Below are 230,686 nucleotides of genomic sequence, written 5' to 3' on the forward strand. Positions count from 1 at the left end.
CGCCGACTCCATCAGCTTCAACGGGGTTATGGCTACCTTCCCCGCCGCACAGATCGGCCTCGAAGACGAGCTCCTCATCAAGCGCCTCCTCGACGAAGGCCCCGTGACGGTCCACTTTTCCTTCAAGAACCGAGTCCGCCCCGCAACCGAGGTCCAGAACGTAATCGCTGAGATCCCCGGCCGCGAAGAGCCCAACTCCATCGTCATCGTCGGCGCCCACCTTGACTCGTGGCACCCCGGGACCGGCGCACAGGACAACGGAACCGGCGTCGCCACCGTCCTCGAAGTGGCCCGCGCCGTCCAGGCTCTCGGTCGTCCGCCCCGCCGCACCATGCGCTTCATCCTCTTCGGTGGCGAAGAGCAAGGTCTCGTCGGCTCCAACTCCTACTCGAAGAAACACGCCGCCGACATGGCCTCTATCGACGCCGTCCTCATCTCAGACACCGGCGCTCAACCCTCAAAGGGCTGGTACCTCATGGGCCGCGCCGACGAAAAACAAGCCCTCACCAACATCGAACCTCTACTCGCCGGTCTCGGCTCCGACGGCACCAACGCCGACACCGAGTTCCTCTTCGAGACCGACCACGCAGGCTTTGATGTCGCCGGAGTCCCCACCCTCGTTCTCTGGAACGGCGTCGATAAGTACTTCAAGCTCCACCACCAAGCCTCCGACACCTTCGACTCCGTCGTTCAGGCCGACCTGACTCAAGGTGTAGCCACCACAGCGGCCACTGCCTACGCCATCGCAGACTCCGCCCAGCCCTTCGCCCCCCACGACACCCCCGCCGAAGTAGAAGACATGCTCAAGAAAGCCAACGAGTATGACAACTACAAAGCCCTGAAAGCAGCAGGCTTCGTCCCGTAACAAAAACACGTAGCGATAACAAAACATAGCAAACAAAAACCATTGCGGCCTGACGAAGTATCACCACCGTCAGGCCGCAAACTTCATACCCATCAAGCCACTAAACCCCAGCCTGCGCCGCAACTCCCGCCACCAACTCCCCCCGCACCCGATCCATCGTATCCAGATAAAACGCGATATTGTGCAAGCTATTCAGCACCGCACTCAACGGCTCCCCCGAAGCAAACAAGTGCCGCAGATAAGCCCGCGTATACCGCTGGCACACCATGCACCCGCACCGAGCGTCGATCGGCCCCTGATCCTCCGCATACTCCTTCTTCTTAATGTTGATGCGCCCCTCCGACGTAAACAGCAACCCATGCCGCCCCGCCCGCGTCGGCAGCACGCAGTCCATCATATCCACACCCATCCGCGCACACTCTTCAATCTCATCCGGATACCCCACCCCCATCACATATCTCGGCTTGTCCTTCGGCAGATGCTCCAGCGTCCGCGCAATCATCTCCCGCGTCACCTCCCTAGGCTCACCCACCGCCAGCCCCCCAATCGCATATCCCGGCAGGTCCATCTCAACCAGCCGCTCCGCGCTCTCTTTCCTCAGATCCGCATACATCCCACCCTGCACAATCCCAAACAGACTCTGCGTAGCTCCCCCCAGCGCCTCAAACCACGGCACCCGCTCCTTATGCAGCTCAAAGTGATCCTTCGACCGCAACGCCCAGGCATGAGTCAACCCCATCGACTCCCGCGTCCGCTCCCACGTCGCCGGAGTCTCCACGCACTCATCGAACACCATCGCAATGTCCGCCCCCAGCGCAATCTGCACATCCATCGAGTGCTCCGGCGAGAAGAAGTGCTTGCTCCCATCCAGATGCGATCGAAACTCCACACCATCCGGCGTAATCTTCCGCAACTTACTCAAACTAAAAACCTGAAACCCACCCGAGTCCGTCAGCATCGGCCGCTCCCAGCTCATAAACCGATGCACCCCACCCATCCGCCTCACCAGCTCATGCCCCGGCCGCAGATAAAGATGGTACGTATTCGCCAGAATAATCTGCGCGCCCTTCCCCCCGGCGCCGACCACCTCCAGCAGACTCTGCGGCACCGCCTTCACGCTCGCCGCCGTCCCCACCGGCATAAACACCGGCGTCTCCACCACGCCATGCGGCAGCCTCAGCCGCCCCCTGCGCCCGCCACCCTCAGCAACTTTGTCGACTTCAAACGAAAATCCCATCTCTTGAATTGTATGGCGTGTCTGTTTCGCACCTAAAACTCGACATAATCGACAGATTCATACTTCCGTAACCTCCCGTTAATTCATCTGATGTTCAACTTCAATTCACATCCGCAACGTTTTCCAAGCCCAAAATTGCACCTGCACTCATTTTCAAAACTTTTGAGGCTCAAAAAATGATTCGGAAACTCCTTGCCCTCTCGTTGTCTTCGACCCTCATCCTAAGTGGCTGCGGCCAGGGCACGCTCAGCAATCCCGCCGGCAACGGCAACTCGAACACCACTCCGCCGCCCACACCTCCGACGCCGACCACCGCTTCTGCCGCCATCAAGCACGTCGTCGTCATCTTCGGTGAGAACATCTCCTTCGACCACTACTTCGGCACCTACCCGGTCGCGGCCAACCTGCCCAGCAATAAATCACAGTTCACCGCAAAGGCTGGCACTCCCGTCCCGGTTAACCTCACCTCTGCGGGCCTGCTCTCGAACAACCCCAATCGCAACATCCTGAATCTCGCCGGAGCCACCAACCCCTTCCGTCTCGACATCGCCCAGGCTGCGACCGCCGACCAGGACCACGACTACAACCCCGAGCAGTTGGCATTCGACAACGGAAAGATGGATCTCTTCCCGCTCTCCGTCGGTACGCCGAACCCCACTACTCTCTCCCAGTCCACTGGCGCTCCCGCAATCACAGCCACAACCGGACTCACCATGGGCTACTATGACGGCAACACCGTCACCGCACTCTGGAACTACGCCCAGCGCTACGCCATCAACGACAACTCGTTCGGTACCACCTTCGGTCCCTCCACCGTTGGCGCTCTCAACCTCATCTCCGGCCAGACCAACGGGGCTATCGATACAGACAACTCAGGATCCACCATCGACGATGGACAGGGCGGATTGACAGAGATCGACGATCCCGATCCCGCCGGCGACATCTGCTCCGGATCCGGCACCATCAGCATGACCGGCAAGAACGTCGGCGATCTTCTCAACACAGGCAAAGTCACCTGGGGCTTCTTCGAGGGCGGCTTCGACCTCACCATAACCAACTCAGACGGCTCGACCGGATGCAAACGCAGCACCACCTCCGCCATCACCAAATCACCTAAGGTTGATTACATCCCCCACCACGAGCCCTTCCAGTACTACGCCAGCACCGCAAACCTGAATCACCTGCGCCCCACCTCGATCGCTGCCATCGGCACCACCGACCAGGCGAACCATCAGTACGACATGCACGACTTCACCGACGCTCTTGCCGCCGGCAACATGCCCGCAGTCAGCTTCCTCAAGGCCCCCGGCTTCCAGGACGCCCACGCCGGCTACTCTGACCCCATCGACGAGCAGACCTTCGTCGTCAACACCATCAACGCCATCCAGAATTCACAATTCTGGAGCAGCACCGCCATCATCATCGCCTACGACGACTCCGACGGCTGGTATGACCATGTCTTCAACATCGTCAACGGCTCCACGACTGCTCTGGATGCCTTCACCAGCCCCGGCGTCTGCAGCACCAGCACCGCCAACGGATCCAACGCACTCGGCGGCGTCGCCACCAACAACCCCGTCCAGGGCCGTTGCGGCTATGGTCCCCGTCTGCCACTCATGGTCATCTCGCCATGGGCTCAACCGAACTTCGTAGACCACACCGTGACCGACCAATCCTCCATCACCCAGTTCATCGAAGACACCTTCCTCTCCGGTGCTCGTATCGGTGGTGGCTCCTTCGACAAAATCGCCGGAAGCCTGAACAAGATGTTCAACTTCTCCAACGGCGCTGCTCCTCCAGCACCCAACGTCGTTATCCTCAGCCCCACCACTGGCCAGGTCACCAGCGGCAACTAACGTCACTGTTTACATAGCCGTCACATTTACTTCGTATCCTTGAAGGCACGCACTCCCCAGCGGAGTGCGTGCTTTTTTGCTAGCCTCATTAATTCCGGAGCCCGCCCGTTGTCCGATTCCAGCTCGTCCCGACGCCGCTTCCTGCAACAGACCGCCGCCCTCGGCCTCCTCTACAGCTCCCGCCACGGCTTCGCCCAAATGCAGGGCCAGATGCACGACATGCGCCAGATGTCGCCCGCCCAGAAGCCCATCCCCAACGCCCCGGACAAAAACGTCCCGATGCTGCACGTCCTTCAGCTCACCCCCTTCGTCGACGCGCTCCCCGTCCCCGAGACCATGGGCGTAGCGCATCCCGGCAAACTCCGCATCACCATGCGCGAGATACACGCCAAAATCCATCGCGACGTCCCCCCCACCCGCATGTGGAGCTACGGCCCAACGCCGCTCGCCCCCATCATCGAAGCGCGCTCCGGCCATCCCCTTGAGATCGAGTGGGTCAACAACCTTCCCACCACACACTTTCTGCCCATCGACCACAGCCTCCACGGCTGCGGCCACGACATCCCCGACGTCCGCACCACCACGCACGTCCACGGCGCTCGCGTCCCCTCCAAAGCCGACGGCTACCCCACCGACTGGTTCGTCCCCGGCAAAAGCCGCACCTGCGTCTATCCGCTCAAACAGGACGCTGCCGCCCTCTGGTATCACGACCACGCTATGGGCCTCAACCGCCTCAACACCTACGCCGGTCTCTTCGGCCTCTTCCTCGTCCGCGACGAGGCGGAAGACTCGCTCCATCTGCCCTCCGGCAAATACGAGATCCCCCTCATCCTCTACGACCGCGAACTCACCGCCGACGGCCAGCTCTTCTACCCCACCTCCGGCGACCCCGAGCACCCCTGGGTCTCCGAGTTCGAAGGCGACGGCATCTTCATCAATGGAAAGATCCGCCCCTACTTCGAAGTCGAGCCGCGCCTTTATCGCTTCCGCATCCTCAACACTGCCAACAGCCGATTCTTCAGTCTCTCGCTCGACACGCAAGAACCCATCACCCAGATCGGCAGCGACCAGGGCCTCCTCAGCGCCCCAGCCGACCTCCAGCATCTGACCCTCGCTCCAGCCGAGCGCGGCGACGTCCTCATCGACTTCAGCAGATCCGCCGGCAAAACTCTTCACCTGCGCAATGGCGCCCTCGACATCCTCCAGTTTCGCGTCGCCGCGCAAACCGCCTCACCCAATCCTTCGGTCTCCGTGCCAAAGACTCTTCGCACGATCGAGCGCATCCCCGAGTCCTCCGCCATCACCACCCGCACCATCACGCTCGACGAGTATGAGGACAAAGTCGGCAACTCCATGCTCATGCTGCTCAACCACAAGCGGTGGCACGAGCCTGTCACTGAGCGGCCAAAACTCAACACCACCGAGATCTGGGAGTTCGTCAATCTCACCGCGGACACCCACCCTCTGCACCTCCACCTGGTGCGCTTCCAACTGCTTGACCGTCGTCGCTTCGACGTCTTCAGCTACTACACCTACAAAAAGCTCCGCTACACCGCCGACGCGGTTCCCCCGGCACCTGGCGAAGCAGGCTGGAAGGACACCATCCAGTGCCCGCCCAAGACCATCACCCGAATCATCGTCCGCTTCGAAGGCTACACCGGCAACTATCTCTACCACTGCCACGTCCTCGAACACGAAGCCAACGACATGATGCGCCCCTTCGAAGTCATCGCCTGAGAGCGTGAGCCAACCCCAAAAGACCACAAATTGGCCTCAAAAACCAGCGAAAGTACCACGCCGAACCACCAAAAAGCACGGCTCTGCGACTCCAGAAGAGACGCACACACTCTCACGACTCTCCCTGACGTGAAGGGCCGTCATCCTGACCCAAGCGCAGCCGCATCCTCAAAAGTGCCGCCATCCTGACCCTGGGCGTCGCAGCCGTATCCTCAAAGGGCCGTCATCCTGAACGCAGTGAAGGACCCCCGTATTCCGTCTTTGTCTTTAGTCTTGTCTTTGTCTTTGTCTTTGTCTTTGTCTTTGTCTTTGTCTTTAGCCTGTGTCCAACTACCTAAAGAAGCGTCATCTCGACCGAAGCAACAGACAGTCTCACCGTCTGTTGCGTAGTGGAGAGACCCCCGTATTTTGCCCGTGCCGTCTCATACACCCTGCCGTTGTGCCAGCCAAAACAGCGTCCTTGATGTATTTCGTCTTTGCAATGAAGCAGGCAGATAGCTGCTTTGACTTCGCACCAACTCAAGCCACCGCAAAACCTGTCAAGCCCCAAAGCACATAAAACCCGCTCCAGCCGCGACGAATCGCGTGGCGTATGAGTTATGCCTCACCAGCTAAAATAGAAGCAGGTCATTGAAAACAGAGTCGATGAAGTTGGACTGACGAGTAGCAACATCAGCCCAACGGATCATAGACGCTATCTGACTGAAAGCAAGTATTTTAGCCACAAGTCATTTATTTTGAGTATTTTGCAGGAACGCCATCCCGCAAAACCATTCATAATAAATGACTTACGCGCAAAATACCCCACCCCCGGGGGGAGGGGGTAGCTACTCCGCCTTCACGACTGGCGCAGCAGGCTTGGTAACGGGCATCCCGAGGTATTTGTCGTACCAGTCAAACCAACGCTGGTACCTGTCCCGAACAAAACTCGGCCGCGTGAATCCATGGAACTGCCCCGGATACACCACCAGCTCCGCCGTCGTCCCAACGCTCTTCAGCGCCTGGTACATCTGCTCGCCACCCACCAGCGTCACGTTGAAGTCCTTATCGCCGCCCATAAACAAAGTCGGCGTCACGATCTTGTCCGCATGCAAAAACGGATAGGACAGCTTTAGATACGGCTCGATGTTCTTCCACGGCGGCTGCAGTTCATTGTCATACTGCAAAATGTATTGATCGACCCCGTACATCCCCAGCAGATTCGCAGTCCCCGCGCCGCTCGAAGCCGCCTTGAACCGCGTCGTGGAAGCAATCGTGTAGTCGGTCAAAATCCCGCCATAGCTCCACCCGCCAACACCCATGCGCTCCGCGTCGATCTTCCCTGACGCCACAGCACCATCGACCGCCGCCAGAAGGTCCTTGACCTCTTTATCGCCCCAGTCCGCATTGATCGCGAAGCTGTAGTCATGCCCTCGCCCCGTGCTCCCGCGATAGTTCACCTGCAACACCGCAAACCCATGCGCCGCGAGCAACTGCCGATCCGGTGCAAACCGGTGCGAGTCCTGCGACGTCGGGCCGCCGTGAATCCACAACAGCATCGGCGCCTTGGTCCCCGCCGTATACCCAAATGGCATCGTCAACAGGCTATGCACTTCGTTCCCGTCCTCCGCCTTCGCCGACAGATCCTCCGCCGGAGCCAGCGCTAACTGCGCCATCAGAGCATCATTATGCCCGGTCAGCTTCCTCAGCGCCTTGCTACCCGATGGGCCATCAAACGCATAGATCTCCGGAGCCGCCAAATCGGTAGTCCACACCACCGCCACATGCCCATCCGCAGCCGAGATCGTATTCACCGATCCCTTCTCCGCCGTCAGCCGCGTCACATCCTTACCGTTGAACGGCACTTCCGCCAGATACTCCACGCGATCCTCAGCGATCGTCGTCAACAACGCCTTCCCGCCAGGAGCGAACACCGGAGCACTCGTCAGCATCTCTGCCGTAGCCGTCAGCACCTCCGGCGCCCCACCAGTCGCCGGCACGACAGCCAGCCGCTCCATGTCATAGATCGAATACCGCGGCGAAACCCCCTGCCGATACGCAATCAACGAGCTATCCGGGCTCCACGCCAGCGGCCCCCCATCCACCCCACTGAAGCTGGTCAGTTTTTTCGGAACCGAGTTCCCCTTCGCCTCCACAACAAACACATCCGAGTTATTCGACCGATCAGGATCAGGCGCCTCCTGATTGCTCACAAACGCGATAAGCTTTCCATCAGGCGACCACTCCGCCTGCCGCTCCTCAAACTTGTCTTCAGTCTTGTCATCCCCGATCACTCGCGTCAGCTTCTTCGTCGCAATCTCAAACAGAAAAAGATGCTCACGCTTGTCCGACAGATACCCCTGAATATCCTGCTTGAAGTGATAGCGATCGATCACGATCGGCTTCGGCGGGGTTGGCTTCGCACCCTTCTCCGGCTCAGGCTCCTCCTTTGCCCGTAGCGTCAGCAGCATCTGCTTCGAGTCAGGCGACCATCGATAGTCCTCGATGTCTTCCTTCACCTCGGTCAGCTGATTCGCCTCACCGCCACGCCGATCGAGCAGCCACACCTGCGAACCCTTCGCCTTACCCGGCCGCGACGAAGTAAACGCAAGCCACTTACCATCCGGACTCCAGCGCGGCGACGACGCGCCCTCAGTCCCATACGTCAGTTGCACGTCCTGCTTCCCGTCCCAGCTCACCATCCACAAGTCGGAGACGCTCTTATCCTCGCCCACATCCACCGTCGAGGTTGTATAAGCAATCCACCCCCCATCCGGAGAGACCTGCGGACCACCGACATTCACCAGTTTCGCCAGGTCGTCGATCACCATCGCTCGCTTCTGACCAAATCCAGCAACGGTTAAAACGCACAAAGGCAGCAGACAGAGTCCGGCACGGTGCAACATGTGATATCTCATGAGAGGCAGTCTAGCAGAGCACTTAACCCGCCGAAATATCCAAGAACTCTCCATAAAACTCACGTAGACTAGCCGTCAATCGCCATGGCAGAGTCGCCACACAATCCGCCGGAACCAGTCACCATGCCTGATCCGCTGATGACGGAACCTGAACTGGTATCTCCCGACGTCGCGATCATGACGAAGCCGCCCGCCGGCCGCCGAGCCGCCGCCACCTTCATCTTCTTCACCGTGACCCTCGACATGCTCGCCCTCGGCATGATTGCCCCGGTCTTCCCCCGGCTTATCGAAGGCTTCCTCAACGGCGATACCTCCCGCGCAGCCGAGATGTTAGGCCTCTTCGGAACCGTCTTCGCCGCCATGCAATTCTTCTGCTCCCCCATCGTCGGCTCACTCTCCGACCGCTACGGCCGACGCCCCCTCGTCCTTCTCTCCAACTTCGGCCTTGGCCTCGACTACGTCCTGATGGCCTGGGCCCCGACCCTCAACTGGCTCTTCCTCGGACGCATCATCTCAGGCCTAACCTCCTCCAGCATCCCCACGGCGATGGCCTACATGGCCGACGTCACCCCCCGCGAGCGACGCGCGGCAGCCTTCGGCATGTTGAATGCCGCCTTCGGCGCAGGCTTTGTCCTCGGTCCAGCCGTAGGAGGAATCCTCGGCAACATTAATCCACGCCTGCCCTTCTGGGTCGCAGCCTGCCTCTCGCTCATCAACGGCTTTTATGGCTTCTTTGTCTTACCCGAATCCCTGTCGAAAGAAAATCGCAGCCCCTTCTCCTGGGCTCGAGCTAATCCCGTCGGATCCCTCTCGCTGATCCGCCGCGGCAACATGATCGCCATCGCCGCCGTTCTCCTGCTCGGTTACATCGCCCAACAGGTCCTGATGAACGTCTACGTCATCTACGCCGACTATCGCTATCACTGGACCGACCGCACCGTCGGCCTCTCGCTCGCCGTCGTCGGCATCTGCACCATCATCTATGGAGCGTTCTTGGTCAAACCCGTCGTCGCCAAATTAGGCGAACGCGGAGCCATCACCATCGGACTCATCGGCGGAGCCATCGGCTATTCAATGATCGGCTCGTCCAAAACCGGCCTCTTCTTATGGTTCGGCATACCCCTCCTCAACATGATGACCTTCGCCTGGCCTGCCGCCCAAAGCCTCATGTCCCGCAAGGCGAGCCCCTCCGAACAAGGTCAACTCCAGGGCGCCATCAACAGCCTCCGCGGCATCGCCGGCCTCATCGGTCCCGGCATCTTCACGTACATCTTCAGCAGATCCATCGGCGTTGGCCTCCACATTCCTGGTGCGCCCTTTTACACCGCTGCCGCGATGCTCCTCATCTCACTAGCCTTGGCACAACGCGCAGCAGCAAGCCAGCCGCGAGCCGCAGCCTGATGCTTGCGACCTATTTGGGCTTGCCGAGCCAGGAGTACTGCCATGCGGCTGTGACATTCTGATAGTTGCCGCCAAATCGAATGTAGGTGCCGTTGCTGTAGCTGAACTTCAGAGACTGCCGTTTGGAAATTGGAAATGAAACGGTCCCCCCAATGCGGGAGTTCGCCTGCTGGGTGATTGGGTTTTGTACACCGTTAATACTCGTCTTCCCACCGAACCAGTAGTTACCGTCCAGAGAGGCCCACAACCGTGGCTTCGCCTCGTAGCTAAGATGGCCCTCAAACGAACCGATAGGATTTTGCGTTTGTGACCGTGTGCCCGCGTAGTAGATATTGCGCGACCAGAAATCAGTGTTCGTCGTGAAGAACCACACCCCCGCGTACCCATCGAGCTGCAGATTCTTCCAACGTTGAGAGTAGCCAAACTCTGGTTTGAACGACCACCTATTGGTCCCCCAGTTGATTAGCTTGGTCGGATCGTACTGCCCGGTCGGAGCGAGCACCTTCAAACTGACGCCAAGCAGAACCTTCTGTTTCCACTTCATGTAGTCTCTTGGCGACATCGCCGGGCCACCCTTCAAATTGACGGATAGCCGAAAGATAGAGTCCACGAGACCGGAACGGTAGAGGTTCGTTCCAGCACCGGCTACAGTCCCATTAAAGTTTCCGACTGCGTAAGGTAACGAGGCTACGACATTCGCAGACCGACCGAAGAAGCCGAATGAGTGGTAGTAGCTGAAAATCGGTATGCTGTAGGTTCCCTTAGCGTCAGAAACAGGAAGGGCGCCGTTGAAGTTAATGTCGCCATCATAGAAAGAACCGGCCACCGTGACCGCATTGGAGTGCAAAGGAGTAATAACGTAAGCGCGCGGCGTAAGGTCCTGAGCTCCGAGCTCATGCACCGAACAAACCAGAACCACCAACGACGCAAGTTTCAGAACTAGCCGCATCGAATCGCTCTTTGTGACAGTCTCTGTTCTCCTCATCTGAATGCGCTGGCAAGTAGCATAAGCAGCGCTCTCACATCGCCACCTAAGGTTTCGGAGGAGGCGCAGGCTTCGGAATCCGGATCGTCCACGTACCACCGAACACAATCGTGTTTCCCTCAAAGTGGGAGTAGGCGAGGTACTCGTGCTCCGCTTTGAAATAAAGATTTATACCCTTCATCGGGAGAATGTACGTAGCCTGTCCACCGATGGCGTGTACCGAGTAATAGGGAAGTGTGCTGGCAGGGATAGTTAGACCAGTCGATCCGATCGGCACGGTGCCCCCGTTTTGTGTCACCTGCCATTGGTCGTAGCCGATAACGCCAACCTGCAGCAGTTGGCTGAAGTTCTTCTTCAACGGGAGAACCTGCCCGAGACCCCACTCCAAGGTAAAAGCCTGCCCGGGAGTCTTGACGGTGCCATTGGTACCCTGCCTCTCTGAGTGAACCTCCCAGTCCGTGAACACGTTCGCGCTGGTTCCTTTGTTCTTGGTGATGTAGTAGGTGATCCCGTCTAACAGATGATTGCCGAAATAACCGGTCCCAACATTATTCGAAGCGCCGGGGTTGTATCGTCCGGTCGGAACAATCATCCCTTCAGCCAATTGAATATCCGCTCGCTTCAAGTGCCAGCCAAGGCCAATGGGCTCAACAAGGGTATCGGCCATTCCGCCCCCGCCCCCGGTGGCGCTCAAATCGGGGATGCCTGGATTTTGAGTCGGAAGATCCGCATCGAGAGAACCGCTCGCCGGCGTAAGCCCAAGAGCGAAGAAGATGTTTCCACCCAGAATCTTGTTATCGAGCACGCCGTAGAATAGATTTTCAACCGCCCAGACGTCGTAGTCGCCTGTGGCTCGGATAGCGTTGCCGTTTGCGTCATTGAATGTACCGGCACTGTAGTTAATATCGATGTTTACGTAGGTAAACCCGGGAGCCGGTATAATCCCCGCATTCAGACCGGCCTGACCAGGCATCCATTGCGGCTTCTGCTGGCCATGTAAGGGATAAGCACAGCTCAAAAGAACGAACAGAAGAACCGACATTGTGAAACGAATATCCGTAAATCTCAAAAAAGAAGTTCTACGATACAAAGTCATTGTCTGTCCTCTCTCAAACGGCTCGGATTACTGGTCAAAGGAGTAGATACGCTTCCAGTCGTTTTTCATACTGATCACAATCCACGCGTTCTTCGTAGCTTCAAGCAGGAGTTCGTTCGAGAACGTGCCGACATGAGTATCCGGAAGGCCCGACGCGGGGCCATAGGCATACTCGCGTTTCGCATCGTCATGCAGAACGAGCATCATCAGCCGTGCACCATCACCCGCCTGCGTCCACTCCAGCATCTGCGCATCACCTCCGGAGTTGCCGAACGCAGCTTGAGGCCGCTTACCGATAAAAAGATTGATCCCCACCGCCTTTTGCGGGCCATCATCGATGAAGAAACTTTTGGCTCTCGCATCAGCACCGGCTTGCCGCTTTTGTTGTCGTACGTCGTCGCGATACTCGACCCCACAACCTGTTCCGGCGGAACGCCATACACCTTCTCGCTGTAGACGCGCACAAACTCCTGTCCACCACCCGTAACGATGTACGTCCTGAACCCGTTTGCACGCAGATACTGCATCACCTCCAACATCGGCTGATAGACGAGGTCGGTATAAGGTCTGTCGAAGCGAGGAGCCTTGGCCGTAGCAAGCCAGTCTTCCACGATCTTCTGAAAAGCCTCCGTACTCATTCCCGCATGAGTTACAGCAACGATCTGCATCCAGTCTGCCTCGCTGAACTTCGCCATCGCGGCGTTGTCATGAGCAAGTACCGACTTGAACGGCTCCTTCTGTTTCCACTCAGGATGTTGCGGTGCCATCTCACCCACGCGCGCAAGCGCAAACGCGGCTTGAGCGTAGATCGGATGTTCTGTCCAGAGCGTGCCGTCCTGATCGAACGTCGCGATGCGATCCGCGGGCTCAATATACTCCGAGCTGGATTTCTCTGTCGTGTCTTTTACGAAAGCAACAATCGCCTGTTTCGCAGGTCCATCATTCCACGATGGCAGGGGATCGCTTTGAGCTTGCGCTCCTGCCAGTCCAAACACAGCGACCACCAGTAGCAACGTCGTACTCAGGCTTTTGCGCACACGGAGGATGAGACCACTCATATTTCCTACCCTCTTGGTCAAATAACCTGTCACCGTTCGAGCATAGCGACCTTGCGTAACGCCTGCACTTAGCAAAATTGCTAGGGCAACGGGTCCAACAAGAAGAATGCCTGCGATTGATCTGACAACATGAGCCGAAAACAAAAGACAATCCCGCCCACTTACTTAGCCGCCTGCTTCCTTGTCTTCTTCATCGACTGCACAAGCTGCTTCCAATCCACCTCGGTTTGGTCCGCATAAATCTCCGCGAATCTCCCCACTGCATCATCAAATCGCGTCGAAGTCCCCACATACCCCGAGATCATTGCGCTGTCTCCCGCACGAGCATGACCTCGCGCCAACAACTCCCCACACACAGCCGCATACTCCATCAAGCCTGCAGATTTTAAATCCTCCAGCTGAATTGAAGCCTTGTGGTCGTTCAACTGACGCACCAGATACTCCCGTCCGTCCATCGTCGTCCAACCCAGAAACGGATCGGACTGCAACTGCATCGCCTGCTCACCCCGCACTACTCTCTGCCCCTGATGCTGCTTAGCCTTCCGGCCGCGAACCCCGGCAACATACGGTGCATACCCCGACGCGACCTCCTCCTTGATCTGCAAAAATAGCGGATCTTTTCTCCCATTCCCTTCCATGTAAATGCAGTAATCCCGCAGCCCCACCGACCCCGTCCCCACCACCTTGAAAGCCACATCCACCGGTCGGTACTGTTCCAGAAAATGCCTCCGCTGCGGCTGCAAACTCTCCGAATACATCGCCAGCGACCCCACGATCTGCTCCGCCAACGCTCCTTTCACCCTCGTCAGGCTCGGCTGTATTGTCTTGAACACCCGCTCCGGTCTTACAACCACTGCTCCCTTTTGCGCCTTCTTAACGCGCTTCTTCGTGGTCGTCGGAGCAGCGCCTTCCACCTCGGTCAACACCGACAACGTATGCATCGGCGTTGCTCGCTCCGCCATCTGCATAGTCCCTGCCACCGGCAACACGCTCCCCAGCCGATGCACTTTATATCGCGCCACCTCAAGCACCGGCATTCGCGCAAACGAAGCCATCATCATGCGATACCGCGCGAGAAACACCGCTGCGGCGTCCCGGCACTGCAGGTTTTTCGCCCCCGCTGCCCGCCCCGCCAGCACCAGGCTGGTCGCCATCCGCTTCACATCCCATTCGAACGGCGCCACAATCGTCTCATCAAAATCATTGATATCGAACTCCAGCCGCCCGTCCGGTCCTGCAAATGCGCCCAGGTTCCGCACATGCGCATCCCCGCATAGCTGATTGCAAATTCCTGTATTTCCAACGAGAGAAAGGTCATACGCCATCACCGGCACCGCGCCCCGAAAGTACGCAAACGGCGAAGCCGACATCAACTCACTCTTCAACGCGACCAGCGCAGGTACGCGCCCGTTCGTCGACGCATCCAGCAGCTTAAGCGGACTCTCGCGCCGGTCCTTCACGTTCCACGCCTTATGGTGCATCCGTCGCATCTGTTTGCGTCGTTCCTGCCCGAAGGCAAAGCGCTCTTTTGCACTTACCGGATGTGTCATGACGTTCAATCCTCCAACTTCTCTGCAACGAAGAGTCTAGTTCATCGTGACTGGAACAAATTCAAAATAGACGTCCATTCATAGTTACTCCTTTAGACCGGCCATCATCGCCTTGATGTATCCTTGCCCGCATAAGACACACCGATCAACAGGTCCCACGAGGTCCTATGTCCGCCGCGCGAACCAGCGAGTTCTCCAAAATTGAACCGCTTCTTCTACTCTCGGTCACCGTACTCATCCTCTACTTCGCGCGGGATCTCCTTGTCCCACTCACCTTCGCGCTCACGTTGGCATTTCTATTGGCTCCCGCCGTCGCCCGCCTTGAGACCCGACGCGTTCCCCGCGTCCTCGCCGTCGCGCTCGTCGGCATTCTTGCCTTCTCCTGCATCGGCGGAGTAGGCTACGTCGTCGCGCGCCAGCTCCTCAACGTCGCCCGCTCTCTGCCCGACTACCGCCTCAAAATCCAGCAGAAGATGTCCACCGTCCACTCGTCCACCGAGCAGTCCTTCGAAAAAGCAATCGTCGCCTTCGAAGACATCGGCGACGACTTCATCACCAGTGCGTTCACACCAGCAGCCGCCGGAAACAATCAGCAAATGCCTACGCAAATCCAACCCGTTCGCGTCATCGACCCCGACCGAAGCCAGCTCCAGGCCACCGCCGAGCTTCTCATGCGCGTCCTCCGTCCCATAGGAACCATAGGCGTCGTCATCGTCTTTACCATCTACCTCCTGATGAAGCGCGAAGACCTGCGCCACCGCATACTCCTCCTCGCCGGCATGGGCCGCATCAGTCTCATGACCCAGGCCTTGCAAGAGGCAGCCTCGCGCATCAGCCAGTACCTGTTCTTTCAAGCCGCAGTCAACGCCTCTTACGGAATCCTCTTCGGCTCCGGCCTCTATCTCATCGGCGTTCCCGACGCCACACTCTGGGGAGTCCTCGCCGGCATACTCCGCGTCGTCCCTTACGTCGGCACCGCCACCAGCCTCGCGCTCCCACTCATCGTCTCCATCGCCGTCTCTACATCGTGGTTGCCGCCCATCCTTATCCTCGCCCTCTTCCTCGCACTCGAACTCTCCGCCACCAACTTCGTCGAACCCTGGCTCTACAGCTCGCGCACCGGCATCTCCTCCCTCGCGCTCCTCGCCATGGCCATCTTCTGGGCGCTCCTCTGGGGATGGCCCGGCCTCATCCTCTCCACCCCACTCACCGTCTGCATCGTCGTCATCGGCCGCCACGTCCCGCAAATGTCCTTCCTTCACACCCTCCTCGGCACCGACGCCGAACTCTCCACTGAAGCCCACTTCTACGAGCGCCTTCTTGCCATGGACCAGCGCGAAGCCCACGCCATTGCCAATCAGTTCCTCGAGGGCAAGCCCCTCGTCGAACTCTACGACGCGGTCCTCATCCCCGCTCTATCGCTCGTCGAACAAGACCGCCATCAGGGAAACCTCGACGACGTCCGCTGCAACTTTTTCTTTCTCAGCATCGGCGAACTCGTATCCGAACTCACCGATTACAAACAGAAGGTGCCCGCCAACGCCATAGCCACTACGCCGTATCCGTCCCGCTCCGTCAAGTCGGAGGAGTTCGCCATCGTCTGCATCTCAGCCAGCGATCAGGCCGACGAGCTCACCGCTCAAATGCTCGTTCAGCTCATGGAGCGCTCCAACCACCAGACCCTCCTCCTCTCCGCAAACTCGGTCTCCACCGAGATCCTCGACTCGCTCGCCGAAGAGTCCAACACTGTCATCTTCATCTCCGCTCTGCCGCCCTTCGCCTTCTCGCAGGCTCGCGCCATCTGCCAGCGTGTTCGCGCACACCTGCCCAACAACCGCATCGTTATTGGTCTTTGGAACACGACCAACGATCCCGACCAGTCCCCCGAGCAAACACTAGAGCGATTCGGCAGCGGTAAACCCAACGTAGTGGTCAACACTCTCGCTCAGGCTCTACAACAGGTCGCGCAATGGCATCAGCCATACTCCGGCTTCTACTCCGTTAGAAGATGAGAGACCCTCGCGATCGAATCTTTTGATCAAACGTGATAAACCAGCAGACGCCATCAATGTCAGCAGAGGCAGCTGCGTTGTAAAAGAAAAAAGGCCACGCAATCCTCCGCGTGGCCTTTCACTGCTCAAAAATAAAACGAAACTAGTTGATCGAGATCGAAGTCCGCTGCCGCTCTACACCATCCAACGCAACCCAGAGCGCCTTCGCCGCGCGCTCACCAGCAGCAAGCACAGCCTCCTCATCCTCAGGAGCATTCGCAAGCTGCTTATCAATCAGCTCACGCCATACGCTTGCATGCGCGACATCAGCCGTCTGGTGCAGCGTGAAATAACGAGCCGCAGCACCCTCGGTTCCGTAGTGCGCTGCCAGCCCTTCAGCTTTGGTCGTTGCAATCGCCGGCACCTTCGACTCGTACGCATACAGAGCGGCCATCGCAGCCGAGGCCTTCTCCTCCTGCATCAGCTCACGGAACGTCGCCATCAGCGCCGTCATCTCCGGCTGCACCGCATGTCCTTCAACCTCACCACGCGAAGCTCCCATCCCTTCAGCAAAGTCCATCCAAAGATCGCTATGTGGACGACCTGTAGCAACATCCACGCCCTCTTCCTCCGCAAGATTGCGCAGAACCTCGCGCCGCATCTCTCCATCTGGCAGCCGCGAGTGCAGCGCGCTCAAATAAGTCGGAAACGCCGAGACATGGTGCCAATACTCGGTTGCATACTCCCTCAAATCCTCACGCGTCAGCTCACCCTTCGACCATGCCTGATAAAACGGATGCTGCAACAGGTTGAACGGCGCAACGCGCTCCTCGAAACGGCTCCAGAAACCAGCACTCATCGACATAATCAAAGCTCCATAAAAAATAGTTCGCGCGCAAAGGAACGATACACCGCGATGCATCAAGTGTATCCCGCCCAGCCCGTTGGTAGAGTAAGCGACTGATCTCACGAGAAAGTTGCGTAAACTCAGCAACTGGATAAATGCAGCCCCCGAACAGCAAATCTATTACCTGTTCATGACGCGCGACGCAGATGCGAATGGTTTGCCCGGACGAGGACAAAGCCACCAGAAAATTAAGTCCCCAACCGCTCAAGCATCTCCGCCACCGTCAACACCAGCACCGGATGCATCATCTCGGGAGCAATCTCCGCCAACGGCTCCAGCACAAACCTGCGCTCCTGCATCTCGGGATGCGGCAACACAAGTTCCCCGGTCGTCATCGCCACAGAACTTCCATCCCGCTCAACGTAGAGCAACAGATCAAGATCGATCACCCGCGCGCCCTTTGCCACAGCGCCAACTCGGTCCCGCCCCATCGCACGCTCCACCGCGAGCAGCTCCCGCAACAGCGTCAACGGCTCCAGATCGGTCTCCAGCAACAACGCTCCGTTCAGAAATCGCGGCTGCGCCAGAAGGCCCACCGGATCCGTGTCGTAAAACGATGAAACCGCAGTCACCTCGCCCAGCGACCAAATCAGCCGAATTGCCTCCTGCAGATTTGCCTCACGATCCCCAAAGGTAGATTCCAGATTCGATCCGCAAGCAATTGCAGCCAGCGACCTCATGACGCAGCCATCTGGCAGTCGGCAGATTGAGCCATGCGAATCACCACAAACTCACCACGATTAAGCAGCAATTGACCACCGAAAGACCATCAAGAAACACACAAATTACAATGCCGTAGCCGGTTGCAGCCGTCCGACCGCACTCACCGGTTCTGGCACTTCGTCGTAACCGTGGGCCAGCTCCCAGGCCGAGCGATCACGCATAAGTCTTTGCACAAGAGCAGTATGCATCGCATGTCCCGCTCTCTCCGCAACCACCCGCCCCTGAATCCTCCGCCCCGCTAACGCTAAATCCCCAATCAGATCCAAGACTTTGTGCCTGACGAACTCATCCTCAAAGCGAAGTGGTCCATTTTCAACACCTTGCCGGGAGAGAATGATCGCGCTCTCATTCGAAACTCCGCGAATTAGCCCCATATCCCGCAACATCGGCTCATCCTCTTTAAATCCAAAAGTACGAGCCGGCGCAATAAATTTTACGTAGTCCCCAGTCGCCAAATTACCGGTAAACATCTCATAACCAATGGGTTGCGGAAAATCGATGGTGTACTGTATGCGGTATCCCGAATCAGGGTAAACACCAATAAACTTGGTCCCATCCCTTACCTCGACCTCTTTCAAGATCTTTAAGTACTCCCGCCTTCTCCTTTGCTGCTTAAGCCCCACAGAATGAAAAGCTTGCACATAGGGCAAAGCGCTCCCATCCAGAATCGGCACCTCAAGATTGTCGACCTCAACGATCACGTTATCAACGCCAAAGCCGATTAAGGCGGAAAGGAGATGCTCGGTGGTAGAAATCAGCACGCTCTGCCGCATCAGGCTCGTCGCATAGCTGACCTTGGCAACATTACGCCCCACCGCAGCTATCTCGAAGTTGTCTAAGTCTGTGCGTCGAAAGACGATACCGGATCCAGCAGGGGCTGGGATAAGTCGCATGAGCACCGGTGCACCGCTATGTAAGCCAATGCCACTGAACTCTATCTCGGATCGAATTGTCTGCTCAAAGTGAGCTTCCGACACCACGAATCGATTTCTCCTAGAAGAACCGCACATAAGAGTACAGCCCAAAAGAACCTTAGCTATGTGGTAAATCGGCCACACCTTCAGGCTCATACTGACTACTTTTTTCCTCAGGCAATACCGAAACTAATGCCTTTGTCTGCTATAAGATCCGTCCATGGATGTCGCCGCGATTTATAACCAGATCGAAAAACGAAACGTCTCCATTCGAACGACTCTCGAGGAGCTGGTTCGGCAGGAGTCCCCAAGTGAAGACCGGCAAGCGGTTAACGCGGCGATGGCTCTCACGGCAAATTGGTCTGAGGCAATAGGAACCAGAATTAAACGTCACAAACAAACCACGTTCGGCGACATCCTAGAGCTACGTTTTGGTAGCTCTCACAAAGCGCAGAAGCCCGTCCTCCTACTTGGCCATCTCGACACCGTATGGCCCATGGGAACGTTAGCTTCAATGCCTTGGCGCGTTGCTGAGGGACGTTATTGGGGGCCCGGTGTACTCGATATGAAGGCTGGGATTGTCATGGCTCTATCAGCCCTAAGTGCCTTACGTGAGTTGGACTTGGAACGATCCGTCACCCTTTTGCTGAATAGCGATGAGGAGGTTGGGAGCACTGTTTCGCGGGGTATTACGGAGCGTTTGGCCCTTGAATCGGCTGCGGTGCTGGTTTTAGAGCCGGCTCAGGGCTTGGCCTACAAGACGGCCAGAAAGGGCGTAGGCCAATACCATGTTGAAGTTACGGGAGTTGGAGCACATAGCGGAGTGGACTTTGAGCGTGGTCATTCTGCAGTGCTAGAGCTGGCTAAATTGGTTCAAACCATCTCAAACTTCACCAATTTAGAGCGCAAATTGACGGTAAATTGTGGTGTTATCGCTGGTGGAACGCGGTCAAATGTAGTCCCTTCACACGCCTTTACCGAGGTCGATGTGCGAATCGCAAAAGCTGGCGATGCCGTATACGTCGAAAAACTTTTCCGGCGCCTGAAGGTCTCTGATCCGAAGTGCAAGCTTACGATCACCGGAGGGATTAATCGGCCTCCCATGGAGCGCAAAGCTGGGACGATTGCTCTATTTAAAAAAGCGCGTCGGCTTGCAGCTGAACTTGGCTTTTCCCTTGAGGAAGCAGCGACCGGCGGCGGCTCAGACGGCAACTTCACCGCAGCACTGGGTGTGCCGACGCTCGACGGAATGGGTGCGGTTGGCGATGGGGCTCATGCGGCTCACGAATCGGTAGTCATCGAGCATCTTGTGCCTCGGACGGCCTTGCTGGCAGCGATGATTGCCAGCATCGAGTAGGCCCAGATCACGAAACTACCGGATCACGAAACTACGATTCAACAAGAGCGGGTGCGGCGCCAGGCGCGGCTTCGGCCAGCAGAGCGATCGTACGTGCGATAGGCAGCCCGACCACATTGAAGTAGCAACCTTCGATTCGCGGAATCCAACGCGCCGCATAGCCCTGAATCGCGTATGCACCGGCCTTGTCGAGTGGCTCGCCGCTGACGATGTACTGCGCAATCTCCGAATCGGTGACGCAGTTGAAGGTGACCTGTGTGATGTCAAGGTCGCGGAGTACTTTTGTGCTGGTGACGACAGCAATGCCGGTTAACACCGCATGGGTTCGTCCGCTCAACAGCGTTAACATCCTGCGAGCGTCGGCGGTATCGGTAGGCTTGCCCAGTATGTGGCCATCGGCCACAACGCAGGTGTCCGCACCAAGAACTACGAGCGGATCCTCCGGGGTATCTAACGATTCGTGAGCATTCCAGACTGCCTGGGCCTTCTCCTCTGCGAGCCGCTGGACATAGGCAGCAGCGGGTTCGTTCTCAAGAAGATCCTCATTGAGATTGGCAGCGGCAATTTTAAATTTGAGACCGGCCTGTGCAAGTAGTTCGTGGCGGCGAGGCGAAGCGGAAGCTAGGATGAGCATCACTCTCTGAGAGTATCGGCAGCCTCTCCATTCGCCAAGTCCAGCAACAGACGGCCAAGGCTAAGCTGAAATGCCTTCCACCGAGATGTGAGCCTGCATCGTGTGGCTCGCGCCGGGAGCAAGCGTGATGGTATCCTCCGCTGCGTTTACGGTCTCGACGGCGACAAACTCATGCCACTCAGTCGGATCCATATCCGCCAGCTTCTTTGCGCCGGACTCCCACGGATTCCAGACAACCGTGGTGTTTGAGTTCGTCTTCGCTACATGAATACGTCGTTTGCTCACCGTGTCGTGGATGATGCAGGTGGTTGTGGTGTTCAGGTAGACGCGGTCTGTAGGGCCTGTAATCGAAATCGCTCCATCCTGCTTCTTTGCCTGCAGAAGGTCATTTTTGTCTAGGTAGGTCACGCCTTCGAGGCCGGTGACGTTTATTTCGTGGACGTCGGCGACTTTGTAGTAGGTATGGAGTGCCTCTTCAAAGACGAGAGGCGATGCGCCATCATTGGCCACTGTCAGTTGCACGGTCAAGGTTCGACCGATGATGAGCTGATAGGCCACTCGAAAGTGATCGAAACCTAATCCTCGGCTCATCTCGGTTGGACCCAGCGTAAACGTAAGGTGAAGGTCATCCCCGGCGAGTGCGGCGAAGGCGAGTGTCCAGTCCTGAATGCGTCCAAAGCCATGGGATGGCCCGGTTTTGCCATCGTGGCGCGCCGCGAACCAGGGGAAGCAGACAGGGATGCCACCGCGAATCGCTTTGCCGGGCGCGAGTTCCGTTTTGCGGCTCGTAAAGATCACGGGTTGCTGGCCTGCGGGCTGCCACGCTACGAGATGTGCGCCCTGCAAGTAGACGGTAGCGTTCGCTTGCGGAGTCGTAATCTCAGCTTTGATAAGACCAGACGCAGTGGCGTCAAATGCAAGAACGCCAGGAAGACCGAAGTGTTCGTTGAGTTGGGCGAGATCCATTGTGAAGTTAGTTTAGACGAAGCGCGTTGGAAGAATATGTACATGACCTAAACAGTTGGCCGCCCATCAAATCAGATCTGCGAGTAGGTGGTTGGACTCAGTATCAGGTTCGATATGTTACTCACGATCTCTTCGAAGTTGTACCGTGGTGAGCTTTTTAGCTTATTCCACGCTGGGTCTGAGCGGAAGACATCCCATTTCGCGTTGAGGTCGTTCATATCGGCGAAGCTGAGCATGTAGGTGAGGTTCGGCATTCGGGGGCCTATCAACGTGTCTCCATAGAAGACCTGGCCAAAGCCTGCACTCTGAAAGATCTCGAACTCTCCATGGTGAAACATCTCAACCTTGCGGACGTGCGCCTGACTGCTTGGGCTCTCGTAGGTGCGAAGTTGGAAGATTCTCTTGCCGTGAGTTGCAGTCGCGGCTGGAGTGGTCAACTTCGGCCAACCTTCGAATGCGATCAGGAGCGAACTTTCAATCCTTTGAAAGGCTGGGGCGATTGCGGGCGCATTCCAGAATGGCTCGGCGGCTTTCATAAATGCCTCGTCGTGCGCGAGTTGCAGCTCTGCCGTCACCAATGTTTCGAGTTTGGTGGATGGCAGCAGAAGGTACAGCGTCGGAGTCTCAGGGCCAATGTCGAGATGAAAGGCCCCGACAGGCGCAATGCCGAGTCGATTCAGCGCGGGAATCAACGCGTCCGATATGTAACTCTCGGTGATCTTAATCTGCGGTCCGGTCTGCAGATGATATTTCCGGATTTCGTAGTATTCGCGGGAGCGTCCAGAGCTGGTCTGCGCTGTGGCTTGATTCGCCAAAGCAAGAGCGGATGCTGTAAGAGATGCAGTCAAGAATTCACGCCTTTCCATCGGGCCTCCTGGTCGTATGAAACCAAAACGCTGTTCAAACGAACTCCATTGCAGAATACAACGCATGGCTTCCGAATCGGTTTACGCGGCAAATTTTTACTTCACTGCAGAGACGATCTGAGGAGGTGCCTTCATAAGTTCGATAAATAGTTTATTAAACCTCGAGAGATCGAGATCAGTTTGAACATGAACTAGCTGCACATCGAGCGCCGGCTTATTGGCTGCAGTCCACGAAAGCGTATCGCCATAAAACGGCCCTCGCGTTAGGTCGACATCTACGTACAGCTGCTGCTCTTTGGTGATGATCGCTGGATCGAGCCACGCTGCGGCAGCGAGTTCGTCCCAAAGGTAGTAGAACTCGCCTGTGTATTTGGCGAGGTACTGGGCAGCGGGGTTTGGCGAGCCAGCGATGTCTTTCAGCATCTCCTTTGTGAAGGAGGTTTTTATAGAGATGTCGACGGTCGTGAGGTCGATGCGCGGCCAGTGTGCGCGCAGCGTAATATGTGCCGCCTCGGGGTCGAACCAGAAGTTGAACTCGTGGCGCGGGTTGTTGGCGAACTCGGGATCGTCGGTCTTCGGAGCGAGGCTTCCGCCCATAATCACAATGCCCTGCGTGAGTTCTGCGAAGTGGGGATCGATAGAGATTGCTAGTGCGATGTTGGTAAGAGGGCCGGCGGCATAGATCGTAACCTGGTGCGGATGTGCATGCACCTGCCGAATGAGAAAGTGAACCGCATCCTCCGCTGTAGATGGCTTGATGGTGGGCTCGCCCTCCTCAAGTTTGGGCATGACATAGGGACCGTGATACGCCTGACGGCTGGTGTTCGCGCCGAGGTCGCCCCATGCGCCGTACCAGGGAAAAGTGCCATAGAGCTGCTGTTCAAGCTTCGTCTCCTGCTCGGTGCGCACGAGCGGAAAGACCGCGCCTGGAACAACTGGAACATCCGTTCGATGGATGAGTTCAAGCATGCGCAGCGTGTGCTGAACTTCTTCCGGCTCCCATGCGTTTCCACTGACCATGGTGATGCCGAGCACCTCGGCTTGCGGAGACTGTAAGAGCACCATCATCGCCATCTGATTGGAGCCGGCGGGACCGGATCCATCCTGATCGATAAGAACCAGACGCCTGGCCTGGGCGCTTGCGAGCACCGGCAACATGGCGCAGAGCAACAGGGGACAGAAGGAGACAAGTCTTCGGAGCATGATCTGCACAGAGTATCAGCCAATGGCGGAAACGGACCAACGCTGCGAATCTGTCCGCTGTTGCGCTGATCAGCCGTTATGCTTAAACATCATGCGTCTACCTTCGCTTCGCCTGCTGTTCGTCTTTGCAACTTTGTCTTATGGTGTCCGCGCTGCCTCCGCGATCGAAGTTAAAGTCTCTTCCCAGGCGCTTGAACGCACGTTGCGCGCGCAGCTCTTCAATGGCCCCCAGGGACGCTACTACATCAGAGGCGACGCCAACTCCGCCTGTTACGTCTACGCTGAGTCACCGCATGTGACTTTTGTTCAGGATCGGGTCGTAGTCCGCGTTCATGCGAGATCGAAGATCGGCACTGCCGTTCATGGAGTCTGCATCGGGGTCTCACTGACCACCGATACAGACGTCTCACTGGTTCCTGACGCAGAGGAAGAGAGCATGGGCTTTCGAGATGCGCGGATTGAACGGCTTAGTGAGTCGAAAGAGTTGAACTTCATTCTGGCTCCATTTATGAGCCATAAACTTCCTGCGCAGATGAAGGTGAACGCTGCGGTGTTGATGCGGCAACTCCTGAGCCGTTCGACCGAGACTACGGGGTATGCGTTGTCACTTGATTCGCTGAAGCTGCATTCTTTGCTGGTGGAGGGTGGATCGCTGGTGATGGACGCGGACGCGAATCTCAAGGTCGACTGAGATCCGCGGCGATGCGTCATCTAATTCGGCGCAGAAGCGGCATGGAGTTGCAGCTGGCTAGAAAGAGATGCGGGCTCCGAACTGGAATTGGCGTGGGTCGGACGCTGCGGTTGGGGTGCCGGCTGCTGTGTATAAGAGGTTTACATCTAGTGTGTTGTTTTTGTTGATGATGTTGAAGATGTCGACTGTGGCCTGCAGTGCAATGTTGTGCGAAAACATGAAGGCGCGCGCAATACGGAGGTCAGTGAAGACGGTATATGGTTTTGTGCCGACGTTGCGACCCAGATCTCCGGCGTAGTAGTTGCTGGCTGGCCCGGCGTCGGCGGGAGCATCGGCGTAGCAAGGAAGATTGAATGCGCCCGTCGGCGAGTATTTGGATAGAACAGGGGTTGTTCCGCAACTTGTCGCTCCGCTGGTGGGTGCGACAGCATTCGGCCTGTCGGTGAGTGGATCGAAGTCAAAGTTGGTATCGGTTCCTGTAAGGATGTTGAATGGCCGACCTGATGAGACTTCGAAGATCGGCGCCAGTGTGAAATTTGAGAAGACTTTCGGAACAAAGCCCGAGCCACCAAGCTGGCCGGAGTTGTAGACACCAGAGAGAACAAAGCGATGACGCTGATCGAAGGTTGAGTTGCTTCGTTCGGCGTTCGGAGCGAAGTTGCTTTGGGGAGCGTCAGAGTTCGAGACGACGTCAGTTGAATCGTCGATTGCATGCGAGAACGTGTAGCTGACGAGGAACTCGTATTGCGAGGCGAATCGCTTCTTCAAATTAACACTGACACCGTTATAGTTCGAGGTTCCAGTTGTCAGGTTGGGTGTCATGTCGCCGAAAGGAACCGGAACGCCCACGCCGATGCCGTCGGCGTTTGCGATTTGACTGGCAAGTGCAACGCACGGTCCGCCACCGACTGCCGGGTTTGCGAGAAATGGAGCAAGCGACATGTTGAGGCCGGATTTGCGAAAGAAATTAAGTAGTGGGGGAGCGACGTATGGACCTGTTGGGCCGACTCCGCAGGGGTTGACCCCGGTAGCGGTTGCGACGGTCAGCGGGCTCGAAGTCGGGCTGGCAGTTGCCGGCGCAGCAGTTCCTGCTTTCACAGCATTCACAGCGTTACGCCAGTTTGCCGTCAGGAGCTGAGCATTCACCGGATTGACATTGATTGGACGATTCAGGTGGCGGCCGCCGGTTGAGTTATACGCGACGTTAATTGACATATCGCGCCCGAGGTCTTGCTCGATACCGAACGATATCTGCTGCGCGTAAGGAGTTTTGAAGTAGAGGTCTGCGGGCAGACCGGAGGGAAGAATGGCGAGAGGGAAGCCTGCTGCAAGAAAGTTCTGATTGATGAAGAGAGAGTTGGTGTTGTTCGTGTCGAAGCGCTGCTGGCTCGCCAGAAAATTGACTCCTGCGGCACTGGCGCCTAAGCAGTTTGCGTTGCCCAGAGAGCCTTGGAAGGTGTTGGTTGCGTTGAGATTCAATGGACTTGCGGCGGCGGCAGGGCTCGTCGTCGCGCAGGGCAGGCCGCCTGCGAGAATCACCAGCGGAACTGTCGTTGAATTGAATCCGATGGACTGCGCCTCAAGGTTGCCGGGTGCCCGGTCATAAAAGAGGCCGTAGTTGGCACGAAGAACCGTCTTCGAGTCTCCACGAAGGTCGTAAGCAATACCGATACGCGGGGCTACGTTTGAAGCCTGAAGGCGAATACCCTCGCGAATACCATAGAGCTGTTCGGCGGCTTCGGTGTTGGCATTGAGCGCTTGTTTCGTCGGGAAGGCTTCGACGTCATAGCGAACACCTAGATTCAGGGTCATCCTGCTCGTCATATGCCAGCTGTCCTGCAGGAACGCGCCAAGAGCTTTTACCGTGTACTTCTGAGCGGTGTCACCGACTCCCTGTACGAAAGACTGGGGGATGCCGAGACCATATGCCTGGATTGGAGAAAAGCCAGGGAGACCGGCAAGCGCAGGAGATACGTCGGTGGAGTTGAGCGCTGCGAAGGTGTAGTCGCCACCTCCGTAGAGCTGCCCCTGCACGATGTTCACAGGGATGTAGCGCAGATCGACGCCGGTCTTGATGGTGTGTCGTCCGTGGGTGTACGTGAAGTTGTCCTGCAACTGATTCTGGTCCTGAATGCTGTTGACGATGGAGAATGGCGTCTTACCGAAATAAGCGAAGCCGGGAATATTGACCGCTGTGTTGTCCCCTCCGGTTGAGTTGCTATTGGCAAAGAGAACGGGGTGCCGGGCAAACTGGTAGCGAAGCTCGTTCACCTTGTTGTTCCCGAATACCATTGTGTCCTGCGCATTGATCGCCCAGTCGTGAAGGCGCTGCGTCGCAGTTCGTGAAAAGGAGTTCTCGCCGAGATTTTGGTTTGCAGCACTTTCCTGAATGCCGGTGATGAAACTGGGGCTGGCGCTGCCAAGTAAGACGAGCTGTTGATTGTTCGTGAGTTTGTGATCGATACGCAGCGAATAAACCTCGGTCTTCTCCGAGATTGGGAAGTTGCCGATGAGGCTGTTCAGCGGAACGAAGGAGACAGGCGCAGCTTGCCCGGGAATAAACGTCGTCGCGGTCTGCGTCCCAGAGGTTACGAAGTTGCTGACACCGATGCTGGGCTGTAGGAAGGCTGGATTTTTTCCAGTAGTTGCGAGCGATGATCCAGAGCCGACCAGAGCAATGTAGCTCTGAATTCCTGGCGTATTCGCAGGAACCCCTGGATTCTGCAGGAATGCTTGTTGTTCCGGCGTTCCCAGCACTGTGAGTGCACCAGTCGGAGCTCCATAGAAGCGACTGACATCGATACTGGTCAGTCCAAAGTTGTTGGAACCAATATCGGAGAAGCCCGTTTCTTGACGTCGCGTGATCTCGGTTGAGAAGAAATAGAACGTCTTGTCGGGAATCAGAGCACCGCCGATGGTGAAGCCCGCCTGGACCCGTGTGTATGCAGGTTGGTAGACCGTCGAAAATGGATTGGTGGCTTGTATGTACCGATTGCGCAGGAATCCATAGGCGCTCCCGTGCGTGGCGTTGGTACCCGACTTCGTGATGATGTTTACCACGCCGCCCGATGCACGACCGTACTCTGCATCGAAGCCATTCGTGATGATCTGGAACTCCTGGACTGCGTCCTGCGAGACCGTTGTGCGCGTGCCGCCGGAGAGGTAGTCGCTTGCATCCGCACCGTCGATATTGATGGAGTTAGAGCGGGCGCGAACGCCGCCGAAGTTCAGGCCCGAGGTCGGGATGGCGCCAATTGAAGGCGCAGCATCGCGAGCGATCTGTGAGTTGGTGAGGGTGAAGTTGATGTAGTTGCGGCCGTTCGTCGGCAGATTTTCGATGCGTAGTTGATCGACGGTAGTGGATTGAGAGCTGCGCTGCGTCTCGATAATGTCGGCGCCAGAGCTGACAGTGACGATCTGTGTCGTGCCTACCGAAAGGGTAAGTGCCAGCTCACCCTGTTCACCCGTAGTAAGAACTACGTTCTTACTAATGACTGTATTGAAACCAGGAGCCGTGGTCTTGACGGTATATGACCCTGGAGGAAGCAGCAGCAGACGGTAGTTTCCCTGGCCGTCACTGATTGTGGTGCGAGAGAAGCCTTTCGACTCGTCCGAGATGGTAACGGAGGCGTTGGCAATGACAGCGCCGGTCTGGTCATGAACCACGCCGTTGAGCTGGGCCGTAGAGATGTTCTGAGCTTGCAGCGTTGCGGAGAAAAGACCCGCCAGTAAAAGAACGGCGGCTAGAAAGCTGGGGAGGAATAGCCGCGATTTGCGATAGATCATGGGTGGTGCTCCCTGTGCGATCAGCAGAGCCCGACCCTATTGGCGACGGCCCAACTGATAACTTTGTTGACGCGATGTTCTACATGAATGACCATTCAGTAGGCAAGGGGAAACCAACCCGGCAGGGATACTCGGGCGATTCTCCCGGAGAGGCCGTACCAACGCGGCTTGTTTTGTTGAGCTTGTTGATGTCGTCCTGTATCCGTCCATATTTTTTGTTTCACCGCAATTTCTTGCCGTGAAGAAGGGCGAACTTGGATCTGGTCACCGCCTATTATCCCGTTATTTACCCTGAGAATTCGCGGTTTTGGCTCCCGTCGGACAGATATCGAGAAGCGGGCAGGTGCGACACCTCGGCTCAGCAAAGGTGCATGTCTGTTGCCCGTGAATCTTGATGAGGGTGTGGTGCTCGTCAAGCATTTCTGCAGACCATGTAGCGGGCGCCATCTCCATCAGGCGATCTTCCGTCGCGCGGGCATCCGCGCTCTTGCTCACTAAGCCTAGTCGCTGGGTCACGCGCAGGTGGTGACTATCGACACAGATCGCGCGCCGTCGCAGCGTGCTGAAGTTTACTATTGCGGCGCTGGTCTTTGCTCCGACGCCGTCGAAGCGCTCCAGCCAGGAGCGGACTTTATCTGTGCGATAGCTCTTCAGAAGATCAAGCGAAAGCGTGCCACACCGTTGAGTGATCTGCTCCAGCGCCCGCTTGAGATGAACCGCCTTCTGCTCTGGAAAAGTAATCGCACGAATTGCATCTTCGATCTCCGGAATCGATGCGTCTCGAAGTTTTTCCCAACTCTCAAACTTTATCTCGAGATGTCGCACCACTTCATGCGACACCTCTGTCTTGGTTCGAGACGACAGCAGCGAATAGATGAACTGCTTCAGCGGATCCCAGACGTCACGCGCGGCGGGCTGACCATAGCGAGCCAGAAGACGGCCATGAATCTCGACCAATCGTGTGTCGGGGAAGAGCGGCGTGACTCGCATCACATGCAATTTTATTCTTTTACCTGGATTAAGGTCCGACAATGCCGTCCGAGCGCTGCGCATCGTCAACAAACTAATTTACGGATTAAACCGGCAGTCAGTTACGAGTGATGCCGAGTTGCTTTCCTGAAGGAGTTTGTAGACCCCATGCCATTCGTGGTGTATTGTGCGCCAGCCCCACACGGCCATCCGGCCCTAGAAGAATGATGCCCCCGTGCCCACCCAGTCGGTCGAACAAATAATTGATCGCTTCATGGGCTGCTTCGTCGGGACTGGCCCCTGCCGCAACACGATCCACGGCCCATTTACCCAGGACGAGCTTCATAATTGGCTCGCCCCAGCCCGTCAACGAGACCGCCGCCGAAAGATTGTCCGCATAGCAGCCACAACCGATCAGAGAAGAGTCGCCAACCCGTCCGGGGGCTTTGTTTAGAGTGCCCCCCGTACTGGTTCCGGCAGCGATATTGCCATGGATGTCGAGCGCAACTGCCCCTACCGTGTCGTGCGACTCCAGACTTCCCGAGAAGGTCTCGTCAGGCAATCCAGCCAGTTCGTCGGACTGGGCCTTATAGAGTCGCTCCTGCTCGCGCCGCACCACCAGATCCATGTTGTCGCATAGCGCCATTCCGTGTTGACGTGCAAATCTTTCCGCTCCCGTGCCGACAAAATACACATGCGGGGACTTGTCCAGGACCAGCCGTGCTGCACGAATCGGATTTCGTAGCCGTTCAACACACGCCACTCCGCCTGTTCGCAGGTTTTCACCGTTCATCAACAGAGCATCCATCTGAACCCGGCCATCCTGCGTGAGGAATGATCCGCGCCCGGCGTCGAAGGTGTCGTCATCTTCCATAACGGCGACCGCAGCCTCTACGGCATCGACTGCGGTGGCACCTTTTTCGAGAAGGGCATAGCCTGTGGCCAGCGCGTTTGCGATGCCAGCTTCGTGGGCGGCGATGGCGTCGTCGGGCATCGCCCAGGCTCCGCCGTGAATTAACAAAACTGGTTGCAGACTCATTGCATCTCAAGTCTACGGGATTTCGTTTCATCCGTACTTAACCAAACCACACCATCATGTTGTCAGCCGAATCGAGGAGCTTATGTCGAAGACAATCGCGGAAGTAATGGTTGAAAGCTTGAAGAACGCTGGAGTCAAACGCGTCTATGGTCTTCCGGGAGACTCCCTCAACGGCTTCACCGATGCGCTTCGCAGGGACGGCACAATCGAATGGGTTCACGTACGAAACGAGGAGGTCGCGGCGTTTGCCGCCGGGGCCGACGCGCATCTTACGGGCTCTCTTGCCGTCTGTGCGGCAAGTTGCGGGCCAGGCAATCTCCACCTCATCAATGGTCTGTTCGACTGTCATCGCAGCCGCGTGCCCGTGCTCGCCATCGCCGCGCACATTCCCAGTTCTGAGATCGGCAGCAATTACTTTCAGGAGACCCATCCGCAGAACCTTTTCAAGGAGTGCAGCGACTACTGCGAGATGGTCGGCGTCCCTGAGCAGATGCCCCGCGTACTCGAAATCGCCATGCGCACCGCCATCAACATGTCCGGTGTCGCGGTCATCGTGCTGCCTGGAGACGTCTTGCTGCACAACGCGCCCGATGACCATTCCGTGCTGCCGATGAAGATGGCAAAGCCGCTGATCCGCCCTAACGATGAAGAACTGCGTGAGGCGGCTGCGATCCTCAATGCGGGTAAGAAAGTCACCATACTAGGCGGAGCGGGTTGCAAAAACTCTCATGCTGAACTCATCGCCGCTGCCGACGCGCTCAAATCGCCCATCGTGCACGCGCTCCGCGGCAAAGAATACATCACGTACGACAACCCTTTCGACGTTGGTCTTACCGGACTGATCGGCTTTAGCTCCGGCTACCATGCCATGGAAGATTGCGATGTTCTGCTCATGCTGGGAACCGACTTCCCCTATACACAGTTTTTTCCAAAGCATGCGAAGGTCATTCAGATCGACATTCGCGGCAACCAGATTGGCCGGCGGACGAAGGTCGACCTCGGTCTCATCGGCTCCATCAAAGACACTCTCTCGGCCCTGCTTCCCCTGCTCGAAACAAAGACGGATCGCACCCATCTGGATGCGAAGGTTAGGGACTACAAGAAGGTCCGCGAAGGTCTTGAAGAGTTGGCTCGTGCAGACGAGAACAAGACTCCCATCCATCCGCAATACGTGGCGAGAGTTGTCGATCAACTCGCAGCTGAGGATGCCATCTTTACCTGCGACGTTGGCACGCCTACGGTCTGGGCAGCACGTTATCTCACCATGAACGGAAGCCGACGTCTGCTCGGGTCCTTCTCGCACGGCTCGATGGCGTGCGCAGTGCCGCAGGCTATCGGTGCACAGACGGCGTTCCCGGGCCGCCAGGTGGTTACGTTATCGGGCGACGGCGGTTTGGCCATGATGCTCGGTGATCTGCTGACTCTTCGCCAGCTCAAACTGCCCGTCAAGATGGTTGTCTTCAACAATGGCGCACTGGCATTCGTCGAACTGGAGATGAAGGCCGCAGGCATCGTCACCTATGCCACCGACCTGGACAATCCAAGCTTTGCAGCCCTCGCCAACTCGATCGGCATTCATGGCGTTCGCGTCGATCAGCCCAACGACCTCGAATCCGCTGTCCGAACCGCCTTCGCCACACCCGGTCCAGCGCTGATTGAGGTGATGGTAAATCGGCTGGAACTCTCTATGCCGCCGCACATCAGTCTCGACCAGATGAAGGGATTCTCCCTTTACATGGCGCGAAGTGTCTTCAGCGGACGCGGCGACGAGATCGTCGAACTTGCGAAAACAAACGTGATTCAGCGGATACTTTCCTAGTGCAGGCGACGCAACTGCTTTGCTTACTTCGTTTGGGCGATGATTTTGCGGCGTTCCGTCTCGAGGTAGGTGTACCGGATACGGTGGATAACAGTCAGCGTGGCAAACAGCGCAAGGACCCACAGTGCGGGCGCCATTACTCCCCAACGGTTGCATAACGCGCCCAGAATCACGCAGACGATGCGCTCGGGTCGCTCCATGAAACCCACTTTGCAGGTACCGATCAGGGCCTCGGCGCGTGCACGTGTGTAGCTCACCATGACGCACGCTGTCATCACAAAGGCCACCAGCCCCACATAAAAAAGGCGGTTGCCGCGTGCGTAGTAGATCAACAGGCCAAAGAAGATAGCTACATCTGAGTAGCGATCCATCACTGAATCGAAGAACGCGCCAAATACTGAGACCTGATTGGTTTTGCGCGCCACGCGTCCGTCGACCATGTCGAAGACGCCAGCTCCAATGATGATCAGACCGGCATACAGAAACATGCGGTTCGCGTTGTTCGGGCGAGCGAAACCGAAGAAACAGGCGGCGATGATGTTGATAACCAGGCCGATGAACGTAAGCGCATTGGGAGAGATGCGGGTCAGCGCGAGGCCGTTGACGATCTTTTGCAGCAGCCAGCCGCTGCCTTTGCCGAATGCGCTTGTCCAGGTCAAAAAACTTGTCCTCAGGGGAGATTGCCCCGTTTTTTACCGCTTCCTTGATAACACATCGCCAACGCTACCGAAGGCGTGCCCTTAGACCTCTTCGGCTACGTCGTGGATGGTGAGCAGCTTGAGGATTTCGAGCTCCCGTTTGCCGTTCGGAGTGATGACGGTCGCGATATCGCCGACCTGTTTGCCCAGGAGAGCGCGACCAATCGGAGACGTCGTCGAAATAAGCCCCTTCGCAACATCGGACTCTTCGCTCGTCACGAGCTGATACTTGATCTCTTCGTCCTTGCTGGAGTCGAAGACGGTGACATGCGACCCAAAACCAACCTTGTCGGTCGGAATATTGACCAGGTTCACCATGGCGAGTTCGCCCATCCGCTTCTTCAACTGCCCGAGACGGGCGTTGACGAAGACCTGGCGTTGCTTAGCCATGTGGTACTCAGCGTTTTCGCTCAGGTCGCCGAGTGCGACGGCCTTTTTGATCTCTGCAGGGAGTTCGGTTGTAAGTTCGTGCTCCAGCAACTTAATCTCTTCTGCAAGCCTCTTTTTTACTTGTTCTGGCATGGGGCCTTCCGAATGGTACTAACGTGCTCGCAGATGCTCGTGCGGCAGCACACTGAGGTGAAAATACGATTATACGATGGCTGGTCTGCAAAGCAGCTATCCGGGTCTCCGAACAAGCCACTGTCTGCTGGGATCTTCTATGCAGGAGACGTCCGGAATCTTGATAAAAGACTGAAAAATCGACCACGACCCGATCTTGGTTGTCGACTCCTTTGTAGTTTCACCCCGATTTGAGCGTGGCGGTCGGGAGTGAACGGCCAGCCGTAAAATGAATGACGTGAGTCGACGGGCCTGACACCTTTCCACCTGATTTTGGCCCGAGGTATACACATGACGGAGGCCCAGATTTGAAGTTTCTCGCGACCCTGATGTTGCTTTTAGTGGTTGGAGCGGCTGTCGCCGCAAGCGTCATTTATCGGCCTTATGGTCGATCATCCGAGACCTTCATCGATATTCCTCCTGGTACGGGAACTGAAGCGATTGGGGCTCAGCTTGAGAACAGTGGGATTATTCGCAGCCAATATGGCTTCGATCTCCTCCGTCTGGTCAAGCACGGCACGCTGAAAGCCGGGGAGTACCGCTTCGATCACCCTGTTCCTATGATTGACGTCTATGAGCGACTGCTCCACGGCGACGTCTACACGCAGGCGTTGACCATTCCCGAGGGGTACAACATCTTCGACATCGCGCAGGCGGTAGAGGCGGCCGGCCTGGGGAAGCGTGATACCTTCCTGGCGGCCGAACGTCAGCATACAGAGCTGATTCTGGCCTGGCAGCCCCCTGGCGGCCCTCAGCCGGAGTCTCTCGAAGGCTACCTGTTTCCCGATACTTACCAGTTTTCGCGACACGTTACGCCGCTTCAGATCCTTTCGGCCATGGTGCGGCGCTTTCACCAAGAGACCTCTCAGCTTGGGCTTACCAGTGACGTAGCGCGCACGGTGACGATGGCTTCTTTGATCGAAAAAGAGGTCAGCCACGACGCTGAACGGCCCCTTGTTGCGGGAGTTTTTGCGAATCGGCTGGCTAAGTCAATTCCATTGGCTACCGATCCGACGGTCGTCTATGCGGCGCTGCTCGAGAATCGTTGGCGCGGGACCATCTACGCTTCTGACCTGCAATCTCCCTCTCTTTACAACACTTACAAACATGCCGGTCTCCCTCCCGGGCCTATTTGCAATCCCGGATTAGCCGCTTTCCGCGCGGCTATGCGCCCGGCGAAGACCGATTACCTTTATTTTGTGAGCGATGCGGCTGGCCATAGCCGTTTCTCCGCTACGCTCAAAGAGCATAACGCTAATGTTCAGGCATATCGTAGCGCGCAAAAGTAGCTAGTCTCACCAGGCCCGCCATTGGTGGTTCGCCACGAAAACTATGAGAAGCGCGGTCGAACTCGCAAACATCAAAGAGGTATAGGTATAGCAAGATGGTGTGGATGGTGCCCCGTCATGGTTTGCGGGCGATGGTCCATGCGAGGAAAGATATACTTGAAGTTTGTGTTCATGAGGATAAAACAAGCGGTCGCTGTGAGTTTGCTTGGGCTGGCTCCGGCGTTGACCGGCTGCCTGACGCACACTCGCATCGTTCCGAAGACGCGTCCTGCAGACGTGGTTCTGGATGCGACGCTGGACCAACTCCTGACGCAGGTGAGCGCACGCTTTGATGGAATCCAGACCATTAACGCGTCGGTGGAGATTGCCGTTACCAAGGGTGGGGGGCGGGAGGGTCACGAGACCCGGTATCCGAGCTTCAGCGGTTACATTTTCCTTAGAAAACCTCAGGATCTGCGGGTTCTTCTGCGGGTGCCGATCCTTGGCTCGCAGGCGCTGGATATGGTCAGCGACGGAAAGAACTGGAAGATCTGGATTCCCAGGGAGCATCTTGCAATGAAGGGGACGAGCGAGGTGACCAAGCCTTCGCAGAATGGGCTTGAAAACCTGCGCCCTGCGGTCATCTTCGATTCGCTTCTCGTGCATGGTCTTCGCCCTGACCAAGTCGTTTCGCTGACGCAGGATACGCGAATTCTGACTAATGAAAAAGATAAGAAGGACCTGGTTGAGGAGCCGGATTACGATCTCGAGTTTCTGGCTCAGCCTGCGGGGCAGATTGCACATACCGTACGCGTGATTCATGTAGGCCGCACAAATCTGCTGCCTTATCAGCAAGATATCTACGGTCCGGAAGGGACGGTGGTGACGCGGGCTTTCTACAGCAACTACCAGAAGTTCGGGGATACTCCCTTTCCTATGAAGATCGTGATTGTGCGGCCTCAGGACCAGTACAGCCTGACCGTGACGATCACGAAGCTGACACTGAATCAGAAGCTCGAGGACGATCAGTTCGAGTTGAGGATTCCCGATACCGTTCCGATCAAAACCATGGACTAGTTTCAGGATTTTTTTGAGATGCTGCGCGCGGATTTTTTTTGCGCGGTGGAATGGTGTTTTTACAGGGGTTTTTTAGAAAAACGCGTGCTTTGTTGTGGTGTTTTTGTGGTGAAAACGTGGTGGATTTCGTGGTGAACGTGGTGCTTTAGCGCACACTTTTTCGGGGGCGAAAAATGCGCCACGTTTTTCGGATTTATTTTTAGGGTTGGTGGTGGGCTGGTGGGTCGTAGTTGCAAAAGCAACGGCTACGGCGAGAGCACCGCTACGGCAAAAGCAGCGGCAAAAGCAGCGACAAAAGCAACGACAACGACAAAAGCAAATACGGGGTCCTTCGCTTCGCTCAGGATGACACTCTCTACCCTTGACGTTGTCTCCGCTTAGGGACAGGGGCGGGTGCTAAAGGCCGGCGCGTTTGGCGTGGGCGGCGATTGCTGTGTTGATTTCGAGGGCCAGGGAGAGGGCGGCTCGGCCGGCCTCGCCTGAGACGAGCGGTGGGGTGCGGGTGCGGACGGACTGCAGGAACGACTCGATCTCCAGGCGGAGGGGCTCGCCGGGTTCGACGGATATTTTTTTGAGGGAGAGTCCTGCAGTGGGGTGCTGTGCGACTGGCTCGGTTTTCTCGCCTATCTCGACCTGCCGGGCTGCCTCTGCTGCCTGGGCTTTCTCGACTATTTGAGCAAGTTGGCGGGGGTCCATGCCTGCGGCTGCAGTGACGTCGATCATCAGCAGGTCCTGACGGGCGAAGTCGAGGGAGAGGTACTGGTGGGGCTGGAAGAAACGCAGTTTGCGGACGCGCTCTGTGCTGATGCGGCTGGCGGTGAAGTTGGCGATGCAGCCGTTTTCGAACTCGACGCGAACGTTGGCGATGTCGACTTTGTTGGAGAGTACGGGGAGACCCACCGCTCGCACCTCGCGGACAGGCGACGCGACCAGGCTGAGTACGATGTCGAGGTCGTGAATCATGAGGTCGAGTACGACGTCTACATCGAGCGAGCGCGGGGTGAAGATGCTGAGGCGGTGGGCCTCGAAGAACATGGGTTTGTGGAGGTGCTGGCGGGCGGCGGTGACGGCGGGGTTGAAGCGCTCGAGGTGGCCGACTTGCACGATGCGACCGTGCTTGCTGGCCAGTTCGAGGATGTTGTCGGCATCTTCGAGGCTTGCTGCGAAAGGCTTTTCGATCAGCAGGTCTACGCCTGCGGCCAGAAGCGGCGCCGCTGCGGAGGCGTGATGAATCGTTGGGACGCAGACCGACGCAGCGTTGAGGGGACCGACTGCGGCCAGACAGGCTTCGATGGTCTCGAAGCCGGGGATGCCGAACTTCGCGGATGCCTCAGGGAGGGCAGCAGGGGCGCGGTCGACTACAGCGACGAGTTCGACCGCCTGCCCTTCGTGCTGAAGCTGATGGAAGACACGGAGATGGTTGCGCCCGAAGGCTCCCGCTCCGATGACTGCGACGCGCAGTGGTTGTGAAGCCGGCACTACTTCTTTTCGGCCGGCGCCTCGACGGCCTCGCGGCAGCGGGCGTAAAGCTCGAGCAGGTGTGTGACCTGATCGTCGCTCTTGGGTGAGGTGGGGAGGCCAAAGCCAGTGGAGCCAGCGGATTTGCTGCCTACATTGGCCTGGGATGCGACGAACTTGAGCAGATCGAGCGCGATGTCTTCGGTGCGACGCGCTGCGGGGATGGATTCCATGAAGTAGTTCCTCTCGTTTCTCTTAGCCTGATGTTAATGGCCGGGATGGTGTGGGCGCAAATGGGCTGCTTCGAACCAGACGTTATCTTGAGGCGTTTGTCCGAAGTGCTGACTTTGATGCCGGAGAGTTTACGGACTGGCCAAATGTTAGCGCGACCAGTCGACGGAGCGCGTCTGTCGGAGTTTAACGTCAGCGGATTTGTTGAATTGGCATGCCTGCGTAGTCGGTTGATTCTTTTTGGCTGATGGATGCGATGTAGCCGTCGGGGCGAATCAGGATTTTTGTTCCGTCTGGGAGTTGGAGCTCGGTTGCTTGTGGGCCGCGCATAAGTTCGAAGAGCCTGCTGTTGCCGATGCGGCGATCGGGCATGCGGTCTCCTGGTGATAGATCGCCTAGTGTGTGACCAGATGAGAGTGCGCTGGTGCGGTAGTGGAGGGCGAGCTGGTTGGTTGCGTCGCCGCGCTTGATGGACCGGGTTTGATGCAGATGCTTAGTTAAGCCGAGGACCGCGGCGGCGATGGGGAGACGCTCGGATTCGTAGGTGTCGAGGAGCGATGCTGGGCCACCATTGACGACGTGCGCAAGCTTCCAGCCGAGGTTGTAGGCATCTTGTACGCCGGTGTTGAGGCCTTGTCCGCCTGATGGTGGATGGACGTGCGCTGCGTCTCCTGCGAGGAAGACGCGGCCGACCCGGTAGCGATTGACCATGCGGACGGAGTGTTGATAGATGGATCGCCAGGCGATGCGTTCGATGCGGTGCCCGGTGACTTTGAAGACTGCTTGTTCGATGTTGTCACCGATGGACGCGGCTTTTGCCATGAGTTGAAAGAATTGTGTGTTCGGCAGAGGGCAGAGGCCGATTGCGGCGCCTTTGAGGGAGGGCCAGATGTGCCAGTCGCGGCGATCGAGATTTTTAATTTCGACGTCGGCGACGACGGAGGGCTCTTCGTCGATGGCTTCGCCTTCGAGCTTCAGGCCCAGGCTTTTGCGCACTGCGCTGTGACCGCCGTCGCAGCCGATTAGGTATTCTGCGTGCACGGTTTCTCCGTTCGATAGCGTTGCGTGGACGCTGTGATCGCTCTGTTCGAGATTTGCGAGCGCCGTGCTGAACTCAACCTCGTGGCCTAGTTGGTGGAGGCGCTCTCTTAGGATTTCTTCGGTGCGTGATTGGCGCACCATCCATAGGTTTGGGTAGGGAATGCGTTCTGTGGATGGTTTGGAGGAGCCTAGCGAACCTGCGCGCATCGAGAGTGGGCCGAGGTGGATGCGAAACTTTGGGTAAGGTGCGCCGGCAGCGAGGATCTGATCGATGACGCCGAGATCTTCGAAGACTTCGAGTGTGCGGGGCTGGATGCCCTTGCCGCGCGAGCCCTGAAAGGGGGTGTCTGCGGCTTCGAGTAAACGGAAGTTTACTCCACGCCGGGCGAGGTCGATTGCCAGGGTGAGTCCTGTAGGGCCGGCGCCGATGATCAGGATTGATTTTTCGTACATGGTACGAAAAGATATAATCGTACAACGTACGAATGTCAACCAAAAATATAAAGCTGAGTCGTGAATCGATTGCCGCAGCGGCGCTTGCTATCGCCGATACGGAGGGGTTTACGAGTGTGTCGATGCGGCGCGTGGCGCAGGAGTTGGGCGTTGGGACGATGAGCCTCTACTACTACGTGAAGACGAAGGACGATCTGATCGCGGTGATGGATGACGCTTTGATGGGCGAGGCTTTGTTGCCGTCGATTCCGAAGGACTGGCGGCGTGCGCTGACGGAGATTGCGACACGAACGCATGATCTGTTTCTGCGACATCCGTGGGCGCTGGTGTCGATGTTGTCGGCTCCTCCGGGCCTTAATGCGATGCGGCATATGGAGCAGTGTCTGGAGGCGCTTGCGGGCACGTCAATGACGGCTCAACAGAAGCTTGCGCTGCTGGCGACGGTGGATGATTTTGTCTTTGGTCATGCGCTGCGAGAGGCTTCGGCCGATGGCGCGATTGATGTTGAGTTTGCTAAGACGCAGATGGCGACGGGGGACTTTCCCCGGCTTGCTGAGGTGTTTGGGAAGGGCCGGATTCCTGCTCAGAAGGACCGCTTCAAGAAGGGGCTGAAGGTGCTTTTGGAGGCGGAGTTGTCGTAGTCGTGGCTGCTGTGTTGCTTTGCTCTGTTGTTTATGGAGCGCTGTGGCCGTTGCAGTGGAGCACGCCGAGGTAGGCGCTCCATGGACCGACGGCGTCGTGATACTGGTGGGCCATGACGCGGGAGAGTTGATGGAGATGGGTGAGATCGTGGGTGGCCCATGTCGCGAGGAGTTGCGACAGCGTCACGGAGCCAAAGGCTGGATGCGTGCCGCGGCGCTCTAAATCTTTCGGTTGCAGGTTCAGGGCTTTGAGTGCGGCGAGGTTTTGTGCGCGGAGGTGGGCGAAGTCGTCGAGGAGCTGCTCGAGGGTTTTGTTCTGGGTTTCTTTCGCTTGAGCGAAGCGGTCGAAGGGATGGAATGGCTGCGATTCGCCGTGGTCGAGGATGGTGCGGATGCGCGGCATCCAGTCGGTGCGCTCGCCGCAGATGAGGTGACCCACGATGTCGAAGGGACTCCAGGTATCTTTTCCTTCGTTGCCGCGTGCCCATGTGTCGGGCAGGCCGCGCAGGAGGGCGTTGAGCGTTGAAGGGGTGCGGGAGAGGAGTGCGGCGGCTTCGTCGATGCGGAGTTCTGTCGTGGTTGCCATGCACTGATGATGCATGGGTGTTGCCTCTGGACTCAAGGCTGACGCTCGGCTGGGAAATTTGTGTGAGCTAAGCAGACAGCTGCGACGATGCGCGGACTCCGCAGACGATCTCGTAGGCGATGGTGTTTGCGAGGTGGGCGTGATCGTTGGCTGTGATGCCGTCGCCGAGGATGACGACTTCATCTCCCAGCGCGAGGTCTTCTATTTCGCTCACGGCTGTGATTTCGCTTACGGCTGCGGCTTCGCTTACGGCGGCGATTTCGCTTACGTCTACTATCGTCAGGTTCATGGAGACGCGGCCTACGAATGGGGCTGGCTTGCCGTGGATCATGGCCCAGCCGCCGGGACGGGTGTTCGATGCGGAGAGCTCGCGGCGGAGGCCGTCTGCGTAGCCGATGGGGAGGAGGGCCAGGCGCATGGGCTTGTCTGCTGCGAAGATTCCGTTGTAGCCGACGGAGTCTCCGGGATGGATGTCGCGGAGGCCAATGATGCGGGTCTTCCACGTCATGACGGGTTGCAGGCTGGCTTCGATCTCGGGTTGCGGCGGAGTTGAGGCGTTGGTGGATTCGATGGGCAGGCAGTATCCGTAGAGTGCGATGCCGGGGCGCACCATGGAGCGTGCTCCGATGGTGGATGCGAGAGTGCGCAGCCACGGAAGGTTCTCTTCGGTGCCTTGATTGTCGACGGTGGAGGAGTTGCCCGCGTGAACCCATGTCGGGCGGAGGCCGGACGATGCGATTTGGGCGATGGCTTGTTCGAAGCGTTTGCGCTGAAGCAGGGTTTGAGGGGACGCGGCGACTTCGGAGGAGGCAAAGTGGGTGAAGACGCCATCGAGTTGCAGGGTTGTGTGGTTTTTCAACCACTGCAGAACGGCAGATAGATCTTCGCCTGGGGCGACACCCTGGCGTGCCATGCCGGTGTCGATTTCGAGGTGAATTGGGAGCGGTGCCGAGTTATGTTTTGTGACTGCGGCGGAGAGCCATACGAACTGCTCCTGCTGCCAGACGACCGGGGTTAGCCGATGGCTGAGGAGTTTGTCGGCGTCTTCGGGCAGGGGGCCTGACATGACGAGGATTTGAGGCTGCTTTTTGGGATCGATGCCTGCGGCTGTGAGGGCCTTGCGGACGCATGCGCCTTCTGCGGCATCGGTGACGCCGAGCCACGGGGCTCCGGCGCGGGTGAGGACGGGAGCACAGACGGCGGCTCCATGACCGTAGGCGTTGGCCTTGACCACGGCGAGGACTGCGGTGTCGCCGCCTGCTGCGTTTTTCAGCAGCTGGTAGTTTGCGGTGAGGCGCTTTTCTGAGATCTCCACCCAACTCTTCACAACCACTATCCTATCTTCGCAAGCGGGCTGGCGAGGGATCAGGGTAGATAGCGACTGCGATACTCCTGATTCCCCAACGCACCCTGAGTGTGATACAAAGCCACGTCCGAAGAAAGTACACACGCCGCGAGTCCCACCGGGGTCGCGACGTTTCCAAGGGGTTCGTCCGTCGCCATGAAAATGAATACTCGTTCAGTACTACTGTTTTCCAGCCTTACCGCCGCTGTGGGCCTATCGCTTATTGGGTGTAATGCGTCCAGTGCCACTCCCACCGAACAGGCGCAGGCTAACAAGACGCTGCAGGCGAAGAACGCGGGGAACTTCTCCAACACGATTTTTCTTGGAGATTCTCTGACGGCGGGATTTCAGAGCGGGTCGCTGCTGGATACGCAGCAGGTGCATGGATGGGCTCCGGTGCTGGCGGCGCAGGCGGGGTTCGGTATTGTTCAACCGCTGATTGCTTACCCAGGCGCGCCGAATGTGTTGGAGCTGGAGTCGGTGGGGCCGCCGCCGGTGATTACGAGTGCGCCGGGAACGACGAGCGGACGTGACAACTTTGCGACGCAGCCGACGGACCTCGCGGTGCCGGGAGCGCTGTTGAACGATGTGATGAATACAGTTCCTCTGTCGAATCCGGCGGCAGGGCAGCAGCAGATCAATCAGCTTGTGCTGGGGTTTCCGGGGTTGGGTTACGGGCAGGCTTACAGCCAGTCGACGTTTGCTGTGAAGGCGCAGCCTACGACGATCTTTCTTTGGATCGGCAACAACGATGCGCTGATTGCGGATGAGACGGGAATGCCGAGCAGCATGACTTCGGTGACGAACTTCACGTCGCAGTACCAGGCGCTGATAACGCAGTTGACGACGTTGACTCCGGCGAACCTGATCATCGCGAATATTCCTGATGTGACGAAGGTGCCTTATCTGACGCCTGCGGCTGAGGTGCTTGGGCTGGTTTCGGAGGAGACAGGTGTGCCGACTGCTGTGCTGAGCCAGATACTGGGGATTGTGCCGGGGGACTATGTGAACCCGACGGGGACGGCTGAGATTCCCTTGATTCTGGCGGGGCAGCAGAAGGGGCCGATCAGCGACTCTGGAGTGCTTTCGGCCGCAGAGGTGGTGACGGTGCAGGCGCAGGTGACGGCGTTCAACCAGGTGATTGCTGCGCAGGCCAAGGCGGCGGGCGCTACGCTCGTGGATATCAATGCGCTGTTCAATCAGCTCTTTACGACTGGGCTCACGATCAACGGCTATACCGGCAATGCGAGCTTCCTCGGTGGGTTCTTTGCGCTGGATGGGATACATCCGACCAATACGGGCTACGCGGTGATTGCGGATACATTTATCGATACGATGAATGCTTCGATCAAGACGAAGATTGCTGATGTTGCGCTTGGTCCGATTGCAGCTACCGATCCGTATTGGCCGCCGAACATTATGCCAATAGGGGCTGCTGCCTCGGCTCGGCCGAGGATCATTCCGGCGAATGCTGGGAAGGCTATCGATGCTTTTATGTTGGGGAAGAGGTAGAAGAGCTGCGATAGGTGCGGCTTTTCGCGTTGCGCGTTATGGGGTGAAGTCTTTTGTGGCTTCGCGAACGAAGTCTTCGAGCCGCTGGCCCTTTTTTTGCACGAATTGACGGTCTAGTACCTGAACCTTCTCCATGCGGTCGATGCGAAAGACACGGAAGTCTTTTCGCATCTCGCACCATGTGGCCAGGGTCCATACACCGGTCCAGAAGTAGAGGGCCAGCGGGCGTGCTTCGCGCTGACTGGACTGGCCGTCTTCGCGGGTGTAACCGAAGGCGAGGGCGCGGCGATCGATGCAGGCTTCGTGGAGGAGGTCGAGGAGCTCTCGGAGGGGCTGCGTCATCTTGTAGCCGGGGGCGTACATGAGGATGGAGTCGAGACGTTCGCGCAGCTCGGGGGGGAGGACTGCTTCGATGCGCTGGAGGGCTTGACCTGCGGCGGCCATGCTGGTGGCTCCGCCCCAGGCCTGCACGAGGCGAGCGCCGAGGACCAGGGCCGTAAGTTCGTCGCGGGTGAACATAAGTGGTGGGAGATCGAGGTCGCGGCGGAGGGTGTAACCTACGCCTGCCTCGCCTTCGATGGGCATGCCTGAGGTCTGGAGATCGCGAACGTCGCGGTAGATGGTGCGATCGGAGACCTGTAGTTTTTCGGCGAGCATGCGCGCGGTTTGAAGACGGCCGCCGCGTAGGATACGGACGATACGGAAGAGTCGGTCGGCCCGTCGCATGCACTCATCCTAATGGACAATTTTAAATCCGTTCGGGCTTACTGGTGGATCTTGCGGATTCGCGGACTGCTGAAAGAACATATTTAGAAATTGTTGGGACTCAAGCAGAGGCAAAGGCGAAATACGGGGGTCTCTCCACTCCGCCGTGCGATAAAACTGCACGGCTTCGGTCGAGATGACGGATTTTGACAGGTTCTAAGAGATTTTGACAGGTTCTAAGAGATCAGGTCGCGCTGTGCAGGCCGACGTGGTTGCCCTCCGAGTCTTTGAGGCATGCGAACGAGCCGTAGCCACCGGGGATATCGGTACGCGGCATGAGGATGAGACCACCTGCGCTGCTGACGCGGGAGATGACGGCGTCGAGCTCTCCGTCGCAACTGAGGTAAACGATGGTGCCGGCGCGGCCGGGCTTTTGAAATGCGCGCTTGACGAGTGCGCCAGTTACGCCACCGGGCTCAGAGGGAAAGATGCACATATTTTTATGAGGATGGACGTTTTTCTTCATGGAACGGCCCAGGATGGTTTCGTAGAATTGCGCGGCGCGATCGAGATCGGCGCATGGAATCTCAAACCAAACGGCTCCGGCTTTTGGTTGCTGTTTCATAGTGCCTCCTGATCTTAATGACGTTTACAGAGGCAGAATATCGACACCCTACTGACAGCATTGTGTCAGTAGAGTTTGTCGATTTTGGAGGCTTGAGGATCTGACTAGTAGCCGGTGGGGTCGCCGTGCTGGAGGTTTTCGAAGCGGGTGTAGTCGGCGAGATAGGCGAGCTGGATGCTGCCGGTGGGGCCGTTGCGCTGCTTGGCGATGATGATCTCGGCTTTGCCCTTGAGGTCCTCGTTCTCGCGGTCGTAGTACTCCTCGCGGTGGATGAAGCAGACGACGTCGGCGTCCTGCTCGATGGAACCTGATTCGCGAAGATCGCTGAGGAGTGGCTTTTTGTCGCCGCCGCGCTGCTCGCTGGCACGGGAGAGCTGCGAAAGCGCAACTACGGGAACTTTCATCTCTTTGGCGAGGGCTTTGAGGCCGCGGGAGATCGCGGAGACCTCCTGGGTGCGGTTTTCGAAGCCTTTTTGAGCGCCAGCGGAGCCGGTCATGAGCTGGAGGTAGTCGATGACGATGAGGTCGAGGGCACCATGCTGCTGCTTGAGACGGCGGGCCTTGGCGCGCATCTCGGCGAGGGTGATGCCGGGGGTGTCGTCGATAAACATCTTCGACTCCATGAGGCGCTCGAGGCCGTTGATGAGCTTGGCGCGGTCTTCGCGCATGAGCATGCCGGTCTGGATGGCCTTGGAGTTTACAAGGGCCTGGGATGCGAGCATGCGGCGAAGGAGGCTGGCCTTCGACATTTCGAGCGAGAAGACGGCTACGACTTTGCCGCCGCGAACGGCTGCGTTTTCAGCGATGTTGATGGCCCAGGCGGTCTTGCCCATGGAGGGGCGGGCGGCGATGATGGTGAGTTCCGACTCTTGGAGGCCGCTGGTCATGCGGTCGAACTCGATGTAGTGGGTGGCGAGGCCGGTGACTTCGCGGCCCTGCTCGTAGAGGGCGTCGATGGAGCCGAAGGAGTCTTTGACGATGGCGGTGATGTCGGAGAAGCCGCCGGTGACTGCGTGCTCGGAGATCTCGGTGAGGCGCGTGGTGACTTGATTGAGGACGTCGAGGGCTTCGCGGCTCTGGTCGGAGGCCTCGACCATGCCCATGTCGCAGACGGTGAGGAGCTGGCGCATGAGGCTCTTGTCGCGGACGATGCGGACGTAGCTCTCGATGCTGAGTTTGCGGGGGAGGCCTTCGCTGAGGGAGGCGAGGTAAGGGAGGCCGCCGACGGAGTCGAGCTCTTTTCTTTTGCCTAGAGCGTCGGTGACGGTGACGATGTCGACGGCGTGGCCGACCTCGACGAGGTGGAGCATGACATCGTAGATCTTGCGATGGGAGTCGAGCGCGAAGTCGTCGGTTTTGAGGAGCATGGTCGCGTCGATGATTGCGACGGGCTCGACGAGCATGGCGCCGAGGATGGTCATCTCAGCGTGGACTGAGGCTGGCCGCTCCTGCTCGCCGACGATGTGGGGGTACGTTGCCATGAGGTTCTAAGGTATCGGACCGCTGCTGGGCAGACAGCTGTGCATCCTGTGGACGGCTGTGTATATCCAGTAAATCTTTTAAATCCAGTAAATATGAGTCTACTCCGGAGTCTAAACACTTACGTAGACAAACACACCCACAGGGTGTCGGCGTTGTAGGCTAAAGCCAGTAATACGTTAGGGATAAATTTTCAGACGAGCGGGGAATCAAGATGGGTGCTGAGAAAGTTTTGACTATTCCAGAGGCCGCGCAGCGCGACAAGGCCTCCTTCGAGGTGCTTCGGGTCTGGATCGCCGACCAGGGGCAGCATGTGAGCATTCGCAGTGGGGCCTGGGAGGATCCGTTTGCGTGGGGGATCGTTCTGGCTGACCTGGCGCGGCATATCGTGCTGGCTCATCAGTTGCAGAACAAAGACACAGACCCCGAAGCCTTCCTGAATCGCTTGCTTGAAGGCTTCGAGGCCGAGATTGTCAACCCCACCGATGAACCTGAAGGAGAGGTCACGCAGTAGCTGGTGGCTTTTTATTTGTGCTTGTAGTCCTGGAAGAGATCTGGAAACTGCTGCATGAGAGCGGCGGTTTTCGGAACGTCGCAGATCTGAATGTATGGATTGTTCGGGTTTTTTTCGGCGTAGTCCTGGTGGTAGTCTTCGCCGTTGTAGAACGCCTTGAGCGGCACGACCTGCGTGACGATCGGCTTCGGGAATGTGTGTGCTGCATCCAGTTGAGCGATGTAGGCTTTCGCGATCTTTTCCTGCTCCGGCGAGGTGAAGAAGATCACTGAGCGGTAGGAGGTTCCGACGTCAGGGCCCTGGCGGTTGAGCTGCGTGGGGTCGTGGACTACTGAAAAGAAGATGCGCAGCAACGTCCCGTAGCTGACTTTTGCTGGGTCGAAGACGATCTTGACCGACTCTGCGTGTCCGGTCGATTCGGAGGAGACTTGATCGTATGTTGCTGTCTCGGCGCTGCCGCCTGAGTAGCCAGCGGTGGTGGCAGTGACGCCCTTTACGCGCTGAAATACGGTCTGCACGCCCCAGAAGCATCCACCTGCAAAGACCGCCGTCTCATGTTTGGCAGAGGCGTTCGGCTCGTCCAGCGCGGGAGCCGGAATCGGCTCTTTTCTCTCTGCACCCATCACGGTTCCCATAATCATCCTCCTACCACCGATAAACAGCGTCACGGCAATCAATAAGACACCCAAGACTATCAACGCGCTCTTCATTGCAGCTACCACCTTGTTCTCCACTTTCACATAAGATTGGACGCTAGAAGAGGATAACGGTTACATTTCGTTGGATTGGACTGCATCCGCAGCTCGCCGTGTGTTGATTTTGATGGTTCTATCGGAGTTTGTACGACTAGCTGTTGTATCAGGCTACTCGTGCTCGTCCCTGGATCTCGATGTAGACGTGGATCAGGCTGACCGCCGCGGGTGTAACTCCAGCGATTCGACTGGCCTGGCCAAGCGTTAGAGGTCGGACGCGCGCGAGGACCTCCTTCATCTCGGTGGAGAGGCCGCTCACGGTCGTGTAGTCAAACCATGTTGGAATGGGTCTCTTCTCGGCCTTGCGCATCTTTTCCATCGAGCGGCGCTGCTGATCGAGATACCCGGAGTACTTAATCTCCGTTTCGACCGTCTTCATCTCGTTACGTACCCACGCGGGAAGCTTTGAGGCATCACTTGCTGCAGCCGCATCCATCGCGGCGACCCAACCTGCAAGCACCGTGTCGGCAGTTGCGAGACGGTCGCGAAGTACCGGGGCGATCTCCTCGACTGGGACCTCTGGCCGCTTCAAGAGCTGCGCAAATGTCTGTCCGCTGACTCCTGCAGAGTCGCCATCGAGTTTTTCAAGGAGCGTGACCGGCAGATCTTCTGCACGCACGCGGGCCGTTCCCAACAGCGCTTCGAATGCAGCAGCGCGGGCCTGTTTCGCCTCGTAGTCAGCCCATGCGGTATCGTCGATCAGCCCGAGACGCCGGCCATGCTGAGTGAGTCGAGTGTCGGCGTTGTCGATTCTAAGGTGCAAGCGAAACTCCGCTCGCGAGGTGAACATGCGATAAGGCTCGTTGGTGCCCTTGCTGATGAGATCGTCTATGAGGATGCCGGTGTAGGCTTCGGTGCGATCGAGCGTGAAGGCTTCCTCGTTGCGTACCGCGAGTGCTGCGTTGATGCCTGCCATCAGGCCCTGGCACGCGGCCTCTTCGTAGCCGCTGGTTCCGTTGATCTGCCCGGCGAGATAGAGGCCCGCGAATGATTTGACGCGAAGCGTGCGGTCGAGCTCGGTGGGATCGATTGCGTCGTATTCGATGGCATAGCCGGGACGCAGCATCTCCGCCTTCTCAAGGCCCGGTATGGAGTGCACCATTGCGGCTTGAATCTCCATTGGAAGACTGGTGCTCATGCCGTTGATGTAGACCTCGTGCGTGTTGAGACCCTCGGGCTCGAGGAAGAACTGGTGCCGCGTCTTCTCGGGGAAGCGGACGATCTTGTCTTCGATGGATGGGCAGTAGCGCGGCCCGATGGCTTCGATCTGGCCTGTGTACATTGGCGAACGATGCACGTTTTCGCGAATCAGACGAAGGGTCTCAGGCGTCGTGTGTGCGATGTGGCAGTTGATCTGGCGCAGCGGAATACTTTTTGTGCGGAAGCTGAATGGCGTTGGGTCTTCGTCGCCGGGCTGCACTTGAAACTGGCTCCAGTCGATGGTGCGGCCATCGAGGCGCGGTGGCGTGCCGGTCTTCAAGCGGCATTCGCGGAGACCGAGGCGCTTCAGGCTTTCGCCCAGCAAGACGCTGGCTGGCTCACCGCTGCGGCCTGCGGTGTATTGCTGCTCGCCGCAATGGATCAGGCCGTTGAGAAATGTGCCTGTCGTCACGATGGTCGCGGCGGCGTGGATGATTCGTCCGTCGCGGAGCTTCAGACCGCGAACTACTCGGCTCGCGCCAATCTGCTGATGCTCCGGGTCGCCCTCTTCGACGATGAGGTCGATCACCTCAGCCTGCTTGATGAAGAGGTTCTTCTGGCCTTCGAGTACCTCGCGCATCTTTACGCGATAGAGTGCTTTGTCGCACTGCGCGCGGGGCGACCACACCGCCGGACCACGCGATGTGTTGAGGAGACGGAACTGAATGCCTGTTGCGTCGGCAACCTCGCCCATTACGCCGCCAAGCGCGTCGATCTCGCGGACAAGATGTCCCTTGGCAACGCCGCCAATCGCTGGATTGCAGCTCATCTGCGCGATCAGATCGAGGTTCAAGGTGAAGATGGCTGTGCGCAGGCCCATGCGTGCAGAGGCCATCGCAGCCTCGCAGCCTGCGTGGCCGGCACCCACTACAACTACGTCGTATTGTTCTGTAAACGCCATCTCAACTGTCAATAAGTGGGGATTCGATATCGCCCCTTCTATGATTTTAGCTGGCGTTGCTTGAGTTGGCGATCACACAAAGGCTTTTACCGGAGAGCAGCTGTTATTGTTGCCTGCTGCTCGCGAGTTGCGAGGAGGCGAAGGCGCGTTCGTTCGAGAAGCGCCCAGTCCTGTCGAAACTCCACCATCGTCTCGCGCATGTGATTCTTTGCCCGAAGGACGAATCCAATCCGGCCGAGCATGAGCTGGAAGGTTAGCGCAGGGTCAGACTCTGCGGCCAAGATGTTTTGACTGCTGACTCCAACTTGCCGCGTTATGCCGTCGGTCTCGATGATGAGCCATGGATTCCCGTCGGCGTCGATCGTAGCGGTGGCCGAGTCGAATCGCTTCTGGAAGAGGCGCTTGCGGCCTAAAGAGAGCTCTTTCGCTTCGTCTGAATTTTGCAGCGTCGCGAAGCGTTCGCGGTAGTCGGCCCAGTCCTGCGGCTGTCCTACTATCTCCGCGCGATCTGCTTCGGCTTCGTGTTGCAAAGATGTCGCGTGTGTCTCGTCTTGATCTTCTTTCGCGGCCTTCGCTTCCGTCTCCAGTTCGATAACCGAAGGTGATGGATGGTGCGAAAACTCTTTGTACAAGCCGAAGCGGCCAGTTAAGAAATAGGCGACGAAGAACGATCCTGCTACCTCGTGATCGCCGATCAAGGCGGCGGCGATGAGGTATTTCTTCATATGAAACGCTGTTTCGGTACCGCTCTGTGCGAGTCCGCTGCGAGGCAGATCTCCTGGTTGTTGAGCGTAGTGTGAGCTGTAGAAACCCAGCTCTGGACGTTTTAGCGCCCAGCGTGTGAACGAGCGAGCAGCAGCTTTCGGGGCCATCATGCCGAGATCGTTAGGAAAGTCGCGATGCACTGAGTGTGGAAAGATCAGATTGATGAGTGAGCGCGTGAAGACCGCGCAGTTATTGGTGATTCCGTTGTAGTGGTTCACATTTGGTTCACTGTTCAACCAGTCGACTGCAGCCTGATCTTGTACGCGCGTCGTTTGAACAGCAAAGATGAAGACGTCGCGAACCGCTGTCACGCCCACGATGTCCCGCCAAAAGCTGTGAGCGAGTTCTGGACAGTGTCCCTCAGCACACACCTCTCGAAGGTAGCCTTCGCGAGCATGGATCTCCAAGGCTTCTTTGACGGGTTGTGATGCGTAGAGAAGGCGATCGCCAGGGGTGAGGGATCCCTGCAAGTACAGACTGAGAGGGATCAGATTCCATGCATACGCCTGCTTCTCGCGGAAGTTGGGATAGGTCGTAACGACCGATCCTTGTTCGCCTGGTTCGCAGAGGCGTGCGCGTATTGGGGACTCTGCGCAGACTCCAGATAGATAGACAAGGGAGTGTCCCGCGTGTGTGAACTGTGAAGCCCCAATACCAGTGGGATCAGCGAGCACCACTCCGATGTCCGCCGTGGCGGCGGGGCTGAAGATGGTGACGGGCGTCAGGCCGAGAACAACACAACCTATCCGATGCAATAGATATCTCAGAAGCGCCTTTCAGAGGCCGCTCGCGCATGACTGATAAGTCGAAGCGAAAAATAACCTCGGAAGACCAGGCCCAGCGGCACCTGAAATTCACTCTTTTGCCGTTATCGTACCAACTAGCCTCGAAAGGCTCACGGTATTCCGATAACAATCGTTGGAATCTTCGTGCTTTTTGTGGGTAAATCGTCCGTAACCCTCTTTACAATCACCACATGACGCCTCGATGTTTTTTCTTTTCAGTGGTTTTGATCAGCACGTCGTTTTGCGCTTTGGGCGCACCTGCTCAGCAATCTGCCATAACGACGGACCCTGCCGCAGATAAAGCTAATCCAGCTGCCATGGAGGCCTTTCAAATTCCTAGCCACGGCGCTATGTTGAATGCGCTTGCTTACATTGCTCCGGGCGCAGGGCCGCACCGCGTCGTGCTTCTGCTTCATGGCTTTCCCGGGAACGAGAAGAATCTTGATCTCGCACAGACGATTCGTCGCGCAGGTTGGGATGTCGTCTACTTCGATTACCGAGGCTCGTGGGGGTCGCCTGGAAACTTCTCGTTTACGCACTCGATTGAAGATACGCGGGCTGCGATTGCGTATCTACGTGATCCGGCCAATGCGAAGAAGCTGCGGTCGGACCCCGGCTATATTGTGCTGATCGGCCACAGCATGGGTGGTTTTATGGCGCGGTACGTCGGCGCGCAGGACCCGGCGATCAAAGCCGTCGGATTGATTTCTGCGGCCGACATGGGCGTGGATCGTATGCAGTTGCTGAAGCCTGGCGAAGAGAAGACGGCTGTTGCCAGTCTGGCTGGGCACCTGGCTGCGGAGGGAATGGCACCCCTTGCCGGTTGCACGCCGGAGAGTCTGGCTAATGAGGTCCTGGCGAATGCAGCGGGCTGGAACGTCGTTGCGCTTGCCCCGAAGCTCGCTAGCCGCCCCATGCTTGTCATCACGTCGGACGACGGGCTCGCTCCTTCAAACGATGCCTTCGTTGAGGCACTCCATAAAGCGGGGAATGACGAGGTCACGGCGATCCATCTGTCGACCGACCATTCGTATTCCGACGAACGAATCGCTCTTGAAAAGGCTGTGCTCGACGGCCTCGACTATCTGCAACACAAGTAACACGCGAGACACAAAAGCGGTGACGAGTCGTATTAAACTGCTCTCAGCGTTGTTTACCTGATCGGCGCAGGAGACGGGCCTACCTTGAATCGACTTACGCACAGTCTGGCTACACTCGTTGCATCACGTGAGGGGGAGATGTCGCTCGGGTTCTTTCACTTCCGCCACGGGTGGTTTTTCGCGATTTTTTTGTTCTGCTCGGCGATTGTCCTCGCAAATGTAGTGCACTACATCTTGTTTCGCGTGCTGCGCCGCAAAGAGGAGGAGAACAAAACTTTTGGCTGGGGACTGCAGCGTTATCTCGGTAAGCCTGCGCGGGCCATCTTCTTCCTCACTTGCCTGCTCCTTGTGCTTCCGGCTATCCCTGGACTGCCTGAGAAGATCGAAGACACCGTTCGCCAGGGATTCATCATGGCGATGGTGATTGCACTCGGCTGGTTTGCGGTAGGGTGCATCTATGCGCTGCAGGCCGTTATGCTGCGGCGGTATGACCTGAACGCAGAAAACAACATTCAGGCTCGCCGCGTCCACACGCAGTTCCAACTCTTTCGCCGGCTGCTTATCGGTTTCGTAGTTGTCATCGACATCGGCGCTCTACTTTGGACTTTTAATGATCCGCGAATCTGGCATTACGGCTCTGGTCTACTCGCATCGGCGGGTATAGCGTCACTGATTATTGCTACTGCTGCAAAATCCACTGCGGCGAACTTCTTCGCCGGCCTACAGATTGCCCTTACCGAACCGATTCGCATCGACGACGTCGTCGTGATTCAAGGCGAGTGGGGACGAATCGAGGAGATCAATTCGGCGTATGTCGTCGTTAAGATCTGGGATCTGCGGCGCCTTATTGTTCCGTTGAGTTACTTCATCGAAAACTCATTCCAGAACTGGACTCGCGAGGCCTCCGACATTATGGGAACGGCATTTCTCTATGTTGACTACTCGATCCCGGTCGAAGAGCTGCGCACGCAACTCGAAGCGATTGTTCATCCGTCGCCGCTTTGGAATAAGCAGACTTGTGGCCTGCAGGTCACCAACCTCACGGACCGCTCCATGGAGCTACGGTGTCTCATGAGCTCTCGCAACTCGAGCGACAACTTTGATTTGCGCTGCCTCGTGCGCGAGAAGATGACGGCCTGGATTCAGCAGAATTATCCTGACGCGTTTCCGACTACGCGCTTTGCTTCTCGGTCTGAGTCCAGCTCGACTGGAGATCAAAATCGCACACAACATCCTGCCGCGATGGACTTCAGCTCGCCGCGCTAAGTCTTAGTCGAACGAGGGGAGGTGCTGTATGTCGGTTGCGGGAACCATTTCGACATCACCGCCTGCTTTGATCCACGCCTTCATTCCGCCAGTGATCACGTGTGTGCTGCAGTTCTCCTTCTTCAACATATGGGCCACGCGCACGCTCGTCGTATCGCGAAGACAACTGCAGTAGAGATAGACTTCGCACTCCGGTACCATGAACTCTCGCAGTGCGATCAACTCTTCCTTCAGGCGATTCGGCTCGACGCGGATCGAATTTTTGATTCGTTGCATGCCGGGATCGTAGTAGCCGTGACTTCGGACGTCGGCGATGATCACAAGCCTGTCGAGCGTCATCGATTGCATGCGCTCGTAGAGGCTGTCTGCCGAGATTCGATCGACCTCTTTGTGGCGTTGCGCACGCGTTGTGAAGATGATCAAGGCCAGAACGTATCCGAAGCCAAGCAACAGGACAAGAAACAGTACCGCATGGCTTGCCTGTGTGATCCAGCCAGCAATCTCCCGGATGAATCTACTGAAGACATATCCTGTGAGCAGCCACGAAGAGCAGTAGATCAAGACCCCGAGCGCATCGAGCCGCAGAAAACGCAAGACTCGCATGTTCAGCGTTCCGGCGAGCGGAGCGGCCATGGCCCCGAGCCCCGGAATAAATTTTGCGAATAACAGCGTCTTCTGACCACGGCGATAGAAATATCCTGCAGAAGAAAATATGCACTGCTCCGGGTTGATCGACATGCGGCACATTCCGGAGAGGAGCCACCAACCGGTATATCGTCCGCCGAAGTAGAGCAGCGTATCGCCAGCTACCGCTGCAGACCAGGCTACCGGCAGAACAACCGCCAGTTGGAGCCCATGCTTCGATGCCGCGCCCGCAGCCAGCAGCGCGATCGACATCGGCAACGGCAGGCCTATCGCAGCAAGAAACATCACCACAGCGGTCATGGCGTATCCATGATGCGCTATGACATCGATCAGGCCCATTTGTCCCTTCTTCCGTCGCTACGTCAGCGGTACGATGGAGGGTACGCCACGCTCCCGGACAATCAAATACAACCTTAGAACTCCACTCTGAGCCCCAGTTGGACCTGCCGCTCCGGCGACTGCCCGGTCGATGCCGCCGTGAAGGTTCCGAAGGGCTGTACGTTCAATCCCTCGACTGCGACTGTCGCGGCGTTTTGAAATACGAGCGGCGTAACTTCATCGGCCTCCGTTCCTGCAAGATATGCGCGCTGCATGATTGCGGAGTAGTTCACGCGATTGGTCAGGTTGAAGGCCTCCACGACGCCTCGCAGCTTTACGCGCTCCGACGCCCACACCGCCCTGGCGAGGCGAAGATCGACGCGCCCTGTATCCGGGAGGCGCAGGGTATTTCTTCCTATCGTCGGTAGATAGACCGCACCGCCTGAACCATTGATGGTCTCGTGACCACCTGCCAACCTCGTGCCGCCGAAGATATCCAGGCTGTAGGGCTTGCCGCTGTTCTCGGTAAAGACAGGAGCGACGGACCACCCGTTGGCTGCTGTCCGAAGCCAGTGCTGCTCAATCGAAAATGCCGGTGCCCATACCGCGCTGACCACGACCTTGTGGGGAAAGTTCAGCGCGGACAAGCCTTTGTCATACCGCACATTGAACGGATCGAACTGTGCGTTGGTTCGCGGGGTCGCACCGTTCTGGCCGAAGTCGATTGCCTTGGCCCAAGTCCAGCTTGCTCGAAACTCGAGTCCACCACGGCTGCGACGGCGCGCCTCCAGAGTCAGTGCGTTGTAGGTCGCATTCGCATTGGAGACGATATCCGTCACTGGGCCGAAGTTTGAATTGATTCGCTGGTCGTAAAAAGGGACCACGAAGGTCTCTCCGTTGCGAACCCCTACCGCACCGGTGCCTCCCTGAAGTTGAAACAGTTTGTTTGCTGTAGATGGGGCGATGTTGATGTCGACGGAGTTTGGCAGCTGACGGTCGAGGTTCAGCAGATAGGTTGCGCTGGCGACTGTGCCTCCTGCTATCTCACGTTCGAGGGTGAAACTGCCCTGCTGAACTGCGGGGATCCGGAATCTGCGGTCGAACACCATCGCAGAGGTCGTCTTTGCCACTGCCGCAGGTGGAGTGGTTACATACGCACACGCATAGCCGAACCCCTGATTTGCAACCTGTGGGCAATTTGTAACTGTAGTAGGTAAGATCAAAACGCTGGTTGAAGAAGAGGGCAAGGCTGTGTTCACCAACGCACTTCGTATCGTGGCTCCCGGCAATCTACCGTAGAACAATCCGTATCCGATGCGGACGACACCCTTCCCCGACCCGAATGGCTCCCATGACACACCGGCACGCGGTCCGAAGTTGTTTCTGTCCTCGGGAAACGAGCTTGTCGCACCTGTCTGGCCAAACGCGTGGTCCAGTGCTAAATTTGGCTGCTGTGGCAGCGGCGAAAGTTCATACTCGTAACGCAGCCCTACATTCACAGTGAGCCCCTGCCTCACCCTCCAGTCGTCCTGCAGGAATCCTGCCCACTCCTGGGTGTTGAATGTTACGGCCTGCTGGCCGAAGCTCTGCGTGAACGAACGGAAACAAAAGACGTGCACCGCAGCGGTGATCGACGGACAGCCACCGTTCGGATAGGCGTTCACATTAAAGGTGTAGTCGGTGATCCAATCGACCAGGCCACCTGCATGGCCAGACGTCGTCCCGCTGTCGTAGTGAAAGGCTCCCTGTATATTGCTGAGGCCCACGATATTGTCATGAACCAGACTGAGATCGGCCCCCAACTGAAGTTGATGGCGACCGTGGACCCACGTCAAGAGGTCCGCCAATTGAATCTTGTCCTCGTCTGGATACGCGGTTCGGCCCAGAGAGGTCGATGTGCCGAATGTGAATCCATCCGGCCCGATCGCAATCTCCGGTGCAAATCCACCGACAGAGACAGCAGGCTCCTGCGGAAGCGGCGGGGGAGCCTGCTCAAACTGAAGATCGCGACCATACTGGATGCGTAACTCATGACTCAGCTTTGGCGACGCTTGCCACATCCATCTTCCGAGCAATGAATCGACCCTGACGTAGCTACTGCCCATACTCGCGGTGCCGAGATCCACTACGGGTGCTGTCCGCACGCCCGATGGCGAGCTTGAACGGGCACGATCGTACTGCACACTTACGCGATGATGCTCCGCTGCTTGCCAGTCTATCTTGCCAAAGTTGATTGTCTGATCCTGTCGCCTGGGCACGGTTCCAGTCAGGCTCTCCAAGTAGTTGAGTGCCGCATTCACCTTCGTTGCGGTGACGCCACGATTGCCGAGTAGAGCTGTCTGCGTCGGTGTTAACGCATAGAAGTTTGGGTCGGCTGGAGTGGAGACTGCGGGAAATGATCGCCATTGTTGATCGTAGGCGTAGAAGTAGAAGAGCTTGTCTTTTATGGCCGCACCGCCTGCGCTGCCCCCAAACTGTTGACGCAGGTCATGCGGCTTTACCGCTTCGCTCGTATTCACGCCGTCAACGTAGTTCGTTGCGGTCGAAAAAGGATTCGTTGCACCGAGCACGCTCGACCGCACCAGATAGAAGCCCGTTCCGTGTATTGTGTTCGTTCCACTCTTGGAGACCGTGGTGATAATTCCCCCCGCCGCGTGTCCATAAAGCGCCGAGTAGTTTTGGCCGCTCACGCGGAACTCCCGCACCGCCTCTTGCGAAAACGTGTAGGCTGCCCCGGCATGTCGTCCGTATCCGCCACCGCCGTCCACGCTTCCGGTGCTAACACGGCCGTATGATCCGGTCTCCGCTGCATCTTCAATCTCAGATGCGTTCTCTGCACCCGTTCCGCGCGGCACTGCCCCGTAGCTCTGGTCATCGTCGCCGCCGTCGATGCGGCTGCTGTTTTGCGTTGAGGCCACGCCGCGAAAGGTTAATAAGCCGTCGCCTTCAGGATTGGCATTCGCCGTTGGTGTCAGGAGGGCAAACGTCTGCCATCGGCGGCCGTTGACGGGTATGAGGTCAATCTCGTCCTGCGCGATCACACTTGCCGTAGCGGTAGAGGCCACCTCGTCGACGCTGACCGTGGCGGGGGTGGTGGGCGTCGCCGTAACGCTTACGGAACTAGCCACACCGCCGATCTTCAACCGAGCCTCCACCGACGTCATACCGCCAACCTCGACCACCACAGGGTCGAGGGTCAGGTTCGCGAACCTCTCATAATCCACAAACACCCTGTACTCACCGGCGGGCAGGTGTGCCACGACGAACTCGCCCCTCGCTTCAGTCACAGCGTTGGTTGTCAGGCCCGTCGCCAGGTTTTGGACCTGTACCACCGCTCCCACCAGTGCGGCACCGCCTGCGTCGATAACGAAACCGCTGACCGCGCCATCCACCGACGTCTGTCCCTGAGCGCGCACTCCAACGATTGCAGCGGCACAGCACCACAACAAGCAGGCCCAGAGAATCTTTCCTACGCGCGCGCCAAACCTCGCGCGTTCCATACAAAACAACATGCACTCTCCGCGGATTTGTACCGGTCTACACCGCGACCACGGGAAGATCGAAACAGGTACGCTTGCCTGCCCTTGATGATCCGGGCATAGCATCGAAATTGAGGCCAACGGCATCGTGCCGGAGACAGGAAGACACTATGAGATTAGCTGTAGACCGTCAAATTAAGAAGCGATTTTCCGTTTAAATGAGAAAAGGGTAGCGGCCGTAGCCGCTACCCTTTTGAAACAACGTTATGGTTAGAACTGCGCTCGAATCCCTAACTGAACCTGCCGTGGCGTGTAAGTGAACCCGCTGGCGTTTGAGTTCGTCACGGACCCAAACAGCGGCAACGCAGAGTTCGCGTTGCTCGTATTGAAGGTCAGCACGTTCCCCGTTACCTGTTTCGCTGCGTTGGTAGTCGTGCCGATGAAGTATCCGGTCGTATTCACCGACGTGACATTCTGTTTGTTCAGAATGTTGAAGCTCTCTCCAAGCAGCTCCAGCTTCACTCGTTCCGCAACCGTGAACCGCTTCGAGAGGCGGAGATCCAGAACATTTGTCTTCGGTTGCTGAAGCCCGTTGCGCTCAAACCCTGGCAGCCGGAAGGCGCCGTTTGACCCATTGACACCGCCGCCAACCGCGTTCAATTGCGCCCCGTTGATGAGGCCGGTCGACAGAGTTCCGCTAGTCGCAACTGAATAGGGCAAGCCGCTCTGCGCCGAGAAGTTCGGCGAGACCTCATAGTCATTCAGCAGATAACTCTTCCAACCCGTAAAGCGCCACGGAGACGTTGCCACCGCAGTCAGGACAAATCGGTTCGGAACATTCTGATTGGAGTTTCCATACTCCTCACGAAGATTGGTTGGATCCAGCAGAGCGTTCGCGGAGGTTCCAGTCGTATTGTTCTCCCCGTAGTCCAAGGCGTGCGACCAAGTATAGTTCGCGTTGAACTGCAGGTTGTGCGTGAGACGATGTGAGATCTGACCCACCAGGCCCTGGTAGTTCGAGTTCACACCGCTGAAGATGTTCGTCTTCGATCCAAAGTTGCAGTCCGGACGCTGGCTCGGGCATGTCTTCGACGACACTGTGCTCTTCGCAAAGAAGTTCGACGTAAAGGTAGAACCGTTTGCCAGCGGACCCTTTCCTGACGTATCCACCACCGAGTAGGTTACAGAGGTCGGAGTTGGCAGGTTCTGATCTACGAAGCTCGGTAGACGACGTCCGAAGGATCCCAACCAGGTTACGCTGACGACGGTATTCCAGCCGAGGTCCTGCTCGATCGTAAGGTCAGCCTGGTGAATCTCGGGCAGCTTGAAGTTCTTGTCGAAGAACGTCGAGTTCGGTGGAGTTCCCGTGGCGACCAGCGCCGGAATTACCTGCGGAAATACTGGCGCGCCTGCGCTCGTCGAAGTGTAACTAAAGCTCGGCTGACCATTGAGCGAACCAGTGTTGATCAGCGCGTTATAGACCGTCGAGTTGATGACGCGAGCGAAGAACTCTCCGTAACCACCTCGCAAAATCGTCTTGCCGCTTCCAAACACATCATAGGCAAAGCCGACTCGCGGACCGATGTTGTTCTTGTTGCTTGGCATCGAACCCGTCTGAGGGATCGATGAAACGATGAGGTCGCTCACCGGAGAAGGCAATTGCTCGTACTCGTATCGGATACCACCGGTCAGACTGAGCCGCGGGTTCAACTTCCACTCGTCCTGAATAAAGAAAGAATAGTCGCCCGTATTGAAGTCGAGACCAGACCGACCAAAGCCCTGCGTGTACGAACTATAGTTATGAGCCTGCGAAACCGTTGCGGGATTCTCCGAGAGGTATAGGTCTGTGAGATAGTTCGTCAGCGTCGAGTAGCTGAATCCACCGTACTGCGCAAAAAGATTGTTGATCAGATCATTGGTATGGATATAGTCGCCACCGAATTTGATGCTGTGGTTTCCGCGGATCCAGTTCACTGTATCGGCAACCTGATAGCGACGTTCATCCGGCAGCGCGGCACGTTGCAGGAATGTCTGCGTTCCAAAGGTAAAGCCGTTGGTAATGGCGACACTCGGCGGAAGTCCACCAAAAGGATTGGTATAGCCTGCCGGGGTGTTTACCAGATTCGACGTTTCGTACGCGGATGGATCCTGGGCAAACTCGAACTCAAAGTCTCGGCCATACTGGTACCGAACTTCGTTGCTGATGGTATTTGTAATCACTGTATCCAGCTTCGCAATGCCGAACGTATCGCGCACATAGTCGTTGCCGAAGCTATGCGAACCGTCGAAGACCGTCGAAGCTGTCTGAATGCCGGCGGGCGAGATCCAGCGCAACCGATTCACTTCAAATGAAGCATGATTCTTTCCGTTGATCTGCCAGTCGATCTTAGGGAAGAAGACCGTCTGATCGCCTGTACGCGGCACGTTCCCAAGCAGCGTATTCAGGTTGGTAAGCCCACTGACGTAGCGGGTTGCGGCTGCGCTATACGTGGCCAACTTCAGATTGGTCTGCAGCGTGCAGGCCGATACATCGATCGCACTTGGCGCCGTCGCGCCTGTTCCACCGCACACCTTACCGGCTGGAAGGGCTGCGTCTGGTGTGGCGAAGAAGCTCGAAGGATTGCTCGCAGCAGCTACGGCAGGAAAGTTTCTTTGAAAGCGGTCAGCCGCAAAGAAGAAGAACAGCTTGTCGCGGAGAATGGGTCCACCGACCGCTCCTCCCCACTGCTTGCGTCGGTCGGTCGGCTTGAAGTTCTGCGCCGTAAACGGCCCACCTGGAACCAGCTGCACCGTCTGTGTGGTGAACGCGTTCGCAGCTCCCCACTCTGCATCGCGGTCGTAAAAATATCCCTCGCCGTGAAACTGATTTCCACCTGACTTCGTGACCGAGTTCACGACGCCACCGGCAGACCGGCCATACTCCACCGAGTAGTTTGACGTATTGACCTGGAACTCCTGCACGGAAGCCTTGGCCGTCGAGTAGCCTGCGCGGGTGCGTCCACGCTCCTCGGAGAAGTACGCCTGATTATCATCGGCGCCGTCGATGGTGACGTTGTTCAGCAACGTGCTCTGGCCGCGAAAACTCAACAGACCAAATCCGCTCGAATCTGCAACCACCCCTGGCGTCAACAGTGCATAAGCCGACCAGCGGTAGTTGTTCACCGGCAGATCCAGTAGTGTTTTTTGATTGATTACCCCGGAGAAGTCCGGCGATGTCGTATTAAGCATAGGTGCCTCGGTGGTCACCTCGATCGTCTCGCTCGCATTGCCCACCGAGAGCTTAGGAGAGAGATCAGTCAGCACGCCAACCTCGACGATCACCTCACCAGATCGAAAAGTCCGGAATCCTGGCGCCGTAATTGTAACCGTGTAGGTTGCAGGCTGCAGGTGGATGACCCGGAAGACACCCGAGCTATCGACTTTCACATTCTGCTCGGCGTTCGTTGCATTCGAGTGGACTACTACGATCGCGCCCGCAAGTCCCGAGCCGCTCGCATCTTCTACTGTACCGCCAATTGCACCGTCAACAGCCGATTGCCCGTAACCATGCACACCGAGGCCTAAGCAGAGCGCCGCAATCGGCGCGCACCGCCTCACAAATCCCAAATTCTTCACTCTGGTCTCCTGAATTTTATTCGCCCTGCAGACTGCATGCCCTTCCGCGCCTGCTATGGACCAATGCTCTGATCAAACAATGTCCGAGTCCTGACCATGTTCGCATGTTGCGGTTAAGGGAGGGTTACAAATGTAAAAACGCTGTCTCCTGCAACTGACTACCGTATTAAAAATCGCCATAACAGCCGCATTCCGCGTGGAAGCCTGCTTCTGGTTCGCAAACTAGTACACTGTTAATAGAGATGTTCATTGACGAAGCACGAATTCGAATTAAGGCCGGCGATGGCGGAAACGGCTGTATGGCGTTCCGCCGCGAAAAGTTCGTTCCCAAGGGAGGGCCTTCGGGAGGCGACGGTGGCCATGGCGGCGACGTTCTTATGTCGTCTTCGCTGAGCCACAACACACTGGTTCACTTTCGCTATAACCCTGAGCATAAAGCGCAACGCGGCGGCCACGGGCTCGGCTCCAACTGCTCGGGTTCCGCCGGCGACAGCAATACACTCAAGGTGCCCGTTGGCACGTTGCTCTATGACGACGCCACGGGTGAGCTGATTCACGACTTCGCCCGTCCGAATGAGACCATCGTCATTGCCAAAGGTGGCCGTGGGGGCCGTGGAAATCAGCACTTCGCTACCAGTACCCACCAGGCTCCGCGCGAACATGAGCTTGGCCGCGCTGGCGAAGAACGCGCTTATCGTCTTGAGCTGCGGTTGCTCGCCGATGCCGGACTCGTTGGGTATCCCAATGTCGGCAAATCGACCTTGATCTCGCGTCTCTCCGCTGCCAAGCCGAAGATCGCCAACTACGCGTTCACCACGCTCGAGCCAAATCTTGGCGTGGTCCAGGTTGGCGAGTACCCCCATACCGAATCGTTCACGGTCGCTGATCTTCCGGGTCTTATTGAAGGCGCACATCTCGGCGCCGGGCTTGGCATTCAGTTTCTTAAGCACATCGAACGCACGAGCGTCATCGTCCACCTCGTCGACGTCTCCGACTCGAGTGATCGGACAGACCCCGTCACCGATTACAAGGTCATCACCGAGGAGCTCAAGAGCTTCGATCCTGCGCTTGCCGCTAAACCTACCATCCTCGTTGCGGCCAAGGCGGATGTAGCCAATCCGGACAAGTTGAAAAAGCTGACCACAATGGCGAAGCGACGCAAGCTGCCCTTCTTCACGATCTCCGCCGTGACGGGAGAGGGCATCGAGCCGCTGAAGTTCGCGATCGCCGAGATGGTTGCGGCCCACCGGCCCATCGAGTTAGAACCTGAACCGGTGGTCCCAGCGAAGATGAAACCCAACTACCCGCCTCCCCCCGGCTCCGCGAGAGGCCGCGCCTAACTCCGAAGTTTCAAGACTCACTGCTTTCGCGAACGGAGCTTGAACTTGCCATTTAAGACGAAAGGCGAGTAGGGTTTAACGTAGGCCTAGGCAGCTGCTGGGACAGGTGGTATCCAGCCAAAGTCGGCTTGTCCGGTCGACACGCGGCGGAACTGCACTGGAGATGATGATGAGTCTGACTACGTTCTCTACGGAACGAGACGTCGCGCGGGTTGGGCGTGATGCTATTCCGTTCGCCAAGGTAACGGTCCCCTCTTTACTTGAGAAAAAGTTGCTGCGACAGCCTATTACGGCTGTTACCGCATACGACTACGCAAGCGCCAGGTTAGTCGACCAAGCTGGATTGGATGTTCTGCTGGTTGGGGACTCGCTCGCTATGGTGATGCAAGGGCAAGAGAACACGCTCGCAGTCACAATGGACGAGATGCTGCTGTACACGCGTGGTGTGCGGAGGGCCGTGCGGCGATCGCTGCTGGTGGCAGACATGCCCTTCGGCAGCTACCAGACGAAGAAGGGCGCAGGTGTCGCAAACGCTGTACGGTTTGTGAAAGAAGCCGGAGCCGAAGCTGTAAAGCTCGAAGGGGGCCGCGAGCGAAAGGAGCTGATCCGCCGAATCGTTGGAGCGGAGATCCCTGTGATGGGGCATCTTGGGTTGACCCCGCAGAGCGTGCATCGAATGGGTGGGTACAAGGTGCAGGGAAAGACGATGGAAGCGATCGACGAGTTGCGCACGGATGCTCTCGCGTTAGAAGAGGCTGGCTGTTTTGCAATCGTGCTGGAAGGTGTGCCGCGAGAGTTGGCGAAGATCATCACCGATGAGTTACACATTCCTACGATCGGAATCGGTGCGGGGCCGGATTGCGATGGGCAGATTCTGGTGCTGCACGACATGATGACGATGACCTTTTCTGCTCCGGCAAAATTCGTGAGACGGTACGCGGATGTAGCAGGAGTAATGCAAGATGCATTGGGAGAGTATCGGCGGGATGTTGAAGCGAGGACATTTCCTTCCGATGCGGAGAGCTATCACCTCTCGCGTGAGATCCGGGAGTTGATGACCGAGCCATCCGAAGCAATGAGATAGAAAACGACGAGAAGTAAAACGACCACGCGAACAAGTTAGGTGTCCTGGCGTTGTTTTATGCGTCTTCGTGCTTGCCCCAAAACAACAAAGTTATGCCTGCGGAGATGCAGGTGAGAGGAGTTTTACTCGATGCAGATCGTGACGAAAGTTGCGGAGATGCAGGACGTCTGTCGTAAGTTGCGGTTGAACGGTCGCATGTTAGGGTTTGTACCCACGATGGGAGCGCTCCATGCGGGACACATCTCACTGGTGCGGCGTGCGCGCGCGGAATGCGATGTAATATCAGCTTCCATTTTTGTAAATCCACTGCAATTTGCGCCCGGTGAAGATCTCGCTCGGTATCCACGAACTTTTGAAGAAGACTGCCGACTGCTGGAGGCTGAGAACGTCGACGTGCTGTTTGCTCCCGATGCCGCTGAGATGTATCCGCAGGGCGCGGTGACGACGGTTTCAGTTGCAGGCGTCGGAGATCGGCTCGATGGAGCGTCCCGCCCAGGCCACTTCACGGGCGTAGCGACGGTGGTAGCCAAACTATTCCACGTTGTCAGCCCACAGCGCGCCTACTTCGGGCAAAAGGATGCGGCTCAGCTTGCGGTATTGCGGCAGATGGTACGGGATCTTAACTTTCACGTTGAATTGGTGGGTTGTGCGATCGTGCGAGATCCGGATGGACTTGCGCTTAGCAGCAGAAACAAATATCTCAGCTCGATGGAACGGGCTCGTGCATTGACTCTGCATCGAGCACTGCGGCAGATCGAACACATGATTGCCTCGGGGGAGCGTCGGACTGCACAACTAATTGCGGGTGGGATGGAGATTCTGAAGACTGCCGATGAAGTGCGCGTGGACTACTTGAGCATAGTGAATGCTAATACATTGCTTCCAGTAACTTCCGCTGAAGCAGGCACACTTGTGGCGGTGGCAGCATATATAGGGACAACCCGCTTGATCGATAACTTGCTTGTGGCGTGAAGTTTCTCGCTGAAGTGACGATAATCAGGTGAAGAGCATTTGTCCGACAGTATTCCAGGTCGATTTGCCGTAGCTGATTTGAGCTCGGCCTTCTTGCCGTGTTGAATATGTTGGTAACTACTAGCAAAGAGTTTGTTTAGGCAGCATTTGGCAAAAATACCGCCAGGCCTGTGATTATCACGAACTGTTTTCTATAGGGATGACACAGAAGTACTATGTGTCACCGAGAATGGGGAGTGTATTGCTATCCCGCTTTAGTAACATCGTTGCAATCATTGTTGGGCAGGGTTTGGGATTCGAGCATCCAATGAGACGTACTAGTTGTTAAAAGTAAATGAGACATACTTCGGAGAAACGAGTCCAAGATGCCGAGCACTTCTATCCATGAACTTGCGATTGGAGAGATAGAGCGACTCTCACGGAGGGGATTCCAGCAGTTGGCCTTGCCGGAGCCACTCGAGAGCGGCTTCGAGCAATCAACACTGTCTCAGCGCTCGGCGCGACTTTGGATAGAGGGTTTGATCGCGATCGGGTTGTTCAACGTTTATGTCATCGCGGACCACTTTATTCGAGGCGATAACTCCTGGCTTCCCTTGCAGATTCGCCTGTGCATCGTTACGCCGATCGCTTTGTTAGTGAACGTTAGTATGCGCTGGAGTCCTAACAAGATCTATCGCGAAACGAGCATTGCGGTTGCGAGTTGCCTCATTGGCATCGTCCATCTCTATCTCGAGAGCAACAGAAACGCTACTTCATCGGCATACGCCCAAGTCGGACTGATCGTAGCGGTCATCTTCGTCAACGTTGTAATGCGCCTGCATTTTGTTTATGCGCTTAGTGCCTCAGCCGTTCTACTCATGAGCGATTTTGTTTTCATTCACCACGATCACTTTCTCAATGGTTCGGAGAAGTTGCTCGGGATAACATTGGCGATCTGCGCTATCTCCATGACCGCCGTAGGAAACTACAGCATCTGCCGTGAGGAGCGAGTCGGATATCTGATGCGTTTGCGCAGCGAGATACAGAGCCGAGAGCTTTCTTTTTTGAATGTTGAGCTCCAGCGGATCTCTTCGCTCGACAGCCTGACTGGACTAGCGAACCGGCACTCGTATGAGCTTCAGTTCGCAAAGCTTTGGCGCGAGGCAGTTGAATCCAAAACCTGCATCTCCGCCATCGTTATTGATATTGATCATTTCAAGAATACGAACGACACTCGCGGCCACCTATACGGTGATCGTGTGTTGGTTCGCGTTGCTTCTCTCCTGTTGCAGAGCCTGCGTTGCAAGGACGACTTTGCTGCGAGGTTTGGTGGAGAGGAGTTCGTCGTTCTGCTGCCTGGAGCGACGAAAGAGGGCGCGTTGATCGTCGCCGAACGCATTCGCAAGCTTGTCGAAGTGGCCGGATCGCCTGCACTACCGGAGCCTGGTGTTCATCCTCGACTGTCTACTGTCAGTTGCGGAGGAGCTTCGTGCTTCCCAAGCGATGCCAGCTGTCACGAAGATCTGCTCGATGCAGCCGATAAGGCGTTGTACCGGGCTAAGGCTGAAGGACGAAACCGCGTCTGCTGGGGTGAGCTGGCGAATACAGCTAAAAAACGAGTGCCCAAAGAGGAGCGAACAATCCATTACCTTATGAACAACAGCTCTGAATCGTTGGCCCAGGTGGATTGAACTCTACGCTTTTTTCCGAGTGAACCCTTGCGAGATGTTCGATCGCATGGTGCCACACACGCGATCCCACTTGCCGATGCAAAGGTATTTAGCTAATTATTTTCATTAGAATAAATGGCTTGCTACAGTCTTACTTCGCGAGTGGACAGGCTCGTGGACAATATCAATATCCTTGTCAAGGAATTAGGTCCTCGCTGATTGCAACCTAATATTTAGCGAAACTGTTATCGCTTTGGCGAGTGGAGTGGAAAAAAAACGATTTGTACCTCGCCTCGCTCCTTTAGCCGGCGGTTGATAGAGGGCCCATCTTCTCGGATATTTACGTTTATGAACGATCTTTCATAGATTTTGCACCGATTGGCTGCTTCGTCATCCGACTTGATTTTGCTGCTAAACGTTTCTACCGGTCAACTGCTTCTAACGAGAACGCCGCAGCCTGGAAATCTCCTCGTAATTCGATATCAACACCATGCTGCATCCAGAAGGCGCCACTGGCGACAGATGGAATGTCACCTGATAGTTTGCCGTCGATAGCCGAAATTTTATATATGCCCTCCGGCCTCAGCCCACGGAGATAGATTCGCGGGAACGGATAGAGCATTTGGCTGGAGTGGAGGAAGGCAAACGTGACGGCCTGGCTTTGATCTTTCGATACCGTTTCGGTAACAGACTGTTCGCTTCCATTTTGCGGCGAGATCAAGCGGTAGAGCGAGCCTCGCTGCACTGTTTCTCGAATCTGCTTGTACTGCGCCACCATCTTCTTCGCAGTGGCGAAGTCCTCTGGCTTCCAGTTGTTGAGGTTTGCGCCGATGCCCAATGATCCTTGCATGGACGAAAGAAAACGATATTCGAGTGATAGTGTGCGCTGGTTGACCCATGTTGGTGAATCGGTGACCCACGCCATCATCACGGCTGGAGCATAGGCATAGGTGAAGCCGTCCTGTATCAGGAGGCGGTCGAAGGCGTCGGTATTGTCCGAAGGCCACACTTCGTCGGTGTATCGCATGATGCCGAGGTCGATGCGGCTTCCGCCGCCAGAGCAGCTTTCGATCTCTACCCGAGGGTGTTTTGCGCGTAGTTCTTCAAGAATCGAGTAGAGGTTTTGCACATAGGCGATGTAGACCTTCTTTTGATCTTCGGGCGCCACGGCTGGCCACCCGGGTTCAGACCAATTGCGGTTGTAGTCCCACTTGAGAAAGGCGATGTCGTTTTCGTTAAGCATTTTATCGAGAAACTGAAAGACGTATTCGCGCACATCCGGGCGAGCCAGATTGAGCATGAGCTGGTTACGTCCCTCGCTGCGAGGCCGGCCGGTGAAGTTGAGTGCCCAGTCAGGATGTTTCCGATAGAGGTCGCTGTCCGGGTTCACCATTTCGGGTTCTACCCAGAGGCCGAAGTCCATACCGAGAGAGTGGACTTTGTCGATAAGCGGCTTCAACCCATGAGGAAACTTGACGGGGTTTACATACCAGTCGCCCAAGGCCGCATGATCGGTCGATCGCTGGCCGAACCAGCCGTCGTCCATGACGAAGCGTTCCACACCGATGCTTGCTGCTTTTTCGGCGAGCGCCTCTTGCCCGGCTTCATCCACTTTGAACTCCGTGGCTTCCCACGAGTTATAGAGAACCGGCCGCAGCTTTGGGTCCGGCCCATGCGGCAGGATTGTGGAGATTTCAAAGCGGTGAAGAAGCCTTGAAGCACCACCGATGCCGTCATGCGAGTAACCACCATAGAAATCGGGCGACTGGAGATGCTCTCCTGGAGCCAATCGATAACCGAAGTCAAAGCTGTTGGGACCACCAGTCACGCGTATCTGCTGAACCTCATCTTGTTCGACGTTGATCTGCCAGGAACCACTCCATCCGAGTGCACCGAACCACACATCGCCGTGATCCTGATCGTTCGATCCGTTTCGATCAATCGCAAACCATGGGTTGTTCTGCGCGCCGGTAGATCCGCGGCGACTCTCGAGAGTCGTCTTCCCTGGTTGAATGATCTGCTCATGCAGACTCCATTCTCCTGCCCAGCGGCCAGTGAGGTAACGTAAGCGATAGTCGGTTCCACGAGGCAGGTTCCATGTGCCTGAAGCAATTTGCTCAATCGTCAATGGAGCAGAGGTTTTGTTCTGCACTTGTGCTGATCGCTTGAGGATGCCGGTCGTCGTGTCGACCTGGTACTCCAACTGTACAAAGACATCGCGTGAGATATCCTTGAGGACGATGGTAAGTTTGTCGCCTTCGATGATGTGCGATACATACTGCAATACAAGGTCACGATTGCCATCGGGGAAGGTGATCTTGAGATCAGGCTCGACGTACTGACCGCCGCCCCACCCGGTAAACTCCTGCTGCGTGGTGTTTATCGAAGAATCGAATCCCGACAAGCCCGGAGCAGAGTGAGGAACTCCGAAGGTGTCTGCCGCGTTCAGACGCTTGCCCCAGTACAGTGCTTGGATCTCTTTCTGCTCGTTGATCCCAAGTACATAGGACATATCTGCAGCATCGATGTGGAAGACTTGTGTCTGCTTGTCGAAACGAATCGAAGAACTCTTTGTTTGTGCATTGATGCCGGCTGGGATCATGAAGCCAATAACCACAACCCATAACGCGGCATAGATGGACGAACTCAGTTTGTATGCGATTGAGTCAGGGAAAGAGATCCCCTTTCGTCGTTGTTTCGTTGCAGCTCCGCTTCGATTGCTCATTTTCCACTCCGCAGATTTCGCTCTTTTGTTGTGATCCTAATTGGATACAAATGATTTTTCTGTGAGTCGCATCGTGCGACCCGGCTCCAGCCGGATGGTCGCACTACCTTCTCTGTAGCGGACCGTGCAGCTTCCACCCTGCCTGCTGTAGATAGATGCAGAGACAAGTTGATTGGAATTCCAATGCATCGCTACTTGAAATTCACCGCGGGCGCAGAGACCAGTGACATGCCCGTCGGGCCATGCCGCAGGGAGAGCCGGCAACAGATGAACGGAACCATCTTGTGATTGCAGAAGCATCTCAGCTACCCCTGCAGCTCCCGCGGTGTTGCCATCGATCGCAAAGATATTCTGCGATGCTCCGGCAACGCCGCCACGTGAGTACGTCAGAAGATTGTCCTCGGTCGCCTTCGAGATGAGCCCAACCAGATGCTGATGCGCTGAGTCTCCGTCACGGAGTCTTGCGTAGTAGTTCACCAGGTTGGCTCGGCTCCACTCTGTATCCTCCCACTTCGGATGATGGATACGCCTCTCCAGAGTGACTCGTGCGGCCTTTGCAAGCTCTGGCGTCTTGTCGAGACTTATTTGATGTTCGGGATAGAGCGAGATCAGGTGAGAGGTATGACGATGATTGGGTTCGGCTTCTTCAAAGTCTTCCAGCCACTCCTGAAGTTGGCCAAAACGGCCAATTTGCAATGGCGGTAGTTTCTGGCGCACCTGCTCCAGCTTAGGTCCAAAGTCTGAGTCGATCGATAGCAGAGCTTGCGCATCGAGACATATGGTGAAGAGTGCGTAGACCAGAACGCGATCGCAGGTTGGTCCCATGGATTCGTTGCAATAGGCTCCGGATGAACTGAGAAAGGCGTTTTCTGGAGAGTCGGAGGGTCCGGTGACAAGCCACTTATGCTTTGGATGCTCCACCATGTACGCGAGGAAGAACTCGGCGGCCTCCTTGAATACCGGATATGCGCGTTCGCGTAGGAACTTTTTGTCTCCAGAGAAGCGAAAATGCTCCCACATCTGCAACGCAATCCAGATTCCTGAGGTAACAAAGAGTCCCCAACCCAACCCCCACCCTGGTGCTGTATAGCCCCACGGATTTGTAACTACATGGCTGACCCAGCCAGGAGCACCGTACAAGTTCCTGGCGGTGTGGCGGCCAGATTCGCGCAGCTGGTCGATCAAGGTGAAGAGCGGCGTCTGCGACTCGGTGAGATTGCCGACTTCCGCGAGCCAGTAGTTTTGCTCGGTGTTGATGTCCAGGTGAAAGTCATCGGTCCAGCCCATGCTGGATGCAAGCCCGTCGTTCCAAATTCCCTGGAGTGCCAGAGGAAGAGGTGAATTGGCTCTGGAGCCAGCGATAGTCAAATAGCGTCCATATTGAAAAAAGAGCGCGCAGAGCTCTGGGTCGGCACCTCCCGATTCCAACAATCTCCTCCGCTGGTCGGTCGGAATGCCTGTGACGCGGGGATTTGATCCGAGATTTATTTGAACCCGATGGAAGAGTGCCTGATGATCCGCAACATGGGCTTTGCGAAGATCCGCATAGCTTTTTGTGGATGCTGACTGCAACGCATTCTCACAGTATTTCTCCGGTACCCGGTTACCGTAGCTGGTTGCGATTGCAACGAGGAGTGTAATTGAATCGGCTCCGTGGACTTGTAGCTGATCCTCTATGACAGAAACTGATCCTCCCTGATGGACCAGACGAACATGGCATTCCACGTCGACACCTTGCTTGCCGTTGCTATGCAAGGTCTCGAATGCTTGTCCCCGAAAGACTAGAGTGTCATTGCTGGAATGGATGGTCCTCCCCGGTATGATGGCCCCTTCGAAGTGAATCTTGAGATTCAGCTGTCCACGGTTCCCGCTTGCCAAGTGGGCTACGAGGACATTGTCCGGGTTCGAGGAGAATACCTCGCGCGTGAAGCTGTTTGATCTTGTCCGATAGTTGACCTGAGCAATCCCCTCATCAAGGTCAAGTATTCTTCGGTACTCAATCGCCTCTTCGGAGTGATCAAATTCAACTACCAGGTCGAGCAAAGGAAGGTTCGTGCCGAAAGAAGTTGGATGACTGAGAAGGTCGTCTTCGCAGAGCTTTCGCGCCTGGACGTAGTCTTCTTGAAAGAGAAGCTGGCGTATCTGGTCGAGATGTTTGAGACCTTCGGAATTTACATCCGAAGTACTCGGCGCACCGGACCAGACCGTCGATTCTGTTAGTGCGATGCGCTCCTTGTGGACACCACCGAAGACCATCCCGCCGATCCGGCCATTGCCGATGGGAAGAGCCTCCAGCCAGCGCTTTGCCTCGCCTCCATACCACAGCACGTTGGATGAAACTGTACCTTCAGCCAACGAGAAATTTGCTTTGGACGGAAGAGCGGCAAGAGCTAAACTACCACGCAGAAATTCGCGCCTAGTTGGACTCATCGAATCCTCTCTGTACGGTTGGGTGCACTCAGGATTGACTGGCCAAGAAAGTCTCGATAGGCTCGGCGTAACTGAAAGACAGAGAAATCGCGCATTTGTTGTGTAATCGCCGTAACATGGCTTTTGTGCTTCTTGTTCCAATTTCGACTCATATGAAAAATACGCCCCAGACTCCTGGCATCAAAGACATTGCGAGAGAACTTGGCATCTCGATCGGCACGGTGGATCGTGCATTGCACGAGCGAACCGGCGTCAGCCCGAAGACGAAAGAGCGTGTGCGGCAGATGGCAGAGCGACTGGGATATAGACCCAATCTCGCTGCGCAAGCGTTGAAGCTCAACCGCCGAATCGAGATCGGAGTGGTTCTCCCCAAAGAGATCTCTCATTTCTTCGACCCGTTGCGCGCCGGCATCCGGGCTGCGGCAGACGCTACGGTTGGAGTGCACATCAATGTGGTCTTCCATGAATATCCTCGCCTCGGGCAGGGAGATGCCGAAATGCTGGAGTCCCAGCTGAAGGAGCGGTACGACGGTATTATCTTTACCCCTGGCAATCCGAGAAAACTTGATCCGATTATCCGTCGTTTGACCGACCACGGCACTGCGATGCTTTGCGTCTCCAGCGATGCGCCCGGAAGTGGTCGCATTGGTCTCGTTTCTGCGCACGCATACACAAGTGGTGCGCTGGCGGCCGAGCTTCTGTCGCACAAACTGACTCGCAAGACGCACGTGGCCACAGTGACTGGTGAACTTACTACCGTCGACCACGCGGAAAAACTTCGCGGCTTCGCAGCTACCCTTGCGATGTTTGCTCCACATCTCACGTTGTTGCCCGCTGTCGAGTCTCATGAACGTCCTAAGGAGGCCTATCGACAGACGCTTGCGCTGCTCCGTGGTGACGGAAAGCCGCAAGGGCTGTATATCAGCACGGCGAATAGTGTTCCGGTACTCCAGGCTCTTGAAGAGGAAGGTCTGCTCGGGAAGATTCAGGTCGTCACAACCGATCTCTTCCAACAACTCGTTCCTTTGATCGAGACGGGGAAGATTCTTGCAACGCTCTATCAGCGTCCCTTTACGCAAGGAAAGGTCGCGTTCGAAAGCCTCATCACCTATTTGCTCGAAGATAAGAAAACCTCCCCCATGATCCGTCTTGCACCGCATATTATCTTCCGTAGTAATCTTCCTCTCTTCATGGCGCGATTGGACGACCTCGCAGATCCTGGACGGTCCTAGACCGCTGCCTGACTGACTGGGTCTCGCGAGATTACTCTATCTGGCAGCCTCAGGGACGAAACGGATCGCACAGCCGCCGCCACTTGCCAGATGCAGGGTAAGCTCCTCCCCCTCACGCACAATCTGCTTCCTGACTACTACGTTCTTGGGATGTGTTGCTGCGTCTGCAGCATCCTGATAAATCTCGGCGGTGTAACGGCCTGCGCCAAGAAAGTTGAGAGGGACGTGTAGATCGCGTGGGGTCCAGTTGGTAACGCTGCCGAGGTACCACTCATTGCCATGGCTGCGCGCAATCGTCACGAACTCGCCTGGTTCACCATTCAGCACATTCATCGAGTCCCACTGGGTTGGAACATCACGAATAAACTGGAATGCGGGCTGGTTAGCGTAGGCTTGCGGACTGTCCGAAACCATTTGAAATGGAGTTTGAAAGACAACGTACAGTGCTAGCTGTTGTGCTCGCGTGCCCATCACCATCGGACTTTGATCGCGGGCGATAAAGTCATTCTCCGTAACATTGTTAAAGCCGCCAGGGGTGTAGTCCAACGGGCCAGCCACCATCCGCGTGAACGGAAACACTGTACGGTCGACTGGACTATCCCGTCTGGCCACCTTGTTGTTCTCGGCCCCTAAGACCGCTTCGTAACTGAGTACATTGGGATAGGTGCGCTCGATACCCCAAGGCTTGCTGGCACCATGAAAGTCGACCATAAGATGGTGCTCCGAGGCTTCCCTGGCCACGTCGTAATAGAACTTAATACCGTCCTGGTCGTCGCGGTTGATGAAATCGATCTTCACTCCGGCTACACCCCATTTCTCGAACAGAGGGAAGGCCTCTTTCATCTGGTTCATCACCGAGGTCGAATAAAGCCAAATCCACACCTTGACATGCTTCGCGGCTGCATAGCGTACCAGCTCCGGCACGTCGACATTGCCACGTAGCTTCGTGATGTCGCCACCGTCGGCCCAACCAGCGTCAAGCAACATATATGGAAACCCGGACTGAGCCGCGAAGTCCACGTAATACTCCATATTCTTTGTGGTGTATGCCGACTTTCCGTCCGGTCCAATATCACCTGCCCACCAGTTCCAAGATGCTTTTCCTGGGTGGATCCAGCTTGTGTCTTGCACTCGATTCGGCGAGTTGAGATCCGAGATGATATTAGATTCCATCAGCCTGCCGGGTTCGTCCGCCACGAGCAGAACCCTCCATGCCGAATGGTGCGGAAGAGTTGTAGTTAGAGCCAGAACCGCATCATCGAGCCGCGGAGAAAGTTTCGAGACGAAGTAGTGGCCGGCCCAATTTCCAGAAGGATTGGTAACGTACATGCCAGGATTTCCCTCTAGATCGGCCTCTGTCAGCGTCATCCAAGCTGCGCCTGGGGAGTGCATCAGTAGCGGCATCCCAATTAGGAAGCTGCTCGAAACTCCGCCCTGATTGCTGAATGCTGTGATGGGCAACTTCACATATTCACTCTCGTAGCTGCTGCGATAGTTTGGAAGAGCCAACGCCCATGTTGTTGCATCAGTGCTGATACGAAACTCCGTGTCTTCCTGTTTTAGACGAAGTTCTTTGATCGCACTTTGTTTGGGTACGACGTAACGAAAGGCGATACCGCCGTTGTAGGCACGTGCTTCAATCTCGAGTGATCGGTGGGGCTCATCGTTCTCAACGGTACTTAGCACCAGGCTGTTGTATTGGTCATGAACACTACTGACCTTGCCTGCCAACAGGGTGTAGTCGTCACTTCCTTTCCCCGGGACGCTCTCGACGATCTGGACTTTGCTTCCAAGCGGTGGGTGACCCTCTAGTTCAAGCGCCAGGGCAGACTGATCGAGTAACTGTTTGCCACGAAACGTCACCGAGTAGATAAGTTTGCCTACCGAGGATGAAGAGTCTTTTTCGGCGACTGTGACGAACTGTATGGTGAGCAGTTGATCAGGCGAAGAAAGTGTAACCGACTTGGATTGCGCAACCCCTTTGTGACCCCCGATTATTACTGCAGCAATTAAGACGATGCATGAGATCTTCGAATACCAACGCATAGTGAACAGCCTTTCGATAAAAATACGGCAGGAGAGTAGATAGCAGTACAGGGCGAAGGGCGCCGCACTTGCGGCGGCCCTTCACCCTTGATTTACTTCAGTGGAGCTGACTAGCAATTGTTCGCACTAGAACGCGTATTTCAATGACAGTTGAAAGAAGCGAGCATCTGGTGTGTTGTTCTGGAATGACTTCGGACCTGTGATATTACCTGCATTCGCGCTGTCGTTGGTTGTGGACGGATTAGCGAACGTCGGATGGTTCAGGACGTTGAATCCGTCAGCGCGAAATTGGAGATACTGCTCATGCCAGATCGCAAAGTTTTTGAAGATAGACATATTCACACCGTAGTATCCGGGTCCGTAGATCTGATTAGATTTTCCGCCGAGATACTGGATCACAGATGCAACATCTGTAACTGGTGTGGTGATTAAGTTGCCCGGCAAAGGGTTGGCGAAGGCACATGGGTTATACCAATTCGTACGGTTCCTTACCGAGGTTGGACAATCGGCGGCTGTCAGCGCTGTATTTGATGGATCCGGGGAGCCTCCAGCAGAGAAGGCGTCACGCACTACATTTGCCCTCCTGCTATCCGTCGCCCCAGCAGCCCCGGTGTTGTTCGCGTAAACAGTGAAGGGTGTCCCGCTCTGGGCGACCCAGGTCAGACTTGACGACCAGCCACCCACGATCTCATCGACCCATAGGGAATGATTCAAATACGCGCGTCCTCTGCCGAATGGGAGAGCATAGTTGCCGTTCATAGTGAAGCGATTGCGAACGTCGTAGACCGAGTTAGTTAATTCATCAATGATCGGGATAAGAGCTCGTTGCCGATCGCCGATGCCACTTGAGAGACCACCGGCAGATCCAGTGTCATCCGTCGCGTGAGCCCAGGTGTAGGTGGTGAGAAAGCTCAGGCCGTGTGAAACGCGCTTTTCTGCCTTTGCTTGCAGAGAATTGTACGTGCTCACGCCACCATAATGAATAGTCCCGATGCCCCCTAGATCAGGAAACGGCTGGAACTGCTGCGTGCTGGTTCCCGCTGCGTACAGAGCACGAACAGCATTTGGGTCCGCGTATGTACCCAGGTGACGCGACGAATTCCCAACGTAACTGATGGTCGCCGAGAGATTCGATGTCATCTGACGCTGAAACGACAGGTTGTAGTTCATCGTGTAGGGCGTCTTGATCTGGCTATCCACAGCGTGGAAGCCAGGCGAATTGACCGCGTTCAGAATGCCGTTGCCAAGGTAGGCTGACATGCCGCTTTCCAAAGTGAGGCCATTCGAGGGGCAATTTCCCAACGAGCAGGATTTGGGATTGATATTGATCTGGCCTCGGAAGGGGAAGTTATCACCTATGTTTGTACCGCCATTACTCTCCAACCCGCCATAGAAGATGCCATAGCCGGCGCGGATTACAGTCAGCGGGTCAGGCTGGAAGGCGAAGCCTACTCGTGGCGCGAAGTTGTTCAACTGACCACTCGTCAACCGTTGGTTATCGACATACTGAATGCCGATACCGTCTTTAGCCAAGATGCCTGGAAATACGCTACCGAGTGCGACTGTGTTTTGAATTCTTTTAGGGAAGATCACTGTACCGGAGCCAGTGCCGATTCCCAGCGAACCAGGAATGAAGTTCTCCTGGCTTCCGGAGTTCTCCTTGAATGGCTCATAGTAGTCGTACCGTACGCCTAGATTAAGTGTCAGCCTGGGATTGAGCTTCCAGTCATCCTGAAAATATACGGAGTCGTACCACTGTGCGTCGTTCACATTCGGCGCACTCGAGATAGCGCCGGTGTTCATCTGGTCGGCGAGAAAGTCGGCAATGCCAGAACCAGTTGTCGTGCTCGCTGTAGGATCGCTGGTGTATAACCCCGTGAAGTAATAGTTTCCAAGGTTCGAGGGTGCATATCGGTAGAAGAAGCGGATAGCCTGGAACGAAACTCCCACTTTCAACGAGTGATTTCCTAGAGTCTTTGAGACGTTATCGAGTATCTGATAGACGTTTTGAGATTCGTTCGACGTACCCTGTGAACCTGCGTTCGAGAGGCCATTGCTGTTACCTACGCCATTGTTGTAGATGACGAATAACGGCAGACCACCCTCATTTGGAGTGAATGGAATCCCGCCAAGGCCTAAGGTGGGAGCTAGATTGACATTGGCATTCGGCTGAAGGAACGAGAATCTGCCCGCATTGAAGCTGAATCGGAACTCGTTGGTGAGAGTCGGGGAAAAGATATGAGTTTCGCTTCCTACAAAATTTTGGGCGAGGTTGACGTCATATTCGCCACCATAGGAACTACCGTCGAGCGGATTTCCTAGAGGAAGGCCGTTCGTCGCTATTTGATGAACATAGCTGTAACGTACGTAAGTCTGATCGCGCGAACTGATGTTCCAATCCAGACGCTGGTCCCATTGAAACGTATTGTTGTGCGTTGGTGTGTTGACGATATAGTTGTTGTACGTTTTGCCGCCATTCGCGTTGGGCGAGGGATACAGGCTCAGAATATTTTGCGCTACGGCGTCGATTTGCCCTGGGCAAAAAACGTTGTTTTGACCGTTACACGAGAGCTTGTTCGCTGCTCCGCCGCCTGAATTCGGTTGGTAAAGTTGAACACTTTGACCGTTTAGACCGGAATTGAGCAATTCGGAAAAATTGCCTTGTCGCATTAACGCGGTGGGTACCGTGTATGTGCCTGGATTGCTTCTCGCGATGCGGTTGGCCTCGAGATCACCAAAGTAGAAGAGTTTATTCTTCCAGATCGGAAATCCAAGCGTCGCCCCGAACTGATTTTCATTGTATGGGGGAATCGTCAGCGCATTCCAATCTTTGGCATCGAAGACCGTGTTGCGGACGTACTCCCAGACACTTCCATGTATTTGGTTCGTTCCGGATTTGATGCTCGCACTTAGGACCGCACCTGCGGAGTGTCCAAACTCCGCGCTGAAGTTGCTCGTCTGGAGACTGAACTCCGACAAAGCATCCGGTGGAGGGCGAATGATGTAGCTGGAACCATTCAGGAAGTCGACAAGGTTAGTGTTGTTGTCGACGCCATCCAGGATGAAGTTATTCTGTTCTGCCCGCTGCCCATTCGCAACAAAGTCACCTGTGCCGGAACCGCGGGTGTTTCCGAGCGGAGGGGCGACGCCTGCGGTCAACTGAGCGATGTAAACGAAGTTACGACCGTTCAAAGGTGTGTTGTTGATGGTTTCACTGCTGATGACTTGTGCAACATTGCTTGTTTGTGTCTCAAGCAAGGGGGGAGCATCGGTGACGGTGACGGTTTCGGATACTGCGCCAGTTCGAAGAGATAGGACGACATTAAGTCTCTGTTCAGCATCGAGGTGAATGTTTTCCTGTTTAGTCGTCTGGAAGCCCGGCGCTGTGGCGCTGACCGTGTAGTTACCGATCTTCAGCGGGGAAAATACATAGACACCGCTCCCATTCGAGGTACGCTCAAGAATCAGACCTGTGTCGATATTTTTTACCATAACTTTGGCCGCTGGGACAATTGCGCCAGTACTGTCCTGCACGGTACCCGTGATTGCGCCCTGATCCACTTGAGCGAATGCGGCTTGATTGGTGACCATCATACCCAGCACGCACATGAACAGCAGTAGAAAGTGCCTGGCTCGTCCACAAATCTCATGCGACATTTTCTTCGTCATCTCAGTGCCCCTTTACCTATCGATCTCTTTATCTTTGCTTTCATAAACATTGGCCCCTCGGGAACAAATGCAACAGCAGGGCGTCACTCGAACAAATCTTTCAAGCCTTTGTGCGGAGAGTGTACGTTACCGGAAAGCAACGGTAGACCTCTAATTGAAAGACTGTCAAGCATAATTATTAAATTCATTAACCTCATTATTGGCGGTGTTTATGAGCAACGTCGCTGCGTGCTTCTGTATTACGGGTACGTTGCCCTAAATCCATGGGAAGGAATAGCTTTCACGTATCAATCGTTTCGAGAGAGAGACCTGACGCCCCACTAGTTTGAAGACATTACTTCCGCCTCAATCTCTTCGAGGGTCTTCTCCTTCGTCTCAGGAACGAAGGAGAAGACGAAGACCGCACCCAACATGCAAATCGCTCCATACCCTAAGAACGTCCCAGAGCTGCCAAGTGCATGGTTGATGAGAGGAAAGGTATATGTGAGTGCAAAGGAAGCGATCCAAAGAGCGCTAACGGCCACGGACACAGCTTGAGAACGAACACGGTTGGGAAATATCTCCGAGATCAGCACCCAAGTGACTGGAGCAAGGGTGAGGGCGTAACACGCAATCGCGCTGAGGGTCAGCACCAGAACCGCGCTGCCGTGCCACCCAGCTCGGTAAGCCATTCCAGACAAGAGATGTGACACCCCTATACCGATACAACCGAACAACATCATCGGACGGCGTCCAACCCGATCGACGATGAACATGGCGAAGACGGTGAATATGAGGTTGATGGCTCCCGTAATCACGATATTCAGAAGAATGTCGTTTTCACCATAACCCGCGCTACGATACACCTCCGCCGCATAGTTGAAGAGGATATTGATGCCCGTCCATTGCTGCAGCACGGCCAGTGCTGCACCGATTAAAACAATTCTCCGAACTCCCGGCAGCCAGAGATCTCGCCAGGAGGATTTCATGCCGGCCTCCAGTTCGAGCGTCCTCTTGATGTTGGCGGTTTCACTCAGCGCGTAGGTCGACCCACCGACTCGATTCAAAACCTTATATGCCGATGCGTCGTCGCCTTTTGTCATCAACCAGCGAGGGCTTTCGGGAATGAAGAACGACATAACCGTAAATAAAACCGCTGGCACAACCACAGCGCAGAACATCCAGCGCCACCCATATTGCACATTCCATGTCCCTAGAAATACGGAACGACTGACATGGTCTGGTATCGGACGGGCGATCTGCCAGTTCGCAATTTGCGCCAGCAAAATGCCAACGACGATTGCAAATTGATTCAGACTGACGAGTCGGCCCCGTATCGATGCAGGACTGATCTCTGCAATATATAAGGGGGAGATATTAGAACTGAGCCCAATCGCTGTTCCACCTACGATCCGCCAGAAGATAAACGCTGAGAAGGAGTAAGACCAGCCAGTCAGCCCCGAGGAGATTGCGAACAGGATTGCAGAGAGGAGAAGAACCGGTCTGCGTCCAAACCGGTCACCTGCATAGCCAGCCGAGAGCGATCCGATAAAACAACCGACCAGAGCGCAACTGTTCGCCCATCCTACAAGCTGCTCCGAGGTGAGTTGAAAGTAAGCCTCATAGAACTGTCGCGCGCCGCCAATCACAACCCAGTCATAGCCGAATAAGAGACCACCCATCGCGGCTACCAGAGTGATCGTCCAAAGGTACGCCGTATGCTGTGCTTTAGGAGCCTGGGCGGACATCCCGATATGGATCGGAGCTGTTTGCATGGCTCAGTTCACGGTCGTTTCAAGTGTTGCCAACAGATCTGCAGCCCCCGGATGATTTGCATCCATGGTCAGCACTTCGTTTAGCAACGTGTATGCATACTCCTTCTGTCCCAAACCAAGCAACGCCTGCGTGCGCAGAAACTTTGCCGTGATCTCCTGTCGCCGTAACAGGTCTTCTTCGAAGAGCAACATGGCAGGCAGCGACGTAGCAAAGTAATCGATCTTCGGCTCCTGGCGCTCCAGACTCCAGGAGTAGTCGTAGATCTCCTGAAACATCTGTCTTGCCTCTTCGCTCCGCCCCAGACTGATGAGAGCCTGCGCACTCCAATAAGTGGAATCGGAGATGGATTGGACCCGCATCTGCTGAAAGTCGCCACGGCAGTTTGCCGCTAGCTCCCAATGAAGCACGGCTTTGGGCTTGTCCTGATTTGCTGCATACGCGACACCCAGCCAATAGTCGATCATGCTCAAGTTCATCAGAAGATGCTTGGCTTCGCTAATGCTCTGTGGTGGATTCCAAGCTGCTTCAAATCTACGGATCGCCGTTGATTCATCTTTCTCGACCAGGGCTCTTTGACCGAGCAGCAAATTGGCGCGAACATACTGCGATAGCACCAATCCCTCTCCGCCCTCCCAAGGCTGGAATCGGCGTGAGAGCAGCACTTGCAAGGCGTCCTCCGGCCGGCCGACCTGATTGTAAAGTGAAGCCAGCTCTACGGAGAGATCGTCACGCGATGCGACAAGTTTGGGTACGTGTTGAAATGTTGCGAGTCGGCGATCGGGAGTCTCGCCAATGCGCTTCAACAACTGGTCTTGCTCATAAACGATGCGTGCGTCCGCTGGAGCGAGCGTGTTGGCTCGAGCAAACGCATCGCGAGCCTTCGTTTCGTCGCCGTGTACGTTGTGATAGGCAAAGCCAAGATTCCGCCAGACAGTTGGATAGTCAGGATCAAGCTCTACGGCGCGTTCCCAAAGCTGAATTGCATCTTCATGCCGTCGACGATCGTAGAGCAGATTTCCCAGGTAGTACGGAGCACGGGCATCTTCAGGATTCTGTGTCATCGCACTTTCAAGAAGAAGTATTTCGTCTAGGCGGCTGGGAAAGACATACTCGGCTTTTGCCGCAGCGGCGCTCCTGTAGGCGTCTGCACTCTCTTTATCAAGACCAAGCAGCATATAGACGCGAGCAAGAGCGTAGAGCAACATTGCGTCCGATCCATCTTTGGCGGCGGAGCCACCTAGAAGAACGTTCTTTGCTTGGAACAGCAAATTACAGCGCAGTAAGTCGAGTGCGAGGTCTAGACGTTGCTGACCGTTCGGCGGCGTCAGCCCGGTAGCAAGATATCTGCTCCAGTTATCAAGGGGATCAAGCTCACAAGTGTTCGCGATGCACTTCTCCGCCTCTCCATCTCTACCGAGCTGCCGAAGCACTACCGCCTTGAGGTTTCTCGCGTTCAAATTGTCGGTCTCAGCTTTCAGAGACCTATTTATTTGATCGAGCGCTTGCGTCCATTGCCGACGGCTGCAGTCGATCTCTGCCAGGCGATGGTAAGCGGGGCCGCGCCAGGCAGCGTTCCATGTCGATTTGTAGAAAGCCTCGTAGGCTTCCTCGACTCTGCTCTGATAGTTCAGCACCAGTCCGAGGTTGTAATGTGGCTCGCCATCGTAGGGATTGGGATTGCGATCTGTCAGGCGTGCGATTGCTACGCGGAGATACTGCTCCGCCTTCTTGAACTCACCGCGTCTCAGGTGCCAGCGACCCAGTGCGTTGTTCGACCGATAGTCTCCGGAGTCTCTTCGTATTGCCTCTAACCAATACCCTTCCGGGTCTCTAGTTGCGTGACGATACTGCTCCAGATGAAGGCCGATAAGATAGAGTTCATCGGTGGATTGAATATCCGCTGGCAAGCCAGGTTCGGTGGCAACCGTTGGAGAGGCCGCTGGGACAGTCTCTGCAGGCGCATAGCGCAGAACAACGTCACCACCTTCATTGCTCTTCAGCAGAAACTCAAGTTCTTGATGAACATCGCCAACTGAGAACTCCGCATGCAACGGAGATTCCGGCCTTAGCTGACCTCTCCAAACCGCAACTTCTCTTCCTTCGGACCGCAAAGAGATGATCGCCTCCGGTAATTCCCGAGTGACCAAAAGATGAATGCCAACGGAGTCGGCATTCCTTTCCATGCGGAGCGCCGCATCTAGGTTCGCAAGATCCGGCACTCCAATGTCGCGGATCGGATACCAGTACTGACTAAAGGCCTTTGTCTCCCCCGGAGAGAGAAAGGAAAAATCGGGCTGGTTGTCTGTGTACACGCCGGCCATCAATTCAATGTAGGGCCCATCGGAGTCGGTCAGACTGCGGTCCCACGCATATCCAAACTCGTGATTTCCCCAGGTCCATTGCTTCTTCCCTGGAGCAATGTGGTGATTCGCAACGTGCACCATGCCAGCGTTTTTGGAATGATCGTAGCCACCCGCAAAGTCTTGCTTTGAATTCGCGACCATATAGCTTGTCGGCACCGGAATATTTGCGTACCAACTTAGATCGTTTGGCGGGTACGATCCGTCCGGTATGAAGTTCGCAGGCTTCTCTTCCTCTGGAACGCCGTGGATCGCACGCTGGCCATAGTCGATTCCGTAGTAAGAACCTTGGCTCAGTGGAAACTCGGTCACGGCTCGCTTGGCGTGGTCAGCGACGAAGTGGACATCTCCAGGAAAGAAGGACTGATATTTCTCATGGACGCGCGTCGCAACGTTGGCCCACCATAAGAACGTCTGCGTATCTTGAGTTCGGTTGTAAAGACGTACTCTGAGTTCAAGATAAGCCTTGCCTGGGCGCAGGCAGATGCCGTGCATTCCTTTCATCCGTGCCATTGGATCATGATCGCTGCACCAGACCGTTACTGATCCATCCTGATCACGCTCAATCGCTACTTCGACCGGCATGAAGGTCGCGGGCCGGTGATGTTGTGGCCAATTGAACTCCACTCCACCAGAGATCCACGGGCCGGCGAGTCCGACCAAAGCCGGCTTGATTACGTTTTGGCGATAAAAGAAGTCGTAACCGTTGAGCTTGTCATATCCGACGTGGATGCGCCCTCCGATCTCGGGAAGAATCATCAGCCGAATAAAGTCGTTTTCGATGTGAACCGCGTCCCACTCCTTGTTCTGTGGCTCCGTGTCAACGCGATCGATAACTGGCAATGGATAAACCTTCCCACTGCTGCCCTGGTAGACGCGCTTTTCGAGGAAGAGAGGATTCGTATCGGGAGCTGCCGGCATATAGGAGCGCATCACCACGGATTCCTTCCAGACCTTTACGCTGCCTGTCTCGGTGGCTGGTGCCGGCGGTAACTTCAGTTTATGAAGTTCTTTCCCCGCGGGAGAAAAGTCTCCATCGGTCTCCGAAATTCGTTGCTCTCCCATTGCTCCGTTCCCCCGATAACGTGACGTTCTACGACATGAATAGTTGGATGGCCTTCGCGACGCAAAACATCGTTTACGTTACCGCAAAGAGAACTTTAGGTAGTTTGCCATATCCTTGTCAAGGAAACAGATCTCGGGACGTAGGCTTGTCTGAGATAATTTCGCTAAAAGATGGTAAACCACATCGATACGCTCACGCTTCAGAACGACCTTCTGCAGGTCAAGATCCTTCCGGAATTCGGGGGCAAAATCATCTCTCTAAGCAGTCTTCGCACGGGAGAAGAGTTTATTTTGCCGCCACTCAAGGAATATCGGCACGCCTCTTCTACCGCAGACTTTAGCGAACATGACGGTGGTGGCTTTGATGAATGCCTACCCAGTGTGTCGATTTGCGAGAGCGTTGAAGACGAACCCGCGGTGCCAGACCATGGTGATCTATGGCGTGTTATGTGGCATATCGATTCTCAGCGAGATGGACTTGTTCTTCATGCTGATGCACTATCGAGGCCATTGCGCTTAACAAGGCGGGCCACTCTGAAAGGTTCATCTTTGATCCTCGACTACGATCTTTATAACCTATCGGACGAACCAACCAATTGGCTTTGGTCTGCCCATCCTCTACTTCGAGTCGATGCTGGAGATCACGTCGTATTACCCGATGAGGTTAATCAAGTTACCGTGGAATACACCTCTGCCGGCCTCTTCGAAAGCAACACCTCTATCATCTGGCCAACCGCGCGATCGACATCAGGCGTGATGACGGATCTCAGCAAAGTGGCAGAGAAAGACGGCGCAACGGCACACAAACTCTTTGCTCGAATGAATAAGGCTGGCTGGGGAGCTCTTTATCGGCACAGGATAGGGCAAGGGCTTGTGATCCGTTTTGACCCTACTGCCCTGCCCTATCTAGGGATCTGGATCTGCCTGGGAGCATGGCCAGAGACGGGAAAGAAGCAATATACCGTTGCGCTTGAACCGACAACATCCAACTCTGACTCATTAGCGTCCGCACAAGGAAATGGAACAGCCCGCTGTCTGGATGCGCGAACACACTGTCGATGGAGATTGGAACTCGAACTTTTGGGGGCTTCCACCTCGATCGATCTAAAGGATTTTCGAGCGAGCGCGGCCCTACTGCGTCCAATCCAACAGTTGTAGCATCTGGCGGAATTGGTTTCGCGTCAAAGCTACGATATGCGAGCCTCCGACTCCAACCCACACCTTACGTCACGATGGGAGCATGCCGTTCGTAAAACATCATCGTCAGTCTTGAGCGACAGGTCCCAGACAAAGGCGATTCACCGTCATCGGTGTACCTGCGTCCGTACTCCAACGGGTATTGCTGTTCGGCTCGACGCTCTTTCAGTCTCAGCGACTCCAGCGTCACCTTGTGGTTACGTGATTGTCTTGACTTCTCCAGAGAGCAGGCAGGCTCGGTAGAGCGATTCAGCTTGACCGATAATCTCCGTCCCAAGCGTTGGCGAGCATACTTACGCAAAACGTCTCTTTTTTTTGCGATGACGGTTCGCGACGTTCCCAATAAGCTTTCATCGACAAACAGGAAACTGAGATCGCTTCCGGTCGCCCGTCAAGTCAGCAATGAGCACTCATCGTTGTCCGGCAGTACTTACCTTTCGTTAACGTAACCGAGAATTTTGGCCTGTTTCCTGACCTTACACCCTTAGTTTTCTTCTATTAGCACCCCTTGCGAGGAAAAGGTATAGACGGGCCGATTTTTTGGCATTTATTTCCAATAAACAAATTACATTCTTTTTCTTGACAGACGTAAAAGGGCAAATCTAAAGTCGGTGTGTTTCATTTTAAGACAAATATACGTTTACGTTACCGTTGATTACGTTGACGCCAGACTTCACTTTTACTTGAGTGCGAATTGCCAGGAGGCAACACCATGCAGACCAGGCTTCGCGGTTTTGGTTCGTTCCAGAATCGCAAATACATTTGTTCCTTATTTCTAGCCGCGACGGGATTGCTCCTTTCGCATTTGCCTGCCCAAGCGCAGGTGAACGGCGTAGGCCAGAAACCCTATCTTGGCTGGAGCACCTTCAGCGAGCAGACAATCAACGGCAGTTTTCTCACGCAGGCCAACGTTCAGGCGCAATCGGATGCCCTGGCAGCCTCGGGGCTTCAGCAGCATGGCTTCCAATACATCAATATCGACTCGGGATGGATGTCCACCTTTGATGCGAACGGCCGCCCGATTCCCGCTGCTCCGAACTTCCCCGACATTAAGGCATTGATCGATCACATCCACGCGAATGGCCAGAAGGCAGGCATCTACTGGATTCCCGGAATTGAGCAGCCGGCGGTTGACGGTAACTTCCGTATCCTTGGAACGCCTTACACGACGCAGCAGATTGTCGCTATTCCACTGGCGCAGGGCAATACCTTTGCCGGCCCGCTACCCAATCCCTTCCACGATAAGATCGACTTCACCAAGCCGGGCGCGCAGGAATATATCAACTCGGTTGTGGATCTCTTTGCCTCGTGGGGCATTGACTTCATCAAGCTGGACTCGGTGGCTCCGGGCTCCGATGTCGATAGCCTTGCCATTGATAATCGTCCCGACGTCGAAGCATGGTCGAAGGCCATTGCACAGAGCGGGCGGCCTATCTGGCTGACGGTCTCGTGGGATATCGATCAGGATTTCCTCAGCACATGGCAGCAGTTCTCGAATGCTCGCCGCATCGATCAGGACATTGAATGCGAAGGCCGCTGCGCCACGCTGACCGACTGGCCACACGTTGTTCTACGCGAGTATGAGGCCGTAGGCTGGGAGCACAATGCGGGCCCCACCATGGGCTGGAACGATCTGGATACGCTGGATGTGGGAGACGGCACACTCGATGGCCTTACCCAGGACGAGAAGCAGTCGGCCATCACACTTTGGGCCATGGTGAATGCGCCGATGTACTTGGGAGGCGACCTGACGAAGCTGGACAGCTTTGCCAAGTCATCCCTGAGCAACGATGAGGTTATCGCAATTGATCAGTCGGGCCATCCGGCTACGCAGGTGCGTGGCGGCTTCACGCCAGTCTGGGTCTCTGACACGAATGACGGATATGAATATGTGGCGCTCTTCAATCTCAATGCCTTTCCTTCTAAGGTGACGGTGAAGTGGAGCGACCTGGGTTTTGCCACCGCCGCCAGCGTGCGCGATGTGTGGAATCAGATCAACCTGGGAGGCTTTTCCAATAGTTTCAGCACGGTTCTGGTAGGCCATGGATCGCGCGTGCTCAAGGTTCGGCACGCGGGCAGAGTTTCGGAGCCGGAGGGGACTGTTTATGAGGGCGAGTCGGGCACCTTTACTGGAACCGCTACCGTGAGCAACTGCTCGGCCTGCTCAGGCGGAGCCGAAGCCGGATTTCTGGGTGGCGCTCCGGGTACCGATACCGTCACCTTTAACAATGTGGAGGCCCCGCGCGCTGGAACTTACCTCATGGAAGTGGATTACCTCACCGAAGATCCACGCGCATACGAATACAGCATCAACGGCGGGCCCTCGGCGACGCTGAACCTGGGCGGAGGCAGCTTCAGCCTTCCGGCTTCCACCACTGTTCCGGTCACACTGAAGAAGGGGCTCAACGCGATCACCTTCGGTAATGCCGGGACCTTTGCGCCGGGACTCGACCGCGTCATTATCCGTGGCAACGGCGACGCGATCCCCAGTTCATCCACTACCTATGAGGCCGAGGCTGCGACGTTGACTGGAACGGCCGGCGTGGGCGGATGTTCGTATTGCTCGGGAGGCGCGATTGTCGGTAGCTTTGGAGCAGGTGCGGGCAATAGCGTGACCTTCAATAACGTGACGGTTCCTGATGGCGGCATGTACCAGCTTGAGGTGGACTATGCCACGCAGGGTCCACGCACCTTCTTCGCAACGGTCAATAACGGGACGCCGATTGAGCTTGACCTTAACGGCAGCACCTTCAGCGACCCGCAGCCCATCGTCATTCCGGTGCAACTCCAAGCCGGAGTCAACACTATTTCGTTCGGTAATCCCAATGAGGGTGGATTTGCTCCGGGGCTCGACAACATTACTGTTGCTCCTATTGTGGGCACGCCAGACCTGAGTGCGGCGGTTACCCGCAAAGCCGGACCCGCGGACCTGCGCCTGTGGCAGGTTACGCTGTCCAATGGAGGCAACTCGGCCGCGACGCAGACTCTGCTGAACACCTTCACGATTGTTCCCAATGCGGGCAACCATGGCTGCAAGGCAAGCGTTCTGCTGCCGACGCCGCTTCCGGTGGGATCGATTGCTCCTTCATCGACACGCTCGGTTGAGGTGCCGATCTTGTTCGCTCCAGGTTGCGGGAAGAACGATACCTTTTCGGTGCAAGCGGTCTTCTCTGCGGGCAACGGAAGCGACGTAAGCACCTTAGCTCTAACCAACGAGACCGAATAGCTCCTAACCAGAAAAGTCGAAAGGGCCTTCCTAAAGGAAGGCCCTTTCGTAAGAGAAGCTCTTTTTGTGCAAGATCGTTGATCCAGTGGGCCTTAGGTCATGGATCGTAAAAGGCGGAATTGGAAAGCCACCGGTCAGAAGAATGATATCTAAGGTTTCATTATCTGTATCGCCAAGAAGAGGCACCGGTCGGCATCACCTCAAGTGCAAGGCCGCTATCGCTGCTTACTACGTAGCGAATCGCTTCGGGTTTCAAGGCCTCGATTTGGAGTTCAGTCAGTGGCATCGCGCCTTTGGATTGTCCACAGTTGCCACTTTTGATAGCAACATAACGGCAGCGTACAGCGCCGTGAACAACTTTGAGAATGGCGTACTGAGGATTTGCTTGGACGCGGCTGGTCACTAAAGTACTGTATACACTGAGATAATCGCGATGATAAGGATCTCCTTGGAGTGCCAAGGAATTGCTTTTTATTTGCCGATGCAGAACCTACTAAAAATTAAGTTTAATATGTCGTCGCTTGTAGTGCCACCTGTGAGGGCGTCGAGGGAGTTCAAGGCGTCGTAGAGATCGAGGAGCACCATCTCGTGCGGGATGATCTTGGTTGCAGCTAGTTTTGCTCGGGTCAGTGCTGCTATCGCGGCTACTACCGACTGTTGCTGACGCAGGTTTGTGAGGAGTGCAGTCTCTGCGTTTGGCGTTTGCTTCGTGACAATTGAGATGATGGCGCGACGTAGTTCGTCTAGACCCGTCCCGGTGAGCGCGGATGTTTCTATCGTGGGGTGAGTGATTCGACGGTCTCGCTGAGCGGTATTCGCGATGTCCTGTTTGTTGATGGCGATGAGAAACGGACGTGCAGAGAAAGCGGCCATAGCGGCCTCATCCTCTTCGTGAAGTGGTTCGGATGCATCGAGCACCAGGAGGACTACATCCGCTTCGGCCATGGCTTCGCGGGATTTTTCGATGCCGATCGATTCGGCTTCATCGGTGGCGTGACGGAGGCCGGCGGTGTCGATGAGTTCGACGGGGATGCCTTCGAAGGAGACACGTTCGGTGACTAGATCGCGTGTAGTTCCGGGCGTAGCGGTGACAATGGCTCGGTCGCGCTGAACTAAACGGTTGAAGAGAGAGGATTTACCGGCGTTTGGGCGGCCAACGATTGCCAGGGTGAAGCCGTCGCGGACGATGTGGCCGTAGGCGAAGGTTTGCTCCAGGGCGATGAGCGGGGCTTCGATTGCTTCGATTTTTGAGGTGATTTCGGATTGTGGGAGGAGGTCGATGTCGTCTTCTGCGAAGTCGATGCCAGCTTCGAGCGCGGCGATGAGGGCTATAAGTTGTTGTTTTATTGGGGTGATCTGGCGTGAGAGGGAGCCTCCGAGCTGCTGGGCGGCGATGCGGGCCTGATGCAGGGTGGTGGATTCGATAAGGTCGTGGACGGCTTCGGCCTGGGTGAGATCGAGGCGGCCAGAGAGGAAGGCTCGCTGGGTGAATTCGCCTGGTTCTGCGAGGCGGGCGCCGGCTGCGATCGAGCGGCGGACGAGGTGGTCGAGGAGGACGGGGGAGCCGTGGGCGGCGATCTCTACGATGTCTTCGGAGGTGTAGGAGTTGGGGGCGGCGAAGTAGGTTACGACGGCTTCGTCGAGTGTTTCTCCTGTGTTGTCAAGGATTTCGGCGAAGCGAGCCTGCGCGGGTGCGAGCGGATGGCGGAGTTTCAGGAGGGGTTCGGCGATGGCTCGCGATGCGGGGCCGGAGAGGCGGACGATGCCGATACCACCGCGACCGGGCGGGGTGGAGATGGCGACGATGGTATCGGTCGTGCCTCCCGTTGCTTCGGTATTGGCGCTGGGTTCGGGGTTGTTTCCGGGGTTGATCACGTTATTTTCTTCATGGTATCGGGTGGAAAAAATTGGCGTGGCGCGTTGTGGTGTTTTGCAGGGGTTTTTGCAAAAAGTGGGGTGCAAAACGTGGTGTTTTGGTGGTCAAAATGTGGTGGTTTGCATGGTAAACGTGGTGATTAAAAGCACTCTTTTTGGAGCGCGGAAAAATACGCCACGATTTTCAACTTTATTTTTGTGCGTAGAATGTTCGGTGTTGAAACTTAAGGAAAATTTGCGAGGTGAGGATGCTTTCACGATTTGTGCTCTCTGGATGTCTGTTTGTGGGCTGTGCAGGAGTGGCTTTGGCGCAGAGCGCTCATGCTCAAGACACCTATTTTGCTGACTGGCCGACGGGCGACTCGCCGCAAGAGGTGGGCAAACAATTGGCGGAGCACTTTGTTACGAGTCCTCACCAGTACACCAAGACGATTCACTACTCAGAGGTTTGTGCCTGGTATGGGGCGTTGCAGTTTGCGCAGTTAACGCATGACGATGCGCTGCGGGACAAGTTGATCAAGAAGTTTGAGCCGTTGATGCCAGGTGGTGCTGAGGCTGAACGACGGCCGGAGCGGCATCATGTGGATGATTCGATCTTTGGAGTGGTGCCGCTGGAGATTGCGGTGCAGACGAAGGATGCGAAGTTTCTGAAGGAGGGTTTGTGGTGGGCGGATCGGCAGTGGGAGAGTCCGCAGCCGGATGGCTTGTCTGGTGAGACGCGATATTGGATCGACGACATGTACATGTTGACTATGCTGCAGCTCGAAGCGTATCGCGCGACGGGAGACAAGAAGTATCTGGACCGGGATGCGAAGGAGATGGTGTCTTATCTGGACAAACTGCAGCAGCCGAATGGGCTTTTCTATCATGCGCCGGATGTGAAGTACTTTTGGGGCCGTGGGGATGGTTGGGTTGCGGCGGGGATGGCTGAGATGCTGCGGTCGTTACCGGAGAATCATCCTGATCGTGCGCGGATTTTGAAGGGCTATCGGCTGATGATGAGTGCGCTGCTACAGTATCAGGGGAAGGATGGGATGTGGCGGGAGCTGATCGACCATGATGAGGCCTGGCCGGAGAGCTCAAGCTCGGCGATGTTCAGCTTCGCGATGATCACGGGCGTGAAACATGGGTGGCTCGACGGGAAGACGTATGGACCTGCGGCGCGGCGCGGATGGATTGCCGCGGTGGGTTATGTGGACCAGAACAATGATGTGACGCAGGTGTGCGAGGGGACGGGGAAGAAGGACGACCTGGCCTACTATCTCGCGCGCAAACGGCGGACGGGAGACTTCCATGGGCAGGCTCCTGTGATGTGGGCGGCTGATGCGCTGATACGGGACGATATGCAATGAGTGCGTGCTCTCATTGCTCGGATTGTTGCGAACAGTTTTCTCTCTACGAAAAGTGAATGAGTGCATCGCCTGTTGTCGCCAGTTGATACTTAGTTAGGAATACCGGTGACTCGTCAGGAAACCAGACACCGAGCGGTGAAGTACCGTCAATTGCAAGCTGCGACTATGGAGAGTTCGCGAATTTGATAACCCGCACCGGTGACTGACAACATAATCGGCTGTGTTCTCGACTAAATTGGCACTCATATCCGACTTCAGCCGAGGCGGCTTACAATATCCTCGTCACGAGAGCAGCAGGATGGAGGGACTCGAATGCACAGAGTTCAAACGTCGCAGCCTCGCTCTGAGCTCAGAGAGTTTGTCCGCGCCTTCGGTTTGCGTGAAATGTCTCTTCCAGGAGTCCGTCATCAACAGTCGAATGTCAGCTGCCTCGAACACACGATAGCCTTTGATTTCGGCACTCGCCCCAGCATCGTCTTCGGCGAAGGTGAGACGCGACTGATTCCCCGGGTTCACTATGTGGGCTCTCAAACCAGCCCATTGGGCTTTTCTACCTTCACCGGGAACGTTCTTGGATTCGGTATTTTCCTCAAGCCCCTCGCGCCTTGGCAACTTTTTCGCATTCCGCTTCTCGAACTGGCCAATCACAATTTTGATGGCACCGAGGTTTTTGGAAGCAGCATTCACGAAGTCTGGCTGCAGTTGGCCGAATCGCGGTCCTTCTCCGAGCAAGTCCGAATTGCAGAAGCTTATCTGTTACCTTTCGCACGAAATGCCCAACTTCGTACCGACATCATGAGAGCTGCTCATCACTTATTTCATCATAAGGGTCTCATTCGTATAGAGAAATTGGCCGGTCAAGCCGGCCTTAGCGTTCGTCAATTTGAGCGTAGATTTATCGAGGGAATCGGCCTTACTCCCAAGTTGTTTGCGCGAGCGACCCGCTTTCAGATGGCTCTCGAAGCCAGCAACCGCTTCACCACACTCCGGTCCGGACTAGAGATCGCTCACGAATTCGGATACTTCGACCAGGCCCACATGATCAGAGAGTTTCATGCGTTCGGCGGATGTGCTCCATCTCAGATCGAAAAGCACATCGGCGACATGCGACTATGGGCGCTCAAGCCGTCTGCAGATCCTTACTATTTGTAAGTCTCAAACAGACGTTCTGAGATGGGTTCGCTTCTTTGCATTTATTCCAAAGGCAAACTACGTGCCAATTCTTCGGTTCCTCTTTCGATCACAATTCGCCTCCCTGTCACCTTACTGGGCGCGGGTGAGACGCTCACACAATTTTCTCCCTGCAGGTTGCAGCTATATACAAGGCTTGCTCCTACCAGTTCATTGCGATTTGTGAGACGGAAGACCTGGTTTGTTTTGAGCATTGCGACAGCATTGCCTGCGGCATCAAATGCCAGAAAGTAGGCGGTTGAATCGAACCGGTTCGGGCCTGTGCGTCTCCAGCTACCCGTCAACGTTGAAACGGGGTTGACCCGGTCGAGAGAGCCGGTACCGAAGAAGACTCCTCCGGTAGAGAAGGACGCCAGCGCAACGAAGGAGACCGGGCCTGCGTCAATGGAGAAGATCCACCCTCCTTCGATCGGCGATGCTATGCCGCCAAGATTTTCCTGCATATCGGCTTGCGCCATTGCACTTGAGTTCAAGATCGGAACTGCAAGAACAAGGATGGTTAAGGTTCTCAATAGGCTGACTGCTCTGCGGTTGATGTCTGTGATGTTTCGTAGGGTGATCATGAGTCTCTCCTTTGAATTGGCAACCAGACCGCTACACTCTCTGCGCCATGAGGAACTTCAAGTGCGCTGGTAGGCCCATCTCACCATTGGGCGGGAGGGATTGACTTGTACAAATGCGACATACCCTCAGAAATCGGCAGAGGCCCTGTCTAACCTGCATCGTTAGCAACGAAGCCTGATAGGGATTGATAGGGAGGCTGCACATTCGGACACCATGAGCAGAAGTCGGTGTTGGGAAGTCGTAAATCGCCGATGCACTCATCGAGACCGGATTGGTAATGAGAAGTCGGCTTCTCGGAAGTACGATGTGCGTGGTTGATGCGCTGATACGGGACGATGCGCAATGAGTACGTGCATTCGCCGCTTGCATTGTTGCGAATGATCTTCTCTCTGCGGACAAATGAATGAATCGGCCTGCTATTACTCATTGAGAAGTGAGATTACGAAAATGCGGCGTCTTCCTTCATCCACTTAAGCCTTGCTACTTAGGTGCTACTTCTACTTTGCGCTTTTGTATTCCTCTTCGGTTACCGGCTTCAGCCAGATCGTCTTGCCTTTCTGGGTTGGCGTGACGGCGATGTATGCGAAGGTCGAGTCGGGTGCGGCGCCGTGCCAGTGTTCCACGCCGGCAGCGGATTTGATCACGTCTCCCTTGTGGACGATGCGAACCGGTTTGCCGCGCTCCTGGTAGTAGCCAGTGCCCTCTGTGATGAGGAGCACCTGACCGCCGGGATGGATGTGCCAATCGAGTTTTGCGGCGGGGCCATACACGGCCTGCGCGACGCTCGGATCAAACGTGGCATCGCCAATGTTGAGTTCATTGAGCCAGATATCGCCGGTGTGGTTTTTCGTGGTGGATAACTCGCCTTCGGAAAGGCGGATTGATCCTGTTGCGCAACCGCGTGTGAAGGCTGTGTGATAGCGAGTCCCAAAGCGAAGACGACGATTCTCCACGACTTGTGCATAGGATTCTCCTTCTTATTTTTCGTCCGTGAAATGAACCGGCTCCCGTCGTCGGCCCTGCTGGACGCAACATCGAATGAGCAAAGTGCGACACGGAAAGCGTACTCGCCTTTTGGCGCAATCGGAAGACAGATGGATGCGCCGGTCGAGCATGTGTCGAATAGATCGCCAAGGCGCTTGCTGATCGTATGGTGCAACTTCGCTCGTTACGTTCCGCGAATCATGTGGAGTAAATGGAGGTTTGGGAAGAGAATGATGGGAACTTAGTTACCGTCTGATTCTCACAGGGGGTTTCCCGAGATGAATGAGGCAAACAACAGACCACCTCAAGAAGCTGCGCTTGAAGAGACGTTGTACACGCGAGCGGCGCAGTTGCTGACTGACCCCATCACCGATTCGACGCGCAAACGACAGAACCTGCTGCTGCTTCTGTCAGTTCTTTCGCTGGCAGTTTTTTTTGGAGTTGCGACGCTGGCGAAGATATCGTTGTTGGGCATTGATCTGAACCTTGCTCCGTTGACCGCGTTGGGGGGTGTGCCTTCAACGACAGCCACGAGTGCTGCTCATACGGCGCTGCGCTTCAGCAGGGTGTTGTCGCCGGTGTTGCTCTACTGCCTGCTTTCGTTCTGGCTGAGCCTTTATCGGGACCAGAGGGCTCATGACTATTTGAGTGGCCTGGCACAGTTCAAGATTAAAGAAGCCGCTGATCGGGACTACGCGATCTCTGAGAGACGGCGGAAGAGACAACTGGCCAACATCGAACGATTTCAGGAACTCACGAAGAAACGAAGTGAGGAGTCCGCGAAGATTCAACAAGAGATCGAAAAGATTGGCGAGGAGTTTAGAAGGATCTGCGGGCCGATTCGAGATGAGCATCCCAAGGCGTTTGCGGAGTTCGAAAGGCTGAGACGGGAGGACGGCCCGAGAGATCCGAAGCTGGAAGAGAAGATGTCGGGGCTTGGCGCGCAGATAGAGGCTCTGTCGGAGAAACAGGACGAGGACTTAAAGCCACTTCAAGATAGGTTTGACGCGCTGATGGAGGATCCTGAGATACGCAAGCTGATTTGAAGTTGGACGCGATTATTGTTGAGTCCCCGGGAGACTGGAAGAGGAGTGTTAAACGAGGGGTCCTTTTAGCGGATATCGGGGATGATGTTCGGCTATGGAGGAGGCTCTGGTATTGGCTTGAAGTTATATTTCCTTCGGGGCTTGGATTGCTCGCTTTCGTGGTTCCACTCGGCTCGATTTGGTGAGTCTTCCTGAGCGTGGATGGATATGACCGGGTCAATCGGTATACGCGGATGAAGGGGATTGATCGGACTTAGCTTTCGCTGGCTTCGTCTGCGGATTGTTGGGTTCGGTGGAAGCACACAATTCGCAGGTGGAGCATAAGATTAAGGATATGGCGACACAGTTTTCGAATGAGGCTTTGAAGTTTCTGCGGGGGTTGAAGAAGAACAACGACCGCGAGTGGTTTGGGCCACGGAAGGATGTTTATGAGAAGCAGTTGAAGGCTCCGATGCTTGCGTTGATCGATGAGGTAAATCACGCGATGCTGGAGTTCGCTCCCGAGCATGTGCGGCCGCCGCAGAAGATCATGATGCGGATCTATCGCGATATTCGGTTCAGCAAGGACAAGCGACCTTACAAGAATCACGTTTCGGCGTGGTGGGTGCGGGATGGTTTGCAGAAGACCTCGGGTGGAGGGTTTTACCTTCAGGTGAGTTCGACCGATGTGCTGATTGCCGCCGGGGTTTATATGCCGGAGCGGGAACAGTTGCTCGCGATACGGCGGTATCTGGTGGACCATCATGAGGAGTTTCGGAAGATTATGGCGGGGAAGAAGCTGCGGTCGTTGATGCAGGAGACGGAGACGATGTCGCTGACGCGGCCGCCTAAGGGATTTGATCCGAATCATCCGGCGATTGATCTGTTGATGTGCCGGCAGTGGGGCGTGTCAGCTACGTTGCCGGTGGAGCGGGCTACTTCGCCTGGGTTGTTGAAGGATGTGGTCGAGCGGTTTAAGGCGGCTGCGCCGATGATTGCTTTGTTGAATACGCCTTTGCTGGGGAAGCCTAAACGGCCTTTGTTTTAGGGATTGGCGGTGGCGGTGTAGAAGCAAGCAAAAGCAAATGCGGGGGGTCCTTCGCTGCGCTCAGGATGACAACTTAAAAACGACGGCGATAGAGGTCAACAGCAGATCCCCTTCGGGGATGACAACAAGAAGGCAACGACAACAGCAACTTCAACGACAACAGCAACTTCAACGACAACAGCAACTTCAACGACAACAGCAACTTCAACGACAACAGCAACTTCAACGACAACAGCAGATTCCTCCGCTTCGCTGCGGAATGACAACAAAAGGGCTGCTCTATGACAAACAAAAGGGCTGCACTGTAACAACAAAGGGGCTGCACTGGACAACAAAGGTTGCACTGGACAACAAAGGGTTGCACTCGACGACAAAGGTCTGCACTATGACAACAAACGGCTGCACTGTGACAAGACCATCCACGTCAGATCGTGTTTTTTACTTCGCTGACTAAAGAGCCGATGGGGTTTGTGATTGCCTGCTTCGCGATTGAGCCGAGTGACTCGCCGCGACGGTACATGAGGTAGGCGGCGATGAGTCCGGATGCGACGGTCGCGAACAAGATGAGTCTATTGAATGAGCTTCTAGTTTCAAGTTGTCCTTCTGTTTCCATACGCCCCCCTATGAACCGCTCGTGAACAGTAGGATGCGGTTTGCCTGCGGCGTGAGTGGCGACGCCGATCTTTTTTTATCTTCGGCGCTGGCCAAACCCTCAGACGATAGGACGGAGAGCCTTGTAGCTGATGGCGACTGCTTCGAGCGAGGTCATTCCGGCGATGGGCGGATCCTGCTCGACGAAGATGTGTTGAAGGCCGGACTTTTCCGCGGCTGCGATGATCGGTTTGTAGGCGATGTGTCCGCTGCCGATTTCGGTGGGTGGGTGTTTGGGATCGACGCCGATGACCGTATTGACGGGAGTGTCGGCGGGGAAGTCCTTTGCGTGCATGAGGGGATAGCGGCCGGGATACTTGGTGAAGTAGTCGATGGGGTTTCTGCCGGCGGTGGTCATCCAGCCGCAGTCGAGCTCGAATTTTACGAGGCTGGGATCGGTTTCGCTGAGCAGGATCTCGTAGCCGGTGTGGCCGTCGTAGTCGCGGAACTCGAAGTTATGGTTGTGATAGGCGTACTGGAGACCGGCCTTTTTCGCTTGTGCGCCGATCTCGTTTGCTTTGACTGCGATCTTTTTGAAGTCGTCGAGGGTGAAGGTCTTGATGATGTCGAGCACCTTCGAGAGTTGGTCGGCCTGCACTGGATTGGGAAGAAGGATTGAGCTGACAACGTAGTGAGCGCCCAGCGTGTTGGCCTGATCGAGAAGTTTGTCGGTTTCGGACAAGCCGAAGAAGAGATGTGCGCTGGGGCACTTGAGACCGGCGTCGTCGAGCATCTTGCGGAGGTCTGCGGGAGAGACGGTCTGGAGAGGGAAGGATTCGACTTCGCGGTAGCCGATCTTCGCGAGACTCTTCAACGTGGCAGCCGCGTCTTTTTTTAGTTCATCCTGCACGGTGTAGAGCTGTACGCCGATGGGAAGACTGGTCTCGGCTGACGCTGTTTTGAATGGAAGCATGGAGGCCAGGCCAACCGCAGCGGACTGTTGCAGGAACAAGCGTCGTGACTGATTCAAAGTGTCTCTCCCGGGATTTCGTGATGTTGCTGTCGGCGACGATCGTATCACTAGAAGGTGCGGCCAAGGCCAAACCACCACTTGCGATGGTCGTTGTCTCCGGCGGCTCCGCCGATATAAATGGGGCCGAGCGCAGTGCGGGCGACGACGGCGAAGCTGCCGTCCCAGGCTTCGGAGATGAGGGTGTCTGCGGCGTTAAGGTTGTTGTAGACTCTGCCGCCTTCCATGAAGGCGACGGCATAGAGGCCTTCGCCGATGAGCGGATTGAACTTGAACAGGCGGCGCTCGTAGCCGCCCTGGAAGAGCCAGTATTGATTGCCGAGAAGTTCGTTTTTTCCGTAGGAGCCCAGGCGAAACGGGCCACCGAGTGGGAAGCCCTGGAGGTCTGTCACGTCGGGCGGTGCGCCGAAGCTGGTTCCACCAGCGGCGGTGACGAAGATGGCGTTCTTGGTCCTGATGGGAACGTAGTAGGCGACACGGGCGTCGGCGAGGGTGAAGGGATCGTTGCCTTTGTTGGGCTCGTGACGCGCTACGTGGAAGTAGACGTTGGCTCCGCTGAAGGGTAGGACGGCGCTGTCTGCTCCGAGGTAGTTGAACTGCAGGGAGGAGACGCTTTGAAGCTGGGCGGGGATGGAGAGGTCGTCGAAGTCGATGCGTTTGGTGACGGAGTACCAATACTCGTCCTGGCCGATGCGAAGTTCTGCGCCGCGTGCCCAGGTGTAGCCGCCATCGAAGCCGAAGCCGTTCTGTGCGATCTGATACTGCGAGGTGCGGGAGCCCTCGTTGTAGAAGTCGAAACGAGTGCTGGTGACGTAAGCGCGAGGGGCGTAGCAGAATCGCGTGTGTGCGTTGAAGGGGCGATAGTACTCGCTTTTGAGGCCGTAGCTGGAGCCGAAGAATGCATCGTTGCGCCACTCGGCGCGGTAGCCGCCGAAGTTGGTGAAGGTGATGCGTGCGGCCATGCCGAAGAGGACGTCTTGCGTGTCGGCGCCGTCGATGTTGATACCGAGGTTGAGGAAGGGCGGGCCGTAAGACTTGGGATAAGCGGTGACGGCGAGCCCGGGAACGCCGTTGCGGTCGACGATAGAGTAGCCGGCGGCGTTGAGTGTTCCGTTGCCGACAAGGCGCGTCATCGCTTGATCCAGGAGCTTGGTGTCGACGGGTTTGTTGACAACCTCTGGTGTGAGGTGATGTGCGATCTCTGCGTTGGCGGCGGGAACTTCACCAGAGACGGCGAGGAACTGTGGGTTGGGCACGTTGGTTTTGCGGCGAGCGTCGCGTTGCTTGACGTATAGGGCCCACTCTTCGTCGTTGACACTGTAGTTTTCGAGAAGCTTGGCTTTCTTGCTGGCTGCTTCGGTGCCCTTGGGAGCAATTTTGTCGGAGTCTGCGTACATGGAGCTGGTGATGCCTTTGAGGTCGGAGCTGATGAGCACGTCGGCGTCTTCGAGGCTGTGCATCTCGTTAGCGGCGACCATGATGCTGATCGACGTGCCAGCGGTGGAGAGAAAAGAGCCGGGGCGCTTGGTGCCGGCCTGGCCAGTATCGAGATAGCTGGCGATGACGATGTCGGCGCCGTTGGCGCGGGCGACGTCGACGGGGAGGTTGTCGACGGAGCCGCCGTCGGTGAAGAGTTGACCGTTGATGACGACCGGCACGAAGACGCCCGGGATGGACATGGTGGCGCGCATCGCCTGGCCGAGGGAGCCGCGGTCGAAGACGTACATTCGGCCGGTGGTCATGTTGGTGGCGACGCAGCGGAAGGGAATGGGGAGATCGTTGAAGCTGGCGAGGTTGTAGTCGGCGAGTGTCGCGTTGTCGAGAATGAGGCCGACCTCCTGGCCGGAGTTGAGGCCTTCGGGTAGCGATAGGCCATGCTTGAGGCCGAAGTCGAGGCGGTTGGGGAAGTCTTCGCGGTCCTGCTTACGGCGGTAGCTGAGGGCGCGGAAGGGGGTTCTGCCGCCGATGGCAACGTCCCAGTCGATGCTTTGCATGAGGGCGCGGAGCTCGTCGGGCGAACGGCCGGAGGCGTAGAGACCTCCGATGAGGCCGCCCATGCTGGTGCCGACGACGAGATCGACGGGGATGTGATGCTGCTCGAGATAGTCGATGACGCCGATGTGAGCGAAGCCGAGTGCGCCTCCGCCTTCGAGTACGAGTGCGACGCGGGGGCGGTGCTTTTTTGGACTGATGGGGTCGTGAGGCTGGAGGGGTGGAGCGGAGCTAGCAGGAATGGCCGGGGTAGTTTCGGGTTGTGGCGTGGTCTGGCTTTGCGCAATGCCGCCGAAGAGCGAGAAGACGACGCATACCAGCAGAGCACGGATGATGCTAGTTGGTTGAAGCGACATGCAAAGTCCTCCGACATCGACAACACCTGACGGATCGATGGTTCTAGAGAGTTGCAGACGGTAACGTTCGCGCTAGTGTCTTTGAGGCTATCTTACTTCGCAGGTGATTTTGGGGAGAGGATGACGGGCGATTGTCTCTTCCGCTTCAGTTGAGGGTGTGGTGTCTGTCTTCTGAGATTCATGGAAGGAGGCGATCGCATGTCTCGTTAGCCGCTGATGAGTTTTCGGCCAAACAATGGCAAGTGCACAGCAGATCCTTGCGGGATGACAAAAAAAAGAACAGGCAACAACGACGACAAATGCAACAGCAGATCCCTGCGGGATGACAACAAAAAGAACAGGCAACAACGACGACAAATGCAACAGCAGATCCCTGCGGGATGACAACAATAAGAACAGGCAACAACAACGGCAAGTGCAACAGCAGATCCCTGCGCGATGACAACAAAAAGAACAGGCAACAACAACGACAACTGCAACGGGCTTACAGAGCAAGACCGGTGTTTAGGAGAGGGCTTTGCGGATGATGGGCGCGACCTTGGTGCCGAGGAGTTCGATGGCGTGCATGAGTTTGTCGTGGCGGAGGGCGGCGACGCTCATCTGGAAGCTGATGCGAGAGATGCCACCGAGGGCTTCGTTCATCTGCAGAAGCTTGGAGGCTACGGTTTCGGGGTCGCTAACCATGAGAGCGCCGGTGGGTCGGCGGAGTGCTTCGAACTGGCCGCGTGTGACGGGGGGCCAGCCACGCTCCTTGCCGATCTTCGTGAAGGCTTCGGCGTAGCCGGGGAAGAAGTCGTCAGAGGCCTGCTGGTCGGTGTCGGCGACGTAGCCGAGGGCGTGGATGCCGACCTTCAGAGACTCGGGTACATGACCGGCGCGCTTGCCTGCTTCGCGGTAAATGTCGATGAGTGGACGGAAGCGGTGAGGCTCGCCGCCGATGATGGCGACCATGAGAGGAAGGCCAAGTGCGCCGGCACGGACGAAGGACTCCGGCGTGCCGCCGACGCCGAGCCACACGGGAAGCGGGTTTTGTATGGGTCGCGGATAGACGCCCTGGCCGGTGAGTCGTGCACGGTGTTTGCCAGACCAGTTGACGTTGGTGGCTTCGCGAAGAGTAAGGAGGAGGTCGAGTTTTTCGGCGAAGAGGTCGTCGTAGTCTTCGAGCTTGAGGCCGAAGAGCGGGAAAGACTCGATGAAGGAGCCTCGGCCTGCGACGATTTCGGCGCGACCACCGGAGATGAGATCGAGCGTTGCGAACTCCTGGAAGACGCGCACGGGATCGGCTGCGCTGAGGACGGTGACGGCTGAGGTCAGGCGAATGTTTTTTGTGCGCGAGGCCGCGGCTGCAAGAATGACGGCGGGAGCGGAGTCGAGGTACTCGCTGCGATGGTGCTCGCCGAGACCGAATTGATCGAGGCCTACCTTGTCGGCCAGCTCAATCTCTTCAAGGAGGTAAGCGATGCGCTGTTGCGCGGTGGCGATTTCCCCTGTGACTGGGTCTGCAACTAAAGCGGCGAAGCTGTCGATGCCAATCTGCATTTCTTGTCCTCTAACGATTGTCTCTTAGGTTGATGCAAAGGAGAGAGATTTGATTCACGCGAGGCCAGCTTGCATCATTTCGCAACAAGACCTAAGGCTGTGGGATGCCTCGGTTGATAGAGGCCGACCTCAGAGCAGCCTCACATCCATCCTTCGTTCGCGATGGATGGGATGTCGTGTTCTCAGTCTCGTTCGTTGCGTCGTTTACCAGTGGTCGTGTTCGCGGCAACCGTTGCCGTCCGTAACGGAGGTGAGTATTTGGTTTGCTGCTGTAAGCGAGTCAACGTACAGCAGCGGCCTGTTGTTTGCGCAATGCCTGCTCGAACGTTTGCTGAGCATCGGCGACGAAGGCTCTGTAGCCCGCAGGATCGCTAAAGACATGGGGACCATCCTGCTGGTAATGCTTTAGTTTTGTGAGCATATCGAAGTAGCCACCGTGGGCTCCGAGAAATACGTCGCATGGCAAACCCTGCAGCGCGACAAATGTATGTTGGAAGTCCTGAACGATGCCGGGGTAGCTTACGGGGTGGCTGGGTGTAGCGACGAAGTGAAACTCCGACCAGAAGCCTACTCCTCCGACGATGACGATGTTCCGCGTCGTTCCCTCAGGCTCCCCCGGGAGATGCGAGCGCATGGTCCACGTCGTACATCCGCGAGTGTGGCCTGCAGTCTTGTGCGCCGTCAGTGTCACATCCCCGAGGCTTACCGTGTCTCCGTCGCGCAGGACGCGGTCCACGTGTACAGGGGTGTAGAGGTGGATGTTGGGTGAGGGAGATAGGAAATCTTTCCGCGCGCCGGTCTCGACTACGTTCACGTCGCCGTCCATCACCATGTTCTTCCCATGTGTCTCGCGAACCACCTCGGCCGCGCCAGCCATGTGATCGAAGTGCGCCTGGCTGTTGAGGAGAATCCTGATATCGTTCCAGCGGAAGCCCAGCTTCTCGACACTTGCGCGTATCTGCGGCGGCGAAGTAGCGAGGTTCGCGTTGATCAGGATGTTCCCCTGTGCGGTTACGACGAGGTAGCTGGCAAGGTCCTGGCTTCCCACGTAGTACAGGTTGTCGGCGATGCGGAATGGGGCGATGGGTGTTGTCCACGCGGGATCGGGTGCTGCATGCAGGAGTACGGACGTGCAGAAGAGGACAAGCGATAGACGGGATAGAGTCGCGCGCACTTTCCTCATTGTAGAGCGTACCGAAAGGAGTCCAACCCTCTGCACTCGTGGGTGGTTCGCGCCCGGAACGTCTCTGCCGATGAGGGAGGCATTGGGTTAAAAGTGGGAATTTCTTGGAAATTTCGGGCAAAATGTACCTAATTTTGAACAGAACCGAGAAAAACCGGAAAAAACCTGTGGAAACCGAAGAAATCTGGTTGACAAAGCGCTCAGAAAGGATGAAGGTGAATTGCGGTACGGTTCTCCGCACCCGCATGAACATTGATGATTTCGCATTGAAAAAACTGATGCGCTTTACAGAATATTTATGCAGGTTAGGTGAGCGGGCCCGAGAATCTATTTCGAAACGCAAGAAGGAGTAAGACACATGGCAAAGGGAATGACAAAGACAGCGCTGGTTCGCCACCTGGCGGAAAAGCTCGAACTCACCAACAAGCAGACCGCGGGCTTCCTCGAACTGCTGGCCGAGACCGCAGTGAAAGAGACCAAGAAGAATGGCGAGTTCACGATTCCTGGTATCGGCAAACTGGTGAAGGCAGAGCGCAAAGCGCGTCTTGGCCGCAACCCGCAGACGGGTGAGACCATCAAGATCAAGGCCAAGACCGTGGTGAAGTTCCGCGTGGCCAAGGTTGCGAAGGATACGATCGCACCGGTAAAGAAGTAGTTCAACTGCGGCACTGACGCGGTCGTTGCGCGGTTGTGCCGCAAGCAAAGGGCCCTCCCCGATCGTTGCGCCTCCTGGTTGCTACGTTGAGGCGCGAGAGTAACCGAAGAGCCTGTTGTGCCCCTGTTCAGCAGCGGCATGACAGGCTCTTTCGTTTTGGGCTTGATTCGTGCGGACTACTTCTTTGGGAGGAACGCTCGGGCGATCAATGAGACGCCGAGGGAGATCAGAATGCACTTGATGATGAGAACCGAGTTGTAACGCCAGCCCAGAGCCGCGAACGAGACGAAAACTCCCCACATGTAAATCTCGGAGAGAAAGGCTGTAGGCCACGCGGGTTGCGTTGCCGATGCGGGAATGCGTGGCGTAATTGAAGGGAAGAGACGAGGGACTCTGGCGCAATACGCAACATAGGGAGCGCCGAGTTTTGCGGTGAGGAAGAACTCTTCTGCCGCGATGAGGCGCAGTTGAACTAACGCGATGGCCACGACGCAAAAGATGGCTCCACTGGGCGGCATGAGAAGCGCGAGAGCAAAGGTGTGGATCATCGTGCCGAAGTAGAGTGGGTTGCGTAGATGGCGATAAGGCCCCGACGCCACGATGCTGTCACCATGCATCGCGCCAGCCTTGACGACGGCGGGGTCGAGATAAGCTGACGCCCAGGTGCGCAGGAACGCTCCTGCAAAAGCACACAGTATGCCGAGGACAAGAACAGCGATCGTAGCTGCGCTGAAGCCGATCCAGCCGTTGCGCGCGGGCCATGACGCAAGCAACTGCCAGGTCCGGATGGAGTCCAGGTGCAGAAAGTTGTTCCACGGAGCAATGAAACCGAGCAGGTAAATGATGACGCCAAGAAGAAATCGGAAACGGAACTCCAGTGCAGTTGCTTTCATGTCGATTCGAAGATTTCTTTCCTACTGCTTGTGGGTTTCGTCTTTGTAGACGACGCCGGACTTCATGACGAAGTTCACGTGCTGAAGGATCTTGACGTCCTTGAGCGGGTCACCGTCGATGGCGATGATGTCGGCCCACTTGCCGGGTTCGATCGTTCCGGTGCGGTCGGTCCATGACATCAGATCGGCTGCGTTGATGGTGCCGGTTTGAATGGCGGCCAGAGGCGACATGCCGAACTGATTGACGTAGACGTCGAGCTCATGGGCGTTGAGGCCGTGCGGATAGACGGCCGCGTCGGTCCCAAGTGCGATTTTGACACCTGCCTTGATGGCCTTCGTAGCATTTTGTTTTTCAACGGCGCTGACGTCCTTCATCTTCTGTTGGTAGAAGGGCGGGAGATTGCCATATTGCTGCATCCAGTCGATGAGGTAAGCCGTTGGCACAAGATAGGTGCCGTGCTTCTTCATCAGAGCGATGCCTTCATCGTTGAGGTACGAACCGTGCTCGATGGAATCGACTCCTGCTTCGGTAGCGAAGATGATGCCCTGCGCTCCGTGAGCGTGAGCGGCGACCTTGCGCCCGAGACGGTGGGCATCGGCAACAATGGCCTGCATCTCTTCGAGCGTGTACTGGCTGGCCTGCGGATCGTCGCCCTTGGAGAGAACGCCGCCGGTGGCTCCAATCTTGATCAGGTCGGCACCGTACTTGATATTTTCGCGAACCTGATGCTGGACGGCAGGGATGCCGTCGGCTACGCCTTCGCCGTGGACGTGGTACTCATACGGCAGAAGGTTCTCGTCCATGTGACCGCCGGTGATGCCGAGCGCCGGACCAGAGACCTGCATATGCGGGCCGGGGATGTGGCCTGCGTTGATCTCGTCGCGAAGAGCTACGTCGGTGAATGCACCCGCGCCAACGTTGCGAACCGTCGTGAAGCCGGCTTCGAGGGTAACCTTCGCGTTCTCGACGCCGATGATTGCTTCTTTCGCGGGCGTCATGCTGAGTTCGAAGTAGGGATCGAAGTTGTTGGCCATGGTGAGGTGAGTATGGACGTCAATCAGGCCAGGCATGACGGTGTACCTGGTGAGGTCGATCTCAGTGTCGCCAGTTTGCTTCGGTGTGGAGGCCGTCGGCGCGATAGCGGTGATGCGGTCACCAGTGATGATGATGGTCTGGCCAGCGGGCTCGGCGCCAGTCTTCACGTCGAGAAGATGCCCAGTGCGAAGAAGCGTTCGCGACGTCGAGGGCGAGGTCTGTGCGACGGCGGTAGGGGCCGCAATCTGCAACACTGCCGCAATTTGTAACACAAAAAGGAGCAGATAAAATTTCACGTGGCACACGTTGCGCATGAGCTATCTCCTGAAATCTTTCGAATCGATTGGAATAACTGTGATGAGTCAGTCTACTGGCCGCCGAGGGCGGTGAGAATGGAATCGAAATCTTCGAGGCCAGAGTACTCGATAATGACACGGCCCTTGCCGTTCTTATCTTCAATTCGAACCTTAAGGCCAAGCGTTCGGCGGATACGGTCCTGTGCCTCGCGTACGTTGGGATCTTCCTTTTGTGCATCGGCCTTCGATTCCTTCTTCTCTTTCGCCTCAGGATTGATGAGGCCCTGAACGTAGCTCTCGGTTTGGCGAACGGAGAGCGAGAGCGCCATCACCTTTTGGGCAGCAGCAGTGATCGCATCGGGTGACTCCAACGCGAGAAGCGTGCGGGCATGGCCAAAGGAGAGGTCTCCGGACTCGACTTTCTGCTGAACCGTCTCAGGTAACTTCAACAAACGAAGGAAGTTAGATACACTGGCCCGCTCTTTGCCGGTGCGGATGGCCATCTGCTCCTGGGTCATCTTGAAGTCGTTGCTGAGCCGCTGGTAGGCACGGGCCTGCTCGATGGGGTTGAGATCCGCACGTTGAAGGTTCTCGACGATGGTCATCTCAAGGGTCTGCTCATCAGACACCTGGCGGACGATTGCGGGGATGGTGGCTTTGTTTGCCTTCTTACTCGCCAGCCAGCGGCGCTCTCCTGTGATCAGCTGATACCGGCCGCCCGCAAGTGGCCGCACCACAATGGGTTGCACCACCCCAGAGGCCGAGATGGATTGCGCAAGTTCGGCAAGCTTGGCTTCATCGAACCGCGTCCGGGTCTGGTAGGGGTTGCGTTCGATCTGTTCCAGAGGTATCTCGAGTGGCTTTCCCGTTGATTCGACCGGAGCAGCAACTTGCGGCGCGGGGGTAGGCGCTGGACGGGATGGAAGAAGGGATTCAAGGCCTTTGCCGAGGGCGCGGCGCTTGGGGTCGGTTGTGACTGCTGGCATGATAGGAGACTCTCTATACGATGAAATGTGGTTCAGGGCCTGGGAAGTTGAACTCAAGGCAGTGTTGCGGCTACGAAGATCGAAGGCTATTTAGAGGACTGCCAGAAACGGGATTTCTTTTCGGGCTTGTTGAAGGATTTGAGCGCGCTGGCTGCAGCCGCTGCTGCGGCTTTGCGCCTCTTCTCCTCGGGGCTGGCGATGTTGTTGCGGGACAGGAGCTCGAGGGCCAACTCGCGATAGGCTTCGGCCCCCCGTGATTTGGGGTCGTAGAGCGAGACGGGTTTACCGTGACTGGGGGCTTCGGCCAGGCGGATGTTGCGAGGAATGGTCGTTTTGAGGAGCTTGTCGTTGAAGAACGCCTTGAGATTTTCGGAGACCTGCTGAGAGAGGTTCGTCCGGTCGTCGTACATGGTCAGAACGACACCTTCGAGGGCGAGGCCAGCGTTGAAGGCCTGAGAGACACGGTCGAGGGTGCTCATCAGCTCGGAGATGCCTTCCAGGGCGAAGTACTCAGCCTGCATGGGGACCAGGAGGCCGTCGGCAGCGACGAGCGAGTTCAAGGTAAGAAGATCGAGTGCCGGGGGGCAATCGAGGATGATAAAGGGATAGTCGGCGCGGATGGGGTCAATCGCGTCGCGGAGCTTGTACTCGCGGCGGTCGAGGGCGATCAGCTCGATGGTAGCGCCGATGAGGTTCTTACTGCTTGGTATCAGCTTGAGGGTGTCGATCTCGGTCGAGAGGAGAGCCTCCGCAATGGTAGTTTGGCCGAGGAGAATGTCGTAGACGCTGAGACGGGCCTCTTCGTCGTCTTTTGGACGGGCAAATCCGAGCCCTCCCGTGGAATTTGCCTGGGGATCACAGTCGATGAGGAGGGTATTGAGCCCTTCCAAGGCGAGCGCGGCAGCCAGATTGATCGCGGTCGTCGTCTTGCCGACTCCACCTTTTTGATTAACGACAGCAAGGACCTTGGAAGTTGGCTTTGGGTCGACTGGCTTCTGGGGGGAGGTTTCGGGTTTGCTGGTGGTTTGTTCGGTGATCATCGAGGTAAATGCAAGGGTATCGGGAGCTGGAAGCCGTGGCAATGGGGGGATGTTGTGCAGAAGTGGCGGGAGCTGTGGAGAACGTGTGGAACGCGTGTTTCGTGGCGAAATCAGGGCAGTTTTGCGAGGGCGAATGTGGAAATCTTTGTTCCACGTGGAACGTTCAGAGGCGGGTTGCGCGCAAAAGAACGCTGTTCTGAGTTGTAGGGATCGAAATCGGCGGATGCGGGCTAAACTCGGGAGGTACGCCCGCCTCAGCGTTAGACAGAAGGAGCAGATCTCGGGAGGCCCGCGGTGCCGCAGCAGCCAGCGCAGCGGCCATGTTATCTACCGCCCGTAGGGTAACGGTATGGAAGACACGGCATTCGGGCATCGTTTCGGCCCTCGCCGCCCAGACTTCGGTAGTAAGTTTCAGGCTCCGGACGACTTCCCGAAGAAAAGTGGCCTTTTTGTTCTGGGATTCGGCCAGGGTGACCTTAATACCGGGCCGAAGCAGCGCGATGGGCAGGCCCGGAAATCCAGCGCCAGAGCCAAAGTCGAGGAGCGTCGCCGCAGCAGGGTCGAGATACTGGGCTGCGAACAAACTCTCCCCGAAGTGCCGGCGAACGATCTCCTCCGGGTCGCGGATCGCCGTAAGGTTGGTGCGGGCGTTCCACTTCACGAGCAGGTCAAGGTACATGGAGAGTTGAGGGTACAGAGTCTGCGGAATGGCAGCCTTATCAATTACATAAGGCTGGAGGAGAGTTGCAATCGCAGAGTCGGAGAGAGTGGCCATCCAACTACGAGTTTATCGCAAGACTGCGACGGATCGGCGAGAGACGAAGGCCGTCATGGGCATGTTCCACGTGGAACATGCCCATGACGGCCCAAGGGGTCAGGACGCCACGGAGGTATGGATAGGGCGAGGCACCCACATCGCGGCTTCGGCGACGAATCGGTCGAAGAGAGCCTTCGAAGTGGGACTTAGATCGTAGCTGCGCTCCGGATGCCACTGAACCCCAAGGACGAAGTGCGCTGAAGCGCCTTCCGTAGCCTGGCCGCCCTCAACCGCCTCGATAACTGCATCCTGTGGGCAACGCGCCGAGATACGAAGACCATCGCCGGGGATACCGATAGCTTGATGATGGCTTGAGTTGATAGGGAGTCGGAGGAAAAAGTCCTGCTCCGGAGCCTCCGAAGCGGAGACCAGGCTGCCGAGGAGGGAGTCCGGGGCGACCGCAGCAGTATGGGCAATCGCGACACTGCCGCCCGCCGCATGGTTCACCGGCAGGACGGTCAGATCCTGCACGAGCGTCCCCCCACGCCAGACATTCAGGAACTGGATCCCGAAGCAGATAGCGAAGATCGGCTTATAGAGGTTGTGGGCGTCCTGAACGAGAAGCTCATCCACATTTTCACGAAGGCTATCGGCTGCGGCGCATTCGGGAATAGGGTCCTGGCCATACTTTTGAGGGTTCACATCGGCCGGACTACCGGGCAGCAGAACCCCTTGGCAAGTATTGATGAGATTTGCGATGGCCGTCGGAGTGGCAGTAAGAGGTATCTCGACGGGCTCGCCGCCGCTGCGTTCAATAGCTGAGGCATACTGGGGCCACGAGCGCTGGTTGTAGGCGAGGTCGGTGCTGGTTGGGACGGGGATGGCGATTCGCGGCTTCATGCTCTTTCCATATTCTATCGAAATCGAATAGGAACCTCACCGTTCCACGTGGAACATTTGTGAGGAGGCCGTGGGCTACCGGTTCCGGGTGTACTGTGCGTAGGTGGCGGAGATGGACTCGTAGATCCGCTGGGTGAGGGCATCTGCATCCCTCGACGTAAGGCCCGTCGTGGGAATTGGGTCTCCCACCACAATCAGGATCGGACGCGGATACAACGCATAGACATGGATGGGGAGGAGTTCATACGTGCCAACCAGCGTAACCGGGACGAGTGGCACTTGAGCCTTGATCGCCATATACGCGCATCCGGACATCATCGTCTGAAGTCGACCGGTGGCGGCGCGGCCACCTTCAGGAAACAGGACCAAAGGCAAACCGTGCTTCAAGGTAGCGACGCCGCGGTTCAGACTGGCGACCAGCGACCGGGAACTCTTGGTATCGACCGGCACCTGGCCGGAGCGGTTGAGGTACCACCCAATGAACGGAGTCTTCCAAAGGGCCTGCTTCGCCAGAATACGAAACTGGAATGGAAGCTTCGCGAACAGGACAGGCGTGTCCATGTAGCTCAGGTGGTTGGAGGCGTAGACGGCGGTCTCGTGCTCGTGCAATTTTTCGCTGCCGACGATCTCTACCGGCGACAGACTGATGAGTAGAAGCGTACGGGCCCAGAGATGCGCGACTGCATGCTGCTGGCGGCCGGACTTGTCCCAAAGGCCGCAAAGCAGCGAGATGCAGCCAAAGCCAGCCGTCGCGAGAGCGATGAGTGGGATCGCGATCAGGTAGGAGAGCCAGCGAAGAGCGAACGGAGGCTGCTTCGAGACAACGGCAGTCCCCGCGTTCTCCGGCTCGGACAGAGAGAGGAGCGGCTGAACTCCCGCCTTCGCCCCGGTGGAAGCTGAAACCCCATCGACTGTCTTCTCAGCAGTCTTGTCTGTCGTGTCTTCCAGTCCCTCACTAAACCTGTCGGTCATGAGAGTGTGGACCCTGACTCTTCCGCAAGCCGGCGGATCTCTCCTACAAGGTAGACCGAGCCGGTAGCGATGACGAGGCCGTTGGGCGGGGTGATGTCGCGCGCGTGTGACAATGCAGTGCGGAGGTCATCCGCTGCGAGGGCAGGAATCTCGAGCTCGCGTGCCGCTGCGAGCAGATCCTCGATGCTGGCAGCGCGTGGGTTGTCGATCGGAGCAAAGAGGATGTGATCGTTGCGGCGCTCCACATCGCCCGATGACGAATCGAAGAGGGGCAGGAGGATCTGGGCCATCTCGCGAAGGTCCTTGTCGCGGAGGCAGCTGAAGAGCAGTGTGCGTGGCTGGGATTCGGGAAGCTGAGCGATCGCGGCGCGCAGAGTCCAGGCTCCGGCCGGGTTGTGGGCTACATCGAGGAGGAGTTTGGGACCGTCGGAGAATTTGACCAACTCGAGCCTGCCAGGCCAGCAAGTGTTGCGAATGCCCTTTTCTATTGCTGTATTGGGTATATTGTAACCATCTCTATTACCTATAGGTGCTGTTTGGAGTAATTTGTAACTGCTTCCATTGCGTAATTCAACTGCTGCCGCAATTGCCAGCGCAATATTGCGCCGCTGATGCTGGCCGGGCAGAGGAGAGTCGACCTCGAGAGCCTGATCCCCAACGGTGACGATGTAGTGATTCGAAGGCAGAGGCTCTGACCGAGCAGGTTCTCCCTCATATTCGCCCTGAGCACTTCTCACCGGCGTATGCGGAATGTAGTTCGCTGCGTTGATGGCGCGCAGATTCAGCGTTGCGGCAGCTTCTCCGATGGCCTGATTCGCCTCCGGGTGTTGCGGAAGCGTGATGAGCGTCCCGTTGGGGCGGAGGATGCCAGCTTTTTCGCGTGTAATCTCGGTGATGGTGTTGCCGAGATAGTCCTGATGATCGAGCGCGATGTCGGTCAGGATCGAGAGGAGTGGCTCGACAATGTTGGTTGCGTCAAGACGGCCGCCAAGACCGACTTCGAGGACGGCGATGTCCACGGGCCGGTCGTTTGCCCCGCCTGCGGACGCCTCCAGGGCAGTTTTGCCCGCGAAGTGGAGGAAAGCTACAGCAGTAAGAACCTCGAAGAAGCTGGGGGGATGGGGAAGATTGCCCGATTCGACCAATCTGCGGGCGGTCTCGTCGACCTGAAAGTAAAGCCTGGCAAAATCCTCATCGGGGATTTGAACGCCGTCGATCTGCATGCGCTCGTTGACCCGGATCAGGTGAGGAGAGGTGTAGAGTCCCGTGCGGTAGCCCGCCGCCGTCAGGATGCTGGCAAGGGTGGCAGCGGTAGAGCCTTTACCGTTGGTTCCGGCGATAAGGACCGGGGGGAAGGCGTTCTGCGGGCTGCCCAGGGCTTCGGCGAGAACACGCATGTGTGCAAGTTCAAATTTGCGCCGTGGAGCGCCCGGCGCCGGAGGGGCAAGTTCGTGACCCAGGGCGTAAAGATTATCGACTGCCGCTGCATAGGACATGCCGCTATTTTAGGCGATTACGTTGGGTCAATGAATAGACGTTACTGGAGGTGGCTGACGTGTCGACTCATCTAACACGAAGGACGAGCCGATAACACGAAGGTGGGATGTCGAGCAAGGTTCGGTGGGGGGATAGTGGGGAATCAACAGTTGCAACATGCAATTCTTTGCAAGTTTGCAAGTCACTGCCAGGTTCACCCTCGGAGGGTTCAGTAAGGCCTTTGGGGAGAAAAAAGGAGATGTTTATGCATATTGCGTTAGGTGTTTCATTTGGAATGATTGCTACCGCCCCCTTCATCGGACGGTGGAGAGCAAACGTTTGGCTGAAGAAACATATCCCGCAGCAACCGACCATGAAGAGCTTACCGGAAATCGCATAACCCAACCCCACGTACTCGTAATGAAAACAGGACCGCTACCCGGTAAGGTGCGGTCCTTCCTTTTTGCCCTAAAGCCCTCAAAGTGAGCCGGTAGATTGCTCCCACGTTAAGTAGAGAGCCAGGCTTGGTGACGAAATACGGCGGACAGTTGTATCGCTGTCCGCCGCGTACTCTGCTATCGGTCTGTTAAACGAACTTGTTACTTGGAGGCGGCCAGGTCTATCTCGTGGACGAACTTCTCGATGAAGACCGATTCGGCGACCTTCCCCTGGGCTACGGTGTTGGTGCCTCCCGCATGCACGATGGTCAGGTCCGTTATACCGATAAAGCCGAAGACGACGCGGAAGTAGGGGCCTTCGAGGTTGTAGGACTCCATGGGCGACCCTGCCGTGTACTCGCTGCCACTGGCGATGATGACGGTAACCTTCTTACCGGCAGCAAGGCCCTTGAGGCCTTCAGGGCCAAAGCCGAAGGTTTTATTGAGCCGGACAATATGGTCGATCCAGGCCTTGAGGACGGCCGGAACGTTGAAGTTGTACATGGGGGTCGAGATCACGACTTCATCGGCGCCGAGCAGCTCAGCGATAAGCTCATCGGAGATCTTGAGCGCGGCCTTGTGCTCGGCGGAGTGCTGGTCAGGAGGAGTGAAGGCGCCGCCTATCCAGGGTAGATCGACGTAAGGGATCTTTGTAGTGGCCAGATCGCGGGTAATAATCTCCCCGCCGGTGTGGTTGGACTGCCACTCGGTCGCGAAGTGGTTCCCGAGTTTGCGGGAGATGGAAGATTCACCCCGCGGGCTGACGTCGATCTTTAGAAGTGTTGACATTTGAAACCCTCATCTTGCTTGGATGGGCCGCAGATAACACGCGGCCGCTACCCTATAGATGTAGGAGAAAATGTCTTTGATGCAAGCCACGATGAATTTACAGCGAAGACTTCGCCCCCTTCGCCGTTTCAGCAATGCGGAACTATCTGGCCTGTCGAGCCTGCGATATATAGATGATCTTCGAGACCGAGCTGCGAGGCTTGGTCGGTCCTGCAAGCATGGCAACACGCGAGAACTGAGGTGATCCGGTCCAGGTGGGCAGCCGAAAGAGATCAAAAGGGTGTGCGGCGGGCGTTTTGTTGTCGCCTTGCTCCTTGGAGTGGTGATCGCGAAGCTCTCCGAGAACAAGAGAGCGCATGGTCGCCCGTTCTGCGGGTGAATTGGACTCCCAATAGAGACGGAAGCCTTGGCCACAGATGCTGCAGTGAATGTCTTGCCGGAACTCCGATTTTCTCAGTAATACCTGCATGTGGTTGTCGTCCTGTGCGGGCCTTTGCCCGAACTTCTATGGACATCTCAAACACCGTTACAGTAGCCGGGACCGGGCGACAGGGCCATAGCACCGTCGTGCCAGAGCGATATGGTTCCGTAGTAACACCCTGCATCATGACCTGCGGTTACCAGGCAGAACTTTAGCTTCCGGGAGGCGCCGTCTCGACGCATTTTGCGACAACCATCTATTCTTGATATGTGAGCGAGCAGACGATCAAGATTCAGCTTCCGGATGGTTCAGTGCGCGAGGTTCCGCGCGGTACGACAGCACACGATGTGGCGATGAGCATCTCGCCCCGGCTGGCTGCAGCAGTTGTCGTGGCACGGATTCGTCCGCTGACGCCTGTGGCTGCCGGAACCACTACCGATGACGAGACATCCGAGGCAGCAATGTACGGCGGCGACGAGACCGGAGAGCGGCTGGTCGATCTCGCCGCTCCATTAAATGAAGATGTTGCGCTGGAGCTGCTCAAAGAGAGCGACGAAGCTGCGCTGAAGGTAGTGCGGCACTCAGCCGCGCACGTCATGGCGACGGCAATCCTCGAGCTGTTTCCCGAGACGAAGCTCGGACATGGTCCTGCAACGGACGCGGGCTTCTTCTATGACGTCTACCGCGAGACGCCGTTCAGTGACGACGATCTCGCAGCCATCGAGACGCGCATGGCCGATGTCGTTGCACGCGATGAGAAGTTCATCCGCGAAGAAGAGTCGCGCGAGATGGGCCTGAAGGACTACGCCGGGCAGGGCGAGTTCATGAAGGTCCACTTCATCGAGAAGTTCACGCAGCCGGGCGATGAGATCTCGCTCTATCGCAACGGAAAATTTGTGGATTTCTGCCGCGGCCCGCATGTGCCCTCAACGGGCCGAGTGAAGGCGTTCAAGGTGACGTCGGTCGCAGGAGCGTACTGGCTCGGCGATGAGAACAACCAGCAGCTCCAGCGCATCTACGGCACCGCATTCTTCAACACGAAGGATCTCGATGCTCACTTCAAGCGCCTCGAAGAGATCAAGGCCCGCGACCACCGTGTGCTCGGCAAGCAGCTCGACCTCTTCTCAATCCAGGAGGTCGCAGGATCGGGCCTCATCTTCTGGCATCCAAAGGGCGGGCTCATTCGCAAGACCATGGAAGACTGGATGCGCGATGAATGTATCCGTCGCGGTTACGAAATGGTCTACACTCCGCACATCATGCGCCGCGATCTATGGAAGATCTCAGGCCACGAAGGCTTCTACTCGCAGAACATGTATCCCCCAATGGAGCTGGATGACGCCGAGTACCGGCTGAAGCCGATGAACTGCCCCGGTCACATTCTCATCTACAAGAACTCCCCGAAGAGCTATCGCGACCTGCCGGTACGCTATGCGGAGCTGGGAAATGTTTATCGCTACGAGCGCAGCGGCACCATGCACGGACTCTTGCGCGTCCGTGGCTTCACGCAGGACGACGCCCACATCTTCTGCACCCCTTCGCAGATCGTCGGCGAAATCGAGGATTGCCTGGACTTCGCCGAAGCTGTGCTGAAGACCTTCGGCTTCGCGGAATATCGCGTGGAACTCTCTCTGCGCGACCCGAAGAAGGCCGGCGAATTTGTCGGCAATGCTGCCGATTGGGAGAGCGCCGAATCAGTACTAAAGGACGTCTTGACCAAGCGTGGCGTGGCATTCAAGGCCATCCCTGGTGAGGGCGCATTCTATGGTCCGAAGATCGATATCAAGCTGGTCGATGTGCTCGGCCGTCTCTGGCAGCTGTCCACGGTGCAGTTCGACTTCAACCTGCCTGCCCGCTTCGAGCTGGAGTACAAGGGCGAAGATGGAGAGTTGCATCAACCCGTCATGGTGCATCGTGCGCTCTTCGGTTCGGTGGAGCGGTTCTTTGGTGTGCTCATCGAGCACTACGCCGGTGCGTTTCCGCTATGGCTAGCCCCAGTGCAGGTCGGAATCGTGCCGATCTCGGAGAAGCACGTCGAGTACGCGACAGCGGTAAAGGCAAAGCTTGAAGCGGCAGGCCTGCGCGTCGAACTCGATGTGCGCAACGAAAAGATGAACGCGAAGATTCGCGAGTTCACCTTGCAGAAGGTACCTTTCGTGCTGGTCATGGGAGATAAGGAAGCAGCAGCGGAAGCGGTAAGCGTCCGCACCCGAGGCAAGGGCGACGAGGGCAGCGTCTCGCTCGTCGACTTTATCAAGAGGGCGAAGGAGCTGGTGTCTTCCAAAACGGTTGCACTCTAAACGGTTGCACTCAAAGAATTGCGCATGAGGCTTCACCATGGCTTCGCTCTCTGACGAAGATCGGGCAGCGGCGATCGCGATTCTTGATGAGCTACGCGGTCGAATCGCTGCAGTCGCAGGCGAAGACCGCGAGCGCCTCTTCCAAATGCGGCGCTATATCCTGAAGCGGCTCGAGTTCGATGAGCGCGGCACACCAACCCAGCGACGCAAGCTGAAGGATGCAAAACGTAAGAGTCAGCGCGGACTCTGTGCTCTTTGCCAGAGCCCATTGCCGGACCGAGGAGCAGAGTTAGACCGGTTCCGAGCGATCGATGGATATACTGCAAGAAATACGCAGTTGGTTTGCCATACCTGCCATCAGAAAGCTGAAGCAGAGCGCGGATACGCTTAGTCTTCACAGACGACGGCTTGGATCGACATCTGCATCAAAGCAAATAGAACCTGACTTATGCATACGAAAGATATAAAAATTCCGTAGATCTCTTTGTGCGTTGGTACAGGCAGGTTAATTTCAATTGAGCGGTCGGCTCGGGGAACGGTAGAATTTTTCTACAGGAGTCCAATGTTTACGATTAGCGACAGCGTCCATATCAATGCTCCGATCGAGAGGTGTTTTCTGCTCTCGACCAATATCGAGCTCGTGGGACGAACGCTTGGGATGAAGCCGATTGAAGGCAAGACCAGCGGGCTGATTGAAGACGGGGACAGGCTTCTGTGGGCCGGATGGAAGTTCGGCTTCCCGCAGATGCATGAAAGCCTGATCACAAAATATGAACGGCCCACCTTCTTTCAAGACACGATGGGACGTGGCCGTTTCAGACGATTCCAGCACGACCATCACCTCTACTTTATGGATGGCCGCACGGTATTGAACGACAAGCTGCGGTTCACCATGCCGTTCGGATGGCTCGGTGGACTTGTGGCGCGATTCGTACTGGTGCCGCACATCTCGCGGCTGCTTCGCAAGAGGATGCGCCTGCTCAAAAGGGTCGCCGAGAGCAACGAGTGGCGGCAATATCTGCCGGAGACCACGAACCTGAAGAACAGCGAGAAGAGCGCATCACGCTAACGTCCGCATAGCAAAACTTATCTCGGAACGTTCAACAGACGGCCGACACCCTGACTCATCCTTGCATCTCACACCATGAGGTGAATTATGAATGCCGTCGTCTTGCATGAGTATGGTGGGCCCGACAAGTTGTTGTACGAGAGCTATCCCGACCCCGTGGCCGGCAAGGGTGAGGTGCTGGTACGAGTAGCAGCAAGCAGTGTGAACCCCATCGACTACAAGATGCGGAGCGGAGAAGCGAAGGCGCATTTCCCGCTCGTACTGCCGGCCATCCTCGGAAGAGACATCTCCGGGATCGTGCGCGAGGTCGGAGAAGGCGTCAGTGGATTTGCGCCCGGCGATCGAGTGATGGCGTTTACCGAAAAAGCATATGCCGAACTGGTCGTGGTGAAGGCAGCGGATCTCGCACACGTGCCGCAGCATTTGGATCTGATCGAAGCGGCGGCCCTCCCACTCGTGACATTGACTGGAGAACAGCTGATCACGCGAGGCACAAAGATCCAGTCTGGGCAGACGGTGCTGGTGACCGGAGCATTCGGCGGAGTGGGGCGTTCGGCGGTATGGACGGCAAAAAAGGCCGGTGCCATCGTCATTGCAGGCGTAAGAAAGTCGCAGGTGAAGGACGCGGTGACGCTCCGCGCAGATATGGTGCTGCCACTCGATGACGCAACCGCGATGGAGAAGCTGGGGTTTGTCGATGCCGTGGCCGACACGGTTGGCGGTGAAACCGCTGCGAAGCTTCTGGGAAAGGTGAAACAAGGAGGAGTCTTTGCTTCGGTGCTGGGTCCGCCGTCGTATGCGAACATGCATCCGACAGTCAGGATCGAGCCGGTTCGAGCGGTGTCGGACTCGAAGACGCTTCAGACCATGGGGGAAGATGTGGTCGCAGGCAAACTGAAGATCCCCATCGATCGAATGGTCTCTTTATCGGAAGCTGGAAAAGCGCACGCTGCCGCCGAAAAAGGCGGAATAGGAAAGATATTGCTTCTGGCGTAAGGGTTGTTGCATTACGCTAGGCTCTGAGCAGTCGATCGGTGGCGCACATGGAACGGATTCGACTCGAGACCTGGATCGATGCACCGGTTGAACGGTGCTTCCTGCTAAGTCTGAGTGTGGATCTTCACATCGCATCCGCACATGCTTCACGAGAAAAAGCGGTCGCCGGTGTGACGACGGGCCTCATCAACAAAGGCGAAACGGTGACCTTTCAGGGCCGGCACTTTGGGCTCACACTCAACCACACAAGCAGGATCGAAATACTGCGGCCCTACTCGCACGTTCAAGACGTCATGATTGAGGGCCGGTTCGAGCACTTCGAGCATGACCATCACTTCGCCGCGATGAACGATGGCACACGCATGCGCGATGAGATTCGATTTTCTGCACCCTGGGGTGTGCTGGGACGCCTTGCGACGAGCATGTTTCTGCGTCGGCATCTGACGGCGTATCTGGAGCAGAGGAATGCGTTACTAAAGCAGGTAGCGGAGTGCGAGGAGTGGCACAAATATCTCGACGGCCATTCCGTCTCGGCCACCCCACAGTCCGATGGAGAGGCAAAGACAAGTCGCTGGAATGACCCAGGCTTACTCCGCGGTTCACAGAGCTAGACAATCTCTACCGAATCATCATCGCCGGCGAAAGCTATTGCGGATGGCGCGAGTGCGATCTTCCGTGGCTGCCTGCGTCGGCTGCGCCGGCTGAAGACCTTCGGGGTACAGAACCACGAAGCGTCGCGGAACCTCGCCTGAAGACGCCGTCGGAAGACCGGACTTTGCCAGTGCCAGGTGCAGCATGCGTCGTTCGCGCGAGGTCATCGGTGGAAACGAGTATGGGCGAGCCGTGGTGCGAACTAACTGCACTGCTGCCTCAGCTCTTTCCTGAAGTTCGCGGTCACGATTGGCTTTGAAGTTTTCGGCATCGAAGGAGATTTGATCGTGATCTTCCGGCTCGAGCCGGAGAATCTTCGCAGCGACGTGCTCGATCGAGTGCAGAAGTTCGCCGTTGCGCGCCAGAAGAAGTGCTGTATCGGGCCCACTCAAGTCGACTTTGATACGAGGGAGTGTGGCAGAAACTGGTGAGTCGGAGAGGACACGCTGAGATCTCTCACCGACTGAATCGTCAGTGTTGGGTTGCACTTGGCCGTTGCAGGCAAGGATTTCGTACTTCAAATCGAGACTTCCTGTGTTGGTCAAAACTTCCAGGTAGTCTTTGATCTTTTTCTCTGCGTGGCCCTGATCATTGAAAAGGGTCGTCATTTTTGAAGAAGCAACATATTAGACCTTGTTTGTTTGACAATACAAACGTATTCGAACACTAAGACGTTCGTTTTGTTGCGAAAGTTTCGGACTAAATAGTGATCTTTTTCCAAAATGGAACTATCGCTTCCCCGAAATCGTCGTTGGGGTCCCTGCCTTGCGCCGGGCCCGTTTGGCAGCAATCTCACGCATCTCGCGGCCGATGCTCGTTCTGTTCATCACCGACTGCTGAATGATGCTGATGAGGTTACCAATAGTCCAGTACAGAGCCAGCCCAGACGCGTAGTTCCACGTCATGTAGCCCGAGACAGCAGGCATCATGAACGCCATCATCTTCTGCTGCTGCGGATCGACGCCCGGCGACGGCGTATAGAACTGCACCAGGAACTGGCTGACGATCATAACGATAGGCAGAATATGGTACGGATCGGCGCTCGAAAGATCGGGCAGCCAGAACCAGTGAGACTGGCGAAGCTCCACGACCTTGGGAAGCATGCTGAAGAACGCAATCAACAGAGGAAACTGGATCAGCGTCGGAATGCAGCCGCCGAACATATTCACTCCATTGTCCTTCTGCAGCTTCATGATCTCGACGTTCATCTCGTTGCGCTTCGGATCGGTCGCCTTGTACTTCTTGTACCGCTCCTTGATCGCATCCATCTGCGGCTGAATCCGCTGCATCTTGAGCCCGCTCTGCATGGTCTTGATTCGCAGCGGCAGCAAAATAACGTTGATCAGCACGGTCAGCAGAACAATCGACCATCCCCAGGCGCCAGGCCAGCTCGAAACAACATGGGCATGGATGAACTGCAGCGCCAGGAACAAATACTTGCCGATCGGCCCAAAGAAGCCGAAGTCCAGCAGCGGTTCAAGCGAAATGGTATTACCTGTCGCGCGAATACTACGCAACACGTTAACCGCCTTCGGCCCGACATAGACCCGCGTCTGCGTATGGCCGCTCGTATCGCCGAGCGCAGCCCCAAGAATCGGAACCTCAATCGCACCCTTCGCCGGAGCACCGGAGCCAAGGCCCGTCCGGCGAATCGTCTTCGCCACATCGAGCGTGTTGTGCAGCGTCGCGACCGTCGAGGTCTCCGGCGAATCCGGCAGGAAGATCGCAGCAAAGTAGTTATCGCTGGTTCCGGCCCAGTCAAACGGCCCATTCAGCGTCTCGCCACCGGACACCTTCTTCGCCGCAAGATGCTCTTCCTTCGCATTGCGCGCGACATCCAGCTGACCGCTCGCGTAGGCCGACGCATTGTCCTGATCGCCAAAGCCGCCCGGCCAGTTGATCAGCGCACGAACCGGCGCGCCGTTGCGAGTCACCTCGACATCGGCATGAAGAACATACGTCTCATCGAACGAAAAGGTCTTCGTAACCTGCGTCCCACCATCCGAATACTTAAACGTGAGGCTCGCCGGAGCAGCAAGATCACCCGTAGCCGAAGGAACATAAAGAGCCTGGCTCAAACCAGTCGTCTGCGCAGAGTCATACGTGTAGAGCGACAGCGGATAGCCAAACTTCTTCGCCGCATCCGTATGAACAATGTTCAACGGCTTGCCATCGCTATCCTTGTACTTCTTCAGAACCCAGCTCGTAACCTGAGCCCCGCGATTCGTAAACGTGATGCGGTAGAGTTCGTTCTCAACAACGGTCGTAGACTCGGCAGGAGCCTGAACCGCCGGCACCGACGATGCAGCCGCAGCAGGCGACAGAGCAACGGGCGCGTTAGCAGCGGGCGACATCCCCGGCTGCGCAGCGGTTTGTCCACCGGATGTCGCGCTCTGCGTCGAGTTAGGCGACACGGTCTGAGGGTTGTTCTTGGCGCGGAAGTACTGCAAGCCGAAGAACACGGTGACCAGAACGACCATCATGACGAGGAGCGATTTATTGTCGCCGCCGCCCTGTTGATTGGGGTTTTTGAACTCTGCCAAAAGAGACTTCCTATTCTTTGCTGACTTGCGCTAACGCCTAAATGGATTCGTAGATGATTTGCAGACGCTAGCTCTATGATAAATGGTCTGTGGGAATGCGGACGGATGGGATCGCACCGGAGTTTCGCAACGGCACCGGATCAACCCCGCCCTTCGCGAACGGATGGCAACGCGCCAGCCGCCGAAGCGCAAGCCACGAGCCCTTCAGAACCCCGAACCGAACCAGCGCAACATACGCATACTCCGAGCAGGTCGGAAGGTACAGGCACTGCGTCGGACTGAAGGCATGCAGAATCGGCGACACCACCGATTTGTAGAATCCATACACAACGCGTACCGCGAGGCTGGGTTGAGATTCGTGAGATTCGTGAAATTCGTTAGCTTCGTTCATTTTGCTTCGGGCGTTGTAGCGGAGCGCCGCCTGGCCCCATCGTCGCTATCGCTTGCAGCTCTATGGCTTGCCGTGTTCTTGCCCGCAGCCCTTTGAATCGCGCGAAACACCGTCGCAACCTCACGCTCCAGCGTTGGAAAATCGAGATCGATCACGCTGCGGCGCGGATGAAGAATCACATCCACCGGCGTATGCAGCGACGAAAGATTCTTTCGTACCGCCTCACGCATACGGCGCTTGATGCGATTGCGATCGACCGCCTTCCCCATCACTTTGCCAACCGTCAGGCCCACGCGGGGGCTACCAGCGTCCACTTCGCGGACCGGTGTGCCGTCAGGCCCTAGCTGCGGACGCAACGTAAAAAAATAGCTCATCTGCTTCGCAAACTGCTTCCGGCTGGCCTTGTAAACGCGTTGGTAGTCAGCATGTTTCCGCAGACGGAAGATCGAGTTTGGAGTGGGAGTCATTCAATCAGCCGCTTCAACTATGGTACAGGCTGAAAGAGCCTGTACTGATGGCAAACAGAAGCCCAGTGGCTGGCTGCCTTCACAACCTTTTGTTACCGACGCCACACATAGAGTTACACCAGCATCCGAAACCGGTCTCAAAACCATTTGATTTGGTAGGGATGACGAGTCTTCAAGAAAACGAAGAAACGAAAAAGACAAAAAGACGCAGACCGTCGAGAGCGAGAGTTACCTCACCTCGACGGCTATATGGATTCCATAGAATTTGCTGGGCTTATATCCATCGGACTTGCCGGCCGCAACCTCAACTTGTTGAGATCTTTCGAGCCAGACCGGACATCCGGGAACTTCAAATACAAGAAGCAAGCAGGAAAGACTAGTCGCGGAAACCGGCGCTGACGGCGATCTTATGACGGCCCTTGGCGCGACGGCGGCTGAGCACTGCGGCACCGGCCTTGGTCTTCATGCGGGTAAGAAAGCCGTGGGTCTTGGCGCGGTGGCGGCGGTTGGGTTGAAAAGTACGCTTCGGCATGACAAAAAACTCCTGCGCAGGGAACAACACCTGCTCAAACTTTTAGGCTGTTGCAACAATCTCTGAGTATACCCGATAGGACCGGATTTTCACAGGGGGAAATCACCCGCATCCATTCCAGAGGTTCGGCACTCTTAAGTGCTATAGAGCAACGTGGTGGTCCTTGCGTAAGTTGATTCGCATACCCGAAGAGAGCTCAGGATGTGAGGAGGTTTATGTGCGACACAGGTATCATGGAGTAATGCACGGAGTAATGAATGAAGTGATGCATGGGGTAATACGCAGTGGGTAAGAATCACGTTACCCCCGCCCCTTTTTTTCGCTAAAGTGCGACTGATTTTCCGTTCTTCACTGGTTATGGTGCAACTTGTTTTTTTTGCTTCAGACCAATGAAAATGGCCATCTTTTCCGTGCTACTATCGAACCCGATTCGTAAGACGTTTTTCTGCACGCCCAGCCGTTCCGCACTCTGCTTTACGTTGAACTACTCCTCTCCGCAACCTGATGTTTCATAGGTGCCCAGCGGAGATAATTCTGGCAACACAGGATCGTCTCCACCTGTCTGCAAAGGCAGGAGCGGACTTCCATTTGCTTTTGGATCTATTGGATCTATTGGATCGCGTAGAATCTTGCGCGACTGTACCAAGTGCCACGGTCTGGTTTGGAACAGGAAACAAGACAAGGAAACTAAGAATGTCATTCGTTCCGACGGCCACCGCCGTATTGAATTATTGGGTCCGTATTCTGGCTGCCCTTGAGAAGAAGATCAATCGCCAGTCTTACGAGACGTGGCTCAAGCCGACTCGGTTCTCACATCTGGAGGGTAAGAAGCTATTCGTTCGAATCCCCTCGACAGACTTCCAACATATTGGCGACCGTTACGCCGACCTGATCCAGGAGGCGATCGACAATCTCGGGCTGGATGTCGAAGCGGTGACCTTCACCACACCAGAGCAGGACCCGCGTGCTCCAAAGGTGCGCGAAGACGGCGGTTTTGCGCCCGTGCCAAGCCATAGCCAGAGCGCGCCACGGCAGGCACGCCTCGGCAGCACAACGAACTCCAACAATGCAGTGCAGGCGCCGACACCGGAGCAGGCACGCTTCGACTGGAGCGCTGCATCGCAGCTCAATCCGCGCTATCAGTTCGACGCATTCGTGATCGGCAGCGGCAACCAGTTCGCCACAGCAGCAGCACAGGCCGTCGCAGAGCGACCCTCCAAGGCCTACAACCCCCTCTTCCTCTACGGCGGCGTCGGTATGGGCAAGACCCACCTCATGCACGCCATCGGTCACGACGTAAAACGCCGCCAGCCTCACGCGTCTATCAGCTACGTCAGCGGCGAAAAGTTCACCAACGAGATGATCAACTCGGTCCGGTACGACAAGATGACCGGCTTCCGCGACAAGTTCCGCAACGTCGACGTCCTCCTCATCGACGACATTCAGTTTCTCGCCGGCAAGGAGCGAACGCAGGAAGAGTTCTTCCATACCTTCAACACCCTCCACGAGAGCATGAAGCAGATCGTCATCGCGAGCGACCGTCCTCCGAAAGAGCTTGCCGACTTTGAAGATCGTCTGCGCTCGCGCTTCGAGTGGGGACTGATCGCCGACATTCAACCACCGGATCTCGAGACCAAGGTTGCCATTCTGCAGAAGAAGGCAGAGAGCGAACAGACCCAGCTACCCACCGACGTCGCGATGTTCATCGCCTCGAACGTGAGGACGAACGTACGCGAACTCGAGGGTGCTTTAGTTCGTTTAATCGCATGGTGCAGCATGCACGGCGTCGAGATCACCCTCGCCGTCACCCAGCAGTGCCTCAAGCAGTTCATCGACACGCAGGTCCGCAAGATCACCATCGAGACCATCCAGCGCACCGTCGCCGAGCAGTTCGGCATGCGCGTCGCGGAGTTGAAGCAGAAGAACAACTCACGCCAGATCGTCGTGCCCCGGCAGATCGCGATGTTCCTCGCCAAGCAATTGACCGAGGCTTCCCTGCCCGAGATCGGACGTCAGTTCGGCGGCAAGCACCACACCACCGTCATGCACTCCATCTCGAAGATCGATGACCAACGCCGAGCCGACAAGGACCTGAACCGCACCATCAACAAACTGATGGAGACGTTGAGCTAGCGTTTTTCAAAACAAACACGAAGTAAGTCCAGGGAGACCGACATCAACGTCGGCCTCTCTTTTCTTAACCCAGGGCCCAAATGAACTCTCCTGCCCTGGGCTACAATTGCGACGCTTGGCCAGAGAAGCCAACCCTGCATTCCAACTTTGAAAGGACACGACCATGAGTACGAGCACGACCGTGACACCGGAACGAATCATGCAGTTCACCTGGGGCTATGTACCAACCTTTTTGCTGGAAACTGCAATACACCATCGCGTCTTCGACGTGCTGGATGCGGGGCCGAAGACACTGAAGGAGACCGCAGCAGCAACGGGAACCTCGGAACGCGGGTTGCGAATCCTCATGAACGGTCTGGTCGGGTTGAACTTCCTCGCCAAAGACGGTCAGCAGTACGCGTTGACACCGGAGAGCAACGCATTTCTCGTCAGCACCAAGCCGGCGTTTCAAGGCGGCATTCTGAGGCATGCGAGCATACAGTTAATTCCAAAATGGCTGCAGTTGAATGAAGTGGTCAAAACCGGCAAGCCCGCGACCGCGGTCAACCAGCAGGGTCCGGGCAGCGATTTCTTTCAACAATTTGTTCAGGACTTATTTCCTGTGGCCTATCCGGCAGCGCAGCTGCTCGCAAAGACTCTCGCGTTAAGCAAGTCAACGGCACCCGTGAGAGTGCTCGATCTGGCGGCAGGCTCTGGAGTCTGGGGAATTGCGCTCGTTCAAAGCTCGGACAACGTCACGGCAACGGCGGTGGATTGGTCCGGCGTGCTACCCGCGACGAAGCAGACGGTGGCTCGATTTGGACTCTCTGATCGATTTACGTTTGTCGCAGGCGACCTCGACTCGGCGGACTTCGGCCAGGGTCACAACGTCGCAACCCTGGGCCATATCCTGCACAGCGAAGGCGAAGCAAGAAGCAAAGCTCTCCTGCGCAAAGTCTTCGAAGCTCTAGCCCCCGGCGGGACAATCGTTATCGCTGAGTTCCTCGTCAATGAAGATCGAACCGGGCCGGTCGGCTCTCTCTTCTTCGCCGCGAACATGCTGGTCAACACCGACGAGGGAGACACTTTCTCGTTTGAGGAGATCCGGGAGTGGTTGAAGGCTGTAGGTTTTACCGACGCGCGGTTGCTCGAAGTGCCCGGGCCTTCGCCTCTGGTCCTTGCAACGAAACCTTAGCCAAAAATAAAGTTACAAAATTTGGCGTATTTTTGGCTGCTGGTAAACGTGGTGCTAAGCCACCACGTTTACCACGCAATTCACCACAAACTGACCACCAAAACACCACGTTTTGGACACCGTTTTTCGCAAATACCCCTGCAAAAACGCCACTTCACCAGCGCCAGAAAAATCCGCTATTTGGACAGATATTTTTCCGGAATCGGATTGGTCGGCGACTCCGCATCCCAGAAAATATTAACCACCCAGTAGCGGTCGCCATCCTTCAGCAACTGGAAGCTGTTGATCCCACGGGCAAACGGAGTGGCGTCGTCGAGGTTGTGCCGTGACTCGTAGGTGCTCCAGATCTGCACGATATTGCCAAACTGCTCGATATCGTTATGAATTGAGTGCTCAAAGAATCCGGCACTCGTCATACGCCCGTTGCTGCGCGCAATATAGCCGTCAATCGTGAGAATCACAGCATCCGCATGGCCCGCGGTCGTCTCTCTTGCTGGTATAAGCCGAGCATCAGGAACAAAGAGCGACCGCATGCGATCCCAGTCACGCGCCTGCCCCTTAGGCCCAGAGATACAGCTGTAAACAGCGGCCAGAATGGCCTCAGGAGACTTCACATCCTCCGGCTTGGCAACCGGCCAGCCAGGATGGCCAGCGATAGAGCCTACGAGCGGTGCAGGCGCAGGAGCTGCAGGGACTGGCGTCTGGGCAACTGCAGCGATACCGGCAAAAAAGAGAACCAGCGTGGAGATGCGATTTATTTGCTTCACGGAACTCCTTGAGAGGGACAGAGCTACTTTACTGTGCCTAAGCAGCTTATGCGTGGCTAAACGTGGCAAATCGCAAATTTTGAAGCCGCCGAACTATAAGGAAATGTAAACCCCTTTGCGAACCCATTGGGGGCTCGTGATCTGCTGCATCATGAAGTCGGCTACATCCTCGCGGGAGATGCGGCTGCCGTTGCGTGGCAGGGCGTCCCCGTCGATGCGGTAGTGGCCGTTGGCCGGCGTGTTGGTGAGCATGGGCGGCATCACCATCGTCCAGTCCAGGTTGCTGTGAGAGATGTTGTTCCACTGCGAGATCTGCGATGCCACAGGCCACTTGAGGAAGGTGTTGTAGACAATGTTCTGGACGATCCAGCGGCGCCAGGCAGGCTGCTTGTCGAGCGAGCTAGGCAAAGCTCCAGCTGAACCAAGGACGATCAGACGCCGCACCGGTTTCGCCTCGCTCGCCGTCTGCTGCATAGCCGAGATGATCTGGGGAACAGCACGTTCGAGTACGTCTTCCTTCTTGAGCGAGTTCGCCCCAAGAGCAGAGAAAACCACGTCTGCGCCTTCGATGGTCTCACGGACAGGAGCAAGTTCAAACGCACTCCCCTGAACAGTGTGAACGCGGTCGCGCAGAGCGAACTCACCAGGCTTGCGGAGCAGAGCGGTCACCTCATATCCGGCATCGAGGCTGCGTCGGGTGAGGAGTCTTCCTGTGGCTCCGCTGGCACCAAAGATAGCGACCTTCATGAAAGCCTCCTTTTGCTGTCGGGACTCGTTATCCTCTGGGGGTAAGACGAGGTTGTGAAAAAACTGGTTGGGCTAACTTGATGATTATGTTTCGTTTGGTCAATATTCCCACGGTTGGGCGCAAGTCTTCTCACGGGACGCGATGGTCTGCTGTGAACAATTGGGATAAGGAGACGGTTCGGACGGACGGGGGAGCTAATCTTCCTCATCATGCGTCGTGCGATGACCGTTTTTCTAAAACAGGACAAGGGTATAAGTCGCTATTCTTTAGGGAGATGGGATAGTTATCCACTTTTCAAGCACAAACGACTACTGCTACTAGTATTTCTCTTCTTTTCTCTTGTTTCTTTAGAAGCAGTAGCGCCCTCCGCACGAAGTTTGGGCAGGTGCAGGCCTCGCACACAAGCGACCTTGCTTTCCACAAAGAAATCTATCGCTTTGAAGGTGGGTTCACCCCTAGAATCAAGCAGGCGTCGCATGGCAGAGATGCATCGAAGGTTGGATTCGGTGTACAGTTTTGCCAGCGACAACGAATTAAAAACCGGAGATACCGACCGTGACCAGTGCGACCCAGGAGCCCGAGATGACTTTGCCGAACGAGACGAGTGCAGCGCCAGCCCCAACCGGCAACCTCGAGATCACGGTCTCCCGCGCCGAGCTGCTGCGCGAGCTTACGGCAGCACAGAGCGTGGTCGAGCGCAAGACGACGATTCCGATCCTTTCAAACTTCCTCTTCGAAGCGACCCAGGGCGAAGGTGGCGACCGGTTGACCATCACCGCAACGGATCTCGACCAGAGCCTGCGAACAAGCTGCGCGGCCAAGGTCAAGAAGGCCGGCGCATGCACCATCCCAGCGCGCAAGCTCTACGACTACATCAAATTGCTGCCCGAGGGCGAGATCTCGATAAAGCTGATGGATAACCACTGGGTGCAGATCCGGGCAGGCCGCTCCAACACGAAGATGGTCGGGATGGCGCGCGCGAACTTCCCGCAGGTGCCGGCATTCCCCACCAGTGGTGCGGTCAAGATCTCGGTCCCTTCGCTCAAAAACATGGTTTCGAAGACGATCTTTGCGATCTCGAACGAAGAGTCACGCTACACGCTCAACGGTGCCCTGCTGGTCCTAAAGGCCGAGAGCATGGCGATGGTTGCGACCGATGGGCATCGCCTCGCGCACATCGAGAAACTAGGTGAGACGCTCGATGGAGTATCGGGCGAGAAGAAGACGCTGATTCCGCGGAAGGCATTGAGTGAGCTCTCCTCGTTGCTCGGCGCGACCGAAGCTGAGACTCTTGAGTTCGGTGATGACGACCAGACACTGTTCTTCAAGGTCGGTGGACGAGTACTGACGAGTCGCAAGCTGACAGGCCAGTTCCCTAACTATGAGGCGGTCCTGCCGCGGGACAACAACAAGTTCGTCATCGTGCGCTCGGAAGATCTGATGGGTTGCATTCAGCGCGTAGCACAGTTTGCCGATGAGCGGAGTGGAGCGATCAAGATTCGGCTCGAACAGAATGAGTTGAAACTCTCTTCTTCGAGCACCGACGCGGGTGAGTCAGAAGACACCATCGAAACTCCGTATAACTATGATCCCCTGGTGGTTGGATTCAACAGCCAATACCTGATCGACTTCCTCAAAGCAATTGGCAATACCGGGGAAGTGCGGCTGGAGTTCAAAGATGCGCAGAGCGCCGGTCAGATGCGACCCGAAGACGCGAATGAGGATGTGAAGTATCGTTACATTTTGATGCCAATGCGAATTTGATGAACGCTTCTTCATAGTTTAGTTGAAAAATAACCCATAATTTGGCCAAATGGCCAGCTTATGGGTTATTTTGTAGTCGTGAGGAGGGATGGCGAAAACCGAAGGTGACGAGATGCGCGTATCGGTGGGAACTAGGTTGTATCAGCATTAACGTGACGACGACGGCCCTTTCTTCAAAAGAAAAGCCCGCTTTTAAGAGCGGGCTTTCAAGCATCGCACCGACGATGGCTTCAGCGCAGACTCGATCGCCGAGATCACCTGTGGCGAATCCGGCGTCACGGCCGGCTCAAAGCGGGCGATCGGCTGTCCGTTGCGGTCGATGAGGAACTTGGTGAAGTTCCACTTAATCTCGCCGCTAACGTTGGGCGCCGCAGTGAGGTACTGGTAGAGCAGTATCTTATCGTCGCCCTTTACCGAGACCTTCGCCATCATCGGAAACTTCACGTGAAACTTGGCGTTGCAGCACTCTCGGATCTCGGCATTGGTGCCGGACTCCTGGTTGCCGAAGTTGTTCGCCGGCACGCCGACGATTACCAAGCCCTTATCCTTGTACTTCTCATAGACGGCCTCGAGCGCGGTGTACTGAGGCGTGAAGCCGCAGGCGCTGGCGACGTTAACCACCAGCAGGACCTTGCCCTTGTAGACACCTAGAGTGGTGGGGTCACCATCGATGGTGCTCAATTTGAAATCGTAGACGGGCGCGCCGGCACCGGCCACGGCCACGCCGCTGAGGAACAAGAACACCAGCATCAGGTATATCTTTCGCACGGGCGACTCCAGAAAATCGTTATGTGCCCAGTGTAACCGTGCGGCTGATTTAAGTGGCAGCGCCGTCGCCGATGTTCGTACCAAGTGCCGTATGCCGTCGATAATGCCAGACGACCAGCAGCACGAAAACAGGGTTATCAGAAAGTTCATTTTGGGATTGTCTCGACCCAGGCATGTCCACATACCTCGCACAGCCATTTGTTGGCCGGTTCGATAGATTCGAGCAATGGATCTTCTGACCGACAATTAGGACAAATTGGGGGCGAGAATTGGTCTCTTGTTCTGACGAGTATCCGAAACTCTTCGGGGATCGGCTGCGAGAGTATCTGGCCTGCACGCGCCACGTCGGCAGGGAGAACTGCCACTCTGGGCTCTCCCTGTCGAGCCTCTCCGAGCTCGGCAGAATTATGTCATAGGTGATCCCAGCTGCGCTAAGCATCTCGCCTGCCGCTTGAGCATCTTCGTTCTCTGGGAATCTCCACACACAATCTTCCGACGAAAGGAGAGCAAATCTACCGAGCTGATCTGTACTCGAAAGATCATCGTCGCTTCTTTCAGGAGCATTCGCGAGAGGTATTTCTAAACGCCTTGACGAGATTTCTGATCGTAGTACGCTCTGCGCCGTATCTGTTAGGCCTTCAGCCTGTTCAAATAAACTGAGGAGCTCGGAATCCCCCAGATCTCGGTAGAACTGGACGAGACGTTGGTATTCATCAAAATCGTTTATCAAGCTGACCTCTAAAGATGCTCGAGGCCAGTCTACCGGGAAGTTCCAGGTCCCAGACGTCCACGATTGGTCCCAGAACACCTCCGGCGAGGTTCGATGAGAGCTTCTCGGTCTGTCCACGCTAGTCGCCGTTCCGCGAAAGACGTAAGAAGAGCAGGTGGCCCTAAGCTAAAGTAAGCGTGTCGAAAAAGGCTCTGCTATCAAGGAGATAGCAGAGCCTTCTTATTCAGTTGCCTTCTTGGTTTGGTTGCTGAGTCTTCGTACCCGGTTGCTCTGCCTGCAACGTGCAGGACCCCAGGACCGTGTATCTGCGAATGATGGAACCAAGTACGGACTTTTGGATGGGCTTGTTGTTGCCTGACCTGGCGACTTTACCTCCGATCGCCTCGCAGATACTCGCGCCGAGCTTTTGATTGATCGGCCGCTTCTTGGCGTTTCCAGTCTGATAGGGGTCGCCACCGATGAAGGTCCGGTAGTCGTCGAGCCACTTCGAGTCGCTAGCAATTTCTTTGAAGGTCTCGTAGATAATATCCGGGCTAAATCCCTTGGTAAGTATGCGCCGGCGAGCCGTATCGCACGCCTGTTGGATGATCTTCTCCCGCAGTCCCCAATGGCGGGTGAGGATTGGGGAAATCAGGTTGTTTTTATAGGCATGTTGGCAGATGATGTGCTCGATATGATCCGTAGGCGAGCGGCCAAGCTTCTCCGCCTCTTGGACAATTCCGTCGTAAATGAACGCGACTAGACCGATGGACATCTTGAGCATGGCTTCTGAATCTTGCTTGTGCAATTTCACGGTTTCTCCTTGTGTGACACTGAATGTATTTCTGAAATACATTCAATGTCAAGCAGAAACACATCAAAGCTTTCAAACCGACAGGCTTTACCCTCGCTTGCAGGAGTCGAGTTCGGCAAAGTTCCCTTCGTCAAGGCACTCACCGAGAGGCTCCTCAGACTGTGTTGCACAAACGAACGTTTATGCAAGGAGGTGCAGACAGATCCAAAGCCCAGCAATTTAGGTTGCAAAAGCCTATTGCGATTGCCTTTTCACTGGCAATAGGTTTGCGCAACAAATCCTTACCGTCCGATTTTTGACGTTTGGTGTAGTGAGCCCAACAAGGATCGTGAGGCTAAGTTCCTTCATCGACGAAGGGGTGGAGGTTGTGCGACAAAGCAAAAGCCCCGCCTTATGGCGGGGCTTTTAGCTGAAGACTGGAAATTTAGGCCCTGCGACGCGACTCGGAGAATTTGGAAGCCACGCGCCTATGTTCCACCGTATCGGAATTACGTGGGCCATCAATGATGATGCGTCCGATTGCGCGCGCTTCATTGCTCACATGAACAAGCATCTCCCTTCGCTGCGCTTTTTCCATATTTGGAAAGCTTGCAACGCGGGTCAGGCGGCCAGTATCGCGAGTGCTCAGTGACATGTATTTAGTTTACTCCTGTCTGTCAAGTATTTGACGCGGGCAAGACCATGATTGGCTCAAGAAGGTCGAGGTAGGCGGACTTCCCACCGTCATCTCGGCCATCGGCAGCCCACTCGGTACGAGTCCTACTGATGAACGGCAACAAAATTCCTTCCGCACCAGCTTTCAATTCAATCTCCCGATTGAGCTTGGCAGGGCTTTGCCAAAGGGCGACGACCCTCCGCCTGTCCTTGTCTGTATCAATATCGGCAGGATCGCTGGGCAGGCTACGGAGGCTCATCCCAAGACTGGTCACGGTCAGCACGGTCGACCCAGGATCGTCAGCTAGACTCGCGGCATACCGTCCAGGCCATCGGGCTTTTAATTGTGGTCCATCCATCAGTAGCGCAATCACGAAGTTGGGGCCGACAGCGCGAACGAGATCACCAACCGGGTCCGGCCTAGCCAAATCTTCACAAATCAAGGTAGTGAACACTAAGCCATCACGTGCCGCGTAAAACATAAACTCGCGGGAGGAAATGTCGATATGCTCCCACCATTGCTTCTCAGGTTCAAGATCCGCCTGTAACTGATACTGCTCAATCTGTCCTTGGTCAAGCTTCCAACGATGATGCTTTTGCTGTGTGATGGTGTCTACTTCGGGAGCGGCAACGCGAACTTCGTTACATGGATACGAAGCAGAGTCGTCAGTCACTCGAACGCCGGAAATTAGCAGGAAGTCCCCGTCTTTTGCAATTTGTTTGAGAGCTTTGAACTCGGTATCGGTGACTGACAGTTCTGGATAGACCACTGCGTGAACTCGGTTTGATGCGAGTTCTTTGGATTTGAGCATTGAATGCAAATGGTCAGCAACAGTCTGTGAGGGAGTGTGTGGTGTGAAGGTGAAGAAACCGAAATCCGGTGGCATATTATCGAGCTCATGCTTATTGGGATCGCATTTCTTCAGGTCTCCGTCCCGAACCTCCAGCGGCCAAGGAACGAATAGGACGTTGAATGCATCGCCTACATGCTCCGGCAGATAGTGCCATCTCGGAACGATCTCATCCGTGGTAATCAGGGAAAGATGGAGAGAAAGGGAGCGGATTGTCAGGCCGCTTTGCGGCGTGTGCATTTTCGGTAGAACTCGCGCGTTATCGGGATGAACTTCCTCGCATAGCGTGGAGCCGTGCTTGCCATCTTCGATGAGTTCGAAGGCGTGGTTGTAGAATGCCTCTTCAGCAGAATCTTCGGAAGGACTGGGAAGACCCACACGGCTGCAAGCCTCGTCGGAGCAGGCACAGAGGAAGACGAGATCCTCCACCAGTTGTCTGTCATTGGATAGACCGCGAAGTGTCGTTGAGCCTGCTCCCTTCATGAGAGAGTCCCAACGAGAGACGATACCGTTCGGGGTCGTCGGCCACGACTTGCGCCAGGCTTGACCCGTATCCCTCACTTCATCCACCCAGTTCCGAGAACCAATCTTAGGAGGCCACTTTTTCAACATTGAAGCGTAGGCACCCTTTCGGGTGAGTAAAGAAGCGGCCACGGCAAAGACATCGGCTGGCCAACTAGGGCAGCCCCGGCGCTTCGTTTTCGTGCGTGGCAGAACATCCCAGAGGTGGTCCGACACCATAAGACCGATGTCGAAGCGTCGATTCTGTGGCGTCTTTTTGGCCTTGGAGCGCGGTGTCTTCTTCGGAATGGCCACACTGCAATTTTAGCCCGGCGACGTCCATATCCTGAGTGTGCTCTGAGCCTAAGTAGCGCCGTAACAGGCAGAACCCGACAAACAATAAGAGCCTCTTACGAGGAGCAGGAGCGCGCTTGCGATCGCCTTTTGATGGATCAGGCGATACCGCTGACAACGGCCTGTTTGATCTCTTTTGCGAGTTCCTGACTTGTCTTGAGCAAAACTAACACTGCCTTCCAGTTCAGTTGGTGCTGCTCCCATAACTTCGCGTCGACGATCTTATCGAAGTCGATTTTTTTGGGCTGCTTCCATTGTTCGTACGCTGTCAGCCGTTCAATTCGAGCCTGGATATCAACGATGGCTCGACATTGCGGGGAAAGTCTCGCCGAACTCGTAATCCAAACCCGCCACTCAGCTTTCCCTTTCGACTGGTTGCACTTGCCGCATGCGGGGACCAAGTTCGCAATTTCTGTAATATAACCAGTCGGCCGCTGCCCTCTAATAATCGCGTTGAGGTTGTCCCACTCAGTCGATTTGTCTCCACAATATGCACAGCGGATATCGTCAGCCCGCATACAGAGAATCTCGAGGGCTTCCATTTCCTCTTCTTCGGTCGGGCTTATAACCGGAATGATCGCGTTGAAGAATGCATTGGTAATGCTTGAGGATCTGCCGGCGATGTTTCCGGGACTTGGAAGCTGGCACAACCGGACTCTCTTCTTTGGCATGTATAAGCCTTACGTCAGCACCCGATAATAATCAATGACAACCACGCCAGCAGCGGCCAGGTATGGACTCGAACATGTTCCCAGCATCGATAGCGTTGATTGATTCTCCCCACACAACCCGCCCAAAGGCAAAAGACGACTTATTGTGGCACCTTAACGTTCTCAAAGGGTCGGCATCCTGAAGCAGTACGAGTCGCCCCCCTTGGAGCCCCTAAACCCTCAATTGTTCTGTGCTTAGCCTCGGCGATGCATAATTGAGTAGGAAAGCAATATTTTGCATGCAAGATCTACATTTTCAATTTGTAGTGCACTTTTTTTTCTGATAGTCTAAAAATCAACTATATGGGATCAGAAGCAACCAAGGACAAAGCTCAGAGTTTTGAGCGAATCGCCGAGCGTCGCGTCACCCACGCCGTAAAGCTGATGCGTCTGATCGGCAATTTGTCGAATAGAAGGAACTACACCTATACCGAGGAGCAAGTGAGGCAAGTTATTGAAACACTTGAGCACGAAGTGAAGCAGGTCAAGGCTAAATTCCGTCAGGAGACATCAACACACCCCGAAGGGTTTTCGTTCCGAAAGTAGAGGGTGGCGCTATTTCAGCAGTGAGAACAAGCAAGAAAAAACCGCAATATAAGGTAGGCAGCCTCTTTGCTGGAATGGGTGGGTTTTGCCTCGCTTTTGCGAATGAAGATTTCAAGGTGGTATGGGCCAACGAGAAAGACCGCTTTGCCGTCGAGACCTATGCACACAATTTCCAAGCCACGACGATGCACCACAAACCCATTGAAGACCTCTCCGTTGTTGCTGATGACCTCGGTACTGTAGATGTCCTCACAGCAGGGTTCCCCTGCCAGCCGTTCTCAAAGGCAGGGGTAAAGCTTGGGTTCGATGATGAGCGTGGCAGGGCATTTTTCGAGATCATTCGCTTGATTCGTGAATTCGGCAATGACAGACCTAAAATCCTCCTCTTCGAAAACGTTCAGCATCTCTTGACGCATGATCGAGGGAGGTCGTTTAGCCGCATCACTCAGGAGATTCAAGCCGCTGGCTATTGGTTCATGCCGAATCAGAACACCGCTGTCCTAAACACCAAGACGCACACCGAAATCCCTCAGAACAGAGAGCGACTTTACATGGCTGCGCTCTCTTGGGATCACTTTAGAACCAACGTCTTTCACTTCCCCGATCCCGATCCGGCGACCATTGACTACAGGACCTATCTCGATCTGGACCAGAAGGCCGAAGACTCCTTTTATTTCAATGACGACTCGCAATACAAGAAGCTCTTCGAGGAGTCCATTGATGCCGGTGACGCCGATTCCATCTACATGCTGCGTCGCAACTATGTCCGCGAGAACAAGAGCAACACTGTATTTGCGCTAATGGCGAATATGGGAGATGGAGGCCATAACGTTCCGGTAATTCAAGATACTTGGGGCATCAGGAAACTAACCCCGGCAGAATGTCTTCGGCTTCAGGGTTTTGCTAAGGATCAATTTTCTTTCCCTAGCCAGGTATCCCGAATTCAGCAATATAGGCAGATTGGAAATGCAGTCACAGTTCCATTAGTGCAAAAGCTTGCTGCGGAATGTCGCCGCTTGCTAGATGAAAGGAACGGCAAATGATCAGCAGCAAGAAAATTGGATGGAACTTCCCCGCCAACGATGACGGCCAGGAAGTCGGTTTGAATGATCCCGGCATCGAGACATTCAAGGATAATCCCCTTTCAAGCTTGGCTCGCGAGGGGCTTCAAAACTCTGCCGACGCTGCAGACCAGTCGAACAAACCGGTCGAAGTTCACTTCAAACTTTTGGAGATTCCCAGCTCTGAGTTTCCGGGCTACGTGGAGTTCAAGCAAACGCTGCGAGCTTGTAAGCTGTACGCTAAGTCTTCCCAGAAGACCGTTGCGTTTTGCGACAACGCACTTGCTGTGCTGGCAAAACCGACGTTGCCCGTACTTCAGATTACTTCAACACCACAGGGCTAACCATAGGGGCCAAGAACGACCGGACGACTGACTGGTTCAAGTTGACCAAGTCGGTAGGCGTTTCCGATAAAAATGCGGGAAAATTGGGGTCTTTCGGCATCGGAAAGCATGCTCCGTTCGCCTGTTCAGACCTCCGAACTGTTTTCTATGGCACGAAGGATTTGAACAGCGCTATAGCCTTTCAGGGAGTTTCCAAGCTCGTTACTCATCTTCGCGATGACGTTAATAAGAAAAAGATCCGCACCCAGGGAACCGGATACTAAGGCATCCGGGCTGGTAATTCGCCGCTGCCCGACTTCAATGCTGCACCCCAGTTTGAACGTAGAAAGACAGGCGCAGACATCTACGTCATGGGCTTTCATGAATTCCAGAACTGGGAAGCGCAAATCATCAAGACCGTGATCGAGAGCTTTTTTGTCGCTATCCACCAAGGCAAGCTAATCGCTAGGGTTGGTAGAACCACCCTGAACAAGACCAGCCTGCCCGATCAGATCAAAAAGCATTACGCTGTATCCGGTCGCACGGAAACAACACCACTGAACACGCTTTTATTGCGCTGATGAGGCGGGCAGGCCGGGTAGGTTGGCGTCGCAAAAGCAAGCTAGTAGGCAAGCCGGATTTTGTCTTTACCCGGTTCCGGCTTGTAGTGTTCGTCGATGGATGTTATTGGCATGGCTGTGGCAAGTGTTCTCTCAAGAGCAAGTCCAACACGGCGTATTGGGGGCCGAAGATTGCTGGGAACATGATGCGTGATCGCAGAAACACGCGCCAACTTCGAGCCGAAGGGTGGAGCGTAATTCGTATTTGGGAGCACGACTTGAAGACAAAGCCAATGCGATGGCTGAGTCGATTGCTCGTTGCGATTAGGCGTTCAGATCCAAGCCATTAGAACCCATAAAGCACGGAAGTGATTTGTTTTCCGCATCGGCAACTTTTACTTTCGGTGAATCTCGCCGCGGTTGCCATAAACCTGAGCAGGCGCAGAACTTCACAGAGCCCCACGCCCAGCCGATTATGCAAAGCATTATCAGCCAGCGACATTAGGGACGCGATAGACGGGTTCACGCTAGAGATACCGTCCGTACTTCGGTTTGTAATTGTTGGCCAGCGGAGACCTAGGACAACGCAGTAGTTTCGTGAGCGGTATCTCAGTAGCTTCAGTTTAAAAAGTTCGTGACAAGCCAGAAAACCTGCACCATAATTAGTGCAATTCACCGGGACCCCAGCGCGCGCCTCTGCCAGGAGGATTGATTGCTGACCGATCGTGAATTCGTGGAGTACTGCGATCGACTCGGATTCTCGAGCCGTACGAGAGAGATTGTCAGCGAGATCCGAAGGTCCGATCCATCTCGAAGAGTGGATGGTGGCCTAGACGCTGTGTCCGGCTTCTACTCTAGCTTCAAAATGGGCTTTACGGTCCAATTCGACTCCCACAAGGTTGAATTCCACCTCGTCTACAAACTGGAGCATGATCCAGATGTGCTGGAGTATTATTGCCAACCAGCACCCATTCAGCTGAGATATCGCGGCCTGAGTGGCAAACTCGTTGTTGTGTGGCATACGCCGGACTACTTTGTGCTGCGGCGCGGTCACGCGGGTTGGGTGGAGTCCAAGCACAAAGACGATCTACCCATCCTCGCCGAGAACAGTCCGAACCGCTATCGATCGGTAGATATGTCTTGGGAGTGCCCTGCCGGCCGCGAATATGCGGAACCGTGGGGGCTTTGCTACGAGGTTCATTCTTCGGCTTCTATCGACCCAGATTTTGTGAGAAACGCTCAGTTCCTTGATGATTTCTGGCGCATCACCGATCCGGTTCCTCCTGCCAGTCTGGAAGCGGTTCTCAAGTGCCTCGCTAGGACGCCTGCAGTGACATTGGAGGATCTCTTATCAGAAACGAAAGATACCGTTCCTGCTGATGATGTCTATCAGCTCCTAGCGAAGCGGATCATTCATTTTGATTGGAGCGCAGCGCCTCTCGTAGAGCCTGAGCGGGTTCACATCTTCGCTGATGAGCAAGCGTCAGTTCAGTTCAGTGCTGCAGCGAAACGTGATCGAATTGAGCGTCGGGCTAATTAACCTCCGCGCAAACGGGCAATATTGCTCGCGTGCGTTCTGCTTGCGATGTTTACAGCCGCACCACTGGGGCATGCTGTCACCATTCACGTTCGGCTGCTTGACGGGCGTACCTGCGATAACCTCTCCGGAATGGACCTAGCCTTTGTGGACTATTCTCGCGACCGCGATGGGACCATACATGCTGATCTCAATGGGAGAACGACTGTTACGACAGCACGGGACGGCGATTTTTTAGGTTGCGAGTCCAGACGCTCATGGAGTCCTGGTTTTTGGTGGGGTGGGCAATGGTGGCGACTGGATACCATGCTCTCGGCAAAAGCTCTACGATAGCGCCACGCGGACTTACGGAACTGAGCATTTGTATTCGGTTTCCACAGTCGTTGTTTCAGGCCTAGTAGCTAAGAATAGCTGCAGCAAGAAGACCGCTGCAGCCAAGCAAGGCATTTGATTCGATAACGGCGGCATTCCACCACCTGCCGGTCGGTAGCTCCGCAGTCTCTTGCGAAGAGCGTTGCGAAGACCCGATCCCTGTCCTGCGGTTTTGGATGGGGATCGTCGTCGTGGGCCGTTTTGAGCGATATTAGATCTTCGCTGAGGGTTTGGTCTGCCCCGTGTGCATTTGCACTGCTCTAATCAGTTCCAGAACTCCACCCAGGAGAAGGCCCACGACTACGGAACCACCAGCAGCATAAGTGATCATCTTGAGGATCTGCATAGATACCTCCATCTCTAATGATAGTCCAGGACAATCACTACGGGAGTACGGTTCGGATCACCTGCTATCCAACTCTCGATGATCTCGGGATGGTCTACACCGGCAACGAAAGCCGTTAGCTTCTTCCCGATGTTTGATATCAGAGTCCGTAGGAGTTCTGGCATAGTGAGCATCAAGGAGTTTCGATGCGCTTCAAGATCAGGTCTAGGGAGTGATACGTTTGCCATGCGCAACCACCTCATATAGATAGAGACTAGACCCATCCGTTAGCATGCAAGTGGACGATCATAGCGATGAGCAATCTATCTGGAATTACGAGACGGCCGGTTACCGTCAGCTATATGGCTCGGGCTAGACAAAACTCGTGAGCCCATGACACTACTCCTGGCCAGCTTATAGTCTGAGAAACGTGTTTCGGCCACATTATGGTACCAATCACCTATTGCCCCGACGGAGAACCGCTTTCATAACAAAAGGTTTATGTTGGCCAGATTATGGTATCAATTGGCCATAATTCGGGTTGTTTTTCAATGGCCACATGATGGTGTTTTTTTGCGAGAAAGCACAGTCATGCCTTGGGTCCAGTACAGAGTTGCGTAGGTGGTGACCGTTTTGAGCGTGGGCTATAGCAAAGGCCATTGCGAATGCTAGCGCCAGTGTCCTAATGGCGTCTTGTCAGTGTCAAGAGTCCGATCGGTGATGTTCTGATTGATCCAAGCACGACCAGCCACGCACTCAGGCCGGATGACTGTTTAGCCCGAGAGAAATTAACTTCATAACCACTCACGTCTTTCTGTGCGCTTTATTGTGCCGAAGATGTCCAAAAATTTTATGACAGGCTACATAAATATGTAGCACTCCAGCGTGCTACGTTTCGGATGAATCGGGGATCAAAATAATGTAGCGAAAAGGAGCGGTGCCAGTGCGGACAGTGATCACCGAAATCGCGATATTTCTACTTGCGTGCGCCTGTGTCTGGAGTGACAGACCTCTCTAATCGCACTCGTGAGTTAGTTAAGCTCTGCCAGTATGTCCCAGACTTTGTCCTGCTCTGATTTGGTGGGTGGTGATTCAGGCGGAAGAATGTTCAGCTTGGAGCGGCTTACGGGATTGAGTGCCAGCTTGCTCGAAACGTCCGCAAGCGAGTTATTCTCTGAGGCTGTTTGAAACGGCCCGTCCTCATTCGCACAATTAACCGGCATCAGGGTTCAACAAAAAACGCTTTCCACTTGGACGAAGTGTTTGGATGGATAAGTCGCGAAGTTGAGGAGCACTTGGTGTACAAGGGCTGAACTCAGCGATTATTTGCTGATTCAGAGACATCCAAGGAGGCTCCTCCTGACCAGTATGCACTTCATCGGATTAGACATCCACAAGAAGACGATCAGCTATTGCGTGAAGGACGTGAGCGCTACGGTCCTTTCTGAAGGCACCATTGCTGCGACCAGAGCACAGCTCAGCGAGTGGATGAAGAGCTTGTCGGCGCCCTGGACCGTGGCTATGGAAGCGACCATGTTCACCAGCTGGATCTATGATTACCTGCTGCCTCATGCTGCAGCCCGTGAAGGTGGCGCATCCGCTGATGCTGCGGGCTATTGCGGCGGCCAAGAAGAAGAACGATCGCATCGATGCCGTCGTATGCGGCTGAGAGACTAAACCTCACTTATCCGTCTTCCACACATAGAGCGAATCTTCATCACTGGACGTAGCCAGATTGATCTTCTTCTGCCGCGCCGCGCGGCTCAGTGCGGACCGGATATTCTCCTTCGTGTCAGGAAGCTGCTCCAGTGGAACCTTCAGCGCGGTCCCAGGGGTCAACAGCGCAATGTCATGAAGTAGTTGCAGGATGATCTGTTTGTGTTTTCCGTCCCGGCCCTTCGGAACATCAACCTGCTGTATCGATCCGAACTTGATCGTTCCGTCAACAAACCTCTCATCTTCCATCTCAGCCCTCGTAACGTAAAATTCACGCAAACGTAACGCTAACGTGATCATCGTCTAACAAAACATCTACCCCGTCAACTCCTATCTTCTCCACAACCTGAACTCCACCTTTAAATGACAGATACAAAAGAGTTAACCCGTATCACAGGGATGGGTCTAGGGTTCACTTAGAGGTACTGTTATGTCGAAGAAGCTGAACTTTCCCGTGGTCTCGCTGACGGAAGTCTCGACAGGCGACACAGTCGTTCACGCAGCCCATCGCCCCATGGTTCTCGTCGTCGACGACGAGAAGATCATCGCCGACACCCTCTCCATCATTCTTACGAAGAGCGGCTTCGACACAATGACCGCGTACGATGCCACAACGGCGTTGGAGCTGGCCAAAGCCACGCCGCCCGACCTTCTTATCTCGGATGTCGTCATGCCCGGAATGACCGGCGTTGAGCTCGCCATCACTATGTCTGAAGTCCACCCGGGTTGCAAAGTTCTACTCTTCTCAGGTCAGGCCGCAACCATCGACCTCCTTGCAAAGGCACGCGAATCCGGCCATGACTTCACCACCCTCTCAAAGCCGGTACACCCAACCGATATGCTGCGGCGCGTCACACAGTCTCTCGCCCTTTCAAATGAAATCACCTCGAACACCTTCTCCGAAGGTGTGTTTTCCAACCCCCAGTTCATATCGCGCTTCAGCAATTAATCTGCACGGGACACTCCGGTCACAAGAGCGCAACCAGACTCTATACGGTCTTCAAAGGCCCCACGACCTTGTAGGAGTTGATGAGAATGCCGGTCGGCGTCGTCATCGTGCTGACGAGTTCGAATGTGCATGCCGGGGTTCCCTCCGCAAAGAGGCGCTTCCCCGTCCCCAACAGCACGGGATAGACGACCAGTAGCACTTCATCCGCAAGCCCATGTTCGAGCAGCGTCGATGTCAGCGTAGAGCTACCCCAGAGGACAAGATCAAGGCCGTCCTGCGACTTGATGCGGCGAATGCCCTCGACGAGGTCCGGTCCAAGAGCCTCGAACGGGCCCCATGCAAGACTCTCCGGACGGTGGGTCGCAACATATTTTTTTGCCGCATTCAGGCCGTCCGCCATTGGACTGCTCGGCGCCTTTGGCCAGGAGCCCGACCACATATCGTACGTGCGACGGCCCAGCAGCAGATCGAAGCTCCCGCCATGCGCGGCGGCGAGTGCATCCCGGCCAGCGGGGGTCCGATAGGGCGCGGTCCAGTCGCTGTAGGGGAAACCGTTTTCGTCGGCGGACTGTTGGACCACGCCGTCCAGGGAGATATGTTCCATGATTCTGAGCTTTCTCATTTGGTCTCCGTGCTCTGGGGTTGGGCTTTCCATTTTTCCGGTACTTCGAGGAACTCTCGCACCTCAACCGGCACTCTGCAGGCGACGGCGGCCTTGCGCGCCCATTCGACGGCCTCGTCCATGTCGGCACACTTCAGCAGCCAGAGGCCACCCACATGCTCCTTCGCCTCCAGATACGGTCCATCGCTGACGACCACCTCTCCCCCAGCCTGCTTCCGCACCGATTTCGCCTTCCCCGCCGATTGCAGCCCGCCGGCGAAGTCCCTCACCCCGGCAGCGATCATCTCTCGGTTCAGCGCGCCGATGTTGCGGATCATCTCTTCGCCCTCTGCGCCCACGGGCAGTTGATAGTTGTCGGGGTGTTGTACAGCAACCAGATACTGCGGCATGTCTCTCTCCTGAACATTGATCTTCGACATTGATCTTTCGGCCGACTTCTAACCGGCCCATGCTATAACGACGAACGTCTGGCCACGATTTCGACACATCGCTCACGCCCATATCCTAAGGCGTTCCGTTGCTCGAAGGATGCACGTGAGTCAGCGCCGGAAGATTCTCCGTTCCGTCGGACCATTTGTCTACTCCTATTAAGAAGACGGACATGGGTGGGAAGCTCTTGAGTTGTGAGTAGGCGTCGGCGGAGATGTACCAATAATTTACGGCCATGACTGGGGAGTTCGTTAGGTTGGCGCCCCAGCCTGTGCCGTTTTCAGTTTCGTAGAACATCAGGTGTGGGACGTTGTGGCCGCCGTTGTCGGTCAGGTAGGAAAATTTGGACATCATGTAGCAGACAGTCTCCTGCTCGAGAGGTGGAAACTCTTTCTTGTCGATGGCGGCTTTGATTGCGGCAATGACCTCTTGTTTGGAATGGCCAGCCAGGACTAGCTCGGTCCGTTTGTAGTCGTACGGAAGGATGGAGCGCGCGGCTGGCGGGTTGAAGCAACCTGCGGCGCGTACCTTTGGGCTCCAGAATTCGGGATTATCGAACATGGCCCCCCAGCCGCGGCCCACCATGCAGACCCACCCGTTTTGTCCTTCGACTGCAATTTCGTAGCCGCGGCGGGTCAGGACGAGAACTGAAGCCCCGTGCGAGATAGCGTCTGGAGCGGCGCTGCGGGCCAGGGCGATCTCCGCGTCGCGATCCATCAGATATTGTTCGATCGGGGCCATCTTCGGATAAGGCGTCGTGGCATCCTGCGCCATCGCGTGGTGTGCTGTACCGAGAACAGCGAGTAGTGCGAAGCCTTTGATAGCGATTCCGGAAACCTTCTTTTTCAGCATTGTTTCCTCCTGTGAGTGGTTTTTTTGGGCGAAGGCCGCCCATCAGCGCGCAGCGTTCTGTCGCCGCCGCTCACTTACTTTCCTCTGTTCGTTCAAGTCTGCCGCTTAATGGCTAGTCGGGTGACGGTTGGAAGAATATCTCTCGCACCTCGACCTGCCCCCGAGTGGCGGCGACGCCTTTGCGCGCCCATGCCACCGCCTCGTCCATGTCAGCGCATTCCAATATCCAGAAACCGCCGATGTGTTCCTTGGTCTCAAGGTACGGCCCGTCGGTGATGAGGACTTCGCCATCGGTCTGCCCTCGCAGCGACTTCGCAGCTCCAAGGCCGCAAGCGAATTTCCTGACGCCGGCGGCAATCATCTCTTTGTTGAGCGCGTGAATCTCGCGGCCCACCGCTTCGTCCATCGTAGACGGGTCGAAGTCGTCGGGGAGGTAACCAGCAACCAAATATTGCGGCATTGTCTTCTCCTGAAATGTTAGTAAGGTGGGCTGATTCCCCGGGCCTTCACTATAACAACGAACGACCGGAACAGATTTCGACAACCGTTCGAAAAATTTAGCTCGACCCGCGCTTTTTCAAAAAGCAGAAGCTGTCTTCTCGCCTGTCTCCAGCCCTAGGGAGACTTTGCCACCTCTGCGATTGAGCTAGTCCTGTCGATTCTGCTTCTTCTGACTACGGCGTTTCAATCAAGGAAGATGTTAACGATATGCCCGTTTTCTGTTTACTGATGTGCTCCAGTTCAAGTGGAAATAAAACCGGCTTCCCGGACAGCTACTCGACTTGAGTAGCCATTTACAGTCGGCGGTATAGCGCCCGTGCATCCATCGTGTGCGGTTGAAGGAAGTTCAGCCTTATTGCGTCAAGCCACAAGCCCGGACCTTTCCAGCCAAACAGTTCATCATCGGAGTGCAGACCTTTCGAACATCGCGCCGGGTGGCGTATCGTGGAAATACGGGAAGGTACATTGCGTCGTGGATCGGGGAAATAGCAAAACGAAGTAATGGCAAACGCGACAGCGGGGTTCGCCCGCACCTTCCGGGCTTTTCGTTACCGCGACTTCCGCTTGATGTGGATCGGGGCATGCGCGTCCACCATCGGCACGTTTGTGCAGCAGTTCGCACAAAGCTGGTTAGTCTACGACCTCACAAAAGACCCGTTCTATCTCGGCCTGGACCTCTTCTTAGGTCAGCTCCCGATCATGATGTTCTCCCTCTTCGGTGGAGTCTTTGCAGATCGCATGGATCGCCGGAAGCTGTTGCTTGCCTCGCAGTACATTCAGATGACATGCGCGTTTCTCCTCGCGCTGCTGTTCGCATTCCACGTCGTCAAGGTATGGCACATTCTCACGTTGTCCTTTGTCGTCGGTCTAGGGCAGTCCTTCGGTGGCCCTGCGTACTCCTCGCTCCTACCCACGTTGGTCGGTCCCGAGGACTTCTCGAACGCGATCGCGATGAACGCTATCCAGTTCAATCTCGCCCGAATCATTGGTCCGACGCTTGGTGGTCTAGCTTACACAATGCTCGGTGCAACCTGGTGCTTTGCTCTGAACGGTGTCTCCTATCTGGCGGTCATAGCATCACTCTTTTTAATTCATGTGAAGTTCGTCCCTGCAAAGACAACCGAGTCAGTCCTGTCGAGCATGAAAGAAGGTATTCGTTTCATACGCCAGCGCGACGGCATGAGCGCGCTGGTCGTTCTGGCCTTCTGTACGACGCTCTTCGGTTTTTCGCTCAACGGTTTTCTTCCTGTCTTTGTTCGTGAAGTCTTCCACCGCGGCCCGCAGACGTACACGCTCCTTCTCGTCTGCTCCGGCGCCGGCTCAATCTGTGGCGCTCTCGCAGTTGCTGCTTCAGAAAAAATGAAGGGACAAGGCCGCCTGACCCTTCTGATCCTCACCATACTGGGGCTGATTACAACCGGATTCGCCATATCGAGATGGCTCCCAGCCTCCTGCACTCTGATGTTCTTCGCAGGTGCGGCAGTCATGGCGTCTGCATCGTTTATGCTCTCGTTGGCCCAACTCATCTCGACCGATGCAATGCGTGGCCGCGTCATGAGCGTCTACAGCCTCGCCTTCCGCGCCGGGATTCCGCTCGGCTCGCTCGCCCTCGGAAAACTCATACCTGTATTTGGAGTTTCAAAATCGCTGGCCGGCTCTGGCATCGCCCTAACCTGCCTGGGCCTCTACTTCCTTGCTTCAAGGAAGGATGAAACGTTCAGCTCGTCCCATTCCGTCCCCCTTTAGCCAGTTGCCGTACAAAAACTTCGGGCCGCTGAACCCGGGGAACGCACAAACCTACACCACAGGTGTAATACGTCCATCCTTCAGTGAAAACAACTCACCACGCCACACCACCGTATCGCCGGCAAAGCTCCACGCCCAGAACCAAAGCCCGAAGAAGTCCCGCAGCGGCAGCAGCCACAGGTCGCGCAACACCTGCGCATCCCCCAACACCCCCACCCCGACCGACAGCGCCACCGCCACCCGCGCCAGCATCACGACACTCAACAAAGAAAAGCTCCACAGCGCAAAGCCGCTGGCGATGCACGTCATGATCGCCCAAGGCACAGCATACGTAATCCCCAACCCGACATAGCCCAGCTTCCGAGAATCGCGAGTCGACCGCGCCCAACGCAGTTGATGCTCCCTGAAGCCACGAAAGTGATACTCAGGAACGGTCGTCTCCACCACCTCGTTCGAAAGCTCCACCCGATACCCGGCCTCAGCGATTCGCGCCCCCATCTCATAGTCGTCAGCCAGGTACTCGGTCAGCGCCTCAAGCCCACCAGCCTTCGCGAGCGCAGTCTTGCTGGTTGCCATTGTAGAGCCGAGCCCAAACCGAATCCCACCCTCCAGCCTGCGCGCCGTCAAAACCCCCGGCAAAAAATCCGTCGAGATTCCCAGCGCTTCAAGCCGCGACCAAACCGTCATCGCCGCACCGCAGTCAGCCGTCCGTCCGATGTAGGGCGCGGTCACCATCCCCACCGTCGCATCGGCGAAACCCCGCATCACGCGCGTTAGATAACGCGGAGAGACGCGAATGTCGCTGTCATTGATCAGTACATGCTCGTACTTCGCCTCGCGCAGCATCTGCACCAGGTTGCTCACCTTGCCCGAGGTGCCCAACCGTTCGCGGCACTCCACCAGCCGAATCGCACACTCAGGAAACTCCGCCCGCAACCGCTCGATCTCACCAACCGCAGGGTCCTCCAGGCTGCTCACGCCAAAGACAATCTCGAAGTTGCCCGCATACTCCTGCTTGCAGTGGCTCACCAGCCCCGAATACATGCGCTGGTCAACCCCTTTCACCGGCTTCAGCACCGTCACATCGGGCGCAAACCCCGTACCTACCTGTCTCCGCCGCCAGTAGTGCGCGAAGTCCCGGCATCCCATCAAGGCCAACAAAAGATAAGCAAGTCCGGCAAGCGTCAACAGTGTTGTGATCTCTTCAATCGCGATGGCCATGCCTCTAGTCTACCGAACCGGCACGGCATCAACACTCGGCGTCAGGCACCGCAACTACTCGTACCGCAACGCCTCGATCGGATTCAGATTCGCCGCCTTCCACGCCGGATAGATGCCAAACAGCAGTCCGATCCCGCACGAGCAGCAGAAAGCCAGTGCGACCCACATCGCAGACAGCAGCGAAGGAAAGAACAGGTGCAACAGTAGCGCCAAAGCGCTCCCGATCACCACGCCGATGATGCCGCCAACAGCACACAGCGTCATCGCCTCCAGCGTGAACTGGGCGAGAATCACCTGCTTCGTCGCCCCAATCGCCTTGCGCACGCCAATCTCCCGCGTTCGCTCCGTCACACTCACCAGCATGATGTTCATCACGCCGACTCCGCCCACCAGCAGCGCTACGCTCGACAGCGCAAACAACAGCAGAAACAGCCCGCTCGTAATGTTGTTCCACAGACGAGTGAGCGAATCAGTCCCAAAGATCGCAAAGTTATCAGGAGCTTCGTTCTTCACCTTCCGCCGCCGACGCAGCAACTCCGTCAACTCGTCCTGCACCGCCGCCTTGTTCTTCTGGTCGTCGAACTTCAGGCTGATCCAGTAATCCAGTATCTCGGGATGAATCTTGTGAAATGTAGTCACGGGGAAGAACGCCTTGTTGTCCTCGGGGTTTTTGCCTCCGCCAAAAGCCTGTTTCTGCTTGTCCATCACGCCGACAACCGTAAACACCATGCCCGCGATGGTCACATCCTGGCCGAGAGGGCTCATCGTGCCAAACAGCGAGTCCGCCGTATCGTTACCCAGCACCACAACGTTCGCCGAACGCTCCACGTCGCCCTCGTTGAAGAAGCGGCCCTCCTTCATGTTCAGCTCGTACACATCCTTCACGCTCGCTGTGTCGCCCTCGAGCGTCGTCCCCTCCAGAATCTTCGTCCCATACTTCACCGCGACAGTGCCTTCCACGCCGGTCTTATCCCGATACTGCAACCCAGGCGTCACTGCCAGCACATGCGGCAGCTCTTTCATTGCCATCGCATCCTCGTAGGTCAACTGCTTCCGCGTCAGCATCTCGGTCGTCGGCCGCACCCCGATCACCGGAAACCGAAAGACCCAGATCACATTGGTGCCCAGCGACTCCACCAGGCCAGACACACTCGAGTTCAATCCGTTGATCACCGACGAAATCACGATCACCGTCATCACGCCAATCACAATCCCCAGAATGGTCAGCCCGCTGCGCAGCTTGTTCGACCGCAGCGTATCCAGCGCCATCGTTACTGTCTCTTTTGTATCGGCAATCTGCATCATCGGCCTCCTCGGCATCTGTTCCTGCCGTGCTCCTGCTTCAATCCGCTCTCAGCGCCACAATCGGGTCAAGTTGTGCTGCCTTCCTGGCCGGATACACACCGAAGAAGATGCCCGTACCGGTTGCCATCACCAGCCCCGCAAGCACGCTCCACACCGCAATCGTCGAAGGAAATCCCGCCAGAAGCGTAATCACCTGCGCCACCAGAATTCCCCCGATTACGCCGAAGACTCCCCCTACCAGCGCCATCGTGCCTGACTCGATCAGGAACTGCATCAGGATGTCCTTTGGACGCGCGCCGAGAGCCTTTCGTATACCGATCTCACGAGTCCGCTCCGTCACGCTCACCAGCATGATGTTCATAATCACGATGCCTCCCACGATCAGCGAGATCAGCGCCACCGCTCCAGCCACCGCTCCAAACGACTTTGTCACCGTGCTGAAAAAACCCACCAGCGTGTCGTTCATGTCCAGCTCAAACGAGTCATCCGTTCCCGGAGCATCATGCCGGCTCGATCGCACCAGCACCCTTACCTCATCCGCTGCTGTCTCCAACACCGGACCAGCCTCGCCCGCCTTCACATAGATGATCAGCGTCTTCGCTGTCCCATAGCTCTTTTGAAACGCAGGCAACGGCACTGCAACCCAGTTGTCCTGGCTCGCGCCAAAGGTGCTCCCCTGCTTCTCGCTGATTCCAATGACCGTATACGGTGTGCCGTCGACTCGCAGCTCCTGCCCAAGCGGATCGATCCCCTCGAAGAGGTGATCCTGAATGTCGGTTCCGATGATCGCCACATGCGAGGCGTGCTCTTCATCAGCCTCCGTAAAGCCTCGTCCCTGCATGATGTTCAGGTTCTGCAGCGCGGGCATCTGCCACGTATAGCCGCGAATACTGGTGTCCGTAGTGGACTGCGTTCCGCGAACGATCTTTCCCGTAACAGCCTGCTGCGCGCCGATGCCAGTGCAATGCTTGCAGTTGGCGGCCACATACTGGTAATCCGGTAAGAGGATGTTCTTCCGCTTCTGATACCGCTGATAGTCTTCCGGACTGGTGATGATCTGGGGCATCTTCGAAACAGTGAACACATCTGCGCCGTAGCTGGCGAACTTCGTGGTCACGTAGGTATTTGCGCCGTTGACGAGCGTGACCACAGCAATGACGCTGGCCACGCCGATAACGACGCCAAGCAGCGTCAGCACCGAGCGGAGCTTGTTCGCCCAGAGCGACTGCAGCGCAATCTTAACTGCTTCCTTGAACTCCATCGGTCAATCTACCTTGAAGATCCTATGTACCTTTGAATACGCTTGAGACTACCAGCCGAAGTCCTCCAAAGCGAGAACTGGCTTGCTATCTGATACGTAATTCGGGGCGGGATTGTTCGCCACCCCCAAAACAAGTGGTTCCGACGCAGGGCGCGTAAGCCTACGTAGGCTACTAGCATAACGACATCCGGAGCGAACCCGCATTCGCCGTTGTCCGGTCTCCTCCGCCACCCCCAAAGTTGGTGGCATCCTGAGCGAAGTTCTCCTCCCCCAAACCAAAAACCCGTCATCTCGACCGAAGCGACGGACAGTCTCACGGTCCGTCGCGCAGTGGAGAGACCTCCGCATTTGCCTTTGCTTCGCCGCGTGGATCAGTTTGATGTGAAGGACTCAACTTGCCGAAAAGCTGACTTTCGAGGAGATTGGCTCGAAGCTACCTGATGACGCCTGTGCTGCTGCTAGATGCATTTGCGTCGGAAGTAATTCTTTGCAACAGGTGCGAACATTGCCAGTATGACAAGGAGCGAGGTTATCGAAAAGACGATGGCCGCAAGTACTTCCGAGCTTTCTTCCCCGCTGTATTTAGATTTGATCCTCAAGTATCCGTCCCAGAATAGAAAGACTGAAAAACCTAACCCCAGCGCGCCGAACGCTATCGAAACCCAACGAGCCCAGCGATGGCCGAACGCTACACCGAGCGCAATCACCAAGAACATCAAGGCGAAAGCCGCAGACTTCAGACCTGAAGCGATCTGTGGCACCCGGTAGCGAGGATAAAAGCTCTCCCAACTCATCGCCAAGCACGCGAGTGCGAAATAGCTGTTAAAGATAACGGCATACCCTAGGCACAGGGCCTTTAGCGTCTTCGCCGCTAGAGTTTCGCGATTGATTTCAGCGTCCACGATCAAAGTCTAAACTCAGCTCCCTCAAACGGTGTTTTGAGAAACTCGATTTTGAAGTTGCCGAAAATGCGACTTTCAGGCAGTTCGATCAAAGTTATGGAGCTAGTGTCTTGGCATTGAGTTTGCCGATACGACCGTGGGGTCCGACGACGAAGGGGAGGGAGAGGGCGTTCCAGTTCTTGTCGGACTCGGGTTCGTCTTGAGCGGTGGGTTTGAGAGCGGTCCAATTGCGGCCATCGTCGCGGGAAATGTCGGTGCCATTGGGGCCTACGATGATCCAGGTTTTTGTGGTGGAGTCGTAGCCTACTGCGCTGCGGTAGCCGTGGGGCGGGTTCCGGGCGGTGGTTACATGGCTCGAAAACAAATCGAGAATGGAGGAGCGAAACCGTACAAAAGTGGCTGTACCTTCAGTGGCGGTCTGCTCTTTGTAATCGCCTCCGACAATCATCAGATCGGGGGAGAGTTCACCATGGGAATAACGCGCCGAGACGGAAAAGCCTCCTGAGCTGTCACCCGACTTGAAAGGCAGGCTGATTGTAGCGAACTTCCAGGTGGTTCCATTGTCAAGCGGGCTATGAGGCTCAGGAAGGAAAAGGTGCGATCCTCCCTTGCCCCCGTTACAAAGAGGAACGGTCCGTTCATTCCAGGCACTGCGAGCGTGCTGTTGCTCGCAGCGAATAGGGATTCGCCATTTGTCGCTTTTGCCGAGCGGTGGCCCATATTGGACGGCGGTGTGCCCCCTGACTCTTCCCAACGGTGCCAATTGGCACCGGAGTCATACGATTCGTAGATCACAAATACTCCACGAACAGGGTCTCCTACCAGAATTCCGTGATTCGGATATTTGCTCGTGGGTCTGAATCTGTTGCGCTGGTCGAACTGGATGGCGTCCCAGATGCCTTCTTTGTCGGGGTTGGTGAAGAGGAGCTTCCAGGTCTGGCAGCCGTCGATGGTTTTGTAGAGGCGGGATAGGTCGCCTTTGCCGGACGACATGACGATGGCGGTGTTTTCGTCGAAGGCCTGGATGCCGCGGAAGTCTAGTTTTTCGGCGTCGGGTGGTGTCGCACAGAGCTGCCAGTGGGCACCGTCGTCAGTGGTGCGGAGGACGGTGCCGGAAGAGCCTGAGGACCACGCGATTCCGTTGCCGAGGGCATGAATGCCGCGCAGACTGGCGGTGGTGGGGGCGGACTGGATTTCCCATTGGGCGTTGGCAAGGGATGTGGTCGCTAGAACGAACGCAGAGAGGAGGATCGGGCGGGGCATAAAGAGCAGTGTAACGAAGAGCTAAATAGAACATCCCGCAAAACGGGGTTATGAGAAACTTCGATCTTGAACTTGCCGCAAACCTGACTTTCAGGCCGTCAGTCAGCTTTGCACCAATAAACTGTGTCTTCTTCGACTTGCATACAGAGCGTTCCGCCCCTCCGTGCAAGGAGGTAGTCATTAGCTTCGGTTGCGCTGTCTAGCTCAAGTCCGGTATCAGTGATGTGATCAGTTAGCTTCCAATGCCCGAAGCTGATCAGCACGCCATGCGATCTAGTTTGAAAGGTGCCATCTTGCCTGACCTCAATGGTCCCTTCATCGGTAACAAAGGTTCCGACGACCTCTCTCTGCTTGACCGCACACCCGATAGAGGCTGTGATTAGCAGTAAAAGGGCGACCCACACCTTTGAAAACCGTCCGCTGATCATCATCGTCACCGCTCCTTCTTACACGATGCTAATCGCTGATCCTTGAAAACGGGGTTTTCGGCAGGTTCGCCGATTTCGGACGCTAAGCTCACCGACCACCCAAACCACCGGTGGGATACACTTGGAACTGCAGGCGGCTGGATGATCGCTGCCGCCCACTCCGCAAGGTGTTGGGCGGGGGAGGAAAGTCCGAACTCCGCAGGGCAGTGTGCCGGATAACGTCCGGGACGGATGGTTTAAGCCATCTGGACGGCAAGTGCAACAGAGAATGAACCGCCCCGGTCTGGTGATCTGCCTTGGTGATTTACCTCGGTAGATCCGAAAGCGGCCCGGGGTAAGGGTGAAAAGGTGCGGTAAGAGCGCACCGCGCGGGCAGTAATGACCGCGGCAGGGTAAACCCCACACGGAGCAAGACCAAATAGGCAGGGATCTTGCCGCTTCTCTCCAGGCGGCAGGAGCGTATCGGCCCGATGCGCTCAGGCGGGGGGATCCAGCTATTGAATTTTCAATGGTTTGGGAGCCGAAACTTGCGGGTAGGTTGCTAAAGCGCCGCAGTAATGCGTCGCGTAGAGGAATGATCGTCTAAAACAGAATTCGGCTTACGGGCCGTCTGCAAACCTATGGCCTCGAACCCGCAAAACGGCTTCGAGGCCATCTCGCTTTGCAAGCGAACGTCCTGCCGGACGAGCCTCCTGCGCGGAGGGCGGGCGTTCACACGCCTTTTTAGAGCTTCGCGCAATCCTCCCGTTGGTCGGAGCCATCTTCCTCGCAACCCACGGAAGCGCCACGCGAAGCGGTATACAAGTCACGAAGTGACCGCGCCACGCGCAGTGGGCCCGTCCGGCAGGACACCTAAAAATAAACTTGAAAGTCGTGGCGTATTTTTCAGCACTCCAGAAAAGGTGTTTTAATCACCATGTTCACCACGCAAACCACCACGTTTTGACCACCAAAACACCACGTTTGGACACCAATTTTTGCAAAAACCCCAGCAAAAACACCCCTCCACCACGCCAGAAAAAATCCGGCAACTAGACCAAAAAAATACCTAACGGATGGCCTGCATGGCAGCGCGGAAGAGGGTCTCGAAGTCGTTGGCAACTTCGGGTGTCTTGGTGATCGCAGTCTCAATAGCCTTCTGGGCGACAGGTCGCGCATAGCCGAGATTCACGAGCGCAGAGAGAGCATCGTCGCCGGCAGGGCCATGGTGAGCGCCTCCTCCTGAGGTGGGAATGGATACTGCGAGGTTGTCCAGTTTGTCCTTGAGTTCCAGCACGACGCGCTCAGCGGTCTTCTTGCCGATGCCTGGAATGCGAGTGAGGGTCGCGTGATCGCCAGAGCGAATCGCAGTGACCAGGCGGCTGGCGTCGATGCCGCTAAGCACCGTGATCGCCAGCTTGGGGCCGATGCCGCTGATGGTAAGAAGCTTCTCAAAGAGGCGTTTTTCCTGCGTTTCAGAGAAACCAAAGAGAGCGATCTGGTCTTCGCGGACGTGGGTGTGGATGTGAAGTGTTGCGTCGGTGCCTTCGCCCGGTAAGGCGGAGAAGGTAGCGACACTGATGGTGACGTCGTAGCCTACGCCGGCGCACTCGATGATGGCCTGGTTCGGGGTTTTGGAGAGGAGACGTCCGCGGAGATGGGCGATCATGCTTGGCTGATTGTAGCTTGTTCGGGTGTCCGTTTTTTTTCGTGGTGTGGTTTCGGATGAGGCGCTCGTTGTTTGCAATTGCGCTGACCGTTCCGATTGACGCTTGGGTGGCGCGACTTCTGTTGCTCGCGTGTTTGTAAAGGAACGGACAACTGCAACCGCGAAAGACAGGGATCCTTCGCTGTGCTCAGGATGACAACTTGTTTTTTGCGCTCAGGGATGACGGCCCTGTGAGGGTGTGATTCAACACCGAAGAGTGCATTTAGCATGATGGGTATGGGGACGAACTTGTTGCGACGCTTCGTGGTGTTCTATTTAGTGGCTCTGGGGCTACTCGCGATGTCTGCGTCGGCTGGGGCACAGCAGAAGGGCGAGCCGGGGAAGTTCGACTTTTATCTGATGAATCTTGCCTGGGGGCCCGAGTTCTGTTCTGTTCCAGGGGCGGGGACTGCTTGTAAGACGCCTCGTGGATTTGTGTTGCATGGCTTGTGGCCGCAGAACTACGACGGGTCTTATCCGGTGAATTGCGCGGAGCGTTCGGGACCACCGCAACCTGACATTAATTTAGATATCACTCCTGACCTTCCGCTGGTGAACCACGAATGGATCAAGCATGGGACATGCACGACGATGTCGCCGGAGGAGTTTTTCAGTCTTGAGCATCAGGCGTTTCATTCGGTGAGGATTCCGAAGAAGCTGCGTGAGCTGAAGCATGAGGAGCCGATGCGTCCGAAGGATGTTCTCGATCTGTTTGCGAAGGCGAACCCTTCGTTTCCGCAAAACAGCGTTGTTGTGAGCTGCGAGAAGGGACGTTTGACGGCTGTTGAGGTTTGTCTGGCGAAGGTTGGGCTGATGCCGATCTCTTGTCAGGGCATACACGGGTGCGATGCGCAGGCTATCCGTATTGTCCCTGTTACTTCAATGCAGTGACTTTAAAAACAAGTGTGAAGTACTGAATCGAACATTTTGCAACGGTCTCGATCTCGAAACTGCGACCAAACTTTATGCATTTATCAGGAGTTTGGGAAAGACACACATATTTCGCGGACTTGATTCCATCTGATATTCTCCACCTCGCCGACCTGGCTCTTCGTAAGCAAGATGATCTTTAGTTCTGGATCATCCTTCTGTAAGGCAGAAAAAATGTCAGACACATCACGGTATGTCAAACCATCATCTGCGGCGAGATATAGAACCTGTTCCTGGCGTGTGGCCATTACTTTGGCGATTTCTCTTCGGAGATCGTTCTCATCTGGCATGAAAGCTTCGTTTACGAAGCTGCTGTGATCAAGTCGATATCGGACAAAGATATCTCTTCCATCGCCTCGTTCCATATCTTCCTTGTATGTACATTGATGAGACAACAAAACCGGGATCCCACCAGAGTGGCTGTATTCATTCGTTAGGATGTTTGAAGCCATCATCAGCGACGCAAGCACAACAGCCGACCCGAGGAGATGTGCAGAATTCATGGCTTCATAGACACCGATAATGACAGTTTGGTTCCTTGACGCTCAGGCATAGTAACGCTGAACTGGTGCCCCGAAGGAAGAGTTGTACTGCGGGCGAGGTGTGTATGAGAAGATTCGCGTAGCAAGGGATTTGGACTAGCAGACAAGACTAAAGGCGATGGTGGGAGTTTGTGGCGTGACTGCCACTTTAAGTTGTTGGATGACGGGTTCAAGCGCATTGAAGGTGTTCTGGTCATGGTACGCATGCAGACACGTCGGGCCACTTTGAACAGCAGCAGAGTATCTCTGTCGATCATGCTGCTGATGGGTATTGCTTTGATGGGCCCGGGGAAGGTTCTGCACTCACAGACTTCTCCTGTTGTCAGTGGTTCGCCGTCATCGCCTGAGAACCGTGTGGGCGATTTACAGGATGACCTGGATAGTTGCCGGGTTCATCGAGTGACTAGTCTTCCGGGGAGTCATCAGTTTGCCAGCGATTTTATTGAAGCGATCGCTAGCGATCCCGACCCTAATGCGAAAGATCCTGACGTTATATGGGGGCTCACTGCGGATTTGAGCGGTGAGGTTCCGGCGAAGGATCGAGCGCTGTATATCTCGAAGTCGGTTGATAGTGGTGCGACGTGGACACAGGTTGCGCGGGTGGACTCGCGATACTTTGACGCGAAGATTGGTGAGGGGCTGCGTAACGGTTTCAGCGTGTCTCCTGGCGGAACTTACTTTGTGATCACGACGCAGCGTGGGGCGTTTCAGGTGTTTCCGCAGCCGGGCGCGGCGGAAACGGTGGTGAAGGCGATTGATGGGCCTCGCGTTCCTGATGAGGCTCCGAAGGTGCCGATAACGAAGAAGCCGGGTGAGCCGGTGAGGGCAAACGTTGTTGAGTTGACGGCTGACGGGCGGCGGCTGTTGATCGGGTATGGCTACTTCGATCGAGACCCGCAGCTTTTCAGCTACCATCAGGGTAAGGATGGCTCTTGGGTTGAAGATGGGCAGCTGCCGCAGCCTCCAACGGAGATGGATCTTCTGTCGATGGAGTTTGACAATCCTAAGAAGGCTGATCCGGCGTTTGTGTATGTGGGGACTGGGGATCAGGTGTATCTGCTGAATCTTCATTCGAAGAAGTGGAGCCGGATTGAGGGAGTGGGGCCGGACTCGGCGATTCATGGGATGAGTGTGGTGGGAGGGCTTCATTTGGCAGCGTGCTGGGGTGTTTACAACCCATCGGGGCCGGGCTCGGTGAGACGCGTGACGAATGCGAGATTTCTTATTCATCGCAGTACGGATGAGACGGGGTCGAATGTTCGGGCTTACACGGTTGAGGTGGACCCTTCGAGGCCGAATCGTGAGGTGATTACTGCGCTGACTGGCGTGTACGCGAGCGAGGACAGTGGAGTGACGTGGAGACGGTTGAATGATCTTCCCGAGGAGGAGTTTCGGTCGTCGCACTTCAGCTCGGATGGGACGATTCTTGTTTCGGGGATTGCAGGGACGTTTCTGGTTAATCCGTTTTCCGATGCCTGCTCGACGCATCTTCGGGTTCGGGATAAATAGTTTGTCTGCCGCTGTGAGCCTTACCTAGAGTGGGGTAGACCCGCGGCTGTAGTGGGAGATAAGCGCATCGGAGGTGTAAGAGGCCAGCCCTGAAGAGCTTGCTGTCCACCTTCAGGAGAGAGGTGGCTTGCATCCACATAGTAGGAGCTTTCGCCCTGGCGATAGAAGCACCTTTGGTCAACGGTGCACAGCTGTTTCCTTAGCTCCCAGTATGTTACGCCAGGGAACGAGAGAGCAGTCTCCATTACTATTTGTCGAACTTGCCGGGTCAACTCCGAATTGTCTTCAGGAGTATCACTCCCTGCGTCCACCGGCTGCTGAGCCGCGCCCAGAGAGTCAACTATCTTCCGTCGCACGGGAATCTGGCTGGTGCGAATACGCCAGGTAGGATCGATCAGAAAACGAGGGACATCGCCAAAGACGACGACCTGTTTGCCGGCGGACTGAAGCGATTCGATTGTCCTGCGCAAAGAGTTCGTCAATATACGAAGACTGAGTTGCTCATTCGCCGGGAAGACTGGTTTTTGACCATCTTCGACCAGCTGTTCGTTCTGTACCGCATCTAGGGCCGCTGACCAGGATGCCTCGATTGCGACGATCTTTACGTCAGGACTTCGTATCAGTCTCTGGAGCACCCCGTTGTTGAACGAGATGCAACCCTGGAGGTCGTTGGCCTGCGAAGGATCATAGCGAGCAGCTCCTAACTGTGGCGGGCACATGATCCTCGTGTACTCCTGCATGACATAGCCATGACGGGAGACCACATCTCTCAAAGCAGGAGACAGGGCGGCGGCATGACTGTCACCCCAAAGAGCAAGTTTGGGCACCGAGGATTGAGCGGCGCTGCAGAACTTCGTGATCCGAGGCTTGGTTTCGTCGCCATGAGCCAGGCATGGGTCTTGTTCAAATTTCAACTTGTCGACGTCCATTGCGTTCAGCATCGGATACCGTTGCTCCAGGCCGCCACTTTTATAGATAAGTCCACTCACGAGGAGCAACGCGGCGCTCACCATACAGTAACGGAGCAACAGTGTACCCGGGGCAGTTCGTGAGGCTCGGAAGGGCCTCTCAATGACGTAATAACTGAGCACCGCAAGAGCGAAAGCTCCAGTGACAGCACTCAATCCCCAACTCAGCGGCAACGGGCCTTCGTGCAAGATACGCAGGAGGGCCAGGATCGGCCAATGCCAGAGATACCAGGAGTAGGAAACACCACCGATAAACACCAGAGCACGCAGAGAAAGCAGACTGCGGTTGACCCAACTCCCTCTGGAGGCGATCAGCAATGCGGAGCCCGCCACAGAGGGTAGAGCTGCCGGCCCTGGAAATGGAGTGTCCGGTCCGAGAAAGTGGAATGGAACCAGGATCATGCCGAGTCCAATCCAGCCGGCCAGATTCGCTCTGGTTCCGCGCTCAGTCAACGGCAGTTTGCGAGCTCTCGACTCTACGATGGCCAAAGCAACACCCACTCCTAACTCCCAAGCTCTGGAGTGGAGCAGATAGAAGTTAGCGACAGGCTGCCGTGTGGATTCGATCCACGCAATAGCGAACGAGATGACGCTGACAAGGACGATGAGCTGTAGCGCCAGGCGACGACGGAGACGCGACAACAGTACCATCATCAGCGGGATCAATAGGTAGAACTGTTCTTCCACTGCGAGCGACCACGTCATCAGTAATGGATTCTGATTTGCGTCGGGGGTGAAGTATCCGAGTCTCCTCCAGAAGAGGAAATTGGAAGAGGAGAGTATCGTAGCGATGCTGTAGCTTGCGAGACGACGAAGTTCGAAGGGTGAAAACAAGACGAGCGAAACGAGCAGGAGCGCAATAAGGACGGCATAGAGCGCCGGAAGGATTCGTTTTGCCCGGCGGTAGTAGAAGGTTCGATAACTAAATGTTCCCCGCTCGAGTTCGGAATGGATATGTCCCCCGATCAGGTAGCCGGAGATAACAAAAAAAACATCGACTCCAGTGAACCCGCCCGGAATTCCAAGCACTCCTGCGTGAAAGAGAACGACAGAAAGGATAGCGATAGAGCGCAGCCCATCGATGTCGGAGCGGTAATCGCGCTCGCCTGTGTGCTTAATCGGGCCAATGGACTGTCCGCCCTCACTGTTGTTGATGCGAACCTCCTCTGCGACACCGAGTGGCCAAGATTCTATCAGTCCTTGAACTTCTCCTTATTGGAAGATGGGGTTCGAATCGATCGAAAATGTAACTGAGGTCGAGCGATCGCATTGCGTGTCAGAGGTTAGCCGCCCAGTCGGTTGTGTTGTACCAGTAGGTAAGCGGCGGCTGTCGAACCATTCGTCGGCAGAGTGCGCGGCGATCTATGAGTTCAAATAGTTGACGAGTCCAAGCCTCCACGGAGAACGGCGAAGGCCGCGGGACAGGTGCCAATGGCGCCAGCGACCGATGGTGACACACTTTTATTGAAGTCCTCCATTACCTTCAATCGCCGCCAGTTTTTGACTTGCGGTGATCGTAACATCGGTGATGTTGTAAGGCTGACTGAAGTTAGCCAGGATGACTCGGTCAAAATGAGTCTACAGATGCAGAAGAATTGCGGCTGTGAGACCATCTGCGAGGTAGGGAAAAGGCAGGGTTTTGTATGGCTGCGGGACGGATAAGAGTTACGGTGGGGGTTTGCGGGGGGATTGCGGCTTATAAGTCGGTGGAGCTGGTGCGGCTGCTGCAGGATGCCGGGTATGATCCGCATGTCGTGATGACCAAGGCGGCGGAGGAGTTTGTAAGGCCGCTGACGTTTGCAGCGATCTCAGGCCATAAGGTGATTACGACGCTTTGGGGGGAAGAGGCGGGGACGGGTTCGGAGGATGACGGCTCGGGCGAGCATAGCAGCGTGGAGCATATTCAGGCGGCGCAGTCGACGAAGCTGCTGATTGTGGCTCCGGCGACAGCGAATATGCTGGCGAAGTTTGCGCATGGGCTGGCGGATGATTTTTTGTCGACGATGTTTCTGGCGACGACGGCTCCCGTGATTGTTGCTCCGGCGATGAATGTGAATATGTGGGAGCATGCGGCGGTGCAGGCGAATGTAGCGACGCTGCGGGCGCGGGGCGTGAGGGTGATTGAGCCGGGGAGTGGGTATCTGGCGTGTGGGATGGTGGGGGGTGGGCGGTTGGCAGAGCCGGCTACGGTTGCGGCGGCGGTTGCGGCTGCGCTGGCGGAGGGCTTGGTTGCCGGTGGTGATTTGGCGGGGACGACTGTGTTGGTGACTGCCGGGGGGACCCGGGAGCCGGTTGATCCGGTGCGGTTCATTGGGAATCGGTCGAGCGGGCGGATGGGGTATGCGGTGGCGGAGGCGGCGAAGCGGCGGGGAGCGCGAGTGATTTTGGTTAGTGCGCCTACCGGGCTGGCTTGTCCTGTGGGTGTTGAGATGGTGCAAGTCGTGAGTGCGGACGAGATGCGCCGAGCGGTGATGGAGCGGCTGAAAGAGTCTACCGTTGTCGTGATGGCAGCGGCGGTGAGCGATTATCGGGTGAAGAGCGTGGCTGCGCAGAAGATTAAGCGGGAGGCGACGAAGGCTTTGACGCTGGAGCTTGAGGCGACCGAGGATATTTTGAGCGAAGTTGCGGCGGCGCGGGTGAAGGGGACGGTGGTCGTGGGGTTTGCGGCGGAGACCGAGGATGCGGTGGCGAACGGGCGCGGCAAGCTTGTAAGGAAGGGCGTGGATGCGGTGGTGGTGAATGATGTTTCGGCTGAGGGGATTGGGTTCGACTCGGCGGAGAATGCTGGGAGCTTTTTGACCAGGGATGGAGAGGTTGAGTTTCCGGTGATGAGCAAGGCCGCGATGGCGGACCGGATTCTGGATGAGGTGATTAAGCTGCGGGGTTGAGGTGGCGGGTGCTTTCTGTAGCTTCTGCAATGGTTTTGCGCCGCACAAATAGTGACTGCCGCTGCACTGCGGCGGCTTGAACTAGTAAACTAACGGTACATGAGTTTCCGCAAAGCAGTTCTCCTTCTTGCCGCCCTTGCCGTAGCCACGACCGTCTCCGCTCACGCGCAATTTGGCGTTTATGGGATGTTCACCGTCGACCGACTCAGCAATACTGCCTCTTCGCCAGTGCCGCTGCCACCTAATTCGACGGACCCGGTGTTTACTCGGTCCAATTCGGTTGATCCGCTTGGTGGCACTGGAGGTGTTTACTACAACTGCAAGAAAGCTGGGATCGTGACGCTGGGAGCAGACGTGCGCGGGAGCATTATGACCACCAAGCGTGGCGCTTACGAAAACTTCAACGGGCCAGGCGCTCGAATTTATTCGGTGCTGGGGGGTGTCCGCGCTGAATTCCATCCGCCGCTGAAGGTGCTGAAACCTTATGTTCAGGGCTCGGTCGGCCTGGGCCGCAGCGACTACGGTTTGTACTCGAACCAATCGCAGTCAGCGGCTCCCCTGCCAAACAAGATCTACAGCAACTTCGAGTACGAGGGGCTGGCCGGGCTTGATATCAAGCTGCTCCCGATCATGGACTACCGCGTGGTTGAGCTTGGATATGGCGGGCTTGATCCATTCGGCACGCTCAGCCATAACTATCCCATCAAGCAGGTCAGCATGGGCTTCGTCTTCCATCTTCCCTAGTTGCGTGATAGCCGTTGGTGGTTTCTCACGATGGCTTCGAATGAATTCGTACTGACAGTCCAGCGCACACGCGAGAGAATGCACCATGCGCGTAGCCCTCTTCGGTGGAAGCTTCGACCCTCCACATCACGGCCATATCGCCATTGCGACCGCTGCGGCAGATGCGTTTGAGCTGGATACCGTTCTCTTCGCACCGACAGGGCATCAGCCGCTGAAGCCCGACGGGGCTTTGGCTGAGTTCGGTGACCGCTTGGCTATGGTGGAGTTGGTTTGCGCCGAAGACCCGCGATTTGCGGCCTCGAAGGTGGATTCTCCCCGGCCTGACGGTATGCCGAACTACACAGTGGAGACTTTGACGTTGCTGAAGGAGACGATGCCCGAGGCGAAGCTCTTCAATTTGGTGGGGGCGGACAGTTTTCTGGATCTGCCGCGCTGGCGGCTGCCGGAGCGCCTACTTGAGCTTGCTGAGTGGATTGTCGTGAGCCGGCCGGGCTTTCCGATTGGAAGCCTGTCGGAGCTTGGACTCACTCCGAATCAGAGGGGGCGCATCCATCTGCTCCAGACGGTGCATGAAGATGTCGCTGCGACGAATCTACGTGAGCGCCTGGAGGCGGGCGATCCGTGTACCGATCTGCTGCCGGAGGCGGTCGCCTCTTATATCCAGAAACGCCAACTTTATTGCTAGATGCTGTCGACCTGAATCATATGTGGCCGAGGTCCAGCCGCTAGATACTCGTTCGATTTGTGAAACATTTGTTGGTCGTCGCAGTTCTTTTTGATGGCTCCGTCAACTTCTCTCTCCCGGACAACGTCATGTATACCGGCGAATATAACCGGACAGTTGCACCTAACGTAAATGGCAGAACTATCGACACTCCCGGCTCTTCCTACGTTTCGCGATCCGGCGGGCAGCGTCGAGGTGCGGGCCGACGGGGCGTATCGGAGCATTCATCCGCCGTTTGACGTCGAGATACTTGAATTTCTTGCACTGCCGTTCGCGTCGGAGCTGGTGACGCAGGGGCGGCTCGTCGCAAGTGAGGTCGTGTCATCCCCTTCTGCTGAGACGTTGGTGCTTCGGCATCCTCGCGTGTCGTTTCAGTCGTATCCATGGGAGTGGGCGCCGGGGCTGTGGCTGGCGGCGGCAGAGCTCACGCTGAATCTGTGCAGCGATCTTGTAGACCGGGGCTGGGTTTTGAAGGATGCGACACCGCTCAATGTGCTCTTTGAAGGCACACGGCCGATCTTCGTGGACGTGCTGTCAATTCAACGGGCGGAACCTCATCAACCGATCTGGCTTGCGTACGGCCAGTTCGTCCGTACGTTTCTGTTGCCCATGCTGGCGTATGCGCGGCTGGGATGGCCTCTACAGACTTCGCTGACTCGGCGCGATGGATATGAGCCGGAAGAGCTGTATCCGGTGCTTTCGTGGGCAGCGCGACTACGGCAGCCAGCGCTATCGGCGGTTACTCTGCCATCGGTGCTCGCTCGTACGAGGAAGATTCAGGCGACTGGAGTCGCCTCGCGATCGGTCAAGGATCCGGAGCTCGCGAAACTGATTCTTCTAAAGGCGCTGAAGACATTGCTGGCTCAGATGCATAAGGTAACTCCGACACATCGTGCGTCTACGTGGTCGAACTATGCGGAGACGGCCACTCACTATAGCGATGAAGACCATGCGAGGAAGCGGACTTTCGTCACCACAGCGCTGGTGAACGCAAAGCCTTGTCGCGTGCTCGATGTTGGGTGCAATACCGGTGTTTATTCGAACGTTGCGGCTGATGCGGGTGCGGAGGTGGTGTCGATCGATACCGATCTGCAGGCTGTCGATCGGCTTTGCGCGAGTTTGAATGGGAGCAGGAAAAAGATTCTCCCACTGTGCGTCGATCTGGCTCGTCCGACACCTGCCGCCGGGTGGGAGAACCGCGAGAATGCTTCGTTCCTCAGCCGCTGTGACGGGCACTTCGATACGGTGATGATGCTGGCTGTTTTGCACCACTTGCTGCTTCGAAACCAGATCCCGATGGATCGCATCGCCGCTCTGTGCAGCAGGCTGACGACACGGCATTTGATTCTCGAATGGGTGCCGCCAGCCGATCCGAAGTTTCAGGAGCTGCTGCGCGGGCGGGACACTATCTACGAGCACATCACTGAGGCAGCGTTCCGCGAGGCATTCGCCCAATATTTTGTTGTCCGCGATGAGTTGACGCTGGCGAATGGCCGGACCGTGCTTTACCTCTGGAAAATGTAAGACGATCGGGCAGGATTGTTGCGCCGGGCCTGTAAACACTGGCTTCTGAAGCCGTAACCCGCTACCATGGAGACTCCAAGGAGTCTCATGGCCTCAATTGAAAGCAACCAGCTGCTGCTAGCCGCTGCCGCCGCCTGCGAAGACAAAAAAGCTGAAGACATCCGCATTCTCGCGCTTGATCCGGCGGAGAGCGGACTTACGGATTACTTCCTGATCTGCAATGGCACGAACGAACGTCAGAACGTCGCAATCACGGATGAGATCGAGATCCGTCTCAAGCGCGATTTTGGGGTTTATCCCAACTCGGTCGAGGGCCGCCGCCAGGCTGAGTGGATCCTGATGGACTATGTTGATTTCATCGTTCATGTGTTCTCTGCCGAGAAACGTGCGTTCTATGGTCTTGAGCGTCTGCGTAAGTCGGCGACGACGATCAGCGTTGCTGACCTCGACGCCAAGGTGAGTCAGAAAATCGCCGAGACTCGTGCGAAGAGTTCCAAGATGGCCGCACCAGCAGTAAAGCCTACAACTGCGAAGAAGGCAACGCCCGGCAGAGCGGCCGCGAAGAAAGCTCCAGCAAAGAAAGCTCCAGCGAAAAAGAGTGCGGTGAAGAAGGTCTCCGCTGCGGCAAAGAATGCCCCGGTAAAGAAGCCAAGAAAGACTTCGGCAAAGAAGAGCAAGAAGTAGACGAGTGTCGTTTTGTCGATTGAACTCAAAATGAAAGGCCTATCATGACGGATAGGCCTTTCATTTCTGATGCGATGCCTCTGCTTCGGCCATGCCAGCCGAGACGAAGGGTTAGAAGATCACTTTTAGAGCGCCTTGAATCTGCCGTGCGCCGGTGGTTCCGTCGTTCTGACCGACTTCCGACTGAGAGACTCCGAAGGTCGCCGAGGAGATGCTCAAGGATGAAAGTGGAGGCGCAAGCATGTTTGGATGATTGAAGACGTTGTAGCTCTCAGCGCGGAAGACCAGCTTTACCTGCTCGTAGATGGTCTGAGTCTTCTGAAAGACTACGTCCGTGTCGACGAAGCCACTTCCATAGAATGCGTTGCGATGGATGGAGACGCTCTCTCCGTAGGGAGCGTTGGCAAAGGCAAGTGGGTTGGGTCCAACGATTTTGCCAGCCGCGACGATGGTGCCACGTCCCGACGGATAAGGAGCACCGATGAGCTGTGGACGATTGGTGAGACTGGTATGGAGGTTGTCGGCTGTCCCTCTGAGGTCGAAGGGAAGACCGGTCTGGATCTGTTGGATTCCAGAGAGCTGGATTCCGCTTAGGATTGCACCGGCAAAGCCGTGATTGAGGTGCGCAGAACCAGTTCCGATTGGCAGATTGTAGGTAGCCGCTACTGTACCTCGGTTACGAACATCGAAGTCGGAGTTGCCGTACTCTGGCCCGAGATCGGCGCTGTTGCGAGGAAGACCGGAGCCGCCAGCGCCCTGAACGAGCGGGTCGGAGCCGTTGTCGAGCGAGTGGGAGTAGGTATAGCTGCCCGTGAGATTCAGGCCGCCGAACTGACCCTGCACCCGAACCTGCAATGCGTTGTAGTTGCTGCTGACGATCGAGGTTTGGAAGAGTTCGTGGAAGAAGGCTGTGTTATTGACGGCAGGAGCGAACTGGGTGACGCCGTCCGCCAAGACACCTCCGAGGTAGAGAGCATTGAACGTGAGTGCGGATGCCGGAATACCGGATGCAATCGCGGCCTGGACAAGGTTCTGTTGCGGCGGGGCACCGTCAATCTCACGAAGTCCATGGAGACCGTGGTTGCCAACGTAGTTGACTTCGAGGGTCGCCCTGGGGCTGATCTGCCGCTGAATGCCGATGTTGTAGCTGTAGGTGGTGGGCATCTTGAGGTTAGGGTCGATCACGACAGGCTCGTTGTAGTCGCCGTCGGTGATGTTGGCCGAGGGGGTTAGATTGCCAGGGGCAGGATAGTTGGTGAGGGTAGGGCTGCCAGTGGGATTGTCGGGATCGAAAGGAAAGTCGTTGAAGGTCGCCTGGAAGGGTGGATTGGATTTGGCGTTTCCGAAGATGTTGTCGAAGACGCGGTCGTGGAAGACGCCGAAGCCACCGCGAATGGCGGTTTTACCGTCGCCATTCACGTCGTAGGAGAAGCCCACCCGAGGTTCAAAGAGCTTCCAGCTGTCCGCGTAGAGCTGACGTCCGGTGCCTGGACCGACGGTTGTGAAGGAGAAGAAGCCGGCCGCAGGTAGCGGAGCAGAGGCGTCGCCGTAGAAGTTGGCGAAGTTTCCGCTCGCTTCATAGGGCACGCCGTTGAAGGCGTATCGCAGGCCGAGGATGGCGGTGAAGCGAGGGCCAACCTTCCAGGTGTCCTGGCCGAAGATGGCCCATTCGTGCTGGACGAAGTGGGTGAGATCGCTGGCCCGGCGAGTGCCATTAGCGGTAAAGAACTGGTTTTCGAAGGCATTTGCAACGGAGCCCTGCGCGCCCCAGATGAGGTCTTGAAAGGAGAGAACGCTTGGTGAGTTGGGGTCGCCGGCAAATTTGTAAGCTGAAGCGCCGTAGTTGCTGAAGTTGTTGAGCGAAATAAGATCGCGTGAAGAAAAGTTGTCGAAGTTGCCGTCTTTGACGCTGCGGTACTCGCCACCGACTTTGATGGAGTGTGCGCCCTTGGTGATTGAGTAGGTGTCGGCGAAGAACAGGGTCGAGCTGAGGCGAGCCTGGGCGTTGCTGTCGCCGAGGTCGTAGCAGCCGAATGAGTTGCCATTGTAGAAGTAGGGCACTGCGACGTCTCGGCCGTTGCCGAAGCTGTCGGTGCCGAGGAGAGCGTCGAAGGGGGCGTGGTTGCAGAAGAAGCCTGCGTTGTTCTGGTTGTAGCCAGCCTTGAAGAGGTTGGTGGTGTTCGCTGTGAGAGCAGAGGCTATCGAGATAACACCGTTATGATTGGTCCCGATGACTGCGGTGTTGCCGTATCCAGGGATGACCTCATCGTGGAAGGGGTCGCTTTCGTTGGAGTGACCGTAGATGTAGCGGACGGTGAGTTGATGTTTGTCGGTGAGTTTTTGATCGAAGCGGCCGGTGAGCGTGTAGGAGTTAAACGCGTCGGGCGATCCGAAGAAATAGGTTGTGCTGACGCCGTCGCCGTTATCTGCCTGGCCGACTGGCGTTACGCCGAAGATTTGAGCGATCGTGGGATTCTGCGATAGACCGGAGAGATTGTTGGGATTGGCGGGGTTGGTCAGGTCGACTGGCGTCTGGCTGCCGTCCGTGGGATCAATGTAAGTGAACACGCCGGATCTGAATGCGGCGTTCGGCGTGGTCGTGGACGCGGTGCGGGTGGTGCGGAAGCGTTGAACTTCGCCGTTGAGGAAGAAGAAGGTGTGATCCTTCCAGATTGGTCCGCCGACCGAGGCGCCGAAGTCGTTGCGGACGTAGGGGTCTTGCGGTCCGTTCGCCTTGGTGTTGAAGAAGTCACGTGCGCCGAGTGCGTTGTAGCGGCCAAACTCGTAGGCATCGCCATGGAATTGATTGGATCCGCTGCGAGTGACGACATCGATGATGGCGCCAGTGTTGCGACCGTACTCGGCGTCAAAGTTGTTGGTGATGACGCGGAACTCCTGCGCCGAATCCGGATTCACTGTTGAGATGCCGCCGAGCCCGCCGGGGACCGATGTGTCGTTATTGTCCGCGCCGTCGAGCATGAAGTTGTTGTTTCGGTCACGCTGGCCGTTGACGGAGACGCCGCCATCGTTGTTCGTCGCAGAGACGGCGCCTGGTGAGAGGAGCACCAACTGATAGGGATCGCGCAGGATCAGAGGGAGGGCGTTGATCTGTTTGGAGTCGATGACGGTCGAAAGCTGGAAGCTGTCGGTTTCGATCGTGCCGGAGGTGTTGTCCTGCACATCGACGGAGGTGGCCGCGCCGAGAACCGACAACTTGAAGTTAACCGGGAGGACGGCCGCGACGTTCAGAACGACATTCTTTCGAGTCTCCGTCTGAAAGCCATTTGCAGACGCGGAGACGTCATACACAGCTGGCGGCAAAGTGGCAAGGGTGTAGACGCCAGCCGAGGTGGTTGCTACGGTACGAGTGATTCCGGTGGATGATGAGGTTGCCGTCACCTTCGCATCGACCACGGCTGCACCGGTGGGATCAAGGACCTGGCCAGTTATGTTGCCCGTCTGCGCGACGCCCGCGCCAACCAAGACACCAAATGCCAAAACAACACTCGCAACTAGTTTTAAACGCATGAGTCACTCCTGGGTCGGGTAGCTAAGCGCCGACCCGCATTGAAATTAAGCAATTGGCGTGCCAAAAAAAACCATAAACTCAGATCTGATCTCTTGGCTTGATTTCGGACAGGTCTCGACGATTGGCCTGTGAGAGGACCTGCGATTTCGATCTCATCGCCCATCTTTACGATAACCACTTACTCCCTAACGATGAACCGCAAGCTGGTCTAAATCAATAGCCATTGCGGTTCATTTCGGCATAGCCATTTTTTGTGACGAGAGGTCGGATATTTGTGACGAAGACGAACCAGATGAGGTGAAGTGTTCTTCCATTGCCACCCCGCCTAGAAGATGTAACCCCAAGCCTACGTTAACTTGTAGGACGCGCTGTGAGGAACCGTAGCGATGTCATTTTATTGTCAATGTCCCTATTTGCTATCGAGGAAGAGCACACTGGAAATATGAGGTTGGCACTTACGGCTATCGCGCCGCGACGATCGAAGGATGAGGCTACGGAACGGCTGTTGGCCGAGTATGTCGAACGTGCGGGGCGATATATGCCGTGCGAGTCACAGGTGTTTGGATTAGAGGCGACGCTGCTTGAATGGCTTGACCGGCAGGCTGGTAGATCGCCAGCGTATGCGATTCTGCTCGATAGCCGTGGCCAGCAGCTCTCTTCGGAGGAGATAGCAGCCTTGGTGGGACGTCTCCGGGACGAAAGCACCCAAAGGCTCGTCTTCGCGATTGGCCCTGCAGATGGGTGGTCTAAAGGAGCTCGTCAACGTGCCAATCTTATGCTGTCGTTGGGCCGTATTACCCTGCCGCATCAGTTGGCTCGTGTTGTCCTGGCCGAACAGGTGTACCGCGCGCTGACCATTCTGGCTGGTCATCCCTACCATTCTGGTCATTGAATGGAGACAAATGTTATTTCTGCTTAGGGATTTAGTCGTCGATACGGGCGTCTTTCGCTTTGCGTGGCCTGGTTGAGACGGTTTCGGTGACGCATTTTTCCGATACCTGCTGAGGAGTTGAACACTTTCCCGCTGCGGCCCGCGTGAACGCCCGGTAGAGCCTGTCCACATCGACCTGCCCTCTGCGTCCTTGAGCCTCCAGCGCAGCGTGCATGGCGGACAGCAGCTCCGACCTTAGTTCATGGAACACTTTGTCGATGTAGATGTACGGCAATCAGCCCTCCGCGCCACGCTTGTCAAACGATACATGGCGCACAGGCCGCCGCCTCGGCGAAGTATCGAGTTACTACATCGTTTTGACCTTTGGCGTAAAGACTGGCCTACCGTGGTATCCGGAAAAGATCGCGCCGTCCATCCCACAATGGATCGCCAAAAGTGTAGTTCAAGTACTGATTTCACTAGGGAACGGGGCGTTCTAGGCCTAACCTGTGACTGCGCAGTTTTGCGCCCTAAGGAGTCTCATCCCAATGAATAAGTCGATCCGTAATCTTGCGTTCACCACAGCCCTCCTCCTCTCCACCTCCCCTATGTTTGCAAATAGAACCGGTACGGATCCACATCCGCAGTTGGCCATAGGAATCTCGCTTGGCGACTACGCCAGCATCGTTCTTTCTATCGTAGGCCTGTAGAATCGTTGATAATCGCTCCTGCGAGGCAGGAATGAATTTAACGGCACTGGACAAAATCTTATGGGCGGCGGGCTTCGTTGGTCACGCCGCCCTCCTTCTTGTGCTGTTAGTTCGCCATCGGAGCCGTCAGTTTCCAATCTTCACCTGCTTTATCGCAACCCACGTCCTCGTCACCATAACCCTCTTCGCCATCTCCCGTTATGGCAGCAAACATGCCTACTCTGTCGCTTACTGGTCAACATCTGCGCTCGACTTCCTGTTTCAGTTGGCGCTGATCTTCGAAGTGGCCCGCGTCGTTCTACGTCCAACAGGCACATGGGTTCGCGATGCTCGCTCTTCCTTTATTCTGATGGGAGCTATTGGCGCCGCCATCGCCCTCGCGTTTAGTCTCGCGATAAAACCAATGATGCCGTCCACTTTGGATATTTGGGAGATTCGTGGCGACCTCTTTACCGCGCTACTGGATTGCGAGCTTTTCCTCGCTATGTTGTATGCCTCCAATCGGCTGGGGCTGGTTTGGCGCAACCATGTCATGGGACTCGCACAGGGCCTGACCATCTGGGCTTTCGGAGCTGTAGTCAGCGATATCGCCCACATTATTTATGGCTGGTCGCAGGACTTTTTGATTCTCGATCATCTTTTAATGTTTCTTTACTTGGCAACGCTTGTATATTGGACCGTCACCTTCTGGCGTCCCGAACCGGTACGTGAACCGTTATCTGTTGAAATGAAGGATTATCTGGTTGCTCTTCATAGCCGGGTGCAATACGATCTAGAGAAAGTAACTCGAAGCCGCAACTCTACGTAACCCATATGGCCACTGTAGTAATGCTCGCGTTAGTTACCGTTCTGCTTGGTTCCGCACTTCTGCATTCGTACATCTCTGCGAATCGCCTGGCTCGCTGCAGCTGGGACGAGCTTTTGGGGAAGCTGCATCCTATTGGGTCGGCCGGTATTGTGACAGTGGCTATGAACCACCTGGTACCAGCAAAAGACCAGCTTGAGCTTCAGCCCGAGGAGATGTGGAATCTCCTGGGCGGTCTGGAAGGTTTGCAGCAGATGCGTGAAAATGGCCGCATCCTGATTGCGCTGGCATCGTATGTGGAGCGCTGGAACTATGAAGAGGGCGTCATCATCGCCGAACGTATGCGCCGCGATGGACTGCAACTTCGGCGGGCGGTAACGCGAATTATGCTCGAGACCTTTATCGGCATGAAGCAGGTACGCATACCCTTCTACCTGCACGAAGCAGCTTCCTCGTACTATTTGATGCGACAGCGGCTTCTGGCCTTGTATCAGACTAACCATGCTGGTCTTTATCCTCGGCTCGTCGAGGTTCTCTAGACCGAGCGCTGCTACTGTGCGCGGCGCCCGCCACACACTTTCACCTCAATCGTTACAATGATCAGGTACTGGTTGAGAGGACACGCACAGCAATGAGTTGGTTTAAGCGCGAAGACAACGAGATCGTCAATGATTCGGAGAAGACGGTCCGTACCGAAGGTTTGTGGATTCGTTGTCCTGATTGCGGCAAGATCCTCTTCAAAGCAGAGCTAGAGGCTAACCAGCAGGTTTGCCCCCATTGCGGACATCACTTTCGCATCGACGCTCGAACCCGAATCGAAAATCTCTTGGAGCCCGGCTATGAGCTGGTGGATCTGGAGCTTCGTTCCACTGATCCGCTGCAGTTCACCGACCTGAAACCGTACAAACGCCGGCTCGCCGAGGCGCAACAGAAGACTGGCCTCAACGACGCCATCGTGAATGCTGTTGGGATGTTGGGCCCGCACAATGTAGTGCTCAGTGTGATGGAGTATGGGTTTATTGGCGGTAGCATGGGCTCGGTGGTTGGCGAGACGATCGCGCGGGCTGTTGACCGGTCGCTTGAGACGCGTCATCCGCTGATTATTGTCGCTGCGTCGGGCGGTGCGCGCATGATGGAGGGGATTGCTTCGCTGATGCAGTTGGCGAAGGTCTCTGCCGGGCTTGCGCGCATGGATGACGCCAAGATTCCGTATATCTCCGTGATGACCGACCCGACTACCGGTGGCGTCACGGCGAGCTTCGCCATGTTGGGTGATCTGAACATCGCAGAGCCGGGTGCGTTGATTGGTTTCGCCGGGCCACGCGTCATTGAACAGACGATCCGGCAGAAGCTTCCGGAGGGCTTTCAGCGCTCGGAGTTTCTTCTTGAGCACGGTTTCCTCGACGCTATCGTGCCGCGGAAAGAGATGAAGCAATACCTTTCGCAGACGCTGAGCTGGATGACGGCTTAACTCCGATTTCACTTCACGCCGCTGCTCAAATGTTTCGCCTGATTGCGTGCGAGTGAGATGCCGCTACACTTGGAGTAGATGCAAGCAGCTACTCCATCGCGCACCGCCCTCCGTGTCGCTTTACGACGAGCCGCTCATCAGCTCTATGACGCGAAGCCGCTCGTTCTGGATGATCCCATTGCCGTGCCGATACTAGGCGACACCTACGCGGAGGAGCTTCGACGCACGCCGACGCGGCCTGATCGCCCTTTTTCCATCGCCCTCCGTGCCTTTTTGGTTGCACGGAGTCGCTACGCCGAAGACATGCTCGCTGCTGCGGTCGCTGAAGGCGTAACCCAATATGTTTTGCTCGGAGCGGGCCTTGATACCTTTGCTCATCGCAATCCTTACCCACAGCTTCGCGTCTTCGAGGTTGACCATCCCGCCACGCAACAGTGGAAGCGTGATCTTATCCAGACAAACGCGCTGTCTTTGCCTGAAAAGCTGACCTACACGCCTGTCGACTTCGAGTGCCAGTCGCTTCCTGAACAACTTTTGGAGGTCGGCTTCGATCCTAAGGCTGCGACATTCTTTGCGTGGCTCGGCGTTGTACCGTATCTGACCCTCGAAGCCTTTCGCGCTACGGTTACCTTCATTGCGTCTCAGCCCGCAGGCTCGGGCGTGGTACTCGACTACGGCCAGCCACGCTCCGCGCTACCGTTTTTCGAACAGCTCGCTTATGACTCCCTCGCCTCACGTGTTCAGCAGTCCGGCGAGCCCTTTCAGCTTCTCTTCACTCCACCTGAAATCGCGTCCGAGCTCGCCAACTTCTACAATCTCGAAGATCTTGGTTCGCCCGAGATTAACTCGCGCTACTTCGCGAATCGCAGTGATTCGCTCAAAGCTCTTGGGAGTGCCGGGCGCTTGCTGAGCGCCTGGATCTGACCTCTCTGAGTTTGTCGAAGCTGGCTGCGTAAGCGATGATGTTCACGAACCACAATCGGGAGCGGATTATTGCATGGCTAAAACGAAGAACGTGATTCATCGCTGCTCGTGGGCTGATAATGATCCATTGATGCGTACCTACCACGACGAGGAATGGGGCGTTCCGGAGCGCGACGGCCGTGTGCTCTGGGAGGCGCTGATGCTTGACGGCTTTCAAGCTGGCCTCTCATGGCTGACGATCCTGCGTAAACGGGAGGCCTTTCGCAAAGCATTCCACAACTTCGATCCGAAGAAGGTGGCGCGCATGGGTGAGGCGGACATCGAGCGTCTGTTACAGAATGAGGGCATCATTCGTTCGCGCGCCAAGATCGAAGCGACCATCAACGGTGCCAAGATTTATGTGGCAATGGCCAATGCTGGTGAGGATTTTTCTCAGTACATCTGGGGTATGGCCGGGAACAAGTCGATTCAAAATCACGGACCAGTTCCGGCGAAGACTCCGCTCTCTGAAGAGATCTCTGCGTCGCTGAAGAAGCGTGGCTTCAAGTTTGTTGGGCCCGTTATTGTGTATGCGTGGATGCAGGCGGTTGGCATCGTCAATGACCATAGCCCTGATTGCTTTCGCCGCAAGGTGGTCTAACGGTGAAAAGCAAAGCCCCTCTTGATAGAGGGGCTTTGATCTTTGCTCGTGAGCGTAATACCTACTTCGCAGGAGGCACTGCGTTCGGATAGATGTCCGGAATCGGCGCGGTCTTTTGCTTTTCCAACTCTGGATGTGGGAATGGCTTGCGCGGCATCATGGCTTCGCGTTCGCTGGTGTTGTAGAGGAAGATCGCCTCGACCACTGCAGCCTGCTCGAGGTCGAGCGCGTGCAGACGATCATAGGTATCCATATCGGAGTGATGGGTGCGCGTGTCGTAGTCCATCGGGTCCTGAATGTACTGGAAGCCCGGGAGACCGACCGCATCGAACGAGAGATGATCGGTGCCCCCTGTGTTGCGGTAGGAGATGGTCGTCACACCAAGGTCCGCGAGCGGGGCGATCCACTGCTTGAAGATCGGCGCGATGGCCCAGTTCTCTTGCGTGTAGACGCCGCGTACCTTGCCGGTGCCGTTGTCGAGGTTGTAGTAGGCGTCCAGCGTCTCCCACTCCTTCGTTGTGGTCAGAGGACCGTGTTGGCGTAGGAAGGACGGAACGCTCGCCGGCTCGGGTACCTTGGGCTCTGCGAAGGTGCCAAAGTGCTGTTTGACGTATCCCTGCGAGCCGAAGAGGCCTTGCTCTTCGCCGGACCAGAGCGCGATTCGTATGGTGCGCTTTGGCTTGACGCCGAGTGACTTGAGGATTCGTACGGCCTCCATCGCAACGATGGAGCCTGCACCGTTGTCAGTTGCACCGGTACCGGAGATCCAGCTATCGAGATGTCCGCCAACCATAACAACCTGATCTTTCAGCTTTGGATCGTTGCCGGGAATCTCGGCGACTGTATCGAAACCATGCTCGTGGTCACCGGTGAACTTCGTTTCGATATTTACCTCGAGCGTCACAGGGACGTGATTTTCGGCAAGCCGTGCGAGCCGGTTGTAGTGCTCGATCATCATGACAGCGTTGGGAATGGTGACTGCGTTTTCTTTTTTCTGCGCATCGCGGGCGAGGTTCGCACCGTTGTCATCGAAGATGATGCCGGTGCCACCGCCATCGCCACCGTCGCGGCTGGGTGTGAGAACGGCAAGGGTGCCTTCGTCGGACATCATCTTGAGCGCGGCCTTCCGAATTTCGGCCAGCTTCATGCGATCGGCCAGGAACTTCGCAAACTCGGGAGAACCGGGAGTGTAGCGTCCGCCGCGCGACTCGTAAGTCTCCATCTCTTTCAATTCCGCGTCCGTATAGCGGGTGAAGAGAGGAGTGGTGATGTCCGGTGTGGGCCGCATCGCGCCGAGAAGGACGATCTTGCCCTTCAACGTGCCTTTGTACTTATCAAGGTCGCCGAGCTCCTGCACGTTCATATAGACGACCTCGCCCGAGACTGGGCCAGCGGTTGCCGGAGACCATGGTGCAGCCTGAGCCCATAGTGGTTCCGGATCGGGCGAGACCATTCGGACCCATGTGTTGATCTGCTGCCAGCCCATACCGAACTCGCCCCAGTCCTCGAGGTGCGCATTCTCCAGGCCAATCTTTGTCAGAGTGTCACGAGTCCATGCATTTGCCTTCGCCATGTTGGGCGAGCCGGTCAGTCGAGGTCCGATGCCATCTGCGAGTGCAGAGCCAAACTCCATGACGTGAGAGTGCTTCAGGCCCTCTTCGCGGATGCGCGCGTACATCGTGAGGTCGATATCTTCAGTCGCTGGCTGAGGACCGTAGTATGACGGCGTTTCAACTACAGCATCTTTTGCTTTTTTATCGGCAGAGTAGGCGGGCACTACGAAACTTGCGATTGCGACGGTGCAACAGCCCCAACGTGCAAGGGCACGAACGGATGACATACTCGGTGTTCCTCCGGGAGTTTGAACTGCGATGATGCGAAGAATAGCAGATATCACACGCTTCGGGTTATGCCCGAGCTGTCTCTCACCACCGTCGGAGGTATGTCGATCAAGTGTGGGTCTTAGGTCGAACCTAGACTTTGCGGAGCTTTCGCCGAGTCCATAGTGTGCCCAGGTAGCCTAGAGCTATAACCAGCACCAGTAGGCCGATTGGCAGCCCAAACCGTGTGTATGTCAGCGCGAAGTCGACCGCGTGGTGTGTTGCCGTGTTGTAGAAGAGGATGCCGATAATTGCGCAGAAGGTCGCCGCGAAGAACGCCGCAAACCCTAGCGCAAAGCTCATCAGCAGGCTGGTGAACAAGCCTAGATCCCCTAAGGGCACACCAAATAAATATCCCGCGCCCAAGGTTTGGGGAGAGCTCGTGGTTCTGTTCTGCGATGCTTGCGCCATACCAGTAGAATACTGCTTTATGGCAGAAGGTGTTCATAGCGGAGTAGTTCAGGCGGCGCAGGTCATCCGCGAAGCAGCGGTGCGTCAAGCGCCAAACGGTATCAACTACGCATCATTTGGCGATAACAACTTCGCCGACAAAGACCTGGAACGAATGGTCCAGGCAGTACCGATTGCAATCGCGGGAGCATTGAAGGGCAAGACTTATTACTTTGTGCCACTTGCCATGAGCGAGGCCCGAGGCAGCGAAGCCACATTGGTTTCCTCTACGTACACGCCTGAGTTGGGCGACCAGGCGATATGCCACCGTAACGTGAGCCACGATGGCGTTGAAGGGGTCTTTATCTCTACACGGCTGCTGGGTGATCGCTTTGCGCTGGCATTCGAGTTTTTCATTAACGTTGGCCACGCCTTCGTCGATGTTCTCGGCGTTCCAGAGGTATTTGAGCAGCTCGCGTGGACGCAGGCACTCGCCGACGTTCGCGGCGAGACCAGCCAGGATGCGTGGGAGAGCCGAAATCTCGCAATCGCGCCCAACGGGAAGGCGGAAAAGATAGACGGCAAACCCGTGATCGATGAGAAAGCAAAATCGAACTTTCTTGAGTCTGCATTTTCTGATTCGCTGGCAATCTATCAACTCTCTCTGTCAGTTGACTTCGACTACTCTGAGCTGAGGGAGCGTGAGTATCCTCTGCTCGCGCCGTTGGCTTTGGCAGATCGTCTCCGTCTGGTTGCCAAGCTATTTCCGCCTAATCCCAACTACGAGTTCTCGATCCGGTACCGCCGGCGCGCTTAGAGCTGGCTTGCAACCAGTGGTAGACAGCGTCATCTAATTGCTAGGAGCTACGAGATGCCTGCGATCAGAACCTGCAAGAGCTGCGGCCAGAAGAACCGGATTGCCTCGAATCACCTGGCGGACATGGGCAAGTGTGGCGCGTGTAAGACTGCGCTGCCGCCGCTCGACGAGACGATGCAGGTTGACGCGGCTTTGTTCGACGAGATTGTGCAAAGCTCTCGGGTGCCGGTGCTCGTCGATTTCTGGGCGGACTGGTGTGGGCCGTGTCGTGCGGCTGCACCCGAAGTCGCGCGCACTGCAAAAGATATGGCTGGTAATGCTTTGGTTTTGAAGGTCGACACCGACAAAAATCAGGAGTTGGCTGCGCGGTTCAATGTGCGCGGCATTCCCAATTTTGCGATTTTTTCGGCTGGCAAGCTGGTTAGACAGCAGGCCGGCGTTGTCGGTCACGATGTGATGGAGGGTTGGTTGCGATCAGCCACGTTGACATCGTCTGTTTGAACGACCGGCTGATCTATCGCAGTGCGTGATGAAGTCCCAGTGGCCCGAGTAGACCAAACGTCTGCAACAGCCAGACAATCACCGCGATGATGACTACGACGCGGATAATCTGTTTGATGGTTCCATCCATCGGGATCAGCCCGATCAAATAAAGCAGCAGACCAATCACAATCAGGGTAACGATGACGCTGATTAGTGTAGAAGTGAGCATAAGCATCTACCTCTTTCTAGAGAGCTGAAGAGTGTGATGCGGGAAAAGCTCTGTTTTTAGCACGCCTGATCAAAAAATTGATATTTCAGACACCACGACCGAGTTTGGGACGGTCTCGTGACCTCTCTGTGGCGCTATCGGTGCGGACTTACCAGTCGCGGCCGTGGTGTGGGATGCGTCCGCAGTCTCCCTCGGTCAGGTAACAACGAAGCAGCCCGCAGACCACGGCGAACCCAGCACCGATGATCATGAAGAGCACGCCAGTTGTGATCCTGCCAGCGAAGTAGGGAAAGAGGAAGACAACAACTCCGGCGTACATCAGGATTGTCAGCACAATTCGTGTGATGCTTCTCGTCACGTTCTCCCTCCCCTCGTGGACCAGAACTTCTGCATCGGCACAACGGTGTTTACGGTTTGACTCGAGCTGTCTCGAAGATGATCCGGGACAGGCTGCAAAAACCTCGCAGTACCGCACATCGTACTCCACGAAACCAGCTTTCGGCCACAGTTTTTAGAGGAGTCTGCTGCAGGTGCAGCAGTTTGCAACTATGCTTGCCGGATTTGGCGCGATTAGCCAGTGACGATTCCCATTGCAAGCACCGCACCTAGGATTGCGCTCGCGTCTTCAACTAGAGCGACCGGCCAGTCTTTGCTGTTCAGGCGGATCACGATTTCTCGTCGGATCAAGAATCCTGCGAAGGCACCTACCAGGGCTCCTCCTATACACAAGATGACACTTTCTACTCCCGAGCCGTTCAAACCCGCCGCCACGATCGCTCCAACGAGCCCGGCAAATACCAGCCTTGCGATTAAAGGGAAAGGAGCTGTTCTGCTTGGTGTCTTCGGCAGTTTATCGACGACGTACTCGCCTATCGCAAAGATACTGAAGACGATAGCGGTTATGAGCTTCGCGGCCCAGAATGCCCAGGTATCATCGAGCGGCAGGTGACCTGCGTAAGCAAACCAGCAGAGAATCGCCATCGCGGTCATGGTCCGCATGCCTGTCACCACGCCGAGCAGAGGGATGGCGAACAGCCACGTCATCATCGTCAGCGCCATTGGCTCCTCTTTCTCCGTGAAGATGCCGGGAACTGCGAGCACAGAGACCATGCCAACAAGGTACGGATTAGCAGATCAGACGAGAGATGCGCTCTCTAAGTTTCCTTGTCCCGCCGTCCGAGTGGAGTTTATTCTGCGCGGAGCCAGCCGTACAAGGGGAACTTCTCTGCCATCTCCAGCACTTGGCCGCGGATCTGCTGCAGTTTTGCGGCATCCGTTCTGTGCTCAAGAGCCTGTGCGATCCAGTCTGCGATGACTAACATCTCTGGCTCTTTCATGCCGCGCGTGGTGAGAGCGGGTGTACCGATGCGGATTCCGCTGGGTTTCATTGGGGGGTTGGTGTCGTAGGGGATGGCGTTTTTGTTGACCGTGATTCCTGCTTCTCCGAGTGCATGTTCTGCCTCTGAACCGAGAATTCCCTTCTGAAATACGTCGATGAGCATCAGATGGGTGTCGGTTCCACCAGAGATGACGCGGTATCCGTGGGCGGCTACCGCTTCGGCGAGGGTCTTTGCATTGGCTACGACTTGCTTGGCGTAGACAGCAAACTCAGGCGCTAGCGCCTCTTTGAAGGCTACGGCTTTTGCGGCGACGATGTGCATGAGCGGGCCGCCCTGTTGGCCAGGAAAGACGCTGCGATCGACACCGGCGGCGAACTCCTGGCGGCATAGAATAAGGCCGCTGCGGGGGCCACGGAGGGTTTTGTGGGTGGTTGTGGTGACGATGTGGGCGTGGGGCACGGGGGAGGGGTGGACGCCGCCAGCGACGAGGCCGGCGAAGTGGGCCATGTCCACCATGAGGTAGGCGCCTACTTTGTCGGCGATGGCGCGCATGCGGGGGAAGTCGAACTGGCGCGGGTAGGCGCTGCCTCCACCTACGATTACCTTGGGTTTTTCGCGTTCTGCGAGGGCTTCGAGCTCGTCGTAGTCAATGGTTTCGGTGTCTTTGCGGACCTGATAGCCGACGATTCTGTAGAGTTTGCCCGAAAAATTGAGCTTGTGGCCGTGGGTGAGGTGGCCGCCGTGAGCCAGATCCAGGCCTAGAATGCAGTCGCCGGGGCTTAGAAGGGTCATGTAGGCGGCGGCGTTGGCTTGTGAGCCGGAGTGGGGCTGGACGTTGACGTGTTCGGCGCCAAAGAGCTGTTTGGCGCGGTCGCGGGCCAGGTTTTCGACGACGTCGGCGTACTCGCAGCCGCCGTAGTAGCGCTTTCCGGGGTATCCCTCTGCGTATTTGTTGGTGAAAACGGTGCCGGCGGCTTCGAGGACCGCGCGGCTGACGAAGTTTTCGGAGGCGATCATCTCGAGGCCTTCGTGCTGGCGCTCTACTTCGTTTTCAATCTGCGCGGCGATCTCGGGGTCGGAGGTGGCCAGCGGAGCGTTCAAATCGATGGGCATGGCGTTATTTTATGTCACGTTTTTGCGTGTTTTTTTTCGGATGGAGTTTGAGGTGGAATTTTGTGGTTTTGCTGGCGTTTTTGAGGGGTGTTTTGCAAAAAGGATGGTTTTTGGTGTGGTGTTTGATGGTGAGTTTGTGGTGGAATGCGTGGCTGACGTGGTCGTTGAACAGCCATATCTTTGGTGTCGAAAGATACGCCAGGTTTTGCAACTTTATTTTTGGTTGCCTGCTTTGGCGAGGGTCGTGTTGATTAATGTTTGATCCTGTCGTCGCGATCCGCCGAGATTTGATTCTTATTCCGAACAAACGGCCGGCGCGGGCATCCATTCGCTTGTTGGGGTGTTCCTATGTACAGGCAGAAATTCGAAGCAGACAGAACTTGGAAAGGACCACTTATGCAGACCTTATATGTTGGACTTATCTTTTCGATGATGGTGGTTCTCCCGCTTCTTGTCGCAAAATGGGGCGGGTCGCCGCAACAGGATCTTGAGTCCTTCGGAAGCAGACGCCAGTAGGTTCCTCAGCAGCACAGAGTTTGAAAAGCCACGAATCGCTTTTTGTTCGTGGCTTTTCTCTGCGCGTTATGAAGCTTTTCGAGGGAGGTGTGTTTCTCAATCAGGGGGCCACGGTCCAAGAGGACCAATGCCATTCGCCTTCTCCTCGCGAGCAGCTTTAGCGTCCTCCTTGGAAAGGTACCGATCCACCGCGCTCTGCGCTCGAGGATCATCAAAATACACCAACGCGTTCGCAATGGAAGACGCCACATCCGGTGACGCATTCTTGCATGCATCAATGATCAGCGGAATCGAATCATTGTCCCGCGCCCGGACCAATCCAGCCGCTGCAAAAGTCTGAATTTCATAATGAGGGGATGAAAGAGCTCTTCGAAGCAGCCCCACTCCCCTGGGATCCCTGGTTTCAGCCACGATTTCAACGAACGTCAGCATCTCGTTAAATTCTCGATCCTGCTTGGCCCACGCCTCATATGACGAAGGCCCCTCGATTGGCTTTCCCTGCGAATCGTACTTCACGGGAGACGAGGCATCGCTTTCCAGCGCAGATGTCGCTTGCCGTAACAGAAAATCCCAGTAGATATCCTCTTTGTTTCCGAGTCCGATCAAAGCACTCGCAATCTGCGCCTTACGACGTTCATCTTGGGTATTCACAAAGTTTTCTCTCAGGATGGCAACCGTCTCCGCCGGATGTGTCGCCGCGGCTTGCCCAACGTAAGACAGCGATTCCACGTCGTTCCGTTTCAAGGCCACAATCGGATCGGGAGGGGGCAGACACTGCTCCTCAGCGGCTTGTGCAGCAGCTCGTGTCTCGGGATCGCGTTGGAAGTCCCTTAGTTCGTGCGCGATGAGGCGCACCTCATCTGGATCACGAAATCGCTTGCATGCCTCGACAATCAACGGAATCGAATCCTTGCCATTGGCACGCGCCAGTCCCCGGGCCCCTGCCCAGACGATGTCGTGGTTAGGTGACTTAAGGGCTTCGCGAAGCAATGGAATCCCTCTTGGATCGCCAGATACCAAAGAAACTTTGCTATCAAGCCCATACAACGCCGTCTCTGCTTGTGAGCCTTCAGTAACGTCATGTGCTCGGGTCCACGCGACAAACTCCGGTGGATGCCCCGACACGCAGTTAGCTAACGATATGCACTGTGGAGACGGAACATCGCTCTCAATCGCCAACTTCGCCTGCTGCACCAGAAAGTCCCAGTACGCGTTGTCCTGTCACCCAGGTCCGCTAAAGCGCGCGCGACTCTCCCCTTCACATCTGCATCCTGGCTCGTCACAAACCGTGCCTCGAGGATTGGAACAAGCTGTCCCGCCTCTCCCTCGGCAATCTGCTCTTGAGTCGCCGGACCGTAAACACCCTGCTTTAGGTGTTCGATCACGCTGCGGACTTTTTGGCTAAGGACCTCGTCAACCTGACCCTGCGACGTTTGCCCATAGGCAACACCAACCAGCACAGCACACCATACTGCGGCGTGCAGGAGTTCCGACAACACACTCGGTAAACGGAGCTGCCTCATAGACGCACCACTCTTCATGTCACATGTGCCGATGAACCACATGCCTGCGTTTGAGACGGCCAATGTTAGCACGACAATGCAGGAATTCAGGCTTCGGTTCCCCTGTGGCTTCTTTAGACACCGTTGCCGTCAGCTCAGTTTCTTGAAGCCGGCTTTCCGGCAACTCCGCCCACGGGGGTTGCCGGAGCGCCAGCAGATTCCTCAGCTTGGCTGCGGAATGACAACAAAGGTGCGGTAGGAAACCTCTATAGCAACAGGAAGACTATTCCGGGGCTGACGGAGCGGGAATTTGGTTCGGATTCGTGAAAGTTTTATGCCAAAGATATGTAAAAAAAATGTAAAAAATATACTCATTTTCTTACTCTAAAAGCGGTGGCTTTCCCGAAGAGAAGTAATAAAAAGCCCAGCTGGCATACAAACTTTTTTGGAGAAATATGAAGACGTATCGATGTTTGAATATGAAGTTTCTTGTAGTTGCATTCCTCACTGCCCTCGTGGCTGTGGCACCAGCCACACAGGCGTTCGCGCAGCTGCCTGGATCAATACCGCAGCACGGTGAGGCTGAAAATGCGAACGGTGCCGTCTATTTGCAAGACACCTATAGCGAAGCCAGAAACGGTGGGCACCTGCTTGGGGTGTGGAGGGGATCCACGAATAACACAGTGTGGATGTCGCGCGATAACGGCACGCCCTTCCAGATTGGTGGGTCAATAACCTATGTAAGTCCTACGGTGGTTCCCTGGGGGCCCACTGCCTTCATGGTCTTCCATACCGGGGATGGCGGCGGGATCTTTTACACGGTGGTGAATCAAGACGGCAGCAATTGGGGCAATTGGTACGCTATTCCGGGCAATTACACGAATCTTCCCGTGTCCGCTGCGCAGATGGGTACCAATTCCTACCAGGTGTACCTGGTGTACCACGGGTTGGGGAACGACACGCGGGTGTTTGGCACATGGTTTTCCGGCCAGAACGGCAACTGGGCCAATGGCGCGACCATAAACGGTGGATTGACGAATAGTGGCCCTGGCGTTTCCTGGAATCATGTCACGAATCAACTTGTTGTCACGGCGCAAGGTTTGGACAATCAGCTCTGGATCACCCATCAGACGCTCGGTGCCTCCAGTTGGCCCGGCTGGACTGCAACAGGCGCCTCTACCGTTGACACTCCCCATTCCGTCGCTTGCAGCAATGGGAACCTGATCGTGAGTATTCTGTTCTCCAACGGTAACCCCGCGTACGCAATATTCGACGGCTGGGCAAATCAGCAGAGTGGCTGGAGCACGGACACCAGTATCGGTCCCGTTCCCTCTGCGGTCCAACTCTCGGCGAATGGGAATACGGTGAATTCACTCTACTCCGTCAATCTGCATGTGGCGGGCCAGGCCCCCTTATATCAGGCAGGGTGGAAGCAGATCTACAGCTGCCCATAGGCAAGGTGTATTTGAGCTGTTGGTAGACGGCAGCGGAGTGATGACTGATGGTCACTCCGCTGCACCTGCCGGCTGCAATAGACTTCGTCGGCCTGAGTTCAGCTACGTCCTTCTGGAAGTAAGAACCTCCAGCTCGCGGGCCGGCTGCTGCTCTTGAGCGAGGCGCTTGAAGGACTTGTAGACGAACGACCCTAGATAGAAGCCGTCGATGTATTTGTAGGGTGTTTCGCCTGTGGTGTAGTGACCGCAGGGGAGGACCCTGGAGACGTAGTCGATCTTGCGTGCGTCGAAGTTGGTGAGGACGTCGAGGGAGTACTTGAGCGGGAAGGTGAGGTCGTAGGTTGCGTGAACGACCAGGACCCGCTTGGGCTGTGCGGCGAAGCGCTCCATGTAGGACATCGGGCTGACGATGCTGAAGATCTCGCGTACCTGATCCTGAGTGAGGCCTGCCTGCTCGAAGGCGGCCTGGATGTGGCGGGTGCTTTGGCCGGCCCAGACGACATCTCCGAACCATGTTGAAGCGTGATTGAAGGCGCAGATCTGGATGCGCGGGTCGAATGCTGCGGCGATGAAGGCGTAGCAACTTCCGAGGCTGGTGCCGAGAACTCCGAACTGCTCGTAGCCTTGCGATTCGAGCCAGTCGATGCAACTGCGGATGTCGACTACGGCCTGACGGCAGGCCTCGGTGGTGCGGCCTACATTGGAGCTGACGGCGTAGTCGGATCGCTCCAGCTCGGCGGGGCGGCGGATGTCGTGGTATGGCTTCGAGAGGCGAAGGCATGAGATGCCAAAGCTGTTGAAGAGGGTGCAGAGGGCGTTGTGGCTGAAGGCGTCGGCGTTCCACTGGGGCATGACGATCATGGCCTGTTTGGGTTTGCCCTTTTGCGATTCGGGATGGGCGGGGTACCAGCGGGCGTTGACGGTGTCGTTCTCGGGGAAGCGGGTGCGGATGGGTGAGGTGAAGCGGAGGAAATCGGCGGCTTCGATTTCGCCGGTCTCGGCCTGACGGCGGATCTCGGCGTCCTCCTGGAGGGTTTCGGGGCGTACGTTGGTGGGAAAGAGCTGGGGGTGACGACGCTCGAGGCGGAAGTCGGTGGGGGTGGTGTAGCTGTAGAATTCGTCGGCGCGGGCGACGATGTCAGCGTTGACGGCGGTCATGCGGGCGTAGTCGTCTGCTATGGACGCGGGCTGTGCCGGGGATGCGTGCACGGCCGCGGCAGCGAGAGGGCTGAAGTCCTGGAGCCAGTCAAAGCCCCATTCGAGGGGGCGAACGATGCGATTCTTGTCGCGATTGGTGAGAGCTGTCTCCCAGGAGTACATCCACTTTGCATAAAGCCTAGAGAGCATTCATACAGTTTATCAAGTGTGGGCGGGAGTTTGCCTGGGAATGCCCTGTCAGTACGCTTCGGTAAGGGTTGTCAGCGTCATGGCGCTCGCACCCGCGAGGGATCATGCGTTTTTCAATCGTCGTCACTGTTGCGGTCGTACTAACAGCCGCGGCGGCGGGTAACGCTCAATCTGTCGTGTCGAGTCTCGACCCGAGTACAGAGAATCGATGCGCGGGTGAGGGTCAACCATATTTGACGGTGGTGCTCTGTCCGACCTCGATAAGATAGCCGTCAGGATCGCGGATGTAGCAGCGCCACTCGCCGTACTTCTCCAATGGCTCGGTGATGAAGTCGGCGCCTCGACTCTTCCATAGCTCATAGCAGGCTTGAATATCGGCGACGCGGAAGTTTAGAAAGCTGTTGATGTGATTCGGGTCGGGGACGCTGAGCGTTACTGTCGGCTTGTCCGGAGTCGGGCCGCCGCCAACGTTCAAAATCATCCAGATATTCGCGAGCTGAAGGTAGCCAGGCGCGTTTCCGTCACCCAGGCTCAGGATCTGGGCGCCGAAGACCTTTTCGTAGTAGCGAGCGGATCGCTCGATGTCGGCGACGGTGATAAATTGCGCGATGCTGAGGCCCTCGCGCGGTGGCATCTCATAGATATTCTGCTCGACTTGTACGCTGCCCATGGAACAACTCCTTTCTGATATAGAGCCCGTCGGTGATGGAACATTCTAATGCGGTCGCGGTCTTCTCTCTGCGCGGAGGGCGAAGACGGCTCCAAGGGCAGCGAGCGACTTCGACGATGTGAAGGCCCTGGAGCGGAGCCAATGATAGCAGCAGCGCAAGAGAACTATCATTTCAATCACCGCAATTCTCAATCGATTAATGTAAGGGACGCGAGAGCGGCTTGTCAGTACTGGTGCGTCGCTCGTGGCCAGAGATTCCGTCGGGCGATCTCCCGAATCCTTGGGTTGAGCGAGTACATCTAAATTCTGCAACGACGTTGAGGAGAAGATGAATGGCTGCGTTCTGTACTTGCTGCGGTGCTGAGATTACGAAGAAAGCGAAGGCGTGCCCAGACTGCGGCACTCCTCAACATGGGATGTCGTCTTCTTCTCTTGGCCAACAGCAATTTACTAAGGGAAGAGCCCTAGTCGAGAGAGATGCTGATCACTCCGCCGGAGAGTCCAATAAAGGGTAGTGGAACGTTGATAGGTTCATGGACGTCTTGTAAGGAAACCTAAGCCGACATTATTGGTATTGATCCTCCAGAAGTTGAAGCGAACGAGCAGGAATGGCTTGTCCGCTCCTGCTCGCTGGCGATTTGGTGCATTTACAAGCTCGGGTGTAGATCGCGTACGGGGCTTACCTGCTCGAGAAGTGACGCAACGTGGAGAATCGTGGACTCGGCTTGCCAGTTGCCGACGATCTGGACACCGATGGGCATTCCATCATGGCTGGTGCCGAATCGCATTGAAACGCCCGGCAGGCCAGTAACACTCAACGGCGTAGTCGCAGACATTATTCCCATGATGTTCACCGTCTGCCCGTTGATCAGCAACTCTGCCTGGCCGTGCTTGAAGGAAGGAGTAGGGATGACCGGGGTGAGCAAGACGTCGTACTTTTGGAAGTACTCGGCATAGCCATCCTTCAGCCGCTCCGCACCTTGCGCAGCATCGATGTAGTCTGCCGGGGGAGTGTCGGGCAGCGAGAGCATGAATCTGGCCATGTCGCCAATTTCATTCTCGCTGCGGCCGGTCGTCGTCTTCACGAATCCAGGCTTCATCTCGAGGACATGCAGACGGGTGAACACATCGAGCGCGAAGTCGCGCTCCAGTGCAGGGATACGTACGGATTCGACGGTGTGGCCGAACTCTTTTAGTGCTATCGCCGCAGCTTCAACGGTAGCTGCGGTCTCGTGGTCGACAGGGCTGAAGCCTGGCTCGACCAGCCAGCCGACGCGGAGCGCACGCTTGCTGGAGCTGTCGGTTCCGTAATCGAATGGGATAGCGCTGCTGGAGTAGCCGTCTTGTCCATCTGATCCAACGAGCTGAGAGAAAGCCAACGATAGATCGCGAATGCTTCGTGCCATTGGGCCAACATGCCAGAAACGGCGTGGCTCACGTGGCCAGATACCTGTCATGGGGACGCGTCCGTGGGTTGCCTTGAGCGAGACAATGCCGGTGTGGGCTGCCGGACCACGCAGGGAGATCGCAAGGTCGGTACCCAGGCCAAGCGGAGACATGCCCGCTGCGATCGCTGCCGATTCGCCACCGCTTGAGCCGCCCGGCGTCAGGTCCAGGTTCCAAGGGTTGTTCGTCCGGCCCGTGAGTAGATTGTCACTTTCGATCCCGTAGGAGAATTCAGGAAGATTCGTCTTGGCAAGCAGAATGGCTCCTGCTTTTTTCAAGCGCGCAACGCTGGTTGCGTCAGTGTCGGGCGTTCGTCCCTTGAAGATTGGTGTTCCACGTTGGGTCTGCACCCTGGCCGTGTCTATCGAATCCTTTGCCGTGAATGGCACACCGTGCAAAGGTCCTAACTCGTCTCCGCGCTGTACCGCGTCCTCTGCCTCCCTGGCGGATTTCATGGCATCTTCGGCGATCGTGACGATCGCATTCACCTTCGGGTTGACGACCTCGATGCGATCGAGGTGTGCCTTCATGACTTCGACCGGGGAGACCTCGCGTGTGCGGATCAGTTCGGCCAGCTTGGTTGCGTCGGAATAGATCAGTTCATTGCTCATTGTGTTCCCTCCCTACCTGCCACTTGACAGGTATGTCAATTGAGATTCTACCTGCCACATGGTAGATTCAGAAATCGAGAGAGTTTTTCAATGATGGGAGGGTGCGTGATGAGTGCAAATGCTCGTGAAGACATCCTGGCCACCGCGAAGCTTGTTGCTCAAGCTCACGGTTATGCAGGATTGAACTTCCGTGATTTGGCTGAACAGGTCGGTATCAAAGCCGCAAGTATCTACTATTACTTCCCGAGCAAAGCCGAACTGGCTACGGCGGTGGCAAAGCGCTATTGGGAGGATGCTGCAGCTTATCTTGAGTCTTTGCTGCAGAACTCACCGAAGCCGCTGGATGCGTTGCGCCGCTATCCGGAGACCTTTCGCTGGGCGCTAGAGAACGACAATCGCATCTGCCTTTGCAGCTCTATGTCTGCGCAATTCGACGACCTGCCTGACGTAGTGAAGACGGAAGTTCAAGCGTTCACCGACGTCAACGTTGCCTGGCTCAGAAAGACATTGGTTGCCGCTAAGGTTGCTAACCCCAAGCAAGCCGAGAAGCGAGCACGTGCTATCTATTCTGGAATCGTGGGTGCTCAACTGATGGCAAGGGGCCGCGCAGATATCGCTCTCTATGACAGCCTGATCGACAGCTACCGAGCCGTAGGATTGCTTCCCGCGTGAAGGCAGATTCGGCTCGGGAAGAATGCAGACCTCCGTTTCCTGGAAGACTTCTACGCGAAAGAGTTTAGAGGCTACGAAGGCCGCGTTGGGCAGTTCGACCTGCGGTTCACGAATGTCTTCGTATACCGCGATGGTCGATGGCAGCTGGTAAGGCATCAGGCTGCTCAGACTCGAAGCTGAGTAGTTTTGTCGTCTTGCGCGATCGAATTTAAGCGCGAACTCTCGATGAGGCGAAGTGTTCGAGCCAATGCGTGCTGGAGGGCGGAGAGTCCGTCGAGTTCGAAGGATGTCTCTGCTTGCGGTGGGTGGGATGGCGCGCATCTGTTTTGGCAGGCGTCGCATGAGTTGGTGAGTTCGTTTGAGAGCGTATTCGGAGTGCACATGGCTGGCCTCTGGATCGATGACGGATTTTTCGTGCGCTGCGCCATGAGACGCGCTGCGATTGCGAGTGAAGATGAGGCCACGCAGCCGCAACGCGTCGTCAGGAACGGCGAGAGTGTACCTAAGCAGAAAATGTTGCAACGGCAGGGCCAATGGACGAGCCGTAGTTCAGGGATTGCGGATCGCTCGGAGGTCCGTTTCCGAGAGTTTGTTGAGGCGCCCAACTGTTTTGTGCGCCGCTTGGGCTTGAGGAGTACCAGATGGCTGTATCGCCGGGGTCGCCCTTCCAACTCATGAAGAGTTGTGAGTTGAGGATGCAGAGGCTTGGGCCAGTGGAGGTTCCGATTCCGGGGACGTTCCATCGATAGACCCAGGACGCGGTGTTCGATGGGAGAAGGCCGACGTTGGCGATCTGCGACATGTAGACGCTGGTGTCGCTGCCGACTCCTTTGAAGGCGAGAAATACCTGTCCATTGAATACGGTGAGCGATGGGACGAAGCTGCTGCCAGCACCGGGGATGGCGCCGTGGTGGTGCCAGACGTTGGGATCCTGCGCTGTGGCCCAGTAGAGAGCATCGTCGCTGCCTTCGCCGCGCCAGACCATGATGAGAGTACCGGCGAAGTTGATGATGGCGGGAGTGAATTCGCTGTTGATACCGGTTGGGAACTGCGCGATCTGGTTGCTGAGGTTTGCGTCGAAGATGCCGTACCAGATCGAGTTGTCATTTCCGGCGGCGTGCCACACCATGAGTGCGGTGTTGTTCCAATTGGCGAGAGACGGGCCGAAGGATGTGTGGGGCATGGGATCGTTGCCGGGGCCGACGATCGCCAGATTGTTTGTCCAACCGGCTTCGGCGGGGGTGACGGAGAGGCCGGAGAAGGGCGCGGCCACTGAGGGATTGGCGATGTACTTACTCATCCAGATGGCGCCGTCGTTGACGACGCCCTTCCAGGTCATGAGCATGGTGTTTCCAACCTGAAGAAGCGCGGGGCGGGTGGATGTTCCGAAGCCGATGACTCCTACACGGTCGGAGATGAAAGCTTCGGAGTAGGTGTAGCCGTTGTTTGGAGTGTAGTTCTGTGTGTGCTGATAGTAGATTCCATCGTCTTCAGCGCCTTGAAATGCCATGAATGCAATTTGCATCGGGTGTTCCTTCCGTGGGGTCTTTGAGGTTCCGTGAATTTGGACCTACAGGAAAATTGCAGCGTAGCGTTGAGACTTCGACCTTTTACAGGCGCGAATGGAGATGAATCTTGGTGTTGTCTATTTTTTCGGGTTCGCCAACGAACTCACGTCTGCGACGGCGGCGTGAGTAAGACGAGTCCGCGTAGGCGCATATCAGAGCGAAGGTCGCAAGAATGAAAAATACGGTGATGCCGGCGATGAAGTCGATTGCCATGACGTCCTCCCAAGATTTCTCAACGGAGGGCACTCTATAACTGCCCTCGTTTGATAAAGCGCAAGGGCAGGATGATTCGGGCAACACTTCTGCAGTATTTTTTTTTGCGCGGCGAAGACCTGGCGTAGATCCAGCCGGCCAGCGAACTGCTACGTTGATGATTCTTCAGGGCCGCGCTTCGTAGACGAGGTTGAACGGAGTTTCGGCGGCGCGGCGGAAACGGGTGAATCCGGCAGAGGTGACGACATCGCGGATGCGCGCTTCGCCGGATTGCGCACCGAGGCACAGCCCGACCTCCTGCGATCGTGAACAGGGCGTGCAGAGCAAGGTGGAGAAGGAGTAGTACACGCGGCCTACGGGGTTCAGGTTGTCCTTCAAGTGATCGTTCGCGAATGGCTCGACGATCATCCAGGTGCCGTCTTTTCGGAGTGATTTGAGAACGTGGGTGGCGGCACCGACGGGATCGCCCATGTCGTGGAGGCAATCGAAGACGGCAACAAAGTCGTAGTCTGTTCCTGGATACTCCTTGGCTTTGGCGACTTCGAAGTTGATGGAGTCGCCAATTCCCTGTCGCTTCGCGGAGTCTCGCGCACCTGCAATCGATTGGTCGTGAGAGTCGAATCCGACGAAGCGTGATTTGGGAAATGCCTTGGCCATCAAGATGGTTGATGCACCTTTTCCGCAGCCGACGTCGGCGACTTTCGCACCTTGTTCGAGCTTCTGCTGGACACCGTCGAGCGCGGGGATCCACGAGGTGACGAGATTCGCGGCGTAGCCAGGGCGGAAGAACTTCTCGCAGCCGTGAAATACGGCCTCGTTATGTTCGTGCCAGCCCATGCCTGCTCCTGTGCGAAAGGACTCGGTGATGCGGGGAACGGCGGCGAGCGAACCTAACGCCAGTTCGAATGCACCGGGGAGGTAGGCGGGGCTGTCTTCGTTCGCGAGCGTAAAAGCCTGCTCCTCGGTGAGGCTGAACTTGTTTGTGTTTTCGTCGTAGGTTACGTAGCCGCCAGAGGCCTGCGAGCTGAGCCACTCGCGTACGTAGCGTTCATCGGTGGAGGTTTTGGCCGCGAGTTCGGCGGAGGTCATGGGGTGGGCGGCGAGTGCTTTGTAGAGGCCGAGCTTCTCGCCGATGACGACCATTCCGGCATGTGCTGTTGCTCCAAGGTCGCCTACGAAGCGGCCAACAAATGCATTGAGCTTGTCCATATCGAGTGCCATGAGTGCTCCTCCAAGCAGGGGCACCATGTTAATGGAATCAGAAGAAATTGTCGCTGGGCGGAGTTCGCTCTCAATCCAGAGACAGGCCATCCCTAGTACTTTTTGCAGGGAAATCTTTTGAATCTGCAGTTCATTCCTTGGCCAGTCATGCATCTAATGGTTCTACCAGGGGGATTGGGATGAACGTGGCGTTGGTAGGGGTGGTGGTGATTTGCGTTTTGATTCTGGGGTGGATCGCGGTGAAACGCCTGCGAGCTAAGCGCGAGGTGGAGTCCAAGAGTATTGAGTCGGAAGAGCTTTATAAGTTGCTTGGTACGAAACGGGTTCTGTTGTATGACGTGCGTCAACCTCTGGATTTTCTGGCGTATCCGGAGATCATTCCGGGGGCGATGAGGATTGCGCCAAAGGATATCGCGGAGCAGACAGCGTCGTTTTCTCGTGACCAAATCTCCGTGATCTATTGCACTGGGGCCGACGATGAGACTAGCCTGATGGTTCTGGGGAAGGCACGGGCCTTGAATTTTACTCGCGTGAAGATGTTGAAGGGAGGACTCGCGTCGTGGAAGGCAAAAGGGTATCCGGTAGAGGCTTATAAGGAGTCTTTCCAACTGGATACTGCTACCTGAGTCCGCGTGGGCTGTGCAACATTCGCTACGTGATGAACGTAATAGAAAGACAGATTGTTTTGTAAGGGATTACGGCCTGGACTTCTGTCAGTCCGTCAGGGATAGTTTTTCTGAGCAGGGCGACGACGTAAGATTTGATAGAGATGAAGTTAGTTCTACTCAGGGAACTGTGATCGCTAAGCATATTTGAGTCTCAGGGGTCCCATGAACTTCAACCTGGCATCGCCTTTTTATGAGCAGGCACGTGCTCAACCTGAAAATCTCGCGCTGCGCGTCTCGGGCAAGGCCTACTCGTATGGGGAGCTGGCTGCCCTCACAGGCCGCGCGGCTGCTGCGCTGGGTGATGCGAGAAAAGTTGGTGTGCTCGCTTCGAGAACCCTGGGTGCGTACGTTGGGATCCTGGCCTCCAGTTGGAGTGGCGCTGCGTATATTCCACTGAGCCCCACCAAGCTTCCGGATGAGAGACTTGCGGCGATCTTAGAGATTATTCGGCCCGATGCGCTGATCGTGGACTCAGCGGGTCTTGCGCGGATGACTCCGGCTCTGCGCGCAATTGCGCCTCCATTGATTCTCGATCTTTCAGGCCAATTTAATTTGTTGCCTGAACTTAATTCGTTGACGAAAGAGCGAGTGGAGGCCCCGAGCCTTCGTGGCGCAGACGATCTTGCCTATGTGATCTTTACGTCTGGGACGACTGGAGTTGCCAAGGGAGTTGTGATCAAGTTGGGAAGCATTGCTCAGTTCCTTGAGGCAATGCGCGTCCGCATTAAACCTGTTTCAGCGGATCGGATCTCGCAGACCTCTGAGCTTTCTTTCGACGTGAGCGTCTTCGAAATGTTCCTTGCGTGGGGCAGCGGAGCTTCCGTGTATGTTGTACCGGCGACCCAACTGATGTCGCCGTCGCACTTCATCACGGATCACGGGCTGACGATATGGTCTTCCGTTCCGTCCATCGCTGCGTTCATGCGTGGCGTGAAGACGCTGAAGCCTGGAGCCTTTCCCTCACTTCGTTACAGCGTATTTTGTGGTGAAGCGCTGCCCTACCCGCTGGCTGAGGCGTGGCAAGCGGCTGCTCCTTCGAGCATCGTCGAGAATCTGTATGGCCCGACCGAGGCGACCGTCGGTTGTGTGAGTGCGACGGCGGGTTCTGAGTTCCCTGCTACGCCAACCCTCAATCTTGTTCCAAGCGGATTACCGCTGCCTGGAGTTGAAGCTGCAGTCGTTGATGAGTCGCTCGCATTTTTGCCGGTCGGAGAGGTAGGTCAACTCGTTATCGCAGGCGGACAACTAGCTGAGGGGTACTACAACGAACCGGAGCTGACTCGTGAACGCTTCCCTACGATCGATGGCAAGAGATGGTATCTGACTGGCGATCTTACTCGACAGGACGAACACGGAGCGTTCCACCATCTTGGCCGAATGGATCGGCAGATTAAGCTGATGGGGCAGCGCGTGGAACTGGAAGAGATTGAAGCGCATCTGCGCTCGGTCTCGAACTCGGATAATGTTGCTGCGGTGGCGTGGCCAATCGAGGACGGTCTGGTTCAGGGTGTTGTTGGGTTCACCAGTGGGGTGTCTGCGTCTCCGCAGGAGTTGCTCGATTTGCTTCGACGCAGGCTGCCTTTGTACATGGTGCCGCGCCGCATCGTGCAACTCGATGAGCTTCCGCATACTTCAAGCGGAAAGATCGACCGTAATGCGCTGGTGCTTCCCCTGAATGAGTCTCCAAGCTTGTATGAAGAGGCTTCTTGAATGTGGTCCGTTACAAGTTGGCTGCCCAATCGGTCGATTTGAACCAGTAGATGCGGCGGCTGTCGAACCACTTGTCGGCGGAGCGCGCGGCGATCCACGAGTTGAGATAGTTGACGAAGTCCATGTCTCCCCTGCGAACGGCGAAGCCGGCGGGGAAGGTTCCGAGGGGAGCGATCGTCGGTACCGACACTGCGTCCGGGTAGAGCTTGGAGAGAATATCCAGGCGAGGACTGTCGGCGACTGCGGCTGTCAGCTTGCCGGCAACGAGGTCGGTGAACAACTCACTGTCTTCGGTGTAGGTGTGGAGGAAGGCGTTCGGAAATGCCAACGCCGCTAAATCCTCTGCTGTCGTTCCTTCGATGACTCCGATGGTGACGCCTTTTTTGTTGAAGTCCTTTATGGTTTTCAGGTCGCCACCCATCTTCTTGCTTGCAGCGATGGTCACATCGGTCACGTTGTAGGGCTGGCTGAAGTTCACCAGTAATGCTCGATGCGCCTCGATCGAGAAACCCGCGATGATGATGTCGAATCGGTCGGCATCGAGATCGGGAATGAGGTAGCGAAATTCGTCCGGGTGGAATTCGGCTTTGACTCCGAGGTCGCGGGCGAGTTTTTTTGCTACGTCGATCTCGAATCCGATTAGTTTGCCCTCTTTGTCGTGCATTGCCCAGGGAACGATCTCTGCTACGCCTATACGCAGCTTGCCGCTCTTTTTAATTTCGGCGAGCATATCGATGTTGCTGCGCGGTGCTACGGTGGCCTGGGCGGCGACGGCTGACGGGGGCGCTGGCGTGGTCTGCTGCGTTTGTGCCGTGGCAGAGATCAGCGATACTGCCAAGGCGACAAGGCATTGCATCGATATAGAAGCAGATGATTTCTTCATTTCTGCAGACCCTCGTTCGTTGCATATAGGCAATGGTACTGCTCGCTCGGTGGCTGGTTAGCGTGGTGGGTGTCGGCCAAAGCCGTTGTAACCGTCGACGTAGCCTGCGTCGAAATCATTGGAATACTTCGTTGGGCGACGCCCACTCCAATACAAGGGGTAGTTCGGCCTGCCATTGTCCGCGTCCTGCCGTCCGATGCGATAGCCATCGTTGTAGTAGTTCACGCGATCGTGATCGTATTGTGAGTCGTCATTATTGTTGCTGTTGTTGTTCGCAGCGGCGACCGCCGAGCCGAGGATCAGCGCGCCGAGGATACCGCCTGCGATGACAGCACCGGTGTTGCTGTTATTGTTGCCGCTGCTGGTGTGAGTATTGGCAACGGGGCCATAGCTGAACTGAGCACGGCAACCGCGATCGACCCAGATGCCGCGAGGGTCGAATCCCCAACTGTATCCTTGTTCGCAACGGGATCCGGAGATCTGTCGCACGAGCTGCACCTGGTTTTGCGTATCTGCGCGGCAGTAATGGTAGTCGCCGTCGTCGCTCGAGCAGGTTAGACCGCCTGTTTGCGCCATTGTGAAGGTGGTAAGTAAGACGATGAGGAGCGCGGATACGACACGAGAGATGATCAACCAATACCTCCAGAGTGCAAGGGCTCACAAATTCGATTCGATCCTACATGAGTTCTTTGACGGTTTTGTATTGCTGCTTGGAAAAAAGATACAATTCGCCCGCGTATGTTTCACGATTCAAACGCGGCTGATATCTGCGCGCTGTAAGTTTTGCTAGTGGTTGGAAGCAGATGGCGCGGTTAAACTACCGACGCGGGCGAGGCTTGAGAGATTTTCTTCCTGCAAGTATGAAGCGGGTTTTTATCGCGGATACTTCCCCGAGTATTTCAGTTGGAGAAGATAGAACGTCGTCGAGTCGAAGTGTTGTTTTGAGGAGGAGTATATGGGTTGCATCGCGGTGGCGAAGCAGAGTATCTCTCTCGGATTGAGCATTGCTTTAGTCTTCACGGTTGGCCCGGGAGTCGGTAGCGGTATGGCGTATCAGGCGACTGCTCCTGCTGCTCCTGCGGCGAACGGGGCGGCGCCTGCGAGTTATCCCGGACAGGGCGCGCCGGCGACCACTGACGAGTTGCAGAGTCTCGTGGCGCCGATTGCTCTCTATCCGGATGCGCTGGTGGCGCAGATTTTGAGTGCTGCGACCTTTCCTGACCAGGTGGCGATTGCGAACTATTGGGTTCAGCAGAACAAGACTCTGACGGGGAGCGCTCTGACAACGGCGGTTGATAAACAGACGTGGGATCCGAGTGTGAAGGCGCTGACGCAGTTCCAGTCTGTGTTGAACGACATGGCGCAGAATCTCTCGTGGACGTCCTCGCTCGGTGAGGCGTATCACAATCAGCAGGCCGATGTGATGACGGCGATACAGACGTTGCGAGCGAAGGCGAAGTCGGCGGGCAATCTGAAGTCGGGCTCGCAGATCACTGTGGTGCAACAGGCTCCGCAGACCATAGTGATTCAGCCGACGAATCCGCAGGTTGTGTATGTTCCGGTGTACAACCCGACTGTTATCTATGGCACTCCTTACGTTGTTCCGGGTTACTCGACTGGGGATCTTGTGGCGGCTAGCGTTATTTCGTTTGGCGCGGGGCTGGCTGTTGGAGCGATGATGAGTAGCAGCTGGGGATACAGCAGCTGGAGCTGCAACTGGTACGGTGGTGCCGCTTATTATCACGGCGGAGCTTACTACGGGAACGATGCGTGGCATGGTGGCTACTATGGCTCGAGTGGGAGCGCCTATGGAGCGTATGGCAGTGCGCACTATGGCTCGGGCTATAACCCTTCGACTGGCACGTATGCGCGCGGCGCGTCTACATCGACGGCTTATGGTACGCAGAAGGTTGGACAGGCTTACAACCCATCGACCGGCGCTTACGGTGCGACACATCAGGGTTCGAATGCCACGTCGAACTGGGGGAGTTCTACGGTCTCGAAGAATGGGCAGACAGTGGATACACAGCACTACTCGAGTGCAGCAACCGGAAATGTTGGGACAGCCGAGAGCTCGAATGGAAACAAGTACGCCGCGGCTAATGGCAACGCTTATAAGGACACAGGGAGTGGCTGGGAGAAGGCGGGGTCGAGCTCCGATGCGGCACATGGCTGGGGAGGTAGTTCGTCGGCAGCAACACAATCGCATAGCAGCAGCTCGTTCAGCGGCTGGGGTAGTCATTCTGCTGATTCGGGTGGTGGCTGGGGCTCGCGCGCTTCGAGCTCTCGTGGCTGGGGAAGCAGTGGCGGCGGTGGTGGTGGATGGGGCGGCAGAGGCGGTGGTGGTGGTGGCGGAAGACGGTAGCGGACACGTTTCGAGAACGGCGATACAGGAATCACATTCACTGGAGGATCAAGCATGTTTTTTTTAGTCCGCAAACACACCGGTATTATGTGGTCCTGCTTGTCGCTGACGCTTGGTCTCGGTTTAGTGCTCTCTCTTACTGCATGCAACAAACAAGCGCCGGTCGAGGCTGGGCCGAAGACGTTTGCTTCGCCAGATGAGGCCAGTAAGGCCCTGGGGGATGCCGCTAAGGCGCATAGCAGGGATACGATTCTTGCGATCTTTGGGCCGGGTTCCGAGGAGATTATCTCCACTGGCGATGCCGCTGAAGATAAAGCGGCTGTCGATGGCTTTGCGCAGGCGTACCAGGTGATGAACCGATGGCGAAAGATGCAAGATGGCAGCGCAGTGCTGCTGGTGGGTGCAGATAATCAAGCCTTTCCTATACCGCTGATGAAGAATGCTGCGGGTGCGTGGTACTTCGATGTGCAGGCTGGGAAGAAGGAGATTCTGGCGCGGCGTATAGGCAGGGATGAGATTGCGGCTATCTATGTTTGTGGAGCGTTGGCGCAGTCGCAGGCGCAGTACTTCTCGCAGAAGCATGGTGGGGTGAAGCAGTACGCGCAGAAGTTCATCAGCGATGCGGGCCAGCAGAATGGCTTGTATTGGGAGTCGCCGGAGGGTGCTCCACGTAGCCCGCTTGGACCGCTGGTTGCGTTTGCATCGGACGAGGGGATCACGATCAAACCGGATAAAGCGCAGCCCTACTACGGTTATTTTTATCGCCGGCTGGACTCGCAAGGCGCGGATGCGAAGGGCGGCGCGAAGGCGTTTGTGGTGAATGGAAAGATGACTGGTGGATTCGCCTACCTTGCTTATCCGGCAAAGTATGGCGACTCGGGAATCAAGACGTTCATGATCAATCAGGATGATGTGGTCTTCGAGAAGGATCTTGGAACGGATACCGTGGATGCGGCAAAGAAAACGGCCTCGTTCAATCCCGACAAAACGTGGACTGCATTGCAGTAGTCGGTCGTTGAAGCAAATCGCCGTTAGCGATTGACGCTATTTGTCTTCAAGTGCCGCATCCTTCTCCACCTGGATATGCCTGGGTTGGCATGCGCTCTCAGCGACCAGCGATGGTTTTGGAGTTATGACCCGGCGATCGCGGCCGGAGGCGGTTTAGTTGATGGATGTCCATGCAGAGCAGATAGAGAGCTGCAAGGATGGAGACTGTAGAGACTGCTGCAACGAAGTCGTTTAACATGATCGTCCTCCTTCGCAGGCCAAGTTCACAACTGCCTTCACCCTATAAAGCGGAAAGGGCAGCAAATTCGTGCCATGGCGCATCGGTCTGACGCCAGCGCGATGCTTCCGCTTCTCTGGGGTAGAGGAAAGTTGGAATTCGGTTCTGAATGAGATTCACAGTTCCAGGCGGATGTGGCATTCTTATGTCTGGCAGCCGACATTAGCTGTCATCGCTGAATGTTGCGACTCTGTTTTGCCCTTTTGCATGGACGGCAGAGATGAGCAGTGACGAATCTGCAGAGGTTGACCGTTCGGAGTGCTGCCTGGTGCCTGAAAGTCCGACTCCATTCAACGCCGCCGCCTTTCTTGCCCAAGCGGGCCTGGGGAAGAAGATCGTGCGTTTTCGCAAGGGTGCAAAGATCTTTTCGCAGGGCGATATTGGGTCCAGCATCTTCTACATTCAACAGGGCAAGGCGAGACTTACTGTCATCTCGGAGATTGGCAAGCAGGTCACGCTGGCGATCCTGAATGCGGGAGATTTTGTGGGTCAGGAGTGCCTGCCTGCGGGACACCAACTCCACATTGCTTCAGCGACAGCCCTGACCGAGTCTGTGATGCTTCGCATTGGCCGCAATGAGATGATTCGCGTCCTTCACGATGAACAGATTATGTCGGAGTTTTTTGTTGCGTATCTCCTAGAGCGGACGAGTCGCATTCAGGATGACCTGATCGATCAGTTGTTTAACTCCACGGAGAAGCGGCTCGCACGGACGCTGCTGAATATGGCGAACTTCGGTAAGCTCAACGAGCCGGAGACAAATGTTCCGAAGATCAGCCAAGAGGCTCTTGCGTCGATCATCGGTTGCACGCGCAGTCGCGTAAATCTGTTCATGAATCGGTTTCGCAAGGCGGGATACATCGAGTACAACGGAGATATCAAGGTCAACCGCTCTCTGCTGAACGTTCTTCTCCACGATGCCGACCCGGCGATTCGCGAAAGATCGGCTGTGAAACCGCAGAAAGCACACGAGATATCTCCCAAGCCTAAGAAGACGAGGAAATAATCGATCGTTGTTCTTAACCGGACAGCTAGTCAAAATTTCAGGTGAAATGCTTGGATGGTGAAGACCGGGCATGTTTTCAAAAGGAGATGGCCATGCTAGACGACAAGCTCTCTGTGCTTCTGGTTGACGATAATATTTCGATACTGAAGTTGTACTCCGCCCTGCTTCAGTCGATCGGCTACATTGTTCAGACTGCCGGAAATGGTGTGGAAGCTCTTCAATCTTTACGCGAACATATCCCCGATCTCATTGTGTCTGATCTCGATATGCCTGTGATGTCAGGCTTTGAACTGCTGTCGATTGTCCGGCGGAGGTTTCCGTTTGTGCAGGTGGTTGCGATGAGCGGCGCTTTTGCGGAGAGCAGCATTCCCGCTGGCCTGTGTGCCGATGCGTTTTATCCGAAGGGCAAGAACAGCCCAGCGGTTCTGCTCGACCTCCTGACGGATGTAATGACGCGGGAGCGGATGGAGAGTCCTCGCTCTGCAGACGCGACGCCTCCTTTCTGGACGGCGAAGATTCCTTACGAGGGTGCTGATAGCTTTTCGATACTGCTGGCGTGTCCTGACTGTTTTCGCTCCTTCCCAAACGGCTTTGTGGAGGCGAATCCTCTTCTGGTTCAAAAGACGAAGTGCATCTACTGCGGCGGCCATATCAGATACTCCGTGATCGACACGCCAATCACTCATTTTCCTTTCAATCTCAAGGTTTCAACTGTGGTGCAATAAGCTGGAACTTGCATGAAGACCTTGTTTTTGTCGCTATCGAGCAGGAAAGGACGATATGCACGAGACCAGTAAGTGCCGAATCGAAATGATGCTGATCGACCTGGTTGAAGATGCGTTAGTCAAGTTGAATGGTCACCAACAACGATCGGTCAAACGTGTGAACGACGCCCATATGGGGTTGATCACTGCAAGGGCGCTTTGGGAGAAGCACAAGGTAGAGTGCCCGGTTTGCTGCAGGCAGCTGGTCAACTAGGTGGAGTGACTGTCTGGCGGACTTATGCGATAGATCGGCTGGCTTTGCGGCGGAATTGGCGTGGGCGGCCTTTTGACAGCAGACTATGTGCGCTAATTGCGGGCCTTGAGCGTTTTTCTTCGGGCGGAATCAAAGAACGTCTGTTTGGGGACAGGACCCGCTTTTATTGACCGCGTAAAGTGGAAAAGATTTACCACTATTGCGCCGATTCGCGGAAACAAACGGCATCCAAGATAGTAGCAACGATACGTCTGTACATGTTGAAAACAAAGAATGACGGGGGTTTTCGCGGCAACGGCACCCAACGTGCAACTGTGCAAGATGTAGCACACACTGCGATCTTGAAGGGAGGCAACATATGGCAGCGATCACACTTTTTACATGCCTTTGCGGAGTACAGAAGAAAACAAGCAACCACTGGGTGCTGGCCAAGGTTACGTCGCGTGGCATTACGTTTATGCCATGGGATACCGATCTTGCGATGAGTCGGGACATTGTCATTCTTTGCGGGGAGGGTTGCGCGGCATCCTTGTTGAGCCGTTCGCTCGGCGACTGGAAGCGACCTGTTGCAAGCGTGTCTGAACCCGTGACCGGAATAGAGCTCGAGCTGGCAGTAGCCTAGATGGTGGGCTGCTCGGATCCCTTACGGGATGCCCTTGTCTGCGCGCGATCTATGCAGACCCGGGCGCGGTAGTTCTGGGCGCGGTAGTTTTCGAGTTCGGAGGCGGCGGGCGCGGGGGCCGCGAAGTATGACTATCCTGCGGCTTGGGTGTTTGCGCTCGGCTTCGATTTTATTTCGATTGATTGTTCCAATTGACTATGACGATGTTCGCTTGACCGTTTCGTCTGGAAATTGCGTTGAAGCTTGAGTACGCTTCAAGGCAAAGAACGAGGGCGATGCGATGAGTGCAGATTCGAAGGTGGATGCGAAGAGACTGTCAGGTGCGTTAGCGGAAGATCGCACAGAGATGGCAGCGTTGCGGGTCGGATTGGCGATCGATCGGACGACGCTGGCTTGGATTCGAACGACACTTGGAATGTCGAGCTTTGGACTTGGGATGATCGGCTTCTTTCGCGCTGCTCGCGAACATGCCGAGACGCCTGAGAGCGTTCGGCTGCACGAGGGCGCGATTCACTTCGGCGTGCTTCTGGTGTCGATTGGTGTGGTTGCTTCGGTGCTGGTAGCGATCTCGCATGTGTCGATGCTTCGGAAGCTGCTCGCAGGTGAGATACCGGTGCCGGCTGCGTGGCCACTGAGCATTACGATCTGCCTGCTGCTTTCGCTGCTGGCTGTTGCGGGGCTTTGGGTAGTGTTTCGTGGGTAGGACTACTGCTTCGGCTCGGGGATTGGTGGCGTGACGCTTTCGACGATGACGCCTTCGGTCTCGAAGTGGGTGACGCGGTGGTTGGTGGTGTGACCCATGAAGATCGCCTTCTTGAGGAGGGTGATGAGAGGACGAGAGGTCTCGGGAAACCAGCGGTCGGAGGATTGATCCCAGTCGACGGCGAGGTTGTAGGTGGCATCGCATTTGGGACAGGTGAGAGGCGCTTCGAGCCAACGCTGGAAGGATCCGGTGGTGAGCTTGCGGACGGGGTCGGTGCCGGAACGGATGGCTGCTATGCGGAGATTCATCGCTAAGGACAGCGTAGCATTCGGGGTGTCAGGTGCGTGAGGGCCTGGGCCATGTTGGCTGGATGGCGGTGTTTTGCGCGGCGATGAACTTCCATTGATCACCCGCTTTGAGGGCGACGTACTTCATACGTGATTTGAGAACTCCGGGAGTGGTGGGTGCGATACCGGGAGCGAGGGTGTTGAAGCGTGAGAGGTCATAATCGGTTTCGATGACGGCGATGTTGGGAGCCGGTTCGGTGATCTTGCGAATCGCGATCCTGATGTGGCTGCCTTTGTAGGGGCCGCCGAGAATGAAGACGTGCTGGCGGGCGATTTCATCGCGGCCCTGAAAGACGTCACCGAGGACGTTGACGTAGTCTGCGTCGTCGGTGAAGACGGAGGCCCAGGCGAGGCCGTCTCCCGCGTTCCAGGCGGTCTCCTGATCGTGGATGATTTGCTCGAGGATGAGGCCGGCGTTAGACATTGGACTCCTTGGCGACGGTAGAGACGTAGGATGTGCGGATGCTGCGGAATCAAGGGTACACCCTGGATGGATTCGGGGCGCTTATGGCTGGTGGACTGCAAATACAACTGCAACGGCAAATACGGGGGTCCTTCGCTTCGCTCAGGATGACGGCTCAAAAAGGGTGGCTTGAAAGATGGCGACGTTGACGTGAAAGAAGTTGACGATTGATCAGAGAAGACCGTTAGAGTTCGGAGAAGACGAGGCAGACTCGGCCGACGATGTAATCGCCAGGGGTTTCGTGGGTGGCGAGAGGAAGGAGCTGGACCGGGAAGTCGCGTGAGTAGGGGCGGAGGATGAGACGGCCCTCGTCGAAGTCGACGAAGCGCAGAAGGAGAGCGACGCCACAACGGACGGCGTAGAGGGTGGGCTGGTGGGCGCGATAGGGAGCGAGTGAGTTGTAGTGACGGTCGAGTACGGCGATGGCTCCGGGGGATAGAAGCGGGTCCATGGCGGCGGATTGCTGGGTGTCGGCGCGGATGGCCAGGAAGCGCTGCCAGTGGGCGTGACGGGTGGAGGGGCGGGCGCGGTTGTCGTGGAGGCGGGAGGCGGAGACCTGAATGGTCTCTATGATGGAGGAGGGAGAGATGCGGGCGTCATCCATGGCGGCCGAGGGGGAGACGACGGGGATGATCTCGATGGGATCGCTGGTCTGGATGGGTGAGGGGCTAGCTGCAGCGGCGGCGAGATCGAGGGGCAGAATCTGGTCGACGGACAGATTTTGGGAGGCGAGGACGCGGTCGAGGCCTTCGAGCGAGAGGGAGCGCCTGCCATTGAGGAAGTTAGAGATATGGGCCTGCTGAAATCCGGCCTGCTGAGCGATGCGGCTACCGGTAAGGGTGCCTCGTTCGATTCGCCGGACGAGTTCGAGCCGGAGGAGTTCGTGGAGGTCTTGAAAGTTCATACTAAAGGATTTCCATTGTGGTCCATATCATTTGACAAGGCGAATATATAGCGAAGTATTAGCTTGATGCAATAAGTTATTTGCCCATCGTACTGCTAATGGGGGATTTACGAGGCCTATTTGCCTGAGGAAAGATTCAGGTTGACAGTAGTTTTGTCGAAAGCTATAACCTTGAGACTTTCCATTATGGGAAACAGAGCTGCAAAGGAGCCGCAACGTTGTTTGCAAGAGCAAGAGAGCAACTGCAATCTGGGGCCCGAGTGGATGGGATGTAGGGTGGATTCAATTTTTCCCAAGGTACTACAAGCGCACTGAACAACGACAGATGAATGCCGGCGCGTGATTGACGGAGCCATAGAGCTCTGCGAACAGGCGGGCGGCGTTCCATAACAGCTCGGGCAAGCCCACTCGACCATAGAAGAAAATCGAGGCTTGCCGGGGAGAATCACGCCTTGAAAGGGAACAAAGTGAACTACTTGCGCATGGAACTGAAGGTATGTGAAGGGTGTGGAGCGCTTTGGCTCCGCAAGGGAGCAGACGGTGTGTACTGCCGGGGCTGCGCTGGCCGACTGGCGGAGTTTCCTGCACCGCGAGGCAAACATGCTGGGGGCCGGAGACGGCCATTGGCACGGGTCTTGGGATGTACAGCGGCGGTGGGAGTAGCTGGAGGTGCGCGATGAGTGCAGCTTTGGTAATTCTTCCTGTTGTCTGGGCTACGGCTGCGCCTTCGCGTTTGAAGACGCTGCCTGAGGTGGTTGAGCAGAAGAAGACGGCACCGGAGTTGGCGTTCTACCGGAAGTATACGGAAGGAATGCTGCGCCGGTATGTGAAGCTGTCGATGGAGGCGGGACGAGCGCCTTCGCTGCTGGGCCGGGAGATGTTTCGCGGAAAGGTGACGAACTATCGCGTGCAGAGCTTCGAAGATGTGGTGATCTTCGTGCACGACGTAGAGAGCTGCCTGAAAAAACTCGACGAAGGACAACAACATCTGGTGAGACGGATCGCCCTGCAGGAGTTTACGCAGACTGAGACGGCTGGCTTGCTGGGGTTGAGCCTGAGGACAGTGCACCGGCGGTATGCGGATGCGCTGGATGAGCTGACGGAGATCTTCCTGGAACGAAACCTGTTGGAGCCTTCCAAAGCAAGCCAGGAAGCGGGAACCGTACTCTAACCCTTGTTTCATTTGCTGTTATTTCTGTCTTGAGGTTGGCGTAGGAGCAATGCGCCAGCTGCTATCTGGTAAGGCATCAAAATTGAACGGGAGAGCGCCTCGTAGCCGCTCTCCCGTTTTGCTTTTTTTTGTGATTACGGTCGAGATTGAGATGCTTCGACGCAGCCCCGGAAAGTTGTCAAGAGGGCGATTGTGTATGTTTCGATGTAAGTAACTGTTTCGATTACAGATATTTTCTTTGCAAAGTTGGCGTATTAGTTATGCGCCAGTTGGTATTCTGGAATGGTAGTAAAGGTTGAGACGGGAGAGCGCCTGGCGGCTGCTCTCCCGTTTGCTTTTGAGAGAATGGTCGAGATTGAGGCGTTTCAAGGCTGCAACAAAAAGTTGTCAAGAGGGCGAATCTGTTGATTTCGATATAAGTAACTGTTTCGATTACAGATAATTCTTTTGCAAAGCTGGCGCATTAGTTATGTGCCAGTTGGTATTCTGAAAAGGTAGTAAAGATTGAGACGGGAGAGCGCCTGATGGCTGCTCTCCCGTTTGTTTTTGGGAGGAGACCAGGTGGAACGGAAGCGGGTGGCAGGTCGGTTTGTGCGTGAGGGGTTGGACGGGGTTAGCGGTGCCCAGACGGCGGAGAGTAAGATCTCGGCTGCTGGTGGACCGCGGCCCAATTCCTGTAGGACGTTTACACGAGCGAAGGTGGCGGAGGCGCTGCCGGAGATCGTGGATCGGTTTGTAGAGGAGGCCAAGAAGGGCAGCATTGCGCATGCGAAGATGCTGACCAATCTGGGTGGGCTGGACAAGGGAGAGATGCCCGCACGGAAGAAGCGGCGCGGCAAGAGCGCTGTGGGGAAGCTGCTTGAAAGTCTGTCGAGACAACCGGAGAAGTAGGTAAGAGAAATTCCTGGGCGGTTGGGTGTTGTCCTGGTGCTTTCGGGACAATGTGGCGGGCTTCGTTGGACAGAGTGGTTGAAAAACAAGGCGACCGCTCTGTCGGCGGAGCGAGGGTAGGTGTGCGTGTTGGGCTTTAGAAAATAGAGGAGGTGCAATGGGACACTCGGAAGGGCTTCATCGGCGAAGTTTCGGGCTTGGTGGATTACCGGAACGGACGAGCGGCAGGGATGGTTTGCGAGGTGCGGCCGGCTTGCAGATGCGGGCGATGGCGGTGGAATTTCCGGTGGTGCATGGACATCCGAACCGGTTGCCGTTTGAAGGTGTGTTGACGCTGGTGGATGTGGCCAGCGACAAGGCTCCAAGTGGATCGCGTGGGCATCGTGTGGTGCTGACTCGATCAGCCGCGGAGACTGCGCTGCCGAGTCTGTTGGGTATGGCTGTCGATTACAAGGCGGGGTGGGATGGTCATGATGCAAGGCAGAAGTGCGGCATTATTACTTCGGCTGAGATCGACGGGCAAAAGCTGACGGTGGCGGGTTATCTCTTTGCGCGGGACTTTCCGGAGATGGAGGCGAAGATCCAGGTAGATGGCGCGATGGGGATGAGCTATGAGCTGGCGGATGCGCATGTGGCGGATATGCGGGCTCAGGTCTGGACTCTGACTCGGGCGACGTTTACCGGCGCGGCGATTTTGCTGCGAGAGAAGGCGGCTTATCGGAGCACCAGCTTCAATCTGAAGCGACCGGGGAATGCCGGGCGACGGGTGGCCGTGGCTCGGTAGTTGGTGCCGCTACGTGGAAGAGGCTGAAGCGAAGACGGGTTGTTTACTGCTGTGTGGATGCTGCAGTGGTGTTGGTGTGTTGTAGCGAAGAACAGGCAACGAGAGTATGAGGAGATGGAATGAGTTTCGTGAGCGTGATGGAGACGATCGGTAAAGGTTTTGCAAAGGGGCTGAAGTGGGCGGTAGAGTATGCCGTTCCAGTAGAGAGGCTGGCGGGATTACTGTTTCCTGCGGCTGCTCCGGTCGCAAACGAGGTAGCCGATGCTACTTCACTGATACAGACGGCGGTGCTGTTGGTGGAGCAGAAATATGCAGCTTCCGGTGTGCAGGATGGGACCGGCGCGCAGAAGCTTTCAGAGGTGATGCTGCTGACGGAGCAGTCCGTTGCTGCGTTGTTGGGGAAGGCTGGGATCACGGCAGATAGTACCTATATCTCTAATGTGATTTCTGCTGTGGTCGCGATTCTGAATGTGCAGAATGGCCAGAGCTCTGCAGGCACCGCAACAAGCGCAGCCTAGACGAGGTTCAGTGGGTGGACTGATTGATGCAAGAGAAAGGCGAGGAAGCGATGGAGATGGAGATGAAAGACGAACTGGGAAGCACAGTGGAACGGTTGGCTGCGGCAGCCGGTTTGCTCGAGCAGGCAGTAGAACGGCTGGCACAACGACAGAGCGATTTCGCGCTGGATGCGGAGGCTTCGATTGGCCGGATTGTAGCTATGGTTGAGAGACAGCGTGAGGCTGAGCTTGAAGAGAAGCTGGCTGCGGCTGAAGCTCAGATCGCAGAGCTAAAGGCTGCCGCGGCGCATTCTGTACCTGCGGAGGTTACACATGGGCGGAAGACTCTTCCTGCGTCCATGGTTAACCTGTTGGCGAAGCAGGGTGTAACGGTCGATGCGATGGAGGCGGGAGCGGTGGATGCTGCTCTTGTGAGCTTGAGCATTGAACAGAGGATCGCTGTGAAGTCTCAGTTGATGCAGGCTGGCTTGCTGGGTTAACGTTCGCGCAGTCCGAGTGTGAGGCAGGGTTCGGGCTGAATCGTCATTGGTGTTAGCAGGTGCAGCTTCGGCTGCACCTTTTTGTTTGAAAGGGAGAAAGATGAACGCGAAATTTACCTATATTCATGGCGCAGCGGACTTCATTGGGCCTGGCGCGATTGAAGTTCCGACGTACCAGACAGAGATTCTAGACATTGTTCGACGCCGGGGGATTTTTGGACAGAGGATTAAGCAGGTACCAGCTACGGGCCATCCTTCACGCTACTTCGAAGAGACTGCAATTCCGTCGCCTGCCGCGGGTACGGGCTTTGTAGACCCGCGCAACATTATTGCTCCTCTTGTGAGCCCAACACGCGTGGAGAACAGCGTTCCGTTGAAGGCCCTGGTTGCGCAGATCAACTACAACCTGTTCGATATGGAGTTGGGTCAGCAGCAGAGTCAGTTTGCATATCTGCAAGCGAAAGACCTTGCCGATACTGTCGATGGCGTTTTGCGCACGCATGACGTTGCGCTGTGGAATGGCACTGACACCAGTTTGAGCTCGCCTACGACTCCACAGTATTTTGGAGCCGGCGCGCAGATTGCCGCAGGTGGAAATACTGTTTCGATCGGCACGAATGCGAGCATTGTTGACGGTCTCAAGTCGACGATTGCACAGATGGTTTCGAACAGCTCGTTCGGAGTTCGTCCCACTGCGATCTATGCGAATCCCGTACTGCTGGATCTGATCGATCGCGAGATGAAGGCCGAGTTCAACGTAGTGTTGAACTCGAAGGAGATTGCGGCGGGCCTTACTGTGAAGACGCTTTCGACGCAGGCTGGAGATATTCCTCTGATTCCTGAGTGGACGTTGAGCTTTGCGGGTACCCCCGGTTCGGGTTCGGCTGTGCTTCCGGCTTACATCGTTACCGAAGACCTGATCGAATATCACTGGCTGAGCGATCCGAATCCGCGAATCTTCCAACTTGGAGTCCCTGGTTCGCTGGCTTCGCAGTACGTTGTCGTGAAGTTCGGCGGCGTAGTTGTGAAGGGTGCGAGCTATGCGCACTATCAGGTCCTAGTCGACCGCTAGGTGTGAGGCCAGACCAACGGATGCGCCGAATCGAGGGGCCAAGGCTGAAATCCTGGCGTGCTTAGATGCGGTTGTAGATCTAGAGCTGTGAGCTGGTTACAGGGACCGGTATTTTGTGCCGGTCCCTGTTGCTTTTTGAGAGGAGCTTGCGATGGGTTATTTGTTGCCGACGGAGTATGTGCAGTACGGCCTGACGGCGGAGACGACGGATGATTGGGTGACGATGGCCTCTGCACTGATAGAGGCTTATTGCCGGCGGCCGAGCTTGTTGGGTACGCAGTATGTGGAGCGGATGCGGCTGACGGCTGGAGCGCAGACGGTTCGGCTGAGCTATCGTCCGCTGGCTGCGGCAGTGGGGGCGGCTTCTGCACTGGTTGGGATACGAGTTCGGTTCGGGAAGAAGAGACGAGGAGAGCTGCCCGATCCGTTTCGCGAGGAGATCGCGCGGGCTTTTAGTGTTTCGGGAAGCTGGAGCTCGCTGGATGTGACAACGGTGGATGTAAACGAGACGACAGCAGAGCTGACATTTCCGACGAACTTTCTCGGATTGGATTACAACGAGGTCGAGGTGACGTATACGTCGGGGCTGGAGACGATTCCCGATGCGGTGAAGGTTGCGTGCGTGCAGATTGTGAAGAATGCGCAGGCGACGCCGGCGATGAATGTGAAGTCGAGCAAGATGGACACGATGCAGATGCAGTACTTCAGCGGGTCTCTGATTGATCCGCAGGTGCAACTGTTGCTGAAGCCTTATGTGGCGGAGAGGCTGGGGTGAGGCGATGGGAGAGTTGCGGGATGCGTCGATCATAGCGCAGCGGGCGGCGGATGTTCTGCTGCGATGCGGGGGCGGAAGGTCAGTGTTACTGCGTATGCCAGTACCGGCCAGCGCGGGAGACACGACAGAACAACTGGGGCTGGCGGTTCCTTCGTTTCAGGATGTGGTTTTGGAGCCTGTGGTGTTTCGGAAGGCGCGAGCAACCATGGCTGATGGGAAGGCGGCGAAGAGTGAGCTGATGGTTTCGGCGACGGCGGTGAATGCACTGGTGGGGTCGATGGGTTATTCGGCTGCAAATGTGTTGTTTGCCACGGCGTCTGGCGTGCTGATCGACGAAGTGCTGATGGAGATTGAATCGGCTACGGAGTCGGAGGTGGGAGGCGCTACCTACGTGTATCGGCTGGTGCTGCGCGCTCCACTGGCATTGATGGTTTAGTTGCGACGTAAATAACACCAGAAAGGTTACATATAAATGCAGAATGCTAGGGATACGTTTTATGTCATGCTGCGCGACAGGCTGGCGGCGATAAGTCCGGCTCGAACAATGGTGTTGCGTGGAGTAACGCGGCCTGGCGTGCTGGTGGAGGAGAACGAGCTGGCTTCTGCGGCTATGCCGGTGAATGTGTTTTGTCTGCAGTGGGCAGGGCTTAGCGTGGACACGCAGGGCGCGTTACCGCTGGTGACGATGGTGTGTGAGATACGGTATGCGACCGACGGAGACTCCGGCAATGGAGGGATGGATCGGGGGCGGCTGTTGTCGGGAATGGATGCGGAGCTGGTGGCGGCATTGGGTGCGGTGCCGCATCATGCGATGAAGATGAACTATGTCGGCGCAGCGGGTGGGTCGGGGTTGGCACCAGTGGCGATGGCGACGAATGTCTTCTGGAATGATGCGACGTTTGGAGCTGCGGTGGCGAATGGAGAGCGAGTGGAGCGGGTGGCGACGGTCGAGGTCTTCAGCTACCAGGAAGCGGGTGAGCTGTGAGTACGACGGTGACGGCAGTTAGTCTGGTGGCGGCGGTGGCTCCGGTGGCGCGGCGAGTGAGAGCTTATTTCGCACCGGTGAATCGGGATGCGGGAGTGCCTACGTTATTTGACGCGGCGCAGATGGGGGCGTTCGCTCTGAGTGCTCCACCTGCGCCCTGGGTCGATCTGGGATGGTGCTCGAATTTTGTCCGGAAGAGTGCGACGAAGATTGGAGCGCTCACGACTGGGGCGCCAGCGGTAGTGCAGAGCCAGGTCGTAACGCAGTTGGAAGCGACGGTGCAACTTGAGTTTGCAAGTTGGGGGAAGCTGCAACTGGCGTTGGCAGCGGGGTCGCAGCAGATGAACTTGTTGCAGACTGCGAATGGTGCGGCAGCGAATGGAAGTGGCGGGGTGGCGGGGACGGCGACTCAACTGCTGGCGGGGTCTACTGCGACTTCGTTGAATGTGGGGACGACGGCGGCGGCCCAGTTTCAGGTTGGCGAGCTTGTGGCAGTCGATGAGGACTATGTCGCGCAGACGGGGTTTGTAGGGAGTGGTGTGAGTGCAGCTTATGTCAGTTCGCCTGCTTCAGTGGCAAATGATATCAACTACATTCGCCGGGTGACGTTGAATGTGGGACGCATCGTGGAGATCGCGAATGGCAGATTGCAGTTGGGTGCTGCGCTGCTGGCAGGCGCTCCGCCGAGTGGAATGCAGGTGAGTCCGCTGGTGGGTTTTGTGGACCGCGAGGGCGGAGGGTTCTTTCAAGAGTGGTCGGGGTTGTTTGTGATGGATGGGGAGCAGGGTGATCGGGTGATCTATCACTACCCAAGGTTGCAGGCGATGCAAGGTTCGGCGGAGATGGTGGAGGAACTGGCAGGGCCGATGGAGCGCGTGAAGCTGGCGGGCGCGTTTCGGGCGCTGCCCGTGAAGGATGCGAATGACGGCGAGACTGTTTTGTGTTTTCGCAGTTATCTGCCGGGGGCTATGCGGGCAGTTTGAGGTTTGGGTGGCTGTCGCAGTGGTGAATTGAGATTTATACGAGCACCTAAAGCTAACGAACTTTGATTCGTATGGCACGGAAGAAGAATTTCCACTGCTGCGACGAAGGCGATTCGGCAGCGGTGGCTGACACACAGATGGTTAATGGGCGGGAGTCAGCTGCACGATCGCGACGATGCCGCTGTATGTGCGGTCGAGTGTGGCAGCTTTGCCCTGAAGTTTGCAGGGGGTTGGGATCCGTGCGTTGTGAACGAGTGGGTATGGGAACGAGGAGAACGATGATGCATTGGAAGGCTAGAGGATGGACGCTGATCGGAATGCTGCTGCTGGTTATTCCGGGAGCGATGACAGTGATGAAGGTGGCCGCAGCGATGCAGACCGTCTCAACTGGAACAATTGCTACGACGCAGATTACAGATACGGTTTTCCTGGGCGATGGCACGCCGGCAACGGGAACTGTGATTGTAAGCTGGCAGGCGTTTACCACCGCGAGCGGAGAGTCTGTGCCGAGTGGCAGCACGTCGGCTACGATTACGGCGGGCGCTCTGAGTCTGCAGTTGATTCCGAATTCCGGATCGACGCCGATGGGAACTTATTACACGGCGATTTATCACCTGAGTGACGGGAGCGTGAGCCGGCAGTTCTGGGTTGTTCCTGTAAGTCAGGTTCCCGTACAGGTGAGTGCGATCGAGAGCACAGTGTTGCCGACGGCTGTCGCGATGCAGACTGTGAGCAAGAGCTATGTGGACACGGCGATTGCCGCAGCGGTGACGGGACACCCTCTGGATAGTTCGAATCCTTTTGTTGAGAAGACGGGGGACACGATGACCGGGCCTCTGGTGTTACCAGCAGACCCAACGACTCCGAATCAAGCCGCAGATAAGCACTATGTCGATGTGAACGTGGCTAGTGTGGCGGCGGGATCGGGGCAGAAGGTTTCACTGTTGCCTGCGACGTCGCAGGTGGTGGCGCAGCCCGTGGGTACCGAGCTGCAGGTCAACATTCTGAATGGTGAGGAGTATGCGAGCCAGTATGTGAGCGGAGTGGGCGGAAACGGTATCGCGAATGCCGTGACCAGTACGGACTGCGCGAGCGGCTGCGACGTGAAGGTGGACCGCAGCTATTCGGCACCTGAAATCTACAGGTCAACTACGTGGAATAGTGGCACAGGTCTTGCTGGGGGTACCCACGTTGAGGACGATCGGAACGGACAGCGGCGGGACGTCTACATGAATCCGACCTCTTCACTCCAGAATGGCGAAGACGCGGGACAGGTCGTCGATGTGAGTTCAACACGGAGTTCAGCAGCCGAAGTGGCAGCGGGAGGATCGGGCGAACCTTCCTCGTTTGCACTGATGATCAAACATCAAGGGCTGACAGGCGGGTCGAACTTGTTCGCCCAGTCGCTTGGGAGCGTGCCTTACTTCAAGACGAACTACAACGCCATGAATGTGACAGGCACCTACAACACGTTGGGCCAGCACCTACTCGATTCTCAGGTGATCGATTGCTATGGGGTTGGCGATTGCCTGATTGGATCGCAGTTCATTGTCTCGTCGGGTGGATTTCGTGATGAGGCTGACGAGGGGGCGCATCCGTTCGACCTGCAATTTCAGGAAGACTCGAATGTCTTTCAAGGAACGTGCAGCCTGGGCTGCACGCCGGGATCGACAGTCGTGACAGTTGCGACGACCTCTGGTGTTGGGACACAGGGTGAGGGGCGATACCTGATCGACAAAAATCCGGCAAAGGTGATTACGAACGGCAGTCTGACTGGTGGGACGGGCCAGGTTAGTGGAGTTCCCAGTGCAGGTGCAACGTTCAGCGGGACGAATTTTCCTGTGAGCGTGTTTCTCGCTACGGCTCAGTTGATTCCTTCGCAGGCCAAGAATACTGCTCCGGGAATTGTGACGTTTGCGATCGCAACGAGTGGGGTGACTGCTGGATTCGCGACGAATACGGCGGCAGTTCCGAGTCCAAGCGGCGTGGCGTGCGTTGCGGACCCGCCTGTCAGCACGAACCCGCATAACTACGAGATGGCGAAGTATTCGGTCGTCGATGGTACCCACCTGCAGATGACTTTGAACAAGCCGCACCGTGCAGGGGCGACAGTTGCGTTTGGTGGATTGTGCGGGTATGGGTTGGAGCAGACTGTAGACACTGTGGGATCAATTCGCCAGATATTTCCGGTGATTGGGTCTTATTCTTCAGCCGGACTTTACTATGCGGGAGGGCTGGCTGCGATTGTCGGAGTGCAGTCGAACACCAGTTCGTTTGTTAATCTGACGGGGCAGATCACTGCGATCGCACGAAATAACGGGGTGGTCACGGTTACGACTGCGGGGGCGCTGCCGGTGGATGTGAATGGTTTGACCATGACCATCTCGGGCGTTGCGGACCAGAGTTACAACGGTAGCTTTGTGGTGACTTCAACAGCATCGAATGCGCTGACGTATGCGCAGGCGGGAGCGAACAGTACAAGTTCAGGCGGTACTGTGTCGAAGCTTACGGGCGGATACGTTCTGTATCCGATGGCGGAAGTTCTAGGAGTCTTCGATACGGCGACAAATAGTGTCGATGGTCAATTGACGCTTGCGCCGAACACGGTGGCCTGGAGCGCTACCGATGCGGTGGAGGAGCCACACTACTATCAACAGCAGATTGCGGGCGATATCTCGTTTGTCGGACAGGTTACGCCGCGACCGACGGTTTCGCAGACATCTGGATTTCAATACCAGGAGAACGTTGGGCCAGGCATGACCGGTTGGACGATCTCAAACACTGTCCCGGCGACGAGCTACTTTGGCAATGGTGGTACGCATACTGCACCGTTTGCTGCGTATTCAGCAACAGGCGTCTGGCAGCGAACGATGGATATGCAAGCGGGGCAACAGAGTGTGTTCTCGGTTCACTGCAACTCGCATGGTTGCGGCAAGTGGAACTCGGGCTACGACCTGTTTGAACTGGACAGTGCGGCGAGCGTTGACACATTGAACTTTCAACCGACGACGAGCACGCTGCAGATGAGTATGCGTGGTACGAGTTATCAGTTCAGCCCGCAGGCGTTCACAGCTGGAACGATCAATGCTGGAACAGTGAATGCGACAACGTTGAATGGTGCAGTGGGCGCGTCGCAGCTTCCCTTGTTTGTTGCATCGGGGAGCGGACATGCTCGGGGTGCGGTGCCTGATCCTGGCGCGACTGCTGGGACGACGCGCTATCTGCGAGAGGATGGGACATGGGCGGTTCCGGCAGGTTCGGGTTCGGGCGGACAGTCGGTTGGGTCTTCGTTTCCGAGTGGAGCGACACCGATTGCGGGAGCGACGGCCGACTATAACTTTCTCCAAGGCACCGGTTCTGTTCTGACAGACATTAGCGGGAACGGGAACAACGGCACGCTGGGTTCAGGAGCTAGTGCGCCGGTGTGGGTGAATGGCGGGTTGAGCTTCAGTCTTCCGGAGGATGTGAGTCTGCCTGCGACACTGAACAACACGCGGACTTTTTACCTGGCGTTTTATCTGAATCCCTTACCGACGAATGCGGCGCAGTTCGTTCCGCAGAGTTTTCCAATGCTGGTGGGAAGCTCTTTGGGAAATACGGGGGTGAATATTATTACGAGCAGCAGCCAGGATCAAGGGACACTCCCCGCATTTGCTCCTGGAACGGTTGCAAATGGCAACTACAGCAGTATGTCCAGCTTGTTTATTTCAGGCTTCAACATATTGACGGTCACGCTGGGCAACGGAATGAGCGGGGATGTGGATCGTTTTTACATCAACGGAGTTGAAGTTCCCTATGTGTTCCAACAGGGGTCTTTCGGGGCCCAGGGTTCTGGAAACTTCCTGCTTGGCGCACCGAATACCGGCTTCTTTAGCGGGTCGGGCTTTAACGGGATTTTCTACCGCGCGGTGTTTTCGGCAACAGAAGATAGTCCGGCTACGGTGCAGGGCAACTATCAGAAGATTCTGAATGACATCAACTCCCGTTCTGTTCCGGTGACGCCGGTACCGGTGGTGCAGGTGAGTCCTCGGTTGTTTGCGGTAGGGGATTCGATTACGTATGGACTCGGTACTGCGAATCCGGCGACGCAGGCATGGCCGTTCAACCTGGCGTTGACGAATCAGCCGAGCTATCAAGTTGTCGACATGGGGTTGACGGGGGTGAGCTTTGGCGCGATTGCGGGGTCTGAGCCGAACAGAGTGGGCACGCTTTGCAGCACGATCAACGGACCTTCGATAGCTATTGGGTTCGCGGGAACGAACGACCTTGCGTCGTCTGCAACGCCGGAGACTGTGTTCGGGCGGTTGTCGAGCTGGGTTCAGACGGTGAAGAAGGCGGGCTGCAGGGCATTTGTGGGAACAATGATCTCGCGTACTGGTCTGGACGCTCCGAAGGATTCTTACGATGCGTTGATGCTGCAGAATGCGCAGAGGGTTGGCGCGGATGGCGTGATTGACTTTGCTGCGAACCCGCTGCTCGGTGCAGATGGAGCCAATACGAACGCGACCTACTTTCAAGGGGATCATACGCATCCGACGGCAGCCGGGCAGCTGTTGCTTGCTTCGGAGGCCAGTAATGCACTGAACTACTACTTCGGCTCTACGGCAGCGAACCCGAATGTGGTTTCGACAACGAGCTATGCGATGCAGGCTGGAGATGGGTATATCACGGCCACTCCGACTGCAAACCAGACGCTGACGCTGCCGGATTGCACGGGGCAGAGCGGGGCGGTGTATACGGTGGCGAATCTGCAATCTGCGTTTACGGTGAGTATCGTTGCGGGGAGTTCGTCGCAGTTGATCAACGGGCTTTCGGTGGGGACGGTGGTAAAGGTTCCTTCGAATGGATCATTGAGCTTCCGCGATGTGCCGAATCCTAAGACGGTATCGGGTTGTCACTGGGAGATGTAGAGGTTGAACGTGGGTGCGGCTTCGTTCTTGGTAAGGATGAGGTCGCGCCTGCGTTGTGATTGGTTGGGGGATGGAATGGTTGAGGCTCCGATGGATGTAGAGGAGCTGCTGATGCTGGGGAAGTATATGGAGTTGCAGCCAGCAGCTTTGAGGCAGGTGGCTGAGGGTTTGTTGAAGGTTCGGGATCGTGAGGGCGTGGAGAGGCCGCTGCGGGCGAATGCGGTGCAGAGGGAGTTTGAACGGAGGCGCGGGCGGCAGAACATTGTGCTGAAGGCTCGGCAAATGGGGATTACGACCTGGGTGGCGGGGCGATTTTTTCTGAAGACGATTACGGGTCGCGGTGTGATGACGGTGCAGGTGGCGCAGACGAGAGAGGCTGCAGAGGGGATCTTTCGGATGGTGCAGCGGTTCTGGGAGTGTCTGCCGGTTGAGCTGCGTGAGGGACCGTTGCGGCGGAGTCGAGCGAATGTGGGGCAGATGTGCTTTCCGGGGTTGGATAGCGAGTTTCGCGTGGTGAGTGCCGCGGACGAGAGCGCGGGACGTGGGTTGACGGTGCAGTATCTGCACTGCAGCGAGGTGAGCCGATGGCCGGGAGATGCAGCGGCGACACTTGCTGGATTGCGGGCAGCGCTGGCTCCAGGGGGCGAGATGGTGATGGAGTCGACACCGAATGGGGCTTATGGCTGCTTCTATGAGGAGTGGGGGCGAGGCGTTGAGCCGGGTGTTGGCGGGTCAGACTGTCAAGGTGACGATGAGGTGGTTCGACACTTTTTCCCGTGGTGGATGGAAGAGGCTTATGTAGGAGCGCCGGTGAGCGATCTGCGGGAGGATGAGCGGAGGGTAGTGCTGGCGCATGGTTTGACGGCGGAACAGATTGGGTTTCGGCGGGGGCTGGAGGCGAGCTATCGGGGGCTGCGGTCGCAGGAGTTTGCAGAGGATGCGGAGAGCTGCTTCAAGGCTACGGGTGAATGTTGCTTTGAGGTTGCGGCGGTGGAGGCTCGGCTGGTTGAGTTGGGAGAGCCTGTGGAGACGCGGCGTGGAGGCACTCTGCAGGTTTGGTTGCCGCCGATTGCCGGAAAGGAGTATCTGGTTGGCGTGGATACCGCCGGCGGTGGTGCCGATGGCGATTTTGCTGCGGTGCAGGTGATCGAGATGAGTTCGGGTATGCAGTGCGCGGAGTTGCAGCAGAGGTTGGGGACGCTGGAGCTGGCGAGGGTGTCGGCGGAGCTGGCAAGGGAGTATGGCGGGGCGACGATTGCGGTGGAGAGGAATAATCATGGAGCTGGCGTGCTTGCTTATTTGGATAGCGTGGAGCGGTATTCGCGAGTGTATGAGCAGACAGGTGTTGCTGGATGGTTGACTACGGCGGGTTCCAAGCCTGGGATGGTGAGCCGGATGGGGGCTCTCTTGGTTGAGTCGCCCTGGATGTTTTTTAGTCGGCGGTTGCTTGGAGAGTGTCGGACGTTTGTTGCGATGGCTGGGGGTAGGACTGGCGCGGTGAATGGTGCGCACGATGACTGTTTGATGGCGATGGCGATTGCGCAGGCGGTGCGCGCTGAGTTTGTTTTGAAGACGCGGTAAGGATCTGTCCTGCCGGACGGGCCCACTGCGCGTGGGGCGGGCGTTTCACGCCTTTTTACCTTGTCGGGGTGATGTGGGCGGCTTAGGTCCTCGCGTTGCTTGGGCCTGCTCGGTGGGACAGGGGTTATTCTGTTGCGAGGGGTGTTGGGCTTGGCGGTATTGGCAGTGCAGGCGATCAGAAGGATGCGGGGCGGGGCGCAAAGTCAGCTGATGCTGGGGGCGGATGGGAAGCTGTGGGTAGTGAAGTTTCAAAATAATCCGCAGGATCTGCGAGTGCTTGCTAACGAGTTGATCGCGACACGGCTGGCGGCGGCGGTAGGGTTGACGGTGCCGGTGAGCGATGTCGTCGAGGTGACCGAATGGCTGGTGTCGAATACGCTGGATATGTTTGTGGAGCTGCCGCGGGGGCAGAGGCAGAGATATACAGCGGGTCTGCAGTTTGGGTCGCAGTTTGTAGGTGGGCTGATGCCGGGGCAGGTGGTGGACTATCTGCCGGAGCAGCAACTGGATGAGGTAAGGAACCTGGCGGAGTTTGCTGGGATGCTATGTATCGATAAATGGGCGGGTAACTGCAACGGGCGGCAGGCGGTGTTTGAGAAGAAGCCTAGAGAGCGGAAGTATCGGGCGACGTTTATCGATCAGGGTTTTTGTTTTAACGCAGGGGAATGGACGTTTCCGGACTCCCCTCTGCGTGGTGTGTATCAGAGGAATCAGGTGTATGCGCGGGTGACGGGGTGGGAGAGTTTTGAACCCTGGCTTAGCCGGGTGGAAGCGATACAGCCTGAGACGCTGTGGGAGATTGCGGAGGCAGTGCCGCCGGAGTGGTATGGCGGGGATACAGCCGTGATCGAGCGGTTGATGGAGCAGATGTTGAGGCGGCGGTCGCGGGTAAGGGAGTTGATCGGGGAGTTTCGGGATTCGAATCGCGGGCCATTCCCGATGTGGGAGTCGGGGAACAGAAGTGTGGTACCACGGCAGTTTGCAGATGTGAGTGGAGTGGGAAAATTTGTAATGTGAGAGAGTCGCTGTCGGTCTGCAGACTTTAGGTGGAGATATCGAACGGCTTTCGAGATTAAGAGCTCAAGGTTTGGGTTTGAGTTGGAGATAGATGGTTGGCTGAGCGGGTCCAATGCGAGTTCTTCCTGATTCGGTATGTGCCGGATGTGGTGAAGGGCGAGTTTGCGAATATCGGGGTGCTGCTGCGAGAGGCAGGGCGGGCCGATAGTGCGGTGGTGCGCTTTACGCGGGACTGGGCTCGGGTGAAGTGCATGGATGCGGACGCGGATATCGGTTTGCTGGAGGCGCTGGAGGGAGAGATTGGCGCTCGGCTGCGCACTGTGGGCAAGGATGCTCCGGGGATTAAACCAGTGATGGAGATTCTTGAGGATACGCTGGCGAACTCGGTGCAAATGACCGAGGTGCGGGCGTGCCTGGCGGAGAGTCTGCCGGCAGAGATTGAGCAGTTGATGAAGATGTATGTGGAGCCGTTGAAGGTAAAGACGGAGCGGAAGAGAACGGGCCGAGCGGCGATCGCGGGGGCGATGCGCACGGAGTTTGAGCGGGCCGGGGTTTGGGGATTGATGCGGAAGAGGATTGCGGCTTCGTTGTATACGCGGTCGGGTGATCCGATGAAGATTGATTGTGGGTATAGGCCGAATGGGGTGATTCGGATGTTTCAAGCGGTATCGCTGGAGGGAGATGTGGAGGCGGCGAAGGGGTTGGCCTATTCGGCTCCGCAGTTGATGGAGGGCGTGCAGAGGGTGGAGTCGGCGCGTCTTGAGTTGACCGCGATTGTGGAACCGCTGCGGGCGGTTTCGGATACGGAAGACGAGGCGATGGAGCGGTATCGGTTTGGTGTGGAAGCGATGGAGCGGCAGGAGATTCGGGTGGTGACGTTGAACGATCTGGCTCGGGTGGCAGAGACGGCGAGGGTGGAGTTGCGGGTTTGAGAGAGGCGATTTCAAAGTGTTTCGTCGATGTTGTGGAGTATGTCACTCCGGACGAATGCGGGGGTTCTTCGCTTCGCTCAGAATGACAACATCTTTTTGCGATAGCATCAGCGTCGGCTTAGAAGTTGATGTTTGATTTTCAGAGGCATGGCCCAGGGGCTGTGCCTTTTTCTTTTTGCACCAGATACGGAAAGAGAGAGGGAAGCATGGGCGTTCGGACGGTAGTGAGGGATGTTTGGCAGCGGTTGGCAGGAGTTGATGGAGCGGCCGGGGACGCAACGATGGGAGAGCGGAAGACAGCGATGCTGCCTGCGATCTTCAGCCCCTACAGACCTGCCGGGCGGCCAGGGCAGAACGCTTTGCCGAAGCCTACGGCGGCGAATCTGCGGAAATTTGCTGAGACACCGGTGGTGCGTCGGGCAATCAATGTGGTGAAGGACAAGATCGCGAGCATGGACTGGCAGGTGAAGGTAAGGCGTGGCTACTTCGGCGTGACGGTGGAGGATGCGGAGGTGCGGATGAGAGTGCTGCGGCAGTGCCTTGAAGAGCCGAATGCGTCGGACAGTTTTCGGGTGCTTTGGGAGCAGGTGCTGGAGGATCTGCTGGTTGGAGGTTTTGGTGCAGTCGAGATGGAGTCAACTGGTGATCCTGAGCGACCGTTTCATCTTTGGGCTGTAGATGGAGCTACGATCCAGATCGATGCAAAGTGGGATGGCGATCCCAACAAGCCTCGTTATGCGCAGGCGACGGGGCAGATGGGGAAAGATGCGCTGGTGCCTCTGCTGGATAACGAACTGATGTACGTGCGGCTTAATCCACGCTCGTATACACCGTTCGGTCTGGGTCGGCTGGAGGTTGCGTTTGAGACGGTGAATCAGTATTTGAGTGCGAGCCGGTATGCGGGAAAGCTAGCCAGCAATTCGGTAGCGCAGTATGCGATCTGGTTGAACGATGCCACTCCCGAGGAACATGACCGGCTGATTCGCTGGTGGCAGGATGAGATTGAAGGCACGGGGCGCGTTCCATTTTTGAGCTGTGAGCAGAAGCCGGAGGTTATCCCGTTTGCGGGTGGCACGGATGCCGATCTGCGATTGCAGTGGCAGGAGGCGCTTATTCGCATGATTGCGAATGCGTTCGATCTGCCGCCGATGATGCTGGGACTGGAGAGCGACGTGAACCAGTCGACTGCAGGAGAGATGGCGGATGAGGCATTTCAGAGCGCGATTGTTCCTGTGGCGAAGTTGATTGCAGAGCACATTACGCGTGATCTGTTTGCAAAGAAGCTTGGTTGGCGCGAGTTCGAGTTCTGCTTCAACGACCTAGAGAGCAGGGACGAGATGGAGGAGCTGCAGATTCAGACGACGCTGCTGCAGGCTGGAGTGTTGACAGTAGACGAGGTGCGAGCCATGCGGGGGCTGGGCCGTGTAGAAGGGGCGGTAACGCAATGAACATAACGATCGACAATCTGGATGGTGCGGGGGCGGTGGACTATAGCGCCGCGCTATGCGCCGATGGACCATTGAAGATCTCGCGTACGCTGAATGCTCCGTCTGTAGGCAGTGGCATGTTGGATGTGAGCGATGCCGCTGTCTCTGTGCCGGTGCGGCGTGGCCGCGTTGTTGTCACAGCGGCGAATGGAACGGTTTTGTTTACCGGCTACATTGCGACGGATCCGGAGGCTGTGTACGCGGGCACCGGATTGAAGGGGCCGGTGTATCGCTATGCGTTCAGCGCTGTGAGCGATGAGTGGCTGCTGGATAAGCAGGCAGTTCCGCTGAGCGGAGCTGGGCTGGCGCAGAGTGGGGGACAGTTGCTGACGACTTCGCTCAATCGCGTGGACGCAAGACTGTTTACGACGGCCGGTGTGATGAATGGTTTGTCGGTTGGAGTATTTGAACCATCGCAGGCCACTAGCTGGTCGGAGAATGCGGGTGCCGTTGCGAGTGCGACGTATGCCGCATATCGCGTGCTGGATGGCGCTGTGGGCCTGCAGCCGGCAGGCGCAGTGACTCATGCGTTGAGCGATGGAGACGGGACGTTGCAGGTAGCAGCATTGAAGACGACGGCGGTGAAAGAGTTAGCCAACGATGTCACGGTGAGCGGAGCGATGGAGCCGGCGGCGTACGTTATCGAGACGTTTGCTGGAGATGGGACGACAACGGTATTTCAACTGTCAGAGGATCCGTTTCGTCCGAAGAAGACGGCCACCTCTGCTCAATTTTTGACGGACAGCTTCAATGAAGCAGAGCTGGATACGCAGATCTGGCAGGTCAACGATTCGGCGGCACACCTTGGGTTGAGCTCTGCCGGGTTGACGATGACTGGAGGCAATGGATTCGACGGGCAGACGACGCTGACTGCGATCGACCAGTTGGAGTTGGGAGGAACACTCGTCATTGAGGCTGGCAGTCTGCAGTTGGGTGGGGCAAGCGCCGGCGTCGTGTGCGGGCTGTACGCGGGAACGACGGAGAGCGCGAACTGCTTCGCGGGCTATAACGTGCGGCAGAGTGGCGGAGCGACTGTGGTGGTTCCGTTTGTGAAGGGAGCAGAGGTTGGAACGGTCTTCACGATGTTGCAAGGGCATACCTACACGCTGCGGATTCGGCTGCATTGCGTGGAGATGCAGCGAGTGTTGCAGAGCTACTACGCGATGGTAGACGGTGCTGTGCAGGCCTTCGGTGGCGGCCTGGTGGGGGCACCAATGAGCGTGGTGTTTGAGCTGCAGGATCTGGGGTTGGCTTCGAATACGCCGGCGACAGTGCTCTACGACGGGAGTGTGGTGACATCGCCGGCCACATGCAGCTTTGTGGCAGTGAATAGCGTGCAGCTGTTTGGGTCGATGGGTTTCTGCAGGATAACGCAGACAGGCTCGGCCTGGGTGGTGAGCACGTTGCCGAGTGGTGTGAAGATGACGCGCCTGATTGGTGTGACCGGGGAGGGTGTGGACTGCACAGTGTCTGCAGCAGGTAAGGTTACTTTTTTTGCAGGTAGGGTTCCTGTGGCTGGCGAACTTGTAACGGTGACGTATCGAAATCAGCTAAGAGCTGTGGCTCGGCTGGAAGATGCAGCGAGTGTAGCGGCGGAGGCCGCGGGTGGGATGCCTGGTACCGCGCAGTGGCTGGGGAAGGTGCTGAAGCCAGAGGCACGGAGTTCGGTGGACTGCGAGAGTGCCGCATCGGCAGTGCTAAGTTTTTCGTCGAGTCGCGCGGCTGCGGTTGCGGGCACGTATGCCGCTGTGAATCCGGCGGATGTGTGGCCAGGAGATGTACTCGCTATGACGAGTGCTGGACAGACAATGAGCGTTGTTGTGCGGAGCGTGGAGATTCTCGATGGGATGGGGTCCCCGGAGACGCTGACATACAAGATGGCATTTGCGAACGACTGGGCCGAGGGGTTGGGAATGACGTTGTCCGAGGCAATTGCGGCCGATGCTTTGCTGCCAGAGACGGCGTTGAGTGCTCCCGGTCACGTGCTAACGAACTTGCAGCAGTTGCAAGTGGTGAGCGCGACGGGGACTACGCTTCAGGTGGATTCAGGAACAGCTCCGCCTGCGGGTGGCGGCTTTGAAGTGAGGCGGAGGGATGGCGATTTTGGTCCGGGGGTTGATCAGGACCTGGTTCTGAGGAGTCCTGTGCGGAGCTTTTCGATTCCGCGCGAAGGACAGATAGAACACTACTACGTGCGAATGTATGACGGATCGATACCGCCGATCTATTCGCGATTTTCAAGTGGGGTATTTACAGATTTGCCGGTGAGTGAGTAACGGCGAAAGGAGGAGGAGATGACAGAGTTCGAAGGGCAGGTATTAGCGGATTTGAGTGTGCTGAAGAGCCAGATGAAACAGCTGATGGGAATTGGGCAGCCGGGGAGATTGACGCAGCTGGAGGATAGGGTGGAGCAGCATGAGCGCAGCGTGCAACGGATCAAGGGGCTGATTGGAGCTGGCGGTGCGCTGCTGGCGATGTTTCATTTGGCAGTTGATTATTTTCGGCGGTAGATGGGATTTGAGGAGACGGTATGAATTTTCTAAAGGTATTTTTGCGGTCGATTGCGTTAATTCCTGGGGTGGTTCAAGGGACGGAGGCGCTGTTTGGCGCTGAGTCTGGAGAGCAGAAGAAGAAGGCAGCGGTGGAGATCGTTGGGGCGGCGATCGACATAGCGGACGCTGTGACGATGAAGCATATTGCCGATTCGGAGCAGTTTACCCGTGGATTGAGTATGACGATTGACGGTGTGGTGATGTGCCTGAACGCGAGTTTGTGGGCGAAGCACTAGCAGTGCGGATGCGGGCGCGGCGTACATGGGAAACCGTATAATCGGGCCATGGACGCCGAGGCGCAGGGCAGTGTTTTAGTTGGAGTTGTGATGGGAAGCCGCAATGATTATGCGGTTATGCGAGGGGCCGTTGAGGTGCTTCAGGAGTTTGGCGTGACGCATGAGGTGAAGGTGGTTTCGGCTCACCGGACGCCTGATCTGTTATTTGAATATGCGGACGCTGCGGTTGACCGTGGACTGCGAATCATCATCGCGGGCGCGGGTGGTGCTGCACATCTGCCCGGAATGATTGCCGCGAAGACGGTGGTGCCTGTGTTGGGTGTACCGATACCCGCGACTGCATTGCAGGGGATGGATTCTCTTTTGAGTATCGTGCAGATGCCGAAGGGCATTCCCGTAGGGACGCTGGCAATTGGTGCGTCTGGCGCAACGAACGCCGGGCTGCTGGCCGTTGCGATGCTGGCAACTACAGATGCGAATTTGCGGGAGAAGCTGGTGGGCTGGCGCGCGGCACGGCGCGATGAGGTTTTGGCGCAGACGGTCGGGGAAGATGAGGTTGACGCGTGAGCTCTGGTTCTTCGGTAGCGAAGCCAATTCTGCCAGGTGCGACGATTGGAATCTTTGGCGGAGGCCAGTTGGGCCGGATGACGGCCATGGCAGCTCGGGGTATGGGGTATCGGATCATGGTGCTCGATCCAGACCCGGCCTGTCCGGCGCGATTTGTGGTGGATGGATGCATTGAAGCGGGTTGGGACGATTCGCGCGAGGCTGCGAATCTTGCGCGTGGATGCGATGTTGTTACTTTGGAGATTGAACAGATTTCGCCGGCAAGCATGGAGGCCGCAGCTAGCTACGCACCGGTGCGGCCGGGTGGGGCGATGTTAGCGGTGATTCAAGACAGGATCGAACAGAAAGATTGGCTTCGGCGAAACGGGTTCCCTGTGGGTGAGTATCGGGCGGTGAGATCGCTCGGTGAGCTGCGTGACGCGGTGACTGCGTTGGGCGGAAGATGCTTCTGCAAAAGCGCTACAGGCGGCTACGACGGACGAGGCCAGGGGAAGGTGGGATTTGTCGCTGGTGCTTCCGTCGAGGATGAAGTCAGAGGCGCGTGGGAGGCGCTGGGTGAAAGAGCCGGCGTGGCGGAGAAGGCAGTGGATTTGGAGAAGGAGATCTCTGTGCTGGTGGCGCGTGCTCCGAGTGGTGAGGTGAAGGTTTATCCGGCTGCGTTGAATCATCATGAGGAGCAGATTCTGGCATGGAGTGTTATTCCTGCTACGATTTCGTCGGCGATGATGGAAGAAGCGCGTGTGATTGCCGAGTCGATTGCAGATACGTTTCAGCTGGAGGGTGTGCTGGCGGTGGAGATGTTCTGCACGAAGGATGGGAAGCTGCTGGTGAATGAGCTGGCACCCCGGCCGCACAATAGTTACCACGCAAGTGTGAGGGCTTGTGTGACGGGGCAGTTTGAGCAACTGGTGCGGGCGGTATGCGATCTGCCATTGGGCGATGTGGATCTAGTGCAGCCTGCGGCTATTGCCAATCTGCTAGGAGATTTATGGCTTAAAGATGGGAAGGCCGTCGAGCCTCGCTTTGACGCGGCGCTGGCAATTCCTGGCGTGAGATTGCATTTATATGAGAAGCACAAACCGCGTAAAGGTAGGAAGATGGGGCATCTTTCGGCTGTGGGCGCTACGGCGGATGAAGCTGTAGAGTTGGTCCTGCGGGCGAAGGCTTTACTGTAAGGTTCGAACAGAAGAAAAAAGCGACAGACGTTGGTTCAAGTCTGTCGCTTTTTTTTGATTCTTGAGTTTACCTAGCCGATGTCTTCGGACCAGTTCTCGAGATACGCTTTGAAGTCGGACATGAATTTGCCGGCGTCGGCGCCGTCGACGATACGGTGATCGAAGCCCAAGGTGAAGCGCTGGATCGAGCGGATCGCTATGGAGTCGTTGCCATCCTTGTCCGTGATGACTTCGGCTTCCTTGTTCAGGCCGCCAATGCCAAGAATTGCGCTCTGCGGCTGGTTGATGATGGGGGTTCCGAACTGCTCGCCGAAGATGCCGGAGTTAGTAAGGGTGAAAGTGCCTCCGGAGATCTCGTCCGGGGCGAGTTTTTTGTTGCGGGCGCGGTCTGCTACATCCACGATGCCACGTGCAATTCCGAGGAAGTTCTTCTCTTCGGTCTGCTTCAAGACGGGGACGATAAGGCCCCAGTCGAGTGCTACGGCGATTCCGATGTTGATGTTCTTGTTATAGCGGATGGCATCGCCTTCGATGGCGCCGTTGACGACGGGATGCTTCCTCAACGCGACGATTGCGGCGCGAGTGATGAAGGGCATGTAGGTGAGTTTTACGCCGTTGCGCTGCTCGTACTTCGACTTTTCTTTTTCGCGGAGCTTTACAATGCGCGTCATATCCACTTTGAAGACGGTGTGGACGTGTGGGCTGGTGCGCTTGGACTCGACCATGCGCTGCGCGATGATGGAGCGCATCTTGGTCATGGGAACGAGCTCGCCCGGTTGTGGCTGAGGAGCGGCTGGTTTGGCAGCGGCTGGTGCAGGTGAGGCTGCGGGAGTGGCTGAAACCGCTGCGACAGGCTTTGGCCCTTGCTCAAGATGGCTGACGATGTCCGTTTTGGTGATGCGGCCTGAAGCTCCTGTGCCGGGAACCTGCGATAGATCAACGTTATTGTCCTTCGCGATCTTGCGCACGAGCGGTGACGAGCGGACACGTTCGCCCGCGGCGGTTGAGGCCGCAGCTACTGGAGCAGGTGTAGCAGCGGGAGGTGTGGAGGCAGCGGGGGCTGCGGCAGCAGGAGCTGCGGATTTGCCTGCGGCTCCGCCAATTACGGCGACAACCGTGTTGATCGTGACAGTGGCGCCCTCCTGAACCTTGATCTCGGAGAGGACACCAGCGATTGGGGATGGAATCTCTGCGTCGACCTTGTCGGTCGAGATCTCGAAGATAGGTTCGTCGCGCTGGACGGTATCACCTATCTTTTTGAGCCACTTGGTGATGGTGCCTTCGGTGATGGATTCGCCCATTTGTGGCATGAGCACATCGGTGCCTGGGCCAGCAGCGGCTGGAGGATTGTTTTGAGCAGCAGAGGCAGTATTCGCTGCGGCCGGCGTGGCGGAGTTTGCGCCAGGGGCAGAGGCGGTTTCGGCTTTTGCCGTAGGCGTCGCGGGTGATGCAGAGCCGGACTCATCGATGCTGCAGACAACCGTGTTGATCTGGACAGTGGTGCCTTCGGATATCTTGATCTCTTTCAAGGTGCCGGCGGCGGGTGAAGGGATTTCGGCATCGACCTTGTCGGTCGAGATCTCGAAGAGTGGCTCGTCGCGCTGAATGGCATCGCCCGGCTTCTTAAGCCACTTTGTGATGGTGCCTTCGGTGATTGATTCGCCCATCTGGGGCATAACTACGTCAGTCGGCATGAATATCTCTCTTCTCCCCTAGAGTTCAGGTACGGCATACGGGTATCGGCGGGTGATTTCGCCTCATGTCGGCCCGGTCCGCGATCGGGCACACGCAAATGGGATTATACGGCGGCAGTGCGCTTGTTGGCTGTATGGTGCGGTTAGCGAACAACCGTCGAAAGTCGTGCCCAGCGTTACGCATGGGCTGCAAGCATCTGGTCGATGGATTCACACCAGAGGATCTGCCGCTCAAAGATGCGGCCGAAGTTTCGTGCAACGGAGTTGATCGCTGACTCCATTGTCGGCTGGCGGTCGGAGTCGGCCTCCAGCTCAAGACTGGTTACTTGGCGATCAGTGATGCCGCAGGGGACAATCCATTCAAAGTCACGCAGATCAGTGGTTACGTTCAGTGCGAATCCGTGCGAGGTAACTCCCTGCGAGACGTGGACGCCGATTGCCGCGATTTTTTTTTCCTGAATACTACCGCCGGCCATTGTCCAGACCCCGGTTAGTTTGCTGATTCGCTGTGTCATCACGCCGAAGTCCCCACAGGTGCGGATCAGCACCTCTTCGAGCAAGCGAACATAGTCGACCGGGCCGAGATGAGGGCCTTTTTTGCCGGGCAGGTCGCCTCGGAGGTCGATGATGGGGTATCCGACGAGCTGTCCCGGGCCGTGATAGGTCACGTCACCGCCACGGTTGATCTCGTGGAGCTCGACTCCACGTTGCGCCAGGAGATCGCCACTGGCCAGGACGTTGGATCGGTGGGCGTTGCGGCCGAGGGTCAGGACGGGCGGATGTTCGAGTAGCAGGAGTGTATCGGCGACGAGATTTTGCTTTCGAGCAGAGATGATCAGCTGCTGAATCGAAAGTGCTTCGGTGTAGGGTACGCGGCCGAGATGGAGAAGGTTGATGTGCATGTAAAAACTTTTTTTGCTTCACGAGGAGAAGAAAACAGCCGAGCCTCTTGGCCCGGCTGTTTCTCATCAGTTCGAGACGCTAGACGTTGACCGCCATGCCTTCGACGCTGGAGAAGCCGTCAAGCAGGGCCTCAGCTACCGTCGGGTGAGCGTGGATGGTGAACATCATCTCCTCAATCGTTGCTTCGAGTTCGATGGCGGTGACGGCTTCCGCGATGATCTCCGTCGCGGTAGTTCCAATGATATGAACGCCAAGGACTTCGCCATGCTTCGCGTCTGAGACAACTTTCACGAAGCCATCATGCGCATCGAGAATTGTTGCCTTCGAGTTGCCGACGAACGGGAACTTGCCGACCTTCACCTGGAAACCCTTCTCCTTCGCCTGGGCTTCGGTGAGGCCAACGCTGGCGATCTGTGGATCGCAGTAGGTACACCCGGGAATGCGGGTACGATTAACAGGCTTGGCGTACTTGCCCGCGATTCTGGCGGCAACAACAAGACCCGCCATGCTGCCAACATGCGCCAACTGCGGTAGGCCAGCAACGATGTCGCCGATTGCGTAGATGCCCGGCTCGGTCGTCTCCATCCATTCATTGGTCACGATAAAGCCGCGGTCAGGTGTGATCTTCACCTTGTCCAGGCCTACGTCGTAGGTTCGCGGTGCGCGTCCAACAGCGACCAGAACCTTCTCTGCCTGCTTGGTATCGCCTGTGCCGTCGGCTTTAGTGAAGTGAACCAGGACGCCGTCCTTGTTTTTTTCGAATTTGTCGACCTTTGCTCCCAGATGCACATCAATTCCGCGCTTCTTGAAGAGGCGCAACAGCTCCTTGCTAACGTCCTCATCTTCTGCCGGAACCATACGCGGCAGTGCTTCAAGGATCGTTACCTCTGCGCCAAAGCTCTTGAAGATCGAGGCAAACTCAACTCCAACCGCTCCCGAACCCACAACGACCAAAGACTTCGGCGCATCGTCGATCTTCAGGATCTCGTAGTTGGTGAGAATGGTCGTGTCAGCCGTGTAACCCGGCAGCATGCGGGCATCCGAGCCCGTTGCCAGCACAACTTTCTTTGCCTTGATGGTGTCGGTTTTGCCATCGGCTGTCTTTACCTCGATGGTGTGAATACCGTCTTTCGCAGGGCCGGTGAGACGGCCATAACCCTTGATGGCATTGATCTTGTTCTTCTTCATCAGGAAGTCAAGACCCTTGGTGTGGCGCGAGATTACGTCGTCCTTGCGCGCCAATACGTTCTTCCAATTCAGCTTCGGCGCGGCGACGTCAATGCCGTACCGATCGGCATGCTTCAGGTGATCCCAGAGTTCGGCTGAGAACAGCATCGACTTGGTCGGAATGCATCCCCAGAGCAGGCACGTCCCGCCCAGACGGTCGTTTGCATCGATCAGCGCTGCCTTTAGTCCATATTGCGAAGCGCGAATCGCGCAGGTATATCCGGCGGGCCCGCCGCCAAGCACTACTACATCAAAGATCGTATCTGCCAAGGGAACACTCCATTCAGGTAAACCAACACCCACCATCTTATTCGATTCGCTAGCTACTTTTTAGATTCCGGGCCGCGAGAATCGACAATTGACCTTGACAACTGCGTCATAATAGAACCTGTGGGAAAGATGTGGAGAACCAATGGTTAGCGATGTAGCAGAGCTTACCCGGACGCTTCGCAAGACGACTTCGGCCACAAATGGCCAGGGTTTCGGGGGAGAACTGCGTTCAGGCCTGCGATCCAGACTGCGCGAGGTCAGCGAACAGATCAAGGCCGATCTCAACCGAACCGGTCAGTCCATCTTCACCGATGAGAATGGCAACCGCTACCTCATCCAGCGCGAGCCAGGCACCCCTTGATTGCACTCGTTGCCGGGTTCCTTTTGGTGGCATATCTACTGGCTCCAGGGGCGATCTACCGGCTTACCTTCTCCTTCTATATCTCCAGCAAGCGGTTTCAACGCACCCGGACGGAAGAGATCGTCTTCTCTGTTCTCGTCACGATTATTCCCTTTCTGCTTACATGGATTCTGCTGCTCCATACCCCTGTCGGCGGATATCCTGCCATTCATGGCGCAATTGGAAAGCGCGAAGCCTATAGCGCCCTCCTCTCCTCTCTACTCTCCGACACCGTTCATGGCTCGCCGGCCCTCCTCTCCGCCTACCTTCGTGCGACCGCGGAGCAAGCGCGTTTCATCGGTCTTCTCTGGCTTTTCTGCGCGATTGAAGGTTGGCAGACGGGCCGTGTCATCCGCAGCTACGGGGGCTATCCCGATGGCTCGTTTCTTCGGGCCTTCTGCGATCGCTTTTTGCTTAAGAATGTGTCCGAATGGCAGATCCTCTTTACGACGCTCTCCCTCCGATCCGACGACCCGAGAACTGTGGTCGAAATCGATGCTCTCTCGACCCTAAATGTGCTCTATCGTGGCCGCCTTGTGAACTGGTTCACCGACCAGGACGGCAAGCTCGAAGGCGTCTTCCTCGTCAATGCTCAACGCTTTCGCCGCGACCAGATCGCTCGTGATCGCGACGCCAACATTTTGAAAGACAGTGAAGAGTACTGGAAGCCAGTTCCCGGCTCGAACCTGTATCTTGCGGCCAGCAGCCTCGCTAACTACAACATCCGCTATGTTGAACCCACCGACCTGGAGTTCGTTGAGCAGGAGCTGGGCGAAGGAGTCGTCATTACGCCTCTCCCGCGTAGTGAAGTCTCATCACCGGAGTAACAAGCAATAACGATCCAGCTTGGATAAATACGGATTAGTGTGAACTGAAGGCGCGATAGTATGCCCTGTGGAAGCTTGCGCCTGAGTTTCATTTTCTAATTAGTGGAGATGCCTCGTCATGATGCTGCGAAGAAGTTTTACCGCTCTCCAGATCGCGCTCCTGTTCTGCCTGAT

At 56.4% G+C, this 230,686-nt stretch carries 205 protein-coding genes and 1 other RNA gene (2 of these 206 cut by a window edge); 95 read left to right on the plus strand and 111 right to left on the minus strand.

The window, feature by feature from the left end:
• On the plus strand, positions 1-865 hold the 3' portion of the coding sequence (locus tag RBB82_RS09390; RefSeq protein ID WP_433974863.1) for a M20/M25/M40 family metallo-hydrolase. It extends 623 nt beyond the left edge of the window; only the last 865 of its 1,488 coding nucleotides appear in the window; its start codon lies beyond the left edge, outside the window; it ends in the stop codon at positions 863-865.
• Positions 866-965: 100 nt separating this feature from the next.
• Here RBB82_RS09390 and tgt read toward each other — a convergent pair whose 3' ends face one another.
• On the minus strand, positions 966-2,102 hold the full coding sequence (gene tgt, locus RBB82_RS09395; protein WP_433974864.1) for a tRNA guanosine(34) transglycosylase Tgt: 1,137 nt from the start codon (positions 2,100-2,102) through the stop codon (positions 966-968).
• 176 nt (positions 2,103-2,278) lie between these two features.
• Between tgt and RBB82_RS09400 the strand changes: the two genes are divergently transcribed.
• Entirely contained in the window at positions 2,279-3,958 is a 1,680-nt protein-coding gene (locus RBB82_RS09400; RefSeq protein ID WP_433974865.1) for a phospholipase C, read from the plus strand.
• Between the two features lie 108 nt (positions 3,959-4,066).
• Positions 4,067-5,695: a multicopper oxidase family protein gene (locus tag RBB82_RS09405; protein ID WP_433974866.1), complete on the plus strand. Its 1,629-nt coding sequence runs from the start codon at positions 4,067-4,069 to the stop codon at positions 5,693-5,695.
• 827 nt (positions 5,696-6,522) lie between these two features.
• Here the strand turns inward: RBB82_RS09405 and RBB82_RS09410 are convergent.
• Positions 6,523-8,580: a S9 family peptidase gene (locus RBB82_RS09410; RefSeq protein WP_433974867.1), complete on the minus strand. Its 2,058-nt coding sequence runs from the start codon at positions 8,578-8,580 to the stop codon at positions 6,523-6,525.
• Positions 8,581-8,676: 96 nt separating this feature from the next.
• Between RBB82_RS09410 and RBB82_RS09415 the strand changes: the two genes are divergently transcribed.
• Complete coding sequence (locus RBB82_RS09415) at positions 8,677-9,993, plus strand: TCR/Tet family MFS transporter (RefSeq protein WP_433974868.1); 1,317 nt, start codon at positions 8,677-8,679, stop codon at positions 9,991-9,993.
• 10 nt (positions 9,994-10,003) lie between these two features.
• Here the strand turns inward: RBB82_RS09415 and RBB82_RS09420 are convergent, their stop codons facing one another.
• The 5 genes from RBB82_RS09420 to RBB82_RS09440 all read right to left on the minus strand — a co-directional run bounded on the left by RBB82_RS09420 (position 10,004) and on the right by RBB82_RS09440 (position 14,682).
• A complete protein-coding gene (locus RBB82_RS09420; RefSeq protein ID WP_433974869.1) occupies positions 10,004-10,942 on the minus strand; it encodes a transporter in 939 nt (312 codons plus the stop codon).
• A gap of 82 nt (positions 10,943-11,024) precedes the next feature.
• Positions 11,025-11,951, minus strand: a complete 927-nt coding sequence (locus tag RBB82_RS09425) for a SphA family protein (protein WP_433974870.1) — start codon at positions 11,949-11,951, stop codon at positions 11,025-11,027.
• Positions 11,952-12,101: 150 nt separating this feature from the next.
• Positions 12,102-12,320 (minus strand): hypothetical protein, encoded by a 219-nt coding sequence (locus RBB82_RS09430; RefSeq protein WP_433974871.1) that lies wholly within the window; start codon positions 12,318-12,320, stop codon positions 12,102-12,104.
• A complete protein-coding gene (locus RBB82_RS09435) occupies positions 12,281-13,132 on the minus strand; it encodes an HAD family hydrolase (RefSeq protein ID WP_433974872.1) in 852 nt (283 codons plus the stop codon). Before RBB82_RS09435 ends, RBB82_RS09430 begins: the two co-directional genes overlap by 40 nt.
• Positions 13,133-13,293: 161 nt before the next feature.
• Positions 13,294-14,682, minus strand: coding sequence for a DUF2252 domain-containing protein (locus tag RBB82_RS09440; protein WP_433974874.1), 1,389 nt, complete (start codon positions 14,680-14,682; stop codon positions 13,294-13,296).
• Positions 14,683-14,849: 167 nt separating this feature from the next.
• Here RBB82_RS09440 and RBB82_RS09445 point away from each other — a divergent pair, with 167 nt between their 5' ends.
• Positions 14,850-16,694 carry an AI-2E family transporter gene (locus RBB82_RS09445; protein WP_433974875.1) on the plus strand — a complete coding sequence of 615 codons (1,845 nt, stop codon included), beginning with the start codon at positions 14,850-14,852 and terminating at the stop codon, positions 16,692-16,694.
• Between the two features lie 142 nt (positions 16,695-16,836).
• On the opposite strand, the gene RBB82_RS09450 is transcribed toward RBB82_RS09445, so the two are convergent.
• The 3 genes from RBB82_RS09450 to lpxC form a co-directional block, all read right to left on the minus strand.
• The gene (locus RBB82_RS09450) at positions 16,837-17,538 is read right to left on the minus strand and encodes a CADD family putative folate metabolism protein (protein ID WP_433974876.1); all 702 of its coding nucleotides are present in this window, start codon (positions 17,536-17,538) and stop codon (positions 16,837-16,839) included.
• Between the two features lie 230 nt (positions 17,539-17,768).
• Positions 17,769-18,260 (minus strand): 2-amino-4-hydroxy-6-hydroxymethyldihydropteridine diphosphokinase, encoded by a 492-nt coding sequence (folK, locus tag RBB82_RS09455; RefSeq protein WP_433974877.1) that lies wholly within the window; start codon positions 18,258-18,260, stop codon positions 17,769-17,771.
• 105 nt (positions 18,261-18,365) lie between these two features.
• Positions 18,366-19,313, minus strand: a complete 948-nt coding sequence (lpxC, locus tag RBB82_RS09460) for a UDP-3-O-acyl-N-acetylglucosamine deacetylase (protein WP_433975357.1) — start codon at positions 19,311-19,313, stop codon at positions 18,366-18,368.
• A 124-nt stretch (positions 19,314-19,437) separates the two neighbouring features.
• Between lpxC and RBB82_RS09465 the strand changes: the two genes are divergently transcribed.
• Positions 19,438-20,574, plus strand: coding sequence for a M20 family metallopeptidase (locus RBB82_RS09465; protein ID WP_433974878.1), 1,137 nt, complete (start codon positions 19,438-19,440; stop codon positions 20,572-20,574).
• A 31-nt stretch (positions 20,575-20,605) separates the two neighbouring features.
• Here the strand turns inward: RBB82_RS09465 and RBB82_RS09470 are convergent, their stop codons facing one another.
• The 4 genes from RBB82_RS09470 to RBB82_RS09485 all read right to left on the minus strand — a co-directional run bounded on the left by RBB82_RS09470 (position 20,606) and on the right by RBB82_RS09485 (position 24,243).
• A complete protein-coding gene (locus RBB82_RS09470; RefSeq protein ID WP_433974879.1) occupies positions 20,606-21,208 on the minus strand; it encodes a Maf family protein in 603 nt (200 codons plus the stop codon).
• Positions 21,209-21,268: 60 nt separating this feature from the next.
• Positions 21,269-22,174: a D-hexose-6-phosphate mutarotase gene (locus RBB82_RS09475; protein ID WP_433974880.1), complete on the minus strand. Its 906-nt coding sequence runs from the start codon at positions 22,172-22,174 to the stop codon at positions 21,269-21,271.
• A gap of 71 nt (positions 22,175-22,245) precedes the next feature.
• Positions 22,246-23,040, minus strand: a complete 795-nt coding sequence (locus tag RBB82_RS09480; protein WP_433974881.1) for an NIPSNAP family protein — start codon at positions 23,038-23,040, stop codon at positions 22,246-22,248.
• 96 nt (positions 23,041-23,136) lie between these two features.
• Positions 23,137-24,243, minus strand: coding sequence for a nucleoside hydrolase (locus tag RBB82_RS09485; RefSeq protein WP_433974882.1), 1,107 nt, complete (start codon positions 24,241-24,243; stop codon positions 23,137-23,139).
• 91 nt (positions 24,244-24,334) lie between these two features.
• Between RBB82_RS09485 and RBB82_RS09490 the strand changes: the two genes are divergently transcribed.
• Positions 24,335-24,934, plus strand: a complete 600-nt coding sequence (locus RBB82_RS09490; RefSeq protein WP_433974883.1) for a hypothetical protein — start codon at positions 24,335-24,337, stop codon at positions 24,932-24,934.
• 57 nt (positions 24,935-24,991) lie between these two features.
• On the opposite strand, the gene RBB82_RS09495 is transcribed toward RBB82_RS09490, so the two are convergent.
• From RBB82_RS09495 to RBB82_RS09505, 3 genes are all read right to left on the minus strand, one after another.
• Entirely contained in the window at positions 24,992-28,720 is a 3,729-nt protein-coding gene (locus RBB82_RS09495) for a TonB-dependent receptor domain-containing protein (RefSeq protein WP_433974884.1), read from the minus strand.
• Positions 28,721-29,002: 282 nt separating this feature from the next.
• On the minus strand, positions 29,003-29,710 hold the full coding sequence (locus RBB82_RS09500) for an endonuclease III domain-containing protein (RefSeq protein WP_433974885.1): 708 nt from the start codon (positions 29,708-29,710) through the stop codon (positions 29,003-29,005).
• Positions 29,711-29,807: 97 nt separating this feature from the next.
• Complete coding sequence (locus RBB82_RS09505) at positions 29,808-30,728, minus strand: isoaspartyl peptidase/L-asparaginase (RefSeq protein ID WP_433974886.1); 921 nt, start codon at positions 30,726-30,728, stop codon at positions 29,808-29,810.
• 82 nt (positions 30,729-30,810) lie between these two features.
• Between RBB82_RS09505 and poxB the strand changes: the two genes are divergently transcribed.
• Positions 30,811-32,547 (plus strand): ubiquinone-dependent pyruvate dehydrogenase, encoded by a 1,737-nt coding sequence (gene poxB / locus RBB82_RS09510; protein WP_433974887.1) that lies wholly within the window; start codon positions 30,811-30,813, stop codon positions 32,545-32,547.
• Between the two features lie 23 nt (positions 32,548-32,570).
• Here poxB and RBB82_RS09515 read toward each other — a convergent pair whose 3' ends face one another.
• Complete coding sequence (locus RBB82_RS09515) at positions 32,571-33,206, minus strand: CDP-alcohol phosphatidyltransferase family protein (RefSeq protein ID WP_433974888.1); 636 nt, start codon at positions 33,204-33,206, stop codon at positions 32,571-32,573.
• Between the two features lie 81 nt (positions 33,207-33,287).
• Entirely contained in the window at positions 33,288-33,767 is a 480-nt protein-coding gene (locus tag RBB82_RS09520) for a GreA/GreB family elongation factor (protein ID WP_433974889.1), read from the minus strand.
• Between the two features lie 347 nt (positions 33,768-34,114).
• Here RBB82_RS09520 and mltG point away from each other — a divergent pair, with 347 nt between their 5' ends.
• Together mltG and RBB82_RS09530 are read left to right on the plus strand one after the other, a co-directional pair.
• Positions 34,115-35,095 carry an endolytic transglycosylase MltG gene (gene mltG, locus RBB82_RS09525; RefSeq protein WP_433974890.1) on the plus strand — a complete coding sequence of 327 codons (981 nt, stop codon included), beginning with the start codon at positions 34,115-34,117 and terminating at the stop codon, positions 35,093-35,095.
• A 171-nt stretch (positions 35,096-35,266) separates the two neighbouring features.
• A complete protein-coding gene (locus RBB82_RS09530; RefSeq protein ID WP_433974891.1) occupies positions 35,267-36,151 on the plus strand; it encodes a LolA family protein in 885 nt (294 codons plus the stop codon).
• 396 nt (positions 36,152-36,547) lie between these two features.
• On the opposite strand, the gene RBB82_RS09535 is transcribed toward RBB82_RS09530, so the two are convergent.
• The 3 genes from RBB82_RS09535 to RBB82_RS09545 form a co-directional block, all read right to left on the minus strand.
• Entirely contained in the window at positions 36,548-37,630 is a 1,083-nt protein-coding gene (locus RBB82_RS09535) for a Gfo/Idh/MocA family oxidoreductase (protein WP_433974892.1), read from the minus strand.
• Entirely contained in the window at positions 37,630-37,842 is a 213-nt protein-coding gene (locus RBB82_RS09540) for a hypothetical protein (RefSeq protein WP_433974893.1), read from the minus strand. Before RBB82_RS09540 ends, RBB82_RS09535 begins: the two co-directional genes overlap by 1 nt.
• 190 nt (positions 37,843-38,032) lie before the next feature.
• On the minus strand, positions 38,033-39,334 hold the full coding sequence (locus RBB82_RS09545; protein ID WP_433974894.1) for an FAD-dependent monooxygenase: 1,302 nt from the start codon (positions 39,332-39,334) through the stop codon (positions 38,033-38,035).
• Between the two features lie 32 nt (positions 39,335-39,366).
• Between RBB82_RS09545 and RBB82_RS09550 the strand changes: the two genes are divergently transcribed.
• Positions 39,367-39,975, plus strand: a complete 609-nt coding sequence (locus RBB82_RS09550) for a TetR/AcrR family transcriptional regulator C-terminal domain-containing protein (RefSeq protein ID WP_433974895.1) — start codon at positions 39,367-39,369, stop codon at positions 39,973-39,975.
• A gap of 31 nt (positions 39,976-40,006) precedes the next feature.
• Here RBB82_RS09550 and RBB82_RS09555 read toward each other — a convergent pair whose 3' ends face one another.
• Both RBB82_RS09555 and alr read right to left on the minus strand, forming a co-directional pair.
• Entirely contained in the window at positions 40,007-40,561 is a 555-nt protein-coding gene (locus RBB82_RS09555; RefSeq protein WP_433974896.1) for a DinB family protein, read from the minus strand.
• Between the two features lie 67 nt (positions 40,562-40,628).
• Entirely contained in the window at positions 40,629-41,888 is a 1,260-nt protein-coding gene (gene alr / locus RBB82_RS09560; protein WP_433974897.1) for an alanine racemase, read from the minus strand.
• 180 nt (positions 41,889-42,068) lie between these two features.
• Between alr and RBB82_RS09565 the strand changes: the two genes are divergently transcribed.
• Positions 42,069-43,418, plus strand: coding sequence for an SGNH/GDSL hydrolase family protein (locus RBB82_RS09565; protein WP_433974898.1), 1,350 nt, complete (start codon positions 42,069-42,071; stop codon positions 43,416-43,418).
• 36 nt (positions 43,419-43,454) lie between these two features.
• Here the strand turns inward: RBB82_RS09565 and RBB82_RS09570 are convergent, their stop codons facing one another.
• The 3 genes from RBB82_RS09570 to dnaB form a co-directional block, all read right to left on the minus strand.
• A complete protein-coding gene (locus RBB82_RS09570; protein ID WP_433974899.1) occupies positions 43,455-44,144 on the minus strand; it encodes a helix-turn-helix transcriptional regulator in 690 nt (229 codons plus the stop codon).
• A 223-nt stretch (positions 44,145-44,367) separates the two neighbouring features.
• On the minus strand, positions 44,368-44,748 hold the full coding sequence (locus tag RBB82_RS09575; protein WP_433974900.1) for a VOC family protein: 381 nt from the start codon (positions 44,746-44,748) through the stop codon (positions 44,368-44,370).
• 104 nt (positions 44,749-44,852) lie between these two features.
• Positions 44,853-46,229 carry a replicative DNA helicase gene (dnaB, locus tag RBB82_RS09580; RefSeq protein ID WP_433974901.1) on the minus strand — a complete coding sequence of 459 codons (1,377 nt, stop codon included), beginning with the start codon at positions 46,227-46,229 and terminating at the stop codon, positions 44,853-44,855.
• Between the two features lie 212 nt (positions 46,230-46,441).
• Between dnaB and RBB82_RS09585 the strand changes: the two genes are divergently transcribed.
• Positions 46,442-46,741 (plus strand): DUF5076 domain-containing protein, encoded by a 300-nt coding sequence (locus tag RBB82_RS09585; RefSeq protein ID WP_433974902.1) that lies wholly within the window; start codon positions 46,442-46,444, stop codon positions 46,739-46,741.
• An 11-nt stretch (positions 46,742-46,752) separates the two neighbouring features.
• Here RBB82_RS09585 and msrA read toward each other — a convergent pair whose 3' ends face one another.
• The 3 genes from msrA to RBB82_RS09600 form a co-directional block, all read right to left on the minus strand.
• Positions 46,753-47,376 carry a peptide-methionine (S)-S-oxide reductase MsrA gene (msrA, locus tag RBB82_RS09590; RefSeq protein ID WP_433974903.1) on the minus strand — a complete coding sequence of 208 codons (624 nt, stop codon included), beginning with the start codon at positions 47,374-47,376 and terminating at the stop codon, positions 46,753-46,755.
• A 223-nt stretch (positions 47,377-47,599) separates the two neighbouring features.
• Positions 47,600-49,594: a tRNA uridine-5-carboxymethylaminomethyl(34) synthesis enzyme MnmG gene (gene mnmG / locus RBB82_RS09595; RefSeq protein WP_433974904.1), complete on the minus strand. Its 1,995-nt coding sequence runs from the start codon at positions 49,592-49,594 to the stop codon at positions 47,600-47,602.
• A gap of 86 nt (positions 49,595-49,680) precedes the next feature.
• Entirely contained in the window at positions 49,681-51,114 is a 1,434-nt protein-coding gene (locus RBB82_RS09600; protein ID WP_433974905.1) for a hypothetical protein, read from the minus strand.
• A 347-nt stretch (positions 51,115-51,461) separates the two neighbouring features.
• Between RBB82_RS09600 and RBB82_RS09605 the strand changes: the two genes are divergently transcribed.
• Both RBB82_RS09605 and RBB82_RS09610 read left to right on the plus strand, forming a co-directional pair.
• Complete coding sequence (locus tag RBB82_RS09605; protein ID WP_433974906.1) at positions 51,462-52,244, plus strand: alpha/beta hydrolase; 783 nt, start codon at positions 51,462-51,464, stop codon at positions 52,242-52,244.
• A gap of 84 nt (positions 52,245-52,328) precedes the next feature.
• On the plus strand, positions 52,329-53,510 hold the full coding sequence (locus RBB82_RS09610) for a mechanosensitive ion channel family protein (protein ID WP_433974907.1): 1,182 nt from the start codon (positions 52,329-52,331) through the stop codon (positions 53,508-53,510).
• Positions 53,511-53,513: 3 nt separating this feature from the next.
• Here RBB82_RS09610 and RBB82_RS09615 read toward each other — a convergent pair whose 3' ends face one another.
• The 3 genes from RBB82_RS09615 to RBB82_RS09625 all read right to left on the minus strand — a co-directional run bounded on the left by RBB82_RS09615 (position 53,514) and on the right by RBB82_RS09625 (position 61,567).
• Positions 53,514-54,494 carry a VTT domain-containing protein gene (locus RBB82_RS09615; protein ID WP_433974908.1) on the minus strand — a complete coding sequence of 327 codons (981 nt, stop codon included), beginning with the start codon at positions 54,492-54,494 and terminating at the stop codon, positions 53,514-53,516.
• A gap of 74 nt (positions 54,495-54,568) precedes the next feature.
• The gene (locus RBB82_RS09620; protein WP_433974909.1) at positions 54,569-57,985 is read right to left on the minus strand and encodes a TonB-dependent receptor; all 3,417 of its coding nucleotides are present in this window, start codon (positions 57,983-57,985) and stop codon (positions 54,569-54,571) included.
• Positions 57,986-58,222: 237 nt separating this feature from the next.
• Positions 58,223-61,567 carry a carboxypeptidase regulatory-like domain-containing protein gene (locus RBB82_RS09625; RefSeq protein WP_433974910.1) on the minus strand — a complete coding sequence of 1,115 codons (3,345 nt, stop codon included), beginning with the start codon at positions 61,565-61,567 and terminating at the stop codon, positions 58,223-58,225.
• Between the two features lie 242 nt (positions 61,568-61,809).
• Between RBB82_RS09625 and obgE the strand changes: the two genes are divergently transcribed.
• The 4 genes from obgE to RBB82_RS09645 all read left to right on the plus strand — a co-directional run bounded on the left by obgE (position 61,810) and on the right by RBB82_RS09645 (position 66,633).
• Entirely contained in the window at positions 61,810-62,907 is a 1,098-nt protein-coding gene (gene obgE, locus RBB82_RS09630) for a GTPase ObgE (protein ID WP_433974911.1), read from the plus strand.
• Positions 62,908-63,076: 169 nt separating this feature from the next.
• On the plus strand, positions 63,077-63,991 hold the full coding sequence (gene panB / locus RBB82_RS09635; RefSeq protein WP_433974912.1) for a 3-methyl-2-oxobutanoate hydroxymethyltransferase: 915 nt from the start codon (positions 63,077-63,079) through the stop codon (positions 63,989-63,991).
• Between the two features lie 129 nt (positions 63,992-64,120).
• Positions 64,121-64,963: a pantoate--beta-alanine ligase gene (panC, locus tag RBB82_RS09640; RefSeq protein ID WP_433974913.1), complete on the plus strand. Its 843-nt coding sequence runs from the start codon at positions 64,121-64,123 to the stop codon at positions 64,961-64,963.
• A 365-nt stretch (positions 64,964-65,328) separates the two neighbouring features.
• On the plus strand, positions 65,329-66,633 hold the full coding sequence (locus RBB82_RS09645; RefSeq protein ID WP_433974914.1) for a GGDEF domain-containing protein: 1,305 nt from the start codon (positions 65,329-65,331) through the stop codon (positions 66,631-66,633).
• Positions 66,634-67,033: 400 nt separating this feature from the next.
• On the opposite strand, the gene RBB82_RS09650 is transcribed toward RBB82_RS09645, so the two are convergent.
• Together RBB82_RS09650 and RBB82_RS09655 are read right to left on the minus strand one after the other, a co-directional pair.
• Entirely contained in the window at positions 67,034-69,214 is a 2,181-nt protein-coding gene (locus RBB82_RS09650; RefSeq protein WP_433975358.1) for an alpha-galactosidase, read from the minus strand.
• Between the two features lie 159 nt (positions 69,215-69,373).
• Positions 69,374-71,767 carry a glycoside hydrolase family 95 protein gene (locus RBB82_RS09655; protein ID WP_433974915.1) on the minus strand — a complete coding sequence of 798 codons (2,394 nt, stop codon included), beginning with the start codon at positions 71,765-71,767 and terminating at the stop codon, positions 69,374-69,376.
• 152 nt (positions 71,768-71,919) lie between these two features.
• Between RBB82_RS09655 and RBB82_RS09660 the strand changes: the two genes are divergently transcribed.
• Positions 71,920-72,999 (plus strand): LacI family DNA-binding transcriptional regulator, encoded by a 1,080-nt coding sequence (locus tag RBB82_RS09660; protein ID WP_433974916.1) that lies wholly within the window; start codon positions 71,920-71,922, stop codon positions 72,997-72,999.
• A 36-nt stretch (positions 73,000-73,035) separates the two neighbouring features.
• Here the strand turns inward: RBB82_RS09660 and RBB82_RS09665 are convergent, their stop codons facing one another.
• The 4 genes from RBB82_RS09665 to RBB82_RS09680 form a co-directional block, all read right to left on the minus strand.
• Complete coding sequence (locus tag RBB82_RS09665) at positions 73,036-75,045, minus strand: glycoside hydrolase family 97 protein (protein WP_433974917.1); 2,010 nt, start codon at positions 75,043-75,045, stop codon at positions 73,036-73,038.
• Between the two features lie 126 nt (positions 75,046-75,171).
• Complete coding sequence (locus tag RBB82_RS09670; RefSeq protein ID WP_433974918.1) at positions 75,172-78,714, minus strand: carboxypeptidase regulatory-like domain-containing protein; 3,543 nt, start codon at positions 78,712-78,714, stop codon at positions 75,172-75,174.
• 320 nt (positions 78,715-79,034) lie between these two features.
• Positions 79,035-80,468: a sugar porter family MFS transporter gene (locus tag RBB82_RS09675; protein ID WP_433974919.1), complete on the minus strand. Its 1,434-nt coding sequence runs from the start codon at positions 80,466-80,468 to the stop codon at positions 79,035-79,037.
• Positions 80,469-80,471: 3 nt separating this feature from the next.
• Complete coding sequence (locus tag RBB82_RS09680; RefSeq protein WP_433974920.1) at positions 80,472-83,894, minus strand: DUF5107 domain-containing protein; 3,423 nt, start codon at positions 83,892-83,894, stop codon at positions 80,472-80,474.
• Between the two features lie 171 nt (positions 83,895-84,065).
• Here RBB82_RS09680 and RBB82_RS09685 point away from each other — a divergent pair, with 171 nt between their 5' ends.
• Together RBB82_RS09685 and RBB82_RS09690 are read left to right on the plus strand one after the other, a co-directional pair.
• The gene (locus RBB82_RS09685; RefSeq protein WP_433974921.1) at positions 84,066-85,052 is read left to right on the plus strand and encodes a hypothetical protein; all 987 of its coding nucleotides are present in this window, start codon (positions 84,066-84,068) and stop codon (positions 85,050-85,052) included.
• A gap of 751 nt (positions 85,053-85,803) precedes the next feature.
• Entirely contained in the window at positions 85,804-88,317 is a 2,514-nt protein-coding gene (locus RBB82_RS09690; RefSeq protein ID WP_433974922.1) for an alpha-galactosidase D, read from the plus strand.
• Positions 88,318-88,788: 471 nt separating this feature from the next.
• On the opposite strand, the gene mnmE is transcribed toward RBB82_RS09690, so the two are convergent.
• Positions 88,789-90,192 (minus strand): tRNA uridine-5-carboxymethylaminomethyl(34) synthesis GTPase MnmE, encoded by a 1,404-nt coding sequence (gene mnmE / locus RBB82_RS09695; RefSeq protein WP_433974923.1) that lies wholly within the window; start codon positions 90,190-90,192, stop codon positions 88,789-88,791.
• 248 nt (positions 90,193-90,440) lie between these two features.
• Here mnmE and RBB82_RS09700 point away from each other — a divergent pair, with 248 nt between their 5' ends.
• Together RBB82_RS09700 and RBB82_RS09705 are read left to right on the plus strand one after the other, a co-directional pair.
• Positions 90,441-91,544, plus strand: a complete 1,104-nt coding sequence (locus RBB82_RS09700; protein WP_433974924.1) for a glycoside hydrolase family 88/105 protein — start codon at positions 90,441-90,443, stop codon at positions 91,542-91,544.
• Between the two features lie 312 nt (positions 91,545-91,856).
• The gene (locus RBB82_RS09705) at positions 91,857-92,696 is read left to right on the plus strand and encodes a helix-turn-helix domain-containing protein (RefSeq protein ID WP_433974925.1); all 840 of its coding nucleotides are present in this window, start codon (positions 91,857-91,859) and stop codon (positions 92,694-92,696) included.
• Between the two features lie 41 nt (positions 92,697-92,737).
• On the opposite strand, the gene RBB82_RS09710 is transcribed toward RBB82_RS09705, so the two are convergent.
• Both RBB82_RS09710 and RBB82_RS09715 read right to left on the minus strand, forming a co-directional pair.
• A complete protein-coding gene (locus tag RBB82_RS09710) occupies positions 92,738-93,298 on the minus strand; it encodes a hypothetical protein (protein ID WP_433974926.1) in 561 nt (186 codons plus the stop codon).
• 498 nt (positions 93,299-93,796) lie between these two features.
• Positions 93,797-94,252 (minus strand): cupin domain-containing protein, encoded by a 456-nt coding sequence (locus RBB82_RS09715; protein WP_433974927.1) that lies wholly within the window; start codon positions 94,250-94,252, stop codon positions 93,797-93,799.
• A gap of 309 nt (positions 94,253-94,561) precedes the next feature.
• Here RBB82_RS09715 and RBB82_RS09720 point away from each other — a divergent pair, with 309 nt between their 5' ends.
• The gene (locus RBB82_RS09720) at positions 94,562-95,329 is read left to right on the plus strand and encodes a hypothetical protein (protein WP_433974928.1); all 768 of its coding nucleotides are present in this window, start codon (positions 94,562-94,564) and stop codon (positions 95,327-95,329) included.
• 334 nt (positions 95,330-95,663) lie between these two features.
• On the plus strand, positions 95,664-96,356 hold the full coding sequence (locus tag RBB82_RS09725) for a DUF2461 domain-containing protein (RefSeq protein ID WP_433974929.1): 693 nt from the start codon (positions 95,664-95,666) through the stop codon (positions 96,354-96,356).
• A gap of 95 nt (positions 96,357-96,451) precedes the next feature.
• Here the strand turns inward: RBB82_RS09725 and RBB82_RS09730 are convergent, their stop codons facing one another.
• The 6 genes from RBB82_RS09730 to bla all read right to left on the minus strand — a co-directional run bounded on the left by RBB82_RS09730 (position 96,452) and on the right by bla (position 103,047).
• Complete coding sequence (locus RBB82_RS09730) at positions 96,452-96,622, minus strand: hypothetical protein (RefSeq protein WP_433974930.1); 171 nt, start codon at positions 96,620-96,622, stop codon at positions 96,452-96,454.
• A gap of 158 nt (positions 96,623-96,780) precedes the next feature.
• On the minus strand, positions 96,781-96,918 hold the full coding sequence (locus tag RBB82_RS09735; RefSeq protein WP_433974931.1) for a hypothetical protein: 138 nt from the start codon (positions 96,916-96,918) through the stop codon (positions 96,781-96,783).
• Positions 96,919-97,068: 150 nt separating this feature from the next.
• Positions 97,069-97,977: a sugar phosphate isomerase/epimerase family protein gene (locus RBB82_RS09740; protein ID WP_433974932.1), complete on the minus strand. Its 909-nt coding sequence runs from the start codon at positions 97,975-97,977 to the stop codon at positions 97,069-97,071.
• 50 nt (positions 97,978-98,027) lie between these two features.
• Positions 98,028-100,325: a patatin-like phospholipase family protein gene (locus RBB82_RS09745; protein WP_433974933.1), complete on the minus strand. Its 2,298-nt coding sequence runs from the start codon at positions 100,323-100,325 to the stop codon at positions 98,028-98,030.
• Between the two features lie 504 nt (positions 100,326-100,829).
• Positions 100,830-101,864 (minus strand): LLM class flavin-dependent oxidoreductase, encoded by a 1,035-nt coding sequence (locus tag RBB82_RS09750; protein ID WP_433974934.1) that lies wholly within the window; start codon positions 101,862-101,864, stop codon positions 100,830-100,832.
• A 280-nt stretch (positions 101,865-102,144) separates the two neighbouring features.
• A complete protein-coding gene (gene bla / locus RBB82_RS09755) occupies positions 102,145-103,047 on the minus strand; it encodes a subclass B3 metallo-beta-lactamase (protein WP_433974935.1) in 903 nt (300 codons plus the stop codon).
• A 358-nt stretch (positions 103,048-103,405) separates the two neighbouring features.
• On the opposite strand from bla, the gene RBB82_RS09760 reads away from it, so the two are divergent.
• Entirely contained in the window at positions 103,406-103,702 is a 297-nt protein-coding gene (locus tag RBB82_RS09760) for an HU family DNA-binding protein (protein WP_158792936.1), read from the plus strand.
• 176 nt (positions 103,703-103,878) lie between these two features.
• Here RBB82_RS09760 and RBB82_RS09765 read toward each other — a convergent pair whose 3' ends face one another.
• From RBB82_RS09765 to RBB82_RS09810, 10 genes are all read right to left on the minus strand, one after another.
• Positions 103,879-104,595, minus strand: coding sequence for a methyltransferase family protein (locus RBB82_RS09765; RefSeq protein ID WP_433974937.1), 717 nt, complete (start codon positions 104,593-104,595; stop codon positions 103,879-103,881).
• A 21-nt stretch (positions 104,596-104,616) separates the two neighbouring features.
• The gene (locus tag RBB82_RS09770; RefSeq protein ID WP_433974938.1) at positions 104,617-105,945 is read right to left on the minus strand and encodes an amidohydrolase family protein; all 1,329 of its coding nucleotides are present in this window, start codon (positions 105,943-105,945) and stop codon (positions 104,617-104,619) included.
• A 53-nt stretch (positions 105,946-105,998) separates the two neighbouring features.
• Complete coding sequence (locus RBB82_RS09775) at positions 105,999-106,913, minus strand: ParB/RepB/Spo0J family partition protein (protein WP_433974939.1); 915 nt, start codon at positions 106,911-106,913, stop codon at positions 105,999-106,001.
• 86 nt (positions 106,914-106,999) lie between these two features.
• Positions 107,000-107,953: a ParA family protein gene (locus RBB82_RS09780; protein ID WP_433974940.1), complete on the minus strand. Its 954-nt coding sequence runs from the start codon at positions 107,951-107,953 to the stop codon at positions 107,000-107,002.
• A gap of 163 nt (positions 107,954-108,116) precedes the next feature.
• Entirely contained in the window at positions 108,117-108,728 is a 612-nt protein-coding gene (rsmG, locus tag RBB82_RS09785) for a 16S rRNA (guanine(527)-N(7))-methyltransferase RsmG (protein WP_433974941.1), read from the minus strand.
• 99 nt (positions 108,729-108,827) lie between these two features.
• Complete coding sequence (locus tag RBB82_RS09790; protein WP_433974942.1) at positions 108,828-109,610, minus strand: gamma-glutamyl-gamma-aminobutyrate hydrolase family protein; 783 nt, start codon at positions 109,608-109,610, stop codon at positions 108,828-108,830.
• Positions 109,611-109,685: 75 nt separating this feature from the next.
• Positions 109,686-110,582 carry a lysophospholipid acyltransferase family protein gene (locus RBB82_RS09795; RefSeq protein ID WP_433974943.1) on the minus strand — a complete coding sequence of 299 codons (897 nt, stop codon included), beginning with the start codon at positions 110,580-110,582 and terminating at the stop codon, positions 109,686-109,688.
• Positions 110,579-112,078 carry a bifunctional folylpolyglutamate synthase/dihydrofolate synthase gene (locus RBB82_RS09800; protein ID WP_433974944.1) on the minus strand — a complete coding sequence of 500 codons (1,500 nt, stop codon included), beginning with the start codon at positions 112,076-112,078 and terminating at the stop codon, positions 110,579-110,581. The genes RBB82_RS09795 and RBB82_RS09800 overlap by 4 nt, the downstream gene beginning before the upstream one ends.
• Positions 112,079-112,657: 579 nt before the next feature.
• Positions 112,658-113,284, minus strand: coding sequence for an FMN-dependent NADH-azoreductase (locus RBB82_RS09805; protein ID WP_433974945.1), 627 nt, complete (start codon positions 113,282-113,284; stop codon positions 112,658-112,660).
• Positions 113,285-113,426: 142 nt separating this feature from the next.
• Positions 113,427-113,753, minus strand: a complete 327-nt coding sequence (locus RBB82_RS09810; RefSeq protein WP_433974946.1) for a hypothetical protein — start codon at positions 113,751-113,753, stop codon at positions 113,427-113,429.
• A 221-nt stretch (positions 113,754-113,974) separates the two neighbouring features.
• Between RBB82_RS09810 and thrS the strand changes: the two genes are divergently transcribed.
• The 5 genes from thrS to RBB82_RS09835 all read left to right on the plus strand — a co-directional run bounded on the left by thrS (position 113,975) and on the right by RBB82_RS09835 (position 118,681).
• The gene (gene thrS / locus RBB82_RS09815; protein WP_433974947.1) at positions 113,975-116,005 is read left to right on the plus strand and encodes a threonine--tRNA ligase; all 2,031 of its coding nucleotides are present in this window, start codon (positions 113,975-113,977) and stop codon (positions 116,003-116,005) included.
• A 37-nt stretch (positions 116,006-116,042) separates the two neighbouring features.
• Complete coding sequence (locus tag RBB82_RS09820; protein ID WP_433974948.1) at positions 116,043-116,396, plus strand: hypothetical protein; 354 nt, start codon at positions 116,043-116,045, stop codon at positions 116,394-116,396.
• A gap of 171 nt (positions 116,397-116,567) precedes the next feature.
• Complete coding sequence (locus tag RBB82_RS09825; protein WP_433974949.1) at positions 116,568-117,074, plus strand: SRPBCC family protein; 507 nt, start codon at positions 116,568-116,570, stop codon at positions 117,072-117,074.
• Between the two features lie 87 nt (positions 117,075-117,161).
• Complete coding sequence (locus RBB82_RS09830) at positions 117,162-118,070, plus strand: NADP-dependent oxidoreductase (protein ID WP_433974950.1); 909 nt, start codon at positions 117,162-117,164, stop codon at positions 118,068-118,070.
• A 47-nt stretch (positions 118,071-118,117) separates the two neighbouring features.
• Complete coding sequence (locus RBB82_RS09835; protein ID WP_433974951.1) at positions 118,118-118,681, plus strand: SRPBCC family protein; 564 nt, start codon at positions 118,118-118,120, stop codon at positions 118,679-118,681.
• A gap of 18 nt (positions 118,682-118,699) precedes the next feature.
• Here the strand turns inward: RBB82_RS09835 and RBB82_RS09840 are convergent, their stop codons facing one another.
• The 5 genes from RBB82_RS09840 to rpmH form a co-directional block, all read right to left on the minus strand.
• Complete coding sequence (locus RBB82_RS09840) at positions 118,700-119,329, minus strand: protein jag (RefSeq protein ID WP_433974952.1); 630 nt, start codon at positions 119,327-119,329, stop codon at positions 118,700-118,702.
• Between the two features lie 120 nt (positions 119,330-119,449).
• The gene (gene yidC / locus RBB82_RS09845) at positions 119,450-121,264 is read right to left on the minus strand and encodes a membrane protein insertase YidC (protein ID WP_433974953.1); all 1,815 of its coding nucleotides are present in this window, start codon (positions 121,262-121,264) and stop codon (positions 119,450-119,452) included.
• A 73-nt stretch (positions 121,265-121,337) separates the two neighbouring features.
• Positions 121,338-121,655 carry a membrane protein insertion efficiency factor YidD gene (gene yidD / locus RBB82_RS09850; RefSeq protein WP_433974954.1) on the minus strand — a complete coding sequence of 106 codons (318 nt, stop codon included), beginning with the start codon at positions 121,653-121,655 and terminating at the stop codon, positions 121,338-121,340.
• Positions 121,652-122,122 carry a ribonuclease P protein component gene (rnpA, locus tag RBB82_RS09855; RefSeq protein ID WP_433974955.1) on the minus strand — a complete coding sequence of 157 codons (471 nt, stop codon included), beginning with the start codon at positions 122,120-122,122 and terminating at the stop codon, positions 121,652-121,654. Before rnpA ends, yidD begins: the two co-directional genes overlap by 4 nt.
• A gap of 376 nt (positions 122,123-122,498) precedes the next feature.
• On the minus strand, positions 122,499-122,654 hold the full coding sequence (gene rpmH, locus RBB82_RS09860; protein WP_089836647.1) for a 50S ribosomal protein L34: 156 nt from the start codon (positions 122,652-122,654) through the stop codon (positions 122,499-122,501).
• Positions 122,655-123,347: 693 nt separating this feature from the next.
• Between rpmH and dnaA the strand changes: the two genes are divergently transcribed.
• Both dnaA and RBB82_RS09870 read left to right on the plus strand, forming a co-directional pair.
• Entirely contained in the window at positions 123,348-124,787 is a 1,440-nt protein-coding gene (gene dnaA / locus RBB82_RS09865) for a chromosomal replication initiator protein DnaA (protein ID WP_433974956.1), read from the plus strand.
• A 163-nt stretch (positions 124,788-124,950) separates the two neighbouring features.
• Positions 124,951-125,961, plus strand: coding sequence for a methyltransferase (locus tag RBB82_RS09870; protein WP_433974957.1), 1,011 nt, complete (start codon positions 124,951-124,953; stop codon positions 125,959-125,961).
• A 176-nt stretch (positions 125,962-126,137) separates the two neighbouring features.
• Here the strand turns inward: RBB82_RS09870 and RBB82_RS09875 are convergent, their stop codons facing one another.
• Both RBB82_RS09875 and RBB82_RS09880 read right to left on the minus strand, forming a co-directional pair.
• Positions 126,138-126,728, minus strand: a complete 591-nt coding sequence (locus tag RBB82_RS09875; protein ID WP_433974958.1) for a nuclear transport factor 2 family protein — start codon at positions 126,726-126,728, stop codon at positions 126,138-126,140.
• A gap of 93 nt (positions 126,729-126,821) precedes the next feature.
• On the minus strand, positions 126,822-127,475 hold the full coding sequence (locus tag RBB82_RS09880) for an NAD(P)-dependent oxidoreductase (protein WP_433974959.1): 654 nt from the start codon (positions 127,473-127,475) through the stop codon (positions 126,822-126,824).
• Positions 127,476-128,058: 583 nt separating this feature from the next.
• On the opposite strand from RBB82_RS09880, the gene dnaN reads away from it, so the two are divergent.
• Positions 128,059-129,240, plus strand: coding sequence for a DNA polymerase III subunit beta (dnaN, locus tag RBB82_RS09885; protein ID WP_433975359.1), 1,182 nt, complete (start codon positions 128,059-128,061; stop codon positions 129,238-129,240).
• A gap of 192 nt (positions 129,241-129,432) precedes the next feature.
• Here dnaN and RBB82_RS09890 read toward each other — a convergent pair whose 3' ends face one another.
• From RBB82_RS09890 to RBB82_RS09905, 4 genes are all read right to left on the minus strand, one after another.
• On the minus strand, positions 129,433-130,008 hold the full coding sequence (locus tag RBB82_RS09890; RefSeq protein ID WP_433974960.1) for a glutathione peroxidase: 576 nt from the start codon (positions 130,006-130,008) through the stop codon (positions 129,433-129,435).
• Between the two features lie 953 nt (positions 130,009-130,961).
• Complete coding sequence (locus RBB82_RS09895; RefSeq protein ID WP_433974961.1) at positions 130,962-131,531, minus strand: hypothetical protein; 570 nt, start codon at positions 131,529-131,531, stop codon at positions 130,962-130,964.
• A 656-nt stretch (positions 131,532-132,187) separates the two neighbouring features.
• A complete protein-coding gene (locus tag RBB82_RS09900) occupies positions 132,188-133,852 on the minus strand; it encodes a hypothetical protein (RefSeq protein WP_433974962.1) in 1,665 nt (554 codons plus the stop codon).
• 137 nt (positions 133,853-133,989) lie between these two features.
• Positions 133,990-134,541, minus strand: a complete 552-nt coding sequence (locus RBB82_RS09905; RefSeq protein ID WP_433974963.1) for an HNH endonuclease — start codon at positions 134,539-134,541, stop codon at positions 133,990-133,992.
• 363 nt (positions 134,542-134,904) lie between these two features.
• Between RBB82_RS09905 and RBB82_RS09910 the strand changes: the two genes are divergently transcribed.
• The 6 genes from RBB82_RS09910 to RBB82_RS09935 all read left to right on the plus strand — a co-directional run bounded on the left by RBB82_RS09910 (position 134,905) and on the right by RBB82_RS09935 (position 138,631).
• A complete protein-coding gene (locus RBB82_RS09910) occupies positions 134,905-135,147 on the plus strand; it encodes a hypothetical protein (RefSeq protein ID WP_433974964.1) in 243 nt (80 codons plus the stop codon).
• A 20-nt stretch (positions 135,148-135,167) separates the two neighbouring features.
• A complete protein-coding gene (gene dcm, locus RBB82_RS09915) occupies positions 135,168-136,190 on the plus strand; it encodes a DNA (cytosine-5-)-methyltransferase (protein WP_433974965.1) in 1,023 nt (340 codons plus the stop codon).
• Complete coding sequence (locus RBB82_RS09920) at positions 136,187-136,552, plus strand: hypothetical protein (RefSeq protein ID WP_433974966.1); 366 nt, start codon at positions 136,187-136,189, stop codon at positions 136,550-136,552. The genes dcm and RBB82_RS09920 overlap by 4 nt, the downstream gene beginning before the upstream one ends.
• A gap of 350 nt (positions 136,553-136,902) precedes the next feature.
• Positions 136,903-137,112: a hypothetical protein gene (locus RBB82_RS09925; RefSeq protein ID WP_433974967.1), complete on the plus strand. Its 210-nt coding sequence runs from the start codon at positions 136,903-136,905 to the stop codon at positions 137,110-137,112.
• Complete coding sequence (locus RBB82_RS09930; protein ID WP_433974968.1) at positions 137,112-137,441, plus strand: hypothetical protein; 330 nt, start codon at positions 137,112-137,114, stop codon at positions 137,439-137,441. Before RBB82_RS09925 ends, RBB82_RS09930 begins: the two co-directional genes overlap by 1 nt.
• A 362-nt stretch (positions 137,442-137,803) precedes the next feature.
• Positions 137,804-138,631 (plus strand): hypothetical protein, encoded by an 828-nt coding sequence (locus RBB82_RS09935; protein ID WP_433974969.1) that lies wholly within the window; start codon positions 137,804-137,806, stop codon positions 138,629-138,631.
• A gap of 580 nt (positions 138,632-139,211) precedes the next feature.
• On the opposite strand, the gene RBB82_RS09940 is transcribed toward RBB82_RS09935, so the two are convergent.
• Both RBB82_RS09940 and RBB82_RS09945 read right to left on the minus strand, forming a co-directional pair.
• Complete coding sequence (locus RBB82_RS09940) at positions 139,212-139,346, minus strand: hypothetical protein (RefSeq protein WP_433974970.1); 135 nt, start codon at positions 139,344-139,346, stop codon at positions 139,212-139,214.
• A gap of 1,010 nt (positions 139,347-140,356) precedes the next feature.
• Positions 140,357-140,548, minus strand: coding sequence for a hypothetical protein (locus tag RBB82_RS09945; protein ID WP_433974971.1), 192 nt, complete (start codon positions 140,546-140,548; stop codon positions 140,357-140,359).
• 145 nt (positions 140,549-140,693) lie between these two features.
• On the opposite strand from RBB82_RS09945, the gene RBB82_RS09950 reads away from it, so the two are divergent.
• Positions 140,694-141,002 (plus strand): hypothetical protein, encoded by a 309-nt coding sequence (locus tag RBB82_RS09950; protein WP_433974972.1) that lies wholly within the window; start codon positions 140,694-140,696, stop codon positions 141,000-141,002.
• Between the two features lie 3 nt (positions 141,003-141,005).
• Here the strand turns inward: RBB82_RS09950 and RBB82_RS09955 are convergent, their stop codons facing one another.
• Entirely contained in the window at positions 141,006-141,290 is a 285-nt protein-coding gene (locus RBB82_RS09955) for a hypothetical protein (RefSeq protein WP_433974973.1), read from the minus strand.
• Between the two features lie 181 nt (positions 141,291-141,471).
• Between RBB82_RS09955 and RBB82_RS09960 the strand changes: the two genes are divergently transcribed.
• Positions 141,472-141,990, plus strand: coding sequence for a response regulator (locus RBB82_RS09960; protein WP_433974974.1), 519 nt, complete (start codon positions 141,472-141,474; stop codon positions 141,988-141,990).
• 40 nt (positions 141,991-142,030) lie between these two features.
• Here RBB82_RS09960 and RBB82_RS09965 read toward each other — a convergent pair whose 3' ends face one another.
• From RBB82_RS09965 to RBB82_RS09980, 4 genes are all read right to left on the minus strand, one after another.
• Positions 142,031-142,612 (minus strand): dihydrofolate reductase family protein, encoded by a 582-nt coding sequence (locus tag RBB82_RS09965; protein WP_433974975.1) that lies wholly within the window; start codon positions 142,610-142,612, stop codon positions 142,031-142,033.
• On the minus strand, positions 142,609-143,001 hold the full coding sequence (locus RBB82_RS09970; RefSeq protein ID WP_433974976.1) for a YciI family protein: 393 nt from the start codon (positions 142,999-143,001) through the stop codon (positions 142,609-142,611). The genes RBB82_RS09965 and RBB82_RS09970 overlap by 4 nt, the downstream gene beginning before the upstream one ends.
• Before the next feature lie 115 nt (positions 143,002-143,116).
• Positions 143,117-143,893, minus strand: a complete 777-nt coding sequence (locus tag RBB82_RS09975; protein WP_433974977.1) for a hypothetical protein — start codon at positions 143,891-143,893, stop codon at positions 143,117-143,119.
• Between the two features lie 112 nt (positions 143,894-144,005).
• Positions 144,006-144,353 carry a YciI family protein gene (locus tag RBB82_RS09980; protein WP_433974978.1) on the minus strand — a complete coding sequence of 116 codons (348 nt, stop codon included), beginning with the start codon at positions 144,351-144,353 and terminating at the stop codon, positions 144,006-144,008.
• Positions 144,354-144,895: 542 nt separating this feature from the next.
• Between RBB82_RS09980 and RBB82_RS09985 the strand changes: the two genes are divergently transcribed.
• The gene (locus tag RBB82_RS09985) at positions 144,896-146,140 is read left to right on the plus strand and encodes an MFS transporter (RefSeq protein WP_433974979.1); all 1,245 of its coding nucleotides are present in this window, start codon (positions 144,896-144,898) and stop codon (positions 146,138-146,140) included.
• A 51-nt stretch (positions 146,141-146,191) separates the two neighbouring features.
• Here the strand turns inward: RBB82_RS09985 and hpnI are convergent, their stop codons facing one another.
• The 6 genes from hpnI to RBB82_RS10015 form a co-directional block, all read right to left on the minus strand.
• Positions 146,192-147,361 (minus strand): bacteriohopanetetrol glucosamine biosynthesis glycosyltransferase HpnI, encoded by a 1,170-nt coding sequence (gene hpnI, locus RBB82_RS09990; protein ID WP_433974980.1) that lies wholly within the window; start codon positions 147,359-147,361, stop codon positions 146,192-146,194.
• 54 nt (positions 147,362-147,415) lie between these two features.
• A complete protein-coding gene (locus RBB82_RS09995; RefSeq protein WP_433975360.1) occupies positions 147,416-148,663 on the minus strand; it encodes an ABC transporter permease in 1,248 nt (415 codons plus the stop codon).
• Between the two features lie 40 nt (positions 148,664-148,703).
• The gene (locus RBB82_RS10000) at positions 148,704-149,927 is read right to left on the minus strand and encodes an ABC transporter permease (protein ID WP_433974981.1); all 1,224 of its coding nucleotides are present in this window, start codon (positions 149,925-149,927) and stop codon (positions 148,704-148,706) included.
• Between the two features lie 458 nt (positions 149,928-150,385).
• Positions 150,386-150,835: a hypothetical protein gene (locus RBB82_RS10005; protein WP_433974982.1), complete on the minus strand. Its 450-nt coding sequence runs from the start codon at positions 150,833-150,835 to the stop codon at positions 150,386-150,388.
• Between the two features lie 88 nt (positions 150,836-150,923).
• A complete protein-coding gene (locus RBB82_RS10010) occupies positions 150,924-151,277 on the minus strand; it encodes a hypothetical protein (RefSeq protein WP_433974983.1) in 354 nt (117 codons plus the stop codon).
• Complete coding sequence (locus RBB82_RS10015) at positions 151,277-152,092, minus strand: WD40/YVTN/BNR-like repeat-containing protein (protein ID WP_433974984.1); 816 nt, start codon at positions 152,090-152,092, stop codon at positions 151,277-151,279. The genes RBB82_RS10010 and RBB82_RS10015 overlap by 1 nt, the downstream gene beginning before the upstream one ends.
• 557 nt (positions 152,093-152,649) lie before the next feature.
• Here RBB82_RS10015 and rnpB point away from each other — a divergent pair.
• Positions 152,650-153,138: RNase P RNA component class A (gene rnpB / locus RBB82_RS10020), an RNA gene on the plus strand.
• Between the two features lie 430 nt (positions 153,139-153,568).
• On the opposite strand, the gene ruvA is transcribed toward rnpB, so the two are convergent.
• A complete protein-coding gene (ruvA, locus tag RBB82_RS10025) occupies positions 153,569-154,168 on the minus strand; it encodes a Holliday junction branch migration protein RuvA (protein WP_433974985.1) in 600 nt (199 codons plus the stop codon).
• A 276-nt stretch (positions 154,169-154,444) separates the two neighbouring features.
• On the opposite strand from ruvA, the gene RBB82_RS10030 reads away from it, so the two are divergent.
• Positions 154,445-155,098: a ribonuclease T2 family protein gene (locus RBB82_RS10030; RefSeq protein WP_433974986.1), complete on the plus strand. Its 654-nt coding sequence runs from the start codon at positions 154,445-154,447 to the stop codon at positions 155,096-155,098.
• An 83-nt stretch (positions 155,099-155,181) separates the two neighbouring features.
• Here RBB82_RS10030 and RBB82_RS10035 read toward each other — a convergent pair whose 3' ends face one another.
• Positions 155,182-155,640, minus strand: a complete 459-nt coding sequence (locus tag RBB82_RS10035) for a hypothetical protein (protein ID WP_433974987.1) — start codon at positions 155,638-155,640, stop codon at positions 155,182-155,184.
• A gap of 135 nt (positions 155,641-155,775) precedes the next feature.
• The gene (locus RBB82_RS10040) at positions 155,776-155,982 is read right to left on the minus strand and encodes a hypothetical protein (protein ID WP_433974988.1); all 207 of its coding nucleotides are present in this window, start codon (positions 155,980-155,982) and stop codon (positions 155,776-155,778) included.
• Positions 155,983-156,033: 51 nt separating this feature from the next.
• Between RBB82_RS10040 and RBB82_RS10045 the strand changes: the two genes are divergently transcribed.
• Entirely contained in the window at positions 156,034-157,188 is a 1,155-nt protein-coding gene (locus RBB82_RS10045) for a WD40/YVTN/BNR-like repeat-containing protein (RefSeq protein WP_433974989.1), read from the plus strand.
• Positions 157,189-157,208: 20 nt separating this feature from the next.
• Here RBB82_RS10045 and RBB82_RS10050 read toward each other — a convergent pair whose 3' ends face one another.
• Positions 157,209-159,353, minus strand: a complete 2,145-nt coding sequence (locus RBB82_RS10050; protein WP_433975361.1) for an acyltransferase family protein — start codon at positions 159,351-159,353, stop codon at positions 157,209-157,211.
• Positions 159,354-159,799: 446 nt separating this feature from the next.
• Between RBB82_RS10050 and coaBC the strand changes: the two genes are divergently transcribed.
• The 5 genes from coaBC to rsfS all read left to right on the plus strand — a co-directional run bounded on the left by coaBC (position 159,800) and on the right by rsfS (position 164,720).
• Entirely contained in the window at positions 159,800-161,044 is a 1,245-nt protein-coding gene (gene coaBC, locus RBB82_RS10055) for a bifunctional phosphopantothenoylcysteine decarboxylase/phosphopantothenate--cysteine ligase CoaBC (protein WP_433974990.1), read from the plus strand.
• Between the two features lie 99 nt (positions 161,045-161,143).
• Positions 161,144-161,788 (plus strand): hypothetical protein, encoded by a 645-nt coding sequence (locus RBB82_RS10060; RefSeq protein ID WP_433974991.1) that lies wholly within the window; start codon positions 161,144-161,146, stop codon positions 161,786-161,788.
• Between the two features lie 85 nt (positions 161,789-161,873).
• The gene (gene nadD, locus RBB82_RS10065) at positions 161,874-162,473 is read left to right on the plus strand and encodes a nicotinate-nucleotide adenylyltransferase (RefSeq protein ID WP_433974992.1); all 600 of its coding nucleotides are present in this window, start codon (positions 161,874-161,876) and stop codon (positions 162,471-162,473) included.
• Positions 162,474-162,644: 171 nt separating this feature from the next.
• A complete protein-coding gene (locus RBB82_RS10070) occupies positions 162,645-164,036 on the plus strand; it encodes a class I SAM-dependent methyltransferase (RefSeq protein WP_433974993.1) in 1,392 nt (463 codons plus the stop codon).
• A gap of 87 nt (positions 164,037-164,123) precedes the next feature.
• Positions 164,124-164,720, plus strand: coding sequence for a ribosome silencing factor (gene rsfS / locus RBB82_RS10075; protein ID WP_433974994.1), 597 nt, complete (start codon positions 164,124-164,126; stop codon positions 164,718-164,720).
• 111 nt (positions 164,721-164,831) lie between these two features.
• On the opposite strand, the gene RBB82_RS10080 is transcribed toward rsfS, so the two are convergent.
• A complete protein-coding gene (locus RBB82_RS10080) occupies positions 164,832-168,248 on the minus strand; it encodes a carboxypeptidase regulatory-like domain-containing protein (protein WP_433974995.1) in 3,417 nt (1,138 codons plus the stop codon).
• Positions 168,249-168,691: 443 nt separating this feature from the next.
• On the opposite strand from RBB82_RS10080, the gene RBB82_RS10085 reads away from it, so the two are divergent.
• The gene (locus RBB82_RS10085) at positions 168,692-169,141 is read left to right on the plus strand and encodes a 23S rRNA (pseudouridine(1915)-N(3))-methyltransferase RlmH (RefSeq protein ID WP_433974996.1); all 450 of its coding nucleotides are present in this window, start codon (positions 168,692-168,694) and stop codon (positions 169,139-169,141) included.
• Between the two features lie 31 nt (positions 169,142-169,172).
• On the opposite strand, the gene RBB82_RS10090 is transcribed toward RBB82_RS10085, so the two are convergent.
• Positions 169,173-169,415: a hypothetical protein gene (locus RBB82_RS10090; protein ID WP_433974997.1), complete on the minus strand. Its 243-nt coding sequence runs from the start codon at positions 169,413-169,415 to the stop codon at positions 169,173-169,175.
• 253 nt (positions 169,416-169,668) lie between these two features.
• Between RBB82_RS10090 and RBB82_RS10095 the strand changes: the two genes are divergently transcribed.
• The 6 genes from RBB82_RS10095 (at position 169,669) to RBB82_RS10120 (ending at position 173,670) form a co-directional block, all read left to right on the plus strand.
• Positions 169,669-169,830 carry a hypothetical protein gene (locus RBB82_RS10095; protein WP_433974998.1) on the plus strand — a complete coding sequence of 54 codons (162 nt, stop codon included), beginning with the start codon at positions 169,669-169,671 and terminating at the stop codon, positions 169,828-169,830.
• A 31-nt stretch (positions 169,831-169,861) separates the two neighbouring features.
• Entirely contained in the window at positions 169,862-170,638 is a 777-nt protein-coding gene (locus RBB82_RS10100; protein ID WP_433974999.1) for a hypothetical protein, read from the plus strand.
• 5 nt (positions 170,639-170,643) lie between these two features.
• The gene (locus RBB82_RS10105) at positions 170,644-171,174 is read left to right on the plus strand and encodes a hypothetical protein (RefSeq protein WP_433975000.1); all 531 of its coding nucleotides are present in this window, start codon (positions 170,644-170,646) and stop codon (positions 171,172-171,174) included.
• 92 nt (positions 171,175-171,266) lie between these two features.
• On the plus strand, positions 171,267-172,106 hold the full coding sequence (accD, locus tag RBB82_RS10110; RefSeq protein ID WP_433975001.1) for an acetyl-CoA carboxylase, carboxyltransferase subunit beta: 840 nt from the start codon (positions 171,267-171,269) through the stop codon (positions 172,104-172,106).
• A 78-nt stretch (positions 172,107-172,184) separates the two neighbouring features.
• A complete protein-coding gene (locus tag RBB82_RS10115) occupies positions 172,185-173,030 on the plus strand; it encodes a class I SAM-dependent methyltransferase (protein WP_433975002.1) in 846 nt (281 codons plus the stop codon).
• 73 nt (positions 173,031-173,103) lie between these two features.
• Positions 173,104-173,670 (plus strand): DNA-3-methyladenine glycosylase I, encoded by a 567-nt coding sequence (locus RBB82_RS10120; protein WP_433975003.1) that lies wholly within the window; start codon positions 173,104-173,106, stop codon positions 173,668-173,670.
• Positions 173,671-173,731: 61 nt separating this feature from the next.
• On the opposite strand, the gene RBB82_RS10125 is transcribed toward RBB82_RS10120, so the two are convergent.
• Together RBB82_RS10125 and RBB82_RS10130 are read right to left on the minus strand one after the other, a co-directional pair.
• The gene (locus RBB82_RS10125) at positions 173,732-175,510 is read right to left on the minus strand and encodes a M20/M25/M40 family metallo-hydrolase (protein ID WP_433975004.1); all 1,779 of its coding nucleotides are present in this window, start codon (positions 175,508-175,510) and stop codon (positions 173,732-173,734) included.
• Between the two features lie 133 nt (positions 175,511-175,643).
• Positions 175,644-175,892, minus strand: coding sequence for a hypothetical protein (locus RBB82_RS10130; protein WP_433975005.1), 249 nt, complete (start codon positions 175,890-175,892; stop codon positions 175,644-175,646).
• A gap of 88 nt (positions 175,893-175,980) precedes the next feature.
• On the opposite strand from RBB82_RS10130, the gene RBB82_RS10135 reads away from it, so the two are divergent.
• Complete coding sequence (locus tag RBB82_RS10135; protein WP_433975006.1) at positions 175,981-176,757, plus strand: hypothetical protein; 777 nt, start codon at positions 175,981-175,983, stop codon at positions 176,755-176,757.
• Positions 176,758-176,811: 54 nt separating this feature from the next.
• Complete coding sequence (locus RBB82_RS10140; protein ID WP_433975007.1) at positions 176,812-177,258, plus strand: thioredoxin family protein; 447 nt, start codon at positions 176,812-176,814, stop codon at positions 177,256-177,258.
• A 13-nt stretch (positions 177,259-177,271) separates the two neighbouring features.
• Here the strand turns inward: RBB82_RS10140 and RBB82_RS10145 are convergent, their stop codons facing one another.
• The 4 genes from RBB82_RS10145 to glyA form a co-directional block, all read right to left on the minus strand.
• Positions 177,272-177,469 carry a Thivi_2564 family membrane protein gene (locus tag RBB82_RS10145; protein ID WP_433975008.1) on the minus strand — a complete coding sequence of 66 codons (198 nt, stop codon included), beginning with the start codon at positions 177,467-177,469 and terminating at the stop codon, positions 177,272-177,274.
• Between the two features lie 148 nt (positions 177,470-177,617).
• Positions 177,618-177,827, minus strand: coding sequence for a hypothetical protein (locus RBB82_RS10150; RefSeq protein ID WP_433975009.1), 210 nt, complete (start codon positions 177,825-177,827; stop codon positions 177,618-177,620).
• A 212-nt stretch (positions 177,828-178,039) separates the two neighbouring features.
• The gene (locus RBB82_RS10155; RefSeq protein WP_433975010.1) at positions 178,040-178,528 is read right to left on the minus strand and encodes a DUF4126 domain-containing protein; all 489 of its coding nucleotides are present in this window, start codon (positions 178,526-178,528) and stop codon (positions 178,040-178,042) included.
• A gap of 128 nt (positions 178,529-178,656) precedes the next feature.
• Complete coding sequence (glyA, locus tag RBB82_RS10160) at positions 178,657-179,922, minus strand: serine hydroxymethyltransferase (protein ID WP_433975011.1); 1,266 nt, start codon at positions 179,920-179,922, stop codon at positions 178,657-178,659.
• Between glyA and RBB82_RS10165 the strand changes: the two genes are divergently transcribed.
• Complete coding sequence (locus RBB82_RS10165) at positions 179,915-180,184, plus strand: hypothetical protein (protein ID WP_433975012.1); 270 nt, start codon at positions 179,915-179,917, stop codon at positions 180,182-180,184. The two genes, glyA and RBB82_RS10165, sit on opposite strands and share 8 nt — an antisense overlap.
• Before the next feature lie 350 nt (positions 180,185-180,534).
• Here the strand turns inward: RBB82_RS10165 and RBB82_RS10170 are convergent, their stop codons facing one another.
• Together RBB82_RS10170 and RBB82_RS10175 are read right to left on the minus strand one after the other, a co-directional pair.
• The gene (locus RBB82_RS10170) at positions 180,535-181,617 is read right to left on the minus strand and encodes a HEAT repeat domain-containing protein (protein WP_433975013.1); all 1,083 of its coding nucleotides are present in this window, start codon (positions 181,615-181,617) and stop codon (positions 180,535-180,537) included.
• Positions 181,572-181,961, minus strand: coding sequence for a hypothetical protein (locus RBB82_RS10175; RefSeq protein ID WP_433975014.1), 390 nt, complete (start codon positions 181,959-181,961; stop codon positions 181,572-181,574). Before RBB82_RS10175 ends, RBB82_RS10170 begins: the two co-directional genes overlap by 46 nt.
• Positions 181,962-182,395: 434 nt before the next feature.
• Here RBB82_RS10175 and RBB82_RS10180 point away from each other — a divergent pair, with 434 nt between their 5' ends.
• Entirely contained in the window at positions 182,396-183,394 is a 999-nt protein-coding gene (locus RBB82_RS10180; RefSeq protein ID WP_433975015.1) for a hypothetical protein, read from the plus strand.
• A 102-nt stretch (positions 183,395-183,496) separates the two neighbouring features.
• Here RBB82_RS10180 and RBB82_RS10185 read toward each other — a convergent pair whose 3' ends face one another.
• From RBB82_RS10185 to RBB82_RS10195, 3 genes are all read right to left on the minus strand, one after another.
• Positions 183,497-184,741 carry an alpha/beta hydrolase family protein gene (locus RBB82_RS10185; protein ID WP_433975016.1) on the minus strand — a complete coding sequence of 415 codons (1,245 nt, stop codon included), beginning with the start codon at positions 184,739-184,741 and terminating at the stop codon, positions 183,497-183,499.
• A gap of 223 nt (positions 184,742-184,964) precedes the next feature.
• Positions 184,965-185,411, minus strand: coding sequence for a VOC family protein (locus tag RBB82_RS10190; RefSeq protein WP_433975017.1), 447 nt, complete (start codon positions 185,409-185,411; stop codon positions 184,965-184,967).
• Positions 185,412-186,058: 647 nt separating this feature from the next.
• Positions 186,059-187,468 carry an amidase gene (locus RBB82_RS10195; protein WP_433975018.1) on the minus strand — a complete coding sequence of 470 codons (1,410 nt, stop codon included), beginning with the start codon at positions 187,466-187,468 and terminating at the stop codon, positions 186,059-186,061.
• Between the two features lie 108 nt (positions 187,469-187,576).
• Between RBB82_RS10195 and RBB82_RS10200 the strand changes: the two genes are divergently transcribed.
• Complete coding sequence (locus RBB82_RS10200; RefSeq protein ID WP_433975019.1) at positions 187,577-188,140, plus strand: TetR/AcrR family transcriptional regulator; 564 nt, start codon at positions 187,577-187,579, stop codon at positions 188,138-188,140.
• Positions 188,141-188,642: 502 nt separating this feature from the next.
• On the opposite strand, the gene RBB82_RS10205 is transcribed toward RBB82_RS10200, so the two are convergent.
• From RBB82_RS10205 to RBB82_RS10215, 3 genes are all read right to left on the minus strand, one after another.
• A complete protein-coding gene (locus tag RBB82_RS10205; protein ID WP_433975020.1) occupies positions 188,643-189,665 on the minus strand; it encodes a hypothetical protein in 1,023 nt (340 codons plus the stop codon).
• Between the two features lie 85 nt (positions 189,666-189,750).
• Positions 189,751-189,921, minus strand: a complete 171-nt coding sequence (locus RBB82_RS10210; protein WP_433975021.1) for a hypothetical protein — start codon at positions 189,919-189,921, stop codon at positions 189,751-189,753.
• Positions 189,922-190,086: 165 nt separating this feature from the next.
• Positions 190,087-191,142: a class I SAM-dependent methyltransferase gene (locus RBB82_RS10215; protein WP_433975022.1), complete on the minus strand. Its 1,056-nt coding sequence runs from the start codon at positions 191,140-191,142 to the stop codon at positions 190,087-190,089.
• Between the two features lie 179 nt (positions 191,143-191,321).
• On the opposite strand from RBB82_RS10215, the gene RBB82_RS10220 reads away from it, so the two are divergent.
• Both RBB82_RS10220 and RBB82_RS10225 read left to right on the plus strand, forming a co-directional pair.
• Complete coding sequence (locus RBB82_RS10220; RefSeq protein ID WP_433975023.1) at positions 191,322-191,768, plus strand: rhodanese-like domain-containing protein; 447 nt, start codon at positions 191,322-191,324, stop codon at positions 191,766-191,768.
• A gap of 204 nt (positions 191,769-191,972) precedes the next feature.
• Positions 191,973-193,520 carry an AMP-binding protein gene (locus tag RBB82_RS10225; protein ID WP_433975024.1) on the plus strand — a complete coding sequence of 516 codons (1,548 nt, stop codon included), beginning with the start codon at positions 191,973-191,975 and terminating at the stop codon, positions 193,518-193,520.
• 10 nt (positions 193,521-193,530) lie between these two features.
• Here RBB82_RS10225 and RBB82_RS10230 read toward each other — a convergent pair whose 3' ends face one another.
• Together RBB82_RS10230 and RBB82_RS10235 are read right to left on the minus strand one after the other, a co-directional pair.
• Positions 193,531-194,403 (minus strand): transporter substrate-binding domain-containing protein, encoded by an 873-nt coding sequence (locus RBB82_RS10230; protein ID WP_433975025.1) that lies wholly within the window; start codon positions 194,401-194,403, stop codon positions 193,531-193,533.
• Positions 194,404-194,460: 57 nt separating this feature from the next.
• On the minus strand, positions 194,461-195,036 hold the full coding sequence (locus RBB82_RS10235; protein WP_433975026.1) for a DUF3011 domain-containing protein: 576 nt from the start codon (positions 195,034-195,036) through the stop codon (positions 194,461-194,463).
• 322 nt (positions 195,037-195,358) lie between these two features.
• Between RBB82_RS10235 and RBB82_RS10240 the strand changes: the two genes are divergently transcribed.
• Positions 195,359-196,768 carry a DUF3300 domain-containing protein gene (locus RBB82_RS10240; RefSeq protein ID WP_433975027.1) on the plus strand — a complete coding sequence of 470 codons (1,410 nt, stop codon included), beginning with the start codon at positions 195,359-195,361 and terminating at the stop codon, positions 196,766-196,768.
• A 54-nt stretch (positions 196,769-196,822) separates the two neighbouring features.
• Positions 196,823-197,776 carry a DUF2950 domain-containing protein gene (locus RBB82_RS10245; RefSeq protein WP_433975028.1) on the plus strand — a complete coding sequence of 318 codons (954 nt, stop codon included), beginning with the start codon at positions 196,823-196,825 and terminating at the stop codon, positions 197,774-197,776.
• Between the two features lie 97 nt (positions 197,777-197,873).
• On the opposite strand, the gene RBB82_RS10250 is transcribed toward RBB82_RS10245, so the two are convergent.
• Positions 197,874-198,014: a hypothetical protein gene (locus tag RBB82_RS10250; RefSeq protein WP_433975029.1), complete on the minus strand. Its 141-nt coding sequence runs from the start codon at positions 198,012-198,014 to the stop codon at positions 197,874-197,876.
• Between the two features lie 259 nt (positions 198,015-198,273).
• On the opposite strand from RBB82_RS10250, the gene RBB82_RS10255 reads away from it, so the two are divergent.
• The 4 genes from RBB82_RS10255 (at position 198,274) to RBB82_RS10270 (ending at position 201,362) form a co-directional block, all read left to right on the plus strand.
• The gene (locus RBB82_RS10255) at positions 198,274-199,059 is read left to right on the plus strand and encodes a Crp/Fnr family transcriptional regulator (RefSeq protein WP_433975030.1); all 786 of its coding nucleotides are present in this window, start codon (positions 198,274-198,276) and stop codon (positions 199,057-199,059) included.
• A gap of 92 nt (positions 199,060-199,151) precedes the next feature.
• On the plus strand, positions 199,152-199,784 hold the full coding sequence (locus RBB82_RS10260; protein ID WP_433975031.1) for a response regulator: 633 nt from the start codon (positions 199,152-199,154) through the stop codon (positions 199,782-199,784).
• A gap of 611 nt (positions 199,785-200,395) precedes the next feature.
• Positions 200,396-200,659, plus strand: coding sequence for a hypothetical protein (locus RBB82_RS10265; protein ID WP_433975032.1), 264 nt, complete (start codon positions 200,396-200,398; stop codon positions 200,657-200,659).
• 280 nt (positions 200,660-200,939) lie between these two features.
• Positions 200,940-201,362: a YidH family protein gene (locus tag RBB82_RS10270; RefSeq protein WP_433975033.1), complete on the plus strand. Its 423-nt coding sequence runs from the start codon at positions 200,940-200,942 to the stop codon at positions 201,360-201,362.
• 2 nt (positions 201,363-201,364) lie between these two features.
• Here the strand turns inward: RBB82_RS10270 and RBB82_RS10275 are convergent, their stop codons facing one another.
• From RBB82_RS10275 to RBB82_RS10285, 3 genes are all read right to left on the minus strand, one after another.
• Positions 201,365-201,670, minus strand: a complete 306-nt coding sequence (locus tag RBB82_RS10275) for a hypothetical protein (RefSeq protein WP_433975034.1) — start codon at positions 201,668-201,670, stop codon at positions 201,365-201,367.
• 28 nt (positions 201,671-201,698) lie between these two features.
• Positions 201,699-202,133 (minus strand): SgcJ/EcaC family oxidoreductase, encoded by a 435-nt coding sequence (locus RBB82_RS10280; protein ID WP_433975035.1) that lies wholly within the window; start codon positions 202,131-202,133, stop codon positions 201,699-201,701.
• 223 nt (positions 202,134-202,356) lie between these two features.
• On the minus strand, positions 202,357-203,076 hold the full coding sequence (locus tag RBB82_RS10285) for a hypothetical protein (protein ID WP_433975036.1): 720 nt from the start codon (positions 203,074-203,076) through the stop codon (positions 202,357-202,359).
• A 676-nt stretch (positions 203,077-203,752) separates the two neighbouring features.
• Here RBB82_RS10285 and RBB82_RS10290 point away from each other — a divergent pair.
• The 20 genes from RBB82_RS10290 (at position 203,753) to purK (ending at position 225,191) form a co-directional block, all read left to right on the plus strand.
• Positions 203,753-204,247: a sigma factor-like helix-turn-helix DNA-binding protein gene (locus RBB82_RS10290; RefSeq protein WP_433975037.1), complete on the plus strand. Its 495-nt coding sequence runs from the start codon at positions 203,753-203,755 to the stop codon at positions 204,245-204,247.
• 561 nt (positions 204,248-204,808) lie between these two features.
• Entirely contained in the window at positions 204,809-205,138 is a 330-nt protein-coding gene (locus RBB82_RS10295) for a hypothetical protein (RefSeq protein WP_433975038.1), read from the plus strand.
• Positions 205,139-205,295: 157 nt separating this feature from the next.
• Positions 205,296-205,922, plus strand: coding sequence for a hypothetical protein (locus tag RBB82_RS10300; RefSeq protein ID WP_433975039.1), 627 nt, complete (start codon positions 205,296-205,298; stop codon positions 205,920-205,922).
• Positions 205,923-206,041: 119 nt separating this feature from the next.
• Complete coding sequence (locus tag RBB82_RS10305; protein ID WP_433975040.1) at positions 206,042-206,440, plus strand: hypothetical protein; 399 nt, start codon at positions 206,042-206,044, stop codon at positions 206,438-206,440.
• A gap of 26 nt (positions 206,441-206,466) precedes the next feature.
• On the plus strand, positions 206,467-206,919 hold the full coding sequence (locus RBB82_RS10310) for a hypothetical protein (RefSeq protein WP_433975041.1): 453 nt from the start codon (positions 206,467-206,469) through the stop codon (positions 206,917-206,919).
• Positions 206,920-207,019: 100 nt separating this feature from the next.
• A complete protein-coding gene (locus tag RBB82_RS10315) occupies positions 207,020-207,991 on the plus strand; it encodes a hypothetical protein (protein ID WP_433975042.1) in 972 nt (323 codons plus the stop codon).
• Between the two features lie 151 nt (positions 207,992-208,142).
• Positions 208,143-208,766 carry a hypothetical protein gene (locus RBB82_RS10320; RefSeq protein ID WP_433975043.1) on the plus strand — a complete coding sequence of 208 codons (624 nt, stop codon included), beginning with the start codon at positions 208,143-208,145 and terminating at the stop codon, positions 208,764-208,766.
• Positions 208,744-209,202: a hypothetical protein gene (locus RBB82_RS10325; RefSeq protein WP_433975044.1), complete on the plus strand. Its 459-nt coding sequence runs from the start codon at positions 208,744-208,746 to the stop codon at positions 209,200-209,202. The genes RBB82_RS10320 and RBB82_RS10325 overlap by 23 nt, the downstream gene beginning before the upstream one ends.
• A 36-nt stretch (positions 209,203-209,238) precedes the next feature.
• The gene (locus tag RBB82_RS10330) at positions 209,239-209,751 is read left to right on the plus strand and encodes a hypothetical protein (RefSeq protein WP_433975045.1); all 513 of its coding nucleotides are present in this window, start codon (positions 209,239-209,241) and stop codon (positions 209,749-209,751) included.
• On the plus strand, positions 209,748-210,734 hold the full coding sequence (locus RBB82_RS10335; protein ID WP_433975046.1) for a hypothetical protein: 987 nt from the start codon (positions 209,748-209,750) through the stop codon (positions 210,732-210,734). The genes RBB82_RS10330 and RBB82_RS10335 overlap by 4 nt, the downstream gene beginning before the upstream one ends.
• A 278-nt stretch (positions 210,735-211,012) precedes the next feature.
• A complete protein-coding gene (locus RBB82_RS10340) occupies positions 211,013-215,644 on the plus strand; it encodes an SGNH/GDSL hydrolase family protein (protein ID WP_433975047.1) in 4,632 nt (1,543 codons plus the stop codon).
• A 75-nt stretch (positions 215,645-215,719) separates the two neighbouring features.
• On the plus strand, positions 215,720-217,225 hold the full coding sequence (locus RBB82_RS10345; protein ID WP_433975048.1) for a terminase: 1,506 nt from the start codon (positions 215,720-215,722) through the stop codon (positions 217,223-217,225).
• A 141-nt stretch (positions 217,226-217,366) separates the two neighbouring features.
• A complete protein-coding gene (locus RBB82_RS10350) occupies positions 217,367-218,242 on the plus strand; it encodes a HipA family kinase (protein ID WP_433975362.1) in 876 nt (291 codons plus the stop codon).
• A 95-nt stretch (positions 218,243-218,337) separates the two neighbouring features.
• A complete protein-coding gene (locus tag RBB82_RS10355) occupies positions 218,338-219,174 on the plus strand; it encodes a DUF3037 domain-containing protein (protein ID WP_433975049.1) in 837 nt (278 codons plus the stop codon).
• Between the two features lie 206 nt (positions 219,175-219,380).
• The gene (locus RBB82_RS10360; protein ID WP_433975050.1) at positions 219,381-220,622 is read left to right on the plus strand and encodes a phage portal protein; all 1,242 of its coding nucleotides are present in this window, start codon (positions 219,381-219,383) and stop codon (positions 220,620-220,622) included.
• Entirely contained in the window at positions 220,619-222,937 is a 2,319-nt protein-coding gene (locus RBB82_RS10365) for a hypothetical protein (RefSeq protein ID WP_433975051.1), read from the plus strand. Before RBB82_RS10360 ends, RBB82_RS10365 begins: the two co-directional genes overlap by 4 nt.
• A gap of 18 nt (positions 222,938-222,955) precedes the next feature.
• On the plus strand, positions 222,956-223,171 hold the full coding sequence (locus RBB82_RS10370; RefSeq protein WP_433975052.1) for a hypothetical protein: 216 nt from the start codon (positions 222,956-222,958) through the stop codon (positions 223,169-223,171).
• A gap of 20 nt (positions 223,172-223,191) precedes the next feature.
• Positions 223,192-223,449: a hypothetical protein gene (locus RBB82_RS10375; RefSeq protein WP_433975053.1), complete on the plus strand. Its 258-nt coding sequence runs from the start codon at positions 223,192-223,194 to the stop codon at positions 223,447-223,449.
• 90 nt (positions 223,450-223,539) lie between these two features.
• Positions 223,540-224,016, plus strand: coding sequence for a 5-(carboxyamino)imidazole ribonucleotide mutase (gene purE / locus RBB82_RS10380; protein WP_433975054.1), 477 nt, complete (start codon positions 223,540-223,542; stop codon positions 224,014-224,016).
• Entirely contained in the window at positions 224,013-225,191 is a 1,179-nt protein-coding gene (gene purK / locus RBB82_RS10385; RefSeq protein ID WP_433975055.1) for a 5-(carboxyamino)imidazole ribonucleotide synthase, read from the plus strand. The genes purE and purK overlap by 4 nt, the downstream gene beginning before the upstream one ends.
• A gap of 71 nt (positions 225,192-225,262) precedes the next feature.
• On the opposite strand, the gene RBB82_RS10390 is transcribed toward purK, so the two are convergent.
• The 3 genes from RBB82_RS10390 to lpdA all read right to left on the minus strand — a co-directional run bounded on the left by RBB82_RS10390 (position 225,263) and on the right by lpdA (position 229,285).
• Positions 225,263-226,885 carry a 2-oxo acid dehydrogenase subunit E2 gene (locus tag RBB82_RS10390; protein WP_433975056.1) on the minus strand — a complete coding sequence of 541 codons (1,623 nt, stop codon included), beginning with the start codon at positions 226,883-226,885 and terminating at the stop codon, positions 225,263-225,265.
• A gap of 176 nt (positions 226,886-227,061) precedes the next feature.
• A complete protein-coding gene (gene lipB, locus RBB82_RS10395) occupies positions 227,062-227,787 on the minus strand; it encodes a lipoyl(octanoyl) transferase LipB (RefSeq protein WP_433975057.1) in 726 nt (241 codons plus the stop codon).
• Positions 227,788-227,866: 79 nt separating this feature from the next.
• A complete protein-coding gene (gene lpdA, locus RBB82_RS10400) occupies positions 227,867-229,285 on the minus strand; it encodes a dihydrolipoyl dehydrogenase (protein ID WP_433975058.1) in 1,419 nt (472 codons plus the stop codon).
• Positions 229,286-229,427: 142 nt separating this feature from the next.
• Here lpdA and RBB82_RS10405 point away from each other — a divergent pair, with 142 nt between their 5' ends.
• The 3 genes from RBB82_RS10405 to RBB82_RS10415 form a co-directional block, all read left to right on the plus strand.
• Entirely contained in the window at positions 229,428-229,646 is a 219-nt protein-coding gene (locus RBB82_RS10405) for a hypothetical protein (RefSeq protein ID WP_433975059.1), read from the plus strand.
• Positions 229,647-229,672: 26 nt separating this feature from the next.
• Positions 229,673-230,512 carry a hypothetical protein gene (locus RBB82_RS10410; RefSeq protein ID WP_433975060.1) on the plus strand — a complete coding sequence of 280 codons (840 nt, stop codon included), beginning with the start codon at positions 229,673-229,675 and terminating at the stop codon, positions 230,510-230,512.
• 118 nt (positions 230,513-230,630) lie between these two features.
• Positions 230,631-230,686, plus strand: the 5' end (the start) of a protein-coding gene (locus RBB82_RS10415; RefSeq protein WP_433975061.1) for a nucleoside hydrolase. Its footprint extends 949 nt past the window's final position; 56 of the gene's 1,005 nt are visible here — the first part of the coding sequence; its start codon is at positions 230,631-230,633; its stop codon lies off the right edge, out of view.

Origin of the sequence: Tunturiibacter lichenicola (assembly GCF_051013355.1) — a bacterium.
Classification (GTDB): domain Bacteria; phylum Acidobacteriota; class Terriglobia; order Terriglobales; family Acidobacteriaceae; genus Edaphobacter; species Edaphobacter lichenicola_F.

Coding starts and splice junctions, on each gene's coding strand:
- RBB82_RS09445 (WP_433974875.1), top strand. CDS start 14,850: ATGTCCGCCGCGCGAACCAGCGAGTTCTCCAAAATTGAACCGCTTCTT.
- RBB82_RS10155 (WP_433975010.1), bottom strand. CDS start 178,528: ATGGCGCTGACGATGATGACGTGGCTGTTCGCCATCCCTCTGCTCGGC.
- RBB82_RS10225 (WP_433975024.1), top strand. CDS start 191,973: ATGAACTTCAACCTGGCATCGCCTTTTTATGAGCAGGCACGTGCTCAA.
- RBB82_RS10220 (WP_433975023.1), top strand. CDS start 191,322: ATGAACGTGGCGTTGGTAGGGGTGGTGGTGATTTGCGTTTTGATTCTG.
- RBB82_RS10345 (WP_433975048.1), top strand. CDS start 215,720: ATGGTTGAGGCTCCGATGGATGTAGAGGAGCTGCTGATGCTGGGGAAG.
- RBB82_RS10015 (WP_433974984.1), bottom strand. CDS start 152,092: ATGCCCCGCCCGATCCTCCTCTCTGCGTTCGTTCTAGCGACCACATCC.
- glyA (WP_433975011.1), bottom strand. CDS start 179,922: ATGCCCATCGATTTGAACGCTCCGCTGGCCACCTCCGACCCCGAGATC.
- RBB82_RS09530 (WP_433974891.1), top strand. CDS start 35,267: ATGAGGATAAAACAAGCGGTCGCTGTGAGTTTGCTTGGGCTGGCTCCG.
- RBB82_RS09745 (WP_433974933.1), bottom strand. CDS start 100,325: ATGTCGCTTCAACCAACTAGCATCATCCGTGCTCTGCTGGTATGCGTC.
- RBB82_RS09545 (WP_433974894.1), bottom strand. CDS start 39,334: ATGTACGAAAAATCAATCCTGATCATCGGCGCCGGCCCTACAGGACTC.
- RBB82_RS09995 (WP_433975360.1), bottom strand. CDS start 148,663: ATGCAGATTGCCGATACAAAAGAGACAGTAACGATGGCGCTGGATACG.
- RBB82_RS09795 (WP_433974943.1), bottom strand. CDS start 110,582: ATGACCGACAGGTTTAGTGAGGGACTGGAAGACACGACAGACAAGACT.
- RBB82_RS10010 (WP_433974983.1), bottom strand. CDS start 151,277: ATGATTGTCGGAGGCGATTACAAAGAGCAGACCGCCACTGAAGGTACA.
- RBB82_RS10230 (WP_433975025.1), bottom strand. CDS start 194,403: ATGAAGAAATCATCTGCTTCTATATCGATGCAATGCCTTGTCGCCTTG.
- RBB82_RS09925 (WP_433974967.1), top strand. CDS start 136,903: ATGGGCTTTCATGAATTCCAGAACTGGGAAGCGCAAATCATCAAGACC.
- RBB82_RS09645 (WP_433974914.1), top strand. CDS start 65,329: ATGCCGAGCACTTCTATCCATGAACTTGCGATTGGAGAGATAGAGCGA.
- RBB82_RS10190 (WP_433975017.1), bottom strand. CDS start 185,411: ATGGGCAGCGTACAAGTCGAGCAGAATATCTATGAGATGCCACCGCGC.
- RBB82_RS09415 (WP_433974868.1), top strand. CDS start 8,677: ATGGCAGAGTCGCCACACAATCCGCCGGAACCAGTCACCATGCCTGAT.
- RBB82_RS09700 (WP_433974924.1), top strand. CDS start 90,441: ATGCTTTCACGATTTGTGCTCTCTGGATGTCTGTTTGTGGGCTGTGCA.
- RBB82_RS10085 (WP_433974996.1), top strand. CDS start 168,692: ATGAGGTTGGCACTTACGGCTATCGCGCCGCGACGATCGAAGGATGAG.
- RBB82_RS09945 (WP_433974971.1), bottom strand. CDS start 140,548: ATGCCGGTTAATTGTGCGAATGAGGACGGGCCGTTTCAAACAGCCTCA.
- RBB82_RS09400 (WP_433974865.1), top strand. CDS start 2,279: ATGATTCGGAAACTCCTTGCCCTCTCGTTGTCTTCGACCCTCATCCTA.
- tgt (WP_433974864.1), bottom strand. CDS start 2,102: ATGGGATTTTCGTTTGAAGTCGACAAAGTTGCTGAGGGTGGCGGGCGC.
- RBB82_RS09780 (WP_433974940.1), bottom strand. CDS start 107,953: ATGATCACCGAACAAACCACCAGCAAACCCGAAACCTCCCCCCAGAAG.
- RBB82_RS10100 (WP_433974999.1), top strand. CDS start 169,862: ATGAATTTAACGGCACTGGACAAAATCTTATGGGCGGCGGGCTTCGTT.
- RBB82_RS10240 (WP_433975027.1), top strand. CDS start 195,359: ATGGGTTGCATCGCGGTGGCGAAGCAGAGTATCTCTCTCGGATTGAGC.
- RBB82_RS10070 (WP_433974993.1), top strand. CDS start 162,645: ATGGCAGAACTATCGACACTCCCGGCTCTTCCTACGTTTCGCGATCCG.
- RBB82_RS09820 (WP_433974948.1), top strand. CDS start 116,043: ATGGCTTCGCTCTCTGACGAAGATCGGGCAGCGGCGATCGCGATTCTT.
- RBB82_RS10260 (WP_433975031.1), top strand. CDS start 199,152: ATGCTAGACGACAAGCTCTCTGTGCTTCTGGTTGACGATAATATTTCG.
- RBB82_RS10035 (WP_433974987.1), bottom strand. CDS start 155,640: ATGAATTCTGCACATCTCCTCGGGTCGGCTGTTGTGCTTGCGTCGCTG.
- accD (WP_433975001.1), top strand. CDS start 171,267: ATGAGTTGGTTTAAGCGCGAAGACAACGAGATCGTCAATGATTCGGAG.
- dnaA (WP_433974956.1), top strand. CDS start 123,348: ATGTCATTCGTTCCGACGGCCACCGCCGTATTGAATTATTGGGTCCGT.
- obgE (WP_433974911.1), top strand. CDS start 61,810: ATGTTCATTGACGAAGCACGAATTCGAATTAAGGCCGGCGATGGCGGA.
- RBB82_RS09720 (WP_433974928.1), top strand. CDS start 94,562: ATGAATGAGGCAAACAACAGACCACCTCAAGAAGCTGCGCTTGAAGAG.
- RBB82_RS10275 (WP_433975034.1), bottom strand. CDS start 201,670: ATGAATCTCCGCATAGCAGCCATCCGTTCCGGCACCGACCCCGTCCGC.
- RBB82_RS10140 (WP_433975007.1), top strand. CDS start 176,812: ATGCCTGCGATCAGAACCTGCAAGAGCTGCGGCCAGAAGAACCGGATT.
- lipB (WP_433975057.1), bottom strand. CDS start 227,787: ATGCACATCAACCTTCTCCATCTCGGCCGCGTACCCTACACCGAAGCA.
- RBB82_RS10330 (WP_433975045.1), top strand. CDS start 209,239: ATGCAGAATGCTAGGGATACGTTTTATGTCATGCTGCGCGACAGGCTG.
- dnaN (WP_433975359.1), top strand. CDS start 128,059: ATGACTTTGCCGAACGAGACGAGTGCAGCGCCAGCCCCAACCGGCAAC.
- RBB82_RS09665 (WP_433974917.1), bottom strand. CDS start 75,045: ATGCGTTGGTATTCGAAGATCTCATGCATCGTCTTAATTGCTGCAGTA.
- hpnI (WP_433974980.1), bottom strand. CDS start 147,361: ATGGCCATCGCGATTGAAGAGATCACAACACTGTTGACGCTTGCCGGA.
- RBB82_RS09440 (WP_433974874.1), bottom strand. CDS start 14,682: ATGACACATCCGGTAAGTGCAAAAGAGCGCTTTGCCTTCGGGCAGGAA.
- RBB82_RS09570 (WP_433974899.1), bottom strand. CDS start 44,144: ATGCGACGGGCCGACCGACTCTTCCGTATCGTCCGTATCCTACGCGGC.
- mnmG (WP_433974904.1), bottom strand. CDS start 49,594: ATGGCGTTTACAGAACAATACGACGTAGTTGTAGTGGGTGCCGGCCAC.
- RBB82_RS09790 (WP_433974942.1), bottom strand. CDS start 109,610: ATGAAGCCGCGAATCGCCATCCCCGTCCCAACCAGCACCGACCTCGCC.
- RBB82_RS10115 (WP_433975002.1), top strand. CDS start 172,185: ATGCAAGCAGCTACTCCATCGCGCACCGCCCTCCGTGTCGCTTTACGA.
- RBB82_RS09965 (WP_433974975.1), bottom strand. CDS start 142,612: ATGAGAAAGCTCAGAATCATGGAACATATCTCCCTGGACGGCGTGGTC.
- RBB82_RS09975 (WP_433974977.1), bottom strand. CDS start 143,893: ATGCTGAAAAAGAAGGTTTCCGGAATCGCTATCAAAGGCTTCGCACTA.
- rpmH (WP_089836647.1), bottom strand. CDS start 122,654: ATGCCGAAGCGTACTTTTCAACCCAACCGCCGCCACCGCGCCAAGACC.
- RBB82_RS09475 (WP_433974880.1), bottom strand. CDS start 22,174: ATGGATCTCGCCCAACTCAACGAACACTTCGGTCTTCCTGGCGTTCTT.
- RBB82_RS09435 (WP_433974872.1), bottom strand. CDS start 13,132: ATGAGTGGTCTCATCCTCCGTGTGCGCAAAAGCCTGAGTACGACGTTG.
- RBB82_RS09605 (WP_433974906.1), top strand. CDS start 51,462: ATGGAGGCCTTTCAAATTCCTAGCCACGGCGCTATGTTGAATGCGCTT.
- RBB82_RS10250 (WP_433975029.1), bottom strand. CDS start 198,014: ATGTTAAACGACTTCGTTGCAGCAGTCTCTACAGTCTCCATCCTTGCA.
- RBB82_RS09420 (WP_433974869.1), bottom strand. CDS start 10,942: ATGCGGCTAGTTCTGAAACTTGCGTCGTTGGTGGTTCTGGTTTGTTCG.
- RBB82_RS09675 (WP_433974919.1), bottom strand. CDS start 80,468: ATGCAAACAGCTCCGATCCATATCGGGATGTCCGCCCAGGCTCCTAAA.
- coaBC (WP_433974990.1), top strand. CDS start 159,800: ATGGCTGCGGGACGGATAAGAGTTACGGTGGGGGTTTGCGGGGGGATT.
- panC (WP_433974913.1), top strand. CDS start 64,121: ATGCAGATCGTGACGAAAGTTGCGGAGATGCAGGACGTCTGTCGTAAG.
- RBB82_RS09485 (WP_433974882.1), bottom strand. CDS start 24,243: ATGCTCCGAAGACTTGTCTCCTTCTGTCCCCTGTTGCTCTGCGCCATG.
- RBB82_RS09650 (WP_433975358.1), bottom strand. CDS start 69,214: ATGATCCCAGCCGGCATCAATGCACAAACAAAGAGTTCTTCGATTCGT.
- RBB82_RS09960 (WP_433974974.1), top strand. CDS start 141,472: ATGTCGAAGAAGCTGAACTTTCCCGTGGTCTCGCTGACGGAAGTCTCG.
- RBB82_RS09490 (WP_433974883.1), top strand. CDS start 24,335: ATGCGTCTACCTTCGCTTCGCCTGCTGTTCGTCTTTGCAACTTTGTCT.
- yidD (WP_433974954.1), bottom strand. CDS start 121,655: ATGAACGAAGCTAACGAATTTCACGAATCTCACGAATCTCAACCCAGC.
- nadD (WP_433974992.1), top strand. CDS start 161,874: ATGCGCGTAGCCCTCTTCGGTGGAAGCTTCGACCCTCCACATCACGGC.
- RBB82_RS09450 (WP_433974876.1), bottom strand. CDS start 17,538: ATGTCGATGAGTGCTGGTTTCTGGAGCCGTTTCGAGGAGCGCGTTGCG.
- RBB82_RS09770 (WP_433974938.1), bottom strand. CDS start 105,945: ATGCGCAACGTGTGCCACGTGAAATTTTATCTGCTCCTTTTTGTGTTA.
- RBB82_RS10365 (WP_433975051.1), top strand. CDS start 220,619: ATGAACATAACGATCGACAATCTGGATGGTGCGGGGGCGGTGGACTAT.
- folK (WP_433974877.1), bottom strand. CDS start 18,260: ATGAGGTCGCTGGCTGCAATTGCTTGCGGATCGAATCTGGAATCTACC.
- RBB82_RS10135 (WP_433975006.1), top strand. CDS start 175,981: ATGGCAGAAGGTGTTCATAGCGGAGTAGTTCAGGCGGCGCAGGTCATC.
- RBB82_RS09520 (WP_433974889.1), bottom strand. CDS start 33,767: ATGCCAGAACAAGTAAAAAAGAGGCTTGCAGAAGAGATTAAGTTGCTG.
- RBB82_RS10370 (WP_433975052.1), top strand. CDS start 222,956: ATGACAGAGTTCGAAGGGCAGGTATTAGCGGATTTGAGTGTGCTGAAG.
- RBB82_RS09680 (WP_433974920.1), bottom strand. CDS start 83,894: ATGGGAGAGCAACGAATTTCGGAGACCGATGGAGACTTTTCTCCCGCG.
- RBB82_RS09705 (WP_433974925.1), top strand. CDS start 91,857: ATGCACAGAGTTCAAACGTCGCAGCCTCGCTCTGAGCTCAGAGAGTTT.
- RBB82_RS09690 (WP_433974922.1), top strand. CDS start 85,804: ATGCAGACCAGGCTTCGCGGTTTTGGTTCGTTCCAGAATCGCAAATAC.
- RBB82_RS09825 (WP_433974949.1), top strand. CDS start 116,568: ATGTTTACGATTAGCGACAGCGTCCATATCAATGCTCCGATCGAGAGG.
- RBB82_RS09550 (WP_433974895.1), top strand. CDS start 39,367: ATGTCAACCAAAAATATAAAGCTGAGTCGTGAATCGATTGCCGCAGCG.
- RBB82_RS10280 (WP_433975035.1), bottom strand. CDS start 202,133: ATGTCTAACGCCGGCCTCATCCTCGAGCAAATCATCCACGATCAGGAG.
- RBB82_RS09430 (WP_433974871.1), bottom strand. CDS start 12,320: ATGCTGGAGTGGACGCAGGCGGGTGATGGTGCACGGCTGATGATGCTC.
- RBB82_RS09725 (WP_433974929.1), top strand. CDS start 95,664: ATGGCGACACAGTTTTCGAATGAGGCTTTGAAGTTTCTGCGGGGGTTG.
- RBB82_RS09940 (WP_433974970.1), bottom strand. CDS start 139,346: ATGCAGATCCTCAAGATGATCACTTATGCTGCTGGTGGTTCCGTAGTC.
- RBB82_RS10205 (WP_433975020.1), bottom strand. CDS start 189,665: ATGCAAATTGCATTCATGGCATTTCAAGGCGCTGAAGACGATGGAATC.
- RBB82_RS09425 (WP_433974870.1), bottom strand. CDS start 11,951: ATGCCTGGTCAGGCCGGTCTGAATGCGGGGATTATACCGGCTCCCGGG.
- RBB82_RS09910 (WP_433974964.1), top strand. CDS start 134,905: ATGGGATCAGAAGCAACCAAGGACAAAGCTCAGAGTTTTGAGCGAATC.
- RBB82_RS09835 (WP_433974951.1), top strand. CDS start 118,118: ATGGAACGGATTCGACTCGAGACCTGGATCGATGCACCGGTTGAACGG.
- RBB82_RS09950 (WP_433974972.1), top strand. CDS start 140,694: ATGCACTTCATCGGATTAGACATCCACAAGAAGACGATCAGCTATTGC.
- RBB82_RS09480 (WP_433974881.1), bottom strand. CDS start 23,040: ATGGAAAGGCGTGAATTCTTGACTGCATCTCTTACAGCATCCGCTCTT.
- RBB82_RS09760 (WP_158792936.1), top strand. CDS start 103,406: ATGGCAAAGGGAATGACAAAGACAGCGCTGGTTCGCCACCTGGCGGAA.
- RBB82_RS10165 (WP_433975012.1), top strand. CDS start 179,915: ATGGGCATGGCGTTATTTTATGTCACGTTTTTGCGTGTTTTTTTTCGG.
- RBB82_RS10285 (WP_433975036.1), bottom strand. CDS start 203,076: ATGAACTTTCAAGACCTCCACGAACTCCTCCGGCTCGAACTCGTCCGG.
- RBB82_RS10175 (WP_433975014.1), bottom strand. CDS start 181,961: ATGAGGCAGCTCCGTTTACCGAGTGTGTTGTCGGAACTCCTGCACGCC.
- RBB82_RS09555 (WP_433974896.1), bottom strand. CDS start 40,561: ATGGCAACCACGACAGAACTCCGCATCGACGAAGCCGCCGCACTCCTC.
- RBB82_RS10080 (WP_433974995.1), bottom strand. CDS start 168,248: ATGCGTTTAAAACTAGTTGCGAGTGTTGTTTTGGCATTTGGTGTCTTG.
- ruvA (WP_433974985.1), bottom strand. CDS start 154,168: ATGATCGCCCATCTCCGCGGACGTCTCCTCTCCAAAACCCCGAACCAG.
- RBB82_RS10095 (WP_433974998.1), top strand. CDS start 169,669: ATGAATAAGTCGATCCGTAATCTTGCGTTCACCACAGCCCTCCTCCTC.
- RBB82_RS09810 (WP_433974946.1), bottom strand. CDS start 113,753: ATGCAGGTATTACTGAGAAAATCGGAGTTCCGGCAAGACATTCACTGC.
- RBB82_RS10060 (WP_433974991.1), top strand. CDS start 161,144: ATGAGTTTCCGCAAAGCAGTTCTCCTTCTTGCCGCCCTTGCCGTAGCC.
- RBB82_RS09710 (WP_433974926.1), bottom strand. CDS start 93,298: ATGATCACCCTACGAAACATCACAGACATCAACCGCAGAGCAGTCAGC.
- RBB82_RS09800 (WP_433974944.1), bottom strand. CDS start 112,078: ATGTCCTATGCAGCGGCAGTCGATAATCTTTACGCCCTGGGTCACGAA.
- RBB82_RS10145 (WP_433975008.1), bottom strand. CDS start 177,469: ATGCTCACTTCTACACTAATCAGCGTCATCGTTACCCTGATTGTGATT.
- dnaB (WP_433974901.1), bottom strand. CDS start 46,229: ATGGCAACGTACCCCCACATCGTCGGCGAGCAGGAGCGGCCAGCCTCA.
- RBB82_RS10000 (WP_433974981.1), bottom strand. CDS start 149,927: ATGGAGTTCAAGGAAGCAGTTAAGATTGCGCTGCAGTCGCTCTGGGCG.
- poxB (WP_433974887.1), top strand. CDS start 30,811: ATGTCGAAGACAATCGCGGAAGTAATGGTTGAAAGCTTGAAGAACGCT.
- RBB82_RS10360 (WP_433975050.1), top strand. CDS start 219,381: ATGGGCGTTCGGACGGTAGTGAGGGATGTTTGGCAGCGGTTGGCAGGA.
- RBB82_RS10390 (WP_433975056.1), bottom strand. CDS start 226,885: ATGCCGACTGACGTAGTTATGCCCCAGATGGGCGAATCAATCACCGAA.
- RBB82_RS09765 (WP_433974937.1), bottom strand. CDS start 104,595: ATGAAAGCAACTGCACTGGAGTTCCGTTTCCGATTTCTTCTTGGCGTC.
- RBB82_RS09505 (WP_433974886.1), bottom strand. CDS start 30,728: ATGAGTCTGCAACCAGTTTTGTTAATTCACGGCGGAGCCTGGGCGATG.
- RBB82_RS10320 (WP_433975043.1), top strand. CDS start 208,143: ATGGGTTATTTGTTGCCGACGGAGTATGTGCAGTACGGCCTGACGGCG.
- RBB82_RS10210 (WP_433975021.1), bottom strand. CDS start 189,921: ATGGCAATCGACTTCATCGCCGGCATCACCGTATTTTTCATTCTTGCG.
- RBB82_RS09985 (WP_433974979.1), top strand. CDS start 144,896: ATGGCAAACGCGACAGCGGGGTTCGCCCGCACCTTCCGGGCTTTTCGT.
- RBB82_RS09495 (WP_433974884.1), bottom strand. CDS start 28,720: ATGATCTATCGCAAATCGCGGCTATTCCTCCCCAGCTTTCTAGCCGCC.
- RBB82_RS09920 (WP_433974966.1), top strand. CDS start 136,187: ATGATCAGCAGCAAGAAAATTGGATGGAACTTCCCCGCCAACGATGAC.
- bla (WP_433974935.1), bottom strand. CDS start 103,047: ATGAGGAAAGTGCGCGCGACTCTATCCCGTCTATCGCTTGTCCTCTTC.
- RBB82_RS10255 (WP_433975030.1), top strand. CDS start 198,274: ATGAGCAGTGACGAATCTGCAGAGGTTGACCGTTCGGAGTGCTGCCTG.
- rsfS (WP_433974994.1), top strand. CDS start 164,124: ATGGCCTCAATTGAAAGCAACCAGCTGCTGCTAGCCGCTGCCGCCGCC.
- RBB82_RS10375 (WP_433975053.1), top strand. CDS start 223,192: ATGAATTTTCTAAAGGTATTTTTGCGGTCGATTGCGTTAATTCCTGGG.
- purE (WP_433975054.1), top strand. CDS start 223,540: ATGGGAAGCCGCAATGATTATGCGGTTATGCGAGGGGCCGTTGAGGTG.
- RBB82_RS10185 (WP_433975016.1), bottom strand. CDS start 184,741: ATGCTCTCTAGGCTTTATGCAAAGTGGATGTACTCCTGGGAGACAGCT.
- rnpA (WP_433974955.1), bottom strand. CDS start 122,122: ATGACTCCCACTCCAAACTCGATCTTCCGTCTGCGGAAACATGCTGAC.
- RBB82_RS10405 (WP_433975059.1), top strand. CDS start 229,428: ATGGTTAGCGATGTAGCAGAGCTTACCCGGACGCTTCGCAAGACGACT.
- RBB82_RS10270 (WP_433975033.1), top strand. CDS start 200,940: ATGAGTGCAGATTCGAAGGTGGATGCGAAGAGACTGTCAGGTGCGTTA.
- RBB82_RS09870 (WP_433974957.1), top strand. CDS start 124,951: ATGAGTACGAGCACGACCGTGACACCGGAACGAATCATGCAGTTCACC.
- RBB82_RS10315 (WP_433975042.1), top strand. CDS start 207,020: ATGAACGCGAAATTTACCTATATTCATGGCGCAGCGGACTTCATTGGG.
- RBB82_RS10340 (WP_433975047.1), top strand. CDS start 211,013: ATGATGCATTGGAAGGCTAGAGGATGGACGCTGATCGGAATGCTGCTG.
- RBB82_RS09955 (WP_433974973.1), bottom strand. CDS start 141,290: ATGGAAGATGAGAGGTTTGTTGACGGAACGATCAAGTTCGGATCGATA.
- RBB82_RS10200 (WP_433975019.1), top strand. CDS start 187,577: ATGAGTGCAAATGCTCGTGAAGACATCCTGGCCACCGCGAAGCTTGTT.
- RBB82_RS10310 (WP_433975041.1), top strand. CDS start 206,467: ATGCAAGAGAAAGGCGAGGAAGCGATGGAGATGGAGATGAAAGACGAA.
- RBB82_RS09465 (WP_433974878.1), top strand. CDS start 19,438: ATGGATGTCGCCGCGATTTATAACCAGATCGAAAAACGAAACGTCTCC.
- RBB82_RS09840 (WP_433974952.1), bottom strand. CDS start 119,329: ATGACGACCCTTTTCAATGATCAGGGCCACGCAGAGAAAAAGATCAAA.
- RBB82_RS09575 (WP_433974900.1), bottom strand. CDS start 44,748: ATGAAACAGCAACCAAAAGCCGGAGCCGTTTGGTTTGAGATTCCATGC.
- lpxC (WP_433975357.1), bottom strand. CDS start 19,313: ATGTGCGGTTCTTCTAGGAGAAATCGATTCGTGGTGTCGGAAGCTCAC.
- RBB82_RS09585 (WP_433974902.1), top strand. CDS start 46,442: ATGGGTGCTGAGAAAGTTTTGACTATTCCAGAGGCCGCGCAGCGCGAC.
- RBB82_RS10300 (WP_433975039.1), top strand. CDS start 205,296: ATGGGACACTCGGAAGGGCTTCATCGGCGAAGTTTCGGGCTTGGTGGA.
- RBB82_RS09750 (WP_433974934.1), bottom strand. CDS start 101,864: ATGCAGATTGGCATCGACAGCTTCGCCGCTTTAGTTGCAGACCCAGTC.
- RBB82_RS09830 (WP_433974950.1), top strand. CDS start 117,162: ATGAATGCCGTCGTCTTGCATGAGTATGGTGGGCCCGACAAGTTGTTG.
- RBB82_RS10120 (WP_433975003.1), top strand. CDS start 173,104: ATGGCTAAAACGAAGAACGTGATTCATCGCTGCTCGTGGGCTGATAAT.
- RBB82_RS09970 (WP_433974976.1), bottom strand. CDS start 143,001: ATGCCGCAGTATCTGGTTGCTGTACAACACCCCGACAACTATCAACTG.
- RBB82_RS09470 (WP_433974879.1), bottom strand. CDS start 21,208: ATGCTCATCCTAGCTTCCGCTTCGCCTCGCCGCCACGAACTACTTGCA.
- RBB82_RS10195 (WP_433975018.1), bottom strand. CDS start 187,468: ATGAGCAATGAACTGATCTATTCCGACGCAACCAAGCTGGCCGAACTG.
- RBB82_RS10290 (WP_433975037.1), top strand. CDS start 203,753: ATGAGTGCAGCTTTGGTAATTCTTCCTGTTGTCTGGGCTACGGCTGCG.
- rsmG (WP_433974941.1), bottom strand. CDS start 108,728: ATGGCCACTCTCTCCGACTCTGCGATTGCAACTCTCCTCCAGCCTTAT.
- RBB82_RS09500 (WP_433974885.1), bottom strand. CDS start 29,710: ATGCGAGTCACGCCGCTCTTCCCCGACACACGATTGGTCGAGATTCAT.
- RBB82_RS09615 (WP_433974908.1), bottom strand. CDS start 54,494: ATGGGCCTGATCGATGTCATAGCGCATCATGGATACGCCATGACCGCT.
- RBB82_RS10265 (WP_433975032.1), top strand. CDS start 200,396: ATGGCAGCGATCACACTTTTTACATGCCTTTGCGGAGTACAGAAGAAA.
- RBB82_RS10305 (WP_433975040.1), top strand. CDS start 206,042: ATGAGTTTCGTGAGCGTGATGGAGACGATCGGTAAAGGTTTTGCAAAG.
- RBB82_RS09540 (WP_433974893.1), bottom strand. CDS start 37,842: ATGGAATCCATCCCCGCAGCGCGTCGCACCGAAGACATCGCGCTCGAT.
- msrA (WP_433974903.1), bottom strand. CDS start 47,376: ATGGGAACCGTGATGGGTGCAGAGAGAAAAGAGCCGATTCCGGCTCCC.
- RBB82_RS10125 (WP_433975004.1), bottom strand. CDS start 175,510: ATGTCATCCGTTCGTGCCCTTGCACGTTGGGGCTGTTGCACCGTCGCA.
- RBB82_RS09980 (WP_433974978.1), bottom strand. CDS start 144,353: ATGCCGCAATATTTGGTTGCTGGTTACCTCCCCGACGACTTCGACCCG.
- RBB82_RS09670 (WP_433974918.1), bottom strand. CDS start 78,714: ATGACGAAGAAAATGTCGCATGAGATTTGTGGACGAGCCAGGCACTTT.
- RBB82_RS10325 (WP_433975044.1), top strand. CDS start 208,744: ATGTGGCGGAGAGGCTGGGGTGAGGCGATGGGAGAGTTGCGGGATGCG.
- RBB82_RS10215 (WP_433975022.1), bottom strand. CDS start 191,142: ATGGCACTCGATATGGACAAGCTCAATGCATTTGTTGGCCGCTTCGTA.
- RBB82_RS10105 (WP_433975000.1), top strand. CDS start 170,644: ATGGCCACTGTAGTAATGCTCGCGTTAGTTACCGTTCTGCTTGGTTCC.
- RBB82_RS10030 (WP_433974986.1), top strand. CDS start 154,445: ATGGGGACGAACTTGTTGCGACGCTTCGTGGTGTTCTATTTAGTGGCT.
- RBB82_RS09775 (WP_433974939.1), bottom strand. CDS start 106,913: ATGCCAGCAGTCACAACCGACCCCAAGCGCCGCGCCCTCGGCAAAGGC.
- RBB82_RS10245 (WP_433975028.1), top strand. CDS start 196,823: ATGTTTTTTTTAGTCCGCAAACACACCGGTATTATGTGGTCCTGCTTG.
- RBB82_RS09805 (WP_433974945.1), bottom strand. CDS start 113,284: ATGTCAACACTTCTAAAGATCGACGTCAGCCCGCGGGGTGAATCTTCC.
- RBB82_RS09880 (WP_433974959.1), bottom strand. CDS start 127,475: ATGAAGGTCGCTATCTTTGGTGCCAGCGGAGCCACAGGAAGACTCCTC.
- RBB82_RS09660 (WP_433974916.1), top strand. CDS start 71,920: ATGAAAAATACGCCCCAGACTCCTGGCATCAAAGACATTGCGAGAGAA.
- RBB82_RS09655 (WP_433974915.1), bottom strand. CDS start 71,767: ATGAGTCCAACTAGGCGCGAATTTCTGCGTGGTAGTTTAGCTCTTGCC.
- RBB82_RS09410 (WP_433974867.1), bottom strand. CDS start 8,580: ATGTTGCACCGTGCCGGACTCTGTCTGCTGCCTTTGTGCGTTTTAACC.
- panB (WP_433974912.1), top strand. CDS start 63,077: ATGAGTCTGACTACGTTCTCTACGGAACGAGACGTCGCGCGGGTTGGG.
- RBB82_RS09565 (WP_433974898.1), top strand. CDS start 42,069: ATGAATACTCGTTCAGTACTACTGTTTTCCAGCCTTACCGCCGCTGTG.
- RBB82_RS09930 (WP_433974968.1), top strand. CDS start 137,112: ATGAGGCGGGCAGGCCGGGTAGGTTGGCGTCGCAAAAGCAAGCTAGTA.
- RBB82_RS09620 (WP_433974909.1), bottom strand. CDS start 57,985: ATGTTGTTTTGTATGGAACGCGCGAGGTTTGGCGCGCGCGTAGGAAAG.
- RBB82_RS10180 (WP_433975015.1), top strand. CDS start 182,396: ATGAAGACGTATCGATGTTTGAATATGAAGTTTCTTGTAGTTGCATTC.
- RBB82_RS09685 (WP_433974921.1), top strand. CDS start 84,066: ATGGTAAACCACATCGATACGCTCACGCTTCAGAACGACCTTCTGCAG.